At 68.6% G+C, this 222843-nt stretch carries 200 protein-coding genes, 1 pseudogene and 1 riboswitch (2 of these 202 only partly in view); of the genes and pseudogenes, 99 read left to right on the top strand and 102 right to left on the bottom strand.

What is annotated here, in order from left to right:
* Both ACN20X_RS00240 and ACN20X_RS00245 read left to right on the top strand, forming a co-directional pair.
* Window positions 1–182 carry the final stretch of a M20/M25/M40 family metallo-hydrolase gene (locus ACN20X_RS00240; protein WP_016452280.1) on the top strand. Its footprint begins 1108 nt before the window's first position, so 182 of the gene's 1290 nt are visible here — the last part of the coding sequence; the start codon falls outside the window, past its left edge; the stop codon is at window positions 180–182.
* Window positions 183–447: 265 nt separating this feature from the next.
* On the top strand, window positions 448–1635 hold the full coding sequence (locus ACN20X_RS00245) for an IS481 family transposase (protein ID WP_203400118.1): 1188 nt from the start codon (window positions 448–450) through the stop codon (window positions 1633–1635).
* A gap of 194 nt (window positions 1636–1829) precedes the next feature.
* Here the strand turns inward: ACN20X_RS00245 and ACN20X_RS00250 are convergent, their stop codons facing one another.
* Window positions 1830–2831 (bottom strand): Bug family tripartite tricarboxylate transporter substrate binding protein, encoded by a 1002-nt coding sequence (locus tag ACN20X_RS00250; protein ID WP_013799975.1) that lies wholly within the window; start codon window positions 2829–2831, stop codon window positions 1830–1832.
* A 71-nt stretch (window positions 2832–2902) separates the two neighbouring features.
* Window positions 2903–4111, bottom strand: a complete 1209-nt coding sequence (locus tag ACN20X_RS00255) for a CaiB/BaiF CoA transferase family protein (RefSeq protein WP_151020686.1) — start codon at window positions 4109–4111, stop codon at window positions 2903–2905.
* Window positions 4112–4240: 129 nt separating this feature from the next.
* Here ACN20X_RS00255 and ACN20X_RS00260 point away from each other — a divergent pair, with 129 nt between their 5' ends.
* Entirely contained in the window at window positions 4241–5146 is a 906-nt protein-coding gene (locus ACN20X_RS00260; protein WP_017405708.1) for a LysR family transcriptional regulator, read from the top strand.
* Here the strand turns inward: ACN20X_RS00260 and ACN20X_RS00265 are convergent.
* The gene (locus ACN20X_RS00265; RefSeq protein ID WP_473210162.1) at window positions 5136–6560 is read right to left on the bottom strand and encodes an FAD-binding oxidoreductase; all 1425 of its coding nucleotides are present in this window, start codon (window positions 6558–6560) and stop codon (window positions 5136–5138) included. The two genes, ACN20X_RS00260 and ACN20X_RS00265, sit on opposite strands and share 11 nt — an antisense overlap.
* Window positions 6561–6642: 82 nt before the next feature.
* Complete coding sequence (locus tag ACN20X_RS00270; protein ID WP_151020680.1) at window positions 6643–6990, bottom strand: EF-hand domain-containing protein; 348 nt, start codon at window positions 6988–6990, stop codon at window positions 6643–6645.
* Window positions 6991–7169: 179 nt separating this feature from the next.
* Here ACN20X_RS00270 and ACN20X_RS00275 point away from each other — a divergent pair, with 179 nt between their 5' ends.
* The 4 genes from ACN20X_RS00275 to ACN20X_RS00290 all read left to right on the top strand — a co-directional run bounded on the left by ACN20X_RS00275 (window position 7170) and on the right by ACN20X_RS00290 (window position 10436).
* Window positions 7170–7742, top strand: a complete 573-nt coding sequence (locus ACN20X_RS00275; RefSeq protein WP_047472321.1) for a cob(I)yrinic acid a,c-diamide adenosyltransferase — start codon at window positions 7170–7172, stop codon at window positions 7740–7742.
* Between the two features lie 18 nt (window positions 7743–7760).
* On the top strand, window positions 7761–8666 hold the full coding sequence (locus ACN20X_RS00280; protein WP_473210163.1) for a LysR substrate-binding domain-containing protein: 906 nt from the start codon (window positions 7761–7763) through the stop codon (window positions 8664–8666).
* 167 nt (window positions 8667–8833) lie between these two features.
* On the top strand, window positions 8834–9766 hold the full coding sequence (locus ACN20X_RS00285; RefSeq protein WP_461608716.1) for a hypothetical protein: 933 nt from the start codon (window positions 8834–8836) through the stop codon (window positions 9764–9766).
* A 46-nt stretch (window positions 9767–9812) separates the two neighbouring features.
* On the top strand, window positions 9813–10436 hold the full coding sequence (locus ACN20X_RS00290; RefSeq protein WP_473210164.1) for a hypothetical protein: 624 nt from the start codon (window positions 9813–9815) through the stop codon (window positions 10434–10436).
* A gap of 19 nt (window positions 10437–10455) precedes the next feature.
* Here the strand turns inward: ACN20X_RS00290 and ACN20X_RS00295 are convergent, their stop codons facing one another.
* Window positions 10456–11691: a D-amino acid dehydrogenase gene (locus tag ACN20X_RS00295; RefSeq protein WP_473210829.1), complete on the bottom strand. Its 1236-nt coding sequence runs from the start codon at window positions 11689–11691 to the stop codon at window positions 10456–10458.
* A 222-nt stretch (window positions 11692–11913) separates the two neighbouring features.
* On the opposite strand from ACN20X_RS00295, the gene ACN20X_RS00300 reads away from it, so the two are divergent.
* Complete coding sequence (locus ACN20X_RS00300) at window positions 11914–12795, top strand: amino acid ABC transporter substrate-binding protein (protein WP_016447309.1); 882 nt, start codon at window positions 11914–11916, stop codon at window positions 12793–12795.
* Between the two features lie 14 nt (window positions 12796–12809).
* Window positions 12810–13571: an aspartate/glutamate racemase family protein gene (locus ACN20X_RS00305; RefSeq protein ID WP_126311546.1), complete on the top strand. Its 762-nt coding sequence runs from the start codon at window positions 12810–12812 to the stop codon at window positions 13569–13571.
* Here the strand turns inward: ACN20X_RS00305 and boxA are convergent.
* The 4 genes from boxA to ACN20X_RS00325 form a co-directional block, all read right to left on the bottom strand.
* Window positions 13565–14896 (bottom strand): benzoyl-CoA 2,3-epoxidase subunit BoxA, encoded by a 1332-nt coding sequence (boxA, locus tag ACN20X_RS00310; RefSeq protein ID WP_343740382.1) that lies wholly within the window; start codon window positions 14894–14896, stop codon window positions 13565–13567. The two genes, ACN20X_RS00305 and boxA, sit on opposite strands and share 7 nt — an antisense overlap.
* 26 nt (window positions 14897–14922) lie before the next feature.
* Window positions 14923–16350, bottom strand: coding sequence for a benzoyl-CoA 2,3-epoxidase subunit BoxB (boxB, locus tag ACN20X_RS00315; protein WP_212645589.1), 1428 nt, complete (start codon window positions 16348–16350; stop codon window positions 14923–14925).
* A 38-nt stretch (window positions 16351–16388) separates the two neighbouring features.
* On the bottom strand, window positions 16389–18059 hold the full coding sequence (gene boxC / locus ACN20X_RS00320) for a 2,3-epoxybenzoyl-CoA dihydrolase (protein WP_473210165.1): 1671 nt from the start codon (window positions 18057–18059) through the stop codon (window positions 16389–16391).
* Between the two features lie 194 nt (window positions 18060–18253).
* The gene (locus ACN20X_RS00325) at window positions 18254–19168 is read right to left on the bottom strand and encodes a helix-turn-helix transcriptional regulator (RefSeq protein WP_013799986.1); all 915 of its coding nucleotides are present in this window, start codon (window positions 19166–19168) and stop codon (window positions 18254–18256) included.
* A gap of 174 nt (window positions 19169–19342) precedes the next feature.
* Here ACN20X_RS00325 and ACN20X_RS00330 point away from each other — a divergent pair, with 174 nt between their 5' ends.
* Genes ACN20X_RS00330 through ACN20X_RS00355 form a run of 6 tightly spaced genes read left to right on the top strand, consistent with a single transcriptional unit; the run spans window position 19343 to window position 25564 of the window.
* On the top strand, window positions 19343–20899 hold the full coding sequence (locus ACN20X_RS00330) for a benzoate-CoA ligase family protein (RefSeq protein WP_012202016.1): 1557 nt from the start codon (window positions 19343–19345) through the stop codon (window positions 20897–20899).
* A 58-nt stretch (window positions 20900–20957) separates the two neighbouring features.
* Window positions 20958–22121, top strand: coding sequence for an ABC transporter substrate-binding protein (locus ACN20X_RS00335; RefSeq protein ID WP_473210166.1), 1164 nt, complete (start codon window positions 20958–20960; stop codon window positions 22119–22121).
* A 42-nt stretch (window positions 22122–22163) separates the two neighbouring features.
* Entirely contained in the window at window positions 22164–23036 is an 873-nt protein-coding gene (locus ACN20X_RS00340) for a branched-chain amino acid ABC transporter permease (protein WP_473210167.1), read from the top strand.
* A 3-nt stretch (window positions 23037–23039) separates the two neighbouring features.
* Complete coding sequence (locus ACN20X_RS00345; RefSeq protein WP_473210168.1) at window positions 23040–24107, top strand: branched-chain amino acid ABC transporter permease; 1068 nt, start codon at window positions 23040–23042, stop codon at window positions 24105–24107.
* Entirely contained in the window at window positions 24100–24858 is a 759-nt protein-coding gene (locus tag ACN20X_RS00350) for an ABC transporter ATP-binding protein (protein ID WP_473210169.1), read from the top strand. Before ACN20X_RS00345 ends, ACN20X_RS00350 begins: the two co-directional genes overlap by 8 nt.
* Window positions 24851–25564 carry an ABC transporter ATP-binding protein gene (locus ACN20X_RS00355; protein WP_016447319.1) on the top strand — a complete coding sequence of 238 codons (714 nt, stop codon included), beginning with the start codon at window positions 24851–24853 and terminating at the stop codon, window positions 25562–25564. Before ACN20X_RS00350 ends, ACN20X_RS00355 begins: the two co-directional genes overlap by 8 nt.
* A gap of 34 nt (window positions 25565–25598) precedes the next feature.
* Here ACN20X_RS00355 and ACN20X_RS00360 read toward each other — a convergent pair whose 3' ends face one another.
* The 5 genes from ACN20X_RS00360 to ACN20X_RS00380 all read right to left on the bottom strand — a co-directional run bounded on the left by ACN20X_RS00360 (window position 25599) and on the right by ACN20X_RS00380 (window position 30797).
* Window positions 25599–26444, bottom strand: a complete 846-nt coding sequence (locus ACN20X_RS00360) for a nucleotidyl transferase AbiEii/AbiGii toxin family protein (protein WP_016447320.1) — start codon at window positions 26442–26444, stop codon at window positions 25599–25601.
* The gene (locus tag ACN20X_RS00365; RefSeq protein ID WP_016447321.1) at window positions 26441–27055 is read right to left on the bottom strand and encodes a type IV toxin-antitoxin system AbiEi family antitoxin domain-containing protein; all 615 of its coding nucleotides are present in this window, start codon (window positions 27053–27055) and stop codon (window positions 26441–26443) included. Before ACN20X_RS00365 ends, ACN20X_RS00360 begins: the two co-directional genes overlap by 4 nt.
* A 107-nt stretch (window positions 27056–27162) precedes the next feature.
* Window positions 27163–27636 carry a hotdog fold thioesterase gene (locus ACN20X_RS00370; RefSeq protein ID WP_012202024.1) on the bottom strand — a complete coding sequence of 158 codons (474 nt, stop codon included), beginning with the start codon at window positions 27634–27636 and terminating at the stop codon, window positions 27163–27165.
* A gap of 130 nt (window positions 27637–27766) precedes the next feature.
* On the bottom strand, window positions 27767–29281 hold the full coding sequence (locus ACN20X_RS00375) for an acetyl-CoA hydrolase/transferase family protein (protein ID WP_016452265.1): 1515 nt from the start codon (window positions 29279–29281) through the stop codon (window positions 27767–27769).
* Window positions 29282–29489: 208 nt separating this feature from the next.
* Window positions 29490–30797, bottom strand: coding sequence for a solute carrier family 23 protein (locus tag ACN20X_RS00380; protein WP_473210170.1), 1308 nt, complete (start codon window positions 30795–30797; stop codon window positions 29490–29492).
* Between the two features lie 195 nt (window positions 30798–30992).
* Here ACN20X_RS00380 and ACN20X_RS00385 point away from each other — a divergent pair, with 195 nt between their 5' ends.
* The 7 genes from ACN20X_RS00385 to minE all read left to right on the top strand — a co-directional run bounded on the left by ACN20X_RS00385 (window position 30993) and on the right by minE (window position 38263).
* Window positions 30993–33056, top strand: a complete 2064-nt coding sequence (locus ACN20X_RS00385; protein WP_034348626.1) for an acetoacetate--CoA ligase — start codon at window positions 30993–30995, stop codon at window positions 33054–33056.
* 88 nt (window positions 33057–33144) lie between these two features.
* A complete protein-coding gene (locus tag ACN20X_RS00390) occupies window positions 33145–34302 on the top strand; it encodes an acyl-CoA dehydrogenase family protein (RefSeq protein WP_013799995.1) in 1158 nt (385 codons plus the stop codon).
* 84 nt (window positions 34303–34386) lie between these two features.
* Entirely contained in the window at window positions 34387–35403 is a 1017-nt protein-coding gene (locus tag ACN20X_RS00395) for an acyl-CoA dehydrogenase (protein ID WP_016452262.1), read from the top strand.
* A gap of 24 nt (window positions 35404–35427) precedes the next feature.
* The gene (locus ACN20X_RS00400; RefSeq protein WP_126311557.1) at window positions 35428–36216 is read left to right on the top strand and encodes a crotonase/enoyl-CoA hydratase family protein; all 789 of its coding nucleotides are present in this window, start codon (window positions 35428–35430) and stop codon (window positions 36214–36216) included.
* A 168-nt stretch (window positions 36217–36384) separates the two neighbouring features.
* Entirely contained in the window at window positions 36385–37131 is a 747-nt protein-coding gene (minC, locus tag ACN20X_RS00405) for a septum site-determining protein MinC (RefSeq protein ID WP_126311558.1), read from the top strand.
* Window positions 37132–37180: 49 nt separating this feature from the next.
* Entirely contained in the window at window positions 37181–37993 is an 813-nt protein-coding gene (minD, locus tag ACN20X_RS00410; RefSeq protein ID WP_016452260.1) for a septum site-determining protein MinD, read from the top strand.
* 6 nt (window positions 37994–37999) lie between these two features.
* The gene (gene minE / locus ACN20X_RS00415) at window positions 38000–38263 is read left to right on the top strand and encodes a cell division topological specificity factor MinE (RefSeq protein ID WP_016447328.1); all 264 of its coding nucleotides are present in this window, start codon (window positions 38000–38002) and stop codon (window positions 38261–38263) included.
* 19 nt (window positions 38264–38282) lie between these two features.
* Here minE and ACN20X_RS00420 read toward each other — a convergent pair whose 3' ends face one another.
* From ACN20X_RS00420 to ACN20X_RS00430, 3 genes are read right to left on the bottom strand one after another with little or no spacing between them, the layout of a single operon-like run.
* Window positions 38283–39620, bottom strand: coding sequence for a sensor histidine kinase (locus tag ACN20X_RS00420; protein WP_017405685.1), 1338 nt, complete (start codon window positions 39618–39620; stop codon window positions 38283–38285).
* Window positions 39610–40290 (bottom strand): response regulator transcription factor, encoded by a 681-nt coding sequence (locus ACN20X_RS00425; RefSeq protein WP_013800000.1) that lies wholly within the window; start codon window positions 40288–40290, stop codon window positions 39610–39612. Before ACN20X_RS00425 ends, ACN20X_RS00420 begins: the two co-directional genes overlap by 11 nt.
* Window positions 40290–41000 carry a PepSY domain-containing protein gene (locus ACN20X_RS00430; RefSeq protein ID WP_223275184.1) on the bottom strand — a complete coding sequence of 237 codons (711 nt, stop codon included), beginning with the start codon at window positions 40998–41000 and terminating at the stop codon, window positions 40290–40292. Before ACN20X_RS00430 ends, ACN20X_RS00425 begins: the two co-directional genes overlap by 1 nt.
* A gap of 148 nt (window positions 41001–41148) precedes the next feature.
* Between ACN20X_RS00430 and ACN20X_RS00435 the strand changes: the two genes are divergently transcribed.
* Entirely contained in the window at window positions 41149–42348 is a 1200-nt protein-coding gene (locus ACN20X_RS00435; protein ID WP_126311559.1) for a DUF5666 domain-containing protein, read from the top strand.
* Here the strand turns inward: ACN20X_RS00435 and ACN20X_RS00440 are convergent.
* The 18 genes and pseudogenes from ACN20X_RS00440 to ACN20X_RS00525 form a co-directional block, all read right to left on the bottom strand.
* On the bottom strand, window positions 42345–43760 hold the full coding sequence (locus ACN20X_RS00440) for an amino acid permease (RefSeq protein WP_126311560.1): 1416 nt from the start codon (window positions 43758–43760) through the stop codon (window positions 42345–42347). The genes ACN20X_RS00435 and ACN20X_RS00440 overlap by 4 nt on opposite strands.
* 209 nt (window positions 43761–43969) lie before the next feature.
* Entirely contained in the window at window positions 43970–44473 is a 504-nt protein-coding gene (locus ACN20X_RS00445; protein WP_016452255.1) for a flavin reductase family protein, read from the bottom strand.
* Window positions 44474–44663: 190 nt separating this feature from the next.
* A complete protein-coding gene (locus ACN20X_RS00450) occupies window positions 44664–45299 on the bottom strand; it encodes a 3'-5' exonuclease (protein ID WP_016447334.1) in 636 nt (211 codons plus the stop codon).
* Window positions 45300–45343: 44 nt separating this feature from the next.
* Window positions 45344–45832, bottom strand: coding sequence for a homoprotocatechuate degradation operon regulator HpaR (hpaR, locus tag ACN20X_RS00455; RefSeq protein ID WP_016447335.1), 489 nt, complete (start codon window positions 45830–45832; stop codon window positions 45344–45346).
* 86 nt (window positions 45833–45918) lie between these two features.
* A complete protein-coding gene (locus ACN20X_RS00460) occupies window positions 45919–46740 on the bottom strand; it encodes an aldolase/citrate lyase family protein (RefSeq protein ID WP_012202038.1) in 822 nt (273 codons plus the stop codon).
* A gap of 18 nt (window positions 46741–46758) precedes the next feature.
* On the bottom strand, window positions 46759–48213 hold the full coding sequence (locus ACN20X_RS00465; RefSeq protein ID WP_473210171.1) for an NAD-dependent succinate-semialdehyde dehydrogenase: 1455 nt from the start codon (window positions 48211–48213) through the stop codon (window positions 46759–46761).
* A gap of 45 nt (window positions 48214–48258) precedes the next feature.
* The gene (gene hpaH, locus ACN20X_RS00470) at window positions 48259–49092 is read right to left on the bottom strand and encodes a 2-oxo-hept-4-ene-1,7-dioate hydratase (protein WP_017405678.1); all 834 of its coding nucleotides are present in this window, start codon (window positions 49090–49092) and stop codon (window positions 48259–48261) included.
* Between the two features lie 188 nt (window positions 49093–49280).
* Window positions 49281–49709 (bottom strand): 5-carboxymethyl-2-hydroxymuconate Delta-isomerase, encoded by a 429-nt coding sequence (locus tag ACN20X_RS00475; protein ID WP_074921180.1) that lies wholly within the window; start codon window positions 49707–49709, stop codon window positions 49281–49283.
* Window positions 49710–50528, bottom strand: coding sequence for a DODA-type extradiol aromatic ring-opening family dioxygenase (locus ACN20X_RS00480; RefSeq protein WP_012202042.1), 819 nt, complete (start codon window positions 50526–50528; stop codon window positions 49710–49712).
* Between the two features lies 1 nt (window position 50529).
* Window positions 50530–50856 (bottom strand): aromatic ring-opening dioxygenase LigA, encoded by a 327-nt coding sequence (locus ACN20X_RS00485; protein ID WP_047471858.1) that lies wholly within the window; start codon window positions 50854–50856, stop codon window positions 50530–50532.
* 22 nt (window positions 50857–50878) lie between these two features.
* A pseudogene (locus ACN20X_RS00490) lies at window positions 50879–51874 on the bottom strand (tripartite tricarboxylate transporter substrate binding protein); the annotation flags it as partial.
* Window positions 51875–51916: 42 nt separating this feature from the next.
* Window positions 51917–53374: a 5-carboxymethyl-2-hydroxymuconate semialdehyde dehydrogenase gene (gene hpaE, locus ACN20X_RS00495; protein WP_017405675.1), complete on the bottom strand. Its 1458-nt coding sequence runs from the start codon at window positions 53372–53374 to the stop codon at window positions 51917–51919.
* 27 nt (window positions 53375–53401) lie between these two features.
* Entirely contained in the window at window positions 53402–54163 is a 762-nt protein-coding gene (locus tag ACN20X_RS00500) for a fumarylacetoacetate hydrolase family protein (RefSeq protein WP_016452249.1), read from the bottom strand.
* Window positions 54160–54840, bottom strand: a complete 681-nt coding sequence (locus ACN20X_RS00505) for a fumarylacetoacetate hydrolase family protein (protein ID WP_473210172.1) — start codon at window positions 54838–54840, stop codon at window positions 54160–54162. Before ACN20X_RS00505 ends, ACN20X_RS00500 begins: the two co-directional genes overlap by 4 nt.
* Before the next feature lie 174 nt (window positions 54841–55014).
* Window positions 55015–58692 carry an IPTL-CTERM sorting domain-containing protein gene (locus ACN20X_RS00510; RefSeq protein ID WP_473210173.1) on the bottom strand — a complete coding sequence of 1226 codons (3678 nt, stop codon included), beginning with the start codon at window positions 58690–58692 and terminating at the stop codon, window positions 55015–55017.
* A 216-nt stretch (window positions 58693–58908) separates the two neighbouring features.
* Window positions 58909–59331 carry a universal stress protein gene (locus ACN20X_RS00515; protein WP_016447345.1) on the bottom strand — a complete coding sequence of 141 codons (423 nt, stop codon included), beginning with the start codon at window positions 59329–59331 and terminating at the stop codon, window positions 58909–58911.
* A gap of 63 nt (window positions 59332–59394) precedes the next feature.
* Window positions 59395–60285 carry a metallophosphoesterase gene (locus ACN20X_RS00520; protein WP_473210174.1) on the bottom strand — a complete coding sequence of 297 codons (891 nt, stop codon included), beginning with the start codon at window positions 60283–60285 and terminating at the stop codon, window positions 59395–59397.
* 49 nt (window positions 60286–60334) lie between these two features.
* Window positions 60335–61294 carry a LysR family transcriptional regulator gene (locus ACN20X_RS00525; RefSeq protein WP_016452246.1) on the bottom strand — a complete coding sequence of 320 codons (960 nt, stop codon included), beginning with the start codon at window positions 61292–61294 and terminating at the stop codon, window positions 60335–60337.
* Between the two features lie 147 nt (window positions 61295–61441).
* Here ACN20X_RS00525 and ACN20X_RS00530 point away from each other — a divergent pair, with 147 nt between their 5' ends.
* Window positions 61442–61861: a hypothetical protein gene (locus ACN20X_RS00530; RefSeq protein WP_016447348.1), complete on the top strand. Its 420-nt coding sequence runs from the start codon at window positions 61442–61444 to the stop codon at window positions 61859–61861.
* Window positions 61862–62155: 294 nt separating this feature from the next.
* Here ACN20X_RS00530 and ACN20X_RS00535 read toward each other — a convergent pair whose 3' ends face one another.
* Entirely contained in the window at window positions 62156–64021 is a 1866-nt protein-coding gene (locus ACN20X_RS00535; RefSeq protein WP_016447349.1) for a phosphoenolpyruvate carboxykinase (GTP), read from the bottom strand.
* On the opposite strand from ACN20X_RS00535, the gene ACN20X_RS00540 reads away from it, so the two are divergent.
* The gene (locus tag ACN20X_RS00540; protein WP_126311565.1) at window positions 64005–64256 is read left to right on the top strand and encodes a hypothetical protein; all 252 of its coding nucleotides are present in this window, start codon (window positions 64005–64007) and stop codon (window positions 64254–64256) included. The two genes, ACN20X_RS00535 and ACN20X_RS00540, sit on opposite strands and share 17 nt — an antisense overlap.
* Before the next feature lie 92 nt (window positions 64257–64348).
* Here the strand turns inward: ACN20X_RS00540 and ACN20X_RS00545 are convergent, their stop codons facing one another.
* The gene (locus tag ACN20X_RS00545; protein ID WP_016447350.1) at window positions 64349–64498 is read right to left on the bottom strand and encodes a hypothetical protein; all 150 of its coding nucleotides are present in this window, start codon (window positions 64496–64498) and stop codon (window positions 64349–64351) included.
* Between the two features lie 90 nt (window positions 64499–64588).
* Window positions 64589–65788 carry a threonine ammonia-lyase gene (locus ACN20X_RS00550; protein ID WP_016447351.1) on the bottom strand — a complete coding sequence of 400 codons (1200 nt, stop codon included), beginning with the start codon at window positions 65786–65788 and terminating at the stop codon, window positions 64589–64591.
* 135 nt (window positions 65789–65923) lie between these two features.
* Between ACN20X_RS00550 and ACN20X_RS00555 the strand changes: the two genes are divergently transcribed.
* Window positions 65924–66952: a helix-turn-helix transcriptional regulator gene (locus ACN20X_RS00555; protein ID WP_473210175.1), complete on the top strand. Its 1029-nt coding sequence runs from the start codon at window positions 65924–65926 to the stop codon at window positions 66950–66952.
* A gap of 107 nt (window positions 66953–67059) precedes the next feature.
* The gene (locus ACN20X_RS00560) at window positions 67060–68172 is read left to right on the top strand and encodes a siderophore-interacting protein (RefSeq protein WP_473210176.1); all 1113 of its coding nucleotides are present in this window, start codon (window positions 67060–67062) and stop codon (window positions 68170–68172) included.
* A 45-nt stretch (window positions 68173–68217) separates the two neighbouring features.
* Here the strand turns inward: ACN20X_RS00560 and ACN20X_RS00565 are convergent, their stop codons facing one another.
* Both ACN20X_RS00565 and ACN20X_RS00570 read right to left on the bottom strand, forming a co-directional pair.
* Window positions 68218–69738: a class I adenylate-forming enzyme family protein gene (locus tag ACN20X_RS00565; protein WP_473210177.1), complete on the bottom strand. Its 1521-nt coding sequence runs from the start codon at window positions 69736–69738 to the stop codon at window positions 68218–68220.
* Window positions 69739–69783: 45 nt separating this feature from the next.
* The gene (locus ACN20X_RS00570; RefSeq protein WP_473210178.1) at window positions 69784–71478 is read right to left on the bottom strand and encodes an acyl-CoA dehydrogenase family protein; all 1695 of its coding nucleotides are present in this window, start codon (window positions 71476–71478) and stop codon (window positions 69784–69786) included.
* A 45-nt stretch (window positions 71479–71523) separates the two neighbouring features.
* Between ACN20X_RS00570 and ACN20X_RS00575 the strand changes: the two genes are divergently transcribed.
* Complete coding sequence (locus ACN20X_RS00575; RefSeq protein ID WP_043789463.1) at window positions 71524–72177, top strand: TetR/AcrR family transcriptional regulator; 654 nt, start codon at window positions 71524–71526, stop codon at window positions 72175–72177.
* 26 nt (window positions 72178–72203) lie between these two features.
* Here ACN20X_RS00575 and ACN20X_RS00580 read toward each other — a convergent pair whose 3' ends face one another.
* From ACN20X_RS00580 to ACN20X_RS00590, 3 genes are all read right to left on the bottom strand, one after another.
* The gene (locus tag ACN20X_RS00580) at window positions 72204–73382 is read right to left on the bottom strand and encodes a sensor histidine kinase (RefSeq protein ID WP_043789461.1); all 1179 of its coding nucleotides are present in this window, start codon (window positions 73380–73382) and stop codon (window positions 72204–72206) included.
* On the bottom strand, window positions 73367–74092 hold the full coding sequence (locus ACN20X_RS00585; RefSeq protein ID WP_016447358.1) for a response regulator: 726 nt from the start codon (window positions 74090–74092) through the stop codon (window positions 73367–73369). The genes ACN20X_RS00580 and ACN20X_RS00585 overlap by 16 nt, the downstream gene beginning before the upstream one ends.
* Before the next feature lie 132 nt (window positions 74093–74224).
* On the bottom strand, window positions 74225–75229 hold the full coding sequence (locus tag ACN20X_RS00590) for a fimbrial protein (protein WP_473210179.1): 1005 nt from the start codon (window positions 75227–75229) through the stop codon (window positions 74225–74227).
* Between the two features lie 348 nt (window positions 75230–75577).
* Between ACN20X_RS00590 and ACN20X_RS00595 the strand changes: the two genes are divergently transcribed.
* From ACN20X_RS00595 to ACN20X_RS00635, 9 genes are all read left to right on the top strand, one after another.
* A complete protein-coding gene (locus tag ACN20X_RS00595; protein ID WP_046982603.1) occupies window positions 75578–77047 on the top strand; it encodes an efflux transporter outer membrane subunit in 1470 nt (489 codons plus the stop codon).
* The gene (locus ACN20X_RS00600) at window positions 77044–78198 is read left to right on the top strand and encodes an ABC transporter permease (protein WP_016447361.1); all 1155 of its coding nucleotides are present in this window, start codon (window positions 77044–77046) and stop codon (window positions 78196–78198) included. The genes ACN20X_RS00595 and ACN20X_RS00600 overlap by 4 nt, the downstream gene beginning before the upstream one ends.
* Before the next feature lie 15 nt (window positions 78199–78213).
* Window positions 78214–78972: an ABC transporter ATP-binding protein gene (locus tag ACN20X_RS00605; protein WP_016447362.1), complete on the top strand. Its 759-nt coding sequence runs from the start codon at window positions 78214–78216 to the stop codon at window positions 78970–78972.
* The gene (locus ACN20X_RS00610) at window positions 78969–79913 is read left to right on the top strand and encodes an HlyD family secretion protein (RefSeq protein WP_473210180.1); all 945 of its coding nucleotides are present in this window, start codon (window positions 78969–78971) and stop codon (window positions 79911–79913) included. The genes ACN20X_RS00605 and ACN20X_RS00610 overlap by 4 nt, the downstream gene beginning before the upstream one ends.
* Window positions 79906–80610, top strand: coding sequence for an MtnX-like HAD-IB family phosphatase (locus tag ACN20X_RS00615; RefSeq protein ID WP_461608699.1), 705 nt, complete (start codon window positions 79906–79908; stop codon window positions 80608–80610). Before ACN20X_RS00610 ends, ACN20X_RS00615 begins: the two co-directional genes overlap by 8 nt.
* 174 nt (window positions 80611–80784) lie before the next feature.
* Window positions 80785–81726, top strand: a complete 942-nt coding sequence (locus ACN20X_RS00620) for an alpha/beta hydrolase (RefSeq protein WP_016452235.1) — start codon at window positions 80785–80787, stop codon at window positions 81724–81726.
* Window positions 81716–82084, top strand: coding sequence for a DMT family transporter (locus ACN20X_RS00625; RefSeq protein ID WP_473210181.1), 369 nt, complete (start codon window positions 81716–81718; stop codon window positions 82082–82084). The genes ACN20X_RS00620 and ACN20X_RS00625 overlap by 11 nt, the downstream gene beginning before the upstream one ends.
* A 179-nt stretch (window positions 82085–82263) precedes the next feature.
* Window positions 82264–82758, top strand: coding sequence for a DMT family transporter (locus ACN20X_RS00630; protein WP_016447366.1), 495 nt, complete (start codon window positions 82264–82266; stop codon window positions 82756–82758).
* Window positions 82751–83980, top strand: coding sequence for a DegT/DnrJ/EryC1/StrS family aminotransferase (locus ACN20X_RS00635; RefSeq protein ID WP_061287505.1), 1230 nt, complete (start codon window positions 82751–82753; stop codon window positions 83978–83980). Before ACN20X_RS00630 ends, ACN20X_RS00635 begins: the two co-directional genes overlap by 8 nt.
* Before the next feature lie 36 nt (window positions 83981–84016).
* Here ACN20X_RS00635 and ACN20X_RS00640 read toward each other — a convergent pair whose 3' ends face one another.
* Genes ACN20X_RS00640 through ACN20X_RS00650 form a run of 3 tightly spaced genes read right to left on the bottom strand, consistent with a single transcriptional unit; the run spans window position 84017 to window position 87358 of the window.
* Window positions 84017–84922 carry an arginase family protein gene (locus tag ACN20X_RS00640; RefSeq protein ID WP_473210182.1) on the bottom strand — a complete coding sequence of 302 codons (906 nt, stop codon included), beginning with the start codon at window positions 84920–84922 and terminating at the stop codon, window positions 84017–84019.
* A complete protein-coding gene (locus ACN20X_RS00645; protein ID WP_473210183.1) occupies window positions 84904–85977 on the bottom strand; it encodes a GNAT family N-acetyltransferase in 1074 nt (357 codons plus the stop codon). Before ACN20X_RS00645 ends, ACN20X_RS00640 begins: the two co-directional genes overlap by 19 nt.
* 7 nt (window positions 85978–85984) lie before the next feature.
* Complete coding sequence (locus ACN20X_RS00650; protein ID WP_016452231.1) at window positions 85985–87358, bottom strand: aspartate aminotransferase family protein; 1374 nt, start codon at window positions 87356–87358, stop codon at window positions 85985–85987.
* Window positions 87359–87638: 280 nt separating this feature from the next.
* On the opposite strand from ACN20X_RS00650, the gene ACN20X_RS00655 reads away from it, so the two are divergent.
* From ACN20X_RS00655 to ACN20X_RS00675, 5 genes are all read left to right on the top strand, one after another.
* On the top strand, window positions 87639–90044 hold the full coding sequence (locus ACN20X_RS00655) for a TonB-dependent hemoglobin/transferrin/lactoferrin family receptor (protein WP_473210184.1): 2406 nt from the start codon (window positions 87639–87641) through the stop codon (window positions 90042–90044).
* 172 nt (window positions 90045–90216) lie between these two features.
* A complete protein-coding gene (locus ACN20X_RS00660) occupies window positions 90217–90705 on the top strand; it encodes an EF-hand domain-containing protein (RefSeq protein ID WP_012202078.1) in 489 nt (162 codons plus the stop codon).
* A gap of 6 nt (window positions 90706–90711) precedes the next feature.
* The gene (locus ACN20X_RS00665; RefSeq protein WP_016452229.1) at window positions 90712–91521 is read left to right on the top strand and encodes a DUF4198 domain-containing protein; all 810 of its coding nucleotides are present in this window, start codon (window positions 90712–90714) and stop codon (window positions 91519–91521) included.
* An 80-nt stretch (window positions 91522–91601) separates the two neighbouring features.
* Complete coding sequence (locus ACN20X_RS00670) at window positions 91602–91964, top strand: type II toxin-antitoxin system RelE/ParE family toxin (RefSeq protein WP_016452228.1); 363 nt, start codon at window positions 91602–91604, stop codon at window positions 91962–91964.
* Complete coding sequence (locus ACN20X_RS00675) at window positions 91964–92284, top strand: helix-turn-helix domain-containing protein (RefSeq protein ID WP_016452227.1); 321 nt, start codon at window positions 91964–91966, stop codon at window positions 92282–92284. The genes ACN20X_RS00670 and ACN20X_RS00675 overlap by 1 nt, the downstream gene beginning before the upstream one ends.
* Before the next feature lie 7 nt (window positions 92285–92291).
* Here ACN20X_RS00675 and ACN20X_RS00680 read toward each other — a convergent pair whose 3' ends face one another.
* The 3 genes from ACN20X_RS00680 to ACN20X_RS00690 all read right to left on the bottom strand — a co-directional run bounded on the left by ACN20X_RS00680 (window position 92292) and on the right by ACN20X_RS00690 (window position 96861).
* On the bottom strand, window positions 92292–94223 hold the full coding sequence (locus tag ACN20X_RS00680) for a RecQ family ATP-dependent DNA helicase (RefSeq protein ID WP_017405658.1): 1932 nt from the start codon (window positions 94221–94223) through the stop codon (window positions 92292–92294).
* A gap of 220 nt (window positions 94224–94443) precedes the next feature.
* The gene (locus ACN20X_RS00685) at window positions 94444–95595 is read right to left on the bottom strand and encodes an acyl-CoA dehydrogenase family protein (protein WP_016452226.1); all 1152 of its coding nucleotides are present in this window, start codon (window positions 95593–95595) and stop codon (window positions 94444–94446) included.
* A gap of 9 nt (window positions 95596–95604) precedes the next feature.
* Window positions 95605–96861 carry a CaiB/BaiF CoA transferase family protein gene (locus ACN20X_RS00690; RefSeq protein WP_016452225.1) on the bottom strand — a complete coding sequence of 419 codons (1257 nt, stop codon included), beginning with the start codon at window positions 96859–96861 and terminating at the stop codon, window positions 95605–95607.
* Between the two features lie 94 nt (window positions 96862–96955).
* On the opposite strand from ACN20X_RS00690, the gene ACN20X_RS00695 reads away from it, so the two are divergent.
* From ACN20X_RS00695 to hutG, 13 genes are all read left to right on the top strand, one after another.
* Window positions 96956–97846, top strand: a complete 891-nt coding sequence (locus ACN20X_RS00695) for a LysR substrate-binding domain-containing protein (RefSeq protein WP_046240486.1) — start codon at window positions 96956–96958, stop codon at window positions 97844–97846.
* Window positions 97847–98118: 272 nt separating this feature from the next.
* Entirely contained in the window at window positions 98119–99093 is a 975-nt protein-coding gene (locus tag ACN20X_RS00700) for an ABC transporter substrate-binding protein (protein WP_013800043.1), read from the top strand.
* Between the two features lie 18 nt (window positions 99094–99111).
* Complete coding sequence (locus ACN20X_RS00705) at window positions 99112–99996, top strand: ABC transporter permease (protein ID WP_016447378.1); 885 nt, start codon at window positions 99112–99114, stop codon at window positions 99994–99996.
* A gap of 149 nt (window positions 99997–100145) precedes the next feature.
* The gene (locus ACN20X_RS00710; RefSeq protein ID WP_012202086.1) at window positions 100146–100925 is read left to right on the top strand and encodes an ABC transporter ATP-binding protein; all 780 of its coding nucleotides are present in this window, start codon (window positions 100146–100148) and stop codon (window positions 100923–100925) included.
* Between the two features lie 26 nt (window positions 100926–100951).
* The gene (hutC, locus tag ACN20X_RS00715; protein WP_026062963.1) at window positions 100952–101722 is read left to right on the top strand and encodes a histidine utilization repressor; all 771 of its coding nucleotides are present in this window, start codon (window positions 100952–100954) and stop codon (window positions 101720–101722) included.
* 113 nt (window positions 101723–101835) lie between these two features.
* On the top strand, window positions 101836–103407 hold the full coding sequence (gene hutH / locus ACN20X_RS00720) for a histidine ammonia-lyase (RefSeq protein ID WP_160851102.1): 1572 nt from the start codon (window positions 101836–101838) through the stop codon (window positions 103405–103407).
* A gap of 39 nt (window positions 103408–103446) precedes the next feature.
* The gene (hutU, locus tag ACN20X_RS00725) at window positions 103447–105180 is read left to right on the top strand and encodes a urocanate hydratase (RefSeq protein ID WP_016447381.1); all 1734 of its coding nucleotides are present in this window, start codon (window positions 103447–103449) and stop codon (window positions 105178–105180) included.
* Window positions 105181–105203: 23 nt separating this feature from the next.
* Window positions 105204–105764: a HutD/Ves family protein gene (locus ACN20X_RS00730; protein ID WP_016447382.1), complete on the top strand. Its 561-nt coding sequence runs from the start codon at window positions 105204–105206 to the stop codon at window positions 105762–105764.
* A gap of 29 nt (window positions 105765–105793) precedes the next feature.
* Window positions 105794–107089, top strand: coding sequence for an imidazolonepropionase (hutI, locus tag ACN20X_RS00735; protein ID WP_473210185.1), 1296 nt, complete (start codon window positions 105794–105796; stop codon window positions 107087–107089).
* Window positions 107090–107100: 11 nt separating this feature from the next.
* On the top strand, window positions 107101–108489 hold the full coding sequence (locus tag ACN20X_RS00740) for an FAD-binding oxidoreductase (RefSeq protein ID WP_043789446.1): 1389 nt from the start codon (window positions 107101–107103) through the stop codon (window positions 108487–108489).
* Complete coding sequence (locus tag ACN20X_RS00745) at window positions 108486–109631, top strand: histidinol-phosphate transaminase (RefSeq protein ID WP_473210186.1); 1146 nt, start codon at window positions 108486–108488, stop codon at window positions 109629–109631. Before ACN20X_RS00740 ends, ACN20X_RS00745 begins: the two co-directional genes overlap by 4 nt.
* Entirely contained in the window at window positions 109628–111028 is a 1401-nt protein-coding gene (locus tag ACN20X_RS00750; RefSeq protein WP_043789442.1) for a formimidoylglutamate deiminase, read from the top strand. The genes ACN20X_RS00745 and ACN20X_RS00750 overlap by 4 nt, the downstream gene beginning before the upstream one ends.
* A 14-nt stretch (window positions 111029–111042) precedes the next feature.
* The gene (gene hutG, locus ACN20X_RS00755) at window positions 111043–111906 is read left to right on the top strand and encodes an N-formylglutamate deformylase (protein ID WP_051941033.1); all 864 of its coding nucleotides are present in this window, start codon (window positions 111043–111045) and stop codon (window positions 111904–111906) included.
* On the opposite strand, the gene soxR is transcribed toward hutG, so the two are convergent.
* Complete coding sequence (gene soxR, locus ACN20X_RS00760; protein WP_012202096.1) at window positions 111907–112410, bottom strand: redox-sensitive transcriptional activator SoxR; 504 nt, start codon at window positions 112408–112410, stop codon at window positions 111907–111909.
* Window positions 112411–112634: 224 nt separating this feature from the next.
* Between soxR and ACN20X_RS00765 the strand changes: the two genes are divergently transcribed.
* A complete protein-coding gene (locus ACN20X_RS00765) occupies window positions 112635–113018 on the top strand; it encodes a hypothetical protein (protein ID WP_013800052.1) in 384 nt (127 codons plus the stop codon).
* A 31-nt stretch (window positions 113019–113049) separates the two neighbouring features.
* Window positions 113050–113862 (top strand): AraC family transcriptional regulator, encoded by an 813-nt coding sequence (locus ACN20X_RS00770; protein WP_016447389.1) that lies wholly within the window; start codon window positions 113050–113052, stop codon window positions 113860–113862.
* A gap of 3 nt (window positions 113863–113865) precedes the next feature.
* Here the strand turns inward: ACN20X_RS00770 and ACN20X_RS00775 are convergent, their stop codons facing one another.
* From ACN20X_RS00775 to ACN20X_RS00790, 4 genes are all read right to left on the bottom strand, one after another.
* Window positions 113866–115863, bottom strand: coding sequence for a reverse transcriptase family protein (locus ACN20X_RS00775; RefSeq protein ID WP_288897245.1), 1998 nt, complete (start codon window positions 115861–115863; stop codon window positions 113866–113868).
* Between the two features lie 307 nt (window positions 115864–116170).
* Window positions 116171–117901, bottom strand: a complete 1731-nt coding sequence (locus ACN20X_RS00780; protein WP_016452215.1) for an SWIM zinc finger family protein — start codon at window positions 117899–117901, stop codon at window positions 116171–116173.
* A gap of 31 nt (window positions 117902–117932) precedes the next feature.
* Complete coding sequence (locus ACN20X_RS00785) at window positions 117933–121094, bottom strand: hypothetical protein (protein ID WP_473210187.1); 3162 nt, start codon at window positions 121092–121094, stop codon at window positions 117933–117935.
* Window positions 121095–121317: 223 nt separating this feature from the next.
* The gene (locus ACN20X_RS00790) at window positions 121318–121503 is read right to left on the bottom strand and encodes a hypothetical protein (RefSeq protein WP_156179775.1); all 186 of its coding nucleotides are present in this window, start codon (window positions 121501–121503) and stop codon (window positions 121318–121320) included.
* On the opposite strand from ACN20X_RS00790, the gene ACN20X_RS00795 reads away from it, so the two are divergent.
* The 9 genes from ACN20X_RS00795 (at window position 121502) to ACN20X_RS00835 (ending at window position 134520) form a co-directional block, all read left to right on the top strand.
* The gene (locus ACN20X_RS00795; protein WP_016447393.1) at window positions 121502–122716 is read left to right on the top strand and encodes an efflux RND transporter periplasmic adaptor subunit; all 1215 of its coding nucleotides are present in this window, start codon (window positions 121502–121504) and stop codon (window positions 122714–122716) included. The genes ACN20X_RS00790 and ACN20X_RS00795 overlap by 2 nt on opposite strands.
* 13 nt (window positions 122717–122729) lie before the next feature.
* Complete coding sequence (locus tag ACN20X_RS00800) at window positions 122730–125936, top strand: efflux RND transporter permease subunit (RefSeq protein WP_047217597.1); 3207 nt, start codon at window positions 122730–122732, stop codon at window positions 125934–125936.
* Complete coding sequence (locus ACN20X_RS00805) at window positions 125929–127362, top strand: efflux transporter outer membrane subunit (protein WP_046982621.1); 1434 nt, start codon at window positions 125929–125931, stop codon at window positions 127360–127362. Before ACN20X_RS00800 ends, ACN20X_RS00805 begins: the two co-directional genes overlap by 8 nt.
* Window positions 127363–127515: 153 nt before the next feature.
* Window positions 127516–128670: an NAD(P)/FAD-dependent oxidoreductase gene (locus ACN20X_RS00810; protein ID WP_473210188.1), complete on the top strand. Its 1155-nt coding sequence runs from the start codon at window positions 127516–127518 to the stop codon at window positions 128668–128670.
* 59 nt (window positions 128671–128729) lie between these two features.
* Window positions 128730–129815 carry a YkvI family membrane protein gene (locus tag ACN20X_RS00815; protein ID WP_312840577.1) on the top strand — a complete coding sequence of 362 codons (1086 nt, stop codon included), beginning with the start codon at window positions 128730–128732 and terminating at the stop codon, window positions 129813–129815.
* A 54-nt stretch (window positions 129816–129869) separates the two neighbouring features.
* Entirely contained in the window at window positions 129870–130565 is a 696-nt protein-coding gene (locus tag ACN20X_RS00820; RefSeq protein WP_016447398.1) for a helix-turn-helix domain-containing protein, read from the top strand.
* Window positions 130566–130813: 248 nt separating this feature from the next.
* Window positions 130814–131878, top strand: coding sequence for a homocysteine S-methyltransferase family protein (locus ACN20X_RS00825; RefSeq protein WP_133072630.1), 1065 nt, complete (start codon window positions 130814–130816; stop codon window positions 131876–131878).
* Between the two features lie 22 nt (window positions 131879–131900).
* The gene (locus ACN20X_RS00830; protein ID WP_473210189.1) at window positions 131901–133223 is read left to right on the top strand and encodes a Fe-S oxidoreductase; all 1323 of its coding nucleotides are present in this window, start codon (window positions 131901–131903) and stop codon (window positions 133221–133223) included.
* Window positions 133224–133521: 298 nt separating this feature from the next.
* Window positions 133522–134520 carry a porin gene (locus ACN20X_RS00835; protein ID WP_016452207.1) on the top strand — a complete coding sequence of 333 codons (999 nt, stop codon included), beginning with the start codon at window positions 133522–133524 and terminating at the stop codon, window positions 134518–134520.
* Here ACN20X_RS00835 and ACN20X_RS00840 read toward each other — a convergent pair whose 3' ends face one another.
* A complete protein-coding gene (locus ACN20X_RS00840; protein ID WP_046987209.1) occupies window positions 134521–136173 on the bottom strand; it encodes a methyl-accepting chemotaxis protein in 1653 nt (550 codons plus the stop codon).
* A gap of 671 nt (window positions 136174–136844) precedes the next feature.
* Window positions 136845–138146, bottom strand: a complete 1302-nt coding sequence (locus ACN20X_RS00845) for a CaiB/BaiF CoA transferase family protein (protein WP_160851130.1) — start codon at window positions 138144–138146, stop codon at window positions 136845–136847.
* Window positions 138147–138306: 160 nt separating this feature from the next.
* Between ACN20X_RS00845 and ACN20X_RS00850 the strand changes: the two genes are divergently transcribed.
* On the top strand, window positions 138307–139221 hold the full coding sequence (locus tag ACN20X_RS00850; protein ID WP_012202113.1) for a LysR family transcriptional regulator: 915 nt from the start codon (window positions 138307–138309) through the stop codon (window positions 139219–139221).
* Window positions 139222–139257: 36 nt separating this feature from the next.
* On the opposite strand, the gene ACN20X_RS00855 is transcribed toward ACN20X_RS00850, so the two are convergent.
* From ACN20X_RS00855 to ACN20X_RS00870, 4 genes are read right to left on the bottom strand one after another with little or no spacing between them, the layout of a single operon-like run.
* Window positions 139258–139686, bottom strand: a complete 429-nt coding sequence (locus tag ACN20X_RS00855) for a PaaI family thioesterase (RefSeq protein WP_017406618.1) — start codon at window positions 139684–139686, stop codon at window positions 139258–139260.
* A 5-nt stretch (window positions 139687–139691) separates the two neighbouring features.
* Complete coding sequence (locus ACN20X_RS00860; RefSeq protein WP_013800068.1) at window positions 139692–140849, bottom strand: acyl-CoA dehydrogenase family protein; 1158 nt, start codon at window positions 140847–140849, stop codon at window positions 139692–139694.
* A 22-nt stretch (window positions 140850–140871) separates the two neighbouring features.
* Window positions 140872–142083, bottom strand: coding sequence for a thiolase (locus ACN20X_RS00865; protein ID WP_473210190.1), 1212 nt, complete (start codon window positions 142081–142083; stop codon window positions 140872–140874).
* Window positions 142080–142484, bottom strand: coding sequence for a Zn-ribbon domain-containing OB-fold protein (locus ACN20X_RS00870; protein ID WP_034365598.1), 405 nt, complete (start codon window positions 142482–142484; stop codon window positions 142080–142082). The genes ACN20X_RS00865 and ACN20X_RS00870 overlap by 4 nt, the downstream gene beginning before the upstream one ends.
* Before the next feature lie 366 nt (window positions 142485–142850).
* Here ACN20X_RS00870 and fmdA (ACN20X_RS00875) point away from each other — a divergent pair, with 366 nt between their 5' ends.
* From fmdA (ACN20X_RS00875) to ACN20X_RS00895, 5 genes are all read left to right on the top strand, one after another.
* Complete coding sequence (gene fmdA / locus ACN20X_RS00875; RefSeq protein WP_046241120.1) at window positions 142851–144083, top strand: formamidase; 1233 nt, start codon at window positions 142851–142853, stop codon at window positions 144081–144083.
* A 17-nt stretch (window positions 144084–144100) separates the two neighbouring features.
* On the top strand, window positions 144101–144448 hold the full coding sequence (locus ACN20X_RS00880; protein ID WP_016452200.1) for a zinc ribbon domain-containing protein: 348 nt from the start codon (window positions 144101–144103) through the stop codon (window positions 144446–144448).
* A gap of 146 nt (window positions 144449–144594) precedes the next feature.
* Entirely contained in the window at window positions 144595–145620 is a 1026-nt protein-coding gene (locus ACN20X_RS00885) for a tripartite tricarboxylate transporter substrate binding protein (RefSeq protein WP_034365596.1), read from the top strand.
* 147 nt (window positions 145621–145767) lie between these two features.
* Window positions 145768–147009 (top strand): ABC transporter substrate-binding protein, encoded by a 1242-nt coding sequence (locus ACN20X_RS00890; protein WP_473210191.1) that lies wholly within the window; start codon window positions 145768–145770, stop codon window positions 147007–147009.
* Entirely contained in the window at window positions 147006–148136 is a 1131-nt protein-coding gene (locus ACN20X_RS00895) for a zinc-dependent alcohol dehydrogenase family protein (protein WP_473210192.1), read from the top strand. Before ACN20X_RS00890 ends, ACN20X_RS00895 begins: the two co-directional genes overlap by 4 nt.
* A gap of 68 nt (window positions 148137–148204) precedes the next feature.
* Here ACN20X_RS00895 and ACN20X_RS00900 read toward each other — a convergent pair whose 3' ends face one another.
* The 6 genes from ACN20X_RS00900 to ACN20X_RS00925 form a co-directional block, all read right to left on the bottom strand.
* On the bottom strand, window positions 148205–149596 hold the full coding sequence (locus tag ACN20X_RS00900; RefSeq protein ID WP_473210193.1) for an amidase: 1392 nt from the start codon (window positions 149594–149596) through the stop codon (window positions 148205–148207).
* Window positions 149580–149840, bottom strand: coding sequence for a hypothetical protein (locus ACN20X_RS00905; protein ID WP_016450256.1), 261 nt, complete (start codon window positions 149838–149840; stop codon window positions 149580–149582). The genes ACN20X_RS00900 and ACN20X_RS00905 overlap by 17 nt, the downstream gene beginning before the upstream one ends.
* Complete coding sequence (locus tag ACN20X_RS00910) at window positions 149818–150789, bottom strand: tripartite tricarboxylate transporter substrate binding protein (RefSeq protein WP_473210194.1); 972 nt, start codon at window positions 150787–150789, stop codon at window positions 149818–149820. Before ACN20X_RS00910 ends, ACN20X_RS00905 begins: the two co-directional genes overlap by 23 nt.
* Before the next feature lie 338 nt (window positions 150790–151127).
* Complete coding sequence (locus ACN20X_RS00915; protein ID WP_473210195.1) at window positions 151128–152636, bottom strand: class I adenylate-forming enzyme family protein; 1509 nt, start codon at window positions 152634–152636, stop codon at window positions 151128–151130.
* A gap of 14 nt (window positions 152637–152650) precedes the next feature.
* Complete coding sequence (locus tag ACN20X_RS00920; RefSeq protein WP_133072637.1) at window positions 152651–153649, bottom strand: Bug family tripartite tricarboxylate transporter substrate binding protein; 999 nt, start codon at window positions 153647–153649, stop codon at window positions 152651–152653.
* 156 nt (window positions 153650–153805) lie between these two features.
* On the bottom strand, window positions 153806–154837 hold the full coding sequence (locus ACN20X_RS00925; RefSeq protein WP_016450252.1) for a LysR family transcriptional regulator: 1032 nt from the start codon (window positions 154835–154837) through the stop codon (window positions 153806–153808).
* 99 nt (window positions 154838–154936) lie between these two features.
* On the opposite strand from ACN20X_RS00925, the gene ACN20X_RS00930 reads away from it, so the two are divergent.
* Genes ACN20X_RS00930 through ACN20X_RS00940 form a run of 3 tightly spaced genes read left to right on the top strand, consistent with a single transcriptional unit; the run spans window position 154937 to window position 158240 of the window.
* Entirely contained in the window at window positions 154937–156160 is a 1224-nt protein-coding gene (locus ACN20X_RS00930; RefSeq protein ID WP_016452195.1) for a CaiB/BaiF CoA transferase family protein, read from the top strand.
* A gap of 56 nt (window positions 156161–156216) precedes the next feature.
* Window positions 156217–157236: an NADPH:quinone oxidoreductase family protein gene (locus tag ACN20X_RS00935; protein ID WP_047474924.1), complete on the top strand. Its 1020-nt coding sequence runs from the start codon at window positions 156217–156219 to the stop codon at window positions 157234–157236.
* Window positions 157233–158240 carry a Bug family tripartite tricarboxylate transporter substrate binding protein gene (locus tag ACN20X_RS00940; protein ID WP_034397674.1) on the top strand — a complete coding sequence of 336 codons (1008 nt, stop codon included), beginning with the start codon at window positions 157233–157235 and terminating at the stop codon, window positions 158238–158240. Before ACN20X_RS00935 ends, ACN20X_RS00940 begins: the two co-directional genes overlap by 4 nt.
* An 11-nt stretch (window positions 158241–158251) precedes the next feature.
* On the opposite strand, the gene ACN20X_RS00945 is transcribed toward ACN20X_RS00940, so the two are convergent.
* The 6 genes from ACN20X_RS00945 to ACN20X_RS00970 all read right to left on the bottom strand — a co-directional run bounded on the left by ACN20X_RS00945 (window position 158252) and on the right by ACN20X_RS00970 (window position 163857).
* Window positions 158252–158467: a hypothetical protein gene (locus ACN20X_RS00945; protein ID WP_047474923.1), complete on the bottom strand. Its 216-nt coding sequence runs from the start codon at window positions 158465–158467 to the stop codon at window positions 158252–158254.
* Window positions 158468–158477: 10 nt separating this feature from the next.
* Complete coding sequence (locus ACN20X_RS00950; protein ID WP_013800084.1) at window positions 158478–159686, bottom strand: acetyl-CoA C-acetyltransferase; 1209 nt, start codon at window positions 159684–159686, stop codon at window positions 158478–158480.
* Between the two features lie 19 nt (window positions 159687–159705).
* Window positions 159706–161031, bottom strand: a complete 1326-nt coding sequence (locus ACN20X_RS00955; RefSeq protein ID WP_473210196.1) for an acetyl-CoA hydrolase/transferase family protein — start codon at window positions 161029–161031, stop codon at window positions 159706–159708.
* Window positions 161028–161825 carry an enoyl-CoA hydratase/isomerase family protein gene (locus ACN20X_RS00960; RefSeq protein WP_016450246.1) on the bottom strand — a complete coding sequence of 266 codons (798 nt, stop codon included), beginning with the start codon at window positions 161823–161825 and terminating at the stop codon, window positions 161028–161030. Before ACN20X_RS00960 ends, ACN20X_RS00955 begins: the two co-directional genes overlap by 4 nt.
* A 51-nt stretch (window positions 161826–161876) precedes the next feature.
* Window positions 161877–162770: a MaoC family dehydratase gene (locus ACN20X_RS00965; RefSeq protein WP_160851149.1), complete on the bottom strand. Its 894-nt coding sequence runs from the start codon at window positions 162768–162770 to the stop codon at window positions 161877–161879.
* Between the two features lie 169 nt (window positions 162771–162939).
* On the bottom strand, window positions 162940–163857 hold the full coding sequence (locus ACN20X_RS00970; RefSeq protein ID WP_016452187.1) for an SDR family NAD(P)-dependent oxidoreductase: 918 nt from the start codon (window positions 163855–163857) through the stop codon (window positions 162940–162942).
* A gap of 207 nt (window positions 163858–164064) precedes the next feature.
* On the opposite strand from ACN20X_RS00970, the gene ACN20X_RS00975 reads away from it, so the two are divergent.
* From ACN20X_RS00975 to ACN20X_RS01010, 8 genes are all read left to right on the top strand, one after another.
* The gene (locus ACN20X_RS00975) at window positions 164065–164970 is read left to right on the top strand and encodes an HTD2 family dehydratase (protein WP_133072641.1); all 906 of its coding nucleotides are present in this window, start codon (window positions 164065–164067) and stop codon (window positions 164968–164970) included.
* Window positions 164971–165000: 30 nt separating this feature from the next.
* The gene (locus tag ACN20X_RS00980; RefSeq protein WP_473210197.1) at window positions 165001–166167 is read left to right on the top strand and encodes an acyl-CoA dehydrogenase family protein; all 1167 of its coding nucleotides are present in this window, start codon (window positions 165001–165003) and stop codon (window positions 166165–166167) included.
* A gap of 150 nt (window positions 166168–166317) precedes the next feature.
* Entirely contained in the window at window positions 166318–167520 is a 1203-nt protein-coding gene (locus tag ACN20X_RS00985) for a CaiB/BaiF CoA transferase family protein (protein WP_016452185.1), read from the top strand.
* A gap of 39 nt (window positions 167521–167559) precedes the next feature.
* On the top strand, window positions 167560–168924 hold the full coding sequence (locus ACN20X_RS00990; protein WP_473210198.1) for an MmgE/PrpD family protein: 1365 nt from the start codon (window positions 167560–167562) through the stop codon (window positions 168922–168924).
* Between the two features lie 103 nt (window positions 168925–169027).
* Complete coding sequence (locus tag ACN20X_RS00995; protein WP_074921220.1) at window positions 169028–170035, top strand: tripartite tricarboxylate transporter substrate binding protein BugD; 1008 nt, start codon at window positions 169028–169030, stop codon at window positions 170033–170035.
* A 23-nt stretch (window positions 170036–170058) separates the two neighbouring features.
* A complete protein-coding gene (locus ACN20X_RS01000; protein WP_012202141.1) occupies window positions 170059–170931 on the top strand; it encodes an HpcH/HpaI aldolase/citrate lyase family protein in 873 nt (290 codons plus the stop codon).
* 186 nt (window positions 170932–171117) lie between these two features.
* Window positions 171118–172197 (top strand): Bug family tripartite tricarboxylate transporter substrate binding protein, encoded by a 1080-nt coding sequence (locus tag ACN20X_RS01005; protein ID WP_473210199.1) that lies wholly within the window; start codon window positions 171118–171120, stop codon window positions 172195–172197.
* Window positions 172198–172335: 138 nt separating this feature from the next.
* Entirely contained in the window at window positions 172336–172881 is a 546-nt protein-coding gene (locus ACN20X_RS01010) for a hypothetical protein (RefSeq protein WP_012202143.1), read from the top strand.
* A 58-nt stretch (window positions 172882–172939) separates the two neighbouring features.
* Here ACN20X_RS01010 and ACN20X_RS01015 read toward each other — a convergent pair whose 3' ends face one another.
* From ACN20X_RS01015 to ACN20X_RS01035, 5 genes are all read right to left on the bottom strand, one after another.
* A complete protein-coding gene (locus ACN20X_RS01015) occupies window positions 172940–173392 on the bottom strand; it encodes a PaaI family thioesterase (RefSeq protein WP_034399057.1) in 453 nt (150 codons plus the stop codon).
* Between the two features lie 194 nt (window positions 173393–173586).
* Window positions 173587–174585, bottom strand: coding sequence for a tripartite tricarboxylate transporter substrate binding protein (locus ACN20X_RS01020; RefSeq protein WP_275826761.1), 999 nt, complete (start codon window positions 174583–174585; stop codon window positions 173587–173589).
* Between the two features lie 20 nt (window positions 174586–174605).
* Entirely contained in the window at window positions 174606–176186 is a 1581-nt protein-coding gene (locus ACN20X_RS01025) for a class I adenylate-forming enzyme family protein (protein ID WP_203400250.1), read from the bottom strand.
* A gap of 30 nt (window positions 176187–176216) precedes the next feature.
* A complete protein-coding gene (locus ACN20X_RS01030) occupies window positions 176217–177185 on the bottom strand; it encodes a Bug family tripartite tricarboxylate transporter substrate binding protein (protein ID WP_012202149.1) in 969 nt (322 codons plus the stop codon).
* Window positions 177186–177505: 320 nt separating this feature from the next.
* Window positions 177506–178810 carry a Glu/Leu/Phe/Val family dehydrogenase gene (locus ACN20X_RS01035; protein ID WP_016450234.1) on the bottom strand — a complete coding sequence of 435 codons (1305 nt, stop codon included), beginning with the start codon at window positions 178808–178810 and terminating at the stop codon, window positions 177506–177508.
* Between the two features lie 176 nt (window positions 178811–178986).
* Here ACN20X_RS01035 and ACN20X_RS01040 point away from each other — a divergent pair, with 176 nt between their 5' ends.
* Window positions 178987–179805 (top strand): fumarylacetoacetate hydrolase family protein, encoded by an 819-nt coding sequence (locus ACN20X_RS01040; protein ID WP_473210200.1) that lies wholly within the window; start codon window positions 178987–178989, stop codon window positions 179803–179805.
* 24 nt (window positions 179806–179829) lie between these two features.
* On the opposite strand, the gene ACN20X_RS01045 is transcribed toward ACN20X_RS01040, so the two are convergent.
* The 4 genes from ACN20X_RS01045 to ACN20X_RS01060 form a co-directional block, all read right to left on the bottom strand.
* Window positions 179830–180708: a PPK2 family polyphosphate kinase gene (locus ACN20X_RS01045; RefSeq protein WP_017404944.1), complete on the bottom strand. Its 879-nt coding sequence runs from the start codon at window positions 180706–180708 to the stop codon at window positions 179830–179832.
* 27 nt (window positions 180709–180735) lie between these two features.
* Window positions 180736–181140 (bottom strand): hypothetical protein, encoded by a 405-nt coding sequence (locus tag ACN20X_RS01050; protein WP_473210201.1) that lies wholly within the window; start codon window positions 181138–181140, stop codon window positions 180736–180738.
* A 5-nt stretch (window positions 181141–181145) separates the two neighbouring features.
* Complete coding sequence (locus ACN20X_RS01055; RefSeq protein WP_473210202.1) at window positions 181146–182795, bottom strand: M30 family zinc metallopeptidase; 1650 nt, start codon at window positions 182793–182795, stop codon at window positions 181146–181148.
* A 150-nt stretch (window positions 182796–182945) separates the two neighbouring features.
* On the bottom strand, window positions 182946–183857 hold the full coding sequence (locus ACN20X_RS01060) for a LysR family transcriptional regulator (protein WP_473210203.1): 912 nt from the start codon (window positions 183855–183857) through the stop codon (window positions 182946–182948).
* A gap of 74 nt (window positions 183858–183931) precedes the next feature.
* Here ACN20X_RS01060 and ACN20X_RS01065 point away from each other — a divergent pair, with 74 nt between their 5' ends.
* Window positions 183932–184426, top strand: a complete 495-nt coding sequence (locus tag ACN20X_RS01065; protein WP_016452173.1) for a PACE efflux transporter — start codon at window positions 183932–183934, stop codon at window positions 184424–184426.
* Here the strand turns inward: ACN20X_RS01065 and ACN20X_RS01070 are convergent.
* Together ACN20X_RS01070 and ACN20X_RS01075 are read right to left on the bottom strand one after the other, a co-directional pair.
* Window positions 184399–185346, bottom strand: coding sequence for a response regulator transcription factor (locus ACN20X_RS01070; RefSeq protein ID WP_047218549.1), 948 nt, complete (start codon window positions 185344–185346; stop codon window positions 184399–184401). The genes ACN20X_RS01065 and ACN20X_RS01070 overlap by 28 nt on opposite strands.
* A 19-nt stretch (window positions 185347–185365) precedes the next feature.
* Entirely contained in the window at window positions 185366–188860 is a 3495-nt protein-coding gene (locus tag ACN20X_RS01075; protein ID WP_473210204.1) for a hybrid sensor histidine kinase/response regulator, read from the bottom strand.
* 214 nt (window positions 188861–189074) lie between these two features.
* Here ACN20X_RS01075 and urtA point away from each other — a divergent pair, with 214 nt between their 5' ends.
* The 7 genes from urtA to ACN20X_RS01110 all read left to right on the top strand — a co-directional run bounded on the left by urtA (window position 189075) and on the right by ACN20X_RS01110 (window position 195929).
* Complete coding sequence (urtA, locus tag ACN20X_RS01080; RefSeq protein ID WP_012202159.1) at window positions 189075–190340, top strand: urea ABC transporter substrate-binding protein; 1266 nt, start codon at window positions 189075–189077, stop codon at window positions 190338–190340.
* Between the two features lie 110 nt (window positions 190341–190450).
* A complete protein-coding gene (gene urtB, locus ACN20X_RS01085) occupies window positions 190451–191365 on the top strand; it encodes an urea ABC transporter permease subunit UrtB (RefSeq protein ID WP_151019820.1) in 915 nt (304 codons plus the stop codon).
* A 72-nt stretch (window positions 191366–191437) separates the two neighbouring features.
* The gene (gene urtC / locus ACN20X_RS01090; RefSeq protein ID WP_473210205.1) at window positions 191438–192640 is read left to right on the top strand and encodes an urea ABC transporter permease subunit UrtC; all 1203 of its coding nucleotides are present in this window, start codon (window positions 191438–191440) and stop codon (window positions 192638–192640) included.
* Window positions 192641–192659: 19 nt separating this feature from the next.
* Window positions 192660–193403 (top strand): urea ABC transporter ATP-binding protein UrtD, encoded by a 744-nt coding sequence (urtD, locus tag ACN20X_RS01095; protein ID WP_016450222.1) that lies wholly within the window; start codon window positions 192660–192662, stop codon window positions 193401–193403.
* Between the two features lie 20 nt (window positions 193404–193423).
* Window positions 193424–194113, top strand: a complete 690-nt coding sequence (gene urtE, locus ACN20X_RS01100) for an urea ABC transporter ATP-binding subunit UrtE (RefSeq protein WP_016450221.1) — start codon at window positions 193424–193426, stop codon at window positions 194111–194113.
* Between the two features lie 181 nt (window positions 194114–194294).
* Window positions 194295–195524, top strand: a complete 1230-nt coding sequence (fmdA, locus tag ACN20X_RS01105; RefSeq protein WP_473210206.1) for a formamidase — start codon at window positions 194295–194297, stop codon at window positions 195522–195524.
* Window positions 195525–195569: 45 nt separating this feature from the next.
* Window positions 195570–195929 (top strand): FmdB family zinc ribbon protein, encoded by a 360-nt coding sequence (locus tag ACN20X_RS01110; protein WP_016452169.1) that lies wholly within the window; start codon window positions 195570–195572, stop codon window positions 195927–195929.
* Window positions 195930–196001: 72 nt separating this feature from the next.
* On the opposite strand, the gene ACN20X_RS01115 is transcribed toward ACN20X_RS01110, so the two are convergent.
* The 5 genes from ACN20X_RS01115 to ACN20X_RS01135 are packed head-to-tail and all read right to left on the bottom strand — an operon-like array spanning window position 196002 to window position 199754.
* Complete coding sequence (locus tag ACN20X_RS01115; RefSeq protein ID WP_016448706.1) at window positions 196002–196748, bottom strand: amino acid ABC transporter ATP-binding protein; 747 nt, start codon at window positions 196746–196748, stop codon at window positions 196002–196004.
* Window positions 196735–197388: an amino acid ABC transporter permease gene (locus ACN20X_RS01120; protein ID WP_017406331.1), complete on the bottom strand. Its 654-nt coding sequence runs from the start codon at window positions 197386–197388 to the stop codon at window positions 196735–196737. The genes ACN20X_RS01115 and ACN20X_RS01120 overlap by 14 nt, the downstream gene beginning before the upstream one ends.
* Entirely contained in the window at window positions 197385–198113 is a 729-nt protein-coding gene (locus ACN20X_RS01125) for an amino acid ABC transporter permease (RefSeq protein WP_473210207.1), read from the bottom strand. Before ACN20X_RS01125 ends, ACN20X_RS01120 begins: the two co-directional genes overlap by 4 nt.
* A 31-nt stretch (window positions 198114–198144) precedes the next feature.
* The gene (locus ACN20X_RS01130; RefSeq protein ID WP_016452167.1) at window positions 198145–198951 is read right to left on the bottom strand and encodes a transporter substrate-binding domain-containing protein; all 807 of its coding nucleotides are present in this window, start codon (window positions 198949–198951) and stop codon (window positions 198145–198147) included.
* Entirely contained in the window at window positions 198948–199754 is an 807-nt protein-coding gene (locus ACN20X_RS01135; RefSeq protein WP_097204644.1) for a FadR/GntR family transcriptional regulator, read from the bottom strand. Before ACN20X_RS01135 ends, ACN20X_RS01130 begins: the two co-directional genes overlap by 4 nt.
* A 277-nt stretch (window positions 199755–200031) precedes the next feature.
* Window positions 200032–200158, top strand: a riboswitch (S-adenosyl-L-homocysteine riboswitch).
* A 27-nt stretch (window positions 200159–200185) separates the two neighbouring features.
* Between ACN20X_RS01135 and metH the strand changes: the two genes are divergently transcribed.
* Entirely contained in the window at window positions 200186–202942 is a 2757-nt protein-coding gene (metH, locus tag ACN20X_RS01140; protein WP_473210208.1) for a methionine synthase, read from the top strand.
* A 257-nt stretch (window positions 202943–203199) separates the two neighbouring features.
* Here the strand turns inward: metH and ACN20X_RS01145 are convergent, their stop codons facing one another.
* The 5 genes from ACN20X_RS01145 to ACN20X_RS01165 form a co-directional block, all read right to left on the bottom strand.
* A complete protein-coding gene (locus ACN20X_RS01145) occupies window positions 203200–203571 on the bottom strand; it encodes a DUF2195 family protein (RefSeq protein ID WP_026062624.1) in 372 nt (123 codons plus the stop codon).
* 831 nt (window positions 203572–204402) lie between these two features.
* A complete protein-coding gene (locus tag ACN20X_RS01150; protein WP_017406328.1) occupies window positions 204403–205746 on the bottom strand; it encodes a glycerophosphodiester phosphodiesterase family protein in 1344 nt (447 codons plus the stop codon).
* A gap of 171 nt (window positions 205747–205917) precedes the next feature.
* The gene (locus tag ACN20X_RS01155) at window positions 205918–206604 is read right to left on the bottom strand and encodes a GntR family transcriptional regulator (RefSeq protein WP_016448699.1); all 687 of its coding nucleotides are present in this window, start codon (window positions 206602–206604) and stop codon (window positions 205918–205920) included.
* Window positions 206601–207944 (bottom strand): C4-dicarboxylate transporter DctA, encoded by a 1344-nt coding sequence (locus ACN20X_RS01160; RefSeq protein ID WP_016448698.1) that lies wholly within the window; start codon window positions 207942–207944, stop codon window positions 206601–206603. Before ACN20X_RS01160 ends, ACN20X_RS01155 begins: the two co-directional genes overlap by 4 nt.
* A 300-nt stretch (window positions 207945–208244) precedes the next feature.
* Complete coding sequence (locus ACN20X_RS01165) at window positions 208245–209558, bottom strand: MFS transporter (protein WP_016448697.1); 1314 nt, start codon at window positions 209556–209558, stop codon at window positions 208245–208247.
* Window positions 209559–209722: 164 nt separating this feature from the next.
* Here ACN20X_RS01165 and argE point away from each other — a divergent pair, with 164 nt between their 5' ends.
* The gene (gene argE / locus ACN20X_RS01170; protein WP_046984422.1) at window positions 209723–210886 is read left to right on the top strand and encodes an acetylornithine deacetylase; all 1164 of its coding nucleotides are present in this window, start codon (window positions 209723–209725) and stop codon (window positions 210884–210886) included.
* 174 nt (window positions 210887–211060) lie between these two features.
* Here the strand turns inward: argE and ACN20X_RS01175 are convergent, their stop codons facing one another.
* The 3 genes from ACN20X_RS01175 to ACN20X_RS01185 form a co-directional block, all read right to left on the bottom strand.
* Window positions 211061–212092: a cyclase family protein gene (locus tag ACN20X_RS01175; protein WP_016452163.1), complete on the bottom strand. Its 1032-nt coding sequence runs from the start codon at window positions 212090–212092 to the stop codon at window positions 211061–211063.
* A 92-nt stretch (window positions 212093–212184) separates the two neighbouring features.
* A complete protein-coding gene (locus tag ACN20X_RS01180) occupies window positions 212185–212907 on the bottom strand; it encodes a DsbA family oxidoreductase (protein WP_016448694.1) in 723 nt (240 codons plus the stop codon).
* 94 nt (window positions 212908–213001) lie between these two features.
* Window positions 213002–213895, bottom strand: a complete 894-nt coding sequence (locus tag ACN20X_RS01185) for a LysR family transcriptional regulator (RefSeq protein WP_047218555.1) — start codon at window positions 213893–213895, stop codon at window positions 213002–213004.
* Window positions 213896–214034: 139 nt separating this feature from the next.
* Here ACN20X_RS01185 and ACN20X_RS01190 point away from each other — a divergent pair, with 139 nt between their 5' ends.
* Window positions 214035–214391: a zinc ribbon domain-containing protein YjdM gene (locus ACN20X_RS01190; protein WP_016452161.1), complete on the top strand. Its 357-nt coding sequence runs from the start codon at window positions 214035–214037 to the stop codon at window positions 214389–214391.
* A 2-nt stretch (window positions 214392–214393) separates the two neighbouring features.
* Window positions 214394–215425 carry a hypothetical protein gene (locus ACN20X_RS01195; RefSeq protein WP_473210209.1) on the top strand — a complete coding sequence of 344 codons (1032 nt, stop codon included), beginning with the start codon at window positions 214394–214396 and terminating at the stop codon, window positions 215423–215425.
* Here ACN20X_RS01195 and ACN20X_RS01200 read toward each other — a convergent pair.
* Both ACN20X_RS01200 and ACN20X_RS01205 read right to left on the bottom strand, forming a co-directional pair.
* Window positions 215422–216057, bottom strand: a complete 636-nt coding sequence (locus ACN20X_RS01200; RefSeq protein WP_012202181.1) for a pseudouridine synthase — start codon at window positions 216055–216057, stop codon at window positions 215422–215424. The genes ACN20X_RS01195 and ACN20X_RS01200 overlap by 4 nt on opposite strands.
* A gap of 4 nt (window positions 216058–216061) precedes the next feature.
* Window positions 216062–216970, bottom strand: a complete 909-nt coding sequence (locus ACN20X_RS01205; RefSeq protein WP_012202182.1) for a LysR family transcriptional regulator — start codon at window positions 216968–216970, stop codon at window positions 216062–216064.
* Window positions 216971–217046: 76 nt separating this feature from the next.
* Here ACN20X_RS01205 and ACN20X_RS01210 point away from each other — a divergent pair, with 76 nt between their 5' ends.
* The 3 genes from ACN20X_RS01210 (at window position 217047) to ACN20X_RS01220 (ending at window position 219412) form a co-directional block, all read left to right on the top strand.
* Entirely contained in the window at window positions 217047–217520 is a 474-nt protein-coding gene (locus ACN20X_RS01210) for a CidA/LrgA family protein (protein WP_272206604.1), read from the top strand.
* Between the two features lie 5 nt (window positions 217521–217525).
* Window positions 217526–218218 (top strand): LrgB family protein, encoded by a 693-nt coding sequence (locus tag ACN20X_RS01215; RefSeq protein ID WP_061287476.1) that lies wholly within the window; start codon window positions 217526–217528, stop codon window positions 218216–218218.
* A gap of 879 nt (window positions 218219–219097) precedes the next feature.
* On the top strand, window positions 219098–219412 hold the full coding sequence (locus tag ACN20X_RS01220) for a hypothetical protein (protein ID WP_473210210.1): 315 nt from the start codon (window positions 219098–219100) through the stop codon (window positions 219410–219412).
* Between the two features lie 363 nt (window positions 219413–219775).
* Here ACN20X_RS01220 and ACN20X_RS01225 read toward each other — a convergent pair whose 3' ends face one another.
* The 4 genes from ACN20X_RS01225 to ACN20X_RS01240 all read right to left on the bottom strand — a co-directional run.
* Window positions 219776–220327 carry a hypothetical protein gene (locus ACN20X_RS01225; RefSeq protein ID WP_473210211.1) on the bottom strand — a complete coding sequence of 184 codons (552 nt, stop codon included), beginning with the start codon at window positions 220325–220327 and terminating at the stop codon, window positions 219776–219778.
* A gap of 103 nt (window positions 220328–220430) precedes the next feature.
* Entirely contained in the window at window positions 220431–220811 is a 381-nt protein-coding gene (locus ACN20X_RS01230) for a hypothetical protein (RefSeq protein WP_473210212.1), read from the bottom strand.
* Window positions 220812–221036: 225 nt separating this feature from the next.
* Window positions 221037–222485 carry an aldehyde dehydrogenase family protein gene (locus ACN20X_RS01235; RefSeq protein WP_016452157.1) on the bottom strand — a complete coding sequence of 483 codons (1449 nt, stop codon included), beginning with the start codon at window positions 222483–222485 and terminating at the stop codon, window positions 221037–221039.
* Window positions 222486–222521: 36 nt separating this feature from the next.
* Window positions 222522–222843 carry the final stretch of an enolase C-terminal domain-like protein gene (locus ACN20X_RS01240; protein ID WP_473210213.1) on the bottom strand. It continues 1016 nt past the right edge of the window, so only the last 322 of its 1338 coding nucleotides appear in the window; its start codon lies off the right edge, out of view — the gene reads right to left on this strand; it ends in the stop codon at window positions 222522–222524.

Consider the following 222843-nt stretch of genomic DNA (forward strand, 5'->3'; position numbering starts at 1 on the left):
AGGCCACGGGCGGCGGCACCGACGCGGCGTTTGCGGCGCTCAAGGCCAAGGGTGCCGTCATCGAGGGCTTTGGCCTGAGCGGCTACGGCGCGCACTCCAATGATGCGGAGTATGTGCAACTGAACACCATCGTGCCGCGCCTGTACCTGGCCACGCGCATGATCATGGATCTCTCCAAGTAAGGGTCGGCTATCAGGCTGCACTCCTGCGTTAAGCCAAAGCCAGACGGTGGCTTGAGTCGCTTTTTCTGACCCTGCCGGGTGGTTGTTTTTCGAGGCCGGGTTTCGGCCCGGCAGCCGACTGCCCTTTCTTGATTCGCCAAGAAAGGTCAGGTCAAAGAAGGCGACCGGTACGACTCACACTCATAGGTGACACATCAGTACAAGGACATGGGTAACAGATCCAAGCTTGGCAGCTGGAGCCAACAGCAGCCAAGGAGCGATCACCATGCCCTGGAAGGAGTGCGCACCCATGGACGAGAAACTGCTCTTCATAGCCGACCATCTGCGCAGTGGCGTGCCGCTGAGCGAGCTGTGCAGGCGCTACGGCATCAGCCGCAAGACGGCCTACAAGTGGGTTGAGCGTTACCGCCAACTGGGCATGGATGGATTGCAAGAACGCAGTCGCAGGCCCCACGGGAACAATCAGGCGATCAGCTATGCACAGCGCCGGGCCATCATTGAGCTGCGCACGCAGCAAAGGTCACAGATGGGGCCCAAGAAGCTGCACGCTTTGCTCCTGCAGCGTTGGGGCCCACAGGAGACACCCAGCAAAACCACCATCTACAACGTGCTGAAGGCTGAGGGGCTTGTTTGCAGCAGGCGTGTACGCAGACGCTCGGTGCCTACGGCCCAGCCCTTGCGAACGAGCAAGCAGCCCAATGGGGTGTGGAGTGCAGACTACAAAGGCCAGTTCAAGACAGCCGATGGTCACTGGTGCTATCCATTGACCATCATGGACCACGCCAGCCGCTATTTGCTGGCCGTGCATGTCTACGACAGCCCCAACTACGAGGATGCCAAACGCAGCTTCGAACAGGTGTTTCGGCAATACGGACTGCCCGAGCGCATACGCAGTGACAACGGTCCGCCGTTCGCGACTACTGGCGTGGCGGGCCTGTCACGCCTGGCGATATGGTGGATAAGGCTGGGCATCAGGCCGGAGCGCATCGAGAGGGGCAAGCCACAGCAAAACGGTCGCCACGAGCGGATGCACCGCACGCTCAAGCATGCCCTGGGCAAAGAGCCTGCGGCGGACAAAGCGGCATTGCAGATGCAGCTCGATGCCTTTGTGGAGCACTACAACCAGCAGCGCCCGCATGAGGCCTTGCAGCAAAGCATGCCGGCCCAGCATTACAGCGACTCGACCAGGCCATACCCCTCAAAGCTACCCGAGCTGCAGTACCCGAAGCATTGGGAAAGGGTTCGGGTCAGCCACAACGGCTTGATTTACTGGCGAGCGCTGCGGATCTACATCGGCTACCTGCTGGCGGGGCAGTGGATCGGGATGCAGGAGGTGGCCGCTGGCCAGTGGGATGTGTATCTGGGGCCGGTGCGACTGGGCTGCTTCAACGAAGAGGATGTGCGAGGACCCCAGAAGGACTATGTGAGCTTGAAGTGTTACCCATGTCTGTGAGCTGAGTTGTTACCCATGTCCTTGACACGTACAACCCGGATGTCCGCGACCCCTGCGCTTCGCTACGGGGCAACCGCCACGACGCAGGCGCGGCCATACGGGAGTGAACAGCGGGCGCCCAGCATTTGCGGACGCAAAAAAGGGCATGCCTTGCGGCATGCCCTGAAGGCGCATCGTGGGGCGCTCTGTGTTCTTTACTGCGAAGAGATGTTCTTGTCCTTGGCGATCTTGCTCCAGCGCGTGAAGTCGGCATTCAGGCGTGCCTTCATGGCCGCGCCGTCCTGGTAGGTGGCGATGGCGCCTGCGGCCAGCATCTTCTTTTGCAGCTCGGGCTCGGCCAGGATGAGCTTGAGTTCCTGGTTCAGGCGCTGGACCACGGCGGGCGGCGTGTTCAGCGGGGCGATCAGGCCGCCCCAGGTGTCGGCGTCGAAGCCGGGGAAGCCCTGCTCGGCCACCGACTTCACATTGGGCAGCAGCTGCTTGGCCTTTTGCGAGCTGACGGCAATGGCGCGCAGCTTGCCGGCCTGGATGTGGGGCAGGGCCGCGACCACGTCGGCGAACATCACGGCGATCTGGCCGCCGATCAGGTCGGTCACGGCCGGCGCGCTGCCGCGGTACGGCACGTGCTGCATGTCGAAGCCGCCCAGGTCCTTGAGCTGCTCCATGGACAGGTGGCCGAAGCTGCCCGTGCCCGAGCTGGTGTAGTTCAGCGCCGGCTTGGCCTTCTTTGCGTGCTCGATCAGCTGCTGCAGGTTGGTCACGTCAGGCAGCTCGCGCGGGTTGATGACGATGGCCATGGGCAGGTCATAGACCGTGGCCACGGGCAGGAAGTCCTTGCGCACGTCGTACAGGTTGTTGTTGAACAGCATGGGCGCCAGCAGCGCGGGCATGCCGAACATGGACAGCGAGTAGCCGTCGGGCTGCGACTTGATGAAGGCCGCCGTGCCCACCGAGCCCGAGGCGCCGGGGCGGTTGTCGATGACGATGGTCTGGCCCAGGCGCTCGGTCAGGCGCTGCGCGACGATGCGCGCGGCCGTGTCGGTGGGGCCGCCGGGCGGGAAGGCCACGGTCAGCTTGATCAGTTTGTCGGGCCACTGGCTCTGGGCCCGTGCGGCGGGGGCCAGCGTGGCGATGGCGGTGGCGCAGGCGGCGGAAAGGATCTGGCGGCGCGAGGCCTGGAAGGGGGTGGAAGTCATATGTCTCCTCAAGCGGGAAGGGGTGGAAATGAGAGCCGTGGAGCGGTCTGGGTGGGAACGTCTGCGCGCTCTCAGATGATGTTTTTGGCGCGCAGCGCGGCGCGGGCCTGTTCGTCCAGGCCCAGGCGCTGCTGCAGCACCTCGTCGGTGTGTTCGCCCTGGTGCGGCGGCGGGCGGCGCACGGGCAGACGCTGGCCGTCCAGCGCATAGGGCGGGGCCAGCACGGACTGGCTGCCGGCCTCGCTGTCCTCGAAGCGGTGCAGCAGGCCGGCGTCGGCCGTGCGCTGCGAGTTCAGGGCGTCGAACAGGCCCAGCACCTCGCCGCAGGGAATCTGCGCGGCCGTCAGGCATTCGAGCAATTGGGCGCGCGTGAAGCGCAGCAGCTCGGCCTGCACCAGCGGCATCAGCAGATCGCGGTTTGCCGAGCGTGCGGTATTGGTGGCAAAGCGCTCGTCGGCGGCCCACTCGGGCTTGGCGATGACGTCGGTGCAAAAGCGCTGGAACTGGCCGTTGTTGCCCACGGTGATGACCAGCGGGCCATCGGCCGCCTCGAACACGCCGTAGGGCACGATGGACGGATGGGCGTTGCCGAACTTGGGCGGGTCGCCGGCCTTGAGCAGGGCCTCCATGCCGTAGTAGCTGGTGATCATCAGGCCGCAGTCGTACAGGGCCATCTGCACATGGCGACCGCGCCCGCTGCGCTCGCGCTCGTAGAGCGCGGCCAGGATGGCCTGGGCCGAGTACATGCCCGTGAACATGTCCACGGCGGCCACGCCGAACTTCAGCGGGCCCTGGCCCTGCTCGCCGTTCATGGCCATGATGCCGGACTCGCCCTGCACCACCAGGTCGTAGCCGGGCCGCGTGGCCTCGGGGCCGCTGCGCGAGTAGCCCGAGATGGAGCAGTACACCAGGCGCGGGTTCAACTGCGACAGCTGCTCGTAGCCCAGGCCCAGCTTCTCGGCGCCGCCGACCTTGAAGTTCTGGATGACCACATCGCTGTCGGCCGCCAGCTCGCGTGCGATGCGCAGGCCCTCTTCGGCCTGCAGGTCCAGCGTGACCGAGCGCTTGTTGCGGTTGGCGCTGTTGAAGTAGGAGGTGTTGCGCTGGCCCACGCGCACGCCCCAGTCGCGCGTGTCGTCGCCGCGGCCCGGGTGCTCGACCTTGACGACATCGGCACCCAGGTCGGCCAGCGCCATGGCACACATGGGGCCGGCCAGCACGCGCGAAAGATCCAGGACGCGCACGCCGTCCAGCGGCAGGGAAGAGGGGAGAGCACTCATGCGAAACCTTGTCGAACCACGAAAACCGCAACGGGCCGGTGATGCCCGGGCAGGCCCGCATTCTTCATTCGTTTATTGACTTTGACAATCGTGCTAAAAAATGGACATTGTGTGTACTGAGGTTTGACAATGGATCTGGGCGGACTGTCCCTGCTGGTGGACATCATCGAAGCCGGCAACCTGAGCCGCGCCGCCGTGCGCCTGGGCATGAGCCGCGCCAACGTCAGCCACCGGCTCAACCAGTTCGAGCGCCAGATCGGCCAGCAGCTGCTGCGCCGCACCACGCGCCAGGTCGAGCCCACCGAGCTGGGCCTGCGCCTGTACGCGCATGGACGCGCGATACGCCAGGAAGCCATGGCGGCGGACGAGTCGGTGGACAGCCTGGGCCAGAGCCTGCAGGGCACCGTGCGGCTGAGCGTGCCCAGCGGCTACGGCCAGCTGCAGATGTCGGGCTGGCTGACGGAGTTCATGCGCATGCATCCGGGCATCACGCTGGAGGTGATCTTCGACAACGACATCGAGGACCTGATGCAGGGCGCGGTGGACTTCGCCGTGCGCGTGATGACCGAGCCGCCCGAAAGCCTGGTGGCCTGCAAGCTCGGCGATGTGCTCTACGAGGCCTGCGCCACGCCGCAGTTCCTGGCGCAGCATGGCCACCCCGACTCGCTGCTGGCGCTCAAGCGCGTGCCGCTGATCACCTCGGCGCTCACGGGCCAGAAGCTGCGCACGGCCGGCATGAACGGCGCCCGGCCCACCGAGCTGCGCATACGCCCGCGCCTGATGTCGCCCAACTTCCACTTCCTGCGCGATGCCGTGCTGCAGGGCCTGGGCGTGGCCGTGGTGCCGCGCTACATGGTGGCGGCCGAACTGGCCAGCGGCGCGCTTGAGCGCCTGCCGCTGCCGCCGGGCAGCCTGGACTTTCTGGCCACGCGCCAATACCTGCTGTACATGCCGTCCCACTACCAGACGCGGGCCATCACCACGCTGATCGACTTCCTGCGCGAGAAAGCCGAGGCGGAGGGACTCAGAGGCTGAAGATTTTCCCGGGATTCAGAATGTTCTTCGGGTCCAGCGCCTGCTTGATGGAGCGCATCATCTGCACCGCGCCGTCGCCGGCTTCCTCGCGCAGGAAATCCATCTTGTGGATGCCCACGCCATGCTCGCCCGTGCAGGTGCCGCCCAGCGCAATGGAGCGCGACACCAGCTGGTGGTTGAGCTGCTCGGCGCGCGAGCGCTCATCCTCGTTGTCCGGGTCGATCAGGTAGCCGAAGTGGAAGTTGCCGTCGCCCACGTGGCCGACGAGGAAGTAGGGAATGCCGCTGTCATCGGCCTCGCGCACCGAGTCCAGCAGCGCATCGGCCAGGCGGCTGATGGGCACGCAGGCGTCGGTGGTGATGCAGCGGCAGCCGGGGCGGCTGGAGACAGCCGCGAAATAGGCGTTGTGGCGGGCCGTGAACAATCGCGTGCGGTCCTCGGGACGCTCGGCCCATTCGAAGGCGTTGCCGCCGAACTCGCCCGCAACGTCCTGCACCATCTCGGCCTGCTCCTTCACGCCCGTGGGCGAGCCGTGGAACTCCATCAGCAGCATGGGCTCCTCGCGCAGCGTGAGCTTGCTGTAGGCATTGACCATGCGCACCGAGTTCACGTCCACCAGCTCCACGCGGGCAATCGGCACGCCCATCTGGATGGTCTGGATCACCGTGCGCACGGCGGCCTCGATGCTGGGGAAGGAGCAGATGGCCGCGCTCACGGCCTCGGGCAGCGGGTACAGGCGCACCGTGATCTCGGTGACCACGCCCAGCGTGCCCTCGCTGCCCACGATCAGGCGCGTGAGGTCGTAGCCCGCGCTGCTTTTCTTGGCGCGCGTGCCGGTGCGCATCAGCTCCCCGCTGGCCGTGACCAGTTCCAGCGCCAGCACGTTCTCGCGCATGGTGCCGTAGCGCACGGCATTGGTGCCGCTGGCGCGCGTGGCGGTCATGCCGCCGATGGAGGCATCGGCGCCGGGATCGATGGGGAAGAAGAAGCCCGTGTCCTTGATGGCATCGTTGAGCTGCTTGCGCGTGATGCCGGGCTGCACGGTGACCGTCAGGTCCTCTGTGTTGACCGAGAGAATGCGGTTCATGCGGCTCAGGTCCAGGCTGATGCCGCCCTCGACGGCCAGCAGATGGCCTTCGAGCGAGGAGCCTGCGCCGTAGGGGATGACCGGCACGGCATGCTGGTCGGCCAGCTTCAGCGCGTCCTGCACGTCCTGCGTGCTCTCGGCAAAGACCACGGCCGCAGGCGGGGGCGCCTGGATGGCGCCCTCGTCGCGGCCGTGCTGTTCGCGCACCGCCAAAGCCGTGGAGCACTGGGCGCCGAAACGCTGGGCCAGGGCTTGGAGAAAGGCTTCGGGAATGGGGCGCTGAGCGAAGTCAGGCTGCAGGCGGACGGGGGCGACAGGGGCGTTCATCGGTGTTCTCCAGGGGGAACCGGAAAGAATACCACCGGCCCTGTCGCCCAACCGTGTAGGTCAGCCGCCAGGCATCCGGGTGTCAGCGCGGCTGGACAGCCTTGCTGAATTCATCGCGCGACAGCGATCCGTTCTTGTCGGCATCGATCTGGGCGAAATTGCTGCTCACGGCGGGCAGGGCCTCGGCCTCCTTCTTGCTCAGCTTGCCGTCCCGGTTGGTGTCGGCGCGGTCGAATGCGGCTTGCACCTCGTTGGCGGGGGCGCTTGGGCTGGTTGCTGCAGGCCCAGGTGCAGCCCTGACGCCTGTCGCGGGACCATTGCCCGGACCCAATTCCTGCGCCATGGCAGCAACGCTGCCCAGCGAAATGGCCGCGAACAACATCACGCTGCGGATTTCAAAACCGGAGACTTTGCGCAGTTGAGAGGTCATGTGTCGAACTCCTTGTCGAACGTGGAACATGACTGCATTCCACCTGCTGCAGCGCAGCAGGGCCAGCACTTTTGCCGGCTGTTGCCTGCTACAACATTTGCGTGCCGGCTGTAACGCACAATCAGGTGATGGGCCGTCACGGGTCCTGTTTTTCACCCCGTATCGCCAAGGAGAACCCCATGGGCAACCGTTTGACACAGATCGCCACGCGCACCGGAGACGACGGCAGCACGGGCCTGGGCGACAACACGCGCGTCTCCAAGAACAGCGGCCGCCCGCACGCCATGGGCGATGTGGACGAGCTCAATTCCCACATCGGCCTGCTGCTGTGCGAGGCCCTGCCCGAGGACGTGCGCGAGCTGCTGGTCGATGTGCAGCACCAGCTGTTCAACCTCGGCGGCGAGCTGTCCATTCCCGGCTATGAACTGCTCAAGGACGACGCCCTGCTGCAGCTCGATGAAGCGCTGGCCCACTACAACGCGCAGCTGCCCCGGCTGCAGGAATTCATCCTGCCGGCCGGCAGCCGCGCAGCGGCCCAGGCCCATGTCTGCCGCACCGTGGCGCGCCGCGCCGAGCGCATGGTGGTGGCGCTGGAGCAGGGCGAGGCCATGCGGCCCGCGCCGCGCCAATACCTGAACCGCCTGTCCGACCTGCTGTTCGTGCTGGCACGCGTGCTCAACCGCATGGATGGCGGCGACGACGTGTACTGGAAAAGCGAGCGGCTGGCGCGCGCGCAGTCCGCTCAAGAGTGACCGTGCTGAGGACGGCCCATGCGCCTGCGCCACATCGAGGTCTTCAATGCCGTCATGCAGACCGGCAGCGTCGGCGCTGCCGCACGGCTGATCAACATCACCCAGCCGGCCGTCAGCCGCACCCTGCAGCATGCGGAGCTGCAGCTGGGCTTTGCGCTGTTCCAGCGCGCACGCGGGCGGCTCACGCCGACCAATGAGGCGCTGGCGCTGTTCCCCCACATCGAGAAGCTGTTCGAGCAGCTCGACGAGGTCCAGCGTCTGGCCGACAACCTGCGCCATGGCCGGGCAGCGGACCGGCTCACCGTGCTCACCGTCTTCGCGCTCAGCCGCGAGGTGCTGCCGCGCGCCGTGGCCGGCTTTCGGCGCCGCCACCCGCAGGTGCAGGTCCATGTGCAGGCACTGCACACGCCCCAGGTGGTCTCGGCCCTGCTGCTGCAGGAGGCCGACGTGGGCTTCGTCATCAGCTCCGTGGGCCAGCCCGCGCTGGAGCATGAGCTGCTGGCCGAGGTGGACATGTTCTGCGTGCTGCCCAAGGGCCTGCTGCCGCCCTCGCGCGTGCGCGAAGAGGGGATGGAGCTCAAGGACCTGGCCGAGCTGCCCGTGGTCGCTCTCGATGCGCGCGACCCGCTGGGCATGCGCCTGGGCCAGGCCTGCCGCGAGCACGGCGTGGGCCTGTCGCCCGTGGTCACCGTGCAGACCTACCACGCGGCCCTGTCCATGGCCGAGTACGGCCTGGGCGCCGCCATCATGGACGGCTGCACCGCCCTGGCCGCCGACCGCCGCAAGGTCCATGTCGTCCCCCTGCTGCCGCGCATCACGGTGGGTGTGAATGCCCTGAGCCTGCCCCAGCGGCCGGGGTCGGTGCTGGCGCGGGCAATGACTGAGGAAATGCGCAAGGCCTTGCGCGAGTTGCTGGCTGGTTGAGGCCGTTCATACAAGCATGCCTGCTGGACTGCGGCTGATGCGCCGTGGTCATTGGCACGATCGATTGTCAAATTCAACTGAATTCTCATGATCGATTGATTTGCTAATGAGAATTATTCACAATCATTACCCGGGATCTGACAACTGCATCGTCATGAAGGAGGGTCATGAGAAATTCAGAAGCTTTGCGTCCGCGCTGGCAGGTCGTTGCCTGGGCATGTGCTGCTCTTGCCTTTGCCGGTGGGCTGGCGCTCATCTTTTTTGCCGAACCAGCGTCTGAGGTCAGGCATGCACAGGTGAGCGCAACCAAGCCACCTGCGCAAGCTTCCGAGCCTGCTGCGCCAGCACCTGAAACTCCCGCTCCACCGGCGATCGCTTCCGTACCGGCGCCCGTGCCGGTGGCGCCCCCCACGGCACCTAGAGCCAAGGCGTTTCCTGCCGTTGTCGTGGATGCATCGGCGGAGATTCTGTACAACCGGCTTGCCAGCAGCGAGGTCACGCTGGACCAGGCCGGCGAAGTCGCCAAACTCCACAAGGCATTGGAGCCTTGCTGGATGGCGTCCCTCTATGAGCGCATGGCGCTGCTGGTTCCGCCGGATTCCGACCCCAAGGGGCACGCAATGGCGCAACGGCTGGCTCGGGAGCAGAGGGCCAGTGCGCGCCCTGGCTGCGGACAACTCCCGATGGACGCATACACAAGGGCCGATGAGTGGACTGCCCGGCTCGCGGTGCAGGGAGATCCTCAGAGCATGATGGACTATGGCGGAGCCTACTGGACCCGGGGTCTGGAGCATGCGAGAACGGATCCAGAGCGCCTCGCCGAGTATCGGCGCACCACCCTGATATACCTCAACGCCTTGATCGACCAAGGCTATGTCGATGCGCTGATCTCGATGGCCTCCATCAGAAGTAACCCCACATGGGGGGAGCCGCAGCCTGCCGAGGTGTGGGCATATGTCTATGCCGACGCCAAGGCCAAAGGCAATGTGTCATCGCAAGCAAACCTGCTTCAGAGCATCGACCAACGAGTGCCGCCTGAGGGCCGTCAACGCGCGAGGGATATGGCCCAGGAGTTGCTGAGGAGATGCTGTGGTGGCTAGCCAAATAACTTCGTTGTCACCGCGCCTGCCCCAAACGTGGCGCTCTGTGATCATCATCGCGCTTGCCGCGTTACTCATCGCAGCGAGTTGGCGTGGCGTCTCCGACACCCAGGAAGATCCGCGCGGGTGGAACAACACCGAGATTGCTCGATTCATCCTGGAGACGGTCAACTCGTCCTTGTCGATTGGACAGTGGAAGCCCGGAGATACAGTGACCATCTGTCAAGCAGGATCCAGTAGATGCATTTTGGTGGCCTACATCAATCCGATGTCTCACGATGCCTGGGCCAAAGCAAAAAATGTCGATTCACGCAATCAACCTCCCGATGTCTCGCTATGGGAGCGCTTGATCAAGTGGATTCTGGGTCGAGGAGGTATGCCTCCAACAGGTTCCTTGGAGACCCTCATCGCTGATTGGGGCGAAGTGCCACCCGGGACGGTCACGGTCGAACCACTCCGGCCTGATGACACGCTGACAAAGTGCACTGGTTGCCATGGTTCGGATTGGCAGCAAATAGCCCAGCGGCCGACATGGGAGCCGTTGCGACGTGTGGAGGCCAGCGGTTGGCTTGCCTTGATTGGCGCCGAAGCCATGTCGGTGGATGCTCGACTTGGCTGGTCCAAGGACGACTGGCAACTCGTACGGAGATTGAGCGGCGACATGACATAGGTGGCTGCGGGACCGGGTCCTACAGATCGCCCGCCTCCATCTGCCCCACCAGCCTCTGCGCCGAACCGAACGCCAGCGTCAGCCCCAGCGCGCCGTGCCCCGTCTGCAGCCACAGGTTGCGCGGACCGCCGCGCTGGCGGCCGGTGAGGGGCAGGCCGGTGGGTGTGGCGGGGCGCATGCCGGTCCAGGGGTGGAGGTCGCCGTCCAGCGGCAGGTCGGCGAAGACCTCCTGCGTGGAGCGGCGCAGGCTGGCGATGCGGCGCGGGTCGGTGCCTGTGTCGTGGCCCACGATTTCCACCATGCCGGCCACGCGCAGGCGTTCGCCGATGCGTGCGAAGACGACCTTGCGTGCGGTGTCGGTGACGCTGACCCGGGGCGCGGCGTGCGGCAGCTGCGCGGCGGCATCGGCGGTGATGCTGTAGCCCTTGAGCGGGTAGACGGGAATGCGCAGGCCCAGCTGGCGCGCGTGGACCGCGCTTTCCCAGCCGCTGGCCAGCACGTAGTGGTCGGCGCGCAGCGGCAACGGGCCTGCGGCGGTGCGCAGGCCGGTGACGGCGTCGCCCTCGCGCTCGAAGCCCTGCAGCTCCACGCCGTAGCGCAGTTCGGCGCCGCGCGCGGTGAGCCGGGCGGCCAGTTGCTCGCACAGCAGGCGGCAGTCGGCGGCGGCCTCGCTGGGCGTGTGCACGGCGCCTGCAATACGTTGCGCGTAGCGGGCGAGCGCGGGTTCGATGCGCGCCACTTCGGCGGCGTTGACGATGCGCTGCGGCGCGCCGCCCAGGCCCGCTTGCAGTGCCACCTGCTGCGCGGCGGCATCCAGCGCCTGCTGGGTGGGGTAGAGCACCAGCTTGCCCGGCGTGTGCAGGTCGCAGGCCAGTGCTTCGTCGGCCTGGAGCGACTCGAAGGCCTGGCGGCTTTCGGCGGCCAGGGCCAGCAGGGCGCGCGTGCCCTCGGCCGAGGCATGGGCATTGCAGGCGCCCAGAAAGCGCAGTCCCCAGGCCCATTGCGCGGGGTCGGCGCGCAGGCGGAAGGCCAGCGGCGAATCCTTTTGCAGCAGCAGGCGGGGCAGCATCTTCCAGATGCCGGGATCGGCCAGCGGCTGCACGTAGGAATAGCTCAGCTGCGCGCCATTGCCGCCGCTGGCGCCCTGGGCGGGGCCCGGTGCGCGGTCCAGCACGGTGATGCGGTGGCCGGCCTGCCGCAGCGCCCAGGCCGTTGCCAGGCCGACGATGCCGGCGCCCACGATGCAGACATGCATTGATCGTTTCTCCATGCAGCCGCACTGTAGGCCGCGCGCGGCAGGCCGGGCCATGGCATTTGGCACACGGGCCATGCACACAGGTTATGGCCGGGGGCTGCTGCTCAGGGCAGGGCGACAGCCCATAACCGGCGGGCATGGACCGGCCCGATATTGTCATTCCGCAAAGGCCGCCGCCCTTCCTACACTGGCCGCACATCCACCAAAGACGAGGAGACAAGCATGCAACTTCACACCACCGCGCTGTGCGCGGCCCTGGCCCTGGGAGGCCTGGCTGCGGCCCATGCCGACACGCTGGCCAAGGTGCGCGACAGCGGCCGCATCACGCTGGCCTACCGCGAGTCGTCCGTGCCCTTCAGCTACCTGGACAACGGCAAGCCCATCGGCATGACGGTGGAGATGTCCCAGGCCGTGGCCGAGGCCGTGAAGAAGGCGGTGAACCGGCCCGATCTCAAGGTGCAGTGGCAGGCCGTGACCTCGCAGAACCGCATGCCGCTGCTGGCCAACGGCACCATCGACCTGGAATGCGGCTCGACCACCAACAACACGGTGCGCGGCAAGGAGGTGGCCTTTGCCATCAACCATTTCTACACGGGCACGCGGCTGCTGGTGAAGAAGAGTTCGGGCATCAAAAACTACGCCGACCTCAAGGACAAGACCGTGGCCATCACCACGGGAACCACCAATCTGCAGGTGCTGCGCAAGGCCAATGCCGACAAGGCCTGGGGCATGAACATCGTCATGGCCAAGGACCATGCGGACGGCTTCCTGCTGGTGGAGAACGACCGCGCCGCGGCCTTCGGCATGGACGACATCCTGCTCTTCGGCCTGATCCCCACGGCCAAGAACCCCGGGGACTTCGAGGTGGTGGCCGACTCGCTGCAGGTCGAGCCCTATGCCTGCATGCTGCGCAAGGACGATGCCCAGTTCAAGCAGCTGGTCGATGGCGTGATCGGCGACATGATGAAGTCGGGCGCGTTCGCCAGGCTCTATGACAAGTGGTTCATGCAGCCCATTGCCCCGAGGAACGTGGCCCTGGGCCTGCCGATGAGCGAGCAATTGCAGAAGAACCTGCAGGACCTCAGCGACAAACCCGCTTTTTGATTTCGGATCGCAGCATGCAGCAGCAGCTTCAGCCCCCGCGCGCGGTGGGTATTCTCGGGGGCATGGGTCCGGCCGCAGGCGCGGATTTCGTGCGCCTGTTCGTGCAGGCCTGCACGGCGCACCTGCAGCAGCAGGGCCTGCCCGTGCATGACCAGGCCTATCCCGAGCACTGGCTGGTGCAGCTGCCCATGCCCGATCGCAGCGCGGCGCTGCGCGCGGACCCGCAGTCGCCCACGGGGCCGGCCCAGCACCTGCTGCAGGGCGTGGGCCGCATGGCGGCGCTGGGCGTGCGCAGCGTGGCCCTGGCCTGCAACACGGCCCATGCCTGGCATGGGCAGCTGCAGGCGCTGTTTCCGCAGCTGCATGTGCTGCACATCGCGCGCCAAGCCGCCCTGCACCTGCAGGCCGGCGGCGCGCAACAGGCCATCGTGCTGGCCACGCAGGGCACCTATGACAGCGGCCTGTACGACGCGGCACTGGCCGAGTGCGGCATCACCGCGCTGCAGCCCGATGCGCAGGGCCGCGCGCGGCTGATGCAGGGCATCTACGACGGCGTCAAGCAGGGCGACATGGACCTGGCTGCGCGCTGCTTCGGCGAGGTGCTGGCGCCGCTGCTGCAGCGCCATGGCGATGTGCCCGTGATCATGGGCTGCACCGAGATCCCGCTGGCCCTGCCGCAGTCGCCGCTGGCGCGCGGCGCCGGGCTGGTGGACCCTGCCTGGATACTGGCCCAGGCCCTGGCCAGCGATGCGTATGGGCCTGTAGCGATTCAATAAGTCTCCAGATGCAGCCGGCCTTCGCGCTTGAGGCGCGCGCCGACCTGTTCCCAGTCCAGCCCGGCTTGCTGCGCCACGTCGCGCAGTGCCAGCACCACGCCTTCCTCCATGCTCTTGAGCCCGCAGACGTAGAAGTGCGCGTTGTCGTCGCGCAGCAGGGCTGCCAGGTCGGCCGCACGTTCGCGCAGCAGGTCCTGCACGTAGCGCCGGGGCTGGCCGGCCACGCGCGAGAAGGCCAGGTTGTTGTCGATGAAGTCGCGCGGCAGGCTTTGCAGCGGGCCGAAGTAGGGCAGCTCCTGCGGCGTGCGTGCGCCGAAGAACAGCATGAGCTTGCCGCCCTCGAACCTGCCGCTCTTGCGCAGCCGCCTGCGCCATTCGGTCATGGCGCGCATGGGGGCGCTGCCCGTGCCCGTGCAGATCATCACGATGTGCGAGCGGGGATGGTTGGGCATCAGGAACGACTGGCCGAACGGGCCTATGACCTGGACCCTGTCGCCTATGCGTGCGTCGCACAGGTAGTTGCTGGCCACGCCGCGCACGGGGCGGCCCTGGTGGTCCTGGGTGACGCGTTTCACGGTCAGCGCCAGGTTGTTGTAGCCGGGCCGCTCGCCATTGCGCGCACTGGCCACCGAGTACTGGCGCGCCACATGCGGGCGGCCCTGGGCATCGGTGCCGGGCGCGATGACGGCGATGGACTGGCCTTCGAGCACGGGGAACGGCTGGCTGCCGAAGTCCAGCACGATGTGGTGGGTCTCGCTGTCGAAGCCCGCCTCCGTGCAGTTGAGGTTGCCGACCACGGTGGCCGTGACGGGGCTCCTGGGGCCATGCAGGTTGGTGTACGGATGGGCGGCCGACCAGGGCGGCACGGTGGCGCCGTAGCTGGCGCTGCGCAACACCTGGGTATCGGCCTGGTCATCGGGCCGGGCCGCATCCGCACCGCGCGTGGCGGCCGCCGCGATCACGGCCTGGGCCTGGCTCAGGTCCTCGGCGGCAGGCGCGCCCCCTGTGTCCTGTGCCTGGGCCCGTGCCTGAACCAGCGCCTCAGGCGGCAGCTCCTCGGGCAGCTCGTCCCAGAGCAGCTGCTCGGCCACGGGATAGGCGCTTGCCAGCGGCACCTTGCGCCAGTTGTCGATGGCGCCCGTGGGGCAGGGCGAGACGCAGTCCATGCAGCCGTTGCACTGCTCGGCCAGTACCACGTAGTTGCGGTCATCGTGCGTGATGGCGCCCACGGGGCAGGTGGCCTCGCAGGTGTTGCAGCGGATGCAGATCTCCGGGTCGATCAGGTGCTGGGTGAGGATGCCGTGTTCTACCAAGGCGACTGTCATGGGCGACTCCCTGCTGGCGCGGCGCTTCAGTTGAAGCGCACGTATTCGAAATCCACGGGCTGGCGGTTGATGCCCATGACCGGCGGCGCGATCCAGCCCGCGAACTGGCCCGGCTCCACGCAGCGGCCCATGAGCGAGGCGACGAAGGCGCGGTCGGCGTCCGAGGGCAGCCATTCGTCCTCGCGCATGCGCCATTCCTGCTCGCTGACCACGCGGCCGTCGGGGCTCATGCGCACGCCCGCCAGCGCGCCGATCTGGCGGTTGAAGGCCTTGTGCGGCACGGTGAGGCGGAAATCGATGCCGGCCTTTTCCATGACCTTGTTCCAGCGGCCCACGCCCGCGTTGGAGTCCTTGATGTAGTCGTCGCGCAGCACCTCGTTGAGCGCGTTGAGCATGGGAACTTCCTTTTCCTGCAGCCTGCCGTCCACCACTTCCAGCACCTTGTAGTGCTGGTCGTGCAGGCGGTGGTCGTCCGCGCGCTTGCCTTCCTCGTAGCGGCCCTTGAGGCCGCTGCTGTAGAAGGTGGCGGCATTGCTGGACTGGTCGGCGCCGAACAGGTCGATGGTCACGCTGTAGTGGAAGTTCAGGTAGCGCTGCAGCGTGGGCAGGTCGATCACGCCGGCCGCGCGCAGGCGGCCCACGTCGTCGGTGCGCAGCTCGTTCATGACCTGGCAGGTGCGCTGCAGCACGCGCGAGACGCCGGACTCGCCCACGAACATGTGGTGGGCCTCCTCGGTCAGCATGAACTTGGTGGTGCGCGCCAGCGGGTCGAAGGCGCTCTCGGCCAGCGCGGCCAGCTGGAACTTGCCGTCGCGGTCGGTGAAGTAGGTGAACATGAAGAAGGACAGCCAGTCGGGCGTCTTCTCGTTGAAGGCGCCCAGGATGCGCGGGTTGTTCTCGTCGCCGGACTGGCGCTCCAGCAGGGCCTCGGCCTCCTCGCGGCCGTCGCGGCCGAAATGCTTGTGCAGCAGGTAGACCATGGCCCACAGGTGGCGGCCTTCCTCCACGTTGACCTGGAACAGGTTGCGCAGGTCGTACATGGACGGCGCGGTCAGGCCCAGGTGGCGCTGCTGCTCCACCGAGGCGGGCTCGGTATCGCCCTGGGTGACGATGATGCGGCGCAGGTTGGCGCGGTGCTCGCCGGGCACGTCCTGCCAGGCCTTCTCGCCCAGGTGGTCGCCGAAGTGGATGCTGCGGTCGGCCTCGGCCGGGTTCAGGAAGATGCCCCAGCGGTAGTCGCGCATCTTCACGTGGCCGAACTGGGCCCAGCCCTGCGGGTCCACGCTGATGGCGGTGCGCAGGTAGACGTCGTAGTCGGTGGAGCCTTCGGGGCCCACGTCGCCCCACCAGTTCAGAAAGTTGGGCTGCCAGCTCTCCAGCGCGCGCTGCAGGGTGCGGTCTTCGCCGAGGTTGACGTTGTTGGGGATCTTCTCGCTGTAGTTGATGGCGCTCATGGTGGGGTCTCCGTGGATGTTTCGGGGCGTGCCTGCGGTCAGACGCGGTTGAAGTCGAAGCCGGCCTTCTGGCCCGTGCCGTAGAGCTTGAGAGCGCCCTTGTCGCCAACGGCATTGGGGCGGTTGAAGATCCAGTTCTGCCAGGCCGACAGGCGCCCGAAGATGCGCGTGACCATGTTCTCGCGGCTGGCAAAGCGCAGGTTGGCCTCCAGGCCCGTGAGCGCATCGGGCGACATGGCGGCGCGCTCTTCCATGGCGATGCGGATCTCGTCGTCCCAGTCGATGTCGTCGGGCGCGGCCGTGACCAGGCCCAGGGCCAGGGCCTGGTCGCCGTCCAGCGCGCGGCCCGTGGCGGCGCGCGCGGCTTCCAGCGGTGCGGCCTCCTCGTAGAAGCGGCGCTGCAGGCGCGACTGGTCGTTGACCAGGGGCAGCAGGCCGAAATTGAATTCGTCCAGCTGGATGCGCGGGGCGCGCTCGGTGTCATCGGGCAGCACCAGCATGTAGGCGCGGTCGGCCGCGAAGGCCAGCTCGGCCAGCATGCCCACGAAGCAGGAGCCGGGCTCGATCAGCGCGAACAGCGTGCGCGAGGACACATCCAGCCGTGCAAAGCTGCGGCGCAGCAGGCCCAGCGTCTCGCGCGCCAGCCAGTGGTCCTGGTGGGCCAGCAGGGCGGCGTCTGCGGCCAGCACGGCGGCGGCATCGCCTTCGGTCTTGAGCAGCCAGGTGCCCACGTCCAGCTCGTTGGTGCGCAGGTGCAGGATGGCGTCGTCCAGCTCGCGGCCCATGGCCAGCGGCCACCAGGCGTCGCCGGCCTGCTCGATGGCTTCGAGGGTGTCGGGCTGCGGGCCTTGCCCAAGCGTGGGCGCCTTCACGGTCAGCGTGGCGCTGCGGCGCGCGCGGTCGATCTGCACGCGGACATGGCGGTAGTGCAGCGCGTCGTCCGTGGCCTCGCGCTCCAGGCGCGTGAGCGTGATGCCCTGCGCATTGGCGGGGCGCGTGCTGCCCTCGGCCAGGCGCTGCGCGCGCTGGGCCACCACGGCCTCGAACTGCGCGGGCTTGGCCACGGCATCGACCAGGCGCCAGTCCACGGCGCGCTGGCCGCGCACGCCTTCCACGCTGGTGCAGAAGATGTCGGCCAGGTCATGGCGCACATGGCGCTTGTCGGTCACGCGCGTGAGGCCGCCCGTGCCGGGCAGCACGCCCAGCAGCGGCACCTCGGGCAGAGAGACGGAGGAGGAGCGGTCGTCGATCAGCACGATGTCGTCGCAGGCCAGGGCCAGCTCGTAGCCGCCGCCCGCGCAGGCCCCGTTGACGGCGGCCAGGAACTTCAGGCCCGAGTGGCGTGAACTGTCCTCGATGCCGTTGCGCGTCTCGTTCGTGAACTTGCAGAAGTTCACCTTCCAGGCATGGCTGGACACGCCCAGCATGAAGATGTTGGCGCCCGAGCAGAAGATGCGGTCGCGCCCGCTGGTGACGATGACGGTGCGCACCTGCGGATGCTCGAAACGGATGCGGTTGAGCGCATCGTGCAGCTCGATGTCCACGCCCAGGTCGTAGCTGTTGAGCTTGAGCTTGTAGCCGGGCCGTATGCCGCCGTCCTCGGCGATGCTCAGCTGCATGCGGGCGATGGCGCCCTCGACGGTGAACGACCAGTGGCGGTACTGGACGGGCTCGGTGCGGTAATCGACAGTGGGGCTGGACGGGTGCATGGACGGCCTCTTGGATGAAAAATAGTGCAGTCGCAGATACGGTGCAGGCACAATTATGCAGATTCGCTCAGAAAATGCACGCAGCAACACGCACAATAGTGCGTGTTTGGACCATATCCAGGGTAAACACCAGCCAGCACAGGCGAAAAAAATCCAGGCCTGGGGCCTGGATGCCGTGGGTTGCTGCCGCCGTCTCAGCGTGCGGGCAGGAACAGTGCCTTCAACTGATCGAAGCTCTGCTCCAGCGTCTGGCCGCTGGTATCCACCACGTGGTCGGCCTTGGCATAGAAGCCGGCGCGGCCTTCGAGGATGCTGCGCAGATCGTCCATGGCCTCGGGATTGGCGGCCATGGGGCGGGTGTCGCCCTGGGCCACGACGCGGGCCATGTGCTCCTCGGGCTGGGCCTTGAGCCAGACCGTGGTGCAGTGCGACAGCAGCTCGTTGAAGGTGGCCGGGTCGGAGACGATGCCGCCCGGCGTGGCGATGACCACGTCGCTGTAGATCTGCACGGCTTCCTCCAGCGCGCGGCGCTCGTAGCGGCGGTAGGCGTTGGCACCGTACAGGTCGTGGATGGCGCGCACGCTGCAGCCCGCAATGCGCTCGATTTCCTGGTTGAGTTCGAGGAAGGGCACGCCCAACTGCTCGGCCAGCATGCGGCCCAGCGTGGACTTGCCTGCGCCGCGCAGGCCGATCAGGGCGATGCGCGTGTGGCGCTGGCGGTCGCTGGGCGCCGTGCCCAGCAGCTCGCCTGCGGCCAGGCGCACGCGGCGCAGGTCCTCTTCATCGCGGCCTTCCAGCAGCTCGCGGATCAGCAGCCATTCGGCGCTGGTGGTGGTCACGTCGCCCAGCAGCTCGGCCATGGAGCATTGCAGGGCCTGTGCAATATGGTGCAGGACCAGCACCGACACATTGCCCGTGCCGTATTCGAGGTTGGCCAAGTGGCGCTCCGAGACATCGGCCGCCGCCGCCAGGGCGCGCCGCGTCATGCCCCGGCGCGAGCGCAGGCTGCGCACACGCTCGCCCAGCGCCTGCAGCACCTGGTTCCTGGGGGCTTCTGAGAGGGAATCCGCCGCCCCGGCGGACTGGGCTGCCGTCTCGAACTGGTCCATAGAGTTTCCTTGAAGAGGGCGTGAATGATAAACAGTCGGGGTTAACACCAGCCATGCAATATAGTGCTTGACGCTCGATGGTGTTCTAACTATCTTTCTGATGCACGCACAATATTGCATGTTGAGCGGAAGATCACAAGTCGGGCCGGATGCCCGATGTCGAAGGAGACCCCGATGATCGACTTCACCCAGCCCTTCAATTTCGCCGCGCACCTGTTCGCGCTCAATGAGGGGCGGCCCGGCAAGATCGCCTACATCGACGACCACGGCACGCTGAGCTACGGCCAGCTGCAGCAGCAGGCGCAGCGCATGGCCAGCGGCCTGCTGGCGGCGGGCATCCACCGCGAGGAGCGCGTGCTGCTGCTCATGCACGACCGCCATGAATGGGCCGTGGCCTTTCTGGGCGCGCTGTATGCGGGCGTGGTGCCGGTGGCGGTGAACACCTTGCTCACGGCCGACGACTACGCCTACATGCTGGGCCACAGCCGCGCCCAGGCCGTGCTGACCTGCGATGCGCTGCTGCCCCTGCTGCGCCAGGCGCTGGACCGGGCGCCCAACGAGGTGCGCCATGTCTGGGTGGCCGGCGACGAAGCGGCCGCGCGCGCCGCAGGCTTTGCGCCCCTGCAGCCCTGGCTGGCGGCGCAGCCGCCGTTGCCCGCACCGGCGCCCACGCTGGGCGATGACCCGGGCTTCTGGCTGTATTCCTCGGGCTCCACGGGCAAGCCCAAGGGCGCGGTCCACACGCATGCCAATCCGTACTGGACGGCCGAACTCTATGGCGGCCCGGTGCTGGGTCTGGGCGAGGGCGACATCTGCTTTTCCGCCGCCAAGCTCTACTTCGCCTACGGCCTGGGCAATGCCCTGAGCTTTCCGCTGAGCGTGGGCGCCACCGTGCTGCTGATGGCCGAGCGGCCCACGCCCGAGGCCACCTTCGCGCGCTGGGTGCAGCACCGGCCCACGGTGTTCTTCGGCGCGCCCACGGGCTTTGCGGGCATGCTGGCCTCGCCGCTGCTGCCCGCGCGCGAGCAGGTCAGCCTGCGCATGTGTTCCTCGGCCGGCGAGGCGCTGCCGGCCGAGATCGCCCAGCGCTTCAAGGCGCATTTCGGCGCCGACATCGTGGACGGCATCGGCTCCACCGAGATGCTGCACATCTTCCTGTCCAACCGGCCCGGCGACATCCGCTACGGCACCACGGGCAAGCCCGTGGACGGCTATCGCGTGGAGCTGCGCGGCGAGGACGGCCGCCCCGTGGCCGATGGCGAGGTGGGCGACCTGTTCATCCAGGGCCCCAGCGCCGCCCTCATGTACTGGGGCAACCGCGACAAGACGCGCGAGACCTTCCAGGGCGGCTGGCTCAAGAGCGGCGACAAGTACGTGCGCGACGCCGATGGCTACTACACCTATGCCGGGCGCAGCGACGACATGCTCAAGGTCAGCGGCATCTATGTCTCGCCCTTCGAGGTCGAGGCCACGCTGATGCAGCACCCGGCCGTGCTGGAGGCCGCCGTGATCGGCAAGACCGACGCCGACGGCCTGCTCAAGACCAAGTCCTTCGTCGTGCTCAAGGACGGCTGCAGCGCCACCGAGGCCGAGCTCAAGGCCTTCGTGAAGCAGCGCCTGGCCGCCTACAAGTACCCGCGCTTCATCGAGTTCGTGGACGAACTTCCCAAGACCGCCACCGGAAAGATCCAGCGTTTCCGCCTGCGTGAACGCGAGGCCAGCGTCGGCTGAACAGCCCCTTCCGATTCCCCTGACAAAAGCAAGACCCATCGACCACAAGGAGACACGCATGAACATCGATCGCAAACACTGGGCCGCCCTCGCCCTGACGGCCTCCCTGTCCTGCGGCGCATATGCGCAGGACAGGATCAAGGTCGGCTTCATGCTGCCCTACAGCGGCACCTACGCGGCGCTGGGCTCGGCCATAGAGAACGGCTTTCGCATGTTCGTGAACGAGCAGGGCGGCAGGCTGGGCGGGCGCGAGATCGAGTTCTTCAAGGTCGATGACGAGTCCGATCCGGCCAAGGCCACGGACAACGTCAACCGCCTGATCAAGCGCGACAAGGTCGATGTGCTGGTGGGCACCGTGCATTCGGGCGTGGCCATGGCCATGGCGCGCGCGGCCAAGGAAAGCGGCACCGTGCTCATCGTGCCCAATGCGGGCGCCGATGCGGTCACGGGCGCCATGTGCGCGCCCAACATCTTCCGTTCGTCCTTCTCCAACTGGCAGTCCTCCTATCCCATGGGCGTGGTGGCGGCCAGGCAGGAGGGCAGGAAAACCGCCATGACCATCACCTGGAAATACGCGGCCGGCGAGGAGATGACCAATGCCTTCAAGGAGGGCTTCGAGAAGGAGGGCGGCAAGGTCAGCAAGCAGCTCACCGTGCCCTTTCCCAACGTGGAGTTCCAGGCCCTGCTGACCGAGATCGCGGCGGCCAGGCCCGATGCGGTGTTTGCCTTCTTCGCGGGCGCGGGCGCCGTCAAGTTCGTCAAGGACTACCACGCGGCCGGCCTGCACAAAACCATCCCGCTGTACGGCTCGGGCTTTCTGACCGACGGCGCGCTGGAGGCCCAGGGCGAGGCCGCCCAGGGGGTGCTGACCACGCTGCACTACGCCGACGAGCTGGGCACGGAGCGCGACCGGCGCTTTCGCTCCGCCTATGCCCAGGCCTACAAGCTGATGCCCGATGTGTATGCCGTTCAGGGCTACGACGCCGCCCAGATGCTGGGCGTGGGCCTGAAGGCGGCGGGCGGCGACATCGCGAAAAAGGCCGAGTTCCGCCAGGCCATCGAGAAGGCCACCATCCCCAGCCCGCGCGGTGACTTCACCATCAGCAAGTCGCACAACCCCGTGCAGGACATGTACCTGCGCAAGGTCGTGGGCAAGGAGAACCAGCGCATGGGCGTGGCCATCAAGGCCCTGGGCGATACCGGCCGCGGCTGCCGCATGTGAGGCGCGGGGCGCACTCATATACGGACGCATACGGACATCGCCATGGACCTTGCCACCTTTCTCGTGCAGTGCCTGAACGCCGTCCAGTACGGGCTGCTGCTGTTCCTGCTGGCCTCGGGCCTGACGCTGATCTTCGGGATCATGGGCGTGATCAACCTGGCCCATGGCAGCTTCTACATGATCGGCGCCTACATGGCCTTTGCGCTGTCCCCGCTGCTGGGCCAGCACTTCATCACCATGCTGCTGGCCGGCGTGGCGCTGACCGTGGTGCTGGGCTATGCGCTGGAGTGGGCCTTCTTCAGCTACCTCTACGAGCGCGAGCACCTGCAGCAGGTGCTGATGACCTTCGGGCTGATCCTGGTGTTCGAGGAGCTGCGCTCGCTGCTGGCGGGCAACGACGTGCATGGCGTGCCGCTGCCCGGCTGGCTGTCGGGCAGCTTCTCGCTGGGCGGGCTCATGAGCTATCCGTGGTACCGGCTGTTCGCCTCGGGCGTGTGCCTGCTGGTGGCGCTGGCGCTGTACTGGGTGGTCAACCGCACGCGCCTGGGAATGATGGTGCGCGCGGGCGCCAGCAACCGCGACATGGTGCGCGGCCTGGGCATCGCCGTGAAGCGCCTGTACCGCATCGTCTTCGCCATCGGCGTGGCGCTGGCGGCACTGGCGGGCATGATCGCCGCGCCCATGAGTTCGGTCTATCCGGGCATGGGCGGCAACGTGCTCATCATCTGCTTCGTGGTGGTGGTGATCGGCGGCATCGGCTCAATCACGGGCGCGCTGCTGGCCTCGCTGCTGGTGGGCTTTGTCGATACCTTCGGCAAGCTGTTCTTCCAGGAGCTCAGCGGCATGAGCGTCTACCTGCTGATGGCGGTGGTGCTGGTGTGGCGGCCCCAGGGCCTGATGGGGCAAAGGAGCTGAACAATGGCCGTATCCAATCCTTCTCCGGCCCTGCTGGCGGCCGCCGCGCAGCCCGTAGAGATGCCGCAGCGCGCCTGCCGATGGCAGGCCTGCGCCGTGCCGATGGCCTGCGTGGCGCTGCTGGCGCTGGCCGGCCCCTGGTGGTCGGACTATCTGTCGGGCCTGGTGGTCAAGACCATGATCCTGGCCATCTTCGCGCTCAGCCTGCAGCTGCTGGTGGGCGGCACGGGCCTGGTGAGCCTGGGGCATGCGGCCTTCATGGGCCTGGGCGCCTATGCCGCCGTGCTGTCCGCAGGCAACGAGGGCGGCAGCCTGCCGGCCATGCTGGGCTGGGCGCTGCTGGCCTCGGGCGGCTATGCGCTGCTGGTGGGCCTGCTGAGCCTGCGCACGCGCGGCATCTACTTCATCATGGTGACGCTGGCCTTCGCACAGATGGCCTACTTCGTGGTCCACGACACGGGCATCGGCGGCGGCAGCGATGGCATCTACCTGATGGCCCGGCCCGCGCTGGGCGCCATCGACATGGAAATCCCGCGCGTGCAGTACTACGTGGTGCTGGCCGCCCTGGTGCTGGTCTATGCCTTCCTGGCCGGGCTGCGCCGGTCGCGCTTCGGCGCGGCGCTGGCGGGCATACGCGTCAACGAACAGCGCATGCGCGCGGCCGGCTTCACCACCTACGGGTACAAGCTCGCGGCCTTCGTGCTGGCCGGCATGCTGGCTGGCGTGGCAGGCTTTCTGCTGGCGGTGCGCGATGCCGTGGTCAACCCCGAGCTGCTGTCCTGGCACCACTCGGGCGAGGTGCTGCTGATGGTCATCCTCGGCGGCCTGGGCTCGCTGCGCGGCGCCGTGCTGGGCACGGTGGCCTTCGTCGCGCTCAAGGAGGTGCTGTCCACGCATGCCATCGTCGGCCCCATGGCCGACCACTGGCAGCTGAGCCTGGGCCTGGCCATCATCGTGCTCGTGGCCCTGCTGCCGAAAGGACTGATGGGGCTGATCGGGCTGGCGGGCCTTGCACGGCAACGCGCTGGAGTGCACAACGAGGTCCACCACAAGGAGGCCGGACATGGCTGATGCGGCACTGCTTTCGGTGCGCGGCCTCACGCGCCGCTTCGGCGGGCTCACGGCCGTGGGCGACGTGGACCTGGACCTGCACGAGGGCGAGGTCCATGCCGTGATCGGCACCAACGGCGCGGGCAAGTCCACCCTGGTCAACATGCTCTCGGGCGAGCTGGCGGCCAGCGCGGGGCGCATCGCGCTCGCGGGCCAGGACGTCACGCGCATGCCCCAGCACCGGCGCGCGCGTGCCGGCGTGGGCCGCAGCTACCAGCGCACCACCATCTTTCCCGAGTTCTCGGCGCTGGAGAACTGCCGGCTCGCGGCCCAGGCGCAGATGGCGCTCAGGCCCTGGCAGCTGGGTCTGTCCGCACAGCGCTGCGCGGCCAGCCTGCGCCAGGCCCATGCGGCCCTGGAGCGTGCGGGCCTGGCCGGGCAGGCCCAGGCCGTGGCCGGCACGCTGAGCCACGGCGCCAAGCGCCAGCTGGAAGTGGCGATGTGCCTGGCCACCGGCCCGCGTGTGCTGCTGCTGGACGAACCGCTGGCCGGCATGGGCGCCGAGGAGACCGAGCGCATGCTGGCCCTGCTGCAGGAGCTCAAGCGCGGCCATGCGGTACTGCTGGTCGAGCACGACATGGACGCCGTGTTCCGCATCGCCGACCGCATCACCGTGATGGTCAACGGCAGCGTGGTGGCCACGGGCACGCCAGCGCAGATCCGTGTCGATCCCGTGGTCCGTACTGCCTATCTCGGAGAAGACGATGACTGAGCCCATGTTCGCCATCGACGAGCTGCATACCTACTACGGCGACAGCCACATCCTGCAGGGCGTGAGCCTGGCGCTGGGCGCGGGCCAGGCCGTGGGCCTGCTGGGGCGCAACGGCATGGGCAAGACCACGCTGATCCGCACACTCATGGGCTATGTGCCCGCGCGCCGTGGCCGCCTGCGCGCCGATGGCCGCGACTGCACGGGCGCGCCGCCCGAGCGCATGGCGCGGCTGGGCATTGGCTATGTGCCAGAGGGGCGCGGCATCTTCCCCAACCTCAGCGTGCGCGAGAACCTGGTCATGAGCGCCCGCCCCGGCCTGCAGGGCGAGCGCCACTGGACGCTGGAGCGCGTGCTCGACACCTTCCCCCGGCTCGCGGAGCGCCTGGCCAACGGCGGCGACCAGCTCTCTGGCGGCGAGCAGCAGATGCTGTCCATAGGCCGCGCGCTGATGACGCACCCGCGCCTGCTCATCCTCGACGAAGCCACCGAAGGCCTGGCCCCCCTGGTCGTCGCCGAAATCTGGCGCGTGATCGCCGCCATCCGCAGCACCGGCATCTCCACCCTGATCGTGGACCGCGACTACAAAAAGGTCCTGGCCCACACCGACCGCGCCGTCGTCATGGCCAAGGGCCGGCTGGCGCTGCAGGCCGACTCGCGGGAGCTGCTGGCGCAGCCGGAGCGCCTGTCGGAGTTGCTGGGGGTTTGAGATGGCGGGGGATGTGGAGGACTGCCAGGCGGTATCAGAAGATGCCGCATTGCTGGAATTCCTCTCGCAGCCTTGCCACGACAGGGGCCAGCTCCAGCGCTTCAAGCCGGTTCTTCTTCAGGAAGGCGGCCCACTGCGCCTGCTTGGCCGCATCGCTGCTGAAGCCATCGCTCAATCCGGCAGGCAGGCCTGCGGGCAGCGCGAGTTGGCGGCGCTCGAAGGTCGCTGCCATGGCGCGCCGCAGTTCGGCAGGGTCCAGCGTGCCTTCGGTCATCAACACCCAGAGATCGAAGTAGTCCTTCATCCGGGTATTGGCCATGCCCAGCAGGCATATCGCGTGGAGTTTTTCGGCCACCACGGTGTACTTGGGGTAGCTGCGCAGTTGCGGTGCGGGCAGGCCGTCGAGCAGCACGGGGTAGCGGATGGTTTGTGGCGATGGTGTCACGGCATCGCCGAAGCCTATGTCCACCTGCAGCGTGATGCGTGCACCGTCCAGCGTGGCGCGCAGGTCAATTCGTACTCCGCCATAGCCTGCTTCCTTGCGGATGGCGGTTCCACGCACCGATGCGGCATCGAAGGCAATGCCGTCGTCCACGGCAATTCCGCAGATCTCGCGGAAAGCGCTCACCGCCGAGTCAACGTCGTCCAGGCCAAAGCCCAGCAGATCGGCGTCGCGGGTCGGCCTGTGCGGCTGCTCGTACCAGATGGCAAACAGCAGTGCGCCCTTGAGCAGATAGCTGTCCGCATGGGGCGAGATGGACAGGCGGTACAGCAGGCGCTCCAGGCCATAGTGGGTGAGCGTGAGGTTGAAGTCCTGCCTGCGGGCGTCCGCGCATTGCTTCAAACGTGCACGGATCGAGGCTGCGATATCGCGGCTCATGCGGCGATGCTTTCAAGGTAGGGGCGCATCACATTGCTGACGCGGTCGATGGCGGCGTAGTGCCAGAGCGCGTCGGCCGTCAGCTTGCGCTGCGCCCATCCGTCGCGCAGTGCTTCCAGCGCCACATCCAGGCCGATCTTGTTGCGGTACTTGAAGCAATCGGCCACGGTCTTCGATGCGTTGAAGACGGCGACACCGACGCCATCGATCTGCAGGGTTTCCACGCCTTCGGACAGTGCCGCACCGGACATGCGGATGGCGCGCAATGCAGGCTGGTCTATGCGGGGCGTGGGCGAGTGATGGGGAATGGCCATCCACACCTCGAAGGGTGCCTGCGTTCCTATGCCGTGGACCCGCAGCGCTGACAGCAGGCAGACCACCCCTTGCGGTACGCGCAGGGCCACTTCCGCCAGCGAGCGGTGCTCGCTGAGCGGCCGGCCCGGCAGGCTGTACAGGCCGCGTGCAACGCGTTCAAGGCGGCCTGCCGCGACCAGCCGGCTCAGCGCCATGGTCGGCAGGCCAAGCGCGGCAAGGTCGCGTGCGCGCAGCAGCGGCCGTTGTTCGGCCAGTGCCAGAACGGCTTGTTCGAGCGCGGAGCCAGGAGCGGGCATGCCGGAGTCTGTTGTATTGATTAGGCAATTATCAATAACTGAAGAAGAAATACAACGGACAACAGCAACGTGACCGAGAGCGCGACGGTTCCCGGTCCATCAAGCGGTCAGGGCTGTGCCGCCACCGGCGGCTGCGCCGCGAGCTTGACGTTCTGCGCATGCGTGGGCGGCAGCAGCGCCATGGTCAGGCTGCAGGTGCAGGTCAGGCGGCCGGTTTCGTCGTGCAGTTCGATGGCCCAGACATGGGTGGTCTGGCCCAGGTGCACGGGGCGGGCCGTGCCCGTGACCCAGCCCTGGCGCGCGGCGCGCACATGGTTGGCCGAGACGTTCAGGCCCACGCTGCGCCAGCCTTCGGGGATGGAGCAGGCCGCGGCCACCGAGCCCAGGGTTTCGGCCAGCACCACGTTCACGCCGCCGTGCAGGATGCCGTAGGGCTGGCAGGTGCGCTGGTCCACGTGCACGCGGCCGCGCAGGAAGTCGTCACCGATCTCGGTGAACTCGATGCCCAGGTGCGAGACGGCCGTGTCGGCGCTCAGCGAGGTGATGTCTTCAAGGGTGAAGCTGCGCTTCCAGATCGGCATGGGAGAAGTCCTGTGGGTGCAACGAAAAAGACGGCCTCGTGGGCCGTCCTTGCATGCTACGCCAGTCCGGGCGGCCATGCCGATGGCTGCCTGTAGCCCAGGAGACTGCGCGCTGGCGCGCTTGCGCGGTTCAGGCGCGCATGTCGCCCGTTTCGACAAAGCGCTGGTGCCAGCTCAGCGCTTCGCCCAGGATGTGCGGCGTGTGCAGCGCGCCCTGGCGCTGGGCGCGGTCGAAGTAGTCCTGCAGCTGGGGGCGGAAGTCGGGATGGGCGCAGCGGTCGATGATGACCTGGGCGCGCTTGCGCGGCGACAGGCCGCGCAGGTCGGCCAGGCCCTGCTCGGTGACGATGATCTGCGTGTCGTGCTCGGTATGGTCCACGTGCGAGCACATGGGCACGATGCAGCTGATCTTGCCGCCCTTGGCCACCGAGGGCGTGACGAAGAAGGACAGGTAGCCGTTGCGCGCGAAGTCGCCCGAGCCGCCGATGCCGTTCATCATCCCCGTGCCCATGACGTGGGTGGAGTTGATGTTGCCGTAGATGTCGGCCTCGATCATGGAGTTCATGGCGATCACGCCCAGCCGGCGCACCAGCTCGGGGTGGTTGCTGATCTCCTGGGGGCGCAGGATGATGCGCTCGCGGTAGAAGTCGATGTTCTCCTCGAAGTCCCTGTAGGCGCTGCCGGACAGCGAGATCGAGGTGGCCGAGGCGCGGCTCATCTTGCCTGCGCGCAGCAGGTCCAGCATGCCGTCCTGCAGCACCTCGGTGAAGCCCAGCAGGTTCTCGAACGGACCCGTCAGCAGGCCGGCCAGCACGGCGTTGGCCACGTTGCCCACGCCCGACTGGATGGGCAGCATCTCCTTGGGCAGGCGGCCCATCTTCATCTCGTGCGCGAGGAAGTCGATGATGGACGCGGCGATCAGGTTGGAGTTGGCGTCGGGCTGGGCGAAGACGTTGTCGCGGTCGCCCTTGTGGGTCTCGACCACGGCGACCACCTTGGCCGGGTCCACGCGCAGGTAGGGCTCGCCGATGCGGTCATCGGCATGGGTCAGGGCAATGGGCACGCGGCGCGGCGGGATGGCCGTGCCGTAGTAGATGTCGTGCATGCCTTCCATCTTGGTCGGCGGCTTGGTGTTGACCTCCAGGATCACCTTGTCGGCGATCTCCAGCCAGGTCTTGTTGTTGCCCACGGCGGTGGAGGGGATGAGGCGCCCGTCCTCGGTCACGCCCAGCACCTCGACCACGGCCACGCTCATGGGGCCCAGGAAGCCGAACCACGCATGCTGGGCCACGTGGGACAGGTGCATGTCGATGAAGTCGATCTCGCCGGCATTGATCCTGGCGCGGCAGGTCGGGTCGGTGTTGAAGGGCAGGCGCTGGCCCAGTGCGCCGGCCTCGGCCAGGGCGCCGTCCATCTCGGCGGCCGTGGAGGCGCCGGTCCAGACATTGATCTTGTAGGGCCGGCCGGCCGCGTGTTCGCTCTTGGCGTGCTGGGCGATGGCCTGGGGCAGGGCCTTGGGGTAGCCCGCGCCTGTGAATCCGCTCATGCCGACGTTGACGCCGTGGGGGATCAGGGCGGCGGCCTGCTCGGCCGTCATGGTGCGCGAAAGGAATTCTGGGAAACGTACGCGGTCTGCGAGGGACATCTATGGCTCCGGCTGACGGCTCGCGCCAGCCGGCAGGGGTGCCGCAGCGCTGGCTTGCAAGCCTAAAAAAAACCGCCCCATGCAAGAACGCAAGGGCGGTATATCTCCGGAAACCGATGGTAGCAGCGCTGGCAGCGGCCCTCGGGTTTCCCCGTAAAGGCCCTGCCGCGCAGTCAAAGGCTCAAAGAATGTTTGCGTGTGCTCACATTCAACGAATCAGTGGCTGATCGTAGCGTGCGTGATCCAGCAGCGCGTACAGGATGATGGCGCCGAAAGTCGCGGTCCCGATGCCGCCCAGCGCGAAGTCGCCGAACTTGAGCGTGAAGTCGCCCGTGCCCAGGATCAGGGTGATGGCCGCCACGATCAGGTTCTTGTTCTGCGAGAAGTCCACGCGGTTGTCCACCCAGATCTTGGCGCCGGCCACGGCGATCAGGCCGAAGACCACGATGGACACGCCGCCCATCACGGGCAGCGGGATCGCCTGGATCAGCGCGCCGAACTTGGGCGAGAAGCCCAGCAGCACGGCCAGGACGGCGGCCACGAAGAACACGGCCGTCGAGTAGATGCGCGTGGCGGCCATCACGCCGATGTTCTCGGCATAGGTGGTCACGCCGGTGCCGCCGGCCGCGCCGCTGACCATGGTGGCCACGCCGTCGCCGATGAAGGCCCGGCCCATGTACTGGTCCAGGTTCTTGCCCGTCATGGCGGTCACGGCCTTGATGTGGCCCAGGTTCTCGGCCACCAGGATGATGACCACGGGCACGATGAGCACCATGGCCGGGCCGCTGAACACGGGCGCGTGGAACTGGGGCAGGCCGAACCAGGCGGCATTGGCCACGCCCGACAGGTCCACGGGCTTGCCCATGCCCAGCACATTGGTGAACAGGCCGTACAGCACGCTGGCGGCGATCAGGCCCACCAGGATCAGCAGGCGCTGCACCATGCCGCGCGTGAACACGGCCACCAGGCCCACGCAGACGAAGGTCAGGGCCTGCATCCACGACTCGAAGTTGTTGGCCGCCATGTTCTTGACGGGGATGGCCGCCAGATTCAGCCCGATCACGGCCACCACGGCGCCCGTGACCACGGGCGGCATGAAGCGCTCGATCCAGCGCGTGCCCACCAGCTGCACCACCAGGCCGATCAGCGCATAGACCGCGCCGCAGGCAATGATGCCGCCCAGCGCCACGCCGATGTTGCCGTTGGCGCCCTTGCCGCCATAGGCCGTGGCTGCGATCACCACGCCGATGAAGGCAAAGGACGAACCCAGGTAGCTGGGCACCTTGCCGCCCGTGATCAGGAAGAAGATCAGCGTGCCGATGCCGCTCATGAGCACGGCCACGTTGGGGTCGAACCCCATGAGGATGGGCGCCAGCACGGTGGAGCCGAACATGGCGATCACGTGCTGTATGCCCATCAGCCCGGTCTGGGGCCAGGGCAGGCGCTCATCGGGGCCGATCACGCCTCCCCGTTGCAGCTGGTCGGCGGATTTCTCCGTCCATTGGAAAAGGCCCATGTGGCATCGCTCCTTGTAAAAAATTGGCGCGATATTAGAGGCATTTGTTTTCTGGCAGGAGGGGGCGAGCGGAAATTTTTTCCCAGTGTTTGTGCGCAGATACGCGATCCGGCCCGCAGACTTTGTCGCCCAGGTGCCAGGCTAATGGCTTTCCCGTCTGGGCTCGCGGGCAGCGCGCGCGTACCGTGGCCGGTCATGAGCCACACCCCTGCCTTCATCCCCCAGATCCGCCTGTACCAGGACTGGCTGCGCGAGCGCCACGGCCTGCAGTTCGACAGCTACGACGCGCTGTGGCGCTGGTCGGTGACCGACCTGGACGCCTTCTGGCAAAGCATCTGGGACTACAACGCGCTGCAGTCGCCCACGCCGCACACGGCCGTGCTGGAGCGCAACACCATGCCCGGCGCCCAGTGGTTTCCGGGCGCCCAGATCAACTACACGCGCCAGGCGCTGCGCCATGTGGATGCCGCCCACGCGGCCGGCATGCCCGCCGTGGTCAGCCGCAACGAGACGGGCCGCCACCGCGAACTGTCCTGGCCCGACCTGCGCCGCCAGGTTGCCGCCCTGGCCCTGCACCTGAAGGCCCAGGGCGTGGGCCGCGGCGACCGCGTGGCTGCCTACCTGCCCAACATCCCCGAGGCCATGGTCGCCCTGCTGGCCACGGCCAGCCTGGGCGCCGTCTGGAGCATCTGCGCGCCCGACATGGGCACCAACGCGGTGCTGGACCGCTTTCGCCAGATCGCGCCCAAGGCGCTGATCGCCGTCGATGGCGTGCACTACGCCGGGCGCGATATCGACCGCATGGCCGTGCTGGCCGAACTGCGCGCAGGCCTGCCCAGCGTGGAGCATGTGGTGCTGGTGCCCAACCTGGATCTGCAGGCCAGGCTGGCCGATGCCGCCGACTACGGCCAGGTCACGGCCCGCGATGACGCGGCCACGGCGGCCTTCGAGCCCGAATGGCTGCCCTTCGACCACCCGCTGTGGATCGTCTACTCCAGCGGCACCACCGGCCTGCCCAAGCCCATCGTCCACGGCCATGGCGGCATGGTGCTGGTGGCCCTGCAGCTCAAGGCCCTGCACAACGACGTGGGCTGCAGCTACCACCCCAACAGCTGGGGCGAGCGCTACCACTGGTACAGCTCCACGGGCTGGGTGATGTGGAATGCCCAGGTCTCGGGCCTGCTGGGCGGCACCACCTGCGTGATCTTCGACGGCAGCCCCGGCGGCAGCAAGGACAGGCCCGACTGGGGCGTGCTGTGGCGCTTCGCGGCCGAGACCGGCGTGACCAGCTTCGGCTCGGGCGCGGCCTTCTACGCCAACTGCATGAAGGCCGGCGTGGACCTGACGCAGTGCGGCGACCTGTCGCGCATCCGCAGCCTGGGCACCACGGGCTCGCCGCTGTCGCCCGAGGTGCAAAGCTGGGGCACGGCGCAGTTCGCAGGCATGGGGCGGCCTGACATCTGGTGGAACAACATCTCGGGCGGAACCGACTTTGCGGGCGCCTTCATCGGCGGCCACCGCGAGCTGCCCCAGCAGCCGGGCATCATGCAGTGCCGCCAGCTGGGCGCGGCCGTGGAGGCCTGGAACGAGCAGGGCCAGCCCGTCATCGACGAGGTGGGCGAGCTGGTCTGCACCCAGCCCATCCCCTCCATGCCGCTGTACCTGTGGGGCGATGCGGACGGCAAGCGCTACCTGTCCAGCTACTTCGACATGTACCCGGCCGGCCATGGCCGCGCGCCCGGTGGCGGTGACGGCCCCGCCGCCATGGGCCCGGTCTGGCGCCACGGCGACTGGATACGCATCCTCCCGGAGGGCGGCTGCATCATCTACGGCCGCAGCGACGCCACCATCAACCGCCACGGCCTGCGCATGGGCACCAGCGAGATCTACAGCGCCGTCGAGGCCCTGCCCGAAGTGCTGGACTCCATGGTCGTGGACCTCGAATACCTGGGCCGCGAAAGCTACATGCCGCTGTTCGTGGTGCTGCGCCCGGGCGTGGATCTGGACGACGCCCTGCGCGCCCGCCTGCAGGGCGCCATCCGCCAGGCCCTGTCGCCGCGCTTCGTGCCCGACGACATCGTGCAGGTGGCCGAAATCCCGCGCACGCTCAGCGGCAAGAAGCAGGAGCTGCCCATCAAGAAGCTGATGCTGGGCCAGCCGCTGGACAAGGTGGTCAACAAGGAGGCCATGGCCAACCCGGGCTGCCTGGACTGGTATGTGGGCTTTGCGGCGCAGCATGCCAAGGCACAGGCTGCCTGATATTCAAACGGTATCAGTGGCTCGGTTTTTAATATTGGACTGCGACAGACCGGCTGCCTAGAGTGGGGTCCAACCATGGAGCCCTGCAATGAGCGTGCTTGATTCCCTTGCCCTGACCCGCATCCCCGCCGAGGACGAAGCCCTGCGCGCCGAGGTGCGCGCCTTCCTCGCCCAGGCCATAAGCGGCCTGCCGCCCCATGTGCGTGCGCGCTCCTGGGGCGGCTACAGCGCCGAACTGAGCCGGCAGCTGGGCGAAAAGGGCTGGATAGGCGTCACCTTGCCGCGCGAGTACGGCGGCGGCGGGCGCAGCGCCTTCACGCGATACGTGCTGGTGGAGGAATACCTGGCCTGCGGCGCGCCCGTGGGCTCGCACTGGATTGCCGACCGCCAGAGCGGCCCGCTGATCCTCAAGTACGGCACCGAGGCGCAAAAGCGGTTCTACCTGCCGCGCATCTGCCGGGGCGAGGCCTTCTTTTGCATCGGCATGAGCGAGCCCGGCGCGGGCTCGGACCTGGCCAGCGTGAAGACGCGCGCCGCGCCGAACGGCAAGGGTTTCGTGCTCAACGGCCAGAAAATCTGGACCACCAACGCCCACCACTGCCACTACATGATTGCCCTGGTGCGCACCTCGGGCGAGGCGGGTGACCGGCACAAGGGGCTGTCCCAGGTCATCGTGGACCTGTCGCTGCCGGGCGTGACCGTGCGGCCCATCACCGACCTCTCGGGCGACAGCCATTTCTGCGAAGTCTTCTTCGACAACGTGCAGCTGCCGCCCGACGCCCTGATCGGCCAGGAAGGCCAGGGCTGGGAGCAGGTCACGGCCGAGCTGGCCTTCGAACGCAGCGGGCCCGAGCGGCTGTTCTCCAGCATCGTGTTGTTCGACGAATGGCTGGCCTGGCTGCGTGCAACGGGCGAGCGCAGCGAAGGCGCGCTGCGCCTGGCCGGCCGCGTGTTCACCGAGCTGGCCCCGCTGCGCGCCATGTCGGTGGCCGTGCAGGACAAGCTGGTGCGCGGCGAAAGCCCCATCGTCGAGGCGGCCCTGGTCAAGGAGCTGGGCACGACGCTGGAGCAGTCCATTCCCGCCGCCATCGCCGATGACCTGTTCGCACGCGAGGCGTCCGAGGTTCCGCTGGAGCTGCTACGCACCCTCAACTACGTGACGGAGGTTGCGCCTTCGTATTCATTGCGCGGCGGCACGCGCGACATCCTGCGCGGAATGATCGCGCGTGGCCTCGGCCTGCGTTGAATAAGGTTCCCCTTAAGTTGGGGCGCGCCAGTTTCAAACGGAACGCCCAAGGCCTGGCGTCATGTGTCATGAATGGAGAGAGACATGGAAGACGATTTGTTTGCCGATGCCGCACGCCAGCTGCTGCAGGGCGAGTGCACGCCCGCGCGGGTGCGCGCCATCGAGGCCGGGGGCTCGCCCCGGGCGCTGTGGCAATCGCTGGAGCAGGCCGGCTTTGCCGATGCCCTGGTGCCTGAGCACGCGGGCGGCGCGGGGCTGGCGCTGGCGCAGCTGTTCGATGTGTGGTCGCTGGCCGGCGCCCATGCGCTGCCCGTGCCGCTGGGCGAGACCATGCTGGCGCGCGCGCTGCTGGCTGGCGCGGGGGCGGAGCGTCCACCAGGCGCCATCGCGTTGGCGCAAGGCCTGCTCCAGCCGGATGGCAGCCTACACTGTGCACCCGTGCGCCTGGGCGCGGTGGCGGACAGCGCGCTGGTGCAGCATGCGCAGGGCTGGAGCCTGCTGCCCGTGGCGCAGGCGCAGTCCGAGCCGGCGGCCTTCTGCCTGGACGTGAACCTGCGCTGGAGCGCCGATCAGGTCCGCGCGGCGCCTGCTCCCGATATCGCCCTGCCGGATGGGCCGGACCTGCGCACGCTGCAGGCCGGCCTGGTGGCGGCGCAGCTGGCGGGCGCGCTCATGGAGGTGTTCCAGCGCACGCTGCAGTATGCGAATGACCGCCAGCAGTTCGGCCGCCCCATCGGCAAGTTCCAGGCCATTCAGCACCAGCTGGCGGTGATGAGTGAGCATGTCTTCGCCGCGCGCATGGCGGCCCGGCTGGGCTGCGCGGGGCAGGGCATCTTCCCCGATCGGCTGCGCGTGGCCGTGGCCAAGGCGCGCTGCAGCCAGGCCGCGCTGGCCGTGGCCGAGGCGGCCCACGCCATCCACGGCGCCATGGGCTTCACCGAGGAATACGACCTGCAACTGTTCACGCGCCGCCTGCATGCCTGGCGCCAGACGGCGGGCTCCGAGTCGTACTGGCACGGTGTGGCAGGCGCCGCGCTGGTCCATGGCCACGCGGGCAGCACGCTGGACCTGATCCGTTCGACCACCGACATCACCGCATAAACCCTTGCTCAAGGAGTCTTCTCCATGTCCTTTCTGAACATCGCCCGCGACGGCGCCATCTGGACCCTCACCATGAACCAGCCCGAGACGCGCAATGCGCTCACGGGCAACACGGCCGTGGAGGAATTCGTGCAGGTCTGCGACGAGATCCGGCGCGACGCCTCGGTCAAGGCCGTCATCCTCACGGGCGCCGGCCCCATCTTCAGCTCGGGCGGCAACGTCAAGGACATGCAGCGCTTCTTCGACGACGCGCTCACGCCCGATGCCATCCGCGAGGAGTACCGCCAGGGCATACAGCGCATTCCGCGTGCCCTGACCCAGCTGGACGTGCCCGTGATCTGCGCCGTCAACGGCCCGGCCATCGGCGCGGGGCTGGACCTGACCTGCATGTGCGACATCCGCATCGCCAGCGAGACGGCCACCTTTGCCGAGAGCTTCGTGCGCGTGGGCATCGTCCCCGGGGACGGCGGCGCCTGGCTGCTGCCGCGCGCCGTGGGCCGCGCCAAGGCGGCCGAGATGGCGTTCACGGGCGAGGCCATCGACGCGCAGGAGGCCCTGGCCTGCGGCCTGGTCAGCCGCGTCGTGCCGGCGGACCAGCTGCTGCCCACGGCACGCGCGCTGGCCGACAAGATCGCCGCCAACCCCGGCGCCGTGATGCGCATGACCAAGCGCCTGCTGCGCGAGGGCGAGCACAGCACGCTGGAGTCGCTGCTGGAGCTGTCCGCCGGCTACCAGGCCCTGGCCCACAAGACCGCCGACCACCGCGAGGCCGTGATGGCCTTCGTGGAGAAGCGTAAGCCCCGGTTTCAGTGACCGGGTCCGCCCGGCCCCCGCCACGGGGGCATGGGCCGTGTGTGACACAACACAAATGGACACTCCCCGGGGCCCGCCTCCCGGCGGGAGTGGGCGCCCATGTACTGCACACACAGTACACTTTGCGCGTCGAGAGGCAACTCTCCCATCCACCGCACTCCCAGTCCCATGGCCGTTGAAACGACGAGTACTGCCCGCCCCAGCTTCGACCTCAAGAGCGCGCAACTGCCCGTGGTGGCCGTGACCCTGCGGGATACCGACGTACGTGCGCTCGTGGCCGACCTGGCCCAGCGCCTGGCCGACGACCCGGATTTCTTCGACAACGACCCCGTGCTGATCGACCTCGCCCATGTGCGCGAGGCCGAGGAGTCCATCGACTTCGCCGTGCTCGTGGAGGCGCTGCGCTTTCACCGCACCGTGCCCGTGGCCGTGCGCGGCGGCAGCCCGGCGCAGATGGAGGCGGCGCGTGCCGCAGGCCTGGCGCCCGCGCCCGAGGCCGCACCCGTGCGGCCCACGGTGCCCGAGATCGAGATCCAGGAAGTCGTGCGCGAGGTCGAGGTGGTGCGCGAGGTGCCTGCTCCCCAGGCCGACGCCCTCATCGTGGACAAGCCGCTGCGCTCGGGCCAGCGCGTCTATGCGCGCGGCACCGACATCGTGGTGCTGGCCATGGTCAGCTATGGTGCCGAAGTCATCGCCGACGGCAACGTCCATGTCTACGCGCCGCTGCGCGGCAGGGCCATCGCCGGGGCGCGCGGCAACACCGAGGCGCGCATCTTCAGCACCTGCATGGAAGCACAGCTGCTGTCGATTGCCGGCATCTATCGCACAATCGAGACCGATCTCCCCGCGGATGTGGCCGCCAGGCCCGCCAAGGTGCGTCTCGACGGCGAGAAAATCCTCATCGAGCCGGTATGACACCGGACCCTTCTTCTTTGCTCTCCAGTCTTTAAGGAACCGTGCAAACATGGCCAAAATAGTCGTCGTGACCTCCGGCAAGGGTGGCGTGGGCAAGACCACCACCAGCGCCAGCTTCGCATCGGGCCTCGCATTGCGCGGGCACAAGACCGCCGTCATCGATTTCGACGTGGGCCTGCGCAACCTGGACCTGATCATGGGCTGCGAGCGCCGCGTGGTCTACGACCTGATCAACGTCATCCAGGGCGAGGCCAACCTCAACCAGGCCCTGATCAAGGACAAGCAGTGCGACAACCTCTTCGTGCTGGCCGCCTCCCAGACGCGTGACAAGGATGCGCTCACGCAGGACGGCGTCAAGAAGATCCTGGACGATCTGGCGGGCATGGACTTCGAGTACATCGTCTGCGACTCGCCGGCCGGCATCGAAAGCGGCGCGCTGATCGCCATGCACTTCGCCGACGAGGCCCTGGTCGTGACCAACCCCGAAGTCTCCTCCGTGCGCGACTCCGACCGCATCCTGGGCATGCTCAGCTCCAAGACCGCGCGCGCCATTGCGGGCGAGAGCGTCAAGGAACACCTGCTGATCACGCGCTACAACCCCAACCGCGTGCAGGACGGCCAGATGCTGTCGCTGGAGGACATCCAGGACATCCTGCGCATCGAGCTGATCGGCGTCGTGCCCGAGTCCGAAACCGTGCTGCAGGCCTCCAACCAGGGCATTCCCGCCGTGCACATGCAGGGCTCGGACGTGGCCGAGGCCTACCAGGACGTGGTCGCGCGCTTCCTGGGCGAGGAAAAGCCCATGCGCTTCACCGAAGCGCAAAAGCCCGGCTTCTTCAAACGCATGTTCGGGGGGAGGTAAGCGGCCATGTCCATGCTCTCTTTCCTGCTCGGAGAAAAGAAGAAGACGGCCTCGGTGGCCAAGGAGCGCCTGCAGATCATCCTCGCGCGTGAGCGCGTGGGCGGCAACGGCGGCGGTCCCGACTACCTGCCTGCGCTGCAAAAGGAGCTGATGGCGGTGATCTCCAAGTACGTGGACATCGACGTCAACGACATCAAGGTGCACCTGGAGCGCCAGGAAAACCTGGAAGTGCTCGAAGTCAAGATCGAACTGCCCGACGCCGCGCGCTGAGCGCCGCCCGGCGCCGTGCTCAGCCCAGGCGCAGCGTGCAGCGCAACCCGCCCAGCGGGCTGGGCCCCATCTCCAGCGATCCACCATAGGTCTCGGCGATGTCGCGCACGATGGCCAGGCCCAGGCCGTGGCCCTGGGCCTGTTCGTCGAAGCGGACACCGCGCTCCATGGCCTGCGCGAGATGCTCCGGCGCCAGGCCTGGGCCGTCGTCATCGATCTGCAGCAGCGTCGTCGTGCCATCCTGGCACACGGCCAGCGTGACGCGGCTGCGTGCCCACTTGCCGGCGTTGTCCAGCAGGTTTCCCGCCATCTCCTCCAGGTCCGAGGCCGCGCCGCGCCAGCGCAGCCCATGGCCGGGCAGCGGCGTGGAGGTCTGGATGGACCAGGACAGGCGCCGCTGGGCGTGGATCTGGCGCATGGCATCCAGCAGCCGGGCCAGCACCTCATCCAGCGCCACGCTGCCGGCGCTGCCGGCGCCGCTGGCAAAGCGCGCCAGATGGCGGTCGATGGTGTGGGACATGGCCTGTACCTGGTCACGCAGCCACGGGCCATCGACCTGATGGCCGCGTGCCTGGATGCCGAGCACGGCCAGCGGCTTCTTGAGCGCATGGCTCAGGTCGGCCGCCTGGTGGCGCGCGCGCTCCACGACCTGGGCATTGCGCTGCAGCACCTGGTCCACGGCCTCGGCAATCGGGTCCAGGTCGGGGCCGAAGTGCCGCCCCAGCTGCGTGCGTGTGCCGTCTTCCATGTCCTGCAGCGCCTGCTGCAGGCTGCGCAGCGGCTGCAATCCCAGGCGCACCAGCGCCACCGTGCACAGCAGCAGCGCGGCGACCAGGCCCAGCTCGGTGACCAGCAGGATGCGGTCGATGCGGCGCCATTCCTGGCGCGTACCGTCCAGCGGGCCGAAGACGTGCAGCTGCACGCGCCGGCCCGCGACATCGAAGCTGCGGCGCAGTCCCAGCAGTTCGCGCCCCTGCGGCCCGCGCAGCGACAGCAGCGTCTCCCTGCCCTTGTGCCGGGGCCAGGGACGGGCGTCGTCCAGCTCCAGGCTGTCGTCCCAGACCGAGCGCGACTGCTGCAGCCGCCCGTCCTGCTCCAGTGTCCAGTACCAGCCCGAGAAAATGCGGCCGAACTCGCCGCGATTGAGCCGCGTGCCCTGTCCGGTCAGGGGCCCCGGGGACTGCAGCTCGGCCTGCAGCCGCTCGGCACGGTCCTGCAGGCCGGCCTTGAAGCTGCGCAGCACCGCATCGTGCAACTGCTCGCGCAGCAGCCAGCTGGCGGCCGTGCCGCAGGCCAGCGTGGCCACCAGGCTCAGTGCCAGCAGGCGCTCCGACAGGCCCCAGTGTCTAGGACGCATGGTCGCCGCTGGCCTGCTGCAGGCGAAAGCCCCGTCCGCGCTCGGTATGGATCAGGCCATGCGGGGACAGTTTGCGGCGGATGCGGCCGACCAGCACGTCCACGGTGTTGGAGTCCGGGTCCAGGTCGCGTGCGTAGACATGCTCGCTGATGTCGGCGCGGCTGACGAGCTGTCCATGCCGGTTGGTCAGAAAGCTCAGGATGCGTTGCTCCTGCGCGGTCAGCGCAAGCGGCCGTCCTTCGAGCGTGAAGCGGTCTGCCATGGTGTCGTAGGCCAGCGGGCCTATCTGCACCAGGGGCCGGCTGCCGCCTGCTGCGCGCCGGTGCAGCACGCGCAGCCGCGTGACGACCTCCTCGTGCAGAAAGGGCTTGGTCAGGTAGTCGTCTGCGCCGGCCTGGAAGGCCGTGAGCTTGTCGCTCCAGCGGTTGCGGGCCGTGAGCACCAGCACGGGAAAGGAGCGGCCCTGCTCGCGCCAATGGCGCAGCACCGAGACGCCGTCCTGTCCTGGCAGCCCCAGGTCCAGCAAGGCGGCGTCATAGTGTTCGACGCTGCCCAGTTCCTGGGCGAGGCGGCCGTCCGCGCAGCACTCGGCCAGCATGCCGGCCTCCTGCAGGATGGCCTGCAGGCCTGCAGCAAGATCGGCGTCGTCTTCGACGATGAGCACCCGCATCAGCGCAGTCCGTCCTCTTCGATGGGCTGGCCGCTGTACGCATCCACATGCACTTCGATGCTGCGGCCGGCGCTCAGCTGCAACTCGACCTCGTAGTAGGCGCGCTGCCGGACGTCGATCTTGAGCTCGGCCTCTGTGGCGCGGGCCTGGTACTTGCGCTCCAGTTCCTCAAGAATGCGCGGCAGCGGTTGCAGCGTGGCGGCCTGCTCCCGGCTCAGGACAGGCTCCGCCAGGATGCGGCCCGTCTGGGCGTCGGCGCGCAGCAGCTGCTCACGGCCTTCGCGCGTGAGCAGCTGGATCTCGTAGTAGGGCCTGGGGCTGCGCGTTTCCTCCAGCTCGATCTGCAGCACGGTGCCGGGATGCAAGCGGGTGACGGCTGCCGCCACGGCGGACATGGGTATCAGCACGGCGGTGGTCGCGCCCGGCCGGGGGATGTCCTGTCCCGTGACTGCATCGATATAGATCTCCGTGCGCTGGCCATTGGCGAGCTTGATTTCGTACCAGCGCCGGCCGTCGGCGCCGCGCTCGAGTTCGATGTCGATGACGCGCCCTTTGTGGCGCTGCTGCACGTCCTGGAGGATTTCCGCCAAGGGCCGCAGGCGCTTGGACTGCACCTCGCGGCGCACGCTTTCATGCTCCGCTGGCGTGGTGGCAGAGGCGGGCGCCAGCGGCAGGGCCAGCAAGGCAGCAAGTGCGAGGCGGAGTTTCACGGCCACGCATCTTATGTGCACGTTCTTAAACAGTGCATGAACGCGCCATTCATGCGCGGTTTAGGCGCCTTTGCCGACACTGCAGGCGGTTGCACCGATGGCCCCGCCGCGGTGCCTTTTCATCTGTTTCTTTCTGGCATCGAACACCATGCATTTTCTTCGCTTTTCCCGCTCCGCCCCGCCATTGCCCCGGGTCCTGGGCGCTGGCGCGCTCTCGCTGTCCGTGCTGCTGGCCGCCTGCGGCGGTGGCGGCGGCGGGGCTGACAAGCCCGCCCCCACGCCGGTCACTCCCAGCGCCAGCTATGCGTCGGGCACCATTGACGGCTTCGGCTCCATCCTGGTCAATGGGGTGCGGTATGACGAGCGCCAGGCCCGGATCACCGATGGCGATGGCGTCCTGCTGGCCAGCGATGCGCTCAAGCTGGGCATGGCGGTCCATGTCACGGCCGACCCCGTGACCACCGGCAGCGATGGTGTGGCGCGCGCCATGGCCCGCCAGATTCTTGTGCGCAGCGATCTGGAAGGTCCGTTGAGCGCGGTCGTGGGCGACCGGCTGACCGTACTGGGCCAGACCGTGATCGTCGATGCGGCCACGGTGTTCGAGGACGGCCGCGCGGCGGCGCTGCAGGTCGGCCGTGTGCTGGAAGTCCATGGCCTGCGCGATGCGCAGGGCCGCATTCTTGCCAGCCGCATCGAGATCGAGGATGACGCCGACGAGCCCTGGCGCCTGCGCGCGCCTGTGGATGCCGTTGACATGTCGCGCCGCACCCTGCGCATCGGCGAGGCCGTCGTCAACTGGAGCGGCGTGCAGGTTGCCGCCGCGCTGGCTGCCGGCGACGTGGTCAGCCTGCGCCTGGCGCGCCAGCCCGATGCCGCCGGCCTGTGGGTGGCCACCGCACTGTCGGTGCAGCGTCCCACGCTGCCCGAACAGGCGGGCGTGGAGGCCGACGTCACCGGCCATATCACCCGCATGGACTCGCCGACACGCTTCGTCGTGGACGGCCTGAGCGTGGACGCGGGCAGCGCCACACGCCTGCCCGCAGGCCTTGCCGTGGGCGACCTGGTCGAGGTCGAGGGCATGTTCCAGGACGGGGTGCTTCGCGCCTCCGAGGTCGAGCGCAAGCTGCGGCTGGACAGTGACGATGGCTTCGAGATCGAGGGCCGCATCACCGCTGTCGACAGCCTGGCCGGCATCTTCGAGCTGCGCGGCGTGCGCGTGGACTATCGCAATGCGCGCTTCGAGGATGGCAGCGCTGCCCAAATTGCCGTGGGGCGCGTGGTCGAGGTCAAGGGCCGGCTCTCGGTCGATGGCGCGATGGTGGTGGCCACCGAGGTCGAGTTCGACTAAGGGTTCGCGTTCGCCGCAGGCCGCATCGCCTCGCTCTGCGCACGCGCGGCGGCGGGGCGCACCCACAGCAGGTAGGCGGCGCCCAGCAGCACGATCCACAGGCCGCCCACGACCAGCGCGGCACGGGTGTGGGGGAAGTAGCCGAGCACGCCCAGCACCAGCAGCATGAAGCCGATGGCGGCCAGCGGCGCGGCGGGCCACAGCGGGACCGGAAACTTCAGCGCGGCCACCTGCCGCGGGCTCATGCGGCGGCGCGCCGCGAACTGCGACAGCAGGATCATCAGCCAGACCCAGACCGTGGCGAAGGTGGCGATGGAGGCGATCAGCAGGAACACGTCCTCGGGAATCAGGTAGTTCAGCACCACGCCGGCCAGCAGTGCCACGGCCATCACCACCACCGTCATCCAGGGCACGCCATGGCGCGAGACGCGGCCGAAGCCGGCGGGGGCCTGGCCCTGGTGCGCCATGCCGTACAGCATGCGGCCGGCGCCGAAGATGTCGCTGTTGATGGCCGACACGGCCGCCGAGATCACCACGATGTTGAGGATGGTGGCGGCCGAGGAAATGCCCAGGCCGCTGAAGATCTGCACGAAGGGGCTGCCCTGGCTGCCGATCTGCGGCCAGGGGAAGATGCTCATCAGCACGAACAGCGTGAGCACGTAGAACAGCAGGATGCGCAGCGGCACGGCGTTGATGGCGCGCGGGATCACGCGCGCCGGGTCCTTGGCCTCGCCGGCCGAGATGCCGATGATCTCGATGCCGCCGAAGGCGAACACCACCACCGCCAGCGATGCGATCAGGCCCGGGATGCCATTGGGCATGAAGCCGCCGTGCACCCACAGGTTCTGCACGCCGGTGGGCGCCTGGTCGGACGCCATGCCGAAGCCGAACACCATGATGCCCAGGCCGCCGCCGATCATGGCGATGATGGCCGCCACCTTGAGCAGGGACAGCCAGAACTCCATCTCGCCGAACACCTTGACCGAGCACAGGTTGAGCGCGCCGATGAAGCAGACGATGGACAGCACCCAGATCCAGCGCGGCACCTCGGGAAACCAGAACCCCATGTAGATGCCGAAGGCCGTCACGTCGGCCAGGCAGACGATGACCATCTCGAAGGTATAGGTCCAGCCCGTGATGAAGCCGGCGAACGGGCCCAGGTAGTCGCTGGCGTACTGGCCGAAGGAGCCGGGCACGGGGTTGTGCACGGCCATCTCGCCCAGCGCGCGCATCACCATGTAGACCGCCGCGCCCGCCAGCAGGTAGGCGATCAGCACCGAGGGGCCCGCCTGCTGTATGGCCTTGGCCGAGCCGTAGAACAGCCCCGTGCCTATGGCCGAGCCCAGCGCCATGAAGCGTATGTGGCGGGCCGACAGCCCTCGGTGCAGGCTGCCTGCAGATGGTGAACTCATGTGCTGTCTCCCCCCGTCATTGGTGAAATGGCCGCCGCATCCACGGGCTTCATCGGCCTGCGGATGGGTCTGTGCTCAGATGTATAAGCCTGTATATACAATATGCGCAGACACCGATTTCCCGGACCGGGGATTACCCGGAGGCGGGAAGGAACGGGAATGGGGGAGTGGCCGAAAGAGGCGACGGGAGTGCCGCCGCGGGCCCGGGCTCAGCCCAGGCCGCCCGTGTGCATGCGGCCTGCGTGGTACAGCAGCGGCGTGTGGCCGGCCTGGTGGCTGCACTGCTCGACCTCGCCGATGAAGATCACATGGTCGCCCTCTTCATGGCGATGGCGGTTGCGGCACTCGAAGACGGTGGTGGCTTCGGTCAGCAGCGGCACGCCCTGGGCCGAGCTGCGCCAGGCGGTGTTGGCGAAGCGGTCCACGCCCTTGCGCGCGAACAGCTCGGCCAGGGGCTTTTGCGAGGCCGACAGCACATGGATGGCGTAGTGCGAGCAATGCTGGAACACGGGCAGCGAGGCCGCCGACAGCGCCATGCTCCACAGCACCAGCGGCGGTGTGAGCGAGACCGAGTTGAACGAGCTCACGGTGACGCCCACCGGATGGCCCTGCGGGCTGCGCGCGGTGACGATGGTCACGCCCGTGGCGAACTGGCCCAGCGCGTCGCGGAACTCGCGCGACGAGAACGGGGCCTGAGGGGCCAGGTTGGCCATGGCGGCAGGAGGCAGGGCGGAATTCACGGGTGCAAGAACCAGGCGGCAGCAAGGCGGCAGCAGGGCTGCCGCGTTTGGGACGGGCGCCCGTAGCCGGGCAGCAACCGTGCATTATGGGTGCGGATGCCGGCAGATGCGGCCGATGGGGATTTGGCCAGGGAGGTCTTTGCCTTGCGTGCGCCGTGCCGGCTCACAGCGCCATGCGCATCTGGGCGGGCGCGGCGTTCTCCTGCAGCCAGCCTGCCATGCGGGCGCGCGCGCAGCGCTGCAGCCGCATCAGCAGTGCATGCTCGGGCCAGGCCAGCGCATAGCGCCGGCACAGGTCCTGCTGCATGCGCGCCAGCAGGGCGGCGGCCATCTCGGCATCGGCCAGCGCCCGGTGGGCACGCTCGGCCACGGGCAGGCCCAGGTGGGCGGTGAGCCGGCTCAGGCTGTGGCTGGGCGCGTCGGGATAGATGCGGCGCGACAGCAGCACGGTGCAGGCAAAGGGCTGGGGCGCGGCCTCGCCGGCCAGGGCCAGTTCGGACTGCCAGAACTTGCTGTCGAAGGCCGCGTTGTGCGCCACCATGGGCGCGCTGCCCACGAAGCGGGCGGCATCGCGCATCACCTCCTCGGCGGGCGGCGCGGCTGCGACCATGGCATTGGTGATGCCGGTCAGCCGCGTGATGAAGGGCGGTATCCAGGCACCCGTGCGCATCAGGCTCTGGAAGCGGTCCACGACCTGGCCGCCCTCGATCAGCACGATGGCGACCTCGGTGGCACGCGCGCCCTGGGCGGGCGCCATGCCCGTGGTTTCAAAGTCGATGACGGCAATCGGCTGCGGCATGGGGCGATTGTGCCCGGCAGTGCCCGACCGGCGTGCCGGGGCGGCTATTCCTCGGCCTGGCTGCCGTCGGCCGCGCCCAGGCGCTGCACGACCTGGTCGAGCAGGGCGTAGAGCTGCTCGATCTCTTCATGGCCCACCAGGCGCTCGATCTCGGCATAGGTCTCGGAGGAATGCGGCGCGATCTCGGCCACGATGGCGTGGCCGGCCGCCGTGAGCTCGAACTCGGCGCCGCGCATGTCGCTGGCGTGGCGCGACCGCTCCACCAGCTGCCGGCCTTCCAGCGTCTTGAGCAGGCGCGAGAGGCTGGGCATGCTGATGTAGGTGGCCTGCGACAGCTCCATGGGCCGCAGCCTGTGCGTGACCGCCGCCATGGCGCGCAGCACGCGCCACTGCTGTTCGGTCAGGCCATGGGCGCGCAGCATGGGCCGAAAGCGCACCATGACCGATTCGCGTGCGCGCAGCAGCGCCATGGGCAGGGAGCGCGAGAAGGCGCGCAGCGGCTCGGGGGCAAAAGAGGTCGTGGTCTGGGGCATGTTCGGCAGCATCTGTCGGCTGGATTCTATGCAGCCGCCGCTCCCTCCCCGGAGCGGCGTTGCGCGCGCCTTGTCAGGCCGGGGCCTCAATAGGTCTGGCTTTTCGGCGCGGGGGCCGCTGCCTGCTTGAAGCGCGCAGCCAGCGCGCTGGTGGCCTGCACCAGCACGCTGGTGTCCAGGCCCACGGCCGTGAAGGTGCAGCCCAGCTCCAGGTACTTGCGCGCCAGGGCCTCATTGGGCGTGAGGATGCCGGGCGCCTTGCCGGCGCGGCGTATGCGCGCGATGGCGTCGGCAATCGCCTCCTGCACCTCGGGATGGCCGGGGTTGCCGATGTGGCCCATGGAGGCCGACAGGTCGGCCGGGCCGATGAAGACGCCGTCCACGCCCTCGGTGGCGGCAATGGCGTCCAGGTGGGCCAGCGCCTGGCGCGTCTCCACCTGCACCAGCACGCAGACCTGGGCGTTGGCTTCATGGGCGTAGTTGGCGCGCCGGCCCCAGGCCGAGGCGCGTGCGCCGCCCATGCCGCGGATGCCGCCCTGGCCGTCGGCCTGCGGATAGCGCGCGGCGCGCACGATGCGTGCGGCCTGCTCGGCCGTGTCCACCATGGGCACGAGCAGGGTCTGCACGCCGATGTCCAGGTACTGCTTGATCAGCATCTCGCCGACCTCGCCGTGTCCCATGGGCACGCGGGCAATGGCATGGCTGTCGGGATAGGCCGCGATGGCCTGCAGCTGCGCCAGCAGGGTGCGCGTGTCGTTGGGCGAATGCTCGCCGTCGATCAGGAGCCAGTCGAAGCCGGCGCCCGCGCAGATTTCCGCCGAATAGGCGTCGGCCAGGCCCAGCCACAGGCCGATCTGGGGTTGGTCGGCCGCAATGGCGGCCTTGAAGCGGTTCACAGGTGTCTGCATGGTGTGATTGTCCGGGCCTCAGTGGCCCATGCACAGGTACTTGGTGCTCAGGTATTCCTCTATGCCGGCGGCGCCGCCCTCGCGGCCCATGCCCGACTGCTTGACGCCGCCAAACGGCGCCACGGCCGTGCTGATGATGCCGCTGTTGATGCCCACCATGCCGTACTCCAGCGCCTCGCCCACGCGCCACACGCGGCCCACCTCGCGGGCGTAGAAGTAGGCGGCCAGGCCGTACTCGGTGTCGTTGGCCATGCGGATGGCCTCTTCCTCGGTCCTGAAGCGGAACACGGGCGCCACGGGGCCGAAGACCTCTTCCCTGGCGATGCGCATGCGGTCCGTGGCGTTGGCCAGGATGGTGGGCTCGTAGAAGGTGCCGCCCAGCGCGTGGCGCTTGCCGCCCAGCACGACCTCGGCGCCGTTCTTCACGGCATCGGCCACCAGCTCCTCGACCTTGTCCACGGCGGCCTGGTCGATCAGCGGGCCCTGGCCCACGCCGGCCTCCAGCCCGTTGCCCACCTTGAGGGCCTGCACGGCGACCTTGAGCCTGGCCATGAAGGCGTCGTACACGCCGTCCTGCACCAGCAGGCGGTTGGCGCACACGCAGGTCTGGCCGGTGTTGCGGTACTTGGAGGCCATGGCGCCTTCGACGGCGGCATCGAGGTCCGCGTCATCGAAGACGATGAAGGGCGCGTTGCCGCCCAGCTCCAGAGACATCTTCTTGAGCGTGGGCGCGCATTGCTCGGCCAGCACGCGGCCCACTTCGGTGGAGCCCGTGAAGGTCAGCTTGCGCACGGCCATGCTGGCCGTGAGCACGCCGCCGATGGCGCGCGAGGAGCCCGTGATCACGCTGAACACGCCTTCGGGAATGCCGGCGCGCTGGGCCAGCTCGGCCATGGCCAGGGCCGACAGCGGTGTCTGCTGCGCGGGCTTGACGATGATGGTGCAGCCCGCCGCCAGGGCGGGCGCGACCTTGCGCGTGATCATGGCGGCCGGGAAGTTCCAGGGCGTGATCGCGGCGCAGACGCCCACGGGCTCCTTGGTCACGATGATGCGCTTGTCGGCCCAGGGCGCGGGCACGGTGGAGCCGTAGATGCGGCGCGCTTCCTCGGCAAACCACTGCACGTAGGAGGCCGCATAGGAGATCTCGCCGCGCGACTCGGCCAGGGGCTTGCCCTGCTCGCTGGTCATGATCAGGGCCAGGTCCTCCTGGTTCTCCATCATCAGCTCGAACCAGCGATGCAGCAGGCGTGCGCGGGCCTCGGCGGTCTGCTGCTTCCAGAGGGTGAAGGCGCGCTCGGCGGCGGCGATGGCGCGCTGCGTCTCGGCCTCGCCCATGCGGGGCACATGGCCGACGGCTTCGCCCGTGGCGGGGTTGTGGACGTCGATGCGGCTGCCATCGTCGGCGGCCAGCCATTGGCCGTCGATCAGGCAGAGGTTCTTGAGCAGGCTGGGGTCACGCAGGGCAAGGGGCATGGGAAATCTCCTGGAAGTACGGTGCAGGCGCCTGGACGAAGGCGCTCAGACAAAACGGAACTGCAGCCGGCCCAGCGGGCCGTAGTCGGCATCGAACAGGTCGCCAGGCTTGGCGGCCACGGGGCGCGTGAACGAGCCGGCCAGCACGGTCTGGCCGGCCTCCAGGGCCTCGCCCCAGGGCGAGAGCTTGTTGGCCAGCCAGGCTACGCCGATGGCGGGATGGCCCTGCACGCCGGCAGCCAGGCCGGTCTCCTCGACCACGCCGTTGCAGCGCAGTATGGCGCCGCACCAGGGCAGGTCTATCACCTGGGGGTCAGCGCGGCCGGCGCCGGTGACCATGCCTGCATTGGCCGCGTTGTCGCTGATGGTGTCGTAGACCTTGCGCATGGCCTTGGTGTGGCGGTCGAACTGCTCGATGCGCGCGTCGATGATCTCGATGGCCGGTGTCACATGGTCGGTGGCGTCCAGCACGTCCTGCAGCGTGATCTCCTTGCCGCCGGGCAGGCCCGGGCCGCGCAGCGGCGCCTTGAGCACGAAGGCCAGCTCCACCTCCACGCGCGGCGCGATGAAGTGGGCGGCCGGGATGTCCAGCACCTGGCCCGGCGTGCAGCGGTAGAGCATGCTGTCGAGCAGGGTGCCGTAGTCGGGCTCGTCGATCTGGCTCGATATCTGCATGGCGCGCGAGGTCAGGCCGATCTTGTGGCCGATCACCTTGCGCCCCGCCGCGATCTGCAGGCGCACCCATTCGCGCGAGACGCGGTAGCCATCCTCCACGGTCATGCCGGGAAAGCGCTTGGAGAAATGCTCGACCTGCACGCGCGTCTTCTCGCTGCGGTCCAGCTCCTGGGCCAGTTGGGTCAACAGTTCTTGGGAAAACATTTTTTCAGTTATTCAGTACGTTGTTGCTTCACTTGAGGCGTTTGATACTGGCGCGCTCCAAAGGAGGGACACCGAGGAAGGGCCTACGCCGGCCGCGCCGCCCCGCACCGAGGGTGTCGTCCCCCTCCCGCGAAGCGAGAGAGGGCGCCGTGCAACGGGGGAAGGCGCGAAGCGACTCAGGGGGTGGCTCACCCGAACAGAGGGTGGAGGGTGCTGTGCTTGCCGTCATACACCTGGCCCGGGCTTTCATCGACCTGCACGGTCAGGCCCAGGTGGCGCTGCGCGAACAGCGGCTGCAGATGGCGGCGCGCGCAGGCCAGCAGGGCGTCGCCGGCCTGCTGCTGCACGGCGGCCGTGCGGCCCCGGCCCATGCGCAGGTTGATGTAGATGAAGCCGTAGTCGCCATCGCCGCCCGCTGCGCGGCCCGCGGCCCCGCCATCGGCCACGGCGCTGTGCGGCGCGGGGTAGGCCAGCACGCGCGTGCCGCCCGTGGGAAAGACCTGGGCGCCGTCTTCGGCGCGCACGGTGAGCATGGTGTCGGCCAGGGCGCGGCACAGCTGCGTCATGTCGGTGTGCGCGTCCAGGCTGGCCGTGTAGAGGATGACCACGTGCGGCATTCAGGCCACCTCCATGGTGGCGGCCGTGCAGCTCACGGCGAAGATGGGAATGGGCTGGCAGTACAGCACCTGGCCCGCGCCGCGCGCGGCGGCGGCCACGGCGATGAAGCTGCGGATCTCGAAGCCGCCCTGGCCGCCGTCGCGGTAGGTCTCGGCGTCGGTGTACGACAGCAGCGCGTCCCGGTCGTTGCGGCACCAGCGGTCCATGAACTGCTGGTCCCACTCCCAGTTGACCTTGCCCGAGTCGGGTGTGGCCGGCCAGTGCGAGATGCCGCCCGTGCCCACGATGGCGATGCGTTCGGGCGCCTTGTCGCAGGCGCGGCGCAGGGCCTCGCCAAAGGCCCAGGCGCGGTGCAGCGGCGTCAGCGGCGGGCCCTGGCAGTTGATGTTGACGGGGATGATGTCCTTGTCATAGGCCGGCGTCAGAAAGTGCAGCGGGACCATGATGCCGTGGTCGAACTTCCACTCCTCGGCAAAGGCCACGTCCACGGTCTGCATGACCTCGGTGATCAGGCGCCGCGACAGCTCGGCATTGCCGGGAATGCGGTGGCGCTCTATGCCCAGCCAGGCCGGGTCCTCGATGGGCCCTTCGTAGTGGTCCGCCATGCCGATGGCATAGGCCGGCATGTTGTTCATGAAGAAGTTGGCGAAGTGCTCGGCCGCGATGACGATCACGGCGTCGGGCCGCGCCGCCTCCAGCCGTGCGCCCATGTCGCGGAAGGCGGCATGGAAGGCATCTCTGGTGGCCGGATCGGCCAGGTGTGCGCGGCCCGTGATGCCGGGCGCATGGCTGCAAACGCCTGCAAATACCAGACTCATCTCAAACTCCTGCGATCTTTTCGTTGGTTCCGGTGGTCATGGCGTAGACGCCCGCGCGCACCGGTCCGTGCTTTTGCACGCCGTCGCGCATGGCCTGCAGGTAGTCGGCCCAGGGCATGCCCAGCAGCGGCGCGAAGTGCATCAGCAGCTGGCCGTTGCAGCCCAGCACGTAGAGCTTGCCGATGTCGCCGTGGAACATGGCTTCGTACTCCTCGGGCTCCAGCGCGTACTCCGCCAGCAGCGCGGCGCGGTCCTCGGCAAAGCGCCGCTGCACCTCTGGCTCGCGGTTGAGCTGGAACAGGAATTTCTGCATGGTGTACAGGCTCATGGCGTCTCCCGGTGGTCCAGCCTCAACCCAGCGTGATGTTGGCGCGGCGGATGATGGCTTCGTACTTGGCGATTTCGCTGGTGACGAAGGCTGCGAACTGCTGCGCCGTGCCGGCCTGCGAGACGATGCCGCCGCGCGCGAAGGCGTCCACCACGGCGGGCTCGGCCAGGGCCTTGACCACGGCGGCGTTGATGCGCTGCACCAGCGCATCGGGCGTGGCGCCGGGTGCCAGCAGACCCTGCCAGGAGTTGGATTCCAGCGCCACGCCCTGCTCGGCCAGCGTGGGCACCTGGGGAGCGAACTGAGAGCGCTGGCGCGTGGCCATGCCCAGTGCCACCAGCTTGCCGCTTTGCACATGGCCACGGAACTCGGGCCAGTTGCCGAACATTACGTCCACCTGGCCGCCCAGCAGGTCGGCCAGCGCCGGGCCCTGGCCCTTGTAGGGGATGTGGACCATCTCGATGCCCATCTCCTGGCACAGCAGCGCGCCCGACAGATGGGCCGAGGTGCCGTTGCCGAACGAGGCATAGCTGAGCTCACCGGGCTTGGCTTTGGCGCGGCTGCGCAGGTCGGCCAGCGTCTTCAGTCCGCTGCCCGGGTGGGTGGCCAGCACATGCTCGGACAGGCCCATCAGCGCCACGGGCTTGAGGTCGCGCGTGGTGTCGTAGGGCAGGTTCTTCACCAGCGTCTTGTTGGCCGTGAAGCTGTTGGCCACGCACACCAGGGTGTAGCCGTCGGCCGGCTGCTTGGACACATAGTCCACGCCGATCACCGTGCCCGCGCCGGGCTTGTTCTCCACGATCACAGGCTGGCCCAGGGACTTGCCCAGCTCGGTGCCCACCAGGCGCGCCACCAGGTCGGTGGTGCCGCCCGGCGTGAAGGGCACGATGATGCGCAGCGGCTTTGCGGGCCAGGTGCCGGACGCGCTGCCGGGCTGGGCCCGGGAAAGGCCCGGGAGCATCAGCGCTGCGGCCGTGGTGGCTGCGGTGGATTGCAGGAAATGGCGGCGTTGCATGTCTTGTCTCCTCGGTTCTCTTTGTCGTTGTCGTTGGTCGCCCGTTCAGACGCCCCAGTGCGGAATATGGTGCGAGCCCAGCGAGACGGCCACGTTCTTGGGCTCGCAAAAGACCTCGTAGCTCCAGCTGCCGCCCTCGCGGCCCGTGCCCGAGGCCTTGGTGCCGCCGAAGGGCTGGCGCAGGTCGCGCACGTTCTGGCTGTTGACGAAGCACATGCCGGCCTCGATGGCGGCGGCCACGCGGTGGGCGCGGCCCACGCTCTCGGTCCAGACATAGCTGGACAGGCCGTACTGGATGTCGTTGGCCAGGCGCACGGCCTCGGCCTCGTCGCTGAAGGGGATGATGCAGGCCACGGGGCCGAAGATCTCGTCCTGGGCGATCTGCATGCGGTTGTCCACGTCGGCAAACACCGTGGGCAGCACATAGTTGCCCTTGCGCACGCGCTCGGGCAGCACGGGCGCGTCCAGGCCACCGCACAGCATGCTGGCGCCTTCCTTCTGGCCCAGTTCGATGTAGTGGCGCACCTTGGCCAGGTGGCTGGCGCTGATCATGGGGCCGACGATGGTGGATTCGTCCAGCGGGTCGCCCACGGTGATCTTCCTGGCGCGCTCCACGAAGCGGTCCACGAATTTCGCATAGATGCCCTTTTGCACCAGGATGCGGCTGCCGGCCGTGCAGCGCTCGCCGTTGTTGGAGAAGATCATGAACACGGCCGCATCCAGCGCGCGCTCGAAGTCGGCGTCGTCAAAGATCACGAAGGGGCTCTTGCCGCCCAGCTCCATGCTGAACTTCTTGAGGCCGGCGGCCTGCACGATGCGGTTGCCGGTCTGGGTCGAGCCCGTGAACGAGACGGCGCGCACATCGCGGTGGCGCACCAGGGGCTCGCCCGCGTCCTTGCCGTAGCCGTGCACCAGGTTGAGCACGCCGGGCGGAATGCCGGCCTCCAGCGCCAGCTCGCCCAGGCGCGCGGCCGTCATGGGCGACAGCTCGCTCATCTTGAGCACGGCCGTGTTGCCGAAGGCCAGGCAGGGCGCCACCTTCCAGGTGGCCGTCATGAAGGGCACGTTCCACGGCGAGATCAGCGCGCACACGCCCACGGGGTGGAACAGGGTGTAGTTCAGGTGCGTGGGCGTGGGATAGGTGTGGCCGTCCACGCGCGTGCACATCTCGGCAAAGTAGTAGAAGTTGTCGGCCGCGCGCGGCACCAGTTGCTTGCCGGTCTGGGCGATGACCTGGCCGCAGTCGTTGGTCTCGGTCTGCGCGATCTCGGGCACATGGCGGGCGATCAGGTCGCCCAGCTTGCGCACGAGCTTGGCGCGTTCGGTGGCGGGCGTGTTGGCCCATTTCGGGAAGGCGTTCTTCGCGGCGGCGACGGCGGCCTGCACCTCGGCCTCGCCGCCAGCGGCAACCTCGGCCAGCACCTCCTGGGTGGCGGGGTTGACGGTCTCGAAATAGTCCTTGCCGGCGACGGCCTTGCCGTCGATCAGGTGGTCAATGCGCATGGGAGTTCCTTGGCGTGTGCGGTGGGTTCAGGAGGCGGCCGGCGCGTCGCCGACGATGGTGTTGACCAGGCGGCCCAGGCCTTCGATCTCGGTGACGATCTCGTCGCCCACGCGGGAGTCGGCCACGCCGTCGGGCGTGCCGGTGAGGATGAGATCGCCGGGGTTCAGCGTCATGAAGCCCGACAGGTGGGCGATCAGCGAGGGGATGTCATGCACCATGTCGCGCGTGCTGCCGTCCTGCTTGAGCTCGCCGTTGACCCAGCTGCGCAGGCGCAGGTTCATGGGGTCGGGCACATCGGCTGCATCGACGAACCATGGGCCCACGGGCGTGGCGCCGTCGCGGTTCTTCACGCGCAGGTTGGGCCGGTAGAAGTTCTCCAGGTAGTCGCGTATGGCGTAGTCGTTGGCCGTGCAGTAGCCGGCGACCACGCCGTAGGCATCCTCGCGGCGCACGTTGCGGCAGGTCTTGCCTATGACCACGCCCAACTCGCACTCGAAGTGCATGTAGGCCACGTCGGCGGGCCGGTACGTGCGGCCGCGGTGGCCGTTCAGCGTGTTCGGGCCCTTGAGGAAGACCAGCGGCTCCTCGGGCGCCTTGTTGAAGGCGATTTCCTTGGCATGGTCCGCATAGTTCAGGCCCAGCGCGAAGACCGTGCCGAACTGCAGCGGCGGCAGCCACTGCACGGCGGTCTCCGCCACCAGGCGGCCATCGGGCAACTGCACCTGTCCGTGCGGGCCTTCGGTGACCTGCAGGGTCTGTCCTTCGAAGATGACGCGTCCGTGCTTCATGCTGCTGCTCCCTGTTCTGCCGCCACCGAATGCGTGAGCCGGCCCAGGCCGGGCACCTCGATGACCACGCGGTCTCCCGGTCGCGCCAGCGGCGCGCCCTCGCCCGGGCCCAGCAGCAGCACGTCGCCGGGCGACAGCGTCATGAATTCGGTCACGTCGGCCAGCAGCCTTGCGGGCGGGCGCACCAGGTCGGCAAAGCCGCGCTGCCAGACCTGTTCACCATTGATGGACACCGTGAGCGTGGCCGCCTGTGCGTCAAAGCCTGTGCCGCGAACGAGGGCGCCCAGCGGGCAGAAACCGTCGCGGCAGCGCTGGCGGATGGCGGGGCGGTAGTAGTTCTCGTGCGGCAGCGTGAGGTCGCTGGCGATCAGCCAGCCGGCCACATGGTCCAGGGCCGTTGCTTCGCTGACGCGCGTGGCGCTGCGGCCGATCACCAGGCCGATGCTGGCATCGACGCGGACCTCTCCGGGATCGGCCGGCACGGCCACCGCAGCGCCATCGCGCGCCCAGGTGTTGCGCGGCTTGAGATAGAGCACGGGCGCGCGCGGAGCGGCCTTGTAGGGCGCGCTGTCGAACTGCGGCGACAGGCGCTGCACGGTGGCGCGCTCGTTGAGCAGCGTGCCGTAGACCGTGCCCAGCGCAAGGCCGTCATCCAGGAGAAAGGGCTGAATCTGCATGGTGTGGATTTAGTTAACGTGGTAATTATTGTTTTTGCAACAAGCCCCGTCAACACGGTGGATTCAGGGTTTTCCCAGGCCGCAGCAAAAAGCCCCTGCGCGGCGAACCGTGCAGGGGCTTGAAGGGGCACCGGGCGCTGCCGGTGCTGGCGGGGGGGCTGGCCGGTGCTGGCGTCAGCCGCGGCGGCGGCGCAGTGCGGCCATGCCGCCCAGGGCCAGCGCCAGCAGCGCCTGGGCCAGTGTGGACAGGCCGGGCACGGGGGTGGCCGTGGCGCCGGGCGGCAGGGCCGCAGGCGCGGCCACCGCCACGGGGTCTACGATGACGCCGTTGACGGTCAGGTCGCTGTCTCCCGTCTGCCCGTCGGTGATGTCGAAGCTCACCGAGCGGCGGTCGGGTGCGAAGCGGTAGGCCGATGCGGCCAGCTCATACCAGTGCGCCGTGGGCGTGGCGGCCGTGGGGCCGTACTTCCAGAGCGTGGCCTGGGCGGGTGCGGCTTCAGGCAGGTCCATGCGGATGGTGGCCATGGAGCCCGGTGTGCCGCCCATGAGCACGAAGCTCAGGCTGCCGTAGGGCATGCGCAGGCCGCCCGGCAGCGGGCTTTGCGAGGGCGCAGGCTGAAAGCCTGCCGAGTTCGAGGCGAACTGCCATTGGTCCGCACCCACATTGCCCGTGCCGTTGCTGACACCCGCCGTGTTGCTGCCCGTGCCGATCTGCGTGCCGATGGGCACGGGCTTGCTCAGGGCCAGCACAGCCGGCGCGCTGGCCGTGCCCGAGGCCGGCAGGTTGACCGCATGCACGCGGTAGCTCACGGCGGGGTCCAGGCCGGTGAAGGACAGCGTGGCGGCCGTGCCGGCTGCGGTGCTGACCGTGTTGCTGGCAGGGGCCGGCAGGCCGGCGGCATCCAGGCCGGCCATGACCTGTTCCCAGCTGGGGACGGGCGCATTGGCGGGCAGGGCCACGGCGCGCAGGCTGCCGCCCACGCTGGGCGTGGCCTGGACCACGGCCGATGTCTGGTCCACTGCCTGGGCGGACAGGGCCACGGTGGACAGCGCCGGCACCGCCAGGCTGTCCAGGCGCGCCTTTTTCCAGGCGGCATAGGGCAGGTCCTTGGCCACGGTGCCATCGCCGTAGAAATCGGCGTCGCCGCAGTCGCTGAGGATGTCCACGCTGCCGCCCGCGTCCAGGCTGGCGGGCATGGCGCCTATGCCTTCGGCCGAGCAGGCGGTGTGGGGTGCGGTGATGGCGGCCAGGTCGGCAGCGCGCGGTCGCAGGTTCAGGGCCAGGCCTGCGCCGTTCACGCGGCCATCCCAGGAGTAGAGCTGGAAGTTGCGCGGCGCGGTGCCCGTGGCGCTGGCCGAGGGGCCGGCAATGATCAGGTACTCGCCCGCCGCGTTCTTGCGGATTTCGCGGATGCCGCGGCCGCCCAGGTCCAGGCGAATCGGCGGGCCCATGGACGCGCTGCCCTTGCTGCCGCCATCGGCCGCAGGCAGGGCCGCGAAGTTGGTCACGGGCACGATCAGCGCATGCGTGCGGCCCGTCGCGTCGTCGGCCGTGACGGCGGGCGCGCCCGGCGCCGGCACCAGCGGCGCGCGAAAGCCCAGCCAGGCGGCGCCGTTGTCGGGGCTGGTGGACATGCCTTCGATGGAAAAGCCGCTCATCGTCTCGGCCTCGGGCGCCTTGGTGGCACCTCCGTCCGAGCTGGCCACCAGGCCCAGGTAGTGGGCGGCAAGGCCGTCATGCGCGGCCGCGTCCCAGCTGCGCAGGTCCTCGCGCAGCCAGCGGTAGTAGCCACTGGCGGTCAGCGCCGTGGAGGCGCCGGAGCCGGTCACATCCATCGCCGCCAGGCGCCAGCGGTCGGTGCGCGACTTGCCGCTCTTGTTGTTGGAGTGCGAGCCCGCCACGTACACGCGGCTGCCCAGGGCAAAGCTGGCCTCGATGTCCATTTCCTCGTCGCTCTTGCAGCTGTCCAGGCCCGTGAGGCCGGGGGCGGCGCAGGCGGCGGCGTCGGCCAGGCCCAGGGCGGTCCTGTCCAGCATCAGCGGCTTGATGGGCAGCCCGCCGGCCGGGCCATAGGCCGAGAAGGAGTTGCCGGCCGGCAGCGCATTGCCCGAGGCATCCTGGGCAGGCGCCTCGTCGTCGCCCACCAGCATGGTGGCGGCATCGATGACGATGGCCGTCGATGCGTCCGAGCGCCCGGCCAGCCAGCGCGGGCTGGTGTTGGCTGCGGTGTTGGCCGAGGCCGCGTACTTGATGGTGCGGCTGACGGAGGCGCCGCCCGCGTTGGTCAGCGTGACGGTGATGTCGGCATAGCCCAGGCCCGTGGGCGTGATCCTGAGCACGGCGTTGCCGGCCTGGTTGGACGCGGCCAGGCCGGCGTCGGCCACCACGGCCTGGTTGCTCGAACGCGCAGTGACCTGTACGCCGCCAGCGCCCCCCGCATCCTGCACCGTGAAGCCGATGCCTGCCGAGGCAAGGGGGTCGTTGGCGTCGCCGACCACGCCGGAAAACGCGGTCAGTTCGGGCAGCGAGGCCGTCGGCGGGGCCGAGGCCATGAAAGGCACGCTCACTGCAGCCGTGCTCCCGCCGAGGCCGTTGACCGCGCGCACGCGCAGCGTATAGCTGCCGGGCTGCAGGCCTTCCAGCGCCTGGCTGTTGCCCAGGGCCACGGCCGTGGAGGCTACCGATGCAAAGCTGTCCTGCGACAGCTCCACCACGTAGTAGGCTGCGCCCGGCACGGCGTCCCAGGCGGCCGTCACGCGGTTGCCGGCCGGGGTGGCCGCCAGGTTGGAGGGGGCGGCGGGCACGGTCGCGGGCACGGTCTCCAGCGGGGCCCAGGCCACGCCATAGAACACGCCGTCCTGCGGCGCAGCGATGGATTCGGCCGTGCCCGACAGCGTGCCGGCGTAGCCGCCGTGATCGAAGGCGCGGTACAGGCGGCCCGTGGTGTCGGTGGCCATCAGCATCACATTGCCGCCGCCGGTATCGAAGGCGGCCAGGCCGTGGACCTTGGACAGGCCGGCAATGGAGCCTGCGGGCTGCCAGCTGGTGCCGTCCATCGAGAGGCGGAATTTCCGGATGGCGCCGGTATCGTTGTCCGCCACGTAGACGGTGTTCGCCAGGGCGGGGCCGCCATCGAGTTGCAGGAAGGCGATGCCGCGGTAGGTGGAGGGCGTCAGGCCCGCCAGGGGCAGGGCCGTCTGGATGCCCGTGGTCGGCAAATTCGTGCCGATCTGGTTGAGCGAGCCGCCGTTGATGGCGGCGATCAACTGGCCGCCGGCGACCGCCAGGCCCTGGACATTGCTGCTGTTCAGTTGGGAGATGCCCGTGCCGTCGGCAGCCACATGCCAGATGCCATTGTTGGCCGTGGCCGTACCCTTGCCGCTGGCCCAGACGGCGCCGCAGTCGCTGCTGGCTGCACCGCGGATGGTGTCCTTGCTGAAGGCCGTGGTGCCGAGCGCGCGCAGGCTTTTCACGTCGGAGTCGAACCCCACCACGGCCACGGCGCGCGGGGCCGCCGCTGCCGTGACGCCGTTGGGCTCGGTGCCGCCGGTGGCCACGGCATAGCCGGGAACCACCAGGCACAGGCCATTGTCCGAGCGGTTGAGCAGGCCTTCCGAGCCCTTGCTGCTGGCCGTCAGCGGCGTCGCTCCGCCTGACAGCGGCAGCGATTGCACCAGCGTGCCGTCCACGCGGTACTCATCCAGGAACACGGGCAGCGCGCCTGTGCCCGTGCCCACACGGTAGGCCACCAGGTTGCCCGGGGTGAAGGGCGCGGACCATGCAGCGCCACACAGGGCCAGGCAGGCCGTTGCAATCGCCTTGTGCCGCCAATCCAAAGTACTCGCGCGCATGCTCACCATCCCCCTGTGTGACAAATCGCGCGACTGTAAGAGGCGGCTGTGACAGCCCGGTGACGGCAGGCCCGCAGGATGGTGGGAAGGCACCATGCAAAAAAAGACGGCTCCCTCAGGGGAGCCGTCCTTGCCTCATTGCGCCGTGATGCCCGCGCTTTGCTTTTTCTGGTTATGGGCGCTGCGTGTGCACGGGGCAGCGTATCGAGCGGTCGATCAGCGGATCAGCAGCACAGGCACCTGGCTGCCGGCCAGCACCTGGGTGCTGACCGAGCCCATGACCAGGCGGCCCAGCGTGCCGTGGCCATGCGTGCCCATGACCAGCAGGTCGAACTTGCCTTCTTCGGCCGCCTTGATGATGGAGTCGGCAATCGGGCCGACCTTGCTCAGGCGGGCTGCCTGCACGCCGTGCTCGGCCAGGTAGCTGCACACGGGGTCCAGCACCTTGGTCGACTCCTCGGCGTAGTACTCGTCCACCACGTCCTTGCCCAGGGCGGCGCGCGCGCGGGCCGGCAGCTGGGGCTGGACGGTGATGGCGCTGTAGCTGTGGGCCGAACCCAGGATCTCCGGGTGCGAGGTCAGGTAGGCCAGCATCTTCTGGGTGTAGGGGCTGCCATCGACAGCGAGCAGGATGTTCATGAAGGTCCTCCTTGGGTATGGCCCGAGACTAAGCCCAAGCCGGGGTGGAGTGCTTGATCCAGGTCAAGCACGGGCCGGTGCCTCTGCCGCCCCTGCGGTCGCATGCACCGGCAACTCGATGGTAGAGCGCGGCGAAAACCCCTCCTGCTCGCCCTTGCGCGCGTAGCCCAGCGGGTTGGCCACCACGCGGCAGCGCCAGGCGCTGCCATCGCCGCGCAGGCCCTCGGCCACATAGTCGCTGGGCGAATGCAGGTGGCCGTGCAGCCACAGATCGGCAAAGGGCAGCAGTTCATCCAGCACGTTGCAAAAGCCGGCCGTGCCCGGCACCAGGCCGTAGCGCGGGTCGGCGCTGCGCAGGCTGGGCGCGAAATGCGTGACGGCCACCGTGGTGCCATCGAAGGGCCTGGCCAGCGCCTGGCGCAGCCATTGCTGGCAGACCAGCGACTGCTCGCGCATGGGCTCGGCCAGGAAGGGCTCGCCGTCGCGCGTGCCGCCGGTCTTTTGCAGGTAGAAATTGGCGGCGCGAAAGGCCTTCTCGCGCAGTTTGAGCAGCCGGGCCAGATCGGTCACGCCTTCATGCATGGACATGGCGTCGTAGTCGCTCCACAGCGTGGTGCCCACGAAGCGCACGCCGTCCAGCACGGCCGTCTCGCGCTCCAGCCAGACCATGCCCATGCGCTCGCAGGTGGCACGCAGGCGGGCGTGGGCGGCGTCGAAGTCCTGCATGTCGTACTCATGGTTGCCCGGCACGAAGATCACGGGGCAGGGCCAGCCCGCGTACTGGGGCAGGGGAGAGAAGCGCTCCAGCCCGAAATCCTGGCCCGGCAGCAGGCTGCCGCTCTGGTAGGAGCCTATGTCGCCGGCCAGCACCAGCACGTCGGCATCGGGTGCGGGCTCGGCGATGAAATGCGGATGGGCCTCGAGGTGCAGGTCGGACAGCAGCTGGATCTTCATGCGGCCAAGTGTAGAACCTGCGCTGGCGCGGGCGCCCCGCAAACGGCGCTCAGGTGTGCGGGAAGGTCGCCTCTGCAGAGCGCGTGAGCGTGCGCAGCAGCCAGTCGTAGGCCTGAGGATGCTGGCCGCGCCGGCGCCACAGCGCGTCCACGTGCACGGGCTGCACGTCGAAGGGCAGCTCGCGCAGCACCAGCTTGTCGGCCATGCCGGTCACGGGCACGAAGTGGCGCGGCAATATGGTCAGCAGGTTGGAGGTCATGACCACGCGCCCGGCCGTGAAGAACTGGTTGACGGTGAGCACCACCTGGCGCGTGCGGCCCAGCGAGGCCAGGGCCTCGTCGATGAAGCCGAAGGAGCGGCCCGAGAAGCTCACCAGCATGTGGCGCGCCGCGCAGTAGTTGTCCAGCGTCAGCGGCACATCGGCCAGCGGATGGCCCTGGCGCATCACGCACAGGTACTCGCCTTCATACAGGCGCCGGCTGTCGAAGGCCACCAGGGCGCCCGACTGCGCGCGCGCCGTCAGGTCGGCCAGCGCGGCGGGGAAGTAGCCCACGGCCATGTCGGCCTCGCCGGCCTCCAGCAGGCTGCGCGGGTCGCGCGTGGTCAGCGGCAGCACGCGGATGCCGATGCCGGGCGCCTCGCGCTCCAGCAGGCTGAACATGGGAGGAATCAGCGTGGCGGCCGTGGCGTCGGCCATGGCCAGCACAAAGGTGGCGGTGGCGGTGGATGGGTGGAATTCGCCTGGCGTCAGCGTGTCCTGCAACTGCTGCAGCGCCTCGCGGATCACGGGCCACAGCGCCAGCGCGCGCGGCGTGGGCTCCACGCCCTGGCCCTGGCGCACCAGGAGCTCGTCGCCCAGCGCCTCGCGCAGGCGGCGCAGCGCATTGCTCACGGCCGGCTGGGTGATGGCCAGCTTGTGGGCCGCCCGCGTGAGGCTGCGCTCCGCCATCACCTCGTCGAAGACGCGCAGCAGGTTCAGATCCAGTGTGCGGAAGTTCAGGGCGGACATGGCCGTGGCAGCGAGCGCTGAGTCATCACTGGTGTGAATGCTACAGATTCAAGATATAAATTTGAAGAACTCTAGGGTAAACCCTATAGTTACCCCTAGTCGCCCGCCACGCCGTCAAAAGCGGCCATTTAACTGGGTTTATCTGCCATGAGCAACTTCATTTACAACTCCTACTGTGTCGAGCACCCTGGTGTGGTGCATGTCTATCAAGCCGCCGACGACCGCAAGAGCGCCGTCAAGCGTTTCTCCGGCAAGCGCGGCGCCAGCGCCCTGCTGCTCGCTGCCCTGGTGGCCGCGCTGATGGTGGTGGTCAACGAGGTGGCCCACAACTGGACCGACGGCCACATGCTGGGCGCCTGGGTCGTGCTGTGGGTTGCCGCCTTCATGGGCCTGGCCCTGTTCTCCGCCCCCGCCCGCCGCGCCGCCATGATGGCCCGTGCCGGCTACCGCGCCTGGACCGAGAGCCGCCAGCAGGCCGCCGCTGACGAGCGCATCTGGAACGCCGCCCTGCAGGACGCCCGCCTGATGGCCGATCTGGCCCGCGCCATGGATAGGCAAGGTAGCTGATCTCTGCCTGGGGCGCCTTGCGGCGCTCCTCCAAAAAAAGCCGCTGCCCACAAGGCGCGGCTTTTTTGTTGTCTGGGGGCGTCGTTGAAACGCCACAAAAAAGGCCTCGCAGTGCGAGGCTTTTTCCATGGGTCGAGAGCTACTCAGGGATTCATTGTTCTGTGCATCTTCCACAGTCCATGAAACGGGCGCTGCCCAAAGCAAGGGGCACCGAGGAAGGGCCGCCCCGCACCGAGGGTGCCGTCCCCCCCGCGAAGCGAGAGGGGGAAGCGGCGTAGCCGCTCAGGGGGAGCTTTATGTCCCCAGGCGCTTTTCCAGTTCGGCCTTGGTCACCAGCAGCTCCTGGGGCAGCTTGTGGGCCAGCTTGTCGAAGTGCTCGGTGTGCAGCTGCATTTCCTCGGCCCAGGCGGCCTTGTCGATGCTGGTCACGCTGGCGAACTGGTCGGCGGAGAAGTCCAGGCCGGTCCAGTTGATCTCGGCGTACTGGGGCGCAATGCCGAAGGCGGTCTGCTCGCCCTGTGCCTGGCCTTCGAGGCGGTCGATCATCCACTTGAGTACGCGCATGTTCTCGCCGTAGCCGGGCCAGACGAACTTGCCGTCGGCATTCTTGCGGAACCAGTTGGTGGTGAAGATCTTGGGCAGGGCCGCGCCCTGGGCCTGGATCTTGGCGCCCAGCGTGAGCCAGTGCTGGAAGTAGTCGCTCATGTTGTAGCCGGCAAACGGCAGCATGGCGAAGGGGTCGCGGCGCACCACGCCCTGGGCGCCGAAGGCGGCGGCCGTGGTTTCCGAGCCCATGGTGGCGGCCATGTAGACGCCTTCGGTCCAGTTGCGGGCCTCGGTCACCAGCGGCACGGTGGTGGAGCGGCGGCCGCCGAAGATGATGGCGTCGATCTTCACGCCCTTGGGATCGTCCCAGGCTTCGTCCAGCGCGGGGTTGTTGGTCGCGGCCACGGTGAAGCGGGCGTTGGGGTGGGCGGCCTTGGCGCCGGTCTCGCGGGCGATCTGGGGCGTCCAGTCCTTGCCTTGCCAGTCGATCAGGTGATCGGGCAGCTTGCCGGTGTCCTTGTCCATGCCTTCCCACCACACGTCGTTGTCGTCGGTCAGCGCGACGTTCGTGAAGATCACGTTCTTGTCGAGGCTGGCCATGCAGTTGGGATTGGTGTGGTAGTTCGTGCCCGGGGCCACGCCGAAATAGCCGGCTTCGGGGTTGATGGCGCGCAGCGAGCCGTCGGCCTGGGGCTTGATCCAGGCGATGTCGTCGCCGATGGTGGTGACCTTCCAGCCTTCGAAGACCTTGGGCGGCACCAGCATGGAGAAGTTGGTCTTGCCGCAGGCGCTGGGGAAGGCCGCAGCCACGTGGTACTTCTTGCCTTCGGGGTTGGTCACGCCCAGGATGAGCATGTGCTCGGCCAGCCAGCCCTGGTCGCGGCCCATGGTGGAGGCGATGCGCAGCGCAAAGCACTTCTTGCCCAGCAGGGCGTTGCCGCCGTAGCCCGAGCCATAGCTCCAGATTTCGCGCGTCTCGGGGTAGTGGACGATGTACTTGGTCTTGTTGCAGGGCCAGCTGGTCTGGTCCTTCTCGCCTTCGGCCAGGGGCGCGCCCACGGTGTGCACGCAGGGAACGAACTCGCCTTCCACGCCGATCACGTCATACACGGCACGGCCCATGCGGGTCATGATCTTCATGTTGACGGCCACATAGGCGCTGTCGGACAGCTCCACGCCCACGTGGGCGATGGGCGAGCCCAGCGGGCCCATGGAGAAAGGCACCACATACATGGTGCGGCCGGCCATGCAGCCGTCGAACAGCGGCTGCAGCGTGGCGCGCATCTCGTTCGGGGCCATCCAGTTGTTGGTCGGGCCTGCGTCTTCCTTGTTGGCCGAGCAGATGTAGGTGCGGTCCTCGACGCGCGCCACATCGGACGGATCGGACCAGGCCAGGTAGCTGCCGGGGCGCTTGACGGGATCGAGCTTCTTGAAGGTGCCGGCATCGACGAGCTGCTGGCACAGCTGCTCGTATTCCTCCTGCGAGCCATCGCACCAATGGATTTTGGCGGGCTTGCACAGTGCGGCCATCTCGGCCACCCAGGCGATCAGGCGGCTGTTCTTGACATAGGCGGGGGCCTGGATGTTCAGGCCTTGCATGACGGGTGCGTTCATCGCGGAGCTTCCTTCAATTGAAAAAACCAGTTTTTCAAAGGGGACGCGCCTGCTGCACCGCGCCAACTTTGAGAAACGGGCTCTCGTTCAGTCGGCGCGCGAAGGAAGCTCTTCTCTGGGCGGCGAAGCGGCGCTGGCGGAAGCTGGCGGCGCACCGGCTGGGGATTCGATTCTAGGGAGCGGTCACGAATTTGTCAGCAAACGAATGGCAAAAACTATGCATTCTATGCATTGAAGTATGCAATATGAACGATGAAATTGCCTGTTGAAAAGGCAAGCAAAAAGCCCCGCAAAGCGGGGCCTGGTGCAGGGGCAGGAGGGCCGGAATCAGGCCATGTTGACGGCAATGAAGGCCAGCAGAAACATCAGCACGGCGCCTGCCAGGGGCAGGATGACAGGCATGTAGGGGACGACGGCCTCGGTGGCGTCTTCGGGGGCCGGCTGCTCGCCGTGGTGCGCTGCGGGATCGTGCGTCATGCAAAAGCTCCTGGCTTGCCAATGGGGATGCCTGATTCTAGGCAGGCCTGTCCCCTGGCGCCTTCGGGGAAAGCCATGACACCGGGCCTGCTAGACGGCATTGACCTGCATGCCTTCGGCCTGAAGGGCGGCTATGACCTCGTCGATATGGGCCTTGTTGCGCGTCTGCAGCACCAGCTCGATTTCCACGCTCTGCGCGGCCAGCATGGTGAAGGCGCGCTGGTGGTGGACTTCCTCGATATTGGCGCCCGCTGCAGCCACCGTGGCCGTGATGCGCGCCAGCACGCCGGGCACGTCGCGCGCGCTGACCTTGATGCGCGCCAGCCGCCCGGAGCGCACCATTCCGCGCCCGATGATGGCCGCCAGCAGCAGCGGATCGATATTGCCGCCCGACAGGATCATTCCCACCTTCTTGCCCGCAAAGCGCTGCGGATGGCGCAGCAGCGCGGCCAGGCCTGCGGCGCCCGCGCCCTCGACCAGGGTCTTCTCGATCTCCAGCAGCATGAGCACGGCCTGCTCGATGTCGCCCTCATCGACCAGCAGCATGTCGTCCACCAGGCGTGCCACGACCTCCTGCGTGATCGCGCCGGGCTGGGTGACGGCAATGCCTTCGGCGATGGTCGAGGTTCCCATGGGCAGCTCGGCCTGGCGCACGGCATTGAACATGGACGGAAAGCGCTGGGTCTGCACGCCGATGATTTCGATGTCCGGGTTCAGCCCCTTGGCCGCCGTGGCCACGCCCGCGATCAGGCCGCCGCCGCCAATGGCCACGACCAGCAGGTCCAGATCCGGCTGCTCGGCCAGCATTTCCAGCGCCAGGGTGCCCTGGCCCGCCGCGATCTGCTCGTCGTCATAGGGATGGACAAAGCACAGGCCCTGCTGCTCGGCCAGCGCGTAGGCGTGCTGGCGCGCCTCGGCCAGGGAGTCGCCGTGCAGCACGACCTCGGCGCCGAAGCCGCGCGTGCGCTCCACCTTCACCCCCGGCGTGAAGCGCGGCATGACGATGACGGCACGCACCCCCAGGCGCTGCGCGTGGTAGGCCACGCCCTGGGCATGGTTGCCGGCGCTCATGGCGACCACGCCGCGTGCGCGCTCCTCGGGCGAGAGCTGGGCCAGCTTGTTGAGGGCGCCGCGTTCTTTGAACGAGGCCGTGAACTGCAGGTTCTCGAACTTGAGATACACCTGCGCGCCCGTGATCTGGGACAGCGTGCGCGATTCCACGCAGGGCGTTTCGAGCACGGCGCCGCGCAGGCGGCCGGCGGCGTTCTGGATGTCTTGGAGGCTGAGCATGGCGCATTGTGGCGCACACGCGGGCCTGCGCGCGCCAGGCCATGCAATGGATTCCCCGCAGCCAGCGTGGTGCAGGGGGCTTTCATAAAATAAGAATCATTCTTGTCTGTGGGGCGCGCACCGCTCCGGCTGGCCATGGCTTTCTCCTCTGTCCAAACACCTGCACGCCCTCCGCGCTGGCTGGGGCGGGGCACGCTGCGTGCCTGTGACTTCAGCGGGCCCGACTACCGCATCCTCGATGCCGAGGTCACGGCGCAGGATGCGCTGCTGGCCGGGCACCTGCAGGCCTGGCAGGTCCAGCCCGGCCTGTGGCTGCATGGCGTGGAAGCCCGCGACCTGCGCACCATGAGCACGCGTTCGCCGGCCGTGCCGGGCCTGCACATGGTCGTGCTGCTGGAGGGGTGCGTGGACGTGGCCTTCGGCAACCAGGGCCTGCAGCTGCAGGTGGCGCCCGCCAGCGCCGCCGGTGCCCATGTGCAGGCCTGCGGGGCCGTCATCCACACTCGGCCCGGCGACATGTTCATGCGGCAGTGGCGGCGCGGAAAGTTCGAGCGCAAGCTCAGTATCACCGTGCAGCCGCAGTGGTTTGCTGCGCAGACCCTGCCCATGGCGGCGCCGCCACTGCTGCAGCGCTGGATGGAGCAGCAATTGCTGGCCATACGGCCCTGGCAGCCCTCGCCGCGCGCCGTGGCGGTGGCCGAGCAGATCATCCAGCTGGCACGCGAGGGCTCGGCGCCCTTGCTGCTGGCCAGCCGTACGCTGGAGCTGGTGCACGAGGCCGTGCAGTCCCTCGAGGTGCCCGAGCCCGATCCGGCGCAGACCGTGCCGGGCGTGCTGGGCGTACGCGAGCACCGGCGCATGGCGCGCCTCAAGGCCCTGCTGGACAGCGGCGGCTACGGCTGCCGCACGCTGGCCGAGATCGCACGCGAAGTGGGCCTGAGCGCCAGTGCGCTGCAGCGCCAGTTCCGCCTGGCCTATGGCTCCAGCATCGACGAGTACCGGCGCGAGCAGCGGCTGGCGCGCGCCTGGGCCGCGCTGGAGCAGACGGGCTGCAGCGTGGCCGAGGTTGCACATGGGGCCGGCTATTCCAGCGCGGCCAACTTTTCCACGGCCTTCAAGCGCCGCTTCGGCATCTCTCCCAAGCTGGTGCGTGCCCGGGTCTGACGCCCGGCGGGCGTCTTTGGCGCGTGGCGCAAACATCGGCAGGCCTGCCGCAAAGCCTGCTTGCGCCAGGCGGTGCTGCAATCTGGCAAAAGAAAGGACATACGCGAATGACACAGCTGCAGGCGCGCACCTCGGTGCACATGGACAGGCCCGACGAAGCCATTGCCGCCATCGTCGGGCACATGCAGGAGCACGACATCACCGTGCGCCGCGAAGGCTCGCGCTGGGTGGCCGACTACGAAGGCGGCCGGGGCCAGCTGTGGCTGGAGGGCCGGCAGGTGCATGCCGAGGTGGCCGCGCCCGGCGTGGAGCTGCTGCAGGACATGAAGCTCATGCTGGCCCACCTGCTGCTGGAGGCCACGGGCGCCGCCGACGGCTCCCTGGCCTGGGAGGGTGACGGTGCCGCGCTGCAGCGCCCGCCGGCCTTCCGCGAGCTGCGGGTGCTGGCCGTGCGCGATCTCACGCCGCACATGCGCCGCGTGCGCTTTGCCTGCGACGACATGGCGCGCTATGCGCAGGACACCCACATCCACGTCAAGCTGCTGTTCCCCCAGCCCGGCGTGACCGAGCCCCAATGGCCCACGCTGTCGGCCAGCGGCCTGCTGCGCCTGCCCGAGGGTGACATGCGCCTGGACATGCGCACGTACACCATGCGTGCGATGGGAATGGCCCAAGACGGCGCCGACGGATGGATCGACGTGGACTTCGTGCTGCACGAGGACGCCGGCCCCGGGTCGGCCTGGGCCGCGCGCGCCCAGCCGGGCCAGCGCATCGGCATGACCGGCCCCGGCGGGCGCACGGCCACCCCGGCCGACTGGATGCTGCTGGCCGGCGACGACACCGGCCTGCCGGCCATGCTGCGCATCGCGGCGGCCCTGCCCGCGCATACGCGCGGCCATGTGTTTGCCGAAGTCCAGTTTCCGCAGGACGAGCAGCCCGTGCAGGCGCCCGAAGGACTGCAATGGCACTGGCTGCACCGTGGCGCTGCCGAGGCCGGCACCACTACGCTGCTGATCGACGCGCTGCGCGCCGTGCGCTGGCCGGATGCGTTGGCCGGTCATCCCGCCAGCCGCTTTGTCTGGGCCGCTGGCGAGTTCGACACCGCCCAGGCCGTGCGCCAGTGGGCGCGCGAGGAGCGCGGGCTGGAAAAGCACGAGCAGCTGGTCGTGGCCTATTGGCGGCGCGGCATGAGCGAGTCGGATTTCAAGGCCGCGAAGTAGGCCGCCAAGTAGGCCGCGAAGCAGGCCACGCAGGAGGCCGGCGCCTCAGGGGGCGCTGCGCTCCTGACGCAGCAGAAACTTCTGCAGCTTGCCTGTGGGCGTGCGCGGCAGGCTGGCCGCAAAGACGAATTCACGCGGGATCTTGTAGCGCGCCAGCCTGTCGGCCAGGAACTGCTGCAGTGCCTCGGCCTCCGGCGCGGCCTCGCCGCGCGTCACCACGTGGGCGACGACGGTCTCGCCCCATTCGGGGTGGGGCCGGCCCACGACGGCGACGTCGGCGACCTGGGGATGGGCCGAGATCGCGTCCTCCACCTCCTTGGAATAAACGTTCTCGCCCCCTGTGATGACCATGTCCTTGGTCCGGTCCACGATGAAGAGATAGCCCGCGTCGTCCAGGCGCGCAAGATCGCCCGTGCGGTACCAGCCGCCGGGCGCGAAGGCGGCGGCCGTGGCCTGGGCGTCGTGCAGGTAGCCGTCCATCACGCTGCCGGTGCGCAGCCAGATCTCGCCGGTGTCGCCCGGGCCGGCATCCTCGCCGTTGTCGCGCACCACGCGCATGTCCACGCCGGGCAGGGCCACGCGGCCGATGGAGCCGGCCCGCTCCACCTGCTCCTCGGGGTAGAGCGTGGTGCCCGTGGGGCCGGTCTCGGTCATGCCGTAGACCTGGTAGAAGCGGTCGCTGCGGTAGGCCGTGGCCAGCTTGCGCGCCATCTCGGCGCCGATGGGGCCGCCGCCGTAGACCCAGGCGCGCACGCTGCTCAGGTCGTAGCGGGCAAAGTCGGGCAGCATCTGCAGCGGCGCGAAGTAGGAGACCGGCGCGCCGAAGTACAGCGTCACGCCCTCGTCCTGCACGGCCTGCAGGAAATGCTGCGGGTGGTACTCGCGCAGCAGCACCACGGTGCCGCCCATGTACAGCGTGCCGCCAAACCAGTTGTTGAGCGGCGAGGAATGCCAGATGGGCATGGCCATCAGCGTGCGTTCCTCGCGCGTGATGGACAGGCCCAGCGCGGCCGTGATCGCCGCCAGCGTGACGGCGCGGTGGCTCAGCAGGCAGCCCTTGGGCCGGCCCGTGGTGCCGGAGGTGTAGAGCACCTGGGCGATGTCGCCATCGGCGGGCCGCGCGCCTTCCAGGGGCCTGGCGGCCGCCACCAGCGTGTCCCAGTCCTGGACACCCGGGACGGCCTCTTGCGCCTCGGTCACAAGGCGGGCGCAGGGGTGTGGCGCGGCGGCGACCACGGGCGCGAGTGCGGCGTCAAACACCAGGGCCTTGCACTGCGCGTGGCCGAGGATGTACTGCAGCTCGGGCGCCTGCAGCTTGTGGTTGACGGGCACCAGCACGGCGCCCAGGCGCCAGGCGCCGAACAGGGCTTCGACAAAGCCCGGCGTGTTCAGGCACATCAGGGCCACGGTATCGCCCCGGCCCACGCCCTGGGCCTGGAGGACGGCGGCAGCGCGCTGCGAACGCCGCTGCATGTCGGCATAGCTGATGGAGGCGCCGCGGTCGCGCAGAAAGGCCTTGGCAGGCGTCTTGCGCACGGCGCTGTCGAAGGCGTCGAGCAGGTTCATGTCTTGTCTCCTTGTGCTTTGTTGTGTGGCGGGCCGGCCACCGCTTCAGGCGGGCAGCGCGCGCTGCAGGATGGCGGCGATGTCCAGGCCTGCGGGATCGAAGGCGCCCGCCACCATGGCGCCCTGCTGCGCGCCCAGGCGCGTGGCGATGAAGCCGTCGGCCATGGCGGGCGGCGCATGGCGGCGCAGCAGGCAGGCCTGGGCCAGCAGCACCAGGTCCTGCACCAGGCGGCGTGCCTGGGCCTCGAGCTGGTCAGGCGGGCCGGACAGGCGCCGGGCCAGCGACTGCGCCTGCTGCAGCAGCGCGGGCTCGCCCGCCGCCGTGTCGATCAGGTCCTGCAGCAGCAGCTGCGCGCTGTCGGGCTCGCGCGAGATGGCGCGCAGCACGTCCAGGCACATGACGTTGCCCGAGCCTTCCCAGATCGAGTTCACGGGCGCCTCGCGGAACAGGCGCGCCATCACGCCCGTGTCCACATAGCCGTTGCCGCCCAGCACCTCCATGGCCTCGCCCGTCAGCTCCACGCCGCGCTTGCAGACCCAGAACTTGGCCGCCGGCGTCATGATGCGTTTCCAGGCGCGTTCCAGCGGATCACCCTCGTCGCCTCCACGCTCATAGGCCTGGGCCAGGCGCATGGCGATCTGCAGCGCGGCCTCGCTCTCCAGCGCCAGATCGGCCAGCACGCTGCGCATCAGCGGCTGCTCGGCCAGCCGCTTGCCGAAGACGCTGCGCCGGCGCGCATAGGCCAGGGCCTGCACCGTGGCCGAGCGCAGGATGGCGGCGCTGCCCAGCACGCAGTTCAGGCGCGTGTAGGTGGCCATCTCGATGATGGTGGGAATGCCCCGGCCTTCCTCGCCCATCAGGATGCCCCAGGCGTCCTCGAACTCCACCTCGCTGCTGGAGTTGCTGCGGTTGCCGACCTTGTCCTTCAGGCGCTGCACGCGCACCGCATTCTTTGTGCCGTCGGGGCGCCAGCGCGGAACGTAGAAGCAGGCCTGCCCACCGCCTTCCCCCATGCGCGCCACCACTAGGTGGGCATCGCACATGGGGGCCGAGAAGAACCACTTGTGGCCGCGCAGCAGGTACTCGCCGCCACGCCCGCCGGCGTTCACCGGCATGGCCACCGTGGTGTTGGCGCGCACGTCGGAGCCGCCCTGCTTCTCGGTCATGCCCATGCCCAGCCACATCGATGCCTTGTCGGCGACGGGCAGGTCGCGCGGATCGTATTCGTGGCTGAACAGCTTGCCCTGCAGCTGCTGCCACAGCGCCGGTTCCTTTTGCAGCAGCGGGATGGCGGCCGTGGTCATGGTGGCCGGGCACAGCGTGCCCTGTTCGACCTGGCCGTGCAGGTAAAAACCTGCGGCCCAGGCGCTCCAGCGGCCCGCGCTGCTGTCCTCGAAGGGCAGGGAGATCAGCCCCTGCTGCCGGTATAGTCCCAGCAGCGTGTGCCAGCTCGGGTGGAACTCCACGGCGTCGATGATGCGGCCGCGTGCGTCGAAGCGGTGCAGCTCGGGCGTGTGGCGGTTGGCCTGCTCGGCCAGCTCCCAGGTGGCGCGCTCGCCCAGCTGCTGCGCATAGCGCGACAGCGAAGGGATGTGGCGCGCAGCGCCGCTGCGCTGCAGGGCCTCGGCCAGGGCGGGGTCGGCCTCCAGCAGGTTGAAGTCGGTGAGTTCGTCGACCTGGTTCAGGACGTCGTGCGTGTTCCAGGTGTGCCGTGTCTGCAAAGTCTGGCCGGTGCTCATGCGTGTCTCCGTGATCGTGGGTCTCAACGCAAAAGTCTAGGAAAAATGCCCAGCAAAGGTGTTCGGGTTTTAAGGCAGCAGCCGCAGCCGCCCAAAGTGCGGCGCCGCCCCCTGCAATCGCGCGCGCAGGCTACCTCGCAGGCGCTGCAGGACGCCTTTGTTCGGCTTGTGATCGAGCAGGGCTACGAGCGCACCACGGTGCGCGAGGTGGCGGCCGTGGCCGGCGTGGGCCTGGGCACCTTCTACGAATACTTCGGCAACATGGACACACTGGCGGCCATGTGCATCCACCGCCAGGTGCAGGCCCTGCATGCCCAGGGACTGCAGACGCTGCAGGGATGCGCCGGCATGGCGCCGGCCACGCGCGTGGACCGGCTGCTGGACACCTTGGTGGACGGCATTGCGCGCGAGGCGCCGATGTGGGCTGCGCTGTTCATGCTCGAGCGCAAGGTGTCCGCGCCCGAGCCCTTCCGGCGCCACTACCAGGCCTATGTGCAGCTGTGGGCCATGGCGCTGCAGGACTGCGATCCGCCGCTGCCCGAGCCGGCCCAGCCCCTGGCGCGGCTGCTGCACACGATGACCTATGGCTGGGTGTCGCAGTCGCTGCTGGCGCAGGGGCCGCAGCAGACGCCGCAGCAACTGCGCGAGCCGCTGGGCTGGGCCATTCATGCGCTGCTGCGCAAGGCGCAGGCTGCGTAGTCCCTCAGGGCCCAGGGGCCCGAGACTCAGATGCGCGGAAAGCGCAGCGTGAAGCGGGCGCCGCCCCGCTCGGAATCGTCGGCCTCCACGCTGCCGCCCTGGGACAGGGTCAGCGCCTTGACGATGGACAGGCCCAGGCCAGAACCCTCGCGGCGGCGCTTGCCGGGCACCTGGGCAAAGCGCTGGAAGGGATGGGCGCGCAGCTCGCTGGGCAGGCCGGGGCCTGCATCGCTGATGCGCAGCACGGCCCAGGCGCGGCCTTCGATATCGGACTCCACCGTGAGCGCCACGCCCAGCCAGGCGCCGCTGGCCGCATGGCGCATGGCGTTGCTGACCAGGTTGGAGAGGATCTGGCGCATGCGGTCGGCATCGGCGCGGATGTCGGTCATGCCTTCGTCGGTGGGGCCGGGCAGGGACAGGTCCAGCTGCATGCCGTGCTGCTGCAGCTGGGGGTGGAGCTGGTCCAGCGTCTCGGCCACCAGCAGGGTCAGGTCCATGCGCTGCTTTTGCAGCGAGAGCTGGCCTGCATCGGCCATGGACAGCGTGTGCAGGTCGTCCACCAGCCGGCCCAGGTGCTCGACCTGGGACAGCAGGGTGTTCAATTCGGTGTCGTCCGCCGCGATGACGCCATCGCAGATGGCATGCAGTCGCGCCTGCAGCACCGTCAGCGGCGTGCGCAGCTCATGCGAGATCGAGGCCGCCGTGGCGCGGCGCTCGGTCTCCAGCGTCTCCAGCGAATCGATCATGCGGTTGAAGGCCACCACCATCTCGGCCATCTCGCCGTGGGCCTTGCCGGGCAGGGCGCGCGCGCTGAAGTCGCCCAGCTCCACGCGCTTGGCCACCTCGACCATGGACGCCAGGGGCCGCGTCACCAGGCGAGACACCCAAAAGCCCACGGCCAGTCCGAAGGGCAGGCACACCAGCAGGCCGATGACCAGCGACCATTTCTCGCCGAACAGCAGATCGCCCGTCCAGTACTGGCCATAGATCTGCATGGCGCGCGGGCTGTCCTCCAGCGACTGGGCGTTGAGTTCGTCCAGCTCGATCTGCACGGCCGGCGGCAGGCTGTTGTAGAAGTCGCGGTACTGGATCTCGGAGAACACCAGCACGCCGATGGCCAGCAGGGCGATGGTGCTGAGCACGGTGGCCGTGATCCACAGGCCGAAGCGCACCCAGATGCGGTTGGGCCTCAGTCCCAGGGCCATAGCCGGTAGCCGATGCCACGCACGGTTTCGATCAGGCCTTCCTGGCCGGCCAGCTGCAGCTTGCGGCGCAGCTTGGACAGGTGCGAGTCGATGACGCGCTCCAGCGCATCGCTCTCGGGCAGGCAGTGCTCGATCAGGTGGGAGCGCGAGAAGCAGCGCCGGGGCTGGGCCGCCAGGCAGGCCAGCAGGCGGAACTCGGTCAGCGTCAGGGGCAGCGGCAGGGCGCGGCCCTCGTTGTCGTAGACCACGGCGCTGTGCGCCTCGGTATCGATCTCGATGGGGCCCACGCGGATGGGCGCGGGCGCCGGGTTCTTGCGCGCCTGGGTGCGTCGCAGCACGGCGCGCACGCGGGCCACGACCTCGGGCGGATTGAAGGGCTTGACCACGTAGTCGTCGGCGCCCAGGCGCAGGGCCAGCAGCTTGTCCACATCGTCGGCCAGGGCCGTGACCATGATCACGGGCGTCTGGCTGTCATCGCGGATGGCGCGCAGCACGTCGATGCCATCCATGCCGGGCAGGTGGATGTCCAGCAGCACCAGGTCGGGCCGCAGCTGGCGGAACAGCTGCAGCGCCTCCTGCCCGTCCGAGGCCATGCGCGAACGCAGCCCGTCCCGCTCGAGATAGGCCGTCAGGATGCTGGCGATGGCGGGCTCGTCTTCGACGACGAGCACGAGGGGGGTGGTTGCCGTTGGCTGTGCTGTGGAGTTCATGGGAAAGCTGGCAGGGCCAAGCGCACATTATGGTGCGATGCCCTGCGAGCCGTAGCCCTCCATATTGGCTCCACGAAGTCTGCAATCGCGCGCAAGGCTGGCGCTGTTCATTTCCTGCAGTCCCATCAGCGGCTATTGGTAGCTCATCGTGAAGGTCGCCCTGCCATAGGCCACGCCAGGTGTCACGCTGCCGGCTGTCTGCACCAGGCGCGCGCTCAGCGGAATCTTCAGGCTGTTCTGCCCCTGTGCGACCTGGCCCGCATTCCATTGGTTGGCATTGCCCAGGCTGCCGGAGTCGGGGCCGAAGCTCACGGGCACGTTGTTTCTCAGTACCTGTATGCCGACACCCCGGGCCTTGGAGTTTTGGGCCAGCGTCAGCGTGCTCGATCGGTTGGTCGCCTGGGTGGCGTCCGTCAGCGTGACGAAGGCGGTCAGGCGTGTATTGGCTTCGCCTCTCGCGCAGGTCAACTCGATGCTGAAGTCCTTGGCTGCCGTGACGGTCCCGATTCCCTTGAAATCGGCGAACGGGGCGGGGGCCATGGTCACGTCGATCTTGCCCGTGGACACCCGGCAGGTCGGCGGCCTGGGGCGGCTGCTGACGTTGACGGTGATGCCACTCGAAAAGAATACCGTGGCCAGCAAGTCACGGGCATTGCTGGTCCCAGAGTAGATTCGTGCGAAGCTGCCATTCAGGAAACCGCCAGATGTGAGTTCCCCGGTTTTCACGAGCTCGATGGTCATGTTGTTGCTTGGCAGTGAATGGAATATGCCCTGTTTCAGCATGGACCCGGAATAAGGCGCGGCTCTTTCCCACGTGATTCTCATGCCAAGGTTGGGAATGGAGGTGGAATATATTCCACTGCTTTCCGTTCCAATGCCTTCTATGTAATAAAAATCATTGTCGCAAGAAATGTGGTAGCTGCCGGCCCCGGTATTTTGCAAAGCCATTGTCCTGGAATAGACAACGCTGCCAATCGGATAATTTTCGTTGACGATGGTGGGGGTGTTGGCCGAACCCGGAAACTGGGCATTCCAGCCCTGGGAGGAACAACGGGCCCAGGATGAAATAGGGGCCATGAAGAAAATCAAGAGGAGCGGCATGGCCAATGCATGGCGCAAGATGGCTGTGAAAGGCATGCTGTGGACTCCAGCCAGGAAGATATGGATCAATGTCCTTGGGACAGGCGGCACCGGGCGCGATATCCGGTCAATATACCGACCTGTATGCGGCATTGGAATCGGAGTGTTCTGAAAATAAACTCGGAATCATCCGAGTCCGCGGTAATCTGGCGCGGTCCGCGACTGACTCCCGCCCGGGATGGGCAAGAGAGGCTTGCGCACGGCGCCGCGTTCTCCATGTTTCCTCCATAAAGCCTGCAACCTCGCGCAAGCTTGGCCGCGTCCAATGGCTATCCGGGGACATGGTTCCCTGGCCTCGTTTTCCCGGTCCTCCCCCTCGATCATCCCCTCCCGCCTGTCCATCCCGTGAACCACGCCGCCGCGACGCAACGCCTCTCCAGCCTGTGCCTGGGCGCCGCCCTGGCGCTGGCCGGCTGCTCATCGCCGCCCCCGGCACAGCTCGACGGCTCGGTGCCTGCGCAGTGGACACAGCCCCTGCCCGCCGCCGCGCCGGGCGCACCTGGCTCGGCCGCCGCACCCGACCTGCAGGGCTGGTGGAAGGCCTGGGGCGATGAATCCCTCAACACCCTGGTCGAGGAGGCGCTGGCCGCCAACCTCGATCTGTCCCAGGCCCAGTCGCGCCTGCGCCAGCAGCGGCTGCTGGCGGGCACGGCCGGCGCTGCCTTCCGGCCCGTGTTCACGGCCGGTGCGCGCACGCTGCAGGACATCGCAGCCATCGACTCGTATTTCCACGCCAGCATCGACGTGAGCTGGGACCTGGGCCTGTTCGGCGCCCGCGAGGCCGGCGAGCGCAATGCCGCAGCTGCCGTGCTCGATGCACGGGGCCGCCTGCAGGCAGCGCGCGTGGCCCTGGTGGCCGACGTGGTGCACCGCTACCTGGACATCCGCATGGCCCAGCGCCAGCTGGCCCTGATCGACGAGCAGGCGCAGCTGGATGCGCGTGCCCTGCAACTGGCCCAGGTGCGCCAGCAGCAGCGCCTGGGCACGGCCGAGGCCGTGCGCCAGCTGCAGCTGCAGGCCGGCCAGAGCGCTGCCCTGCGTGCGGGCCTGCGTGAAACCCAGGCCCGCAGCGCCCACATGCTGGCCGCACTGCTGGGCCGCACACGGCCCGATGCGCAATGGCTGCAGGCCGATGCGACAGCGCCGCTGCCTGGCCCGCAGGCGCTGGGCGTGGCGGTCCTTCCGGCCGACCTGCTGCGCACGCGCCCCGACATCCAGGTGGCGCAGGCCGGCGTGGAACGCGCCGCAGCCGAGCAGGGCATTGCGCAAGCGGCGCTGTACCCGCGCTTCGTGATCGGCGGCTCGCTGCTGTATTCGTTCAACATCACCCAGAACCTGCGCACGACGCAGGACAACGCGCCCACCTTCGGGCCGCAGATCGACATTCCCCTGTTCGACTGGGGCCGCCGCCGCTCGCAGGCCGATGCCAGCGAGCTGGCGCTGCAGGCTGCCATCCAGGGCTACCGCCAGAGCGTGCTGGACGGCGTGGCCGAGGTCGAGTCCGCACTGGCCGCCATCGGTGCCCAGCGCCAGCGCATTGCCGCGCTGCAGGACTCGCAGCAGGTGCTGGCCGAGCGCGAACGCGTGCAGCACCAGCGCCAGAAGCTGGGCCTGGACAGCGAGTTCGGTGGTCTGGCGTCCCGGCGCGCCGCATTGCAGGCGCGCAGCGAGCAGACCACCGCCCTGGCCGCCCATGCCCTGGCCTATGTGGCGCTGTACAAGGCCCTGGGCGGCGCGCCGCTGCCTGCCGAGGACAGGCCGGAGGACGATTCCGGCAACGGCCCTGCGCCCGTGGCTCAGGGGGCATCCTCATGATCGCGCTGGCGCGCAAGACGCTGGTGCACGAGTGGCGCCGGTTCATTCCCTCCGTCTTCGCGGTGGGCTTCTCCGGCGTGCTGCTGGCCATGCAGGCCGCGCTGGTGCTGGGCATCTTCGGATCGGCCGCGCTGTATGTGACGGCGTCCTCGGCCGATCTGTGGATCGGCTACCCGGGCACGCAGAGCGTGAATTTCGGCCGCACCATCGGCCGCGACGTGGACATGCGCCTGCGCATGGACCCGGACATCACTGCCGTCGAGCCCTACGTCTGGGTCGATGGCGACTGGCGCTCCAGCACGCCGGCCGGCGGCGCGGCCAGCGAACACGGCGGCGGCGTGTCGGTCTACCTGTCCGGCATTGCCACCGATGATGCCTCCATGCTGTTTTCCCGCGTGCTCCAACCCTGGCAGCGGCAGCGCCTGCGCGAACCCGGCGCCGTGATCGTGGACCGGGCCGACCTGCAGACGCTGGGCGCCAGCGAGGGTGGCGTGGCCTGGGTCAACAACCACCGCGTGCAGGTGGTGGCCGCCGTGGACGGGCTGCGCGGCCTGGGCGGCGTGAACGTGCTGGCCTCGCTGGCCACGGCGCGCGAGATTGCCGGTGACCCGGGCCAGGGCAGCACCTACTTCGTGGCGCGCGTGCGCCCCGGCGCCTCGGCCAAGGCCGTCCAGCAGCGCCTGAACCAGTCCACGCCCAGCTTCGGCCCCTACGAGGCATGGACAGCCAAGGAATTCGCGCGGCGCTCGCAGCGCTACTGGATGTTCGACACGGGCGCCGGCGCGGGCGTGCTGTTCATGGCCGTCATCGTCTGCCTGGTGGGCTCGGTGGTCACCAGCCAGTCGCTCAAGGCTGTGGTGGCTGCCTCGTCGCGCGAGTACGCCGTGCTCAACGCGCTGGGCGTGAGCCGCGCGGCCCTGGGCCGCGTGGTGGTGGAGCAGGCCTGCTGGATCGGCGGCCTGGGCTTCGTGATGGCCGCGCTGGCCAGCGCCGTGCTGCTGGCCGTGGCCACGGCCTACCGCGTGCCCGTGGCGCTGAACGCATCGGCCGTGCTGGCCTGTGCCGTGCTGGTGGCCGTGCTGTCCCTGCTGTCGGGCCTGGGCGCCATGCGCAGCCTGCTGCGCGCCGACCCGGCCACGCTGCTGCGCTGAAGACTTCCAGACACCATGAACGTGATGAATGCCTCTTCCCCCGCGCCCACGGCGGTGCCTCGCACGGCGCCCAGCCTGGAGGCCGTGCGGCTGTGCAAGTCCTTCCTGTCGGGCATGGTCAGCGTGCAGGTGCTGCAGGGCCTGTCGGTATCGCTGTACGCGGGCGAACTGAGCCTGATCTCTGGCCCTTCGGGCTGCGGCAAGAGCACCCTGCTGTCGCTGATGTCGGGCCTGCAGGCGCCGGACAGCGGCTACGCCATGGCGCTGGGCGAGGACCTGGGCAAGCTGGGCACGCGGGCGCTGGAGAAGTTTCGCCTGCGCCACACGGGCTTCGTCTTCCAGGGCTTCAACCTGTTCCCGGCACTGACGGCCATCGAGCAGGTGCAGCTGCCCCTGGGCTACATGGGCCTGCGCAGCGACGAGGCCCTGCGCCGCGCGCAGCAGGCGCTGGACGAGGTCGGCCTGTCCCACCGCGCCCACATGCGCCCGGCCGAGCTGTCGGGCGGCGAAAAGCAGCGCGTGGCCATTGCGCGCGCCATGGCCAAGGCGCCGCAGCTGCTGTTCGCCGACGAACCCACGAGTGCGCTGGATGCCGAAAGCGGCCAGCGCGTCATCGACATCCTGCACCGCGCGGCGCGCAACCATGGCACGACCGTGCTGTGCGTGAGCCATGACCCGCGCCTGGTGCGCCATGCCGACCGCGTGCTCGGCATGGAGGACGGCGCCATCCGCAGCGACTGGCGCCAGACCTCCCCGTTGAAGGAAAAACAATGAAGCACCCCCTGAGCGGCCTTGCCGCTTCCACTGCCGGACTGGCTGCGGCGCTGGCCGCCGCCGCGCTGCTGGCGGGCTGCGGTCCTTCGCACGATGCGCCCGCCAATGCGGGCCAGGCCAGCTCCAGGGCGCAGCAAAGCGGCCCGGCGGCAGTGGCCGTGGCGCGCGGCAAGATCGAGGTGGAAGGCGGACTGCTGGACCTGTCGCCCGCCGTGGCCGGCGTGGTGCAGCAGCTGTCCGTCAAGGAAGGCCAGTCCGTGCAGCGCGGCCAGCTGCTGCTGAGGCTGGCCGACGAGACGGGCCAGGCCGACCTGGCCGTGGCCGAGTCCGAGGCCCAGCTGGCCAAGGCCCGCCAGAAGGCACGCGCCGCGCGCCTGCCCCAGCTCAAGCAGACCCTGGCGCGCTGGCAGGCAGCGGCCCGCGAGGGCGCGGCCGACGCGCAGAACGTGGACGAGGCCGCGCAGGCACTGCGCGATGCCCAGGCCGAGATCGACGTGGCCGCGGCCGAGGCCCAGGTGGCACAGCGCAAGCTCGAACAATTGCGCGCCCAGCACAAGCGCCAGGAACTGCGCGCGCCCGAGGCCGGCACCGTGGTGCGCCTGGCCACCCACGCGGGCAGCCAGGCCGTGCCCGGCACGCCGGCCGTGGTGCTGCTGCCGCAGCGCCCGCTGCAGGTGCGCGCCGAAATCAACGAAAGCTTCGCCGCCGCCGTGCGCGAAGGCATGCGGGCCACGGTGACGCTGGACGCCGATGGCGCCGCACAGCAGCAGCTGCCCTCGGCACGCGTGCTGCGCATCAGCCCCGTCTATGGCACGGCGCGGCTGCAGGACGACCAGCAGCGCGGGCCGGTGCGTGTCATCGAATGTGTGCTGGTCTTCGAGCAAGCTCCCGCCGCCGCCGTGCGCGTGGGCCAAAACGTAAGGGTGCAGTTCCATGAATAAGCGCATTCCCCTGTATCTGGACACCGCCGCGCCCGGCTGGATGGTGCAAAGCGATTTCGACGGCACGATCAGCCTGCTGGACGTGACCGACACCCTGCTCAACCGCTTCGGCAAGCCCGGCTGGCAGGAGCTGGAAGACGCCTGGGAGCGCGGCGAGATCGGCTCGCGCGAATGCATGAAGGGCCAGGTCGCGCTGCTGGACATGGACGAGGCCGAGCTGCGCGCCCACCTGGACACCATCGAGATCGATCCCGGCTTCGCCGGCTTCGTGGCAGCCGCCCAGGCCCACGGCATGGTGGTGCAGGTGGTCAGCGACGGCATCGACTACGCCATACGCCATGTGCTGGAGCGCCATGGCCTGGGCCATCTGCAGGTCATCGCCAACCGCCTGGTGCAGACCGGCGAGCGCAGCTGGCGCCTGGACTCGCCCTGGGCCAGCGCGCAGTGCGCGCGCGCCAGCGGCAACTGCAAGTGCGAGCGCCTGGCCGAGCAGCAGGCCCAGCATGGCCGCGTGCTCTATGTGGGCGACAGCACCTCGGACTTCTGCGTCTCGGGCCGCGCCGACTTCGTGCTGGCCAAGTACAAGCTGATCGCCCACTGCGAAAGCCGGGGCATCGCCCATGCGCCCTTCGAGCATTTCGAGCAGGCCACGGCCTTGCTCGACAAGGTGGTCCTGGGCCTGGAGGCGCTGGCATGACGTACCACCCCCTGAGTCGCTTCGCGCCTTCCCGTTGCACGGCGCCCCCCAAGGGGGACGACACCTTCGGTGCGGGGCGGCGCGGCCGGCCAAGGCCCTTCCTTGGTGTCTCTGGCTTCAGGGCACGCCAGTTTCATGGACAGAGGGCGACGCGCAGCGTCATGGAAAATTGACATGAATTTGAGTGATGGGCTCTCCCTGGTTCAGCGCAGCGAGCCTGCCACGGGGCTGGAAAGCGTCTGCGTGACCGAGCATGAATTCGTCATGCCCGGCACGGGCGCGGCCGCGCGCACCGGCGTGCTGCTGGTGCACGGGCTCACGGGCACGCCGGCCGAGATGCGTCTGCTGGCCAAGGGGCTGAACAAGCAGGGCTTCACCGTCTATGCGGTCCAGCTGGCCGGCCATTGCGGCAGCATGGAAGATCTCGTGGACACGCGCTGGACCGACTGGCTGGCCAGCGTGGAAGGCGGCCTGCAGCGGCTGTCGCAGCATGTGGACCATGTGGTGGTCGGCGGCCTGTCCATGGGCGCCGTGCTCTCGCTGGCCGTGGCCCAGCGTCATCCCGACAAGGTGGACGGCGTCTGCGCCCTGTCCACCACCTTCCGCTACGACGGCTGGAGCATCCCCTTCTACACGCGCCTGGCCTTTTTGCTGCCGCTGTTCCGCGCGCTGGGCATTGGCCGCCGCAGCGTGTTCATGGAGCAGCCGCCCTACGGCATCAAGGACGAGGCCCTGCGCGCACGCGTGGTCGAGCAGATGCATTCGGGCGACAGCGCGGCGGCCGGCCTGCCGGGCAATCCCTGGTGGTCCATCATCGAGCTGCGCCGCCTCTCGGCCCACGTGCTGGCGCGCCTGCCCCAGCTGCGCTCGCCCTGCCTGGTCATCCATGCGCGCAACGACGACATCTCGTCGGTGGCCAACGCCCACGACATCGTGCACGGCGCCAGCCAGGCCCATGTCGAGCTGGTGCTGCTGGACAACAGCTACCACATGGTCACCATCGACCGCGACCGCCGCACCGTGATCGCGCGCACCACCGAGTTCGTGGCGCGCATCGCCAGCGGCGCCGCCCCCCGCGAAGGCCGGGCTGTGGAGGCTGCACCGCATGGGCAGTGATCTCTCGCCGCTGGTGATCACGCTGTGGGTGCTGAACGTGCTGGTGGACAGCGGCGGCCAGCTGGCCTTCAAGGCCGCCGCCAGCCAGCCCGGTGATCTGGACGGACTGGCGCGCTGGCGCTTCATGGCCTCCAGGCCCTGGCTGTGGCTGGGCGTGGGCTGCTATGTGGCCGAGTTCGTGCTGTGGCTGGCCTTTCTCTCGCTGGTGCCGCTGTCCGAAGGTGTGCTGCTGGGCTCCATCAACATCGTGGCCATCATGATCGCGGGCCGGCTGCTGTTTGCCGAGAAGCTGGCACCCATACGCGTGGCAGGCATCGTTCTGGTGTCCATAGGCGTCGCCATCGTGGGCCTGCATTGAGATGAAACAGCACCCCCTGAGTCGCTTCGCGCCTTCCCCCGTGTGCACGGCGCCCTCTCTCGCTTCGCGGGAGGGGGACGACACCCTCGGTGCGGGGCGGCCCTTCCTCGGTGTCCCTGGCTTTGGGGCTCGCCAGTTTCATACGATGCGGGCGGCGCGCAGCCCCGTGAATAACTGAGATGAAACGTTTCTATTTCATTGGCTTTCTGGTGCTCATGGCCTTCGACACGCTGGCCCAGCTGAGCTTCAAGCAGGCCGGCAATGCGGCGCTGCCGCTGGAGTTCTCGGTGGACTGGCTGGCGCGCGTGTTCGGCCAGCCCTGGATCTATGGCGCCTTCGTGGGTTACATCGGCGCCTTTTTCTCGTGGATGACCTTGCTCAAGCGCGCGCCCATCGGCCCGGCCTTTGCGGCATCGCACCTGGAGATTCTTTCCGTGCTGGCGCTGTCGTACTGGCTGTTCGACGAGCGCATAGGCATGCCCCAGATCATCGGCTGCCTGTTCATCGTGGCCGGCATCGCCTGCCTGGCGGTCAGCGAGACGCAGGAGGCCGAGGGGCCCGGCGCAGACGACGACACGCCGGGCCATGCGGGCGGCAATCCGGGCGCGGGCTCGGCCAGCGCGGGCGCCGCGCATCTGGCGGCATCGGCCGAGCACGGCACGCGCCATGGCTGAACGCATGCTGCCGCCCACGGCAGGCCTGCCGCTGCGCGCGGCCGACCTGCTGCCCTGGGGCGATGCAGACCTGGCGACGGCGCTGGCACAGTGGCTGGGCGTGCCCGCCGTGCAGCTTGAATGCTCTGGCACCTCGGCGCTGATGGTGGCGCTGCAGACCCTGCGCCGCCTGGCGCCGGGCCGCAGCGAAGTCATCGCCCCCGCCTATACCTGCCCGCTGGTGGCCCTGGCCGTGGCGCACTGCGGCCTGCAACTGCGCCTGTGCGATCTGCATCCCGACACGCTGGACATGGACCCCACGCGCCTGCGCGCCCTGTGCAGCGAACGCACCCTGGCCGTGCTGCCCACGCATCTGTGCGGCCGCGTGGCCGACGTGGCCACGGCCGTGGACTGCGCGCGCGCCGTGGGCGCCTGGGTGGTGGAGGACGCGGCCCAGGCCCTGGGCGCACGCCTGCGCGGCGAGCCCGTGGGCTGGCAGGGCGATGTGGGCTTCTACAGCCTGGCCGTGGGCAAGGGCCTGACCACCTTCGAGGGCGGCGTGCTGCTGGCGCGCGACCCCGCGCTGCGCGAGGCACTGCGCGAGACACATGCAGCCAGCGTGCGCCAGGACCGGGGCTGGGAGTTGCGCCGCAGCCTGGAGCTGCTGGGCTATGCGGCGCTGTACCGCCCCGCCGGGCTGGACCTGGCCTATGGCCGCCCCCTGCGCGATGCGCTGTCGCGCAGCGACTGGGTGCAGGCCGCCGGCGATGATTTCGACGACGCCATTGCCCGCCATGAACTGGGCACCTGGCGCCGCCGCGTGGGCCGGCGCGCACTGGCGCGGCTGGCGGACTTCCAGCAGCAACTGCAGCGCCAGGCGCGTGAGCGCGGCGCCTGGCTGTCGGCCATCGATGGCATCGAGGTGGTGGGCGACACCGTGCCGGGCGCGCAAGGCGTCTGGCCCGTGCTGCTGCTGCGCCTGCGCGATGCCGCCACGCGCGATGCGCTGCTGCGCGCGCAATGGGGGCGGGGCTGGGGTTTGTCGCTGCCCTTCGTGCATGTGCTGCCCGACTATGGCCGCTACGACCATGTGCTGGGCCTGGCACGCCAGGACGTGGTGGACCAGGGGCGCGACTGGGCGCAGCGCCTGGTGGCCGTGGGCAACAGCCTGTGGTTCGACGACGCGCGCTTTGGCGATCTGGTCCAGGTGCTGGAAAGCGCCACGAAGCAGGCCGCCGCCTGACCTCGCAGCCCCGGTCGCCGCAGCCCCGGTGGGGCCTCAGCCGGCCTGCTGCAGACGCTCCACCAGGCGCTCGTTGAACGCATGCTGGCCCAGTTGCCAGGTGGCCAGCGTCTGCGCGCCGATCTGCGTGTCCTGGCCGTCACCCGCGCTCATCCAGCGCTTCCACCAGGTCGCGTAGCGCCAGGAAGACACATCGCCCGTGATGTCGCTGCCCACGATCTGGCCGGACAGCGCGCCAATGATGTCCATGGCTTCGCTCTCCAGCATGCGGCCCTGGTCCCAGTTGGTGCGCACCACCTCGGGCGCGAACACGTCCTTGTCGATGCTCAGGTAGGTGGGCTGGGCCTGCTCGCGCAGCATGCGCGCCAGCGTGCGCGACAGCTCGGCCACGCTGGCAAAGCTGCGAAAGGCCGAGTCCACGCCCAGGCGGCGCGCCCAGCCCGTGTCCACGCCCGCGCTCCAGTAGCTCAGGCGGCCGGCGCGCAGCGGCGTGAGGTAGTTCTCCCAGGCGTGCGCGCGGCCAATGTCGCCGGAGGTGATGCCGGCCACGTGCACATGCGAGACGGCCGGATGCAGGGCCACGCGGCGCACCCAGGAGCCGCAGTGCACGCCCCAGGGAAAGCGCATGTTGTCGGGGTGGTTGTCCAGCACGACCACGCGCAGCGGCCGGCCTGAGGACAGGGCCCGCGCCGCGATGCAGCGCTCGATCAGCGGCCAGCTCAGATGGTGGAAGTCGCCGCTGCCCATGAGGGCCGTGCCATGCGCGGCGGGCAGCTGCGCATCGAGCGCCGCGCGGAACCGCGCGAAGCGCCGCAGGCCGCAGCCGAAGCGCACCTGCTCCTGCCAGTCCTGCAGCTGCAGGCGCAGCTCGCCGGGCAAGGTCCCCACCGAGCCATCCACATCCAGCACGACCGGCTGGGCATTCAGTTCTGTTCGCTCCATTGGCGATCGCTTTCGAAGTGGCCGGCAAAGCGCCGGCCCAGTGCGCGCAGCAGCGGATTGCGGATGAAGACCGCATGCTGCGTGAAGGTGAAGCTGGCGCCCAGCTGGGCCTTGACCTCGGGATCGGTCCAGCCGGCCACGTAGTGGCTCAGGCCGCGTTCGATGGCGTATTCGAGGTTGACCATCCAGCTCACGAAGTAGAGGTTGGCCTCGCGTGCGGCCGGGTAGGACAGGCCGATGTACTTGTCGATCAGCTTGCCGCCGTGCTCGAAGCACAGGTTCCAGCCCAGCAGCGCGCCGGGCGTGCCGTCGTCCTGCAGCGCGCGGTACTCGAAGACGAGGCCGCCGTTGCCTGCATCGCGCAGCACGGCCGCGAAGAAATCGCGCGTGAGTTTGTCGAAGTGGATCTCGCTTTGCGCATACACCGCATCGAACAGCGCGTAGTAGGCATCGACCCGGGCGTCATCGGCAAAGGCCGCGCCCGTGGAAATGCGCTGCACCTGCAGCTGCGCGCGGCTTTTGAGCTTGCGGCGCAGGTTCTGGCGGCGGCTCCTGGACAGGCGCGCAAGGTACTCGTCCAGGCTGGAAAAGTCGATGGGCACATGGGCCAGGGCCTGGCCTTCGACCAGGATGAAGCCCGCATCGGCCAGGGCCTGCGCCAGCGCCCGTACGTGGGCGTTGTCGGCGTCCGGCAGCAGCGGTGAATCCTGGGGCAGGTCCTTGACGATGGTCAGCAAGCGCCGGCCTGCGCGCGCGCGCAGCGCGGCAGCCTGCTGGGCGGCAGGGGTGCCCATGGGCAGCACGGCGTACTCGCTGACCGTGGTGCCCACGAAGTCGGTGGACAGGCGCAGCCGGCGCGACAGCCAGCCGCCACCGGGCAACGACAAAAGACGCGCCTTGAGCGCGTCGTCCGCCGTGGTCAGAAGATCGAAGGGCGCCGTGAAGGCCGGCGCCGGCCAGTCCTGCAGCAGTGCGAAGCCCTCGGGAGGATGGGCCGCGAACTGCGCGAGCAGGCCTGGGGGTTCGAGCTGGTTGTGCAGGCGCTCTGCGGGCATCGCGCCTTCAGGCCGCCTTGGCTTTCGTGAGCAACTGGTCCAGCAGGACCATGGCCTCGTCGATCTCGGGGCGCGAGATCATCAGCGAGGGCGCGAAGGTGATCACGTTCTTGTAGTAGCCGCCCACGTCCAGCACCAGGCCGCGCTTGCTGCCCTTGTATTCCAGGCCGCCTTCGAGTCCGATGTCCACCATCTTGTCCAGCAGCGCCTTGTTGGGCGTGAAGCCGTCCTCGGTGCAGATCTCGGCGCGCAGCGCCAGGCCCAGGCCGTCCACATCGCCGATTTCCTTGTGGCGCTTTTGCAGCTCCTTGAGGCCTTCGAGGAAGTAGGCGCCCGATTCGCGCACCTGGCGGCCGAAGTCCATCTCGTGGGTCATCTTCATGACTTCGAGGCCCAGGGCCGTGCCCAGCGGGTTGGAGGCGAAGGTGGAGTGCGTCGATCCCGGCGGGAAGATGGTGGGGTTGATCAGCTCCTCGCGCGCCCACAGGCCCGACAGGGCGTTGAGGCCGTTGGTCAGCGCCTTGGCGAAGACCAGCACGTCGGGCTTGACGCCGAAGTTCTCCACCGACCACAGCGTGCCGGTGCGCCAGAAACCCATCTGGATTTCATCGACCACCATCAGCACGCCGTGGTCGTCCAGCACCTTCTTGAGGCCCTTGAAGAAATTGGGCGGCGGCACGACGTAGCCGCCCGTGCCCTGGATGGGTTCCACGTAGAAGGCCGCGTACTCGCACTGGTTGGTCTTGGGGTCCCAGATGGCGTGGTACTCGTTCTCGAACTTGCGCGCGAATTCCCGGACGATGGAGTCCGCGTATTCCTCGGACGTCATGCCCTTGGGGCGGCGGAACGGGTAGGGGAAGGGGATGAACTGCGCGCGGTCGCCGAAGTGGCCGTAGCGGCGGCGGTAGCGGTAGCTGGAGGTGATGCTGGAGGCGCCCAGCGTGCGGCCGTGGTAGCCGCCCTCGAAGGCGAACATCAGGCTCTTGCCACCGCTGGCATTGCGCACGACCTTGAGCGAGTCCTCGATGGCCTGGGCGCCGCCCACGTTGAAGTGCACGCGGCCGGCATGGCCCCACTTGCGCTCCGCATCCTGGGCGATGAACTTGGCCAGCTCGATCTTGGTCGGGTGCAGGTACTGGCTGGCGACCTGGGGCAGGGTCTGCAGCTGCTCGATCATCTTCTGCTCGAGGCGCTTGTTCTTGTAGCCGAAGTTCACGGCCGAATACCACATCTGCAGATCGAGGTAGGGCGTGCCGGCCTCGTCGTACATGTAGCTGCCTTCGCAGCCCGAAAAGATCTTGGGGGGATTGACGTAGTGGACGGTATCCCCGAACGAGCAGTACTTGGCTTCGTCGGCCAGGAGTTGGGCGTTATTGGTCACAGCAAAGGGCTCCAGATATTCAGCCGCCGCAGTGTGAGCGGGCAATCTTGCTGCGCTGTCGAGTCTTTGTGTGGGGTTTGTGGAGGAGGTCCGCGCGGGACCGTGATCTGTCCCTGTGACGTAAATGATACAAAACAAATGATAATCATTATCAATTGATGGGAGAATCGCGGAAAGCCAGCAGGAAGAAATCACACCCGGGGGGAATCAATGGTCTCGCAAGAGCACTCCGCGAAGAGGTCGGCAGCTAGCCAGCAACCCTCGTTCCCCGATTCCTGCCATGGCTCCATCTTCACGCTCCTGCGCCCCTGTCTCCCTTTTCTGGAACCCCTGCGCTGCGCCGGCCTTGCGGCCCAGCCTGCTGGCCGTGGCCGTGCAGGCCGCCGTGATCGGCCTGGCCACGTCCGGCGCCTGGGCCCAGCCCCGGCCTCAGGCCCTGGACGATGAGGCCCGGCTGATGGCGCAGGCACCCACCAAGGCACTGGCCCAGGTCGACGTGGTCGACACGGCCGAGCCCGCGCAGCGAACCCCGGGCGCCTCCACCACCGTCAGCGGCCCGGCGCTGGAGCAGGCCGGCAGCATGGCCGACGTGGTGCGCTACCAGCCCCTGGTCTCCGCGCCGGGCACGGCCTCGGGCACCAGCCGCAACCGCAGCAGCTTCGACCGCTCGGGCACCACGGGCTACAACATCCGCGGCATCGAGGGCAACCGCATCGGCATGGATGTGGACGGCGTCGAGATGCCCGACGCCACCACGCGCCCCTATGTGAGCCGTGTCGGCGCCAACACCTTCGGCGTGGGCCGCGACTTCATCGATCCGGAAATGTTCTCGGGCGTGGACATCCACTCCGGCACCACCACGGCGCGGCGCGCGGCCGGTGGCATCGGCGGCTCGGTGGGCTTTCGCACCAAGTCCGCCGAGGACTACCTGGTGGGCGGCAAGACCTCCTACCTGGGCAGCAAGATCGGCCACGACACGGCCGACCGCTCCTGGAACGAGAGCTTCACGGCCGCTGGCCGCTCGGGCGATCTCGACGGCCTGATCGCCTACTCGCGCCGCGACGGCCACGAGACGCGCAACCACAGCGCCATCGTCAACAGCTATCCCGACGACTGGAACTCCAACGCGCTGCTGCTCAAGGGCGGCCTGCGCATCAACCCGGCCCACCGCCTGGTGCTGTCGGCCGACCTGTATCGCCGCAAGAACGACACCTCCTTCCATGGCTGGGACACCACCAACACCAGCATCACCGAAAGCTCGCGCCAGAACAGCGACACCAGCCGCAACACGCTGCAGCTGCAGCACCTGTGGACCCCGGCCGGCGCCTGGGTGGACCAGCTGGACACGCGGCTGTACTTCCAGAACACAGACACCAACGACGTCACAGACACCACCACGCTGGCCACGGGCGCCAAGGTGCACAACGTCTCGGGCAACGAGACGCGCACCTGGGGTTTCTCGAGCACGGGCGACAAGCGCATCGACCGCCACCGCCTGAGCTTTGGCGTCAATGCCTCGACCCAGGACACGGAGCGCCCCTGGGCCGTGTCCGGCAGCATGAAGCCCCAGCCCGACACCACCACCCGCCGCTACGGCGCCTTCCTGCAGGACGAGATCAGCTTCCAGGCCGGCGGCCGCCGCCTGGCGCTGATTCCCGCGCTGCGCGTGGACCGCGTGGAGATCAAGACGCGCGACCTGGACAACTTCGTCTCGGGCGTGCTCACGGCCGCCGATGTGGAAAAGATTTACGGCGGCACGCGCGGCAACACCATCCTCAGCCCCAGCCTGGCCCTGGTCTATGACCTCACGCCCACGTTCAGCGCCTATGCCCAGTTCAAGCGCAGCGGGCGAGCGCCCTCGGCCGGCGAGATCTTCGGCTCGTGGAACATGGCCAGCAACTACAACGCGGCAGGCCAGTACGCCCTGGTGGGCAACCCCAACCTGAAGGAGGAAAGCAGCAATGCCTTCGACTTCGGCCTCAAGGGTTCGCCCACGCCGGGCGTAACCTTCAACAGCTCGGTCTTCTATACCAGGTACTCCGACTTCATCGCCTACACGCGCTACCTGCGCGCGGGCCGTCCCGACCTGTTCGTCAACGTGCCCGCCCACATCGGCACCATCTACCAGGCCGAGAACCGCGACAGCGCAAAGATCTACGGCTTCGAGGCCAGCGCGCGCCTGGACCACGGCCAGTGGATGCCCGCCGCCAGGGGCCTGTACTCCACCTGGGCGCTGGGCATCAGCCGCGGCACCTCCAAGTCCTACTACGCAGGCGACAAGGATGTGCCGCTGGACAGCGTGCTGCCGCGCAAGGCCATCGTCGGCGTGGGCTATGACGCACCGGCCCGGCAATGGGGCCTGAACCTGACCGGCACCTTCGTCGCGGGCAAGCAGGCCGTGGCCACCAACCGCGACAGCTACCAGAACGCGGGCACCGGCCTGACCGACTCGACCACCGAGCTGTTCCGCGTGCCCGGCTATGCCATCTTCGACCTGGCCGGCTACTGGCAGGTCGCAAAGAACGTGCGCCTGAACGCCGGCATCTACAACCTGGGCGACAAGCGCTACTGGGACTATTCCAGCACCCGCAGCCTGCAGCCCGGCGTGGCGCGCGACCGCCGCGACATCGAGCTGCTGAGCAACCCGGGCCGCACCTTCGCCGTGTCCATGAACGTTGCGTTCTGAGCACCCTGCGCACCATGCCATTGCATCCACGCCACCTTCACTTGCCGCGTGGCGCGGATCCGAGGAGTTTCTCCAGGGGCCGGCCGGCCTTCCCTACAGCGGCGGTGTCGGCCGGAAAGCCTCCACCACCATCGCAGCCGCCGCTGTATCTGCCTACTTCAGGAGTCGTTTCATGATCGAGTTCTCTCTGTCCCACCGCATGCTGGCCGCTGCCGGCCTGGCGGCCCTGCTCACCGCCTGCGCATCGCCCACGGCACCGTCCGCCAGCGGCCCAGCCCAGCCTGCTGGCGGGCATGGCCAGTCTGCCTTCATGGGCAGCTACGACGCCAACCGTGATGGCGTGGTCACGCGCCAGGAGTACGACACCGTGCGCAAGCAGCGCTTCCTGGCCGGCGACACCAATGGCGACGGCTGGCTCAGCGAGAAGGAGTACGTGGACGAGTTCGAGGCCCGCCTCAAGCAGCAGTACGCGGGCCGCCAGCCCGACGAGCGCTATGCCCAGTCCATGAAGCAGGCCCATGTGCGCTTCGGCATCGTGGACAGGAACCGCGACGGCAAATACACCGTGGAAGAAGACATGGCCATCGCCGAACGCAGCTTCAAGGAAGCCGACGTCAATGCCGATGGCGTCGTGGACAAGAACGACGTCAAGAAGCCCTGAGCGGACATGGCCAAAACCCCATCCAAGCGATTGGCCTGGTGGCTGCCGCTGCTGTCGGCCGTGTGCATTTCCGCCCAGGCCCACACGCCCTACCTGCTGCCCACCAGCTTCGAGGCCCAGCCCCGGGCCGTCATCAGCGTGGACGCCAGCTTTGCCGACAAGTTCTTCATCCCCGAAGTGGCTTTTGGCGAAACGCGCTTCACCGTGACGGCGCCCGATGGCTCGGTCACGCCCATGGCCGATGTGCGCCAGTTCAAGACCCGCACCGTGGCCGAGCACCAATTGCCCGACGAGAAAGGCACCTACCGCGTGAGCACCGGCCCGCGCCTGGGCGCCATCTTCCGTTCGTGGGAGCGCAACGGCAAGGTCGAGACCGCGCGTGATCCCGCCACGCCCACGCCGGCCGATGCCAGGCTGCTGAGCCACTACCAGTCGCTGTCGGTCTCCGAGACCTACATCACGGTGGGCAAGCCCAGCCGGGCCGCGCTCGCGCCCTCAGGCAAGGGCCTGGAGATCGTGCCCGTCACGCATCCGGCCGACCTGTTCGCGGGCGAGAAGTTCGACTTCACCGTGCAATACGACGGCAAGCCGCTGGCCGCGCAGAAGGTGGAAATCTTCCGCTCGGCCATGGACCTGGCCAGCCAGCACAGCGTGGACGCGCTGACCACCGATGGCCAGGGCCGCATCTCCTACGCCCTGCCCAAGTCCGGCATCTACCTGGCCCTGGTGCGCTACCGCGCCGACGCCCCCGCCGGCGCCGCCGCGCCGCAGTACGGCAACAACTACACGCTGACCTTCAGGGTGCTGGCGCAGTGATGAAGAGAGCCCGCTGATGCGGGTTCTTCTTTTTGCTGGATGCAAGCATGGAGAAATTTATATCTGAACGGATATAATTCATGACGAACCAACGCAAACTGCTGTACTGGGAAGGCTCATCGAAGAAGGACTTCAAGGACTTCCCCATCGGCGTTCAGAAGGATATGGGCGTGGCGCTGTTCGTTGTCCAGTTGGGCGGCATGCCGAACTCGGCCAAGCCGTGGAAAGGGCTGGGCCCAGGCGTATATGAGTTGGTCGAAGACCACAGGGGAGACGCTTTCCGTGCCGTCTACAGTGTCCGTATCGGCGACGCCGTCCATGTGCTCCATGCGTTTCAGAAAAAATCAAAATCCGGCATTGCCACGCCGCAGCCTGATGTGGATCTGATCGAGAAGCGTTTGAAGTCCGTACTGGCCCGCCATGGCGCGGGCGGGAGAACATGATGCATCGCCAGGATTCTTCGCAGGGAACAGCCAATGTGCTGGTCGATCTGGGCTTCGAGGACGCACAGGAACTGTCGGCCAAAACCGTGCTGGCCATGAAGCTCAACGAGCTGATGGACAAGCGCGGGCTCAGTCAGACCGAGGCTGCAGGCATTACGGGCATGACGCAGCCCAAGATTTCCCAGGTCCGGCGCTACAAGCTGCAGAACATCTCTCTGGAGCGCCTGATGCAGGCGCTGGTGTCGCTGGACCAGCAGGTCGAGATCGTCGTGCGGCCTGCGCGCCGTGCGCACGCGGCCGGCATCACGGTGGCGCCCTGAACCTCACTCAACCCGTGGCCACCACCCGCAGCACCTCGGCGCCATAGGCGTCCAGCTTCTTGGCGCCCATGCCGCTGATGCCCTGCAGGTCGTCCAGCGAGGCCGGGTTGCGCTCGGCAATGGCGGCCAGCGTGGCGTCGTGGAAGATCACATAGGCCGGCAGGTTGTGCTCGCGCGCGACCTCGGCGCGCCAGGCCTTGAGGTTGATGAAGCGCACCTGGGCATCAGGCCCCAGGCTGGCGGCGGCCGCGTTGGGCTGGGTGGCGCGCTTGGAGGTGCGCGTGCGCGGCGCTGCGACGGCCTCGCGCAGCTGTACCTGGACATTGCCGCGCAGCACTTCGCGCGAGCCTTCGGCCAGGCACAGGGTGTCGAAGCTGTGGCCGCTGTTCTCGCTGGTGATCTTGTGCAGGCCCAGGGCGCCGGTGGCCAGCAGCTGGCGCATCACGCCGCGCAGCTGGGGCTCGCTGTAGTCCTTGCCCAGGCCGAAGGTGGAGATCTTCTCGTGCCCGTACTGGCGCACCTTCTCGGTGTCCTTGCCGCGCAGCACGTCCATGATGTGGCCCGCGCCAAAGGTCAGCTGGCTGGCCTCGTGCACGCGGTAGATGGTGGACAGCAGCTTGCGCGCGGCGTCCGTTCCATCCCACAGGGCCGGGGGCTCCAGGCAGTTGTCGCAGTTGCCGCAGGCGGTCTTTGCCACGCGCTGCAGCGGCCGGCCTTCAATGTCCGTCTCTGCGTCTTCTCCCGGTGCGCCCAGGCCGTACTGCTCGCCGAAGTAGGCCAGCAGCCGCACGCGGCGGCAGTCCGTGGCCTCGGCCAGGCCCAGCAGGGCATCGAGCTTGCCGCGCATGACCTGCTTGAAGGTGTCCTCGGCCGGGCTTTCGTCGATCATGCGGCGCTGGTTGACCACGTCGGACAGGCCGTAGGCCATCCAGGCATCGGCGGGCAGCCCGTCGCGGCCTGCGCGGCCGGTTTCCTGGTAGTAGCCCTCGATGTTCTTGGGCATGTCCACGTGCGCCACGAAGCGCACATCGGGCTTGTTGATGCCCATGCCGAAGGCGATAGTGGCCACGATGACGATGCCGTCCTCGCGCAGGAAGCGGTCCTGGTGCAGCTGGCGCGTCTCGAAGGGCAGGCCCGCGTGGTAGGGCAGGGCGGGCACGCCGGCCTGGCTCAGCGTCTGGGCCAGCTCCTCCACGCGCTTGCGCGACTGGCAATAGACCACGCCGGCCTCGCCCTCGTGCTCGCGCTCGATGAAGCGCAGCAGCTGGTTGCTGACGTCCTTCTTCTCGGCGATGCGGTAGCGGATGTTGGGGCGGTCGAAGCTGCTGACGAAATGCCGTGCGCTCTCCAGCTGCAGCCGCTCGACGATGTCGGCGCGCGTCAGCGCATCGGCCGTGGCCGTGAGCGCAATGCGCGGCACGCCCGCATAGCGTTCGTGCAGCACGCTCAGCGCGCGGTATTCGGGCCGGAAGTCATGGCCCCACTGGCTCACGCAGTGGGCCTCGTCGATGGCGAACAGCGACAGCTTGCCCTGGGCATGCAGGTCGTCGAGCAGGCCCAGGAAGCGCGGCGTGTTCAGGCGCTCGGGCGCGGCATACAGCAATGTGATGTCGCCGCTTTGCAGGCGCCATTCGACTTCCTGCGTCTCGTCATAGGACAGCGTGGAGTTCAGGTAGGCGGCGCTGACACCGGCCTCGTGCAGCGCGCCCACCTGGTCGTGCATCAGCGCGATCAGCGGCGACACCACCACCGCCACGCCGTGGCCCTGCTGCTGGCGCACGATGGCCGGCACCTGGTAGCACAGGCTCTTGCCGCCGCCCGTGGGCATGAGCACCAGCGCATCGCCGCCGGCGACCACATGCGAGACGATGGCTTCCTGCGGACCGCGGAATTGTTCGTAGCCGAACACGGCTTGCAGGACGGAATGCGCGGCGGACAACGGAGGCTTCTTTCGGCAGGGGCGGCTGGCGCGGGAGGGGGCGGGATGCGGGCGCTTCCCGCAACAAATGCGCTGCGGCCCGAAGGCCGCAACAGCCGCCATTTTGCGCCCCCTCGCAAGGTCCAGGGAAGACCTGGGGTTTGAACCGCTCTGCATCAACGGCCTTTTCCGGGCGCGAGGGTGCCATTTTCAGATTTCTCCTAGCCACCCGCTGCTGCATTCAGCTGCCGCCCAGCACCCCGCGCGCAATGATGCTGCGCTGCACTTCGGACGAGCCCTCGTAGATGCGCAGGATGCGCGCATCGCGCACCAGGCGCTCCAGCGGCATTTCGCGCGTGTAGCCGTAGCCGCCGTGGATCTGCAGGGCTTCGTCGGTGACGAAGCCCACCATTTCGGATGCATGGAGCTTGGCCATGGCCGAGTGCTGGGTGAAGGGCTGGCCGGCCTGGCGCAAGGCCAGGGCCTGCATGGTCAGTGCCCACGATGCCTCCAGGCGCAGCTTCATGTCTGCCAGCTTCCACTGGATGCCCTGTTTCGTGGCCAGCGGCTCGCCGCCGACCAGGCGCTGATTGGCCCATTGCGCGGCGGCGGCCAGGGCGGCCTCGGCCACGCCCAGGGCGGTGGCCGCCACGTCCAGGCGGCTGTTGTCCAGCACCTTCATGGCCGTCTTGAAGCCCGTGCCCTCGGCGCCCAGCCGGTGGCTGGCAGGCACGCGCACGCCGTCCAGCGAGACCTCGAAGGCATGGCCGCCACGGATGCCCATGAGCTTTTCGGGCGCCGAGACCTGGATGCCGGGCAGATCGCGCGGCACGATGAAGGCGCTGACGCCGCGTGCACCGGCCTCCATATCGGTCTTGGCGAAGACGACCATGAAGCGCGCCTCGGCGGCGTTGGAGATGAAGTGCTTGACGCCCGTGATGAGATAGTCGTCCCCATCGCGCACGGCGCGCGTGCGCATGTCGGCCGGGTGGGAGCCGCCGCGCGGCTCGGTCAGCGCAAAGGCCGCCAGCCATTGGCCGCTGGCGCAGCGCGGCAGCCACTGCTGGCGCTGGGCGTCGTCGCCGCCGATGAGCACGGCGTCCGTGCCCAGGTAGTGGGCGCCGATCATGGACGAGGTGGCCGCGCAGGCGCGCGAGATGGCCACCAGGGACAGCAGCATGGCCGTGGGCGTGACGCCGGGGCCGCCCAGGGCCTCGGGCAGATTCATGCCCATCACGCCCAGGGCCGCCAGGCCCGGCACATGGCAGGTGGCGGACAGCGCCTCTTCGTCCATGCGCTGCGCCAGCGGGGCGAGTGCGTCGTCGGCAAAGCGGGCCACGGCATCGGCAATCGCGTGGTCGTCGGCGGTGGTGCCCAGTCGTTGGAAGTTCATGTCGGTTGCTCAATGTGATGGGGAAGAGGGGGCTGCGCCTGCGGTGCCCAGGGCACCGGATGCGCGCAGCGCGGCAATCGCTTCGGTGCCCCGGCCCAGCCACTGCGAGAGCAGGGCGTCGGTGTGTTCGCCCAGGGCCGGTGCGCGCTCGGCGCGGTTGGGTGCGGCGCCGCTGAAATGCACGGGCTGGGTGGGCAGGCGCAGGCCGGGCAGGCGCTCGTCGTGCACCGCGCCGAGCAGGCCGCGCGCCTGGCTCTGGGGCGACTCCAGCGCCTGGGCAATGTTCCAGATGGGCGCGGCGGGCACGCCCGCTGCATCCAGCGCGGCCACCACCTGCGCCACTTCATGCCGGCCGGCCCAGGCCTCGATGGCCTCGCGCAGCGCGGGTTCGTGGGCCGAGCGTGATTCGTCGCTGGCAAAGCGCGGGTCGCCGGCCAGGCTGCCCAGCTCCATGGCCTGCAGGGCGGCAGCGAACAGCTTGTTGTTGAGCACGGCCAGCGCGAAGTGGCCATCGCCTGCGCGGTACACGCCGAAGGGGGCCGACAGCGGATGGCGGTTGCCCACGCGGCGCGCGGGCCGGCCCGTGAACAGGTAGCGCGCCACCGAGGTGGCCAGAAAACTCAGCGTGGTGTCGAACATGGCCACGTCCACCTGCTGGCCCTGCCCGGTGGCGCGGGCCTGCAGCAGCGCGGCCAGCGTGGCCCAGGAGGCGAACAGGCCGGCCACCACGTCGCTGACGGCCTCGCCCACGACGGTGGGCGCGCCATCGGGCTCGCCCGTGGCCTCCATGAGGCCGCTCATGGCCTGCACGATGATGTCGTAGGCCGGCCGGTGGGCCAGCGGCCCGGTCTGGCCGAAGCCCGAGACGCTGACATAGACCAGGCGCGGATTGAGCGCCCGCAACTGGCTTGCGCCGATGCCCAGGCGCTCGGCCACGCCGGGGCGGAAGTTCTCCACCACCACGTCGGCCTGGGCGGCCATCTCGCGGACCAGGGCCACGGCCTCGGGGTGCTTGAGGTCCAGCACCAGGCTTTGCTTGTTGCGGTTCATCACCGTGAACAGCGCGCTTTCGCCGTTGTTCATGGGGCCGATGGCGCGGTAGTCGTCGCCCTGCGGCGGCTCGATCTTGACGACCTCGGCGCCCAGGTCGGCCAGCAGGGCCGTGGACAGCGGCCCGGCCAGCACGCGCGTGAAGTCGAGAATGCGCACGCCGTCCAGCGGGCGGGCGGTACTGGCAGGGGCGGGGGGCGAGGCGGATTCGGTCATTGATGCAGCCATGGACAGGTGGTGGATGGCTGCATGCTGCCCCGCAATTGAATCAATGGAAAATATTCAATCCTGATGCAATGCATTCAAAAAGATGATCCATATCAGCCTCCGGCAGCTTGAGTACTTCGTGGCCGCTGCACGCCATGGCAGTGCGGCGCGCGCGGCAGAAGCCATCGGCGTGTCCCAGCCGTCCATCTCCAAGGCGATTGCCGACCTGGAGGCGCAGTGGGGCGAGGCGCTGTTCGTGCGCCGCCATGCCAGGGGGCTGGATCTCACGGCGGCCGGCGCGGTGCGCAGCCGCGATGCCCAGGCGCTGCTGGACGGCGCACGCAGCCTGCAGGGGCCGCGCACGGCGGCGGTGGCGGGCGTGCTGCGCCTGGGCTTTCTGAGCACGCTGGGCGCGCGCTGGGTGCCGGCGCTGCTGGCGCAGATGCAGCGCCGCCATCCCGGCATTGCACTGGAGCTGGTGGAGGGCGATATCGCCTCGCTCACGCAGCAGGTGGAGCGCGGCGAGCTCGATGCGGCCCTGCAGTACAACACGGGCCTGGCGCGTCCCCGCATGGAGCTGCTGCCCGTGGCGGCGTTGCCGCCCTATGTGCTGCTGCCGCATCGCCATGCGCTGGCGGCCAGGACCAGCGTGAGCCTGGCCGAAGTGGCGGCCCACCCGCTGGTGCTGATCAACCTGCCGCACAGCCGCGAGTATTTCCTGTCGCTGTTCCGCGAGGCCGGCGTGACGCCGCTGGTGGCCCATGAGTTCGCCTCCATCGAGATGCTGCGCTCCATGGTGGCCAATGGCCACGGCCTGAGCGTGCTGACCACGCGACCGGTGGTGGACCGCGCCCACGATGGCCAGCGCCTGGCCTGCCGCCGCATCCGGGGCCGCGTGGCCCCCCAGCCTGTGGTGCTGGCCGTGCCGGCGGGCAATGCCTCGCCGCTGATTGCACCTTTTTTGAAGGTGGCGCGGGCTGTGATTGCACCGTAGCGGCGCGCCGTGCGGTGGCCTGCACCACGGTGGTGAATCGCGACCAGGGACTTTCCCCAGCTTGTATGGACAAGATGGGTTGGCACGGTGCTTGCTCTCGCTCTCTGTGTTGACCGCAGATGGATGCAGGTTTCCGCCCTTGCCAGGTTTGCCGGGTAATCCTGTATATACATGTTTGGTCGGCAAAAACACACTTCGGGCTTCCGCACCGGTCTGCCCGCGGACCCCGAAACTGCCATTGCCAACTTGCTTTCCCGACCGAGGAGTGCCACATGAGTTCGATCCCCACGTTCCGCCGCCTGCCCCTGGGGCCGCTGGCCGCCGCCCTCTGCCTTGCCGCCGCACTGCAGCCCGCTGCCGCGCAGGAGACCAAGATCACCCTGGGCATGTCGGGCTGGACCGGCTTCGCGCCGCTGACCCTGGCCGACAAGGCCGGCATCTTCAAGAAGAACGGCCTGGCGGTGGACCTGAAGATGATTCCGCAGAAGGACCGCCACCTGGCCCTGGCCTCGGGCGCCATCCAGTGCGCGGCCACCACCATCGAGACGCATGTGGCCTGGAACACCAACGGCGTGCCCATCGTGCAGATCTTCCAGATGGACAAGTCCTATGGCGCCGACGGCATTGCCGTGCGCAATGACGTCAAGGGCTTTGCCGACCTCAAGGGCAAGACCGTGGCCGTGAGCGCGCCGGGCACGGCGCCGTACTTCGGCCTGGCCTGGATGCTGCACAAGAACGGCATGACCATGAAGGATGTGAAGACCGTCTCCCTGGAGCCCCAGCCCGCGGCCCAGGCCTTCGTGGCCGGCCAGAACGATGCGGCCATGAGCTACGAGCCCTACCTGTCCACCATCCGCGCCAACCCGGCGGCGGGCAAGATCCTGGCCACCACCATCGACTACCCCATGGTCATGGACACCGTGGGCTGCGATCCCAAGTGGCTCAAGGCCAACGCGGCCGCCGCCAAGGCCCTGGCCCAGTCGTATTTCGATGCGGTGGCCATGATCGAGGCCGACAAGACCAAGTCCTTCGAGATCATGGGCACGGCCGTCAAGCAAAGCGGCGAGCAGTTCGGCAAGTCGGCCTCCTACCTCAAGTGGTCCGACAAGGAAGCCAACCAGAAATTCTTCGCCAACGAGCTGGTGCCGTTCATGAAGGAATCGGCCGTGATCCTCAAGGAGGCCGGCATCATCCGCTCCATCCCCGAGAACTATGGCGTGATGTACGACGCCAGCTTCATCCAGTAAGCCCGCCAGGGGATGACCATGCAAGCCGCATCCACTTCCGCAGTCCAGCCGGCTAACAAGCCCATGACCCACGCCACACCGCACGCTCCCGCGCCCGCCGCGGCGCCAGCCCCCGTCCGCCGCCGCCGCATGGCGCCGCTGGAGCCCGTCAGCCCCACGGCCAAGTGGGTGCTGGGTGTGGCCTTCTTCGTGCTGTTCTTTCTCGTCTGGGCGGCTGTGACGCTGGGCGGCTTCGTCTCCCCGACTTTCCTGGCCAGCCCCATGACCATGGCGCGCGAGGGCGTGCTGCTGTTCACCGAGTACGGCTTCCTGCACGACATCGGCATGACGGTCTGGCGCGTGATGGGCGGCTTCATCCTGGCCTCGGTCGTGGCCGTGCCCCTGGGCATCGCCATGGGCGCCTGGAAGCCGGTCGAGGCCTTCTTCGAGCCCTTCGTGTCGTTCTGCCGCTACCTGCCGGCCTCGGCCTTCATCCCGCTGCTGATCCTGTGGGCCGGCGTGGGCGAGACGCAGAAGCTGCTGGTCATCTTCATCGGCTCGGTGTTCCAGATCACGCTGATGGTGGCCGTGACCGTGGGCGGCGCACGCAAGGACCTGGTGGAGGCCGCCTACACGCTGGGCGCCTCCAACACCGGCGTGGTGCGCCGCGTGCTGATCCCGGGCGCCGCGCCCGGCATTGCCGAGACGCTGCGCCTGGTGCTGGGCTGGGCCTGGACCTATGTGATCGTGGCCGAGCTGATCGGCTCGTCCTCGGGCATCGGCCACATGATCACCGACAGCCAGGCGCTGCTGAACACGGGCCAGATCATCTTCGGCATCATCGTGATCGGCCTCATCGGCCTGGTGTCCGATTTCATCTTCAAATCGCTGAACCGTCGCATGTTCGAGTGGAGCACCCTGTGAAAAGGATCTACCCCCTGAGCGGCTGCGCCGCTTCCCCCTTGAAGGGGGACGACACCCTCGGTGCGGGGCGGCCCTTCCTCGGTGTCTCTGAGGTGAGTCGCGCCGGTTGCAGCCGCCGTGAATATTGACAAGCGCCCTGGAGAATCGTGATGAATCTTTTGTCCATTCAAGGTGTTTCGCGCACCTTCACCAGCCACAAGGGCACGAGCACGCAGGCCTTGTTGCCTGTGGATTTCGAGGTCCGCGAGAACGACTTCGTCACCATCCTCGGCCCTTCGGGCTGCGGCAAGTCCACCATGCTGCGCATTGCGGCGGGGCTGGATTTCCCGACCACGGGCCAGGTGCTGCTGGACGGCCGCGCCGTGGACGGGCCGGGCGCCGACCGGGGCATGGTGTTCCAGAGCTACACGCTGTTCCCGTGGCTGACGGTGGCCCAGAACATCCGCTTCGGCCTGCGCGAGAAGGGCGTGAGCGAGGCGCTGCAAAAGGAGCGCAGCGACTACTTCATCGCCAAGGTGGGGCTGCGCGGCTTCGAGAACCACTTTCCCAAGCAGCTGTCGGGCGGCATGCAGCAGCGCACGGCCATTGCGCGCGCGCTGGCCAACGATCCCAAGATCCTGCTCATGGACGAGCCCTTCGGCGCACTCGACAACCAGACCCGCGTGCTCATGCAGGAGCTGCTGCTGGGCATCTGGGAGGCCGAGCGCAAGACCGTGATGTTCGTCACCCACGACATCGACGAGGCCATCTTCATGGCCAACCGCGTGGCCGTGTTCAGCGCGCGGCCGGGCCGCATCAAGGCCGACATCCCCGTGAACCTGCCGCATCCGCGCCACTACACGGTCAAGACATCGCCCGAGTTCATGGAGCTGAAAGCCCGGCTGACCGAAGAGATTCGCGCAGAGTCGCTGGCCGCTGCTGCACACTGACGCTTTTCATGACCACTGCCCACACCATGTCTTCCCGCTCCACGGCTTCTCGTCTTTCCGCAACGACGGCGGAGGTGCCCATGGCCCTGTACCAGCAGGTCAAGGACCATGTGATGCGCAAGATCGCCGATGGCTCGCTGTCGGCCGGCGAGCGCGTGCCGTCCGAGCAGGAGCTGGTGCAGGAGTTCGGCGTGGCCCGCATGACGGCCAACCGCGCGCTGCGCGAGCTGGCCGAGCAGGGCGTGATCGTGCGGGTGGCGGGCGTGGGCTCGTTCGTGGCCGAGGAAAAGCCGCAGTCCACGCTGCTGCGCATCGCCAACATCGCCGAGGAAATCCGCCAGCGCGGCCATGACCACCGCTTCGAGCTGATCAGCGTGCGCCGCGAGTCGGCCTCGCCCGAGGCGGCGGCTTCGCTGCAGCTGTCCGCCGGCAGCTCGGTGTTCCACCTGCAGGGCGTGCATTTCGAGAACGACGTGCCCGTGCAGCTGGAAGACCGCCATGTGAACCCGCGCATGGCGCCGGACTTCATGGAGCAGGACTTCTCGCTGATCCAGCCTTCGGTGTACCTGGTGCGCAACGTGCCCTTCGACCAGATCGAGCATGTGGTGGACGCCATGCTGCCCACGCCCGAGCAGGCACGCTGGCTGCAGATGGAGACCGACCAGCCCTGCCTGACGCTGACGCGCCGCACCTGGTACCTGGGCACGCCCGTGACCTGGGTGCACTGCGTGCATCCGGGCATGCGCTACCGGCTGGGCAGCCGCTTTCGCACCGACGGCGGATCGCACGACGGCTGAGGCCTGAAAGGCGGGGTTCCCGCTCTTGCGCTGTTCCGCTTCGATTGATATTGTATAGACAGGCATAGACATCCATCCTGGCACATCCTTCCAGACACCGACAGGGCATCACCATGAACACCATCACGACTCCCGGCCTCACCTCCCGTCCCGGCACCGCGCTGACGCTGCAGCCCGGCCAGGTCACCCTGGCCCAGCTGCGGGCCATACAGCAGGGCGGCGTGCGCCTGTCCATGGCGGCGCCCGCCTACGAGCGTATGCGCGCCGCCCAGGCCCATGTGCAGCACATCGTGGATGAGGACCAGGTCGTCTATGGCATCAACACCGGCTTCGGCAAGCTGGCCTCCACCAAGATCGCCCATGACCGCCTGGCAGAGCTGCAGCGCAACCTGGTGCTGTCGCACAGCGTGGGCACGGGCGATCCGCTGCCTGACGCCGTGGTGCGTCTGGTGCTGGCCACCAAGGCCGTGAGCCTGGCGCGCGGCCACTCGGGCGTGCGCCCCGAGCTGGTCGATGCGCTGCTGGCCCTGGCCAACGCCGACGTGCTGCCCGTGATCCCCGCCAAGGGCTCGGTGGGCGCCTCGGGCGACCTGGCGCCGCTGTCGCACCTGGCCTGCGTGCTGATCGGCGAAGGCCAGGCCAAGATCGATGGACAGGTGGTGTCCGGCACCGAGGCCATGCGCCACGTGGGCCTGGAGCCCTTCGTGCTCGGCCCCAAGGAAGGGCTGGCCCTGCTCAACGGCACCCAGGTATCCACGGCGCTGGCCCTGGTGGGCCTGTTCCAGGGCGAGAGCGTGTTCGCCGCCGGCCTGGTGGCGGGCTGCCTGACGCTGGAGGCCATCAAGGGCTCGGTCAAGCCGTTTGACGCCCGCATCCACGAGGCGCGCGGCCAGCTCGGCCAGATCGCCGTGGCCGCCGCCGTGCGCGAGCTGCTGGACGGCAGCGCCATCGACACCTCCCACCCCCATTGCGGCCGCGTGCAGGACCCGTACTCCATCCGCTGCGTGCCCCAGGTCATGGGCGCCTGCCTGGACAACCTCAGCCATGCGGCCCGCGTGCTGGTGATCGAGGCCAACGCCGCCTCGGACAACCCGCTGGTCTTCGACAACGGCGACGTGATCTCGGGCGGCAACTTCCACGCCGAGCCCGTGGCCTTCGCGGCCGACATCATCGCCCTGGCTCTGGCCGAGATCGGCGCCATCTCCGAGCGCCGCATGGCCCTGCTGCTGGACACCGGCCTGTCGGGCCTGCCGGCCTTCCTGATTGCCGACAGCGGCGTGAACTCGGGCTTCATGATCGCCCAGGTCACGGCTGCCGCCCTGGCTGCCGAGAACCAGTGCCTGGCCCATCCCAGCAGCGTCACCAGCCTGCCCACCTCGGCCAACCAGGAAGACCATGTCTCCATGGCCACCTACGGCGCGCGGCGCCTGGGCGAGATGGCGCGCAACACCGCCGTCATCGTGGGCGTGGAAGCCATGGCCGCCGCCCAGGGCATGGACTTCGACCGCAGCCTGAACAGCTCCGAACTGATCGAGGCGCAGTACGCGCTGATCCGCAGCCAGGTTCCGCACCTGGACCGTGACCGCTACCTGGCACCCGACATCGAAACCATGCGCCAGTGGGCGCTTGCCACGGACTGGCCCCAGGCCATCGTCCGCCACCTGCCCAGCCACCAGGCTGCCTGAACCTCGCAATCGCTCACCCTACGCACCCAGGAGATCGCCATGAACGCCAACGACGCCATCCTCAACGCCAACGCTGCCACCGCTGCCACCAATCCCCGCTATGACGCCAGCCGCGTCATCCGCGCCCCGCGCGGCAGCGAACTGCACTGCAAGAACTGGCTGGCCGAGGCTGCCTACCGCATGCTGCAGAACAACCTGGACCCCGACGTGGCCGAGAACCCCAAGGCCCTGGTGGTCTACGGCGGCATCGGCCGCGCGGCGCGCAACTGGGAGTGCTATGACCAGATCCTGGAGTCGCTGAAAAAGCTGGAGGCCGACGAGTCGCTGCTGATCCAGTCGGGCAAGCCCGTGGGCGTGTTCAAGACGCACGAGAACGCACCGCGCGTGCTGCTGGCCAACTCCAACCTCGTGCCCCAGTGGGCCAACTGGGAGCACTTCAACGAGCTGGACCAGAAGGGCCTGTTCATGTACGGCCAGATGACGGCCGGCAGCTGGATCTACATCGGCGCCCAGGGCATCGTGCAGGGCACGTTCGAGACCTTCGTCGAGGCCGGCCGCCAGCACTACAACAACGACCTCACGGGCAAGTGGATCCTCACGGCGGGCCTGGGCGGCATGGGCGGTGCCCAGCCGCTGGCCGGCGTGCTGGCCGGCGCCTGCGTGCTGGCCATCGAATGCCAGCAAAGCAGCATCGACTTCCGCCTGCGCACGCGCTACCTGGACAAGCAGGCGCGCGACATCGACCACGCGCTGGAGCTCATCGCCCAGCACACGGCTGCGGGCGAGGCCATCTCCATCGGCCTTCTGGGCAATGCCGCCGAAATCCTGCCCGAGCTGGTGCGCCGCGCAAAGGCCGGCGGCGCCCGCCCCGACATCGTGACTGACCAGACCTCGGCCCATGACCTGATCAACGGCTACCTGCCCGTGGGCTGGACCGTGGACGAGTGGCGTGCCGCCGCGGCCGACCCGTCGCGCCATGCCCAGCTCAAGGCCGCCGCCGCCCAGGGCTGCGCCCAGCATGTGCAGGCCATGCTGGACTTCCAGGCCATGGGCATTCCCACGGTGGACTACGGCAACAACATCCGCCAGGTGGCCCTGGACCAGGGCGTGAAGAACGCCTTCGACTTCCCCGGCTTCGTGCCCGCCTACATCCGGCCGCTGTTTTGCGAGGGCAAGGGCCCGTTCCGCTGGGTGGCCCTGTCCGGCGACCCCGAGGACATCTACAAGACCGACGCCAAGATCAAGGAACTGTTCCCCGACAACAAGCACACCCACCGCTGGCTGGACATGGCGCGCGAGCGCATCAGCTTCCAGGGCCTGCCCGCGCGCATCTGCTGGCTGGGACTGGGCGAGCGCCACAAGGCGGCCCTGGCCTTCAACGAGATGGTGAAGAACGGCGAACTCAAGGCCCCCATCGTGATCGGCCGCGACCACCTGGACTGCGGCTCGGTGGCCAGCCCCAACCGCGAGACCGAATCCATGAAGGACGGCACGGACGCCGTCAGCGACTGGCCGCTGCTCAACGCCCTGCTCAACACCGCAGGCGGCGCCACCTGGGTCAGCCTGCACCACGGCGGCGGCGTGGGCATGGGCTACTCCCAGCATGCGGGCGTGGTCATCGTGGCCGATGGCACGGACGAGGCCGCCGCCCGCCTGGGCCGCGTGCTCTGGAACGATCCGGCCACCGGCGTGATGCGCCATGCGGATGCGGGCTACGACATTGCCGTGGCGGCCGCCAAGCGCCATCAGCTGAACCTGCCCATGGTCAAGTGAGCCGCTTGCAGGACACCACGGCCATGCAGCGTTTCGACCTGAACCAGATCGCCGCCAGCCCCTGGAAGAACGGGGGCGGCAGCACGCGCGAGATCGCCTGCTGGCCGCCCGGGGCCGGCATGGAGGCCTTTGGCTGGCGCATCAGCGTGGCCACCATTGACCAGCCCGGCCCGTTCTCGGCCTTTGCGGGCGTGGACCGGCAGATCATGCTGCTCGATGGCGACGGCGTGCACCTGCGCGGCGAAGGCATCGACCATGTGCTGGACGCGCGCTGGCAGCCGTTTGCCTTCTCCGGCGATGTGGCGCTGGGCTGCTCGCTGCTGGGCGGCACTTCCACCGACTTCAACGTGATGGCGCGGCGCGGCCGGTGGCGAGCGCAGGTCCAGGTGCTGGACAGCGCTGCCGACGCCGGCCGCGCCGACGCCGGCCTGTGCATGGTGCTGCAGGGCGACTGGCAGGCGGATGGCGCTGCGCTCATCCCCGGCCAGGGCATGTGGTGGAGCGCGCCGCAGCCCGACCCGCAGCAGCTGGTGCCGCAGACCGACGACGCGCGGCTGGTGCAGGTGCTGCTGCAAGCCTGCTGACGACCCACGACATCCAAGGAATCCCCCCCATGACCGAGCCCCACGCACCCGCTTCTGCATCCGCTTGCGCACTCGCTCCATCCTCCTCGGCCGACGGCTGCTGGCAGAACCTGCGCCTGGCGCCTGACGTGTTCGAGGCTGGCCAGGCCGTGGGTGACGGGGAGGATGCCTGCATCGTGGTGCAGCAGGGCCGCGTGGCCTGGGTGGGGCCGCAGCAGGCCCTGCCGCCCGCATATGCGTCCCTGCCGCGCCATGACGGCCAGGGCATGCTGGCCACGCCGGGCCTGGTCGATTGCCACACCCACCTGGTCTATGGCGGCGAGCGCGCCAACGAATTCGCCATGCGCCTGGACGGCGCCAGCTACGAGGAAGTGGCACGCGCCGGCGGCGGCATCGTCTCCAGCGTGCGTGCCACGCGCGAGGCCAGCGAGGACGAGCTGTTCGCCCAGGCCCTGCCGCGCCTGCAGCAGCTGCTGGACGAGGGCGTCTGCGCCATCGAGATCAAGTCGGGCTACGGCCTGGCGCTGGAGCACGAGCGCAAGCAGCTGCGCGTGGCCCGGCGCCTGGGCCAGGCCCTGGGCGTGACCGTGCGCACCACCTTCCTGGGCGCGCATGCGCTGCCGCCCGAGTACGCAGGGCGCAGCCAGGACTACATCGACCTCGTCGCCGGCACCATGCTGCCCGCGCTGGCGGCCGAGGGCCTGGTCGATGCGGTCGATGTGTTCTGCGAGCGCATCGCCTTCTCGTTGGCCGAGACCGAGCAGGTCTTCCAGGCCGCACGCCGCCTGGGCCTGCCCGTCAAGCTGCATGCCGAGCAGCTGTCGAACATGGAGGGGGCGGCCCTCGCGGCCCGCTATGGCGCGCTGTCGTGCGACCACATCGAGCACCTGTCGGAAGCAGGTATCACCGCCATGCGCGGCGCGGGTTCCGTGGCCGTGCTGCTGCCCGGCGCCTACTACACGCTGCGTGACACCCACATGCCGCCCATCGCGGGCCTGCGCGCCGCGGGCGTTCCCATGGCCGTCTCTACCGATCACAATCCGGGCACCTCCCCCTGCCTGAGCCTTTTGCTCATGGCCAACATGGCCTGCACCCTGTTCCGGCTCACCGTGCCCGAGGCCCTGGCGGGCATCACCCGCCATGCCGCGCGCGCCCTGGGCCTGCAGGACGAGCATGGCCTGATCGCGGCCGGCCGTCCCGCCCACTTCGTGCTCTGGCCCGTGCGCCATGCGGCCGAGCTGGCCTACTGGTTCGGCAGCAAGCCTGACTGCACCATCGTGCGCCAGGGCCGCATCGTGCGGACCCGCGGGCAGGGGAGCCACTGAAAGCCTGTCCCATGCCCCATGCACTGTTTCTCGATGAATTGATTTCCACCCTGGGCGCCGAAGTGGCGCAGCGCGGCGACGATGTGCCCGAGCGCTACCACACCGACTGGAGCGGCACGCCGCCCCAGCGCCCGCTGGCCCTGGTGCGCCCGCGCAGCACCGACGAGGTCAGCGCGCTCATGCGCCTGTGCACGGCCCACCGCGTGCCTGTCGTGCCCCAGGGCGGGCTCACGGGCCTGGCCGGTGCGGCCGTGCCCGTGGCGGGTGCCGTGGCCGTCTCCATGGAGCGCATGAATGCCATCGAGGACGTGAACGCGCGCACCGCGCTGATGACCGTGCAGGCCGGCGCCACGCTGCAGGCCGTGCAGGAGGCGGCCGTGGCCGCAGGCATGGTCTTCGGCGTGGACCTGGGCGCGCGCGGCAGCTGCCAGATCGGCGGCAACGTGGCCACCAATGCGGGCGGCAACGGCGTGCTGCAGCACGGCATGATGCGCGAGCAGGTGCTGGGCCTGGAGGTGGTGCTGGCCGACGGCACGGTGCTGCCCATGCTGCGCCCCATGCTCAAGAACAACACGGGCTACGACCTCAAGCAGTTCTTCATCGGCTCGGAGGGCACGCTGGGCATCGTTACGCGCGTGCTGCTGCGCCTGCGCCCCGCGCCCCAGGCCCGCGCCACGGCCCTGGTGGCCGTGCCGGACTTCGATGCGGCGCTGTCCGTGCTCTCGCGCATGCAGTCGCGCTTTGGCAACGGCGTGGCGGCGTTCGAGCTGATGTGGGACAGCTTCATCCAGGCCTCCATCCGCTGGCAGAAGCTGCAGCCGCCGTTTGGCCAGGCGCATGCGCTGCTGGCCCTGATCGATGTGGACGGCAAGGACGAGGCCACGCTGCGCGCCGACGTGGAAGAGGCCCTGGGCGAGGCCATGGAGGCCGGCGAGGTGGCCGATGCCGTCATCGCCCAGTCCGTGGCCCAGGCGCGCCAGCTGTGGAAGCTGCGCGAGGCGCCGGCCGAGCTCAACACGAACATGCATCCGCCCGTGAACTTCGACGTCAGCCTGCCCCAGGCCGACATCGGCCGCTTCGCCGATGCCTGCCGCGCCGCGTTCGACGCGCGCTGGCCCGGCCACCACACGCTGTTCTTCGGCCATGTGGGCGACGGCAACCTGCATGTCTCGGTGGACGGTGCCACCGCCAACGGCGACTGCGAAGGCGTCGAGGCCGCGCTGTACCACCTGGTCGGCGAGTTCGGCGGCAGCGTCTCGGCCGAGCACGGCATCGGCCTGCACAAGAAGCCCTATCTCGGCGCCAGCCGCACCCCGGCCGAACTGGCCGTCATGCGCGCCATCAAGCAGGCGCTGGACCCCCTGCATCTGTTCAACCCCGGCAAGGTATTCGACCTATGAACGCTCCCGCCCTCCACGCGATCCACACCCTGGCACGCCCCGAAGTGCCGCCGCTGCTGCCCTACAACGCAGGCCTGTCCTCCGAGGCCGTGCGGGCGCGCTACGGCGTCACCGAGATCGCGCGGCTGGCGAGCAACGAGAACCCCTTTGGCGCCAGCCCCGCCGTGGCCCGCGCCCTGGCCGACCTGGCCCTGCATGTGGGCACCTATCCCGATGCGCAATGCACGGCGCTGCGCGCGGCCATCGCGGCGCGCACCGGCGTGCCGGCCGAGGCCATTGCCGTGGGCAACGGCTCCGAGGACATCCTGCAGATGCTGTGCCAGGCGTTTCTCTCGCCCGGCGACCGCGTGCTCACCCAGCGCCCGGCCTTCGGCCTGCACGAGATCTACCCGCGCATGATGGGCGCCCGCGTCGAGCTGCTGGAGCTGACGCCCGCGCTGGACTTCGACGTCGATGCCTGGTGCCAGGCGCTGGCGCGCGGTCCCAAGATCGCCATGCTGGCCAATCCCTCCAATCCCGTGGGCTGCATGTTCAGCGCCGGGGATTTCGCGCGCCTGCTGGACGCCACGCCGCCGCAGACCCTGCTGGTGGTGGACGAGGCCTACTACGAGTACGCCCTGCACGCCGACGGCTACCCCGACGTGCTGGCCCTGCTGCGCGGCCGCGCCATGCCCTGGATCGTGCTGCGCACCTTCTCCAAGGCCTGGGGCCTGGCAGGCCTGCGCGTGGGCTACGGCCTGGCCAGCGACGCGGCCCTGGTGCAACTGCTGGACCGCGTGCGCACGCCCTTCAACGTCAATCAGGCCGCCCAGGCGGCGGCGCTGGCGGCCTGGGGCGATGAGGACTTCATGCAGCGCGGCGTGGCCGAGACCGTGCGCCTGCGCGATGTGCTGGCGCAGCGGCTGGCCGCCCTGCCTGCACTGCCCGCGCTTCGGATGGCGCCTTCGGCCGCCAACTTCCTGTTCATCGACATCGGCCGTCCCAACGGCCCCGTGAACGAGGCGCTGCTGGCCCGGGGCATCATCACCAAGCCCTGGAAGGAGCCGGGCTTCGAGCACTTCATCCGCGTCTCCGTGGGCACGGAGGCCGACAACGAACGCTTCGTGCGCGCGCTGGCCGACATCCTGGAGGCCGGGCAATGAGCGGCATCGACCCGACACCCGACAGCCGCACGCTGTTCGCCGAGCACGCGCTGCTGCCCACGGGCTGGGCGCGCAATGTGCTGCTGCGCTGGGATGGCGCAGGAAGCCTGCAGGCCGTACAGGCCGACGCACAGCCCGGCAGCGCGCCGCGCGCGCCCGGCCCCGTGCTGCCCGGCATGCCCAACCTGCACTCGCATGCCTTCCAGCGCGCCTTTGCGGGCCTGACCGAATACCGCGCCGAGGCCCAGGACAGCTTCTGGAGCTGGCGCGATCTCATGTACCGCTTTGCCGCGCGCATCACGCCCGAGTCGCTGGAGGCCATCGCCACCTGGCTGTACGTGGAGATGCTGGAGGCCGGCTACACCTCGGTCTGCGAATTCCACTACGTGCACCACGACCGGGATGGCCGGCCCTATGCCGACGACGCCACGCTGTCCCTGGCCCTGCTGCGCGCCGCGCGCAAGGCCGGCATGGGCATCACCCTGCTGCCCGTGCTCTACCAGACCAGCGGCTTCGGCGGCAAGCCGCCGCGCGCCGACCAGGCGCGCTTCATCCGCAGCACCGACAACATGCTGTCCCTGCTGCAGCGCCTGCTGCCCGAGGCCCGTGCCCAGGGCGCGGCCCTGGGCCTGGCGCCGCACTCGCTGCGCGCCGTGCCGCCCGACAGCCTGCGCGTGGCCGTGGAGGGCCTGACGGCGCTGGACGCGCGCGCGCCCGTCCACATCCACATTGCCGAGCAGACCCAGGAGGTGGACGACTGCCTGGCCTGGAGCGGCCAGCGCCCCGTGCAATGGCTGCTGGAGCATGCCCCCGTGGACGCACGCTGGTGCCTGGTCCATGCCACCCACATGACGCCCGGTGAATACGCGGGCGCCGCGCGCAGCGGCGCCGTGGCCGGCATCTGCCCCACCACCGAGGCCAACCTGGGCGATGGCATCTTCGACATGCCGCAATGGCTGGGCCACGGCGGCGCCTGGGGCGTGGGCTCGGACAGCCATGCCTGCGTCAACGCGGCCGAGGAACTGCTGATGCTCGAGTACAGCCAGCGCCTGTCGCTGCGCCAGCGCAACGTGCTGGCAGGCCCCGACCCGCAGGTGGGCACCGCGCTGTGGACCGCTGCCGTGCAGGGCGGTGCCCAGGCCGCAGGCCGCCCCGTGGCCGGGCTGGCCGTGGGCCAGCAGGCCGACTTCCTGGCGCTGGACGCAGGCCATGTGGCAGTGGCCGGCCTGCCGGTGCAGGCCGTGGTCTCGGCCCATGTCTTCGGCAGCCACCGCAGCAGCGCCCTGCACAGCCTGTGGGTGGGCGGCGAGCGCCGCGTGCAGGCGGGACGGCATGCGCTGCACGAGGCGGCAGCCCATGGCTTTGTCGCGGCCCGCGCGGCCACCCTGCAATCCTGAGGCCCCCGCATGCCATGGGCCCGCAAAATCCGCCAGAAACGTTCCAGAATCACACCATGACCGATACCGCTCCCCCTCCCTTCGTCTTCCACCAGGGCACGGCGCCGCTGCTGATCTCCATGCCCCATGCGGGCACCCATGTGCCGCCCGACATCGCCGCGCGCCTGACCGAGGAAGCCCGCCACGTGCCCGACACCGACTGGCACCTGCCGCGCCTGTACGAGTTCGCCAAGGCCATGGGCGCCTCCATCCTCGTGGCCACGCATTCGCGCTATGTGGTGGACCTGAACCGTCCGCCCGATGGCGCCAGCCTCTACCCGGGCCAGAGCGTCACCGGCCTGTGCCCCGTGGACACCTTCGACGACACGCCGCTGTACGCCGACCCGGCCGATGTGCCCGCAGACGCCGAAATCGCCGCGCGCCGCGAGGCCATCTGGGGCCCGTACCACGCGCAGCTGCGCGCCGAGCTGGACCGCCTCAAGGCCGTGCACGGCACCGTGGCGCTGTGGGATGCGCACTCCATCCGCTCGGTGCTGCCGCGTTTCTTCGAAGGCAAGCTGCCCGACCTGAACCTGGGCACCGGCAAGGGCACGAGCTGCGCGCTGGAGCTGGCCGAGCATCTGCTGGCCATTGCGCAGACCGCGCCGGGCCACACCGCCATACTCAACGGCCGCTTCACGGGCGGCTACATCACGCGCCACTACGGCCAGCCCGAGGCCGGCATCCACGCCGTGCAGCTGGAGATGACGCAGTGCAGCTACATGCAGGAAGCGCTGCCCTTCGACTACCTTCCCGAGCGCGCCGAACAGATCCAGCCCACGCTGCAGCGCATGCTGCAGGCCGTGCTGGACTTCGTCACGACACGGCGCGTGTCCTGATCAGCCTTCGTCGTGGCAGTGGCCCGGGCAGGGCCCGCCCATGGCCACGGGCGGCGGGTCGCCCAGCCAGCGGCGTGGCCCCGGGCCGTTCTGTGCGCACAGGTCGCCGGGGTTGTGCAGCACGCAGTGGCGCAGCGAGAGGCAGCCGCAGCCAATGCACTGGTCCAGGCTCTCGCTGAGCCGCTGCAGCTCGCCTATGCGGTCGTCCAGCCGCTGCTTCCAGACCCGCGACATCTTCTGCCAGTCCCCGCCCGTGGGGACATGGCGGCTGGGCAGCTTGGCCAGCTGCTCGGCGATCTCCTCCAGCGTGAAGCCTATGCGCTGGGCGAACACCACGAAGGCGATGCGCCGCAGCGACGAGCGGTGGTAGCGCCGGTGGCCGCTGGCGCTGCGCACGGACTCGATCAGGTTCAGCGACTCGTAAAAGCGCAGCGCCGAGGCCTTGACCCCGCTGCGCTGCGCCACGTCGCCGATGCTGAGCAGCGGATCATCCTCGGTTTTCATGGTGGCTTTCCTTCGTGGCTTGACTTCAAGTTCACTTGAACTCGAAGAATGCGGCCATTCTGAGCGAAAGCGCAGGAACAGGGCAACCGGGGCTTGTACCGCCCCTGCAGGCGTCCTGGCCGGACTGCGAAATTCTTTGGCCGAGTGCTGCAATGACGCAGCTGCCGTTCATTCATACAGTAATGGGTCTCATTTGTATTGAATGGCATCGGCCGGAGGTTTCCATGTACATCGACAGCAGCAGCTTTCCCCTGGTCCGCATGGGCTACGAGCGCGACAAGGCCGTGCCCGTGGACCGCTTGCTGGAGGACTTCTCGGCCCTGCTGGCCCGCGGCCAGGCCTTTGTCTTCTTCAGCGACGGCGACATGTCCCAGGAGGAGCGCTCGCCCGAGGAGCGCAAGCAGGTCGTGCTGTGGATGAAGGCCCGCCGCCCCGAGCTCAAAAGCCTGGTGCGCGCCCTGGTCCACGCCGAGCCCGATGCGCAAAAGCGCGCCGAGGCCGAGGCCTTCGCACAGATGTTCGGCAAGGCCTGGGGCTATCCCATGCTGCTGGTGGCCTCCCCCGAGGAGGCGCAGCAGCGTGCACGGGAGCTGCTCGGGTCCGATTGATGACCGATTGACATGAACTGAGAGAAACACCATGAATGCCGTGGATTCCGCCCTGCTCAAAGTCCTGCCCGAGAGGTGGGATCCCGACCATGTGGACCGTCCCGTGATCGTCCTGCCGATGCGCTCGGGCCCGGGTGACTGGGCAATGGACTTCCATGCCCACCGCAAGAGCCAGCTCATGGTCACCAATGCGGGCCTGATCACGCTGGAGACCGAGGCCGGCGTCTGCGTGGTGCCGCCGCGCAGCGCCGCCTGGATTCCGGGCGGCACGCTGCACCGCGTCAGCTGCAGCGGTGCGGCCAGCGGCCATATCGTCTTTGTGGAATCCGGCGCGGCGCGCCCCGCGCCCGGCCCCTGCCATGCGCTGGCCGTCTCGCCCTTTCTGCATGCCCTGCTGGAGCGCGTGCAGGGCCTGCCGCAGGACTACGAGCCCGACAGCGGCGATGGCCGGCTCATGCAGGTCCTGCTCGATGAAATCCAGAACGCGCAGCCCGAGGGCCTGCACCTGCCCCTGCCGCGCGACCGCCGCCTGCGCCGCATGACCGGCGCCCTGTGCGAGCAGCCCCAGCTGCAGGCGCGGCTGGCCGACTGGGCCCAGCGCATCGGCATGAGCGAGCGCAGCATGACGCGGCTGTTCCTGGCCGAGACCGGCCTCACCGTCAACCAGTGGCGCCGCCAGCTGCATGTGCTCACCGCGCTGCAGCAGCTGTCCCAGGGGCTGCGCATCCAGACCGTGGCCGATGCCCTGGGATACGAAAGCGCACCGGCCTTCGTGACCATGTTCCGCAAGGCCGTGGGCACCTCGCCGCGCCGCTTTCTGGCACTGCGCAGCGCGGTGCGCTGATCGCTACGAAAGCCGCAATCCCAGGCCGACCAGCACGGCCACCACCATCGCCGCCCCGAAGACATCCCAGCGCTGGATGCGCCGGTACCTGAGGATGACGACCAGGACGATGCCGATCAGCGTGATCAGCCGGGCCTGGAACACGGTGCCCAGCAGGAAGCAGATCACGATCTGCGCCCAGTAGGTGAGCAGGCCGGCCATCGGCGGCCTTTTCGATGCGGGCGGATTCGGGTCCGGTGCGGCCGGTGATGGCGATGGCGATGGCGATGGCGATGCCGCGGGCAGGGTGCTTGCGGCGCCGGGGGCAGGGCCAGCCGCCTGCCGTTCCTCCTGGCGCTGCTCGCGCCGCTGCTGGTCGGTCTTCTCCAGCACGGGCGCTGCGGGTGCGGCCGGCTGCCACCATGGCTTGCCGCTGGCCAGCGCAGGTGCCTGCCCGCCGGCTGCCAGGCGCCGGAACGTGGCGTTTGCGGGGGGCTTGGCGCGCGCGGCGGCGCGGTCCTGCCGGCTGGCCTCGAGCAGGGCGTCGTTCGCCCGGTCCACAGGGCTGCGCGTGAGCTGCCGGGCCTGTGCCAGCAGCGGCCCGCCCTGCACGGGATCGATCTGGTGGACGAACTGCGCCATTCCCAGCAACTGCGTGGCATGGGCCGGCTGGCCTTGCCAGTGGGGCGCCTGGGCAGGCTGGACAGATTGGCCTGGCAGGCCTGTCCCGGCCTGCGTGGCGCGGTGCAGGGCGGCGCGCAGGCGCCTGCGCGTCTGGCGCGATACGCCGGGCTTGTCCGCGTTCACCACCAGCCCCGTGACCTCCTGGCGGCGGCCCTTGCGCATCACGCGCTCCTTGTCGGGGTGGGGCGTGAAGCCTTCGTCGCGCAGTATCCAGCGCACGCGGCCCAGCAGCCGGCCCACGTTGTCGCGCGCGGCCTCGCCCGAGGCCGAGAAGGTCAGGTCGTCCGCATAGCGCGTGTACACAAAGCCCAGCTGCCTGGCCAGGCCCAGCAGGCGGCGGTCCAGGCGGCGGCACAGCAGGTTGGTGAGCATGGGGCTGGTGGGCGCGCCCTGGGGCAGCACGCGCTCGCGCGCCTTGCCGCCAACGAAGAGCTTCTCGCCATCCACCTGCCAGGCCTGGGCGCGGTTTTCGCTGCACAGCAGGGCCAGGAGGGTGGCCATGGCCTCGCCATAGCCCAGATGCCGGAACACGCCCTTGATGCGGCCGAAGGCAATGCTGGGAAAGAAGTCCTTCACGTCCAGGTTGATGACCACGTCGTGGCCCGCATGCGGCGCGGCATTGCTCACGATGGAGCGGCCGGCCAGGAAGCCGTGCGCGGCATCGTGCGCGGGCACCTTGGCGAGGATGTTGTCCAGCACCCAGTACTGCGCGCGCTTGAGGCGCGGCATGGGCGCGGAGATCAGCCGCTCGCCGCCGGTCTTCTTGGGCAGGGTGAACGAGTGGTAGTGGTGGGTGCGGGCCACCTCGCGGTGAAAGCCCAGGAAGCGCAGCTCGGCCACCGTGATGCCCATGGCCTGGGCGAGCTGGGCGGCATCGGCCAGCTGCGGCAGGCCATGCCGGGCGAGCCGCTGCGGATCGGCCTGCCTGCGCTCCGTGCCATCCCGGGCGGCATCCTGCAGGGCCGCGGAGACGCCGGGGCCCAGATAGCCCACGTGCGTGGACCGCCTGGCATGCCAGGCCAGCGCCTTGTCATGGCGTTCCTGGGCCTGGCGGCGTTTGGTTTCCTCGCGCTGGGCCAGCGCCTTTTGCATGCGCTCCTTGCGCATCTGGCGCAATGCGCGCTCGGGGTTCTGGCGCACGGCGATCTGCTGGCGCAGCTCGGCCAGCTCGCGCTGCAACTCGCCCTCGCGCTGGATGTGGGCGGCGGCCAGCTGCGGCTGTCCCTCGCCCTTGGGCCAGAAGCCCAGGCGCTGCATTTCCTCGAGGATAACTTCCTGTTTGCTGGAGGCCTTGATGCGCTCGTAGATCTCGGCGCGCGTGGGTTGCGGCTGGCTCATGCGGCAACCCCTGCAAGGCGGGCCCGGCCGCTGTGCGGTGGGCAAAGAAATGGAGCGACGCGCTTCTCGTCGAAGAGCCCGCAGGGCTCACGGGACGGGAGCTGTTCGCTCGACGCCACCCCGCGACGGTATGCGTGTTTCGCTTGTGGCAAGCCACTCAGGAAAACGCATACCGTCGCTGGGGTGGCACAGTGAAAACGGCGCCCGTGGTGCATGAAACGGCAGTTCACAAGGGTGGCGAAACACCACCCGGGTTGCAAGAGCCTGCGCGTCGCTCCGCGTGGCAGTGTAGAGCAATTGAGGCGGTTCACGCGATTTCTCCTTGTCCTGCTGCGGCCGCCTGCTGCGGGCCTGCCGGCTGGCGTGCGGCATCGAGCTGGGCCTGCGCCACCAGGCGCAGCGCAATCATGTGCTCGCAGGGCCCCTGGCGCAGCCGGTGCTGCTGGTAGTGGTTGCAGCTGCAGCGCGCATCGGTCAGGCGCTCGTCCGCGTTGAGTTCGAGCTGGGTGTCGAACAGGCGCTTGCCGTCGGCGCGCGGTATCTGGCCGGTGATGCGGCTGAAGCCGTCCTTGCGGTCGATGCGCGGCGGGGCAATGGCCTTGCCGCGCACCAGGGCCAGCGCCTTGTCCTCCTCGGGGTTGACGGGCTGCAATTGCTGCGCCGTCAGCGGCTCGCGCAGCAGCTCGCGCCAGGCGTAGCGCCCGGCGTCCAGGTCGTAGACCGCGCGCCCGGCCTGCATCCAGCGCGTCATGGCCGTGTGCACCTGGGCCGGGGCCAGGCCCGTGGCCTGGGCCAGTTCCTGCGCGCCGGCCTGCCAGCACGACTGCAGTTGCCGGCCCACGGCCTCGACCTGGGCGGGCGTGACCTCGGCCTGCGGCGCCATCAGGTGAAAGCGCGCGCTGGCGGCCCAGTCGTTGGCGCTCCAGCCCGACAGGCCCAGCGTGACCGTGACCTGGCCCAGCTCCACCACCCAGAAGCTGGGCATGCCGCTGCCCAGCAGGTGCACGCGCACGCGCGTGGCCTGCGGGATCAGCCGTTCCAGCGTGAGCAGGCGCCGGCGCCCCCACAGGCGGATGGTGCCGCCGCCCGTGCCCAAGGCATCGCTGACGACGTGCGAGCGCCGGGTGGCCAGGCGTTCCTCCCAGGGCTCGAACACCACGGCGGGCGGCTGCCCCGGCGTCAGCTCGAAGCGCAGCGCGCGCGGGCCATGGCGCTCGCGCCGGGCACGCAGCCGCGCGCAGATGTTGAACAGGTCCATGGGGTGCAGTTCCACCACGGTGGCGGGCAGGGCCATGGCGCTGGAGACCTGCACGAAGCCGCGCAGCCAGCTGTCGGGCAGGTCGATCTTTTCCTCGCGCAGTGCCGGATCGGCGCCCACCTGCACGGCAAAGCCGGCCGGGTCCAGCGTCAGCCGCGTGTCCCGGTAGCTGCGGATCTTCTGGAACTCTTCGTAGAGGCTGGCCGAGTAGTCGATGTTGGTGGTGCCGCAGATGCGCTCGCCCGCATGCTCGAAGGCCTCGTGCCGGATGCTGACCGCGCAGTAGCTGGACTCGTCCTGGCTGAAGGCCTCGAACAGCAGCCGGTCCGGGTGCACGGTGATCACGGGGTCGAGCACGTACCAGGCATCGCGGTTGGCCTGGTACAGCCAGTCGAAGTATTTGCGCTGCGCCTTGTAGAAGGGCGCGAGCACCTGGTTGCGGGTCTCGCGCAGGTCCTTGAGTTCTGCGCTGATTTCCTTGGCGCGCGCCTGGGCGCCGCCGGTGTCGGCCATGAAGCCGGCCAGCAACTGGGACTCATGCTCCTGCAGCCATTCGCGGTAGGCCGTCTTGTCGCGGCCGCGCGTGCGCATGTCGCTGACCACCACGCTGTGCAGCGCGCTGAGGCCTTCGCGCACCTGCAGGAAGGCCGGGCCGTCGCGCCGGAGCAGGCCGTCGAAGCGCGTGGGAGGCCGCAGCAGGTCGGGCGCGAAGGAAAACGCCTGTTGCGTGGCCGTGTCGCTGACCTGCGTGCTGCCGTAGTACTGATAGCGAAATTCCATGTCCGTTCGACTCCGTGCTGTGAACAGGCGCTCAGGTGGAAGACGGGGCCTGGCCGCGCCGCTCCGCCGCCAGGGGCTGCATGAAGCTTTGCGCCAGATGGGGATGGCGCTGCACGATGTCGCGCAGCCCGGCCACATAGTCGGGCTGGTCGGCCTGGCTGGCGCTGACCACCTGCCGCGCGAAGATGGCCGCGACCACGGCCGCGGTCTCGGGCGCATCGACCTGGCCGCGCAGGAAATGCAGCACGCGCGTCTTGCTGGCGCGCGCGCGGTGCACCTGGCTGAGCACGGCCAGGAAGTAGGGCTGCAGCTCCTGCAGGCGCGTGGCGCGCTGCGGTGCGGGCTCGTCGGGCAGGGCCAGCAGCCATTGCGTGACGAACAGCTGCACGCCGGGGGCCGGGTGCTGGGCCAGGCGCGCGAGGTAGAGGCTGGCCTCGGGCGCGCTCATGTGCTGCTCGAGCCGCTGGCGGCCCAGGGCCTGTACCCAGGACTGGGGATGGTCCACCCAGCCGATCAGCAGCTCGGGCGTGAGCGCATTGGCCGGCAGCCGCTGGCCGAACATCTCGCGTGCGTACTGCTGGGTGTCGGCGAACAGGGCGTCGGCCAGCGGCAGCAGCTGTTCCGCCTGCTCGGGCCGGGTCTGTTCCATGGGCGTGAGGCGCGTGTCGATGCTCTGGCGGCTCAGGGCGCGCACATCGGCATCGGCATGCCGCGCCAGCGTGGACCACTGGCGCAGGGTGTAGGCCTGGATGTCCAGCGCCTTCAGGCCCCAGGCGCCGTAGCGTTGCGCACCCGTGGCCTGGGCCTGCAGGGCGCGCCAGATGCCTGAGGCATCGCGGGCCGGGGCCACGGCGGCCAGCGGGCCGGTGAGCAGGCGCAGCGCCGCGTCGTGGACGCCTTCGGCCTTTTCCGCACGGAACAGCACCTCGTGCAGGCGTTCGGCGATCTGGGCGTTGCAGCGCGCGTTGTACAGAGGGGTGCCGGCCAGGCGCTCGACCAGGGGCGCGGCCGCTGCGCGCAAGGCGGCATGGGGCGATACCGCGAACCCGGCCAGCATGTCGGCCTGCTCGCACAGCAGATCGTCGGCCAGGCTGCCCATGAGCCGTATGCCGCAGGCCATGCGCGCAGGTTCCTCGGATTCCAGCAGCCCGCGCAGCGCCGCCGCAGGCAAGGTGCGCAGGCCTTGCGGGTGCGCCAGCAGCCAGGCGGTCGCCATCTCCACCAGTGCCGTCACCGAATGCGCCAGCAGGTGGTGCAGCGGCGGGGCCGGAACGCCGGGCGCGTGCGCGACCAGCGGTGCCTTGTCCGCGAAGAGGGCCTGCACCGCATCGCGGATGTCGGCCAGCGCAGCGCCGTCCGCATCCAGCGTGGGCAGCGCCGCCAGCAGGGCCAGGGCCACGGCGGCGCCATCGGCATAGAGCAGCAGGGCCAGTGCCTGCGTGCGCGAGCTGGCGGCGGGCGACAGAAGCAGGGCCGCCACCAGCTCGGCATCGCGCGCGGCGGCTGCGCGGTCGCGCGACAGCCAGGCGCCCAGGTAGCGGGCGGCCGGCCCCTCGCCGCATTGCGCAAGCGCCAGCAGCCAGGGGCGGCGCGCCGCATCGTCGGTCAGAGCGACCATGCGCTGCTGGGCAATCTCCAGGCCCAAGGCGGCGGCGGGCGCATAGGTTTGGTGCAGCAGCGGCGCGGCGGCCGCCGCATCCAGGCTGTCCAGAAAGGCCTTCTGGTCCTGCAGAGCGCGCGTGAGCGACCACAGCAGCAGCGTGGACTGCGAGCGGCCCACCAGCTGCAGCAGCCGCTCGGGGTGGGCGTCCCACAGGGGCGACAGCCCTTCCACGCGCTGCGCGGGCAGCTGCTGCAGGTCCAGCGGCTTGTCGGTGTACCAGCCATGGGCGCGTGCCGAGGCATGCAGCTGCGGCCAGCGGGGCAGCAGCAGCCGGGCGGCAAGCAGCCAGCGCGATTCGGGCAGGCGGCCGGAGCGCGAGGCAGCCTGGCCCGCGCAGCGGCGGTCCATGGCCTGGAGCAGGGCCGTGGCCTGCGCGGCGCCTTCGCTGTGCCCGGCCGAGACCATGCGCCGCAGCTGGCGCCAGCCGCGCAGGCGCAGGTACAGGGAGGTGTCGCGGCTGAAGACGGCACCCTCGTCGCGCGGGCCATCGAAGCGGGCATGCAGCACGGCCAGCAGGGCGTGGTCGCGCCGCCACTCGGCACGCTTGTGGATGCGCCGTATGGCAGGCCACCAGGGGCGTGTGAAAGGGATGCGCTCCATCCAGGCCAGCAGCTGCCGGTGGACGGCGCCATCGTGCGCGCCCAGCGTATCGGCCGCCAGCAGCGCCTGGGGCGTGAGGGCGTTGAACACGGCCTGCTGCGCCTGCGGGCCGTCCTCCGGCGGGGCGGTGCGTGTCTCTTGTTCCCCCTGTGCCCCTTGCTCCCCTTGTACCCACTGCTCCCACTGATGCCGGTGCTCCTGCAGCGCCGCCTGGCGCTCCTGCGGCGCGAGCAGCGCCAGCCAGGCCTGGTGCGCCAGGTCGCGCGTGGCCTCGCTGGCGCCGCGCTGCGACAGCGCCTGCATGGCCACCGCCGCGCCGCCATCGCCCAGGCGGCCCACCAGATAGGCCAGGCAGTAGTCGAGCAGGTCGTCGCCCGTGCCCAGCAGGGCCACCAGGCGCGGCACCTGCGCATGCAGCAGGCGCTGGGCGCCGCCGCCGCGCGCGGCATCCGCATATTCCGCCAGGCGCCACACCAGGCGCGCCTGCTGGCCTGCGGGCATCAGCCGCCAGGCATTGCCGTCCAGGCGCCGGCACAGGGCCGGTATGGCGGCGGCCTGCACGGGCGACTCCGGCAGCTGTGGCGGCTGCGGCGCCGGTTCCTGGGCGTGGCCAGCCAAGGGCAAGGCTTGCACGCCATCCAGCTCGGCAAAACCTTGCTGGGACTGCAGCACATCGCCGGCCGCCAGGCGCTGGCGCAGATAGGCCAGTGCGCGCTGGCGTGCAGGCTCCAGTGCCAGCGGCAACGGGGTCAGCGTGCTGTCATCGACCTGCGCGACGACGCCGGCCTTCCATTGCGTGACCTGCAAGGTCACGACATGGCGCGCCGCCGCGTCGCGCCCCTGCGGGTCCAGGGCCACCAACGTCACGGTGCTGATGCGTTCATTGCGTCCCTGCGGGCGGGACAGTACGGCTTGAGCAAGCAGGTTCATGCGGCAGGCATCCAGTGCTTTTCCATATGGGGTTGGCTGGCGGGAACAACCGGGGCCGCAAAGTGTTCGCGGCCGTCGTTTCCCGCTGGCCAACGCAGGGTCAGATGGCATCGCAGTGTAGTGCCTCGATGCCCTGCGGGCGCCGCCCGCCGCGTGCCCGCCGCAGTGCCGATGGCCGCTGCGCTTGTCCGATCCGGCCATTGATTCCCCTGGCAAACCGTCCTCAATTTTCGTGGTGTCTTTGTGGCTGGATCTTGACTTCAAGTTCACTTGAACTTGAAGAATGCAACCCATTGTGAGCAGCCGCCGGCAAGGCCTTCAGAGCCTGCGGTACAGCCCCCTTTTTCCGGCCCTGCACCGCCCCCGGCAGCAGGGCCTTGCCCATCCCCCTCAAGGAGAGTCGATCCATGCCAGTTCTTCCCCCGCCGCCGTTGCGGCGTGCCCTGTTCGGAGGCGCCCTGGCGGCGCTGGCCCTGCTTGCCGGCTGCCGCCCGCAGGCCGTGGGCGATGCCCATGCCAGCGACGGCCCGCCGCCTGCGCCCGAGGTGCTGGTGAGCGAGGTCGTGCCGGCCAGCGTGCGTGTCTGGGACGAGTTCAACGGCCGCATCGATGCCGTGGACTCCGTGCAGCTGCGCCCGCGCGTGTCGGGCTATATCGAGCGCATTGCCTTCAGCGAGGGGCAGGAGGTCAGGAAGGGCCAGCTGCTGTTCGTGATCGACCAGCGGCCCTACCGCGCGGCCCTGGCCAGCGCCGAGGCCGAGCTGGAGCGCACGCGTGCCGGCGCCGCCCTGGCGCGCACCCAGGACCAGCGTGCCCGCCAGCTGGTGGCCGAGCATGCCGTCTCGCGCGAGGAAGCCGACACGCGTGCCGGCGCCATGGCCCAGAGCGCCGCCCAGGTGCGTGCCGCCGAGGCCGCGCTGGCGGCCGCGCGGCTCAACCTGGACTTCACCGAGGTGCGCGCGCCGGTCTCCGGCCGCGCGGGCCGCGCCCTGCTCACCGTGGGCAACCTGGCCCAGGCCGACCAGAGCGTGCTGACCACCGTGGTCTCGCAGGACCCGGTGTATGTGTATTTCGATGCGGACGAGCACAGCTTCCTGCGCCACCAGCAGGCCGCCAACGCCGCCAACGGCGGCAAGGGCCGGCCCGTGCGCATGGGCCTGGCCAGCGATGAGGGCTTCCCGCACAAGGGCACGCTGGATTTCACCGACAACCAGCTCAACGCCGGCACGGGCACGGTGCGCATGCGCGCCCGCATGCCCAATCCCGACCGCCTGCTGACGCCGGGCCTGTTCGCGCGCGTGCAGTTGCAGTCAGGGCAGTCCGAGCAGGGCGGCGGCGGGCAGCAGGCGCTGCTGATCGACGACAAGGCCGTGCTCACCGACCAGGACCGCAAGTACGTGTATGTGGTGGGCGAGGGCAACAAGGCCGAGCGCCGCGACTTGGAGCTGGGCCGCATGGTCGATGGCCGGCGCGTGGTGCAAAAGGGCCTGGCGGCGGGCGACCGCCTCGTGGTCGGCGGCCTGCAGCGCATCTACTACCCCGGCATGCCGGTCAGCCCCAAGCCTGCGCCCGGCGATGGGCAGGCGGCGGTGGCCCAGGCGTCGGCCGTGGCCGCGCAGTGAACCGGGACGCACCATGGATTTCTCCAAATTCTTCATAGACCGCCCGATCTTCGCGGTCGTGCTCTCCATCATCCTGTTCGCCGTGGGCCTGGTTGCGATTCCGCAGCTGCCCGTGGGCGAGTATCCCGAGGTCGTGCCGCCCAGCGTGGTGGTGCGCGCCACCTATCCGGGCGCCAATCCCAAGGAGATCGCCGAGTCGGTGGCCGTGCCGCTGGAGGAGGCGATCAATGGCGTCGAAGGCCTGATCTACCTGAAGTCGGTCGCGGCCTCGGACGGCAGCCTGCAGGTGGTGGCGACCTTCCGCGCCGACGTGGACCCCGACACGGCAGCCGTGCGCGTGCAAAACCGCGTGAGCCAGGCGCAGAGCCGCCTTCCCGAGGAAGTGCGCCAGTACGGCGTGACCACGCAAAAGCGCTCGTCCACGCCGCTGATGTATGCGGGCCTGACCTCCAGCGACGGCAACCATGATGCGCTGTACCTGCGCAACCATGCCACGCTCAAGATCAAGGACGAGCTGGCGCGCATCCCCGGCATCGGCGAGGTGGCGCTGTACGGCGCAGGCGACTATGCGATGCGCGTCTGGCTGGACCCCAGCAAGGTGGCCGCACGACAGCTCACCGCCGCCGAGGTGATCGCCGCCATCCGCGAGCAGAACGTGCAGGTATCGGCCGGCCAGCTGGGCGCCGAGCCCAGCCCCAAGGGCTCGGACAAGCTGCTGTCCATCAATGTGCGAGGCCGCCTGAAGACGGCCGAGGAGTTCGGCTCCATCGTGCTCAAGGGGGGTGCCGACGGCCAGGTCGTGCGCCTGTCCGACGTGGCGCGCATCGAACTGGGCGCCAGCGACTACAGCATGCGCTCGCTCAGCGACACGCGGCAGATGGCGGCCGTGGGCATCTTCCTGTCGCCGGGCGCCAATGCGCTGGGCGTGGCGCGGGAGGTCTACGCCACCATGGAGCGCCTGTCCAGGGATCTGCCCGAAGGCGTGAACTTCGAGACCGTCTGGGACCCCACGGTCTTCGTGCGCGACTCCATCAAGGCGGTGCAGAGCACGCTGATCGAGGCGGTGATCCTCGTGGTGCTGGTGGTCATCGTCTTCCTGCAGACCTGGCGTGCTTCCATCATTCCGCTGCTGGCCGTGCCCGTGTCCATCGTCGGAACCTTCGCGGGGCTGTACCTGCTGGGCTACTCCATCAACACGCTGACCCTGTTCGGCCTGGTGCTGGCCATCGGCATCGTGGTGGACGATGCCATCGTCGTGGTGGAGAACGTGGAGCGCTACATCGAGGAGGGCCACACGCCCCTGGAGGCGGCGCACCTGGCGATGAAGGAGGTCTCGGGCCCCATCATCGCCATCGCCCTGGTGCTGTGCGCGGTCTTCGTGCCCATGGCCTTCCTCAGCGGCGTGACGGGCCAGTTCTACAAGCAGTTCGCCGTGACGATCGCCATCTCCACGGTGATCTCGGCCATCAACTCGCTGACGCTGTCGCCTGCACTGGCGGCCAAGCTGCTGCAGCCGCGCGGCGCGCCGCGCGATCTGCTGTCGCGCGGGCTGGACCGCAGCCTGGGCTGGTTCTTCCGCCCCTTCAACCGCTTCTTCGACCGCAGCGCGCACGGCTACCAGAACTCCGTGGGGCAGTCGCTGCGCCGCCGCGGCCTGGTGTTTGCGGTCTACGCGGCGCTGCTGGCGGGCACGGCCGTGCTGTTCCAGGCCGTGCCGGGCGGCTTCATCCCGCTGCAGGACAAGCTGTACCTGTTCGGCGGCGCCAAGCTGCCCGAGGGCGCCTCGCTGGGCCGCACCTCCGAGGTGACGCGCCAGATCGTGGAGCTGGCCCACAGCGTGGAGGGCGTGGACAAAGTCGCTGCCTTCGCGGGCTTCAATGCGCTGCAGACCACGACCACGCCCAACCTGACCAGCTCCTACATCATGCTCAAGCCCTTCGGCGAGCGCACGCGCAGCGCCGAGGAGATCAATGCCGAGCTGGGCGCCAAGTTCGCGCAGATCGAGGGCGGCTTCGCCTACGCGCTGATGCCGCCGCCCATCCAGGGCCTGGGCAACGGATCGGGCTACTCGCTGTTCCTGCAGGATCGCGCGGGCCTGGGCTACGCGGCGCTGCAGCAGGCACTGCAGGCCTTCCAGGCCGAGATCGCCAAAACGCCGGGCATGACCTATCCGGTCAGCAGCTACCAGTCCAACATCCCGCAGCTCGAAGTCAAGGTGGACCGCACCAAAGCCAAGGCGCAGGGCGTGGCGCTGACCGACCTGTTCCAGACGCTGCAGGCCTACCTGGGCTCGGTCTACGTCAACGACTTCAACGCCTTCGGCCGCGTCTGGCGCGTGATGCTGCAGGCCGATGCCGACCACCGCCAGGCCGTGGAGGACATCGCGCGGCTGCGCACGCGCAATGCGCGCGGCGAGATGGTGCCCATTGGCTCCATGGTCACCGTGGTGCCCAGCTTCGGGCCCGACCCGGTGCTGCGCTACAACGGCTTCCCGGCGGCCGACCTGATCGGCGACTCCGACCCGCGCGTGCTGTCCTCGGGCGAGGTGCTGACCAAGCTCCAGGAGATCGCGCAGCGCACGCTGCCGCGCGGCATCGAGCTGGCCTGGACCGACCTCAGCTACCAGCAGGTGGAGCAGAGCAACGCCGCGGCCGTGGTCTTCGCCATCGCCGTGATGCTGGTCTTCCTGGTGCTGGCCGCGCTCTACGAGAGCTGGACGCTGCCGCTGGCCGTCATCCTCATCGTGCCCGTGTGCATCTGCGCGGCGCTGTTCGGCGTCTGGCTGGCCGGCGGCGACAACAACGTCTTCGTGCAGGTGGGGCTGGTGGTGCTGATGGGGCTGGCCTGCAAGAACGCCATCCTGATCGTGGAGTTCGCGCGCGAGCTGGAGCTGCGCGGCGTGGGCATCGTCGATGCCGCGCTGCAGGCCTGCCGCCTGCGGCTGCGGCCCATCGTCATGACCTCGATCGCCTTCATCGCCGGTGCCGTGCCCCTGCTCATCGGCGGCGGCGCGGGCAGCGAGGTGCGCGCGGCCACGGGGGTGACGGTGTTCTCCGGAATGCTGGGCGTGACCCTGTTCGGCCTATTCCTCACGCCGGTGTTCTACGTCACGCTGCGCCGGCTCTCGGGCCGGGCGCTGACTGGCCATGCGCCTGCACATGCCGCGCCTGCCTCCCCACCCTCCGACAAAGCCGCACCCCTGGAGCCCCACCATGTCTGAAATCCGCAAATCCCTGAGCCGACACGCGCTGGCGCTGGCGTCTGCCGGGCTTGTGGCCGGCTGCGCGGTCGGCCCCGACTTCAAGGCGCCTGCGGCGCCGCAGGCCGGAGCACAGTTCGCGCGGGCCGAGCCTGCACCGGCCACCCCGCAGGCCGAGCCCGATGCCGCCTTCTGGCGCCAGTTCCAGGACCCGCAGCTGACGCGGCTGGTGGAGCAGGCGCTGGGCGGCAACCAGGACCTGCAGGTGGCGCTGGCACGGCTGGACGGCGCCCAGGCGCTGCTGAGCGAAAGCCGCTTCGACCAGTTCCCCACGGTCACGATGTCGGGCCAGGCCACGCAGCAAAAGCGCAGCGAGAGCGAGGCCTTCTACGGGCCGCGCAGCCAGCGCAGCTACACGGCCGGGCTGTCGGCCAGCTGGGAGATCGACGTGTTCGGCCGCGTGCGGCGCAACATCGAGGCGCGGCGTGCCGACCTGCGCGCCGACGCGGCCGATCTCGCGGCGCTGCAGGTGGCCATCGCGGCCCAGGTCGCGGGCAGCTATGCCGACCTGCGCGGCTGGCAGCAGCGCCTGGCCCTGGCCCAGGCCAATGCGGCCAACCAGCAGGACACGCTGCGCCTGGTGCAGCTGCGCCTCACACACGGCAGCGGCACCGAGTTCGACCTGGCGCGCGCCCAGGCCCAGCTGGAGGCCACGCGCTCGCGCATCCCGGCACTGCAGGCGCAGATCGCCATGGCCCAGCACCGGCTGGCCGTGCTCACGGGCCAGGTGCCCGAGGCGCTGATCGCCGCGCTGGATGTGCCTGCCGCCCTGCCGCAGCTGCCGCCGGCCATCGACCCCGGCACGCCGGCCGGCCTGCTGCGCCGCCGTCCGGACGTGGCCGTGGCCGAGGCACGGCTGCATGCGGCCACGGCGCGCATCGGGGTGGCCACGGCCGACCTGTTCCCGCGCCTGTCGCTGGGCGGGCTGCTGGGCAGCACGGCGCTGCACGGCGGCGCGCTGTTCGAGGGCGGCAGCGCCACCAGCAGCGTGTTCCTGGGCGTGGACTGGTCCTTCCTCGACGTGGGCCGCGTGCGCGCGCGCATCGCGGCCAGCGAGGCCGGCGCCCAGGCCGCGCTGGCCCAGTACCAGCAGACCGTGCTGCTGGCGCTGGAGGACGCCGAGAACGCCCTGGTGCGCCTGCAGCGCACGCGCACCGAGGATGCCCACCTGGCCCAGGCCGCCGAGCAGCGCCAGCGCGCAGAACAGCTGGCGCTGCGCCGCTACCACCTGGGCAGCGTGGGCCTGTACGAAGTGCTGGATGCGCAGCGCGACCTCTACGCGGCCCAGGACGCCGCCGCCGACAGCCGCGCACGCGGCCTGCGCGCTGCCGTGGCGCTGTACCAGGCCCTGGCCGGTGGCTGGGACGGGAAGCTGCCGCCAGCCTGAGCACAAGGCGTGCGTTGCAAAAAGGGACGGCCAGGCGCCGTCCCTTTTTTTCGCTTGTGCGGACCCCCGGTGAAAACCAGGAGTCAGAAGGGCTTGCCTCATTTTTTTCTTATCGGATAATTTTCTCATTGGAAAAAAATGGAGCGATGGATGATGGAAAGCCAGGTTCTGGATTTCGCCGTGATCGGTGCCGGCATGGCCGGCGCCTCCGTGGCCTGGCGGCTGGCCGGTGCGGGCGCCTCGGTGCTGGTGCTCGAGCGCGAGCCGCAGCCCGGATACCACGCCACGGGCCGCTCGGCCGCCATGTTCATGGAAAGCTACGGCACCGCGCAGATACGCGCGCTGACACGCGCCAGCCGCGCCTTCTACAGCGCGCCGCCCGAAGGTTTTTGCGAGCACGCGCTGCTGCAGCCGCGCAGCGTGCTCTACATAGGCACGGCCGGCCAGGAGCCCCAGCTGGACGAGGCCCTGGCCATGTACCGCCGCGACGGCCTGCGCGCCGAGCGCATCGACGCGCGCCAGGCCTGCACCCTCGTGCCCTGCCTGGACGAGAGCCAGCTGGTGGGTGCCGTGCATGACCTGGACGCCATGGACATTGACGTGGCCGAACTGCACCAGGGCTTTCTGCGCGGCATGGCGCGTGCCGGTGCGCGGCTGCGCTGCGGCGCCGAACTTTCCGGCGCCGAGCGCGAGGTGGATGGTGGTGGCCAGGGCCTGTGGACCCTGGTGCTGCAGGACGGGTCGCAGGTCCGTGCCCGCGCCGTGGTCAATGCCGCAGGCGCCTGGGCCGATGCCGTGGCCCGGCTGTGCGGCGCGCGGCCGCTGGGCATCGAGCCGCGCCGCCGCTCGGCCTTCACCTTTGCCGCACCGGAGGGCGAGGACATCCACGGCTGGCCTGCCGTGATCGGTGTGGACGAGAGCTTCTACTTCAAGCCCGATGCGGGCCAGCTGCTGGGCTCGCCCGCCAATGCCGATCCCGTGCCGCCGCATGACGTGGTGGCCGAGGAACTGGACGTGGCCATGGGCATAGACCGCATCGAGACACTGACCCGCCTGCGCATACGCCGGCCGCGCCATGTCTGGGCCGGGCTGCGCAGCTTTGCGCCCGATGACGACTTCGTGATCGGCTGGGACGCGCGCCGTGAAGGATTCTTCTGGCTGGCAGGGCAGGGCGGCTACGGCATACAGACGGCCGCCGGCGCCTCGGCCGCTGCGGCCGCGCTGCTGATGCGCGAGCCGCTGCCCGCCGAGCTGCTGGCCCAGGGCGTCGATGCCCGGCGGCTGAGTCCGGAGCGCTTCGCGGCCTGAGACGCCTGCCTTTTCGCTTTTTCAGCCCCCGCAACACACAACAATCCAAGGAGACAGGCATGGGTGCATTCAAGGAAGTGAGCAGGATTGCCGGCGCCTTCGTCGGCGTCATCGTCGGGGCGGGCTTCGCCTCGGGGCAGGAGATACTGCAGTTCTTCGCGGGCTTTGGCGCCATCGGCCTGGCGGGCTGCCTGGTGGCGGCCCTGGCCTTCGTCTTCCTGTCCATGGCGTTCTCCACCATGGGCCAGCGCCTGCAGGCCGGCTCGCACAAGGAGGTGGTGCAGGCCCTGCTGGGCCGGCATGTGGGCATGGTGTTCGATGTGCTGATCACCTTCTTCCTCTTCGCCATCACGGTGGTCATGCTGGCGGGCGCAGGCTCGCTGCTGCACCAGTGGCTGGGCCTGCCCGAGGTCTGGGGCAGCGTGCTGGCCACCGTGGCCACGGTGCTCATCGTCTGCCTGGACGTGGGCCGGGTGATCGCCTTCATCGGCGCGGTCACGCCGCTGCTGGTGTTCATGACCGTGGTGGTCGCAGGCTACGTGCTGGTGACGCCCCAGGGCGAGCCGGCCGCGCTGGAGGCCGCCACCGCCGCCCAGCCCCGGGGTGCGGGGCACTGGCTGGTGGCCGCGCTGCTCTATGTCTCCTACAACGTGGTGGCGGGCATGCCCTTCCTGGTGATCATGGGCGGCCAGACCAGCTCGCGCCGCGTGGCGCTGTGGGGCGGCGTGGCCGGCGGGCTGCTGCTGGGCCTGCTGATGCTGCTGATCGCGGCCGCCATGGTCTGGCGCATGGACACGCTGGGCGGCCTGTCCATGCCCATGCTGGCGCTGGCCACGCAGATCTCGCCCTGGCTGGGGCACCTGATGTCGCTGGTCATCTTCGGCATGATCCTCAACACCGCCGTGGGCATGCTCTATGCCTTCGTGGCCCGCATCCTGCCGGCCGGCACGCCGCGTTTTCGCTGGGGCACGGGCGTGGCGGGCGTGGTGGCACTGGGCGGCAGCTTCGCGGGTTTCATCACGCTGGTGGGCATGGTGTACCCGGTCTATGGCTACATCGGCTTCGCGCTCATGGCCTGCGCGCTGGCAGGCTGGCTGCGCCTGGGCCGCAGGCCGGCGCCCCAGGCCGATCTGCGCGGCACCTGAGGGGGCGGGCCTGACCCTAGAATCGGTCGGTCGCCAGCCCCGATCGCCCGCTTCATGCCCAGCCCCCGTCCTCGCACCAGTCCCGCCCCTGGTCCCGGCCCCAGCCCTCGTTCCAGTCCGCTTCCCACGGCAGACCAGGTCCTTGCCGCCGTGCTGCCGGGCGCCCGCACGGCCGCCGCCCTGCCCGCAGGCAAGCACGAAGTGGGGGCCAAGCTGCGCAAGGCCCGCAAGGAGCGCGGCCTGACGCTGCAGCAGGTGGCCGAAAGCAGCGGCCTGGCCGTGTCCACCATCTCCAAGGCCGAGCGCGGCCAGATCGCGCTGAGCTACGAGAAGGTGCTCATGCTGGGCAATGCGCTGGACATCGACATGACACGGCTGTTCATGGTCGGAGACGCCCAGCAGGCGGCCGGCGACACGCCCACCGTGGTCAAGGACCGTTTCGAGGACGTGCAGCGCTACGAGACCGACCAGTACCTCTACAGCGTGCTGTGCGGCGCCTTCCCGGGCAAGAAGATGCAGCCCCTGGTGGCCGTGATCAATGCGCGCGAGGCCGGGGAATTCTCGGAGACCATCCGCCATGCGGGCCAGGAGTTCGTGATGGTGCTCTCGGGCCGGGTGCGCATCCTGTTCGAGAACGGCGAATCGGTGGAGCTGGGCCGCCATGAGGCCGCGTATTTCGACAGCGGCGTGGGCCATGTGTATGTGAGCCTGAGCCGCCAGCCGGCTCAAGTCGTCTCTGTCTGCAGCTGAAATGGTTAGCACCCCCTGAGCGGCTGCGCCGCTTCCCCCGTGTGCACGGCGCCCTCTCTCGCTACGCGGGAGGGGGACGACACCCTCGGTGCGGGGCGGCGCGGCCGGCATAGGCCCTTCCTCGGTGTCTCTGGCGTGGGGGTGCGCTAGTTTCATAGGTCGCGCCTTTTGTTTGGGGCGCAGGCCGTTTTTCTGGGGGAATCCTCGTGCCCGGCACGGCCGCCCCGGAATTCCTACAATCGCTGCCCATGAGCCTGCCCCAGTACACCCGCGCCAAAGAGCTTCCCGCCATCCTTGCCAAGCGCCTCGTCATTCTTGACGGCGCCATGGGCACCATGATCCAGCGCTTCAAGCTGGGAGAGGCCCAGTACCGGGGCCAGGGCTACACGGGCCCGGGCAGCGTGGGCGACCGCTTCAAGGACTTCCCGCATGACGTCAAGGGCAACAACGAGCTGCTGTCGCTCACCCGCCCCGACGTGATCCGCGACATCCATGAGAAGTACCTGGCCGCCGGCGCCGACCTGATCGAGACCAACACCTTCGGCGCGACCACGATTGCGCAGGACGACTACCACATGGCCGATCTGGCGCGCGAGATGAATCTCGAGAGCGCCCGGCTGGCCCGCGCGGCCTGCGACAAGTACAGCACGCCCGGCCATCCGCGCTACGTGGCCGGCGCCCTGGGCCCCACGCCCAAGACGGCCAGCATCAGCCCCGACGTGAACGATCCGGGCGCGCGCAACGTGAATTTCGAGCAGCTGCGCCAGGCCTACCTGGAGCAGACGCTGGCGCTGATCGAGGGCGGCGCCGACGTCATCCTGGTCGAGACCATCTTCGACACGCTCAACGCCAAGGCCGCGCTGTTCGCGGTGGACGAGGCCTTCGAGCAAAGCGGCGAATGCCTGCCCATCATGATCAGCGGCACGGTGACCGATGCCTCGGGCCGCATCCTGTCGGGCCAGACGGTGACGGCCTTCTGGCACAGCGTGCGCCATGCCAACCCGCTGTCCATCGGCCTGAACTGCGCGCTGGGCGCGGCGCTGATGCGCCCCTACGTCCAGGAACTGAACAAGGCCGCGCCCGAGACCTTCATCAGCTGCTACCCCAACGCCGGCCTGCCCAATCCCATGAGCGACACGGGCTTTGACGAAACGCCCGAAGTCACCAGCCGCCTGGTGCACGAATTCGCGTCCGAAGGCCTGGTCAACATCGTGGGCGGCTGCTGCGGCACCACGCCGGACCACATCGGCGCCATCGCCAAGGCCGTGGGCAGCACGCCCACGCGCCGCCTGTTCTACCCGGAATCGGCCTGATCGCGCGGGCGGAGCCTCTGACATGAGTTCGCCGCTGCCGCCCGTCCCGTCCCCTGCCGCAGGGCTGCCGCAGCCCGTGGCGGCGCCTGTGCCCGGCCCGGCCGCTGGTGCGCCGGTGGCGCCGGCTTCACCCGCGTCATCCGCCTCACCCTCCGTTCCCGTCACGCCGCCAGCGGCCACGGCCGTGCGCTGGTCGCCCGAGATGCTGCAAAGCCTGCGCCTGCAGGCCTTCGAGCAATTGGTGGCCCAGCTGGCGCGCCAGGTGCAGGCCAGTCCCGGCGCGCCTGCGCCGCAGTGGCCGGCCAGCGGCGTGTCCGAGGCGCTGGGCCGGCTGTTGCAGGCCCTGCTGGCCCAGGTGGGCACCCAGCAGGGCCAGGCCCTGCAATTGCTGGCGGCCCAGCCGGGCTCGGCGGCATTGCTCCAGGCGCTGGCGGCAGGCACGACGGCGCCTGGCGGGCAGGATCCCCGGAGCGCTCCATCGGCCCAGGCCGGACCGCCCATCCCGTCTGCATCGACAACGCCTGCGGCCTCCATGCCGCCCGCCGCTGCCGCAGTGACGCTGGCCGTGGGGGCTGCCAAGGGCAAGGTGATGGATGCGCTGCTGGCCGGATCCGGGCTGGCGCCGCAGGCCGGGGCGCGCCCAGCAGGGGGCATTGCAGGTGGCGCTGCCGGGGGGGCCACACAGACCCTGCCCGCCCTGCAAAGCTGGTGGGTGCAGCAGGGCACGTTGCTGACGCCGCAGGGCGAGCGCGGCTTCACGCTGAGCCTGCAGGTGCCCCAGGCCTGGGCCCAGGCGCAGGGCGCGGCCATGGCGCTGGCGGCCGCATCGGCTTGCGCGCCGGGTGCGGCCCCTTTCACGGCGGCGGCCCTGCCTGCGGGCGCTGCGCTGCCCTTGGCGGGCGCGCAGGCCACGGAGCCGGGCCTGCGCCTGCCGCTGGATGCATCGCTGCAATCGCTGGCCTCGGGGCCGGTGGCCGTGGTGGTGCAGCCGCGTGGCGCCGATGCGCTGCGCACCAGCGCCCTGCTGCTGCTGGAGCTGCAGCCGCTGCGCCTGCCCGGTGGCGCCATGGCATCGCCGGCCGGGCTGGCCTCGGTGGCGTCGCTGTCGCCCGCGTTCGCGCAGGAGGTGCAGCAGATGCTGCAGCAGCGCAACGATCCCTGGCTGCACATGGCGGCGGCCCAGGCTTCGGGCGCCCTGCCGCGCGAGCGCCGGGCCTTCGAGCACCAGTCGCATTTCTGTACCACCGAAGGCTGCCAGTACGAGGGCCGCGCGCCCTGTGCCCAGCCCTTTTGCAGCGAGATGAACCGGCTCTGGGACGTGTCGCGCACCGAGCGCAGCCGCTGAGACCGGCCTTGCGAAACTGACCGGGCCTGACGGTGGCGTGGTCATCGCCGGCCCCTGCTTTCATAATGCCGCCTGTTGCCCGCCACCTGCGCGGTTGACGTCTTTGGCCGGGATGTTTGACGAATGTGCAGCGATCATGCTGCGATCTGCATCCTGGCTGCCTTCAAGTCGCGGCTGGCCACCAGCCCGCCGCGCACCTTTCCAGCCACCCCCGTTGTGGCAGCCCCCGTCGCCGTTCGCGCATGCCCCCGGGCCGCGCCGGTGTTGTGCCATCTTTCATTTCAGGAACCCGTTCAGGATGCGTTGTACCTCCCGCTTGACCCTTGCCTCTCTCGCCATCGCTGCCGCCCTGCCGGTGGCCGCCCAGTCATCTGGCGCCGGCTCCAACGTCACCATCAGTGGCTATCTGGACGCGGGTGTGTTCCGGGATTTCGACAAGACCAGCAAGCTGGGAACGATTCAGCGCAGCAACCTGGCCATTGCCGGCTTCGAGGACCTGGGCGGCGGCCTGAAGGCCACCTTCCGCCTGAGCACGCGCTTCGACCTGGACACGGGCCTGACCGAGGACTATCCGAAGAAGCCCTTCTGGCATGACGAGTCCACCGTGGGCCTGCAGGGCAACTGGGGCCACCTGCGCCTGGGCCGCGCGCTCAGCGCCATGTGGAGCCAGGAATGGCAGTTCGATCCCTGGGGCAACTTCAACCGCATCGCCTCGCCGGCCTGGCACATGGCCCACTACCTGACGCCGACCGACCGCGCCAGCAACAACGGCTCGCCCGAGTACGGCCGCATGTCCAACGGCGTGTTCTACGACTCGCCCAAGTTCGGCGGCTTTTCGCTGCACCTGAGCGCCTCGCCCGAGCGCACCGAGGCGCCGGGCCGCCAGGGCCGTGCGCGTTCGGTGTCGGTCAACTACGACCAGGGCGCGGTGGCGGCCATGCTGGCGCACGAGCGCAACGGCAGCGGCGACACCGACCTGTACATGGGCGGCAAGTACCGCATCGGCACGGCAGCGGTGATGCTGGCCTATGACCGCAGCAAGTCGGGCACGCCCGGCACGGGGCCCGACAAGTCGCGCATGGTCTCGCTGGGCGCCACCTACGGCATGGGCGCGACCACGCTCAAGGCCAGCTATGCGCGCCAGCGCCTGGACCGAGACACCAACAACATGCTGTCGCTGGGCGCCGAGTACGCGCTGTCCAAGCGCACCATGCTCTACACCAGCCTGGGCCATCAGCGCTACGAGAACCAGAGCTCGCGCACGGCCTTCGGCGTGGGCATGGCCCATTCGTTCTGATCAATGCGCTTCCCAGCGGCCTGACTGGGCTGCGCTGGTGATCCTGGCCAGGTCTGGAGCCGGCATGGGCTGAGGGGTGGCGGGCAGGGCGGTGAGTTCCATGCCGCGCTCCAGCTTGAAGACGCTCACGGCCTGCTGCAGGCCGTAGGCCTGTTCCTGCAGGGACTGTGCTGCTGCGGCGGCTTGCTCGACCAGGGCCGCGTTCTGCTGGGTGACCTGGTCCATCTGGGAGATGGCCTGGTTGATCTGCTCCAGGCCCGCCGTCTGCTCCACGCTGGCAGCGGTGATCTCTCCCATGATGTCGGTCACGTTGCGCACGCTGCTGACGATGTTCTGCATGGTCTGCCCGGCCTGCGCCACCAGGGCCGATCCGGTGCTGACCTTGCCGTTGGAGTCCTCGATGAGGAGCTTGATCTCCTTGGCTGCATCGGCGCAGCGTCGCGCCAGTGCGCGCACCTCGGCCGCCACCACGGCAAAGCCCCGGCCCTGCTCGCCCGCGCGCGCCGCCTCGACGGCGGCGTTGAGCGCGAGGATGTTGGTCTGGAAGGCGATGGCGTCGATCACGCCGATGATGTCGGCGATCTTGCGCGAGGAGGCATGGATGGCGTCCATGGTGTCCACCACCTGGGACACCACCTCGCCGCCTTGCTGGGCGACGGTCGAGGCCGAGGCTGCCAGCTGGTTGGCCTGGCGCGCGTTGTCGGTGTTCTGGCGCACGGTAACGGTGAGCTGCTCCATGGAGGCAGCCGTCTCCTGCAAAGAGCTGGCCTGGTGCTCGGTGCGCAGCGACAGGTCGTTGTTGCCCGAGGCGATCTGGCTGGAGGCCGTGGCGATCGAGTCCGTGCCGTTGCGCACCTGCCTGACGATGTGGATGAGGCTCTGGTCCATGCGGTGCAGCGCGTGCAGCAACTGGCCTGTTTCGTCGGTGGTGGTGGCCTGGATGCGGCGCGTCAGGTCGCCTTCGGCCACGGCCTGGGCCACGCCCACGGCCTCGATCAGCGGCCGCGCCACGATGCGCGCCAGCGCCAGCGCCAGCGCCAGTCCCAGCGCGATGCTGGCGGCCAGCAGCCCCACCACCCAGGCGCGCGCGCTGCTGTACAGATCATTGGCGTGCCTGTTGGCCTCCTGGCCGGCATCGTGGTCGATCTGCACCATGCGGTCGATCTGGTCGTACAGGCGCCGGCTCAGCTCCAGCGATTCACCCTGCGCCAGCACCAAGGCTTCGTCCTTTCGGCCGTTGCGTGCCAGGGTCATGATCATGGCGTGCTCCCTGGCATATGCGCTGCGCAGCCGGCCCAGCTCGTCGTAGGACGCCCTTTCCTGCTCGGTTTGGATGAAGCTGGCGTAGTTGTCGTAGTTCGTCTGGATCTTGCTCCACAGGTCGCTCATGATGGCGTCGAAGGCCTTGATATCCTGGTCGCTGGTGGAGATCAGGTACTGAAGCTCGTTGGCGCGGTAGCGCGCCGTGGTGGCGCGGATGGTGAGCAGCATGCGCGACGAGGGCATCCAGCGTGTGGCGATGTCGACGGACGCCTGGTTGATCTGGCTGAGCCGCATCACGGCATACAGGCCCACGAAGGTGGTCAGCGCCAGCACGGCCAGGAAGGCCAGCAGCAGCTTGGAGGAAATCTTGAGGTTGCGAAAGGCTTGCATGGCGAAGTTCTGAAGTCGTATCCCTTGAACGGCAAGGGAGCAAAAAAAGGCGTGCAGCAGGGCACACCTGGCCTGCGGTGCAGAGCAAGGTGGAAAGGGATCAACGAAGGCAATGACGAGGGCCGGCGCGTGCGCTCAGGGGGGAACCAGCCCGAGGTCCGGCAGATGCGGCCCTTGATGCGGGGTCTCATGGCGCAGGCCCTTCCAGGGCGGCAGGACTGCGGCTGGCCATGCGCGGGTCTGATGCAGGGCAGGGGCGGTGGATGCGGAAGATGCCGAGCCGTCCGCCTACACCTTTTGGCGCCCGGACGCCAGCTGCGGCCCGGTGCTTGGCGGCGGCTGCCGCCTTCTGCGCCCAGGTGCTGCGGATGGGTGTCCTAGGGATTTCGGACAGGAAAGAATTGGCTATGTGCATCTGTGGTGGGGATTATTTCCGCACCGTCAGATGATGAGAATGCTTCCTATCTGATTTTCGATAGGACGTGTCCTAAAAGCGGTTTGCGGGCGCGCGACACGGCCGTCCGCACCGTCTTCGCACCGGCTTTCGCTCCGTCATTTGTGCCGTCATTTGTGCCGTCATGTGCGCCGGTGCGACGGGCCGGCCCCCAGCCTTCAGGACGTCAGGACAGCCGCGCGACAGCGTGTGCCAGGTGCCTGCCGATGCCGGTCGTTCAGACCACGCCCTGGTCGCGCAAGGCCTGCAGCTGCTGTGCATCCAGGCCCAGGCGCTGGCGCAGCACCTCGTCCGTGTGCTGGCCCAGGGCCGGCGGCGCATGGCGCAGCGTGGTGGGCGTGTCCGACAGGCGCAGCGGGCTGGCCGTGGTCACTACGCGGTTGATGGTCTCGCCGGCAGGCGGCGTGGCGCCCGGGTAGCGTTCCTGCTCCACGCGCAGGCCGCGCGCACGCACCTGCGCATCGTCGAAGGCCTGGCCGATGTGGTTGATGGGGCCGCAGGGCACGGCCTTGTCCTCCAGCAGCGCGATCCATTCGGCCGTGGGCCGGCTGCGCGTGAGATCGGACATCAGCGGGATCAGCGCGTCGCGGTGGATGACGCGGCCGGCATTGGTGGCAAAGCGCTCGTCGCTCGCCCAGTCCGTGCCGGCCGCCTCGCAAAAGCGCGCGAACTGGCCGTCGTTGCCGATGGCCAGCAGCATGCGGCCGTCGGCCGTGGGGAAGTCCTGGTAGGGCACGACGCTGGGATGGGTGTTGCCCTGGCGGCCCGGCACATGGCCGGTGTTCAGGAAGCCCGCGCCCTGGTTGGCCAGCACGGCCATGGCCACGTCCAGCAGGGCCATGTCGATGTGCTGGCCGCGTCCCGTGCGGTGGCGGGCCTCCAGTGCGCCCAGGATGGCCGTGGTGGCATACATGCCCGTGAACAGGTCGATCACGGCCACGCCTACGCGCAGCGGCCCGCCGCCGGGCTCGCTGTCGGCGCGGCCCGTGATGCTCATGAGGCCGCTCATGGCCTGCACCAGCAGGTCGTAGCCGGCGCGCGGCGCATAGGGCCCGGTCTGGCCGAAGCCCGTGACCGAGCAATAGATCAGGCGCGGGTTCAGCGCGCTCAGCGAGGCGTAGTCCAGGCCGTAGCGCTTGAGGCCCCCGGTCTTGAAGTTCTCCACCACCACATCGCTTTGCATGGCCAGCTCGCGGATCAGCCGCTGGCCCTCGGCCGTGGCCATGTCCACGGTGACTGATCGCTTGTTGCGGTTGCAGGCCGCGAAGTACACGGCGTTGTCCGAGGGATTGCCTTGCGCATCGGGGAAGAAGGGCGGGCCCCAGTGGCGCGTGTCGTCGCCCTCGCCGGGCTTTTCGATCTTGATCACGTCGGCCCCCATGTCGGCCAGGTTCTGCGTGCACCAGGGGCCGGCCAGCACGCGAGAGAGGTCGAGCACGCGCAGATGGCCCAGCGCTCCTGCGGTCTGGGTGGCCGTGCTGTTGATGGGGCTGGGGGAGGGGGTTTCGGTGTGGTTCATGGGCTGAGGCGGCTATCCCGGGCAGATGGGCCATGCTACGGCGCGGCGGCCCGCCGTGGCTTCGCATTTGTGAAAGCGCGCGTTCGCGCCCGGCCGGCACTGCGGTTTGTACTGACGCGCAGGGCTCAGCCGGGGCCGCTGCGGCTTTCTACAATGCCGGATGGCCATGCATTTCGATCTTGTGGATCTGCGCCTCATGGTGCACATCGCCGACGCCAACAGCATGACGCGTGGCGCGGAACTTTCCTTCATCTCCCTGCCGGCGGCCAGCACCCGCATCAAGAACCTGGAAGAGAGCATCGGCACCAAGCTGCTGTACCGCACCAGCCAGGGCGTGACGCTGACGCCGCCGGGCCAGGCCTTCGTCACCCATGCGCGCATGGTGCTGGGCCAGATCGAGCACCTGCGCGGCGACATGCAGGAGTACGTGCGCGGCATCAAGGGGCATGTGCGGGTGTTTGCCAACACCACCTCGCTGGGCGAGTTCCTGCCGCCCGTACTGCGCCACTACCTGCGCCGCAATCCCGACGTGAACATCGACCTGCGCGAGCGCCTGTCGCACGACATCGTGCGTGCCGTGACCGAGGGGCAGACCGACATCGGCATCGTCGCCGGCCTGGTGCGCACCGAGAACCTGGAGACCCTGCCCTACCGCCGCGACCGCCTGGTGCTGGTGGTGCCGCGCGGCCATGCGCTCGATGGCGAGATGCAGATGGCCTTTGCCGACACTCTGGACCTGGACCATGTGGGCCTGCACGAATCCAGCGCCATCCACGCCTTCCTGCGCCAGGCCAGCGACCAGCTGCACCGGCCCATCAAGCAGCGCATCCAGGTGGGCAACTTCGAGACGGCCTGCCGCATGATCGAGTCCGGCGTGGGCGTGGGCGTGCTGCCCGAATCGGCCGCCAGCCGCCATGCGCATTCCATGGACATCGCCATCGTGCCGCTGTCCGATGCCTGGTCGGTGCGCGAGATGCAGATCTGCGTGCGCAGCCTGGAGGCCCTGCCGTCCTTCGCCCAGGAGCTGGTGGAGCTGCTGGTGGCCGACGCACAGGGCCGGCTCACGCTGGAGTAGGGGCCCACCGACGGCTGCCCGCCGCCCACCGCCCGTTCAGTCGGCCTGGGCCGTGCCCCGGTCCAGCGTGGTCGGTGCCAGCCAGTACTTGAAAGTGCCGGTGGCCGTGGCCACCAGCTTTCCGTCTTCATCGAGCAACTGCGCTGCGCAGCTGCACAGGCTGCGGCTGGCGTGCACCACCCAGCCTTCGGCCAGCAGCGCGCCCTTGCCCGGGCGGTGGAAGCGGCTGCTCATCTCCACCGTCACGGCGGTCTGCGATGGCGCACCGGGCAGCTCGCCGGCGGCGCGCGACATCACGGAGTCCAGCAGCGTCATGAGCACGCCGCCGTGCGCGGCGGGCAGCTGGTTGAGCAGTTCCTCGCGCATGTGGGGCAGGCGAACATGGACCTTGCCGGGCGGCGCGGGCACCTGCGAGGCGCCGATCAGCCGCATGAAGGCATTGCGGTCGGGGGGCGGTGCGCTCATGTGGCTCATGCGGCGCGCGCCTCGCGCACCATGTTGCGCGCGATGATGACCTGCTGGATCTGGGTCGTGCCTTCGTACAGGCGGAACAGCCGCACGTCGCGGTAGAAGCGCTCGATGCCGAACTCGGCCAGGTAGCCCGAGCCGCCCAGGATCTGCACGGCGCGGTCGGCCACGCGGCCCACCATCTCGGTGGCGAACATCTTGCAGCACGAGGCCTCGGTGGAGACGTTGCGGCCCTCGTCACGGCGGCGCGCTGCGTCGATCACCATGCACTCGGCCGCATACAGCTCGGCCTGGCTGTCGGCCAGCATGGCCTGCACCAGCTGGAACTCGCAGATGGGCTGGCCGAACTGCTTGCGCTCCAGCGCATAGTTCAGCGCGTCGCGCAGGATGCGCTGCGCCACGCCCACGCTCACGGCCGCGATGTGGATGCGGCCCTTGTCCAGCACCTTCATGGCGGTCTTGAAGCCCTGGCCTTCCTTCAGGCCGATGAGGTTGGCCGCCGGCACGCGCACGTTGTCGAAGAATACGTCGCAGGTGTGCGCGCCCTTCTGGCCCATCTTCACGTCGTTCTTGCCGAAGCTGATGCCCGGCGACTTCGCATCCACGATGAAGGCCGAGACGCCGCCCGCGCCCTTGTTGGCCGGGTCGGTGCGCGCCATCAGCGTGAACATGCCCGCATGCGGCGCATTGGTGATGAATCGCTTGTTGCCGTTGACCACATAGTGGTCCCCGTCCCTGATGGCGGTGGTGCGCAGCGAGGCCGCGTCCGAGCCCGCCTCGGGCTCGGTCAGCGCGAACGAGGCCATGATCTCGCCCGTGGCCAGCTTGGGCAGCCAGGCCGCCTGCTGCTCGGGCGTGCCGTCGATGAGGATGCCCTGCGAGCCTATGCCCACGGTCGTGCCGATCACCGAGCGGAAGGCCGGCGCGGTCTGGCACAGCTCGAAGAGCACGCGCACCTCTTCCTCCATGGTCAGCTCCAGCCCGCCGAACTGCTCGGGGATGGTCATGCCGAACAGGCCCAGGTTGCGCATCTCCTGCACGATGGACTCGGGAATCTCGTCGGTCTCGGCCACTTCGTTCTCGGCGGGCACCAGGCGCTCGCGCACAAAGCGGCGCACGCTGTCCAGCAGGGCTTCGAGGGTTTCTTGGTCGCGGATCATTGCGGTGTGCTTCCTGTGCGGTTCAGAGGGTTTCGGCGGTTCCCAGCACCGCCGTGGATTGGCTGGACAGCGTGCCGCCGTTGCCGTGCACCACGGCCGTGCGGTGGCGTCCCAGCTGGCGCTGGCCGGCCTCGCCGCGCAGCTGGCGCACGGCCTCGATCAGCGCAAAGATGCCGTACATGCCCGGGTGCACGCAGGACAGGCCGCCGCCGTTGGTGTTGACGGCCAGCCGCCCGCCGGGCGCGATGCCGCCCCCGGACACGAAGGCGCCGCCTTCGCCCTTGGCGCAAAAGCCCAGGTCCTCCAGGAACAGCAGGGTGTTGATGGTGAAGGCGTCGTAGACCTGGGCCATGTCCATGTCGGCAGCGGTGAGCCCGGCCATGGCAAAGGCCTGGGCGCCCGACTGCGCGGCAGCCGTGGTGGTCAGGTCGGGCATGCAGGAGATCTGGCGGTTCCAGATGGCCGTGGCATTGCCCAGCACGTAGACGGGGGGGCGCGGCAGGTCGCGGGCGCGCTCGCCGCGCACCAGCACGATGGCGCCTGCGCCGTCCGTCACCAGGCAGCAGTCGCGCACGCTCAAGGGGCTGGCGATGGGGCGGGCCGAGAGCACGTCCTCGATGGTCAGCGGGTCGCGCATGAAGGCTTCGGGGTTGAGCTGGGCCCAGGCACGCGCGGCCACGGCCACCTCGGCCAGCTGCTCGCGCGTGGTGCCGAACTCGTGCATGTGGCGCGCGGCCGCCAGCGCATAGGCGGTCACGGGCAGCACGGGCTCGTAGGGGAACTCGTAGGGCTGCGGGTCCAGGAAACGCCGCGCCGCCTGGCCTTCCTTGCGGCCGAAGGTGGCCGAGCGCTGGGCGCTGCCGTAGCACACCAGCACGGCCTTGCACTGGCCGGCCTCCAGCGCGCGGATGGCGGGCAGCAGGTGGGCGATGAAGCTGCTGCCGCCGATCATCGTGCCGTCCACGTAGGTGGGGTTGATGCCCAGGTGCTCGATCACGGGCATGGTCCACATGCTGGCGTTGACGCTGCAGGTGGCCAGGCCGTCGATGTCCTGCATGGTCAGGCCGGCATCGGCCACGGCCGCATGGGCGGCGCGCACCAGCAGGGTCATGTCGTCCATGCCGGGTGCCTCGCCGCAGCCATAGGTGGCGGCGCCGGCAATGGCCACGCGCCCGCGCAGCGGGCGGTTCACGGCGGCGGCGTCCAGGGTGGATTGGGGGATACGGGCGCTCATGCTGCACCTCCATGGGAAGCCTGTGGAGCCGGTTGCAGCGCGGGCTGGAACAGCACCAGGCCGCGTCCGTCCTTGCTCGCCACATGGGCGCTCACGCGCTGGCCTATGCGCACGTCGGCCGGCGCAATGCCTTCGACGCGGCCCATCATGCGCACGCCTTCGTCCAGGTCGATCAGGGCCACGTTGTAGTCGCCGCCGGCATCGCTCTTGCGTGCGACGGTGGAGGTGGAGTAGACCGTGCCCTGGCCGCTGGCGCGCACCCAGCGCAGCGGGCTGGCACCGCAGTGCGGGCACAGCTCGCGCGGGGTGAAGACATGGCGCGTGCATTGCGGGCACTGCTGTATGCAGAAACGGCCGGCATCGAGTTCGGCCTGGTAGTGGGTCTGTGCGCTCAGGTGCATGGGCGGTGTTTCCATTCTTTGTGTTCTTGGCGCTGCGCCCGGCGGCATGCAGGGCAGCGGCTGTCCGCCAGCATGCCCGCATCGCGGGGCCGCTTCAATTCGCCAATCTGGAAGGGTGGCTTCACCAGCGCCGGCGTCCGGCTGTCAACCCAGGGTTGCTGCCTAGGCGGGCCGGCAGGCACGGCTGCTATGGTGTTTATGCATTCCCGGCCTTTTCTTCATACCCGCCCTGCGCCGCCTGCCGGCGCACCGAGGGCGCGCCGCCGCTTTGTCACGGCGTGGCGCCACAGGAAGGCCGGCAATGGCGTGCCGCACCCCGGCCCGTTCTCCGCTGTCGATCCCCACCCACCCAGGAGGTTTTTGCACATGACGGATACGCTGATCAAGGTGGACCTGAACCGCCCGCCCACCGACAACGAAAGGGTCCACAACCGCTGGCACCCGGACATTCCCATGGCCTGCTGGGTCCAGCCCGGCGACGACTTCATCCTGGAGACCTACGACTGGACCGGCGGCTTCATCAAGAACAACGACAGCGCCGACGATGTGCGCGACATCGACCTGACCACGGTGCACTACCTGTCCGGACCCGTGGGCGTGAAGGGCGCCCAGCCCGGCGACCTGCTGGTGGTGGACCTGCTGGACATAGGCGCCAAGCCCGACAGCCTCTGGGGCTTCAACGGCTTTTTCTCCAAGAACAATGGCGGCGGCTTCCTGACCGACCATTTCCCCTCGGCCCAGAAATCGATCTGGGACTTCAAGGGCATGTTCACCAGTTCGCGCCATATCCCGGGCGTGAACTTCCCCGGCCTCATCCATCCCGGCCTCATCGGCTGCCTGCCTGACCGGCCCATGCTGGAGATGTGGAACGAGCGCGAGCGCGCCCTGATCGCCACCGATCCCGAGCGCGTGCCCGGCCTGGCCAACCCGCCGTCGGCCGGCACGGCCCACATGGGCCAGATGCGCGGCGAGGCCCGCGACAAGGCCGCCGCCGAAGGCGCACGCACCGTGCCGCCGCGCGAGCATGGCGGCAACTGCGACATCAAGGACCTCTCGCGCGGCGCCAAGGTGTTCTTCCCCGTCTATGTGGACGGCGCCGGCCTGAGCGTGGGCGACCTGCACTTCAGCCAGGGCGACGGCGAGATCACCTTCTGCGGCGCCATCGAGATGGCCGGCTGGGTGCACATGAAGGTCGGCCTCATCAAGGGCGGCATGGCCAAGTACGGCATCAAGAACCCCATCTTCAAGCCCAGCCCCATCACGCCGCGCTATGACGACTACCTGATCTTCGAGGGCATCTCGGTGGACGAGAGCGGCAGGCAGCACTACCTGGATGTCAACGTGGCCTACCGCCAGGCCTGCCTGAACGCCATCGAATACCTGAAGAAGTTCGGCTACAGCGGCGCCCAGGCGTATTCCATCCTGGGCACGGCGCCCGTGCAGGGCCATATCAGCGGCGTGGTGGACGTGCCCAACTCCTGCGCCACGCTGTGGCTGCCCACGGGCATCTTCGACTTCGACATCAACCCCAACGCGGCGGGGCCCGTCGTCCAGTTCGACGGCAGCGTGGACATGCCCCTGTCCCCCGACCTGCGCTGACGCCAAGGAGCCCGCCCATGCCCACCTACGACTACGACTGCGCGCAATGCGGCGGCTTCGAGGCCCTGCGGCCGCTGCGCCTGCGCGACGAGCCTGCGGCCTGCCCTGGCTGCGGCACGGCGGCTGCGCGCGTGCTGGCCGCCGCGCCCCGGCTGGCGCTGATGGCCGACGGCACGCGCCGCGCCATGGCCACCAACGAGCGCGCGCGCCACGAGCCCGCCAGCTCGCGCGACTATGACTATGCGCGGCTCAGGCACCCGGCAGGCTGCGGCTGCTGCGGATCGGGGCGGCGCAGCGCCACGGTGACGGCACCCAACGGCGCAAAGTCCGCGCCCTCGCGGCGGCCCTGGATGATCAGCCACTAGGCTGCATCGGAGTGGGCCGCTTCCCAGGGTTTCCACCGCTTGGGAGCCCTGGAAGCGCGCCTTCCACATTCGCGAAACACGGCGCAGGGCGGCTTGCCCAGAATGGTCCGCGCGGCAAGCCGCCGCCCGTTGCCCGGAGTTTCGCCATGCCCCCGTCTTCCTTCCTGCCTTCTGCCACTTCCTCCTTCTCTTCGCGCCGCCGCCGCCTGCTGTCCGCCGGTGGCGCGCTGGCGGCCGGCAGCCTCTTGCCTGCAGTCCGGCCGGCGTTTGCGGCCGATGCCTGGCCCACGCGGCCCGTGCGTTTCATCGTGCCCTTTCCGCCCGGCGGCCCGGTGGACACCACGGCGCGCGCCTTCACCCAGAAGCTGGGCGAGATCTGGCCGCAGCCCTGCATCGTGGACAACCGCGCGGGCGCCGGCGGCATGGTGGGCGCGGCCCTCGCAGCCAAGGAGCCTGCCGACGGCTACACGCTGTTCGTGGGCTCCATCCATCACGCGGTCAACCCGGCGCTGCAGCCGAAGATGACCTACGACATAGAGCGTGACTTCGCGCCCGTGAGCTTTGCCGCCATGTTCCCGGTCTTCCTGGTGGCCCATCCCTCGGTGCCCGCCCGCAACGTGCGCGAGCTGATCGCGCTGGCCAAGTCCGGCAACGGGCTGAGCTTCGGCTCCTCGGGCAATGGCGGCGGCACGCACCTGGCCGGCGAGCTGTTCAACATGCATGCAGGCATCAAGCTGCAGCACATTCCCTACAAGGGCAGCGCGCCGGCCATGAACGACCTGCTGGGCGGCCAGGTGCAGCTGATGTTTGCCGATGCGCCCAGCGCGCTGCAGCACATCAAGTCGGGCCGCATCAAGGTGCTGGGCGTGGCCAGCCGCCAGCGCTCGGCCATGCTGCCCGAGGTGCCCACCATCGCCGAGTCGGGCCTGCCCGAGTACGAGGCCTATTCCTGGGCCGCGCTGTTCGCGCCGGCCCGCACGCCGCCCGCCGTGCTGGCGCGCATCAATGCCGACTTCAACACCGCGCTGCGCGATGCCGCCGTGCGCGAGCGCCTGCTGACGGCCGGCGCCGAGGCCGACCCCGGCACCCCGCAGCAGATGCGCGAGCGCCTGAGCAGCGAGCTGCGTAAATGGGCCCAGGTGGTCAAGGTGGCCGGCATCCAGGCGGACTGAGCACGGCGGCGTGCCCGTACCCGGGACAAACCCGGCTTCGCAGCGCTGCAACCCGGTCTTTCGCAATCGCGCATAGGCGGGCCGGGCCTGCCTGCTTAGGCTTGCCTCCGGTATCCAGAAAAACAACCCCGAGACAAGGAGACGGATATGCGGAAAGGCTTGATGCGAGGCGGCTTGACCAAGGTGCGCGCTGCCGGCTGCGCGCTGGGCGCCGGCCTGCTGTGGACGGCGGCGGCGCAGGCGCAGCAGATATCGGACGACGTGGTGCGCATCGGCGTGCTCAGCGACATGTCGGGCCTGTACGCGGACACGGCGGGGCGCGGCTCCGTCGAGGCCGCGAAGATGGCCGTGGCCGACTTCGGCGGCCAGGTGCTGGGCAGGAAGATCGAGGTGGTCTGGGCCGACCACCAGAACAAGGCCGACGTGGGCGCCACCCATGCGCGCACCTGGTTCGACCGCGACGGCGTGGACCTGATCGTGGACATCAACAACACGGCCGTCGCCATCGCCGTCAACAACCTGGCGCGCGAGCGCGGCAAGATGGTGATCAACACCGGCGGCGCCTCGGACATCCTCACCAACGAGCACTGCGCGCCCACGGCCATCCACTACACCTACGACAGCTATGCGCTGGCCAATGGCGCGGTGCGCGGCATCCTGGCCCAGGGCAAGAAGGAATGGTTCATCCTGGGCGTGGACTATGCCTTCGGCAAGGCCATGACGGCCAATGTGACCGACTTCCTGAAGGACGGCGGCGGCAAGCTGGTGGGCACCACCTTCCATCCGCTCAATGCCAGCGATTTCTCGTCCTTCCTGCTGCAGGCCCAGGCCTCCAAGGCCTCGGTGATCAACCTGGCCAATGCCACCAGCGACACGGTCAACGCCATCAAGGCCGCGCACGAGTTCGGCATCGCGCCCAGGCAGACCCTGGTGCCCAGCCTGCTGTTCATCAACGACGTGCATGCGCTGGGCCTGCGCTACGGCCAGGGCATGGTGCTGACCACGGGCTTTTACTGGGACCGCACCGAGGCCACGCGCGCCTGGTCGCGGCGCTTCTTCGAGAAGATGAAGAAGATGCCCTCCATGATCCATGCGGGCGCCTACTCGGCCGTCACCAACTACCTCAAGGCCTTGCAGGCCACCAAGGGCGACGACGGCAACGCGGTGGCGCGCCAGCTCAAGCAGATGCCCATCGAGGACTTCTTCGCCCAGAACGGCAAGGTGCGCGAGGACGGCCGCATGGTGCACGACATGTACCTGGTGCAGATCAAGAAGCCCGAGGAATCCAAATATCCCTGGGACTACTACAAGGTGCTCTCCACCATCCCCGGTGACGAGGCTTTCCGCCCGCTGTCCAGGAGCAGCTGCAAGCTGGTGAAGACATCATGAAGACACGCGCCGCCGTACTCACGAGAACGGGCGCAGACGCGCCCTATGCCGACAGCCGCCCGCTGGAGATCTGGGAGGTGGACCTGGCGCCGCCCGGCCCCGGCGAGGTGCTGGTCAAGGTGGCCGCCGCAGGCGTGTGCCACTCCGACCTGTCCATCATCAACGGCGACCGTCCGCGCGACACGCCCATCGTGCTCGGCCATGAGGCCGCAGGCGTGATCCAGGCGCTGGGCGAGGGCGTGACCGACCTGGAGGTGGGCGACCACGTGGTCATGCTCTTCGTGCCCGGCTGCGGCAACTGCCAGCCCTGCGCCGAGGGCCGGCCCGTGCTGTGCGAGCCCGCAGGCCAGGCCGGGGTGGCGGGCACCCTGCTGTCGGGTGCCAGGCGGCTGTCGCGCAATGGCCAGCCCATCTCGCACTTCGTCGGCGTCTCGGCCTTTGCCGAGCATGCCGTGCTCTCGCGCCGCGGCGTGCACCGCATCGACAAGTCGGTGCCGCTGGAGCTGGCTGCGCTGTTCGGCTGCGCCGTGATGACCGGCGTGGGCGCGGTGGCCAATACCGCCAGGGTGAGCCCCGGCCAGAGCGTGGCCGTGGTGGGGCTGGGCGGCGTGGGCCTGTCCTCGGTGATGGGCGCGGCGGCGGCGGGTGCGGCCCGCGTGGTGGCCGTAGACCTCAATGCCGACAAGCTGGCCATGGCGCGCGATTTCGGCGCCACCGACACCGTCAACGCCGGCGACGAGGATGCCGTCAAGCAGGTGCGGGCGCTGACGGGCGGCGGCGTGGACCATGCCTTCGAGATGGTGGGCTCGGCCAAGGCCCTGGAGATGGCCTACCGCATCACGCGGCGCGGCGGCCAGACGGTGACGGCGGGCCTGCCCTCCAGCGCCCAGGCCATCAGCCTGCCGGTCTGGCACCTGGTGGCCGAGGAGCGCACGCTCAAGGGCTGCTACATGGGCAGCTGCGTGCCGCGCCGCGACATCGACCGGTACCTGGCCCTGCATGCGGCCGGCAGGCTGCCGGTGGACCGCCTGGTCACCGGCCACCTGACGCTGGACCAGATCAACGAGGGCTTCGACCGCCTGGCGCGTGGCGAGGCCATACGCCAGATCATCCGCATGGAGGCCTGATAGGAGGTCAGGCTGATCAGCGAGGACCGGGGCTGCTGCTGCGGCTGTGTCCGAGCCAAGCACGGCGGTCAGGTGCCGTCGGGCAGCAGCTGGTTTTCCCAGCCGGTCAGCCGCTCGATGGCCCGGGCCACCTGCAGGATGCGGGCCTCGTCGAAGTAGCGTCCCACCACCTGCACGGCCAGCGGCAGGCCCTGGGGTGACAGGCCCACCGGCACGCTGACGGCCGGGTGCCCGGTCACGTTGAAGGCATGGGTCTGTACCGGCCAGTGGCGGAAATGCGGCATGGGGTCGAAGCGCGGCGCCGTATCCAGGGTGATGGCGGTCAGCAGCACGTCGCAGCGGTCCAGCGCAGCGTCCACGCGGGCCGCCAGCATGCGGCGCACGCGCAGGGCGTTCAGGTAGTCCTCCGAGGACACGGTGGCGCCCAGCAGCAGCCGCGCCGCCGTGAGTTCGCCATAGTCCAGCGGGCGCGAGCGCAGGTCCTGCGCATGGATGGTGAACATCTCGGCACTGAGGATGACGCGGCCGGCCGCCAGGAACTGCTGGCTGTGGGGCAGGCTCACGTGGATGGGACGGGCGCCGGCCTCGGCCAGCAGCGCGGCCGTGCGGTCGAAGGCCGACAGGAACGTGGGCGACGCCTGGGGCGACGACTGGAAGTGGTCCTGCGGCACGCCGATGGTCAGGCCTTTCACGCCCTGCTCCAGCCCCGTGCAGTAGTCGTCCACGGGTTCGGTGGAGCTGGCCGGGTCCAGCGGGTCGTGCCCGGCCAGCACCTGCAGCGCGATGGCCGCATCCTCCACGCTGCGCGACAGCGGGCCGCAGTGGTCCAGCGTCCAGGCCAGGGGGAACACGCCGTGCTTGGAGACGCGGCCGTAGGTAGGTTTCAGCCCCACGGCGCCGCACCAGGCGGCCGGTATGAGGATGGAGCCGCCCGTGCAGGTTCCCAGGGCCAGCCGCGTGAAGCCTGCCGCAATGGCGGCGCCCGAGCCCGACGACGATCCGCCCGGGATATGGGCCAGGTCCCAGGGGTTGCGGGCCGCGGGAAACGGCAGGTCGGGGCTGGGCGCGCCGATGGCGAACTCGTGCGTGGCCAGCTTGCCCAGGATGATGGCGCCGGCGTCGCGCAGGCGCCGCACCGGCGTGGAATCGTCCTCGGGCACATAGTCCAGGCTCAGCCAGGACTGGCAGGTGGTCGGCAGGCCGGCCACGTCGTAGACGTCCTTGATGGCCACGGCAATGCCGTGGAGCAACGGCAGATCGGCGCTTTCTCCGCGCGCCATGTCTGCGTTGCGCGCAGCCTCCATGGCACCGCTGGCATCGAGATTGGTGAAGGCATGGATGTCGATGTCCATGGCGCGGATGCGTCCCAGCGCCGCCCGGGTCAGCATCTCCGAAGTGGTCTTGCCGGCGCGCAGCGCGCTGGCCATCTGTCGTATCGAAAGTTCAGGACTGCCGCTCATGCTTGCTCTGACGGGAGATGGTGGTGTGGATCTGCGAGGGTCCCGCCTCATGCGCCAGTTCGTTGACGAGGCCGCGGTGCTCCATCAGCAACTGGTGCTCCGCCAGGATGGGTCCCAGCCGCTCGAAGGGGATGTCGATGCCGTGCTTTTTCAGCGCATTGAGCAATTCGTGCAGCGCATTGACATCGGGCCCTGCCAGTTTCTGCGGCGAAGGGGGTATTTCAGATTTTCGCGATGCCGGCATCACTGACCACCTTTCTCCATTTTCTGGCGTCGTCGGATACGAATGCCTTGGTGCTGTCCACGGATTTCCAAAGGGGAATGCTGCCAAGCTCCATGAATTTCTTCTGCACCTTTTCGTCGGTCAGGATATTTTTCATCTGTGCATTGATGGCGTTCACTATCGCGGCCGGCGTGCCCTTGGGTGCCATGAGCACATTCCATGAGGTCTCGTTGAAATTGCCGAGCCGGGCCGGGCTTTGCTCGCTGAGCGTCTGCCAGTCGGGCATGAGGGGCGAGCGCTCGCGCGTGGCCACGCCCACGCGATTGACCTTGCCCTGGTGCACATACTGCTTGGCCGTGATCAGCAGGTCGAAGGCGATATCGACCTGGCCGCTCACCAGGTCGCTCATCATGGGCGCGGCGCCCTGGTAGGGAATGTGCAGCATGCGTATGTCGGCGGCCAGGCTCAGGGCCTCGGCCGCCATGTGGCCCGCGCTGCCGTAGCCCGGCGTGGCATAGGTCAGCTTGCCGGGGCTGCGCCGCGCCAGCTCGATCAGGTCCTGCACCGACGCCAGCTTCAGGCCCGGGCGTGTGATGAGCACCAGAGGACCGTCGTTGATGGTGGAGATGGCTTCGAGGTCGTTGACCACGTCATAGCCGGCCTGCGTGTACAGCGCGCCCGAGATGGTCTGGGCCGTGGAGCAGATCAGCAGCGTATATCCATCGGGACGGGCCTTGGAGACCTGGCGCGCACCGATGTTGCCCGAGGCGCCAGGGCGGTTTTCCACCACCACGTTGACGCGCAGGCGTCGTGCAAGCTCCTTGGCGATGATGCGCCCCACGATATCGGTGCCACCGCCTGCCGGGAAAGGTACAACCAGCGTGATCTGCCGGTCTGGCCAGGCCGCATGAACCAAGCTGGCAGCGATCAGGAAAATACCTCCGAAAATCAGATTGAGGATTTTTTTCATTCGCTTGATTCAAATGGTTGCGGAAATGGGGCTTGTCTTTTTGCAGACGTGAGCAGGCACATGGGATGTGCACCACTGCGGCTGCCTGCAGCCCGGGCCTGGCAAGCGTTCAGTTAATGAATCTTTTTAAACTATCGAGATATTAAGTTCCATAGTTTTACATCATGAAAGAAGGGGTGCAAGGCCTGCGCCACGCTTGGCGTAGGGGTGTTGCATCGATGCCGCAGATAAGGGTTTCCGACGGCGATGGCCTTGGCGCGCGTCGGGATTCAGGGCAGGGAGGGTGAAAGGTTGCACCGGCAGTGGCACCGGCGCAACGATTCAGCGGGCGTGTTGGCTCAAACGCGCAGCGCCTGTTCCTGCAGCAGGCGCTTGAGCACCTTGCCGTTGGGGCTGGTGGGCAGCTCGGACAGGGGCACGATGCGGGCGGGCAGCTTGTAGGGCGCCAGCCGTTCTCGCAGGTGGGCACGCGCGGCAGCGTTGTCCAGCGTGGCGCCGGGCTGCAGTTCGACGAAGGCGATGACCTCCTCGTTGCCATCGGTTTCGGGGCGGCCGACCACGGCGCTGCGCTGCACGCCGGGCAGCTCGTTGAGCGCCAGTTCTACCTCGGCCGGATACACGTTGAAGCCCGAGCGGATGATCATTTCCTTGAGCCGCCCCACCACGAAGAGCGCGCCGTCGGCATGCAGCTCGCCCAGGTCGCCGCTGGCGTACCAGCCGCCCTCGCGCATCACGGCGGCCGTGGCCTGGTCATCGCGGAAGTAGCCGTGCATCAGGCCGCGTCCGCGTATCCACAGCTCGCCGCGCTCGCCCTCCGGCAGGGGCCGGCCCGTGGCCGGGTCCACGGCGCGCACCTCGGCGCCTTCCACCACGTAGCCCGCGCTGGTGTCGGGCCGCTGCTCGCCCTGTCGCGTGAGGTGGACCGACCCTGCGTATTCCGACAGGCCGTAGCCATGGTGCAGCGCCTGGCCGAAGGCGGCCTCCACGCGTTTCTTGAGCGTCAGGTCCAGCGGGCCTGCGCCTGTGTAGACATAGCGCAGCGCCGGCGCCTGAGGGTGTGCAATGCCCTGCTCCTGCAGATGGGCCAGCAAGCGCGCGTACAGCGCAGGCGGCCCCTGCAGTTGCGAGATGCCGTGGCGCGCCAGCGCATCCAGCAGGTCGGCCGGGTCGAACTGCGGGCGCATCACCATCTGCGCGCCCGCATGCAGCGAGGCCAGCAGCACCGTGCCCAGCCCGAAGATATGGGTCATGGGCACGAAGGCGTAGCTGCGGTCCTGCGGACCCAGGCCGCGGGATGTGGCCGAGACGCGCGCGAACAGCGTCAGCGCGTCATGTCCCACCATCACGCCCTTGGGCGTGCCCGTGGTGCCCGAGGTGAAGATCAGCGCCGCCACCTCGTCCTGCAGCGCGCCGGATTCGGCCACCGCCTCAGCGCGCACGGGGCTGTGCTGCATGCCGGCCAGGGCCGAGTCGCCTGCGCCAAAGCGCCGCGCGTGGCCGCTGGCGCTGTCCGATGCGGCCGAGGTGAAATACACCACGCGCGCATCGGCCTTGGCCGCAAAGGCATCGATCTCGCCGGGCGCCATGCGTGCGTTCACGCCGCAGGACCAGGCGCCCACGCGGCTGCAGGCCAGGATCAGCGCCGCATGCTCGGGGCAGTTCTCGGCCACGACCAGCACGCGGTCGCCGGGCCGCACCTGCAGCGCGCGCAGCTCGGCCTCGGCCGTGTCCGCCAGCGCGCCCAGGTCGGCAAAGCTCAGGCTGCTGCCGTCGGGCAGGTGGATGAAGGGACGCTGCGGCGCTTCGGCCAGCCAGCGGTCCAGCAGATGGTGTATTCGTTGACTCATGCTCCGCGTATCCCTCAGTCCACCACAATGCCTTGCGTGACGGTGGCCCACATGGCGCGCTCCTTGGCACCGCGCTCGGCCAGTTTCTGGGGTGCGCCGGTCCACTCTTCGTAGCCCAGTTCCTTGAGGCGCTTGCGCAGCTCCGGCTGGGCCAGGGCGGCGTTGATGGACTTGTTCAGGCGGGCCACGAGTTCGGGCGACATGCCCTTGGGCCCATAGACGCCATACCAGCCGCCCACGTCAAAGCCCTTGAGGCCTTCGATGCCGGACTCGGCAAAGGTGGGCACATCGGGCAGGGACGCATTGCGCTGCGGCGAGGTGACGGCGATGGCCCGCACCTTGCCGCCCTGGATGTAGCTGCTGGCGGTGCTGATGATGTCCAGCATCATGCTCAGCTGGCCGCCGATCACGTCGGTCATGGCCGGTGCGTTGCCCTTGTAGGGGATGTGGTTCATCTCGATGCCGCTGCGCCGCGCGAACAGCAGCGCGCCCAGGTGGTTGGAGCCGCCCACGCCGGCCGAGCCGTAGTTGAGCTTTTGCGGATGGGCCTTGGCATAGGCCACGAGCTCGGCCGTGGTCTTGTAGGGCTCGTTGTTGTTGACCACCAGCACGTTGTAGTAGCTGAGCACGGGCGCCACGGGCGTGAGATCACGGGCCGGGTCGAAGGACATCTTGCTCATCACGTTGGGGCTGATGGTGATGGTGGGGCTGGCCGCGAACCACAGCGTCAGCCCGTCGGGCCTGGCGCGCACGACCTCGCTGCCGGCCATGGTGGCGTTGGCGCCGGGCTTGTTCTCCACCACCACCGAGGCGCCCAGCTCCTTGGTCAGCGCCACGCTGAGCAGGCGGGCGCCCTGGTCCACGGGGCCACCGGCCGAGTAGCCCACGATGAGGCGCACGGGCTGCGCGTCCTGCGCGGCGGCGGGGAGGGTGGCCAGGGCGGTCACCAGGGACGCCAGAAGCGGGGCATGGGCCAGGGTGGCCAGGGCCTTGCGGCGGTGTTGGGCGGGCATGTGCATGTCTCCTGCAAAAGATGAATGAAGCGCTGCCGTGGCCTGCACGGCGGCGCGCCCGGTCTGCGCCGGACATGCAGGCAATGGTGCGCAGGCAGGCGCGTCTTGGGAATCTGCTTTTGCCAAAGCCAGGGTTTGCCGGCTGTTAGGGCAATCCTAGGAAGAGCGGTGCGTGCAGCCCCCTCCGCCGCCTTCTTCACCGCCTTCTTCACCACCCTCTTCAGCCCCCGCCTGCCAGCTGGGCGCGGCGGTGACGATGGCCTCGCGCAGGAACTGCTGGAAGGCGCGGGCCGCCATGGTGGGCTGGCGGTCGGGCATGCGCACCAGGTACATGGCATTGCCCAGGCCGGAGAACACCACCTGGTCCAGCACGGCCACCAGGGTGCCGCCGGCCAGCGCGGCCGAGGTCACGTAGTCCGGGAGCAGGGCCAGGCCCAGGCCGTCCAGCACGGCGTCGTACAGCAGGCGGTAGTCGCCCGATTGCAGCGAGGGCAGCACATCGAGGGCAGCGGCCACGCCATCGTCGCCGCTACCGGCCAGCCAGGCCAGCCTGCCGCCCATGGCCAGCGGCAGGATGAGGCGGGCCTGCAGCAGGTCGGCAGGCGCGCGCAGGGGCCGGCCCAGCGACTGCTCCAGCGCCTGCAGGCAGGCGGGCGTGGCCACGAAGTTCCAGCGCACATCGCACAGCCGCGTGGCCACCAGATCGTCCAGCGGCGCGGAGGTGATCTGCACCGCCAGATCGACCTTGGAGGCCACGAGGTCGGCCATCTGGTCGTTGATCAGCAGGCGCAGGCGGATGTCGGGATGCTCGCGGCAAAAGCCCAGGATCAGCGGCTTGAGATAGAAATGCCCGAAGCCGGTGGGCACGCGCACGCCCACCTCGCCGCTCACGGTGGAGCGCAACTGGTGGATGGCATCGCGGGCGCGCTGCAGCTCCTCCATCATGGCCAGGCAGCGCCGGTACAGCAGCTGGCCAGCCTGGGTGAGCTCCACATTGCGCGTGGTGCGGCGCAGCAGCTGCGCGCCCATCTCGGTCTCCAGCGCACGCAGCCGGCGCGAGACGTTGGAGCGCGTCATGCCGCCGCGCTCGGCCGCCCGCGTGAGGCTCTTGGCCTCGGCGATGTCGATGAAGACGCGGCACAGGTTCAGGTCCATCTCGGCATTCTTTGCAGGGCCGGGGCCGGCCATTGTTGATCGGGAGTCACCAGGCCTGGCCTGCTGGCGAGGATTGTGGCGCCAGCCCTGCCTCCCTAGCATGGAGGAAACCATGGCGAAAGGCCGCTGACCGTGAACCAAGAAGCTTTGCAAACCGCGCCGCTGGCGCCCCTGGCGCACTACCGTGTGCTCGATCTGAGCCAGGGCGTGGCCGGCCCCTACTGCACCCACCTGCTGTCGCGCCAGGGCGCCGAGGTGATCAAGGTCGATCCGCCCGAAGGCGACTGGGCGCGCCACGTGGGCATCTCGCGCGATGGGCACAGCAGCCTGTCTGCCACCTACAACGCGGGCAAGCGCAGCATTGCCATTGATGCGCGCCAGGCCCAGGGGCGCGCGCTGCTGCTGCGGCTGGCGCGCGAGGCCGACATCGTGGTGCAGAACTTCCGCCCCCAGGTCGTGCAGCGCATGGGCGTGGACTACGACAGCCTGCGCGCGGCCGGCCTGGACCCGGTGTACGTCTCCATCAGCGGCTACGGACCCACGGGGCCGTATGCGGACCGGCCCGCCACCGACTCCGTCATGCAGGCGGACACGGGCTTGATGACCAGCAACCGCGACGCGCAGGGCCAGCCCCAGCGCGTGGGCCTGCTGCTGGCCGACATCGCAGCCGGTGTCTACGCGGCACAGGCCTGCACGGCGGCCCTGCTGGGCAAGGCGCGCAGCGGGCGCGGGCGCCATGTGGAACTGAACCTGTTCGAGGTCTGCTGCGCCCTGCAATCCACGGTGCTGGCCGAAGACACGCTGCGCGGCGGCCTGCCCGCCGAAGGCGTGAGCGCCCCCAACGGTGTGTTCGCCACGGCCGATGGCTTCATCACCGTGCTGGCCCTGAACAACGACCAGTTCGAGCGGCTGTGCCGCGCGCTGGACCTGCCGCACTGGCTGCAGGACGCGCGCTTTGCCTCCAATGCGGGCCGCATGGCCCACCGCCATGTGCTGCATGCCGGGCTGCAGGCCTTGCTGGCGCAGCAGCCGCGCGCCCACTGGGAGCAGCGCCTGGCGGCGCAGGGCGCCCTGCATGCGGGCGTGCGCACGCTGGCCGATGTGGTGGCGCATCCCCAGGCCGTGCACCGCGCATCGTTCGCCACGCTGGCGCAGCCCGGGTTCGGGCCGCTGCTGTATGCGGCATCACCCTGGCCGGCAGACGCAGCAGCCTGCGGTGCATCCCTTGGCGCCGCGCCGCGCACGGGCGAGCACACGCGCCAGATCCTGGCCGAAGCCGGCTGCACGCCGCAGGAGATGGAGCAATGGATGGCCAGCGGTGTGGTGCACCAGTGCGCGCAGGAGGTCATGGCATGAGCGCTTCCACATCCACGTTCACACCCGCCTCCCCGGACACATCCCCGGACACCTCCATGCAGGCCCTGGTCTGCCATCAATTCGGCGCGCCGCACGAGGTGGTCAGCCTGCAGTCCATGGACCGGCCCGGCCAGCCCCTGGGCGCGCACCAGGCGCGGATTGCCGTGGCCTACGCCAACGTCAGCCACGCCACGGGGCTGCTGATCGAGGGCCGCTACCAGCGGCGCCCGCCGCTGCCCTTCGTGCCCGGCACCGAAGGCGTGGGGCGCGTGCTGGAATGCGGCAGCGCGGTGCAGCACCTGCAGCCCGGCGATGCCGTGGCCTTCATTGCCGACTGGGGTGCCTTTGCGCAGGAAACGGTGGTGGATGCGTCCACCGTCTACCGCCTGCCTGCGGGCATGCCCTGGCTGCAGGCCCTGCCCATTGCCCTGTCCTACGGCACGGCCTACACGGCCCTGCACTGGCGCGCGCGCCTGCAGGAAGGCGATGTGGTGCTGGTGCTGGGCGCCGGTTCGGGCGTGGGCGCTGCGGCGGTGGAAGTGGCCCGGCAGACGCCCGGCGTGCAGGTCATCGCCTGCGCCAGCACCGAGGCCAAGCGCGCCGATGCGCTGCGCCGTGGCGCGCACCAGGCAGTCACCCCGCAGGACCTGGCCGCCCAGGTCAAGCAGGCCACGCAGGGCCGGGGCGCCTCCCTGGTCTTCGACCCCGTGGGGGGCGATCTCTTGCTGCAGGCGCTGCGCGCCGCTGCGCAGAACGCGCAGCTGCTGAGCGTGGGCTTTGCCAGCGGCGCCATTCCCGCCGTGCCCATGAACCTGGCCCTGGTCAAGAACCTCACGCTGCACGGCTTCTTCTACGGCCGCTACATCGGCTGGACGCCGGCCGATGAGCGCCAGGCCTTCGCGGCGCAGCTGCAGCCCGTCATTGCCACGCTGCTCGACTGGGCTGCCCGGGGATGCATCGATCCCCAGGTCAGCCAGGTCTTCGCCATGCATGAACTGCCGGCTGCGCTGGATGCGCTGCACGGCCGCAATGTGACCGGCAAGCTCGCACTCGCCATTCAAGGAGACAAGGTATGACAACGCAACGCACAGGCCCCGCGCTTTCCCGCCGCACCCTGCTGGGCGCCGCTGCGGCGCTGGCCGCATGGAGAACGGCGGGCGCGCAGCCATCCGCCGGGGCCCAGGGCTATCCCAAGGCGCCCATCCGCGTCGTCGTGCCCTATCCACCCGGCGGGCCTACCGACGTGGTCGGGCGCGTGGTCACCACGCGGCTGGGCGAGGCGCTGGGCCAGCCGCTGGTCGTGGACAACAAGGCCGGCGCCAGCGGCATGGTCGGCGCGGCCCTGGTGGCCAAGGCGCCGGCCGACGGCTACACGCTGCTGGTCAACGCCTCCATCCACGTCATCAACCCCTACGTCTATGCCAGCGCGCCCTATGACGCCTTCCGCGATTTCGAGCCGGTCACGCAGCTGGTCGATGTGCCGCTGGTGCTGGTCGTGGGCAGCCAGCTTCCGGTGCGCAATGTGCAGGAGCTGATCGCCTGGGCCAAGGCCCATCCGGGACAGGTGAACTTCGGCTCGGCCGGCAATGCGTCGTCACAGCACCTGTCGGGCGAGCTGTTCCGCCTGAAGACCGGCGCGCAGATGCAGCATGTGCCCTACAAGGGCAGCTCGCCGGCCCTGACCGACCTGATGGGCGGGCAGATCCAGCTCATGTTCGACTCCATGCCCTCGGCCATGCCCTTCATCGCCTCGGGCCGGCTGCGTGCGCTGGCCGTCACCTCGGCCAGTCGCTCGCCCTCCCTGCCCGATGTGCCCACCATGGAAGAGGCCGGCATGCCCGGCTTTCGCACCAGCACCTGGTACGGACTGTGGGCGCCGAAGAACACGCCCCAGGACGTGGTGCAGAAACTGTGGACCGAGTCCCGCCGCGTGCTTGCCGAACCCCAGATCGCCGCGCAATACCGCCGCCTGGGCGCCGAGCCCGTGGGCTCCACGCCCGCCGAGTTCGCGCGCTACATCCAGGCCGAGGCCCGCAAGTGGGAAGAGATCGTGAAGGCGTCGGGGGCGCGGGCGGATTGAGGAGGCCGCCGTCAGGCACCAGCCTTGATTCGGCTGGCTGCCTGCCTTCCCAGATCCGCGATAAAGAGGTCAAAGTCTTCATCCGGCACGTCAATGTAGTGACCCGAGGCGACATCCGCCCACCCCCGCATAGCCGCTTGCCGTAGCGTTTCCAGCTTGGTCGCTTGGGTCTGAGCTTCAACGATTCGATGTTGTTGCTGGCTCAGATTCACTGGACGTGTCGACATGACGGGTTCCTCACACCCGCTCGAACACCGCCGCAATCCCCTGGCCGCCGCCTATGCACATGGTCTCCAGCCCATAGCGGCCCTTGCGGCGCTCCAGCTCGTGCAGCAGGGTGGCCAGGATGCGCACGCCGGTGGCGCCTATGGGGTGGCCCAGGGAGATGCCGGAGCCGTTGACGTTGAGCTTGTGGTCTATGGCGCCCTGGTCGTTCCACTCCCAGCCCTTGAGCACGGACAGCACCTGGCAGGCAAAAGCTTCGTTGAGTTCGACCAGGTCCATCTGGTCCAGCGTGAGGTTCAGGCGCGCCAGCAGTTTCTTGACGGCGGGCACGGGGCCTATGCCCATGTGCGAGGGCTCGCAGCCTGCGGCGGCCCAGCCCACCAGGGTGGCCATGGGGGTGAGGCCCAGCTCGGCCAGCCGGTCCTCGGCCACGATCAGGCAGGCGGCGCTGGCGTCATTCTGCTGGCTGGCGTTGCCGGCCGTGACCGTTCCATTGGGCATGAGCACGCGCAGCTTGCCCATGCTGTCGGTGGTGGCGTCGGCGCGAAAGCCTTCGTCGCGCGTGAACAGCACGGGGTCGCCCTTGCGCTGGGGCACCTTGACGGGGACGATCTCGTCGGCGAAGCGGCCCGCCTCCCAGGCGGCGGCGGCGCGCTGGTGGCTGCGCACGGCATAGGCGTCGGCTGCCTCGCGGCTGATGCCGTAGTCGCGCGCCAGGTTCTCGGCGGTCTCGATCATTCCCGAGATCTTGCCGAAGCGCTCCACGGGCTGGGAGCGCTCGCGGCCGCGGTCCAGCCGGTCGTAGAAGCGCACATTGCCCGAGCGCGCGCCCCAGCGCATGTCGGTGCTGTAGTACTCGATGTTGCTCATGCTCTCCACGCCGCCTGCGATCACCACGTCGGCGGCGCCGCTTTGCACCATCATGGCCGCCGTGGCCACGGCCTGCAGGCCGCCGCCGCAGCGCCGGTCCAGCTGCATGCCCGGCACCGTCACCGGCAGGCCGGCCTGCAGCGCGGCCCAGCGGCCCACGCAGGGCGTCTCGCTGCTGGCGTAGGACTGGGCGAAGACCACGTCGTCGATGCGTGCGGGGTCGATGCCGCTTTTCTCGACCACGGCGCGCACCGTGGTGGCGGCCAGCTCCTCGACCGATACCGGCCGCAGGCTGCCCCCGAAGGTGCCCACGGGCGTGCGAAGGGGGGTGACGATGGCGGCTCTGCGCATGGTGTTGTCTCCTTGGGAATCAGTGGATCAGTGGATCAGTGGATCGGGAAAAGGCTGCGCCGCATTGGCGCAGCAGGGTATGTGCCTGTTGTTCCAGGTCGGCGCGGTGCTCCGGTGCCGCGATGTCGATCAGCCGTTTCACGCGGCGCGACAGCGTCTGGCCGCGCAGGTCGGCCACGCCGTGTTCGGTGACGATGAGGCCGGCGTCGCTGCGCGGCGTGCTGACGGGGCCGGACAGCCGCGCAACGATGCGCGTGGCCCCCCTGGCCGTGGCGGGCAGGGCGATGATGGGCAGGCCGCCGCGGCTGCGTGCCGCGCCGCGCAGAAAGTCCACGGCGCCGCCCACGGCGCCCACGTAGACGCCGCCTGCCACTTCGGAATTGATCTGGCCCGTGAGGTCCACTTCCACCGCCGAATTGATGGCGGCCAGCCTGTGGCTGGCGGCCAGCACCTCGGGGTCGTGCGTGTAGCGCGTCTCGCGCAGCTGCAGGGCGGGGTTGCGGTGGGCCCAGCGGCTGAGCGATTCGCCGCCCATGAGGATGCCGCCGATGCCCACGCCGCGGTCCTGGCTCTTGCGCGCGTGGGTCAGCACGCCGGCTTCGGCCAGGGCTGCAATGCCGTCGCCCACGGCGCCGCTGTGCAGGCCCAGGTCGCGGTGGCCGTGCAGGGCGGCGAGCACGGCCTCGGGCAGGTTGCCCACGCCCACCTGCAGCGTGGCACCGTCTTCGATGAGGGCGGCCACATGGCCGGCAATGGCCTGCTCGGCAGGGCCGGGCGCGCTGCGCGCCTGGTCCAGCGGAGGGTGTTCGGCATCGACCAGCAGGGCGAAGTCGCCGGCCTGCAGGTGCAGGCTGCCGTGCGTCCACGGAATGGCGGGGTTGACCTCGCCGATCAGCACGCGCGCCTTGCGTATGGCGGCCGGCAGGTATTCATGGACCAGGCCCAGGCTGTAGCGGCCTTGTGCATCGGGTGGCGAGACCTGGAGCAGCACCACGTCGGCAGGCAGCAGACCCTCGTCGATCAGGCCGGGCAGGTGGGAGTAGTGGCTGGGCAGGATGTCCAGCACTCCGGCCTGCGCCAGCGCGCGGTGGGGGCCGCCGGCCGCGTAGCCGAAGAAGTCGATGGCGTCGGCATGCGCCGGCTGCAGCGTGTCTGATGCGCCCATGCCCACGAAGACGCGCAGCCGGCCCTGGCCACCGTGCCGGGCCAGTGCATGGCGCTGCGCGACCACGGCACGCGTGAGCGTCAGCGGCTCGGCCGTGGCCTGGCCCCACCACAGGGTGTCGCCGGGGTGGATCAGGGCCTGCAGCCTTTCTTGCAGGGCGTCCGGCGACAGCACGCTCATGGCGCGCGGTCCCAGTCGAAGCGCGTGGGCTGCTTGTCCTTGAAGCGCTGCACCGCCTCCTGGTGGTAGTCCGAGCCACGGCACATCGTCTGGGCATAGGCTTCCAGCTCGGCCATGGCGCGTGCGTCCAGCTCGAAGGCCTGGTTCATGGCCGTCTTGGCCATGCCGATGGCGGCTGTGGATGCCTCGCCGAAGCGCCGCGCCAGTGCCAAGGCGGCGGCCTGCAGGGCCTCGCCGTCTTCCACGATCTCGTAGACCATGCCCAGCGACCTGGCTTCCTCGGCCTGCACGGTGCGCGCGGTGAAGACCAGCTCCTTGGCCTTTTGCAGGCCCACGATGCGCGGCAGCATGTGCATGGCGCCCAGGTCGGGCACCAGGCCGATGCGGCCGAACACGGCGCAGAACTTCGCGCGCCGCGTGCACAGCACGAAGTCGGCGGCCAGCGCCAGGCTCAGGCCCGCGCCGAAGGCCGGGCCGTCCACGGCGGCGATCACGGGTTTTTCGAGGTTGACCAGCTCGGGGAACCACTGGTGCAGGCTGCGCATGCGCTGGCGCCAGGGCAGGCCGGCCTGGCTGGCATCCATCATCTGGCTGATGTCGCCGCCCGAGCAGAAGGCGCCGCCCGCGCCCGTGAGGATGACGGTGTGCACCTGCGCATCGTCACGCATCTGCGCCACGGCGGCGGCCAGTGCCGGGCGCATGGCCTGGTTGAGCGCGTTGCGGGCCTCGGGCCGGTTCAGCGTGATCGTGCCTATGCCGTCCTGGACGGAGGTCAATACGGGGGAGGTGTTCATGGGAACTCCAGGGCAGGGGGAAGGAGCGGCCTCTTGCGAGGCCGCCGTGCATCAGGCGAGTTCGGCGTAGCCGTGGCTGAGCACGATCTTGTCGCGTTCCAGCACGCGGGCGCGCAGTTGCAGCTGGCAGGGCTGGTCGGGCGTGCGCCAGATCTCGGTGACCAGGGTCTCCCCGGGATAGACGGGCGAGGTGAAGCGCACATCCAGCGCCTTCAGGCGCGCGGGATTGCGGTCGCCGCATTGGCGCAGCACGGCATGGGCCACCAGGCCGTAGCTGGCCAGGCCATGCAGGATGGGCCGCTCGAAGCCGGCCTTGCGCGCCACGGCCGGGTCGGCATGCAGCGGGTTGTAGTCGCCCATCAGGCGGTACAGCAGCGCGGCCTCGGGGCGTATGGCCTGGGTGTCGGTGAAGTCGGGCGCGCGGTCCTCCGGCGTGGGGCGCAGCGGCGCCAGGGGCGCGTCGCTGGGCTGGCCGCCATCCAGCAGGCTGTAGCCGCCATCGCCGCGCAGAAAGCTGACCTGCTGCACGGTGGCCAGCAGCTCGCCGCCAGTGGTCTCCAGGCGCCGCTCGGTGACCATGATGGCGCCCTTGCCCTCACCCTTGTCTGTCAGGTGCGTGATGCGGTTGTGGCCCACCACGTCGGCGCTGGCCGGCAGCGGGCGGTGCAGCCGCATGCGCTGCTCGCCATGCAGCAGCTTCACCCAGTCGATGCCCGTATCGGCCTCGCGCGCCCAGAAGCCCGGGTAGCCCAGCACCACGGCCTGCGAGGGCAGGGCGCGCAGCCCGCCCGGCGCCCCTTCGTAGAAAAAGGGCAGGGCGTCGGCGCACAGCGGATCGCTGCCCAGGCCCAGGCTCAATGCATAGAGCATGGTGTCGCGCTCGCCATAGTGCTGGCGCACGGGCTCGAAGGGGCGCTGTTTCAGGTGCTGATAGCTGATGGCCATCACGGTTCCTCTCAGTGGTTGATGGCGCTGGCGCGCTTCAACCCTCGCAACTGGCGCGGCCCGACTCAGGGACACCGAGGAAGGGCCGCCCCGCACCGAGGGTGTCGTCCCCCTCCCTCGCGAAGCGAGTAGAGAGGGGGAAGGCGCGTAGCGCCTCAGGGGGTGTCGTTCAAACAGGATCCCAGCTGAAAACGTCGGCGGACCGGTCCAGCGGCACGAACGATGCCTTGAGCGCCGGCATGCCGTGCTCGGCAATGAACTGGGGCGACCAGCCTTCGCTGCGGTGCACCGAGCGCAGCGGGCGCGGCTGGCTCATGACGAAGATCTCGTTGTTGCGCACGGCGAAAACCTGGGCGTTCACGTCGCGGGCCGCGTCGGACAACAGGTAGACGGCCAGCGGGGCGATCTTGTTGGGCGTCATCTGCTGGATCTTGGCCACGCGCGCCTGCTGCTCGGGCGTGTCGGTGGGGATGGAGCCGATCATGCGGCTCCAGGCGAACGGCGCGATGCAGTTGGAGCGCACGTTGAACTTCTGCATGTCCAGCGCAATGGACTTGGACAGGGCCGTCAGCCCCAGCTTGGCGGCGCTGTAGTTGGCCTGGCCCAGGTTGCCGATCAGGCCCGAGGTCGAGGTCATGTGCACGAAGGCGCCGCTTTCCTGCTCCTTGAAATGGTTGGCGGCCGCGCGGCTCATGTAGTAGCTGCCGTACAGGTGGACCTTGATGACGGCGTCCCACTCGTCCAGGCTCATCTTGTGGAAGAACCGGTCGCGCAGGATGCCGGCGTTGTTGACCACGCCGTCGATGCGGCCGAAGCTGTCCACGGCGCACTGCACGATGCGGCCCGCGCTGGCGGCCTCGGCCACGCTGTCGGTGTTGGCCACGGCCTGGCCGCCTGCGGCCTTGATCTCATCGACCACCTTCTGGGCCGGGCCGGCGTCCGTGCCCTCGCCCGTGGTGGAGGTGCCGATGTCGTTGACCACCACCTTGGCGCCCTCGGCCGCCATGGCCAGCGCCATGTCGCGCCCGATGCCGCCGCCGGCACCCGTCACCACCACTACCTTGTCCTGCATCATTTTCTGCGCCATGGCCTGTCGTCCCCGTTCAGTGTTCGTTGGAAAGAAGTCGGGACCAAGGATGCCGGCAAACACCGCACCGCGCCATTCGCCAATCACAAGGGCGGACTTCGCGGGAATGAAAGCAGGGGCGGGCAGGCCGCGCCGGCCCAGCCTTCAGCGCGGCCAAAGGCTTGCTTAAGAAAACGCGGATTGCGGGCCGCCGCGCTTGCACCGACCATGGCGGCCATGACAGACAAGCAAGCTACCGACACCCTCGACGCCGCCGCGCTGGCGCATCTTCAGTCCTGGCAGGGCCGCAGCGAAACCCTGGCAGACAGCATCACGGCCGCGCCCGTGGCCGCGCTGTCGGCCACGCTGGACCGGGAAGACCCTGAGCCCGCCGACGGCACGGCGCTGCCGCCGCTGTGGCACTGGATGTACTTCCTGCCCCATGCACGCCAAAGCGAGCTGGGCCCCGACGGCCACCCGCGCCGTGGCGGCTTTCTGCCGCCCGTGCCGCTGCCGCGCCGCATGTGGGCCGGCGGGCGCCTGCGCTGGGAGGCAGGCAACGCGCTGCAGGTGGGCCAGAAGGTGCAGCGCCGCTCCACCATCGGCTCGGTCAGCCACAAGAGCGGCCGCTCGGGCGAGCTGCTGTTCGTGCTGGTCGAGCATGCCTACAGCAACGACCAGGGCCTGGCGCTGACCGAGGAGCACGACATCGTCTACCGCGCCGCTGCCCAGCCCGGCGATCCCGCACCCACGCCGCAGAAGCCGCCGCTGGACGGCCAGCAAACCTGGTCGCGCACCATCGTTCCCGACGACGTGCTGCTGTTCCGCTACTCGGCCCTGACCTTCAACGGCCACCGCATCCACTACGACCGCCGCTACGTCACGGGCGTGGAGGGCTATCCGGGCCTGATCGTGCACGGCCCGCTGATCGCCACCCTGCTGCTGGACCTGCTGCGCCGCGAGCTGCCCCAGGCGCGCGTGCTGTCCTTCGAGTTCAAGGCCGTGCGCCCCACCTTCGACCTGCATGCCTTCAGCGTGCACGGCAAGCCTTCTGCAGACGGCAAGACCGTCGAACTCTGGGCCCAGGACCACGAAGGCTGGCTGACCATGACCGGAAAAGCCACCCTGGCCTGAGACCCCTGAACACCGAGCCTTGAGACCACCATGATCGAACACACCCTTTCCAACAATTTCCCCGAGATCCGCGACGCCATCCGTGCGCTGTGCGCCGAGTTCCCTGACGAGTATTTCCGCAAGATCGACGAGCAGCGCGCCTATCCCGAGACCTTCGTGGACGCGCTGACCAAGGCCGGCTGGCTGGCCGCGCTGATCCCGCAGGAGTACGGCGGCTCGGGCCTGGGCCTGACCGAGGCCAGCGTGATCATGGAAGAGATCAACCGCTGCGGCGGCAACTCCGGCGCCTGCCATGGCCAGATGTACAACATGGGCACGCTGCTGCGCCACGGCTCGCAGGCGCAAAAGGAGAAATACCTGCCGCGCATCGCCTCGGGCGAATGGCGCCTGCAGTCCATGGGCGTGACCGAGCCCACCACGGGCACGGACACCACCAAGATCAAGACCAGCGCCGTCAAGAAGGATGGCCGCTACGTGGTCAACGGCCAGAAGGTCTGGATCAGCCGCGTGCAGCACAGCGACTGGATGATCCTGCTGGCGCGCACCACGCCGCTGGCCGAGGTGAAGAAAAAGAGCGAGGGCATGTCCATCTTCATGGTGGACCTGGCCGAGGCGAAAAAGAGCGGCCTGACCGTGCGCCCCATCCCCAACATGGTCAACCACGAGACCAACGAGCTGTTCTTCGAGAACCTGGAAATCCCCGAGGAGAACCTGATCGGCGAGGAAGGCAAGGGCTTCAAGTACATCCTCGACGGCCTCAATGCCGAGCGCACGCTGATTGCGGCCGAATGCATTGGCGACGGCTACTGGTTCCTGGACCGCGTGACCAACTACGTGCGCGACCGCAACGTGTTCGGCCGCCCCATCGGGCAGAACCAGGGCGTGCAGTTCCCCATTGCCGATGCTTTCATCGAGGTCGAGGCCGCCAACCTCATGCGCTGGAAGGCCTGCGAGATGTTCGACGCCAACCAGGCCATGGGCGCCCAGGCCAACATGGCCAAGTACCTGGCAGCCAAGGCCAGCTGGGAGGCGGCCAATGCCTGCATCCAGTTCCACGGCGGCTTCGGCTTTGCCTGCGAATACGACGTGGAGCGCAAGTTCCGCGAGACGCGCCTGTACCAGGTGGCGCCGATCTCCACGAACCTGATCTATTCCTACGTGGCCGAGCACATCCTCGGTCTCCCGCGTTCTTTCTGAAATGGAAAACCCCCTGAGTCGCTTCGCGCCTTCCCCCTGGAAGGGGGACGACAGCCTCGCTGCGGGGGCGGCCCTTGCTTGCTGTCCCTGGCTTGGAGCGCGCCAGTTGGTCGGGTCGTGGGTTTCGCCAATGTGCAATGGATTTCCAAGATGAAAAAGCAAAGTCTTCGGCCGCTTGACGGCACCACCGTCGTCTCGCTGGAACATGCGGTGGCCGCACCGTTTTGCACGCGCCAGCTGGCCGACCTGGGCGCGCGCGTGATCAAGGTCGAGCGGCCGGGCAGCGGCGACTTTGCGCGCGGCTATGACCAGCGCGTGCAGGGCCAGTCCTCGCACTTCACCTGGATCAACCGCAGCAAGCAGAGCCTGGCGCTGGACCTCAAGCAGGACGAGGCCATGCAGGCGCTGCTGCAGCTGCTGGAGGGTGCCGACGTGCTGGTGCAGAACCTGGCGCCCGGCGCTGCCGCGCGCATGGGCCTGTCCTATGCGGCGCTGCGAGAGCGCTTTCCGCGCCTCATCGTCTGCGACATCAGCGGCTACGGCGCTGACGGCCCCTACCGCGACAAGAAGGCCTACGACCTGCTGATCCAGAGCGAGGCGGGCTTTCTCTCGGTCACGGGCACGCCCGAGGTGCCGTCCAAGGCCGGCATCTCGGTGGCCGACATCGCGGCCGGCATGTATGCCTACACCAACATCCTGTCGGCCCTGCTGCTGCGCGGGCGCACGGGCGAGGGCAGCCACATCGATGTGTCCATGCTGGAGGCGCTGGGCGAGTGGATGGGTTATCCCATGTACTACGCCTTCGACGGCGCGCCGCCGCCGCCGCGCACCGGCGCCTCGCACGCCAGCATCTATCCCTACGGGCCGTTCGAGGCCGGTGACGGCGGGACGGTGATGCTGGGCCTGCAAAACGAACGTGAGTGGAAGCTCTTTTGCGAACAGGTGCTGCTGCAGCCCGCGCTGGCCACGGATGCGCGCTTTGACAGCAATGCGCGCCGCAACGCCAACCGCGAGGAGCTGCGTGCGCTGATCCTGGGCGTGTTCAACGCGCTCGATGCCGCCCAGGTGGTGCAGCGGCTGGATGCGGCCGGCATCGCCAATGCGCGCGTCAACGACATGGCCGGCCTGTGGGCCCATCCGCAGCTGGCCGCACGCCAGCGCTGGTGCAGTGTGGACACGCCGGCCGGTCCGGTGCAAGCGCTGCTGCCGCCCGGCGCCAACAGCGCCTTCGACTACCGCATGGAGGCCGTGCCCGCCGTGGGCGAGCACAGCGCCGCCATCCTGGCCGAGCTGGGCTGGAGCGCAGAGCGCATCCAGGCTTTGTGCCCGCAGTCTGGAAAACCCACTCCCTGAAACCTGGGCGCATGCGCAGAATGCGCCGGAGACCCCCTCATGAAACATGATTCGCAAGTGAGCATCCATCCGCTGGCCCAGTTCGCCGCCACGCTGCGCTGGGACGACGTTCCCGCCGCCGTGCAGCAGCGCGCCGAAGACCTCTGGGTGGACTGGTTCGGCTCCGTGCTGGCAGGCCAGGGCGCGCGCCCCGTGCAGAGCATCACGCGCTTTGCGCTGTCCCAGGGACCGGCGCAGGGGCCTAGCGAGATCCTGGGCAGTGCCGACACCACCTCGCCCATGATGGCAGCCCTGGCCAATGCCGCGGCCTCGCATGTGGCCGAGCAGGACGATGTGCACAACGGCTCGGTCTTCCACCCTGCCGCCGTGGTCTTCCCGCCCGCGCTGGCGGTGGCGCAGAGCATCGGCGCCAGCGGCGCCGAACTCATGGCCGCCTGCGTGGCCGGCTACGAGGTCGGCATCCGCGTGGGCGAGTTCCTGGGCCGCAGCCACTACCGCATCTTCCACACCACGGCCACGGCCGGCACCCTGGCTGCCGCGGCCGCCGTGGGCCGGCTGCTGGGCCTCACGCCTGCGCAGATGCAGCATGCCTTCGGCTCGGCCGGCACGCAGTCGGCAGGGCTGTGGGAGTTCCTGCGCACGGGCGCCGACAGCAAGCAGCTGCACACGGCGCATGCGGCCGCTGCGGGCCTGATGTCGGCCTATCTGGCCCGGGACGGATTCACCGGTGCGCAGGACATCTTCACCGGGCCGCAGGGCCTGGCGGCAGGCATGTCCACGGACGCCGATCCCACGCGCCTCACGGATGGCATCGGCACGCGCTGGGCCACGGCCGAGACCTCGTTCAAATGGCATGCCTCCTGCCGCCACACGCACCCGGCTGCCGACGCGCTGCTGCAGGTCATGCAGGACCACGGCCTGGCCCCCGCCGACCTGGCGCAGGTTACCTGCCACGTGCACCAGGGCGCCATCGACGTGCTGGGCCCCGTGGTCGATCCCGGTACGGTGCACCAGAGCAAGTTCTCCATGGGCACGGTGCTGGCGCTGGCCGCGCGCCACGGCCATGCGGGCCTGGACGAGTTCGACAACGAATACCTGGCCGCCACCACCGTGGCCCTGCGCGAGAAGGTGGGCATGGTGCTGGACCCCGAGGTCGATGCCGCCTACCCGCAGCGCTGGATCGGCAAGGTCACCGTGCTCACCACCGATGGCCGCACGCTGCACGGCCGCGTGGAAGAGCCCAAGGGCGATCCGGGCAACACGCTGTCGCGCGAGGAGATCACGGCCAAGGCGCTGCGACTGATCGCCTATGGCGGTGCCCTGCAGGACGACCCCGCCCAGGCCGCCGTAGCGCGGCTGTGGCAGATCGCGCACTGGCCGCGCGTGCAGCGCCTGCTTGACTGAGTTCTTGACTGAGTTTTCGCGCCGGCCCCGGCCGGCGAATCCATGGGAAAGGCGCCACCACAGAGCGCCTCCCGCTTCCACCCAAGTGCACAGGAGACAAACCATGCAACGCACCACTTCTTTCCGCCGCCGCCTCGTTTACGCAGCGGCCGCCGCCTGCGCCCTTGCCGCCGGCGGGACGACCACCGGCGCCCTGGCCGCGGCCTGGCCCGAGAAGCCCGTCGTCCTCGTCGTGCCCTACAGCGCTGGCGGCCCCACCGATGTGGTGGCGCGCCTGCTGGCCGTGCCCATGGGCCAGGTGCTGGGCCAGAGCGTGCTGGTCGAGAACACCGTGGGAGCGGGCGGCACCATTGCGCCCAACCGCGTGGCCAAGGCCAAGGCCGACGGCTACACCATCCTCATCCACCACATGGGCATGGCCACGGCGCCTGCGCTGTACAAGAAGCTGCCCTATGACCCGCTCAAGGACTTCGAGTACATCGGCCAGGTGCTGGACGTGCCCATGACCCTGCTGTCGCGCAAGGACTTCCCGGCCAACAACTTCGCCGAGCTGCTGGACTACGTGAAGAAGAACCAGGACAAGGTCTCGCTGGCCAATGCCGGCATCGGCGCCGTCTCCCAGCTGTGCGGCATGCTGTTCATGCACCAGGCGGGCGTCAAGCTCACCACCGTGCCCTACAAGGGCGCAGGCCCGGCCATGAACGACCTCATGGGCGGCCAGGTGGACCTGCTGTGCGACCAGACCACGCAGACCGTGCCCGTGATCAAGGACGGCCAGCGCGCCAAGGTCTTCGGCGTGACCACGCCCAAGCGCCTGTCCTCGCTGCCCGACATCCCCACGCTGGACGAGCAGGGCCTCAAGGGCTTCGACGTCAAGGTCTGGCACGGCATGTACGCGCCCAAGGGCACGCCCAAGGAGGTGGTCATGGCCATCAACAAGGCGCTGAACGTGGCCATCAAGGACGAGAACGTCAAAAAGCGCATCGCCGAACTCAGCTCCGACCTGGTCACGCCCGACAAGGCCACGCCGGAAGGCCTGCGCACCCACCTGCAGGCCGAGGTGGCGCGCTGGGACAAGGTCATCAAGGCCGCAGGCGTCTCGGCCGAATAAACCGCTCTCCCAAGGACATCCGCATGCACGATCTGGCGCGACAGGCCACTTCCTTTCTCTTCGTCCCCGCCACGCGGCCCGAGCGCCTGGGCAAGGCCCTGGACAGCGGCGCCGACATGGTCATCGCCGACTGGGAGGATGCCGTGGCCCCGGCCGACAAGGACGGCGCCCGCCAGGCGCTGGCCCAGGCCGTGGGTGCGCTGGAAGGCCCGGCCCGTGCCCGCCTGCTGGTGCGCATCAACGCCGAAGGCACGCCCTGGCATGCGGATGACCTGCGCGCGCTGGCGCAGCTGGTGGAGCAGGGCGTGGCCGGCGCCATGGTCTCCAAGGCCGAGCGCGCCCAGACACTGCATGCGGTGGCCCAGGCTGCCGGTGCACGGGCGGCCGTGCTGCCCCTCATCGAAAGCGTGGCCGGCCTGGACGCGGCCGACGCCCTGGCTGCCGCGCCCCAGGTGGTGCGCCTGGCCTTCGGCCACCTGGACTTCCAGGTCGATGCGGGCATGGCCTGCGAGCAGGGCGAGGAAGAGCTGCTGCCCATGCGCATGGCCCTGGTCCTGGCCTCGCGCCGCGCCGGCATCGGCGCGGCCGTGGACGGCGTGACGGTGGACACGCGCAACCCCGAGCGGCTGGCCCAGGACGCGGCACGCGCGCGGCGCATGGGCTTTGGCGGCAAGCTGTGCATCCACCCGGCCCAGGTCCAGCCCCTGCACGCCGTCTTCGACCCCGATGCAGCGGCCGTGGCCCACGCGCAGCGCCTGCGTCAGGCCCTGGCCGAGGCCGGAGGCGGCGTCTGCGTGCTGGACGGCCGCATGGTCGATGCGCCCGTGCTCAAGCAGGCCGAACAGGTGCTGCTGCGCCATGCCTGGGCGCAACAGAGATCTGCAGCACGATCTTGATGAAAATGAGACTGAAAGGCCGTTTTGCACTCAGAGTTTTCTGATTCTGGTGCAAGCAGTCCAATGATTTCCCTGATGGTGAATCCATCTGCCTCGAATATGCTTGGCCAACTCGATTGATTTCGAGACGGCGGTTTCTTGATCCGGTGTCTCCACCCATGGGGCACCCAGGCAAAGGAGCGTGTGATGGCAGTGATCTCGGGGACGGCATCGAACAGCGGATTCAACGGCCAATTGAATGACCGACTTGAAGACCGAATGGATGACCGACTGGATAACCGATTGAATCGGCGCCAGGCGCTGGCCCTGGCGGCCGGCGCCGTGGCGGCGGGGCCCGCCAGCGTGCTGGCGCAGGCCGGCTTTGCCACACGGCCCGTGCGCATCGTCGTGCCCTTTGCGGCGGGCGGCGCCACCGACGTGATTGCGCGCATCCTGGGCGAGCGCATGGCCCAGCAGCTGGGCCAGACCGTGGTGGTGGACAACAAGCCCGGCGCGGCCGGACTGATCGGCGGCGAAATGGTGGTCCGCTCCGCGCCCGACGGGCTCACCCTGCTGCTGGGCACCACCTCCACCATGCTCACCAACAAATACCTCTACAAGAAGACCGCCTACGACCCGCTGACCGACCTCACGCCCCTGTCGCGCGTGTGCATGGCGCCCATCGCCCTGGTGGTCACGGCCGACGTGCCCGCCAACAGCCTGCGCGAATTCATGGCCTGGGCCCAGGCCAACGCGGGCAAGCTCTCGTATGGCTCCTACGGCATAGGCTCGCACGGCCACCTGGCCTGCGCCGTGCTCAGCGACATGGCCGGTGCCGGCATGGCGCATGCGGCCTACCGAGGCGAGGCGCTGATGGTGCAGGACATGCTGGGCGGGCGCATCCCCATCGGCATGGGCAGCCTGCTCACGCTCAAGCCCCATATCGATGCAGGCAAGCTGCGCGCCCTGGCCGTCACCGGCACGCGCCGCGTGCCCCTGCTGCCCGAGGTACCCACCTTTGCCGAGGCCGGCTACCGCCACGAGGCCATGGAACTGTCCGGCTGGCTGGCCATCGCCGGCCCCAGGGGCCTGCCGGCCGACCTCACGCGGCAATGGGGCGAGATCTCCAACCGCGCAGTGGCCAGCCGCGAAGGCACGGCCCGCATCATCGCGGCCGGTTTCGTCCCTGTCGATGACGACAGCCCTCAGCGCTTCGGCAAGGCCTGGGCGCAGGAGGCTCCGGTCTGGGGGCGGCTGCTGCAGTCGGCGGGGGTGCAACCCGGTTGATGGCGCACAGCGGCCCTGGTTGCCCAAGGCTGCACTCATGCCCTGTGCTGTAATCGCCCCTCCTCAGGCGGCCCCGGTGGTGCAATGCCATGGCGGGACAGCCCGTGGTTTCTCAAACATTCAAGAGAGGGTATTACCGTGAGTGCATTGGTCATCAAGGCCTGGAAAGCCAGCGAGCAACCCATAGACGACAAGGGCAACCACATTGCCATCACAGGCCGCGAAGGCGGCCTGGTCGCCTGGATCCTGTCCAAGGTCAACATCGATCCCACCACCACCATCCGCGTGGGCAGCGAGCGCCTGGAGTTCAGCAGCGCCTCGCTGTCGGGCACCCAGTCGCGCCTGATCCCGCTGCAGGGCATCTGCTCCACCTACTACGGCTATCACAAGCCCTGGAAGACGGCGCTGGGCATCGGTGCCCTGTCCCTGTTCATGGGCGGGTCGATGATGGCCCAGAGCTTCTTTGCAGGCCTGGTGGTCATGCTGATCGGCTGGGGCATCGCCGCCGTCATCTACTTCCTGAACCGCACCCTGACGCTGGGCTTCATCGAGAACAGCGGCGCAGTCAACGGCATCCAGTTCAAGCGCTCGGTGATCGAGAACATCGACATCACCCAGGAGCAGGCCAGGCAGGTCTGCGAACTGATGCAAAAGCTGATCGAGGCCAAGGAAAAGCGGCTCTGACGACGCGGCGGCACGCAAGTGCCGTCCGGCGCCATCCGGCGCCGCGTGTGCCCTGCGCTCAGGCCTGTGCCGGGCTGCGCGCCATCAGCTTGAAGGTGCCCGTGGCCAGGGCCACCAGGGTGCCGTCCTCGGAGCGCACTTCGCCGCGCGCGAAGCTGATGGAGCGGCCGCGCCGCTCGCAGTGGGCGGTGGCGATGAGATCGCCGCTGCCGGCCGAGACGTAGTGCAGCGTGAGATCGATGGTGGCCACGCCGAAGGCCGTGGGGTCATGCGAGCGGCAGGCCGAGGCCAGGGCGCAGTCCAGCAGCGAGGCGATGGCGCCGCCGTGCACGTCGCCGCGGCTGTTGGCCTGGTCCGGTTGAAAGCCCATGCGGATCTGGGCGCGGTCCTCGCCAATGCGTTCACCGCTGAGCTTCATGGCGCGGGCCATGGGCATGGGCAGGCCGAAGAGGATGCCGGGCGCCTCGCCTTCGAAGGGGTTGGCCGGGTGGTCTTTGATGGGTGTATTCATGGACATGATCATCGCATTGGGCGCGGCGCTCGAGACTGGCGTGTACCGACTCCGGGGCACCGAGGAAGGGCCTACGCCGGCCGCGCCGCCCCGCACCGAGGGTGCCGCCGGTTGCCCGGATGCCCCCCTCCCGCGAAGCGAGAGAGGGCGCCGTGCACACGGGGGAAGCGGCGCAGCCGCTCAGGGGGTGACTTTCAATCCACACGTGCACCTGTCGATTTGACGACAGTGGCCCAGCGCGTGATTTCCTTGTCGATATGCGCCTGCAGCGCCTCGGGCGTGGAGCCCACGGGCTCGTAGCCGCCGGCGGCCAGCTGGGCCTGCAGCGCGGGCTGGCGCAGGGCGGAGGCGATCTCGCGGCTCAGGCGCTGGGTGGCTTCGGCGGGCGTGCCGGCCGGCGCGATGACGGCGTACCAGCCGGTCACGTCGAAGCCTGCGATGCCCTGCTCCTGGATGGTGGCCACCTCGGGCGCCAGCGCCGATCGCTGCGGGCTGGTGACGGCCAGCGCGTGCATGCGCCCGCTGCGGATGTGGGGCATGGAGGTGGAGATGCTGTCGAAGGTCAGGTCGATGTCGCCGGCCAGCATGGCGTTGACCACGCCCGCGCTGCCCTTGTAGGGCACATGGGTCATGCGCACGCCTGCCATGGAGCCGAAGTACTCGGCCGCCAGATGCCCCGTGTTGCCGTTGCCCGCCGAGCCGAAGGTGAGCTTGCCGGGGTTGGCCTTGGCGGCCTGGATGAGTTCCTGGATGTTCCTGGCCGGCAGCTTGCTGCTGGCGGCAACCACCATGGGCAGGTTGGCCACCAAAGACACGGGCGCGAAGTCGCGGCGGGTGTCGTAGGGCAGCTTGGGATAGAGGCTGTCGTTGATGGCATGGGCGGCCAGCACCATGAGCACCGTGTAGCCATCGGGCCTGGCGCGCGCCACGTATTGCGAGGCCAGCGTGCCGCCCGCGCCGGGCTTGTATTCCAGCACCACGGGTTGGCCCAGCTGCTGCTGCAGCTGCACGGCCAGCGGGCGGCCCAGCAGGTCGGCACTGCCGCCGGGTGGATAGGGAATGACCAGCTGGATGGGCTTGGCAGGCCAGGCATCGGCAGCATGGGCGAGATGGGTGGCCGGGGCTAGCAGGGCGCAGGTCGCCAGGGCCAGGCAGGACAGCAGGCGGCGGCGCGGGAGTGGGTGCATGGGCATGGGCATGGGGGGACTCCGTTTCATGAAGTGGACAGGGCGTCGACTTGGTACTGCTCGCGCAGCGCGCGCTTGAGCACTTTGCCGATCTCGCTGCGCGGCAGGCTGGCGGCCAGCCGCAGCTCGGCCACGCGCTGGGTCTTGCCCACGCGGGCGTTGAGCCATTCGCGCAGCTCGGCGGCCGAGGGCGTGGCATCGGGGCGCGCCACGGCGTAGGCCACGGGGGTCTCGCCCCAAGCATCGGAGGGCACGCCGATCACCGCGCATTCGGCCACCTGCGGGTGCTGCAGCAGCACGGACTCGATGTCGCTCGGGTAGACGTTGAAGCCGCCCGTGATGATCATGTCCTTCTTGCGGTCGCCCAGCACGATGAAGCCGTCCTCGTCCAGGCGGCCCACGTCGCCGCTGCGGATGAAGCGCAGGCCCTGGGCATCGAACCATTCGGCCTCCTGCGTCTTGTCGGGCAGGCGGTGGTAGCCGCTCATCATCCCGGCCGAGCGGCCCACGATCTCGCCCTGCTCGCCGGGCGGCAGTTCGCGGCCCTGCTCATCGATGAAGCGGATGTCGGCGCCCGGTCCCGGCCTGCCCACGGTGTGCAGCTTGTCGGGGAAGTCATGGCAGTGCAGCTCGCAGCGCACGCCGCCTTCGGTCATGCCGTAGTACTCGATGAGCCGTCCGGGCCAGCGGCGCAGCACCTCGGCCTTGAGCGCGGGATGGAAGGGTGCGCTGGTGCAGAACTTGTGCCGCAGGCGGCTCAGGTCGGCGCCGTCGAACCCCGGGCACTGCATCAGCCGCTGGTACTGCACGGGCACGAGCATGGTGTGGGTGGCACGGTGGCGCTCGGCCAGTTCCAGGTAGTGCGCCGCGTCGAACTTGCGCATCAGCACCAGGGTGCCGCCCAGCCCCAGGGTGGGCAGGGCCGCGACCAGGGTGGTGTTGGAGTACAGCGGCGTGGCGCACAGCGAGACGGCATCGGGCCCGTAGCCGTTGTGGATGGCGCGCTGCACGTGGGCCCAGCGCATGGCCCAGGACTGGACGATGCCCTTGGGCACGCCCGTGGTGCCCGAGGAGTAGATGACGTTGAAGGGCCAGTCGGGCTGGGGGTGGATGGGCGTGGGTGCCGTGCCATGGTCCGCTTCGTCCGCAGCCAGCCATTGCGACCACGGCATGCCGGCCTCGGCAGCGCCGTCCAGGGCCACGCATTGCAGATCCTGTCCGGCCTGCAGCGGCCATTGCGCGGCGGTTTCCGCGTCGCGCAGCACCAGCCGGGCGCCGCAGTTGTCCAGCATGGCGCTCAGGTGGCCGGCCGTGGCCGACGGGGCCAGCGGCGCCACGGCCACGCCTGCGCGCAACGCGCCCAGGAAGACCAGCACGTACTCGGGCGAGCTGCCCGCGCAGATGGCCACCACGTCGCCGGGGCCCAGGCCCTGGCGTTGCAGGCGCAGGGCCACGCGGTCCATGCCCAGGCGCAGCGCGGCGTAGTCGAGGCTGCGGCCGTCCATGGCCAGGGCGGTGTGGCGGGGGCGCTGGCTGGCCTGCAGCGCGACGAGTTCGGGCAGCGAGCCAAAGGGCTGGCGCAGCAGGGCGGCGATGTCTTCTTGCATGGGAGGGGAGGCACGGACGGGAGGGGAGAACTATTCCAGCGACAGGCCTGCGGCCTTGACGATCTGGGCCCAGCTCTTGCGTTCCTGGGCGATGAAGGCGTCGTACTCGGCCGGTGTCTCGCCACCGGGCACGCCGCCCAGGTCGGCAAAGCGCTGGCGCACCTCGGCCGTCTGCATGGCGCGCCGGGCCGACTGCTGGATGCGCTCGACCACGGCATCGGGCGTGCCGGCAGGGGCCAGCAGGCCGAACCAGGCCGTGACCTGCATGGGCACGCCGGCCTCGGTCATGGTGGGCACCTCGGGCAACTGGGCCGAGCGCGTGGCGCTGGTGATGGCCAGCGCGCGGAACTTGCCGCTCCTGATGTGCGGCATGGAGCTGGGCAGGTTGTCGATCATGTAGTCCACCTGCTGGCCCAGCAGCGCCGTGACCGCAGGCGCGGCCCCGGGAAAGGGCACGAGCGTGACCTCGATGCCGGCCTTCTGGCGGAACATCTCCGAGGACATGTGCGGCGACTGGCCCACGCCCGACGTGGACACGTTCAGGCGCCGGGTCCTGGCCAGCTCCACCAGCTCGCGCACGCTGCGCACGGGCGAATCGGCATGGACCACGAGGATGTTGGGCACGGAGATCACATTGGTGATGCCGCGCAGATCGCTTTCCTTGTAGCTGAGCTGCTTGTACAGGCTGAAATTGATGGCCACCGGGCCGATGTTGCCCATGAGCAGCGTGTAGCCATCGGGCCTGGCGCGCGCCACCTGGGCCGTGCCGATGCTGCCGCCGCCCCCGCCCTTGTTCTCCACCACCACCGACGTGCCCAGGTCCTTGCCCATCTTCTCGGCCAGCACGCGCGCGGCAATGTCCGTGGTGCCGCCAGCGGCGGCCGGCACCACGATGGTGATGGGGCGTTCAGGCCAGGCCGCCGCCAGCGCGGCGGCAGGAGCCAGGGAGAAAAAAGGCAAAGCGGCCAGCAGGGCCAGCAGGCTGCGGCGGACGGTCATGGGCAGTCTCCAGTTCACTGCCCGCAACGATAGAAAACCCTGGGCCACAGGGCACCAGGGTTTGACTGGAGATCCGCTTCGCCATTCGGAAACCCGCGCTTAGGCCCACTGGAACGCGTGCTAACCCCTTGCCGAAAAGGCGGCCACAAGAAAAAAGGCGCCGAAGCGCCTTTCATTGACCGTGTGGTGCACAGCGCCAAAAACTGGCGCGTCCCAAGTCAGGGACACCGAGCAAGGGCCGCCCTGCCGCGAGGGTGTCGTCCCCCTCCCTTGCGAAGCAAGCAGAGAGGGGGAAGGCGCGTCAGCACCTCAGGGGGTGATCAAGGATACAGTCCCCGCATTTCGCGGGCATGCAGGATGCGCTGGCAGGCCACGATGAAGGTGGCGGTGCGCAGCGTCACGCCGTGCTGCTGGGCCACCTGCCAGATGGCCGCGAAGGCGTCCTGCATGATGCGCACCAGGCGGGCGTTGATCTCGTCCTCGCTCCAGAAGAAGCTGGAGAAGTCCTGCACCCATTCGAAGTAGCTCACCGTCACGCCGCCGGCATTGGCCAGCACGTCGGGCAGCACCAGCACGCCCTTTTCGGTCAGGATGTCGTCGGCCTCGGTGGTGGTGGGGCCGTTGGCACCCTCGATCACCATCTTGGCCTTGATCTTGCCGGCGTTGTCCTTGGTGATCTGGCCTTCCAGTGCGGCGGGGATCAGGATGTCGCAGTCCACGCCCCAGAAATCGGCAGCGTCCATGGCCTCGGCGCCGTCAAAGCCGCCCACGCCGCCCTTGGCGGCCACGTGGGCCAGCAGGGCCGTCACATCCAGGCCGTTGGCGTTGCGGATGGTGCCGGTGTGGTCCTGCACGGCCACGACCTTGGCGCCCGCGTCGGCGAACAGCTTGCCGGCCGTGCCGCCCACGTTGCCGAAGCCCTGCACGGCAATGCGCGCGCCCTGGACCGACAGGCCGGTCAGCTTGGCCGCTTCCACGCCCACGGTGAACACGCCGCGGCCGGTGGCCTCGACGCGGCCCAGCGAGCCGCCCAGGTCCACGGGCTTGCCCGTGACCACGCCGGTGGCGGTGGCGCCGGTGTTCATGGAGTAGGTGTCCATCATCCAGGACATGATCTGGCCGTTCGTGTTGACGTCAGGCGCTGGAATGTCCTTGGAGGGGCCGATCAGCAGGCCGATCTCGCTGGTGTAGCGGCGCGTCAGGCGCTCCAGCTCACCGCGCGACAGCGTCTTGGGATCGACACGGATGCCGCCCTTGGCGCCGCCGTAGGGCACGTTGACGGCCGCGTTCTTGACCGACATCCAGGCCGACAGGGCCATGACTTCGGACAGGGTCACGTCCTGGTGGAAGCGCACGCCGCCCTTGCCGGGGCCGCGGCTCAGGTTGTGCTGCACGCGGTAGCCTTCGTAGTGGGCGATGGTGCCGTTGTCCAGCTCGATCGGCACATCGACGATCAGGATGCGCTTGGGGCGCTTGAGGGTTTCGACCCAGCGGGCGAGATGGCCCAGGTAGGGAGTGACGCGATCGACCTGCTGCAGGTAATTGCCCCAGGGGCCGAGGTGATCGGCCTGCAGGTAGGAAGGGATGGCGTGGTTGGTAACGCCGGCCGAAGCGGGTTGCTGCATGGTGGTTCCACACAAGAGTTGTCTGAGGGTTTTGAGCTTATTCCCGGGGCTATGCGCTGTCCAACGCCTTATGCGCGAGAGCCTTATGCATTTAATGCATAACCATGGGATCGCCTTGTCCAGCGGACAATCGGGGCCGCTTGCGACCCTCCGATGCACTCCAAGAAAGCCGCTCCATGACGAACACGCCCCGCACTCCCACATCCTTGGCCCATGCGCTGCTCCAGGCGCGCCACAGCGGCGAATTGCTGGATGCCGACGACTGGGCCGACGTGGTGCGCGCGCCCGCAGATGCGCAGGCCGTGCAGGCCGCCATGGCGCCCGCCCTGGGCTGGCGCGTGGCCGGCAGCCAGCAGGGACCGGGCCGCGTTCCGGGCTACTGGAAGTCTGGCGCGCCGCGCCGCGATGCCCCGCTGACCCATGCGCCGCTGCCCGAAGAAGGCGTCTGGGCCAGTCCTTCGGTGGCCGGTGGCGCGCCGCTGCACCTGCGCGGCATCGAAGCCGAGATCGCCCTGCGCCTGGGCCGCGAGGTGACGGCCGAGATGGCTGCCGCGCTGCAGCCCGGCGATGGGCTGGAGCTGATCGACGGCATCACCGCCGCCATCGAGGTGGTGGATACGCGCTGGCGCCAGCACCTGAAGGCGCCGCCGCTGCTGCTGGCCGCCGACGGCCTGTGCCATGGCGCCCTGGTGCTGGGGCCGTGGCAGGACGCTTCGCGGCTGCTGCCGCGCGAGTCGCCGCGGGACTGGTCTGCCCAGGTCTGCCGGTTGCGCGTGGGCGCGGCGCCGCTGCAGGCCTTCACCGGAACGCATCCGCTGGGCGATCCGCTGTGGCTGCTGGCCGGCTGGTTGCAGGAGCTGGTGCGCCGCTATGGCAGCGTGCCCGCAGGCACGGTGGTGACTACGGGCACGTGGAATGGACTGGCCTTTGCCCAGGGCGGCGACCTGGTGGTGGCCGAACTGGACGGCATCGCCGAGGCCCGCCTGCAGCTGTGAGGCTTCAGGCAGGACATCGAGTGATCAGGTGATCTTGTAGTCCTTGAGGGCCGGATCGCCGGGCGGAAAGCGCAGTTCCAGGTTGCGCAGCACCTCGCGCAGCAAGGTGGCGATCATGAGGTTGCGGTGCGTCTTGGAGTCGGCCGGCACGATGGTCCAGGGCGCCCAGGGCGTATGCGTGGCGCCCAGCAGCTGGCCGTAGGCCTGCTGGTAGTCCTTCCACTGCGTGCGCACCTTCATGTCGTTCTCGTCGAACTTCCAGTGCTTGGCCGGGTCGTCCAGGCGCTCCTGCAGGCGCATGCGCTGTTCGTCGGCGCTGATGTGCAGCAGGAACTTGACGACCACGGTGCCCGTCTCGCTGAGCATGCGCTCGAAGTCGTTGATGTGGGCAAAGCGCTGGCGCTGCTGCTCGGGTGTGATCCAGCCGTTGACCACGGGCACCAGCACGTCCTCGTAATGGCTGCGGTTGAAGACCGTGATTTCGCCAGCGGCAGGCACCTGCTGGTGGATGCGCCACAGGTAGTCATGGGCGCGCTCGGCCTCGGTGGGGGCCTTCCAGCCCACGGCGTGCACGCCCAGCGCACTCATGCGGCCGAAGACGCCACGGATGGTGCCGTCCTTGCCCGCCGTGTCCGTGCCCTGCAGCACGACCAGCAGCTTGTAGCGGCGGTCGGCGTACAGCAGGTTCTGCAGCGCATCCAGCTCCTCGGCCAGGGCCTCGACGGCGACCTTGTCCTCGGCCTTGCCGTTGCCATTGGAAAAGGGCTTGGCGCCCGGGTCGAAGTCGGCCAGGGCAATGGGCTTGTCCTTGTCCTTGTCGGACCTGGCGGAGCGCGGCTGCCACTGTTCCCAGAGCTTTTGCACGGCCGCATCGCGGCTGGAGAAAGGGTTGGAGGCGTCCATGGATAGAGCGGTGGGTGAGGTGGAATGTCAGGGCCGGGCGCGAATGGATTGCACCTGCAGTTGCGGCTGCGCCATCGAAGGCGCGGCGCCAGCGGCGGGCCTGGGGCCGGGCTGGCCCCGGACCTCCACGTTCTGCCGCTGCCACTGCGTGATCTGCTCGGCGCTCAGGCCCTGGAGCTGCCAGGTCTCGCCGGAGGTGGTCTGCAGCACGGGCTGCTCATGGGGCGCATTGCCGCGCAGCACCAGGCGGCCTTGCAGGGTCAGGGGCTGGCCGGCATCCGGCGCGGCGGGCGCGGCCGATGCCGAAGCGGGCGCCGGTGCGGTTGCAGGAGGTGGAGGTGGCGCGGCGCAGGCCGTGGCCAGCAGCGACAGGCTGCCGGCCAGCAGCGGGGGCAGGGCCCGGGCAACTGCGGTATGGGATGTCTGGGTCATGGCGGTCATTGCACGATGGCGGTGAGGGTGGTGCCGGCGGGAACGCGCAACTGCTCCTGGTACAGGCCCTGGGCGTCCGGCTGGCGTACGAAGGGGAAGTGGCCGCGCGCCGCGAGCTGGGCGGGCACGGTGGCGGGCAGGCGGCGTGCCGCCGCATAGCGCTGGCCGTCGATGCCCACCAGGGTGAAGCCCTGGTCCGTGCGTGCGGGCCAGCCGTAGCCGGCCGGGCCGCTGGAAGGCAACAGGGCGATGTTGGCCCCCCATCGCTGCAGCGTGACGGGCAACGAGGGGCCACCGGCCTGTGCAATGGCGTTGCCGAGCACCTGCAGCGAGTCGGGCGAGGAGGTGTTCCTCAGCATTTGCTGGTAGAAGCCCACGCCGTGCTGGCGCAGCAGATAGGCGCCCAGGCTGCCCGTGACGTTGTAGCCGAAGCAGGTGGCATTGACATCCGAGGCCCAGCTGGCCAGGTCGCAGTTGAAGCCGGGCTTGGACATCCAGCCGGTGATGCGGCCGTCACGCATGGGATTGGTGCCGGGCGTGAGTCTTTCGGCCAGGATGTCTTCGGACATCAGGGCCGACATCTCTTCCAGGAAGGTGTCGAACATGTAGTCCGAGCCCTTGAGCGCGCCGCGCTGGTAGAAGTTGATCATGTGGATGAACTCGTGCGACAGCGTGCTGATCTGCGTGGTCAGCCCGTTGGCGCCGCCCAGGTACAGCGTTTCCGTGTCCATGTAGAACGACAGCGATTCGTTGCTGTACTGGAACTGCGAGTTGCCGGCCGTGCGCTTGAAGTTGTTCACGGCCCAGAAGTAGCCCAGCAGGCCGTAGGGCTGGCTGTCGGGCGTGAAGTTCACGAACACGATGTCGATCGGCTGGTCGGCCGCGATCAGCTCGCTGTGGGCCTGGGGTCCCCAGGGCTGGCCCGCCAGCCCCGTAACCAGGGCGTGCACGGAATCCGGCCCGCTGGCGAAGCGCTGTATCACGGTGTCCAGCAGGGCGTCGCTGACCTTGGCGCTGCCGTACTCGCTGTCTTCCAGCCACAGATTGATGGTGCGGGTGCCCGTGGGCGTGGGCGCGGTGGTCTGGCGCCGCAGCGTGGCGCTGCGCGTCTCGACCGTGGGGCTTTCCGTGTTGACGAACCAGCTGCGCTGGCTGCCAACGGGCAGCACGGCCGCCGACACCGCGCGCGAGGGCTGCACGCTCTGCCCTGCAACCGGGGCGGGCAGGCTCGGCTTGAAGTCACGTACGCGCTGGGGGATCTGGTTGACCAGCTGCGCAGCGCTCAGCGACTGTTGCGCCGCAATGCCCTGCGCCGCTGCGGCTGGCGGCGTGAGCGTGATGGGCGGCAGGGCCACGGCGGCATCGCCGGTGTTGGTATAGATCAGCGTCACGGGCCGGGTGCCCAGATTGCGCAGGCCCACGGCAACGGGCTGCTCTGCGGCGGTGGCGTTGGTGTAGCTCCAGACGCCGACGCCCTGGCCGGAATAGGTGGTGGCGTCGGTCGCGCCGCACGAGGCGCCCGTGCAGGCGGGGGTCAACTGTGTCGTGATGGAGTCGCCCGGCGTGGAGCCGCCGCCCCCGCCGCCGCAGCCTGCCAGTCCCGCACCCAGTACCAGTGCAACAAGGGCCTTGGCCCCAAAGTGGTCTTGAAACATGGGTTCCTCTCGATGGTCCATGTCCAGCCAGAAGAAGGAGGGCGGCCGGACGCTTGCGCCACTATCCCAGGCCTGCCTGCAGGCGGCAAGCGCCGGCCGGTTTCCCGCGTGTAGGCGCAGGGCTTGCCTGCAGGTCGCAAGCCGCAGGCCTCACCTGGGCTCCTGCCGCACCGGCACCTGCAACTGCTCCACGAACCGCCGCGCCGCCAGCCCCAGCGGGCGCTCCTTGGACCACACCCAGTCGACGAACAGCTGGGTGCCGTTGCTGATGTTGCACAGCGGGATGCGCAGCAGCGCGCCCGTCTGCAGCAGGGGCTCGGCGACGCTGAAGGGCAGCCACCCCCAGCCCAGGCCGGCCGAGATCAGTGACAGGGCCGCCAGGTGGCTGTCCGTGCGCCACAGCTGGTGCGAGAACACGAAGCGCGGATCGGTGTGGGCCAGGTCGCGGCTGGCCAGCAGGATCTGGCGCGCGCCGGCCAGCTGGCCCACGTCCAGGCGCTGCTGCCCGTCCACGCCCAGTTGCCGGGCCAGCGGATGCCTGGCCGCCATCACGGCGATCATGGTTTCCTGGCCCATCTCCTGGAAATCCTCGCGCCCGTCGATGGCCGGGCGCTCGAAGACCAGGGCCAGATGCGCGCGGCCCGAATGCAGTTCCTTGAGCGCATCGACCTGGGCGGCCACCAGCACTTCCACCTCCAGACCCGGGAATTCCTCGACCAGCGGCTGCAGCGGCGCGGCCCAGGCCGTGGACAGCAGTTCGGGCGCGATCACCAGGGTCAGCCGCTCCTCCAGTCCCTGGTGCAGGGCCAGCGCCTGGTGGTTGAGCTGCTGCAGCTGGGCGGCCAGCAGCCGGGCCTGGGGTTCGAGTGCGCGTGCCGCCGCTGTGGGCCGGGGCTCGCGGCCGCTGCGGTCGAACAGCTGCAGGTCCAGTTCGGCCTCCAGCTGGGCGATGGCCATGCTCACGGCCGAGGGCACGCGGCCCAGCTGGCGCGCGGCGGCGGAAAACGAGCCGTGGTCCAGCACGGCAATGAACAGCGGCACCTGGTCGGCTGGAAAGGACATGGTGGGGACCTGTCAGATTTATTGAAAGAATCTGACTTTAACGTTCAATTGCCGGCATATAGACTGCGCTCCCTATGACCTTGCAGACACACAAAAAGGGCCTCCAGGGGCCCAAACGCAAAGTGGTCTTCGTGACCCTGTATGAATTGATCGCCATCCTCGCCTCCAGCCTGCTGTTCATGGCCATCGGCCAGAGCGCCGGGCATTCGGGCGGCATGGCGATTGCCGCCTCCACGCTGGCCATCGTCTGGAACCTGACCTTCAACCACCTGTTCGAGCAGTGGGAGTCGCGCCAGAGCGTCAAGGGCCGCTCGGTGCTGCGCCGCGTGGTGCACGCCCTGGGCTTCGAGGGCGGGCTGGCCATGGTGCTGATCCCGCTGATGGCCTGGTGGTTCGGCGTCACGCTGTGGGAGGCCACGGTGATGGAGGCCGGCCTGCTGGTCTTCTTCCTGGTCTACACCTATGTCTTCAACTGGTGCTTCGACCATGTGTTCGGCCTGCCGGCCTCGGCCTCGGCATCCGCTGCGGTGGCACCCCGCGCTCAGGGCGAGCCGGCCTGCAGCAGCTGACCGGCCACGGCGGCGGCGGCCGTGCGGGTCTCCACGCCGAGTTTCTCGAAGATGTGCTCCAGGTGCTTGTTGACCGTGCGCGGGCTCATGCCCAGGATGTCGGCGATGTCGCGGTTGGTCTTGCCCTTGCTCAGCCATGACAGCACCTCGGTCTCGCGCGGGGTGAGCGCCACCTGCTGCAGCCGGCGCGCGGCGGGCGCCTGCGGCGCCTCGTGGCTGAGCAGCACCATCGACTCCCCCAGGCCGCTGGCGCCCATGTGGCGCGCCAGCAACTGGCGGCCATCGGCCAGGGCCAGCGCCAGATCCTGGTGACCGGCCTGGTCCGGCTGGTGGGCACCGGCCAGCCAGTCCCCGGCCGCCTCCATGGGGAAGGGCTGGTCCGCAAAGGCCTCCTCCAGCCAGCGCGCTGCCTGGGGAGAGCGCCAGGCCACGCGGCCCTGGCCATCGAGCACCACCACGCCCAGCCCCGCCACGTCCACGGCTTCCTGCGCCTGGCGCGTGGCGCGGGCATTGCGCACATGGGTGGCCAGGCGCACCAGCACCTCGGGGATGCGCAGCGGCTTGACCACGTAGTCCACGCCGCCGCTGGCAAAGCCGCGGATGATCTGGTCCGTGTCCGACAGGCCGGTCATGAAGACCACGGGCACGTGGGCCCAGGCCGGCGTGTCCTTGAGCCGGCGGCACAGCGTGAAGCCGTCCATGCCGGGCATGACAGCGTCCAGCAGCACGCCATCGGGCACGGTCAGGGCAAAGCGCTGCAGCGCCTCGTCGGCATCGCGCGCGGCGAGCACCACGTAGCCTTCGGCGGCCAGGGCATCGCACAGCATGCGAAGGCTGTCCAGCGCGTCGTCCACCACGAGGATCACATGGGCGCCGTTGCCATGGCTGCTGCGGCTGGTGGCGGTGGTGGTGGCGGTCATTTCCTGCCCTCCTGGATGTTCATTCATCTGTCTCCTCCTGTTCCTGTTCGTCTTCTTCCCGGGGCAGCGGCAGCAGGCGCGCCAGCGCATCGAAGTCGAAGCGGTTCGCGCAGGCCTGCAGCGCATCGAGCAGCGCGGCATGCGCGGGCGCCTGCTGGCGCGCCTGGCGCAGGCGCTCGCGCAGGGCCGTGGCCTGGCCCGAGCGCGCCAGCCGGGCCAGGTCTTCGCGCAGGTCGGGCGGGAAGGGGGCGGCTGCCGGCGCCTGCGCTGCCTTTGCCTCTGCCTGCTCCGCGCGCGGCGCCGGCAGCAGCAACGGGCGGTTGTCATGCACCCATTCGATCCGCAGCACGCGCTCGAGCACCTGCAGCAGCTCGGACTCGATCACCGGCTTGGCGACAAAGCCCTGGCAATGCGCATCGGCCAGGCGCGGCGGGTCGTTGTCGAACAGGTTGGCCGAGACGAAGACCACGGGAAGCTGCTGCGCATCCCGGCGCGCGCGCAGCAGGGCGGCGGTCTGCCAGCCGTCCAGGTCGTCCATGCTGATGTCCAGCAGCACCAGGTCAGGCAGGCTTTGCTCCACGATCTCCAGGCACTCGCGGCCGCTGGCGGCCTCGCGGATCTCGAAGCCCAGCGGCAGCAGCAGGCCGGCCAGCAGCTGGCGCTGCAGCGGCTGGTCGTCCACCACCAGCAGGGTGCGGCGGGGCGGCAGATAGCCGATGACGGTGTGCAGCGTGGCGGCGGCGCCGGGGGGCACCCAGGACGCGTCGGGCGCCATCTCGGGCAGGTACAGGCGCACGGTGAAGCAGCTGCCCTCGCCGGGCGTGCTGCTCAGGGTGAGCTGCCCGCCCATCAGCTCGGTCAGCAGGTGGGTGATGGTCAGCCCCAGGCCCGTGCCCGCCTCGCTGACGCGCCGGCCCGCGCTGCCGCGCTCGAAGGGCACGAAGATGCGCTCCATGTCCTGCGGTTCGATCCCGATGCCGGTATCGATGACCTCGATGCGCGAGACATGGGGCCGGAAATCCATGCGCAGCCGCACCTCGCCGCGCTGGGTGAAGCGCACGGCGTTGGACAGCAGGTTGATCAGGATCTGGCGCAGCCGCTTGGCGTCGGCACGCACCCAGCGCGGCATGGTGCCCAGCGTCTCGACCGAGAACTGCAGCCCCCTGGCCTGGGCCTGGGGCCGCATCATGGCCTCGATGCCGTCGATCAGCGCGGGCAGGGGCAGGGGGGCGAGGTCCAGGCGCAGGCGGCCGGCCTCGATGCTGGCCAGCTCCAGCGATTCGTCGATCAGCGCGCGCAGGTGCTGGCCGCTGTGCTGCATGGTGGACAGGGTCTCGCGCACCCAGCCATCGACCTGCGGGCTCTTGAGCAGGATCTGCGTATAGCCGAGCAGGCTGTTGAGCGGCGAGCGCAGCTCGTGCGTCATGCCCGCCACATAGCGGGTCTTGGCCTGGCTGGCCTGCTCGGCATGGTCCTTGGCGGCCTGCAGCTCGGCATCGGTGCGCTTGTGGGCGGCGATCTCCTGCAGCAGCAGCTGGTTCTGGCGCTCGGACTCGTCCTGGGCCATGCGCCGGCTGTCCGTGCTCAGCACCACCCACCAAGCGGCCACGGCGCACAGCAGGGCCAGCAGCGCGAAGACCTTGAGGAAGGGGATGCGCAGCGCGCCGCCATCGACGCTGCCTGCCTGCAGGCTTTCCTGCATGTAGACCACGCCCACCATGAAGGCCGTCACCGCGCACAGAGACAGCATCACCACCAGGTACTGGCCCGCGCGGAAGTTCACCTTGGTGGCCCACCGCGGCGGCAGCATGGCCGAGGCCAGCGCGCGCAGCTGCTCGCCCGCGCGCGAGCCGGTCTTGCAGCGGTCATGGCAGCGCGACTCCAGCGAGCAGCACAGCGAGCAGATGGGCGCGCCGTAGGCCGGGCAGCGCGCCATGTCCTCGGACTCGAACTGGTTCTGGCAGACGGCGCAGCGCACCGTCTCGCCGGGCTTCCACAGATTGCCTGCGGGCCGTGCCAGGTAGTAGCGCCCGCCCGTCAGCCAGGCCAGCAGCGGCGACAGCAGCATGGACAGCGCCAGCGCGATGAAGGGCGAGAACGCGGCCGCTGTCTCGCCCAGCAGGCCCGCATAGGCGCAGCAGGCCACGGCGGCGGCCAGCAGCATGGCGACGGGTCCCACGGGATTGAAGTCGTACAGATGGGCGCGGCGGAATTCGATGCCCGGCGGGCTCAGCCCCAGCGGCTTGTTGATGACCAGGTCGGCCACCAGCGCGCCCACCCAGGCGATGGCCACGTTGCTGTAGATGGTCAGCACCTTCTCCAGCGCGCCGAACACGCCCAGCGTCATCAGCAAGGTGGCGATGACCACGTTGAACACCATCCAGACCACGCGCCCCGGATGGCTGCGCGTGATGCGCGCGAAGAAGTTGGACCAGGCAAGCGACCCCGCATAGGCATTGGTCACGTTGATCTTGACCTGCGAGATGACCACGAAGACCACGGTCACCGCCACGGCCAGCCCCGGCAGGCCCAGGGCCTGCAGCACCTGCTGGAAGCCTGCCAGGAACATCTGCGTGGGCTCGGCCGCGCGCGTGGCGTCCACCCCCTGCAGCTGCATGGCCGCGAACGCGAGAAAGGCGCCGCCCGCCATCTTGAGCATGCCCATCACGGCCCAGCCCGGGCCGGCCACCAGCACCGCGCCCCACCAGCGCAGCCGGTTGGCCTGGGTGCGCGGCGGCAGAAAGCGCAGAAAGTCCACCTGCTCGCCGATCTGCACCACCAGCGCGAAGATCACGGCTGCCGCCGCGCCGAACATCAGCGGATCGAACTGGCTGCTGCCCGAGCGCAGGCCGGTGAGGCTGGCGAAGTCGCGGTACAGCTGCGGCTGGGCCAGCGCCATCCACACGAAGGGCAGCACCAGCAGGAACAGCCACAGCGGCTGCGTCCAGGCCTGCAGACGCGAGATCAGCGTGATACCGCGCATGGCCAGCGGCAGCACCACCAGGGCCGACAGCGCATAGCACCACTGCAGCGGCCAGTCCACCACCAGCTGCAGGGCCAGCGCCATGATGGCCGCCTCCAGCGCGAAGAAGATGAAGGTGAAGACGGCGTAGATCAGCGAGGTGATGGTCGAGCCCAGGTAGCCGAAGCCCGCGCCCCGCGTCAGCAGGTCCATGTCCAGTCCGTAGCGCGCCGCGCAGACGGCGATGGGCAGCCCCGTCAGGAAGATCACCAGCCCCACGGTGACGATGGCCCACATGGCGTTGGCGAAGCCGTAGTTCAGCGCAATGGCGCCGCCGATGGCCTCCAGCGCCAGGAAGGACAGCGAGCCGAAGGCCGTGTTGGCCACACGGAACTCGCTCCAGCGCCGGAAGCTGCGCGGCGTGTAGCGCAGCGCGTAGTCCTCCATGGTCTCGTCGGCCACCCAGGCGTTGTACTCGCGCCGGAACCGGAAGATGGTCTGCGGCGCGGCTGCGGTGCCGGTGGGGCTGTCGGGCGGGGGGGCGGAGTGCATTCCCAGGTCTAGCAAGAAACGTGCGGGGCCAATGCTGGCGCGGCTTGCAAGAGGGGTAGCCGGGGTGCGTACGCAGGTGGCTACGTCAATTGACGTATGGGCGGCGGCAAGGGTTCTTCCTAATCTTGGACCCAGCGCGGAAACAAGCCGTAACCGCAACGCCAGTTTTCAGCCACTTGCAGATCACCCAACCGATCCTTACAGGAGAGTCACCATGAGCCACCCCTCCGACCCCCGCACACCTGGTTCCCCCGGCACGGAAATGGGCCGCCGCCGCGTCCTGCAGGCGCTTGGCGCCGCCTCGGTGGCCGGGTTGCCGGCCTGGTCCTTCGCCCAGCCCACGGCCCAGGTCAACACCACCAAGCTGGCCGTGACCGACACCGAGGTCGTCGTGGGCCAGCTGCACTCGGCCACGGGCACCATGGCGATCTCCGAGACCGGCTCCATCCAGGCCGAGCAACTGGCCATCGACCAGATCAACGCCATGGGCGGCATCCTGGGCCGCAAGATCCGCGTGATCAAGGAAGACGGCGCCTCCGACTGGCCCACCTTCGCCGAGAAGTCCAAGAAACTGCTCATCAACGACCGCTGCGCCGCCGTCTTCGGATGCTGGACCAGCGCCTCGCGCAAGGCCGTGCTGCCCGTGTTCGAGAAGGAAAACGGCCTGCTGTACTACCCCACCTTCTACGAAGGCCTGGAGCAGTCCAAGAACGTGATCTACACGGGCCAGGAAGCCACGCAGCAGATCCTGTACAGCCTGGACTGGGCCAAGGCCGAGAAAAAGGCCAAGACCTTCTTCCTGATCGGCTCGGACTACATCTGGCCGCGCACCTCGATGAAGATCGCGCGCAAGCACATCGAGAACTTCCAGAAGGGCAAGGTCGTCGGCGAGGAGTACTACCCGCTGGGCAGCACCAACTTCGGCTCGCTGGTCAACAAGATCAAGCTGCAAAAGCCGGACTGCATCTTCGTGGCCGTGGTGGGCGGCTCCAACGTGGCCTTCTACAAGGCGCTCAAGGCAGCGGGCATCACGGGTGACAAGCAACTGCTGGTCACGCTGTCGGTGACCGAGGACGAGATGACCGGCGTGGGCGGCGAGAACTTCACGGGCTTCTACTCCTCGATGAAGTACTTCCAGACGCTGGACAACGAGAACAACAAGAAGTTCGTGGCCGCCTTCAAGGCCAAGTACGGCCCCAACGCCGTCATCGGCGACGTCACCCAGGCCGGCTACCTGGGCCCCTGGCTGTGGAAGGCCGCCGTGGAAAAGGCCAAGAGCTTCGACGTGGACAAGGTGGTGGCCGCATCGCCGGGGCTGGAACTCAAGACCGCGCCCGAAGGCTACGTGAAGGTGGACGCCAACCACCACCTGTGGAGCAAGTCGCGCATTGCCGTGGGGCAGCCGGACGGCACGTTCAAGGTGGTCTCGGAGTCGCCTGAACTCATCAAACCCGATCCCTTCCCCAAGGGTTACCAGTAAGCCCTGATCCGTTCAGGCAGGTGATGCGCGGCGGCCTGCGGCCTGGTGGGCGGGCTGCCGCGTGAATCGTTTCCCCCTCTCCCGATTGGCTTGCGCGCAGGAGCAGCACCATGAGTTTTTCCGACATGATGAACATCGGCCTGATGCAGGGCTTCGCGGGGCTGAGCCTGTTCGCCGTGCTGCTGCTGATGGGCCTGGGCCTGGCCATCATCTTTGGCCAGATGGGCGTGATCAACATGGCGCATGGCGAGTTCATGACCATTGGCGCCTACACCATCTACCTGGGCTCAACGCTCACGGCGCAGCACGCGCCCGAGTTCATGCCCTACTACTTCCCGCTGGCCATCGTGGCCGCCTTCCTGTTCGCCTTCGTGGCCGGCTGGCTGGTGGAATGGGGGCTGATCCGCCACCTCTACAAGCGGCCGCTGGACACGCTGCTGGCCACCTGGGGCGTGAGCCTGGCGCTGCAGCAGTGCTTTCGCACCTTCATCGGCCCCAAGGAAGTCAGCCCCACCCTGCCTGACTGGCTGATGGGCTCGTGGGCGCCGGCCGAGGGGCTGGACATTCCCATCAACGGCCTGTTCGTGCTGGCGCTGACCATGGCCGTCACGGTCGGCGTGCTGATCGCGCTGCACAAGAGCCGCTGGGGCCTGCGCGTGCGCGCCACGGTCAGCAACCGCGTGATGGCCAACGCCATCGGCATCGACACCAAGAAGACCGACCGCCTGACCTTTGCCATCGGCTGCGGCATCGCGGGCGTGGCGGGCGCGGCCTTCACCACCATCGGCTCCACCGGCCCCACCTCGGGCTCGCTGTACATCGTGGACGCCTTCCTGGTGGTCACCTTCGGCGGCGCGGCCAGCCTGCTGGGCACCGTGGTCTCGGCCTTCGGCATTGCGCAGACGCAGTCCATCACCGAGTTCTTCCTCGCGGGCTCCATGGCCAAGGTGATCACGCTGTCGCTGATCGTCTTCATCCTGATGCTGCGTCCCCAGGGCCTGTTCGCGTCCAAGGTGCGGCGCTGATCCCGGCGCCTGCCCTGTCCACGAATTCCCCCGCGTTCCCCCGATTTCCCCTGAGTTCACCGGAGTCATTCCATGCAAGCCCTCAAAGCCTGGATACAGCGCTACCAGCTCGCCAGCCTGGTGCTGCTCACCGTCCTGCTGGCGGTGGTGCTGCCCCTGGCGCTGGACATCTTCCGCCTCAACCTGGTCGGCAAGTACCTGACCTATGCCTTCGTCGCCATCGGCCTGGTCATGGTCTGGGGCTATGGCGGCGTGCTCAGCCTGGGCCAGGGCGTGTTCTTCGGCCTGGGCGGCTACGCCATGGCCATGTTCCTGAAGCTGGAGGCGTCCGACCCCATCAGCACCAAGATCCAGTCCACGCCCGGCATCCCCGACTTCATGGACTGGAACCAGCTGACCGAGCTGCCCTCGTTCTGGCTGCCCTTCAAGAGCCTGCCGTTCTCGCTGGCCGCCGTCATCGCCGTGCCCACGCTGCTGGCCTGGCTCATCAGCTTCGCCATGTTCAAGCGCCGCGTGGGCGGGGTGTACTTCGCCATCATCACGCAGGCCGTGGCGCTGATCGTCACCGTGCTCATCATCGGCCAGCAGGGCTACACGGGCGGCGTCAACGGCATGACCGACCTCAAGACCCTGTGGGGCTGGGACACGCGCACGGACAGCGCCAAGTACATCCTCTACTACGTCTGCGTGGCCCTGCTGATCGGCGCCATCGTGCTGTGCCGCTGGATTCAGACGGGCAAGGTGGGCACCCTGCTGCTGGCCATGCGCGACAAGGAAGACCGCGTGCGCTTTTCCGGCTACGACGTGGCCAATTTCAAGGTCTTCGTGTTCTGCCTGGCCGCTGCGCTGTCGGGCGTGGGCGGCGCGCTGTTCACGCTGCAGGTGGGCTTCATGTCGCCCAGCTTCGTGGGCATCGTGCCCTCCATCGAGATGGTCATCTACGCCGCCGTGGGCGGGCGCATGAGCCTGGTGGGCGCCGTGTACGGCACGCTGCTGGTCAACGCGGGCAAGACCTATTTCTCGGAGAGCTTCCCGGACCTGTGGCTGTTCCTCATGGCGGGCCTGTTCATCGGCGTGACCATGGCCTTCCCGATGGGGCTGGCCGGGCTGTGGGAAAGCCGCATCGTTCCCTGGTGGAACAGCCGCCGCAAGGGCGCGGCACCGGCCGCAGCGCCTGCCGCAGCGCAGGGAGCCCAGGCAGCACCTGCCCAGGCCCCGGCCGCCACCAAGCCCACGTCCGCCCTGTCCGAAGGCATGGGCCGCCAGGGCGCCTGAACCACAGCGGGAGCACACCATGAGCAATACCGACTTCACGCTGGCCGTGGAAGACCTGACGGTCTCCTTCGACGGCTTCAAGGCCATCGACGCGCTGAACCTGTACATCGACAGGAACGAGCTGCGCGTCATCATCGGCCCCAACGGCGCGGGCAAGACCACGCTGCTGGACCTGATCTGCGGCAAGACCCGCGCCACGGCCGGCAGCATCAAGTTCAAGAACGAGGAACTCACGCGCATGGCCGAGCACAAGCGCGTGCGCCTGGGGATCGGGCGCAAGTTCCAGACGCCGTCCATCTACGAGAACCTGTCGGTCTTCCAGAACCTGGAGGTCTCCTACCCCGAAGGCCGCTCGGTCTTCGGCGCGCTGGCCTTCAAGTGCACGGAGGCGGTGCGCGATCGCGTGCAGGCCGTGGCCGCCGACATCGGCCTGGACGAGCGCCTGGACACCGAGGCCGGCCTGCTCAGCCATGGCCAGAAGCAGTGGCTGGAGATCGGCATGCTGCTCATGCAGGAGCCCGAGCTGCTGATGCTGGACGAGCCCATCGCCGGCATGAGCGCCCGCGAGCGCGAGCTGACGGCCGAGCTGCTGCAGCGCATCTGCAAGAACCGCTCCGTCATCGTCATCGAGCACGACATGGAGTTCGTGGCGCGCATCGCGCACAAGGTCACCGTCATGCACCAGGGAAAGATCCTCGCCGAGGGTCCCATGGACAAGGTGCAGGCCGACCCCAAGGTCATCGACGTCTACCTCGGCCACTGAGGCACGCACAAGGAATTCACATGCTGCAAGTCAAGGATCTGTACGTGGCCTATGGCCAGAGCGAGGCGCTGCACGGCATCAGCTTCGAGGGCCGCGAGAACGAAACCGTGGCCATCATGGGCCGCAACGGCATGGGCAAGACCACGCTGTTCAAAAGCCTGATGGGCGTCATGCCCGCCAAGAGCGGCCAGATCACCGTGGCCGGCCAGGACGTCACGAAGGACGAGAGCTTCCGGCGCGTGGCCAAGGGCATTGCCTACGTGCCCCAGGGCCGCATGATCTTCCCCACGCTGACCGTGGAAGAGAACATACAGACGGGCCTGGAGAACGCGAAGTCGCGCCAGGTGCCCGACGACATCTACGCCCTGTTCCCCGTGCTCTGGGACATGCGCCGGCGCAAGGGCGGCAACCTCTCGGGCGGGCAGCAGCAGCAGCTGGCCATTGCGCGCGCCCTGGTCACCGACCCCAAGGTGCTGCTGCTGGACGAGCCCACCGAGGGCATACAGCCTTCCATCATCAAGGACATCGCCAAGGCGCTCAACGAGATCCGCAAGCTGCGCCGCATCACCATCGTGGTCAGCGAGCAGGTGCTTTCCTTCGCCATGGATGTGGCCGACCGGCTGTTCGTCATCGAGGGCGGCCGCCTGGTCCATGAGACGGCCCGTGCTGATACGGATGAACAGCGCATCAAGTCCTACCTCTCTGTATGAAGCACCCCCTGAGCGGCTGCGCCGCTTCCCCCTCTCTCGCACGCGGGAGGGGGACGACACCCTCGGTGCGGGGCGGCCCTTCCTTGGTGTCCCTGGGTTGTGCCGTGCCGGTTTCATTCGCCGCGGTCGATGCAGGCGCCGAGTTCCTCTCTTTTTCCACTGCCATCGCAAGGAGCACACCATGGCCGAAACCCTGATCAAGGTCGATCTCAACCAGTCCCCCTACGACAACCCGCAGGTGCACAACCGCTGGCATCCCGACATCCCCATGGCGGTCTGGGTGGAGCCGGGCGCGGAGTTCAAGCTGGAGACGTATGACTGGACCGGCGGCGCCATCAAGAACGACGACAGCGCCGAAGACGTGCGCGAAGTGGACCTGTCCACCGTCCACTTCCTGTCCGGCCCCGTGGGCGTCAAGGGCGCCGAGCCCGGCGACCTGCTGGTGGTGGACCTGCTGGACATCGGCGCGCGCGACGACAGCCTCTGGGGCTTCAACGGCTTTTTCTCCAAGCAAAATGGCGGCGGCTTCCTGGACGAGCATTTCCCGCTGGCCCAGAAGTCCATCTGGGACTTCCACGGCATGTTCACCAAGAGCCGCCACATCCCCGGCGTCAACTTCGCAGGCCTCATCCACCCGGGCCTGATCGGCTGCCTGCCCGACCCCAAGATGCTGGCCAGCTGGAACGAGCGCGAGACCGGCCTCATCGCCACCGACCCCGACCGCATCCCCGGCTTGGCCAACCCGCCCAACGCCACCACCGCCCACATGGGCCAGATGCAGGGCGAGGCGCGCGACAAGGCCGCCGCCGAAGGCGCGCGCACCGTGCCGCCGCGCGAGCATGGCGGCAACTGCGACATCAAGGACCTCTCGCGCGGCTCGCGCGTGTTCTTCCCCGTCTACGTGGACGGCGCGGGCCTGAGCGTGGGCGACCTGCACTTCAGCCAGGGCGATGGCGAGATCACCTTCTGCGGCGCCATCGAGATGGCCGGCTGGGTGCACATGAAGGTCTCGCTGATCAAGGGCGGCATGGCCAAGTACGGCATCAAGAACCCCATCTTCAAGCCCAGCCCCATGACGCCCAACTACAAGGACTACCTGATCTTCGAAGGCATCTCGGTGGACGAAAAGGGCAAGCAGCACTACCTGGACGTGACCGTGGCCTACCGCCAGGCCTGCCTGAACGCCATCGAGTACCTGAAGAAATTCGGCTACAGCGGTGCCCAGGCCTACTCGCTGCTGGGCACGGCGCCCGTGCAGGGCCACATCAGCGGCGTGGTGGACGTGCCCAATGCCTGCGCCACGCTGTGGCTGCCCACGGAGATCTTCGACTTCGACATCAATCCCACGGCCGAGGGACCACAGAAGATCATCACGGGCGGGGTGGACCTGCCCATCGCCCAGGACAAGTAAGCCCGGCAACGACACCCGCCATCCACCATCCGCCAGAGGCCGCCCATGCCCACCTATGACTACCACTGCGCCGCATGCGGCGGCTTCGACGCGCTGCGCAGCCTCTCGCAGCGCAACGAGCCCGCGCCCTGCCCCATCTGCGAGGCGGCTTCGCCCCGCGTCTTCGTCAGCGCGCCGCGCCTGGCCTGCACCAGCCCCGAGCAGCGCCGCGCCCACGACACCAACGAGCGCGCCCGGCACGAGCCCAGGCGCTCACGCGATGTGGCCGAGGGCAGCTACGCGCGCATGCGCCACCCCTCGGGCTGCGGCTGCTGCAGCGGCGCCAGCAAGCGCGGCTCCACGGTCACGGCGCCCAACGGCGCCAAGACCTTCCCGACCAAGCGGCCCTGGATGATCAGCCACTGACCGCGGCCCCTGCGCCGCACCGATGCAAAAAAGGCCCGCGACGCGGGCCTTTGTCCTGCCTGGCCGTACGGCTCAGTGCACGGCGCCGATGAAGCCGGCCAGCTCCGGCGTCTGCGGGCTGGCGAACAGCTGCTTGGCCGGGCCGCTTTCGTGGATCAGGCCCTGGTGCATGAACACCAGCTGGTCGCCCACGTCGCGGGCAAAGCGCATCTCGTGCGTGACCATGATCAGCGTCATGCCCTCGGCGGCGAGCTGCTTGACCACGGCCAGCACCTCGTTGACCAGCTCCGGGTCCAGGGCCGAGGTGATCTCGTCGCATAGCAGCACCTTGGGCTGCATGGCCAGCGCGCGTGCAATCGCCACGCGCTGCTGCTGGCCGCCGCTGAGCTGGTCGGGGTAGCTGTCGTACTTGTCGCCCAGGCCGACCTTGGCCAGCATCTGGCGCGCCAGCGCCGCCGCCTCGGGCTTTTTCACGCCCTTGACCACGGTGGGCGACAGGGCCACGTTCTCGCCCGCCGTCAGGTGGGGGAACAGATTGAACTGCTGGAAGACCATGCCCACGTTCAGGCGCAGCGCGCGCAGCTGGGCGGGCGAGGGCGCGCTGCCCTCCGAGCCCTTGAGCACGGCGTCGTCCACCACGATCTGGCCGGACTGGATGGCCTCCAGCCCGTTGATGGAGCGCAGCAGCGTGCTCTTGCCCGAGCCGCTGCGGCCGATGATGGCGACCACCTGGCCGCTGTCCACGCTCAGGTCCACGCCCTTGAGCACATGGTTGTTGCCGTAATGCTTGTGAACGGCGCGCACATCAACGAGCGGCATAGAGTTTCTTCTCCAGATGGGATGCGTAGAGGGACAGGGGCCAGCACAGCAGGAAGTAGCCTGCGGCGACCAGGCCGTAGATGAGGAAGGGCTGGAAGGTGGCGTTGGCCAGCATGGAGCCGAGCTTGGTCAGCTCGCTGAAGCCGATGATCGAGGCCACGGCCGTGCCCTTGATGATCTGCACCGAGAAGCCGACCGTGGGCGCTATCGACAGGCGCAGCGCCTGCGGCAGCACCACATGGCGCATCTGCTGCAGGTAGCCCATGGCCAGGCTGGACGAGGCTTCCCACTGGCCGCGGGGAATGGACTCCACGCAGCCGCGCCAGACCTCGGCCAGGTAGGCGCTGGTGTACAGCGTCAGGCCGATGGCGGCCGCCGTCCAGGGCGAGATGTCCAGGCCGGCCATGGACGAGCCGAAGAAAACGATGAACATCTGCATCAGCAGCGGCGTGTTCTGGAAGGCCTGGATATAGGCCTTGGCCAGGCGGCGCAGGTTCAGGCTGCGGCCCACGCGGGCGAACAGCACCAGCAATCCGGTGGCGCCGCCCAGCACGAAGGCCAGCAGCGACAGCGCCAGCGTGGCCAGCAGGCCCTCGGCCAGCTTGGCCAGGATGGGCAGCAGGGGAATGTCGGCAATCATGCGGCGTCTCCGGCAGTGGTCGCAGGTGCAGCAGGTGCAGCGGGCCTGGCTGCACGCGGCGTGCGGCGGCCCACCACGAAGCGCTGGCCTATCCAGGCCAGCAACGGGCGCAGCGCCAGGGCCAGCACGAAGTACGCCGCCGTCACCACCAGGTAGGTCTCGAACGCGCGGAAGTTGCGCGACTGGATGAAGTTGGCCGCAAACGTCAGGTCCTGGGCCGCGATCTGCGAGACCACCGAGGTGCCCAGCATCACGATCACGATCTGGCTGCTCAGCGAGGGCCAGACCCGCTGCAGCGCAGGGCGCAGCACCACATGGCGGAAGACCGCCCAGCGGCCCATGCCCAGCGCGCCAGCGGCTTCCAGCTGGCCGCGCGGCGTCTCCTGGATGCCGGCGCGCACGATCTCGGTGATGTAGGCGCCCAGGTTGATCACCGTGGTCAGCAGGCAGGCCTGCCATTCGTTGATCTGCACGCCCAGCGAAGGCAGGCCGAAGAACACGAACATCAGCTGCACCAGGAAGGGCGTGTTGCGTATGCCCTCCACGTACACCTTGAACAGCCAGTGCAGCGGCGCAATGCGCCAGGCGCGGCTGACGCCGCCGGCCACGCCGATGGCGCCGCCCAGCACGGCGCCCGCCGCCGTCAGCGCCAGCGTGAAGCCCGCGCCCTGTGCCAGCAGGCCGCTGTAGTCGAACACGGCGCCGAAGTCGAATTGATAGGCCATGGAAAGATTTCCGGGAACAGGGGCGCAGCGGTTACAGGGTGGCGGGCAGCGGCATCTTCATCCAGCGCTGGGACAGGCTGGTCAGGCGGCCGTCGGCCTTGAGCTTGGTGATGATGGCGTCCACCTTCTGCAGCAGCGCCGGCTCGCCCTTGGCCACGCCGATGTAGCAGGGCGTGTCCTCGACCGCGAACTTCACGTCCAGCTGGCGCAGCCTGGTGCGCTCGTTGACGGCGTTGGCCACGATGTTGCCCAGCGTCACCAGCTGCACCTGGCCCGTCAGGTAGCTTTGCGCGGTGGCGTTGTTGTCCTCGTAGCGCTTGATGGTGGCCGAGGCCGGCGCCACCTGCGTGAGGGCCAGGTCCTCGGTGGAGCCGCGCGTCACGCCCACGGTTTTGCCGGCCAGGTCGGCAGGGGCCTTGATGCTCATGTCCTTGGGGCCATAGACGCTCTTGGGGAAGGGTGCATAGGCCTGGGTGAAGTCGATCACCTTGGCGCGCTCGGCGTTCTTGCCCAGGCTGGAGATGACGATGTCGGCCTTGCCCGTGGTCAGGAAGGGGATGCGGTTGGTGCTGGTCACGGGCACCAGCTCCACCTTCACGCCCAGCTCCTGGGCCACCAGGGCCGCCATGTCGATGTCATAGCCCTGCAGCTTCAGGTCGGTGCCCAGCGAGCCGAAGGGCGGGAAGTCCTGCGGAATCGCCACGCGCAGCACGCCGGCCTTCTGGATGTTGGCCAGCATGTCGGCATGGGCGGCGCCGCCCAGGCCGGCAGCGGCCAGGGTGGCGGCCGCCAGGGCGGTGCGGATGAATGCGCGGCGGGGTGTCAGGGGGGAAGTCATGCGAAAGCTCCTTCGGAAGGTGGGGTGAGGCGAAAGGAAAGCGGGTCAGGGTCGGGCGCAGATGTATCGGGCGCCGTTGCGTCGGGCGCTGTTGCGTCTGGCGCCGCCGCGTCGTCCGGTGTGTCGAGATCGATGCCGCTGCGCCTGGCAGCCGACAGCAGGTGGGCGCGCATGGCACCCGCCGCACCCGGCGCATCGCCTGCGCAGACGGCCTGCACGATGGCGTCGTGCTCGCGCACCGGCTGGTCGTCGGCGCCGCTCCAGGCAAAGGGCAGGCGCAGGCTGTGGCTGATGGCCAGCTCCAGCTGGCGCGCCATGGCCACCAGGCCCGGGTTGCCCGACAGCTGGGCCAGCAGCAGGTGGAACTGCAGATCGGCGTCGGCGGCGGCCAGCAGGTCGCTGCGGTCCAGGGCGTGGGCCAGCTGGGACTGGGTCCATTGCAGCTGGCGCAGGCCGCTGTCGTCGGCGCGCACGGCCGCCAGCGCGGCCCAGCCCGGCTCCAGCACCAGGCGCAGCTCGATCAGCTGGCGCGGCGACAGCGTGCCCAGCGCCGGGGTGGCATAGGCGCGGTGCATGCGTGCACGGCCGCTGTGCGGGCCGTTGATGCGCACGCCCTTGCCCGGCTGGATCTCGACCAGGCCCAGGGCCTCCAGCATGGACAGCGCCTCGCGCAGCGAAGCGCGGCTGATGCCCAGCTGCCGGGCCAGCTCGCGCTGCGGCGGCAGCTGGCTGCCGCCGGGATAGTGGCCGCTCAGGATGTGCTGCTGCAGCGTCTGGGCCATCGAGATCGGAATGCTTTGCATGGGCTGGCGCGGGTGGAGGGTTTTGGCCTGACTGGTCAGACCACGTACCCAGCAGATAGCGAATTGCGTGCCAGATGCAAAAAAAGGAGCGTTGTCCTCAGGCATTGCAAAGAATCCGGGGCGATGGGACATCGACAATCCGCCCCGAAGGCGCCGCCAGCGGCCCGCGCTGCCGCGCTTTGGTGCAGTGCCGCATGGCTTTGTGCAGGCCTGCCCCGAATGCGGGCGTAAAACCCGCACTGCAGGCCGCCGCCAGCCGCCGTAGAATCCCGGGCTTTGGCCCGAGGAGCGTTGCAGCGCGGCACCCGCCCATCCGTACACCGGATCGCGTGCCGCGTCAGGCTTGGGCCAGGTGCAGGTTCCCGGCCGGACCGCGCCCACGGTGCCAACGACGCTCACCTGTTGCCATGCCGTTTTTGCAGGTGAGCTTGATGTCGTCCTCTTTCACTCCCCCTCCCATGAAGCTGTCCGGACTGGAGCCGGTGACCATCGGCGAGGGCACGCTGTTCGTCAACGTGGGCGAGCGCACCAACGTCACGGGTTCCAAAGCCTTTGCGCGCATGATCCTCAACGAGCAGTACGAGGAAGCGCTGTCCGTGGCGCGCCAGCAGGTGGAAAACGGCGCCCAGGTCATCGACGTGAACATGGACGAGGCCATGCTCGACAGCAAGGCCGCCATGGTGCGCTTCCTGAACCTCATCGCCTCCGAGCCCGACATCGCCAAGGTGCCGGTCATGGTGGACAGCTCCAAGTGGGAGGTCATCGAGGCCGGCCTGCGCTGCCTGCAGGGCAAGGGCATCGTCAACTCCATCTCCATGAAGGAAGGCCTGGATGAATTCAAGCGCCAGGCCCGGCTGATCAAGCGCTACGGCGCGGCCGCCGTGGTCATGGCCTTCGACGAGAAGGGCCAGGCCGACACCTACCAGCGCAAGATCGAGATCTGCGAGCGCGCCTACCGCATCCTGGTGGACGAGGTGGGCTTCCCGCCCGAGGACATCGTCTTCGACCCCAACATCTTCGCCGTGGCCACCGGCATCGAGGAACACGACAACTACGCCGTGGACTTCATCGAGGCCGTGCGCTGGATCAAGCAGAACCTGCCCGGCGCCAAGGTCTCGGGCGGCGTCTCCAACGTGAGCTTCAGCTTCCGCGGCAACGACCCCGTGCGCGAGGCCATCCACACCGTGTTCCTCTACCACGCCATCTCGGCGGGCATGGACATGGGCATCGTCAACGCCGGCATGGTCGGCGTCTATGACGACCTGGAGCCCGAACTGCGCGAGCGCGTGGAAGACGTGGTGCTCAACCGCCGCCCTGACGCTGCGGAACGCCTGCTGGAGATTGCCGACGCCGCCAAGGGCGCCGCCAAGGACGACAGCAAGAAGCTCGAATGGCGCGGCACGCCCGAGAACCCGAAGACCGTGGGCGAGCGCCTGTCGCACGCCCTGGTGCACGGCATCACCGACTTCATCGTCGCCGACACCGAAGAGGCCTACCAGCAGATCGTGGTGCAGGGCGGCGGCCGCCCGCTGCACGTGATCGAAGGTCCGCTCATGGACGGCATGAACATCGTGGGCGACCTGTTCGGCGCCGGCAAGATGTTCCTGCCCCAGGTGGTCAAGTCGGCGCGCGTGATGAAGCAGGCCGTGGCCCACCTCGTGCCCTACATCGAAGAGGAAAAGCGCCAGCAGGAAGCGGCGGGCCTGGACGTGTCCAGCAAGGGCAAGATCGTCATCGCCACCGTCAAGGGCGACGTGCACGACATCGGCAAGAACATCGTCACCGTGGTCCTGCAGTGCAACAACTTCGAGGTCATCAACATGGGCGTGATGGTGCCCTGCCACGAGATCCTGGCCAAGGCCAAGGCCGAGGGCGCGGACATCATCGGCCTGTCGGGCCTGATCACGCCCAGCCTCGAAGAGATGCAATACGTCGCCGGCGAGATGCACAAGGACGACTACTTCCGCATCAAGAAGATTCCGCTGCTGATTGGCGGCGCCACCTGCTCGCGCGTGCACACCGCCGTCAAGATCGCGCCCAAGTACGAAGGCCCCGTGGTCTACGTGCCCGATGCCTCGCGCAGCGTCAGCGTGGCCCAGAGCCTGCTGGGCGAGAACAAGGGCAACTACCTGGCCGAGATCCAGGCCGACTACGACAAGGTCCGCACCCAGCACGCCAACAAGAAGAAGACGCCGCTGTGGCCGCTGGACAAGGCCCGCGCCAACGCCACGCCCGTGGACTTTTCCCAGGCCCCCGTGGCGCCGCGCGCCCTGGGCCGGCGCGTGTTCCGCAACTTCGACCTGGCCGAGATCGCCGAATACATCGACTGGGGCCCGTTCTTCCAGACCTGGGACCTGGCCGGCCCCTATCCGGCCATCCTCGACGACGAGATCGTGGGCGTGCAGGCCCGCCAGGTGCTGGCCGACGGCCAGGCCATGCTCAGGAAGATCATCGAAGGCCGCTGGCTGCAGGCCAACGGCGCCATCGGCCTGTTCCCTGCCAACCGCGTGGGCGATGACATCGAGTTCTACGCCGACGAGTCCCGCAGCCAGGTGCTGATGACCTGGTACGGCATGCGCCAGCAGACCGAAAAGCAGATGGTGGAAGGCCCGGATGGCCAGCCCGTGATGCGCCCCAGCCGCTGCCTGTCCGACTTCGTGGCCACCAAGGAATCGGGCATCCAGGACTACGCGGGCCTGTTCGCCGTCACGGCCGGCATCGGCGCCGAGAAGAAGGACAAGGAGTTCCAGGACGCGCTGGACGACTACTCCGGCATCATGTTCAAGGCCCTGGCCGACCGCCTGGCCGAGGCCTTCGCCGAATGCCTGCACCAGCGCGTGCGCAAGGACCTGTGGGGCTATGCGCCCGACGAGTACCTCAGCAACGAAGCGCTGATCAAGGAACAGTACAAGGGCGTGCGCCCCGCGCCCGGCTACCCGGCCTGCCCCGACCACAGCGCCAAGACCGACCTGTTCGCCGTGCTCAAGGCCGACGAGATCGGCATGACGCTGACCGAAAGCCTGGCCATGAACCCGGCCTCCAGCGTCAGCGGCTTCTACATCGGCCACCCCGACGCCGTCTACTTCAACGTCGGCGAGATCGGCGAGGACCAACTGGCCGACATGGCCGCGCGCCGGGGCATGGACATCGAGGAACTGCGCCGGTTGCTGGCGCCGAATCTCGCCTGATATTGGGTTGACCGCTGGCTTGGCTACGCCGGTCAGGCGTGCGATTTTTTGCTATTTTGGACAAAGGCATTCATCTTTGACTGGAATTGCGGACAGGGCGTGCCAGCGGCGCAGGCAGTCGATCAGAAGTCGCGTTGACCAACCGTGCTTGCGCACATCCGCCGCCGCCCGCAGCACACGCCGTTGCCAGGCCAGTCCGAGGATGTGATCCGGCTGAGCGTTCACGCGCGCGCCGATGCTGCGGGGGCCAGGATGCCCTATAAGGGCCCGGTGCACGCCAGCCGAACCCGCACCTCCTTGTTGGCGACCAGGGCCGGATCGGTCGCAAGGACGAGTTTTCTCTCTCCCCCGCTGCCCAGGTCGATCAGGCCTTCCTGCAGTACCTGCCGGACGCCCCCTCGGTTCACGCTGCTCGTGTAGGTCGCCAGAGCCGAAAGGCATCCGCACTCGCCAATCGATTTGCGCAGTTGAACACGGGTGTTCGCCCACACCACGTTGGACTCTGTGGAAGTCTTCGTCGCCGTGATCGACACGCAGGCTGAAAGATCGTTCTGAAACGTTATCTGGTCGGCATGGGCGGCAAAGGCGGATCCGCCAAACAAGGCAGACCATATTAAAAATCGAGCCATGCTATGCACGTGTGCCTCCGTTTGTCACTCTTGCCGGGACGTAATTGACTTTCAGAATGAAATAGCTACGTGAACTGGACTTCGCCTTCGACCGAAGAATCGGGAAGAATCTATGCTCAACCTCAATACATCCGTGGCTGAAGCCTTTGGTTGAATCATGCAGATAAAAGCCGCTGCGAACGGGGTTGCAAGCGATGCGCGTTTGAGTGTCGGCGGGCTCCATCCGCGCCCGGTTCTGCCCCCAGTTTGCCCAATAGGCTTCGCAGCTTCCGGCGGCAGCTCCGCGTGGAATCGTCTGGACTCCCCATCCGGGAGACAGGTTGCATCTTCCCGCACCGTCATCCTTCGCCGCCCCACGATCGGTGACGAGCACCTTGTACACCCCCTCCGGAATTGGTCCGCTGTCTTTGATGCACTGATTTTCTGGCATCTGAAAACCTGGAAGTCCTGTCGTTGCCTTGAAGCTACCGGAGCCATTCCATGTCAGCTTCTGCCCATCAAACTCCATATCTGGTATCACAAACTGTCCCTCCAATTTTCTAAAGTCGCATCAATCGAGTTTCTCGGTAGCCACGGTTTGATGCCATCCAGATTCATAAGCTTCATCTGGATCAGAGATCGGGGCAGCTTAATGCGCTTATTGCCTCGAAGGCAAGTTGGAGGGAACGTGTTTTTGCGACATGCTGTAACGATCTTGTATACCAATTCGCTGCAATCGCATTCAGGTATACCTGATTGCCATGGATGAGATCGCCTGAATATGCCCACTGCCAGAGTCCAAAAAAACAAGGCGCACGAGGCGCCTTGTCATGGGTCAGCGGGATGGGAGTTTCAGAGCCCGATTTCCTTGTTGTACGCCTTGCGCGCCGCAACGGCCGTGTCCGTGAAGTCGGTGAACACGCCGTCGATGCCCAGGCGGTAGTAGGCCAGGTATTCCTGCACGGGGTCGCCCTTGTACAGGCCGGCGAGGCGGCCCGGCTCGTTGCGGAAGGTGAAGCTGTGCACGATCAGGCCGGCCTTGTGGGCGTCGCGGATCAGGCCCGTGTCCTTGACGGTGTTCACGTCCTTGAGGCCGGCGCCGTCCTTGTAGGGCACGACGGAGTGGGCCAGGACCTGGGGCTTCCAGGGGCCGATGCCGTCGGCATAGGTCTTGATCTCGGCCAGGCCTGCGGGCGTGAGCATGGTGGCGAAGGTGCGCGCGTCGCCGGCCAGGGTCCAGCTGTAGGGGCGGCCGCTGATGAAGGTCCACTCATCGTTGGTGATGTAGACCATGGAGCCGTCGCGCAGATTGAAGTCGTTGCCGTCGATCAGCTGCACGCCCTTGGCCTTCATGCCGGCCTGGCGCAGGTACTTGAGGCTGGCCGGGTCGAAGCTCTGGATGTAGATGGGCGAATCCTTGGCGTTGAGCTTGTTCTGGTCCAGCAGCTTGATCACCGCGTCTTCAAACGGGCGCGAGCCGGGCGCGCCGCAGCCGTTGGCGATCGCCTGCTGGTTGTTCCAGTACGGGTTCTTGGTCTCGGCGTAGACGGGGATGGTGCGGCCCAGGGCCTTGCCCTTGGCGGCGGCGATGTCCAGCACGTCCTGGGCGCTGATCAGGGGCAGCTTGCCGTTCCACTCGGTGGGGCGCTCGCTGCGGTTGTCCAGGATCGTGCCGCCCAGCCAGGTGCGCAGCTCCTGCATCGTGAAGTCGCTGATGGACCAGTCGTTGCGGTGGTCCTCGCCATCGACCACCAGGGCCTTGAGCACGGACTTGGGATCGTTGGCATCGAGCTGGTCGCTCAGGTATTGCGAGGGGCCGTTGGCAGGCACGGCGGGGTACTTCACGTTGACCAGCACGCCGGCCGCAGTGCGCTGGCGGCGCGCCACTTCGGCATTGGTCTTGGCCACGTCGGCCACGTTGGTGCTGTCGCTGAGCCAGGCGTTGTGGCGGGCGACCAGCTGGCAGTCCTTCGTCAGGTGCATGTCGAGTTCGAGCATGTCCGCGCCCGCGTCGGCGGCGGCCTCGTAGGCCATGCGTGTCTGCTCCGGGAACTTGCCCGAGAAGCCGCGGTGGGCGATCACCTGGGGCTGCTTTCCGTCGAGCGTGAGGTAGAACGAGCCGCCGTCGCCGCCGCAGGCCGTGAGGACTGCAGCCGCGCACAGGGACGCGAGCAGGGGAGTGCGGGAAAAGGACATAGGACGTTGGGTCATATCCGAAGCAGTGGTGGGTTGATGAACGGCGCGCAATGCGCCAGCTCAGCAGCGTATGCAGTCAGCCGTGTCGGCACCATGACAGTGCGCCCCGTAGGGCCCGGATTGGCGTTTTAGCGACGGTCGGTGGAAATTTGCCGACCCACCGACACAGGGTTATCCCCCGAACAGGGGTGCCAGCGTGGCACGCAGGCGGTCGCCGGCGTCGGGCGCCTCGCTCGGGCGGATCTCCAGCGAACGCTCCACCGTGCCGATGTGCTCCAGCAGCAGGGCCTTGGCGCCCTCGGTGTCGCCGCGCTCCAGGGCCTCGACGATGCGCTCGTGCTCGGCGCAGGACTGGCTGGCGCTGTGGGTGGACTGGAACAATGTGGCCGCCAGCGTGGTGCGCGCCGTGAGGTCGCGCAGGGTGAGCGCCAGCAGCCGGTGCCCCATCTGCTCGGCCAGGCAGACGTGGAAGTCGGCCAGCAGGAAGGCGCGCGTGGCGGCGTCGGCGCCCGCAATGGCCTCCTGCTCCTGGGCGATGTGGCGGCGCAGCTGGCCGATCACGCTTTGCAGGGGGCGCCCGGCCTCGCCCAGGATGCCGGTCTCGATGATGCGGCGCGCCGCGAAGGCGTCCTGCGCCTCCTCGGCCGAGGGCTGGACCACGTACCAGCCGCGCCGGGGCTGCACCTGCACGAAGCCGCGCGCCTGCAGCTGCATCAGCGCCTCGCGCACCATGGTGCGGCTGACCTCGAAGTTGTCGGCCAGCTCCTGCTCCCCCAGCCGTTCACCGGGCGCCAGTTTCTGGGCCAGGATGGCTTCGACGACGCGCTCGGCGATGTGCTGGGGGCTTACAGGTGTCATTGCGTTGCAGGGTGGGCAGGAGTCACGGTTGCGGGGACGGCGGCGGCGCCGGAGGGCTCGGCGTCGGGCCCCTGATTGTCGGCCAGGCCGTTGAGCACGGCATGGGCGCGCTCGCGGTCGATGTCACCTTCCCAGGCCGCGATGGCCACGGTGGCCACGCAGTTGCCGATCAGGTTGCCCAGCGCGCGGGCAATGCCCATGAACCAGTCCACCGACAGCACCAGCACCAGGCCGATGGCGGGGATGGCCGGAATCGCATGCAGCGTGGCCGCCAGCACCACGATGGCCGAGCCCGGCACGCCGTGGGCGCCCTTGGAGGTCACCAGCGCAATCGCCAGGATGGTCAGCAGGTCGGCCATGCCGATGGGCGTGTTCGTGGCCTGGGCGATGAACACGGCCGCCAGCGTGATGTAGATGGAGAAGGCGTCCAGGTTGAACGAGTAGCCCGTGGGAATCACCAGGCCCACGGTGGAGTCGCGCACGCCCAGGTTGCGCAGCTTGGCCATGATCTGGGGCAGCACGCTGTCCGAGGAGGTGGTGGCGAAGACCACCATCAGCTCCTCGCGCAGGTAGCGCAGCAGCTTGATCAGGCTGAAGCCCGAAAAGCGCATCACCAGGCCCAGCACCACGAAGACGAAGAAGATCACGGCCACGTAGAACAGCAGCACCAGCATGCCCAGCTGCTTGAGCGAGCCTATGCCGTACTGGCCCACGGTGAAGGCGATGGCGCCCAGCACGCCCAGCGGCGCCAGCTTGATGAGGATGCCCATGATCTTGAACAGCACGTTCGACAGCGTGTCGATCAGCGCATGCACGGGCGCGCCGCGCTCGCCCAGCATGGTCAGCGCGCAGCCGAACAGCACGGCGAACAGCAGCACCTGCAGCACGTCGCCCGTGGCAAAGGCCTGCACCACGGTGGTGGGGATGAGCTTCATCAGGAAGTCCACCGTGCCGCCGCTGGTCAGCTTGTCGGCGTTGCTGGCATAGGCGCTCATGGCCGAGGCGTCGAGCTTGCTCGGGTCCACGTTCATGCCCGCGCCGGGCTGGAACACGAAGGCCAGCACCAGGCCCAGCACCAGGGCGATGGTGGTCAGCACCTCGAAGTAGATCAGCGACTTGACGCCGACCCGGCCCACGCGCTTGAGGTCGCCCGCGCCCGCGATGCCGTGCACCACCACGCAGAACACCAGCACGGGAATGATCATCTTGATGAGCTTGATGAAGCCATCGCCCAGGGGCTTGAGTTTCACGGCCCATTCAGGGGCCAATATTCCGGCGAGCACACCCAGGATGAGTGCGATCACCACCTGTCCGAACAGTGATCTGGCAAAGCGGCGCATAGTCGTCTTTCGCAAGTTGTGGAATCTTGTATGCAAGTAGCTCTGCAACTTGCATGCAAGAATGTAGACAAGCGAAACGCGTGCCAGCAGAGGGTATTCCCTGCGGATTTGCGGCACTCCAGAGAAGTTCAGCCCTGACTTTTTCTGCATGAAATCGGCAGATGCGGGCGGGCCTCCCCGCCGTGGTGCAGGGCGGGGGCCGGCATGCCCGCGCATGGTGCGCGCGGCGTGCGGCAAGGCTGCGCAGGCCCCGTGCCGGGGCATGCGCGAGGGCGGCGCAGGGCGCGCCGCCCGGGGGGATCAGCGCAGGTTGCGCTCCATCGCGCGGTCCTTGATGAAGAAGGCCGCCAGCAGGCCCAGCGTCACGCCGAACATCACATAGAAGGCCGGCGCCATGGGCGAGCCCGTGGAGCGGATCAGCCAGGTCACGATGAACTGCGCGAAGCCGCCGAAGATCATCACCGCCACGTTGTAGGCCATGGACATGCCGGCCGAACGCACCTGGGGCGGGAACAGCTCGGCCATCACCGTGCTGAACACGCCGAAGAACACGGCCACGAACACGCAGACCACCAACTGGGTGATCAGCAGCTTCTGCACCGTGGGGCCGTCGGTCAGCCAGGCATACAGCGGGTAGAGCACCACCAGGTAGCCGATCAGCGAGCCGATGGTCAGCATGCGGCGGCCCACGCGGTCCGACAGGGCGCCGAAGAACGGCATGATCACCACCATCAGCGCGGCGCCGGCCATCTGCACCATGAAGGCATCGCGCATGGGCAGCTTCAGCGTCACCGTGGCATAGGTCACCAGATAGGTGAAGGTGATGTAGATGGACACCGTGGCCGTGACCACCAGGCCCATGCCCACCAGCGTCTCGCGCGCATGCGTGCGCAGCATCTCCATGATGCCGATCTGGCGCGCCTTGCCGCTGGCCTGCGCGGCCTGCATTTCCTTGAAGACCTCGGGCTCCTCCACATGGCGGCGGATGTACAGCGCCACGGGAACGATCAGCAGGCCCACGGCGAAGGGCACGCGCCAGGCCCAGGCCATCAGTTCCTCCTCGGTGAAGATCTCGGTGATCAGCGTGCCCGTGGCCGCGCCGATCAGCAGGGCCAGCATCTGGCCGGCCATCTGCCAGGAACCATAGAAGCCGCGCTTGCCGGGCGGTGCCAGCTCGATCAGCAGTGCCGTGGACGTGCCGAACTCGCCGCCGGCCGCAAAGCCCTGCAGCAGCCGTGCCAGCACGATGAACAGCGGCGCCAGGATGCCCACCGCCGCATACGTGGGCGCCAGCGTGATCAGCGCGATGGCCACGGCCATCAGGCCGGTCACCATCACCATGGCCGCCTTGCGGCCCTTGCGGTCCCCGTACAGGCCCAGCAGGATGCCGCCCACGGGCCGCATGAAAAAGCCCACGCCGAACACGGCCGTGGTCATCAGGATGCGGTTGATGTTGTCGTCCGGATTGTCGGGATTGCTGGGGAAGAACAGCTTGGCGACGATGGGTGTCATGAAGGCGAACACCAGGAAGTCATACCACTCCAGCGCGTTGCCGATGACGGCAGCCACGATGTTGCGGGTCGAGACGGTTTGCTTGGTCAAAGCAGGGTCCATTTCCGAAAAGGGATTGAAAAGACGGCAGTCACGCCCGGGGCATGGGTCGGCGTGCCTGCCCGGGCCGCAACCCGGGCGTACACTGCTTCGCCATATGCAATGCCTATGCCATGGCCTGCGTCGTCCACGAAGGGCGGCGCAGGCCATGGCGCAGATGGAACCACATGACTACCTGGAAAAACACCCGCGACTGGCTGGAAACACTGGTCGCATTCGACACCACCAGCCGCAACTCCAACCTGGCGCTGATCGAGTGTGTACGCGATGAGTTGGCCACGCTGGGCGTGAGTGCCCGATTGTTCCACTCTCCGGACGGCGCCAAGGCCAATCTCTTCGCCACTTTGCCGGCCAGCAATGGCGAAACGCAGGGTGGCATCGTGCTGTCCGGCCATACCGACGTGGTGCCGGTCGATGGCCAGCAGTGGAGCACCAACCCCTTTGCGCTCACCGAAAAGGGCGGGCGCCTCTATGGTCGCGGCAGCTGCGACATGAAGGGCTTCATCGCCGCCTCGCTGGCGCTGGTGCCTGAATTCCTGGCCACGCAGCGCGCCAGGCCCGTGCACCTGGCCTTCTCGTACGACGAGGAAATCGGCTGCGCGGGCGCGCCCGTGATGATCAACCAGCTCAAGGCCGAGGGCGCGCGCTTCGACGGCTGCGTGGTCGGCGAGCCCACCAGCATGCAGGTCGTGGTGGCGCACAAGGGCATCAACCTCTACCGCTGCCGCGTGCACGGCAAGGCCGCGCATTCGTCGCTCACGCCGCGCGGCAGCAATGCCATCGAATACGCGGCGCGGCTGATCTGTCGCATCCGGGACATCGCCGACCACTTCAAGGCGCACGGCCCCTACGACGAATTCTTCGACGTGCCCTTCACCACCATGACCACCAACCAGATCCAGGGCGGCATCGCGGTCAACACCATCCCCGAGCTGTGCGAATTCGCCTATGAATTCCGCAACCTGCCCGGCATGTCGGTGGACGGCATCCAGGCCCAGGTCGAGTCCTATGTGCGCGACGAACTGCTGCCGCGCATGCGCGCCGAGTTCGCCGACGCGCGCATCGAGATCGAGACCGGCGCCAGCGCGCCCGCGCTGGAAGCCTCGGAAGAAGCCGCCATCACCCAGCTGGTGCGCGCGCTGACCGCCGACCAGGAAAAGCGCAAGGTGGCCTACGGCACCGAGGCCGGCCTGTTCCACAACGCCGGCATTCCCACCGTGGTCTGTGGCCCCGGCTCCATCGAGCAGGCGCACAAGCCCGACGAGTTCGTCGAGCTGGCCCAGCTCGACGCCTGCGAGCGCTTCCTCAGCAAAATGGGCACGAGTCTGTGATCACCCCCTGAGTCGCTTCGCGCCTTCCCCCTCTCTTCGGAGGGGGGCGTACGGGCAGCCGGCGACACCCTTGCTGCGGGGCGGCGCGGCCGGCGTAGGCCCTTGCTCGGTGTCCCTCGCCTTGGGGGCGCGGGAGTTTCGAGGTCAAGCTCAAGAAATCTCGTCTTGCCCCGCTCAGCGCACCGGGATGGCGATGGGCCGCAGCGGCGCGGCGTCGCCGCCGCGGATCTTGAGCGGGCCGCCGATGAAGGCGAACTCGTAGACCTTGTCGCGCGACAGATCGTCCAGCGCCACCAGCTCCATGATGGGCACGCCCTTTTGCGCCAGCAGGTAGCTGTGCAGCGGTACGTAGTCGTCGTCCACCTCGGACGGGAACGTCTCCAGGCTCAGGTTGTCGGCGCCCACGATCATGGCGCCGCCTTCCTCCACCAGGAAGCGCGCGGCATCCAGGCCCAGGCCCGGCGGCTTGGCCATGTAGGCCTGGGGCTGGCCGTACAGCTTCATGCGGCCCGTGCGCACCAGCACGATGTCGCCCTCCTGCAGCGTCACCTTCTGGCGCGCCAGCGCATCCTTGAGGTCCTGGCGCGTGATGCGGTACTGGTCGGGCAGCATCTCCAGGCCCTTGGCGGCCGCCACGTCGATCAGCACGCCGCGCGCCACCAGCGGCGGGAATTTCTCGATGCCCGTGCGCTGCCAGCCCCGGTCGCCCAGATGCTGGTCGGCGCTGAAGCCGTTCCAGATCCTGCCGCGGATGCCGAAGTGGTTGAGCGCATCGATGTGCGTGCCCGTGTGGCTGTACATGGAAAACGCCGTGCCCGTGTAGCTGCGCGTGGCGTTCATGTCCTTGCCCACGTTCATCGGGTCGTCCACCACGGTGCCGCGCGGCGTGTGCGTCATCCAGAACTGGTAGTGCGGATCGCCCGCGTCCTGCCAGCTGGGCATGCCCACGTAGTACTCGGTGGCCAGGTCATAGACCTGCCCGCCCGTGATGCGCTGCAAGATGGCCGCGCGCGAGGCCGGCGTGATCAGGTTCAGGCGGCCGATCTCGTCGGCCGGCCCCCAGGGGCTGGTGCCCACGTCCTGGCGTGCGCCGGCCGGGGGCTCGTGGCCGCCATGGGCCTGGGCCGCGGTGCCCGCGAAGGCGGCGGCCAGGGCGATCACGAGAGAGTGCAGCGCCATGCGGCGAGCGAAGCGTTGGAGAGTCATGCAAGAGTCCTTGGTCTGCTGAAAAAGGGCGCGCATGCCGCGCGCGAGGGAAGGCGGAAAACGCCGATGAAAAAAAGCAAAGACGGGGGCGCTCAGGCCGCCAGGAAGTGCAGCCGTTCGCGCAGCGCAGCCAGCGACTGGGTCTGCAGCGGCGGCAGGCCCGGCGCGATCAGCGTGGGAATGGAGCGCAGGCCCATGCGCTGCGCCAGAGCGCGGTCCTGGCGCACCTGCTCCAGCGCCTGGGCGCCTTCCATGCAGCCTGCGAAGGCGTTGCGCTCGAAGCCCGTGCGCGTGGCGATGTCCAGCAGCACTTCGGCGTCGCCGATGTTGCGGTGCTCGCTCATGTGGGCATGCTGGATGGCGTCGAACAGATCCCAGTGCGCGTCATCGCCGCCCAGGATCTGGGCCGCCTGGCAGGCCAGTGCGCCGGCCATGCCGCTGGGGTACTCGAAGGCCTCGCGGCGCATGCCCTCGATGTCGATGCGGTCCTCGTCGTCATGCTGCGCGCAGGCCTGCCAGTGCTCCAGGATGACCTGCTTGGCGCGCTCCATGGAGCCGAAGGCCGCCACCATCTCGGCGCGCGAGGCCTGCAGCACGAAGCTGCGGTGGCGCACGCGCAGGCCCAGCTCGCGCGCCACCTGGCGCAGGCGTGGCGACATCACGTAGCACCAGCCGCAGACCACGTCATGGAAGAAGTCGATGGCGGGGGCGACCGCAGGCGCCGCTGCGGGCGCCGCCTGCAGGGCCTGCTGCGGCGAGGCGGCCGCCGCATCCTGCGCGGGCAGGGCGCAGGAAAAATCATTGCATTGCGTCATGCTTGTGTCCTTCATGGCTGTGATGGACGGCAAGCGTAGGCCGCAGGCCCGGCGCGAAAAAGGGGCGCGCGCTTGAGGAACTCTTAACGCGGCGTCAACAATCCTCGCCCATGGCGGCGGGCAGCTCCTCGGCCAGGAAGTCCACGAAGGCGCGCACCTTGGGCAGCAGGTGGCGCTGCGTGGGATAGACCGCGTAGACATGGCGGGCCTGCGCGGCTTGGTCCGCAAGGTCCAGTGCGACCAGCTGGCCTGCCGCAATCGCCGGCCGCGCCAGGAACGAGGGCAGGGCGCCAATGCCCAGGCCCGCCACCAGCAGGTCGCGCAGCATCAGGCTGTTGTTGACGTTGGCGCGCGCCTCGGATGGCGCCTGGGGGCTCTCGCCCGCTTCGCGGGGCGCATGCGCCAGGCTGTAGTTCAGCAGCGCATGGCCGCGCAGCCCGGCGGCACTGGCCGGGCGGCCATGCGCCTGCAGATAGGACGGGGCCGCGCACAGCATCTGCGACAGCGAGGCCAGGCGCCGCGCGATCAGCGAGGAGTCCGCCAGCTCCGCGCTCAGGCGGATGGACACATCGAAGCCCTGGCCCACCGCATCCACCAGCCGGTCTTCCATGGACAGGTCGATCTGCAGCTGCGGATGGCGCTGCATGAAGCGCGCCAGCAGCGGCGACAGAGTGCTCAGCGCAAACGACAGCGGCGCATTCACGCGCAGCCGGCCGGCCACCTGCTGCGACTGCGCGCGCACCGACTGCTCCAGCGCATCGAATTCATCGAGCAGGCGGCAGCACTCGGCGTAGTAGGCCTGGCCCGTGTCGGTCAGGCTCATGCGGCGCGTGGTGCGCTGCAGCAGCACGGCGCCCAGATGGGCTTCGAGCGCGCGCAGCTGCTTGCTCAGCGCGGCCGAGGACAGCTCCAGCGCGTCGGCCGCCTTGGCGATGGAGCCCAGTTCTACGATGCGCCGGAAGGCGCGCAAGGGGGTCAGCGTATCCATGGGGAAAAAGCAAAGAGTGGCGCGCAGCGTAGCAGGCCGCTCGGGTTTGCCGGGGCATGCCTGCGGGGGCAGGGGCGACAATCGCCAGGTACGGCGCGCCCGCCGCGCCTCTTTGTCTTCACCGAATCTGTTCAATCCCATGCCCCAGACCACTCCCGCCTGCCCCCAGTGCGGCCTTGAAAACACCTATCCCGACGCCGCCAGCTACATCTGCCCCGACTGCGCCTTCGAATGGCCCATGCAGGCCGAAGAAGAGGCCGGCGAAGCCGCCGCTGGCGACGGCATCGTGCGCGACGCCAACGGCAATGCGCTGGCCGACGGCGATGCCGTGATCCTGGTCAAGGACCTCAAGGTCAAGGGCTCGTCCACCGTGCTCAAGAAGGGCAGCAAGATCAAGGGCATCCGCCTGGTCGATGGCGCCGACGGCCACAACGTGGACTGCAAGACCGAACTGGGCTCCATGCTGCTCAAGTCGGAGTTCCTCAAGAAGGCCTGAGCATGCTGGCGCTGTCGCTTGCGGTATCGGCGGTCCTCGGGCTGCTGGCGCTGTGGGTGTTTGCGCCCCTGTTCATTGCGCTGACCGCTGGCGCGGTGGTGGCCCTCATGCTGCTTGCGGTGGCGGGGCGCATAGGCCACACAGAGCGCACCGAGCGCACCGCGCGCACCCTGCCCGTGGCGGGCTGGTGGGCCGTTGCGCTGTGCGCCGGCGCGGCCTGCGTGGCCATGCTGGTGCTGCTGCCCGACCGGCTCGATGGCGCGCCCTTCCTTGCCTTCGGCATGGGCCTGCTGGCAGCCACCTGCGCCGGGGCGCTGGTCTGGTTGACAGGCTGGCTGATCGCCGGGCGGCAGCCTGTGCCGGTGTCCTGGTGGACCGGCTCGGCCCTGGCCGGCCTGGGCGCCTTCCTCGCCCTGCTGCTGGGCGGCCCTGATACGGCGGGCTGGATGGCCTGGCGCGACCAGCTGCGCGGCTACGAGGCCGTGCCGCTGCGCATCACGCTGGCCGAAGCGCCCACGGCGCAGCGCGAGCAGGCCCTAGCCGAACTGCTGCAGCCCTTGCTGGAGCAGGGCAGCCGTGCCGTCCGCCATCGCCAGTCCACGCGCTTCGGCAACTCGGTAGAGCATGCCGTGGTGCCCGCCCGCTGGCGCATCGATGGCAGGCTGCTGGAGATCATGCTGGCCGAGAAGCCACCCGCGCCCCTGCTCAGCGCCCATGTCGCTTTGCTGGAGCAGTTCGCCGCCAGCGGCCCCGCCCAGGCGGGCCATGCACCGTCCTGGCTGATGCTGGCCAGCGCCCAATGCCTGCCGCCGCCGCGCCTGCGCGAGCTGTCGCGCCTGCTGGGCCAGGGCAGCGAGTTGCTGGCCCGCGCGCGGCGCTGCACGCAGCAGCGCTCGGCGCAATTGCAGCGCCTGTGGCCGCTGCTGGCCGGCAGCGTCGAGCGCGTGGAGGTGGGCGAGGCGCGGCGCTTTCATCCGTGGCTCGGCCTGCAGCGCTGGAAGGCTGTGGCACCTACCGACAATCCGGAGCCCTAGGCGGGCTCCACATCCTTCCACTGGCCGGGCTCCAGGCCGTCCAGCGTGTAGGGCCCGATGGCCGCGCGCACCAGCCGCAGCGTGGGGTGGCCAATGGCCGCCGTCATGCGGCGCACCTGGCGGTTGCGGCCTTCGCGGATGACCAGCTCGATCCAGCAGTCGGGAATGTTCTGGCGCACGCGGATGGGCGGGTCGCGCTGCCACAGCACGGGCGGCGGCTCCAGCCGGCGGGCCTGCGCGGGCAGCGTCATGCCGTCGTTGAGCTGCACGCCCTGGCGCAGGGCCTGCAGCGCGGCCTCGTCGGGCAGTCCCTCGACCTGTACCCAGTAGGTCTTCTCCATCTTGAAGCGCGGATCGGCGATGCGCGCCTGCAGCGGGCCGTCGTTGGTCAGCAGCAGCAGTCCTTCGCTGTCGGCGTCGAGCCGGCCTGCCGCATGCACGCCCGGCACGTCGATGTATTCCTTGAGGCCACGCCAGCGGCCCTCGGGGGTGAACTGGCTGAGTACGCCGTAGGGCTTGTTGAAGCACAGCAGGCGTGAGGGGCCGGTGTCGGGCCGGTCGGCGAAGGCGGTCTGCAGGCGCCGGGATGGGCCCGCAAAGGAGCGCGAGGGAGGGCGTTTTCTGGGTTGCATGGACTCAGCGATTGTCGTCGGGATAGACCGCACGCACGCACTCCAGCCAGGCCCTCGCCGCGCGTGACAGATAGCCGCTGCGCCACAGCTGCACCACGTCCCAGTGCAGTTCAGGCCCCACCAGCGGGCGGCTGGACACGCGCCGGGGGTCGAACCGCGCGATCACGTGCTCGAACATCACGGCCACGCCCACGCCTTCTGCCACCAGGTCGCCGATGAAGTCCCAGTAGCGCGTCTGCAGCCGCACCTGTGGGCTGAAGCCTGCCGCCGCGCAATGTTCCAGCACGGCCTGGTGCAGGGCGAAGTCCGAGGTGTAGAACACAAAGGGCCGCCGGGCCAGCTCGCTCCAGTGCACGGGTGCGTCCGGGTCGGGCACCTCGTGCGCGGCAAAGGCCACGCGTGTCTTCTGGTGGGCGATGGTGCAGTACTCCAGGCCCTCTCCGGCCAGGTCACCACCCGCCTCGCCCGCGCCGTGCAGGCCCAGCGCCATGTCCAGCTTGCCGTCCAGCAGCAGCTGGCGCTGGGCGCGTGCGCCCTGCTCCTGCACATGCAGTTCCACGCCCGGATGCAGTTGCTGAAAGCGCGCGATCACGGGCGCCATGTAGTGCCCGGCCGTGGGCATGATGCCCACGCTCAGGCTGCCGCGCGCAATGCCGTCCACCTCGGCCACCTCCTGCAGCAGCTGGCGTGACTGCTCCAGCACCTGCAGGCCGCGCGCATGTACCACTTGGCCTGCGTCGGTCAGTTGCACACCGCGCCCCTCGCGCAGCAGCAGCGGGCCGCCCAGCTCCTCCTCCAGCGCCCGCACCATCTTGCTGATGGTGGGCTGGGTCACATGCAGCGCCTCGGCCGCACGCGTGAAGCTGTTGCAGCGCACCACCTCGACAAAGTAGCGCAGCGCGCGCAGGTCCATGAGGATTCCTTTTGTGCATGGGAAAAATGGAGATTATTCATTTTACGAATCTGAGTGCAAACCCTAGGATTGCCCCATGTCAAAGATTTCCGCCACGCCCGTCCTGCGGCCGCAGGTGTTGCAGGGCCTGCTGCACCGCTGCTGGCCGCTGCTGCGCGGCGTGCTGCAGGTGGGGCTGCTCAGTGCGCTGTGGGTGGCCATGGAGGCCGTGCGCGCGCATTTCGGCTGGGGCATGCCGGCCGGGCTGATCGGCTTCGCGCTGCTGGCCACGGGCCTGTTCAGCGGGCTGGTCAAGGCGCGCTGGCTGCAGGGCGGCACCAACTGGCTGCTGGCCGAGATGCTGCTGTTCTTCGTGCCCGCCATGCTGGTCGTCACCGAATACACCGAGCTGATCCAGCACCAGGGCCTGCGCATCCTGGGCGTCATCGTGGCCAGCACGGCCTGCGTGATGGCCGCCACGGCGCTGGCCGTGGACCGCGTCTACCGGCTGGAGCTGTGGCTGGCCCGGCGCCGCTCCACGCGCGCCGGGCTGCACAGGGAGCAGGAATGAACGCCATGTCCGACCAGACGATAGGCCTGCTGTCGCTGCTGGCCACGCTGGCCTGCTATGCGGCCAACAAGCGCGTGTACCGCCGCCATCCGCATCCGCTGCTCATGCCCATCGTCGCCACGCCCATGGTGCTGATCGCGCTGGCGCTGCTGACCCATGTGCGCTACCCGCAGTACATCGCCCAGACGCACTGGCTGGTCTGGCTGCTGGGCCCCACCACGGTGGCCTTTGCGCTGCCCCTGCACGAAAACCGCCACCTGCTGCGCAAGCACTGGATGTCGATCGCCACCGGCGTGCTCGTGGCCAGTGGCGTGTCCATTGCCACCACCATCTGGTTCGCACAGGCCTTCGGACTGCCCGTGGACCTGCAAAAGGGCCTGGCCGTGCGCTCGGTGACCACCCCCTTCGCCATCGAGGCCGAGCGCGTGCTGGGCGGGCCCACCGACCTGGCCGCGCTGTTCGTGCTGCTCACGGGCGTCAGCGGCATGCTCATGGGCGAGACCATCCTGCGGCTGCTGCCGCACGTGCGCAGCAAGCTGGCTGCGGGCGCCATTCTGGGTGGTGCCGCGCATGGCAGCGGGGTGGCGAAGGCGCGGCAGTTTGGGGATGTGCAGGCGGTGGTTGCTTCGTTGGTGATGATGATTGCGGGGGCGTTGAATGTGGTGGTGGCGCCTTGGGTGAGGGTGCTGTTTTTCTGAAGTGATTTGCTGAAGTGATGCGGGAGCTGCCATCCTTGGCCGGGGTTTGATGGCTGGGGCTTTTGGGGGCCTGGCTGTCTTTGGGTTTGGGGCGGGATGGGGCTACCCGTGAGGGCGTCCGCATGCCTTGCACATGTTCTTAACTCCCGCCCACCTTGTTTGCTTTTGGCTTAGGTGCATTTTTTGCCCCTGCCGGGTGGTTGTTTTTCGAGGCCGGGTCTCGGCCCGGCAGCCGACTGCCCTTTCTTGATTCGCCAAGAAAGGTCAGATCAAAGAAGGCGACCCGGATGTCCGCGACCCCTTCGCTTCGCTGCGGGGCAACCTGCGCCGTGGCGGTTGCGGGGTTCGCCGTGAAACTCACTTCGCGCTGCGCGCTACGTTCAAACAATCACGGCGAGTCAGGTGACGAAGCAGTCCTGTCCTTCGGCAGGACTGCAACCCCGCAACCGCCACGGCGCAGGCGCTGACATACGGGGAGTGGGCGCGGGCCTTCGCTGCGCTCGGCCTGGGGCGCTTGCCATCTTGAAAGCCTCTATCATCGCGGCAGCCCCCTGTTCCGGGGCCGGTGCGTAAGAACACCCAAAACGAAGCGGTGCGGCCTCGCCGTCAAGGAGGCCTTGTCACGTCTGATTTCCGGAGCGTGGGCGCAAGCCTGCGTTCCTGCGGTTACGGACGGGATGGGGCTACCCGCAAGGGCGTCCGCACGGCTTCGTTCGTGTTCTTAACATCCCGTCCACCTGTCTGTGCGTAAGAACACGGGCCGGTGGTTTTTGTTCTCACGAAGGAGTACGAAACCATGCACGGCATTTCTTATTTTGCATTCCCCTCTGCCACCCGAGCGCCTCACTCTCGCGCATCTGCCGTGGGAAGGGTGGCGCCATGAGTACCGCTTCCCCAACCCTGACCCAGCCCACGCCGCAGCAGTTGAGCCATGCCGTGACCGAGATCGGCCGGCTGACGCTGCAAGGCAGCAGCGAGGTGTACTCGCTGGGCCAGCTGGCGCTGGCCTGGCTGGAGCGGCCCGAGGGCTACCGCAATCTGGAGGTGGTGGCCAATGCGCTGCAGGCCATTTGCGGGGCTGCGCAGCGGATGGAGGAACTGGTGGAGGACGAGGTCAACCACGTGCATTGCCTGCAGGAAGACCCGGCGTATCTGCGGCGAATGGCGGCTGCTGCGGCGGCGTTCCAGCGCTGATTCAGGCTTTCTTGTGACAGGCCTGCCGGGGCATTGCGCCCCGGGTTTCGGTAAATCACTTCTAAGCTTTGTGAATCTAGATGTATGTAGTCTGCATGGGTGTGTGCACAGACCGTGATTCAATGAGACTTTTGATGACCCAGAGAATTCCTGTCATGGGATATTGTTCCGTAAACCAGCGGCAGTCCCCCTATTCGCCACCGGCCTGTTCATCCTTGTTTAGGAATGTTTGGTAGATCAGATATGGAATCAACGAAACTACCAGCCACCACCAGCTAGATTGTATGTAGGCCAGAACCCAGCAAGTCCAGGCGAATATTACGGCACACCAACCAAAAATGATCGAAAAGCGAGGAATTTTCATTAGGGTGCCTTCACGCCACTGAAACCCCATCGGACGTACACAACATAAGGCAGGATACGTACGGTGCCGGCAGGTGTTGGTAGATAGATGGAGATTTTAGCGGGTTCTTTGATCATTAAGTTCAGCGGGCGACCGAGTCTTGCCATGTATACGCCGGGTCCGAAGAGCCCATTCAGACCAAATTTGCTGGAATTGATGACGCCTGTACCAGCGATGCCTGCAGCGCCTGCCTTGGTGGTGAAGTGTGTCAAACTTCTTGGCAGGGCTGCAAAGCCATATCCAGCCGTACTCAATACTGCTGCTGTGGTAGGTGCAACCTCAGGGGTCCACAGCGCAGCGAATGCTCCTGGTACATGTGCTAGCGGGGCCAAAGGGCTCTGCGATTGCGTTGCAACATCGGCCCAGTATTGGGTGGCTTCATCTGCCGCCTGCGTGGATTGCACGTAGAGTTGGCATAGTTTGAGCATTAGCCGGTTGAGGGTATTTTTATCGGAGATGTTGAAGGATTCTTTCCCTCCTCCCACACTGCAGGTAATTATTGTGCTTGCCATATCTGATGATTAACTTGTAGTTAATGTTGCATAAATGGTTGTCTTGTTTTCGATAAAGATTCATGCGAATCATCCTGGTTGCCCAGTCTCTTGAATTTTCCCGTTATTTCCCATCCGCTTCCTGGGCACATAAGACCTGTAGATAACCCAAGTCTTTTCTGATGGTGGGTTTTTTGCTTATTGCGCAAATTTCACCCTTTTTTATAGTAAAGGCGATCGTCAAGGGATGGTCGTTTGTAGTGTAGACGTACAAATCTTCTGTTGCCTCCCATTGCCCTGTAGGTGTGTATTCCTCGGGGTTGCTGCATGCGCTCAGTACGGTGGCAACGCAGGCTGTTGTACATGTTGAAAGAGCTTTTAGCAGTTTGCGGCAGGGATCGCGCTGCATATGTCCGTTGAGCAATTGCTGGACAGTGAACACGTCTTTGGGATGATTCATTGCCGCCCGCCCCACGGGGCCGGAAATTCTTGCAGTTGTTGCCATGGTCTCCCTCCGGTATGGACGCCGGCCGGCTGAAGCCGGCTCTCACGTTGAGGAAGATGCTATGCAAGGCCCTGGTGCAATGGAAGGGCGGTTTGCACTTTCGCGCACGGGATTTGACTGTGGGCGCAACGACGAATGAAAAAACGCCATCCGCATCGTTTTGTTGCGGATGGCGTCAGGGATGAAAGCAGTCGCCAGGTCCTGGCGGCTGCTTTGGGGCCTGCCTCAGGCCAGCGTGTAGGCGGTCTTCACCGTCGTATAGAACTCCTGCGCATAGCGGCCCTGTTCGCGCGGGCCGTGGCTGCTGCCCTTGCGGCCGCCGAAGGGCACGTGGTAGTCCACGCCGGCCGTGGGCAGGTTGACCATGACCATGCCGGCCTGGCTGTGGCGCTTGAAGTGGGTGGCGTGCTTGAGGCTGGTGGTGGCAATGCCTGCGGCCAGGCCGAAGGGCGTGTCGTTGGCCACGGCCAGGGCTTCCTCGTAGTCCTTCACGCGGATGACGCTGGCCACGGGGCCGAAGACTTCCTCGCGGTTGATGCGCATGGCGGCCTGGGTGTCCACGAACAGGGTGGGCGCCATGTAGTAGCCCTTGTTGCCGCTGCCGGTGTGGCAGGCGGCGGCTGCGCCGCCGGCAGCCAGCACGGCGCCTTCGGCCTTGGCGATTTCCACGTAGCTCAGGTCCTGCTCCAGCTGGGCCTGGCTGACCACGGGGCCCATGTCGGTGCCTGCGGCGCGGGCGTCGCCCACCTTGATCCTGGCCATGCGGGCCTGCAGGGCCTCGATGAAGGCGGGGTAGATCCTGTCGGTGACGATGAGGCGGCTCGATGCCGTGCAGCGCTGGCCCGTGGAGTAGAAGCCGCTTTGCGCGGACAGCTCCACGGCCTGGGTGAGGTCGGCGTCGTCCAGCACGATCTGCGGGTTCTTGCCGCCCATCTCCAGCTGCACCTTCTTGCCGCTTTCCACGCAGGCGCGGGCAATGCCGCGGCCCACGCCCACGGAGCCGGTGAAGCTGATGGCGGCCACGTCGCTGTGGCGCACCAGGGCATCACCGATGACGCGGCCCGGGCCCATGACGAGGTTGAAGACGCCGGCCGGAATGCCCGAGCGGTGAATGATGTCGGCCAGCGCCCAGGCGCTGCCGGGCACGAGGTCGGCAGGCTTCAGGACCACGCAGTTGCCGAAGGCCAGGGCCGGGGCGATCTTCCAGGCGGGAATGGCGATGGGGAAGTTCCACGGCGTGATCAGGCCCACCACGCCGACGGGCTCGCGCGTGATTTCCACGCCGATGCCGGGGCGCACGGAGGGCAGGGTTTCGCCGGCCAGGCGCAGGCATTCACCCGCGAAGAACTTGAAGATCTGGCCTGCGCGGCCGACTTCGCCAATGGCTTCGGGGCGGGTCTTGCCTTCCTCGCGCGCCAGCAGGTCGCCCAGCTCTTCCTTGCGGGCCAGGATTTCGTTGCCGATCTTGTCCAGGGCGTCGTGGCGGGCCTGGATGCCCGAGGTGCTCCAGGCGGGAAAGGCCGCGGCCGCCGCGGCGATGGCGGCTTCCACATCGGCGGCATTGCCCTGGGCGTACTCGCCGATCACATCGGACAGGTCGCTGGGGTTGGTGTTGGCGCTGTAGCCGTCGGCGGCCTTCCATTGGCCGTTGATGAGGTTGTCGTAGCGGGACATGAGGTGCTCCGGGAAAGGGGTAACGGAAGGAAGGGGTCAGCGGACCATGCAGGGGCGCTTGTTGTCGAAGGTCCAGCCGGGAATCAGGTACTGCATGGCCATTGCGTCATTGCGGGCGCCCAGGCCGTGCTCCAGGTACAGGGCGTTGGCGCGCTGCAGCGCGGCGCGGTCCACGGTGACGCCCAGGCCCGGGGTCTTGGGCACCTCGACGAAGCCGCCCTTGATCTGCAGCGGGTTCTGGGTGAGGTACTGGCCGTCCTGCCAGATCCAGTGCGTGTCGATGGCCGTGACCTTGCCGGGCACGGCGGCGGCCACGTGGGTGAACATGGCCAGCGAGATGTCGAAGTGGTTGTTGGAG

It is taken from the genome of Delftia sp. PX-1 (assembly GCF_055797465.1).

Excerpts from the sequence above, each read along its gene's own strand:
- ACN20X_RS00245 (WP_203400118.1), top strand. The coding sequence starts at position 448 with ATGCCCTGGAAGGAGTGCGCACCCATGGACGAGAAACTGCTCTTCATA.
- ACN20X_RS00250 (WP_013799975.1), bottom strand. The coding sequence starts at position 2,831 with ATGACTTCCACCCCCTTCCAGGCCTCGCGCCGCCAGATCCTTTCCGCC.
- ACN20X_RS00255 (WP_151020686.1), bottom strand. The coding sequence starts at position 4,111 with ATGAGTGCTCTCCCCTCTTCCCTGCCGCTGGACGGCGTGCGCGTCCTG.
- ACN20X_RS00260 (WP_017405708.1), top strand. The coding sequence starts at position 4,241 with ATGGATCTGGGCGGACTGTCCCTGCTGGTGGACATCATCGAAGCCGGC.
- ACN20X_RS00265 (WP_473210162.1), bottom strand. The coding sequence starts at position 6,560 with ATGAACGCCCCTGTCGCCCCCGTCCGCCTGCAGCCTGACTTCGCTCAG.
- ACN20X_RS00270 (WP_151020680.1), bottom strand. The coding sequence starts at position 6,990 with ATGACCTCTCAACTGCGCAAAGTCTCCGGTTTTGAAATCCGCAGCGTG.
- ACN20X_RS00275 (WP_047472321.1), top strand. The coding sequence starts at position 7,170 with ATGGGCAACCGTTTGACACAGATCGCCACGCGCACCGGAGACGACGGC.
- ACN20X_RS00280 (WP_473210163.1), top strand. The coding sequence starts at position 7,761 with ATGCGCCTGCGCCACATCGAGGTCTTCAATGCCGTCATGCAGACCGGC.
- ACN20X_RS00285 (WP_461608716.1), top strand. The coding sequence starts at position 8,834 with ATGAGAAATTCAGAAGCTTTGCGTCCGCGCTGGCAGGTCGTTGCCTGG.
- ACN20X_RS00295 (WP_473210829.1), bottom strand. The coding sequence starts at position 11,691 with ATGCATGTCTGCATCGTGGGCGCCGGCATCGTCGGCCTGGCAACGGCC.
- ACN20X_RS00300 (WP_016447309.1), top strand. The coding sequence starts at position 11,914 with ATGCAACTTCACACCACCGCGCTGTGCGCGGCCCTGGCCCTGGGAGGC.
- ACN20X_RS00305 (WP_126311546.1), top strand. The coding sequence starts at position 12,810 with ATGCAGCAGCAGCTTCAGCCCCCGCGCGCGGTGGGTATTCTCGGGGGC.
- boxA (WP_343740382.1), bottom strand. The coding sequence starts at position 14,896 with ATGACAGTCGCCTTGGTAGAACACGGCATCCTCACCCAGCACCTGATC.
- boxB (WP_212645589.1), bottom strand. The coding sequence starts at position 16,350 with ATGAGCGCCATCAACTACAGCGAGAAGATCCCCAACAACGTCAACCTC.
- boxC (WP_473210165.1), bottom strand. The coding sequence starts at position 18,059 with ATGCACCCGTCCAGCCCCACTGTCGATTACCGCACCGAGCCCGTCCAG.
- ACN20X_RS00325 (WP_013799986.1), bottom strand. The coding sequence starts at position 19,168 with ATGGACCAGTTCGAGACGGCAGCCCAGTCCGCCGGGGCGGCGGATTCC.
- ACN20X_RS00330 (WP_012202016.1), top strand. The coding sequence starts at position 19,343 with ATGATCGACTTCACCCAGCCCTTCAATTTCGCCGCGCACCTGTTCGCG.
- ACN20X_RS00335 (WP_473210166.1), top strand. The coding sequence starts at position 20,958 with ATGAACATCGATCGCAAACACTGGGCCGCCCTCGCCCTGACGGCCTCC.
- ACN20X_RS00340 (WP_473210167.1), top strand. The coding sequence starts at position 22,164 with ATGGACCTTGCCACCTTTCTCGTGCAGTGCCTGAACGCCGTCCAGTAC.
- ACN20X_RS00345 (WP_473210168.1), top strand. The coding sequence starts at position 23,040 with ATGGCCGTATCCAATCCTTCTCCGGCCCTGCTGGCGGCCGCCGCGCAG.
- ACN20X_RS00350 (WP_473210169.1), top strand. The coding sequence starts at position 24,100 with ATGGCTGATGCGGCACTGCTTTCGGTGCGCGGCCTCACGCGCCGCTTC.
- ACN20X_RS00355 (WP_016447319.1), top strand. The coding sequence starts at position 24,851 with ATGACTGAGCCCATGTTCGCCATCGACGAGCTGCATACCTACTACGGC.
- ACN20X_RS00360 (WP_016447320.1), bottom strand. The coding sequence starts at position 26,444 with ATGAGCCGCGATATCGCAGCCTCGATCCGTGCACGTTTGAAGCAATGC.
- ACN20X_RS00365 (WP_016447321.1), bottom strand. The coding sequence starts at position 27,055 with ATGCCCGCTCCTGGCTCCGCGCTCGAACAAGCCGTTCTGGCACTGGCC.
- ACN20X_RS00370 (WP_012202024.1), bottom strand. The coding sequence starts at position 27,636 with ATGCCGATCTGGAAGCGCAGCTTCACCCTTGAAGACATCACCTCGCTG.
- ACN20X_RS00375 (WP_016452265.1), bottom strand. The coding sequence starts at position 29,281 with ATGTCCCTCGCAGACCGCGTACGTTTCCCAGAATTCCTTTCGCGCACC.
- ACN20X_RS00380 (WP_473210170.1), bottom strand. The coding sequence starts at position 30,797 with ATGGGCCTTTTCCAATGGACGGAGAAATCCGCCGACCAGCTGCAACGG.
- ACN20X_RS00385 (WP_034348626.1), top strand. The coding sequence starts at position 30,993 with ATGAGCCACACCCCTGCCTTCATCCCCCAGATCCGCCTGTACCAGGAC.
- ACN20X_RS00390 (WP_013799995.1), top strand. The coding sequence starts at position 33,145 with ATGAGCGTGCTTGATTCCCTTGCCCTGACCCGCATCCCCGCCGAGGAC.
- ACN20X_RS00395 (WP_016452262.1), top strand. The coding sequence starts at position 34,387 with ATGGAAGACGATTTGTTTGCCGATGCCGCACGCCAGCTGCTGCAGGGC.
- ACN20X_RS00400 (WP_126311557.1), top strand. The coding sequence starts at position 35,428 with ATGTCCTTTCTGAACATCGCCCGCGACGGCGCCATCTGGACCCTCACC.
- minC (WP_126311558.1), top strand. The coding sequence starts at position 36,385 with ATGGCCGTTGAAACGACGAGTACTGCCCGCCCCAGCTTCGACCTCAAG.
- minD (WP_016452260.1), top strand. The coding sequence starts at position 37,181 with ATGGCCAAAATAGTCGTCGTGACCTCCGGCAAGGGTGGCGTGGGCAAG.
- minE (WP_016447328.1), top strand. The coding sequence starts at position 38,000 with ATGTCCATGCTCTCTTTCCTGCTCGGAGAAAAGAAGAAGACGGCCTCG.
- ACN20X_RS00420 (WP_017405685.1), bottom strand. The coding sequence starts at position 39,620 with ATGCGTCCTAGACACTGGGGCCTGTCGGAGCGCCTGCTGGCACTGAGC.
- ACN20X_RS00425 (WP_013800000.1), bottom strand. The coding sequence starts at position 40,290 with ATGCGGGTGCTCATCGTCGAAGACGACGCCGATCTTGCTGCAGGCCTG.
- ACN20X_RS00435 (WP_126311559.1), top strand. The coding sequence starts at position 41,149 with ATGCATTTTCTTCGCTTTTCCCGCTCCGCCCCGCCATTGCCCCGGGTC.
- ACN20X_RS00440 (WP_126311560.1), bottom strand. The coding sequence starts at position 43,760 with ATGAGTTCACCATCTGCAGGCAGCCTGCACCGAGGGCTGTCGGCCCGC.
- ACN20X_RS00445 (WP_016452255.1), bottom strand. The coding sequence starts at position 44,473 with ATGGCCAACCTGGCCCCTCAGGCCCCGTTCTCGTCGCGCGAGTTCCGC.
- ACN20X_RS00450 (WP_016447334.1), bottom strand. The coding sequence starts at position 45,299 with ATGCCGCAGCCGATTGCCGTCATCGACTTTGAAACCACGGGCATGGCG.
- hpaR (WP_016447335.1), bottom strand. The coding sequence starts at position 45,832 with ATGCCCCAGACCACGACCTCTTTTGCCCCCGAGCCGCTGCGCGCCTTC.
- ACN20X_RS00460 (WP_012202038.1), bottom strand. The coding sequence starts at position 46,740 with ATGCAGACACCTGTGAACCGCTTCAAGGCCGCCATTGCGGCCGACCAA.
- ACN20X_RS00465 (WP_473210171.1), bottom strand. The coding sequence starts at position 48,213 with ATGCCCCTTGCCCTGCGTGACCCCAGCCTGCTCAAGAACCTCTGCCTG.
- hpaH (WP_017405678.1), bottom strand. The coding sequence starts at position 49,092 with ATGTTTTCCCAAGAACTGTTGACCCAACTGGCCCAGGAGCTGGACCGC.
- ACN20X_RS00475 (WP_074921180.1), bottom strand. The coding sequence starts at position 49,709 with ATGCCGCACGTGGTCATCCTCTACACGGCCAGCCTGGACGCGCACACC.
- ACN20X_RS00480 (WP_012202042.1), bottom strand. The coding sequence starts at position 50,528 with ATGAGTCTGGTATTTGCAGGCGTTTGCAGCCATGCGCCCGGCATCACG.
- ACN20X_RS00485 (WP_047471858.1), bottom strand. The coding sequence starts at position 50,856 with ATGAGCCTGTACACCATGCAGAAATTCCTGTTCCAGCTCAACCGCGAG.
- hpaE (WP_017405675.1), bottom strand. The coding sequence starts at position 53,374 with ATGCGCATTGACCACCTGATCGACGGCAAGGCCGTCGCCGGCAAGGAC.
- ACN20X_RS00500 (WP_016452249.1), bottom strand. The coding sequence starts at position 54,163 with ATGAAGCACGGACGCGTCATCTTCGAAGGACAGACCCTGCAGGTCACC.
- ACN20X_RS00505 (WP_473210172.1), bottom strand. The coding sequence starts at position 54,840 with ATGCAGATTCAGCCCTTTCTCCTGGATGACGGCCTTGCGCTGGGCACG.
- ACN20X_RS00510 (WP_473210173.1), bottom strand. The coding sequence starts at position 58,692 with ATGCGCGCGAGTACTTTGGATTGGCGGCACAAGGCGATTGCAACGGCC.
- ACN20X_RS00515 (WP_016447345.1), bottom strand. The coding sequence starts at position 59,331 with ATGAACATCCTGCTCGCTGTCGATGGCAGCCCCTACACCCAGAAGATG.
- ACN20X_RS00520 (WP_473210174.1), bottom strand. The coding sequence starts at position 60,285 with ATGAAGATCCAGCTGCTGTCCGACCTGCACCTCGAGGCCCATCCGCAT.
- ACN20X_RS00525 (WP_016452246.1), bottom strand. The coding sequence starts at position 61,294 with ATGTCCGCCCTGAACTTCCGCACACTGGATCTGAACCTGCTGCGCGTC.
- ACN20X_RS00530 (WP_016447348.1), top strand. The coding sequence starts at position 61,442 with ATGAGCAACTTCATTTACAACTCCTACTGTGTCGAGCACCCTGGTGTG.
- ACN20X_RS00540 (WP_126311565.1), top strand. The coding sequence starts at position 64,005 with ATGACGGGTGCGTTCATCGCGGAGCTTCCTTCAATTGAAAAAACCAGT.
- ACN20X_RS00535 (WP_016447349.1), bottom strand. The coding sequence starts at position 64,021 with ATGAACGCACCCGTCATGCAAGGCCTGAACATCCAGGCCCCCGCCTAT.
- ACN20X_RS00545 (WP_016447350.1), bottom strand. The coding sequence starts at position 64,498 with ATGACGCACGATCCCGCAGCGCACCACGGCGAGCAGCCGGCCCCCGAA.
- ACN20X_RS00550 (WP_016447351.1), bottom strand. The coding sequence starts at position 65,788 with ATGCTCAGCCTCCAAGACATCCAGAACGCCGCCGGCCGCCTGCGCGGC.
- ACN20X_RS00555 (WP_473210175.1), top strand. The coding sequence starts at position 65,924 with ATGGCTTTCTCCTCTGTCCAAACACCTGCACGCCCTCCGCGCTGGCTG.
- ACN20X_RS00560 (WP_473210176.1), top strand. The coding sequence starts at position 67,060 with ATGACACAGCTGCAGGCGCGCACCTCGGTGCACATGGACAGGCCCGAC.
- ACN20X_RS00565 (WP_473210177.1), bottom strand. The coding sequence starts at position 69,738 with ATGAACCTGCTCGACGCCTTCGACAGCGCCGTGCGCAAGACGCCTGCC.
- ACN20X_RS00570 (WP_473210178.1), bottom strand. The coding sequence starts at position 71,478 with ATGAGCACCGGCCAGACTTTGCAGACACGGCACACCTGGAACACGCAC.
- ACN20X_RS00575 (WP_043789463.1), top strand. The coding sequence starts at position 71,524 with ATGCCCAGCAAAGGTGTTCGGGTTTTAAGGCAGCAGCCGCAGCCGCCC.
- ACN20X_RS00580 (WP_043789461.1), bottom strand. The coding sequence starts at position 73,382 with ATGGCCCTGGGACTGAGGCCCAACCGCATCTGGGTGCGCTTCGGCCTG.
- ACN20X_RS00585 (WP_016447358.1), bottom strand. The coding sequence starts at position 74,092 with ATGAACTCCACAGCACAGCCAACGGCAACCACCCCCCTCGTGCTCGTC.
- ACN20X_RS00590 (WP_473210179.1), bottom strand. The coding sequence starts at position 75,229 with ATGCCTTTCACAGCCATCTTGCGCCATGCATTGGCCATGCCGCTCCTC.
- ACN20X_RS00600 (WP_016447361.1), top strand. The coding sequence starts at position 77,044 with ATGATCGCGCTGGCGCGCAAGACGCTGGTGCACGAGTGGCGCCGGTTC.
- ACN20X_RS00605 (WP_016447362.1), top strand. The coding sequence starts at position 78,214 with ATGAACGTGATGAATGCCTCTTCCCCCGCGCCCACGGCGGTGCCTCGC.
- ACN20X_RS00610 (WP_473210180.1), top strand. The coding sequence starts at position 78,969 with ATGAAGCACCCCCTGAGCGGCCTTGCCGCTTCCACTGCCGGACTGGCT.
- ACN20X_RS00615 (WP_461608699.1), top strand. The coding sequence starts at position 79,906 with ATGAATAAGCGCATTCCCCTGTATCTGGACACCGCCGCGCCCGGCTGG.
- ACN20X_RS00620 (WP_016452235.1), top strand. The coding sequence starts at position 80,785 with ATGAATTTGAGTGATGGGCTCTCCCTGGTTCAGCGCAGCGAGCCTGCC.
- ACN20X_RS00625 (WP_473210181.1), top strand. The coding sequence starts at position 81,716 with ATGGGCAGTGATCTCTCGCCGCTGGTGATCACGCTGTGGGTGCTGAAC.
- ACN20X_RS00630 (WP_016447366.1), top strand. The coding sequence starts at position 82,264 with ATGAAACGTTTCTATTTCATTGGCTTTCTGGTGCTCATGGCCTTCGAC.
- ACN20X_RS00635 (WP_061287505.1), top strand. The coding sequence starts at position 82,751 with ATGGCTGAACGCATGCTGCCGCCCACGGCAGGCCTGCCGCTGCGCGCG.
- ACN20X_RS00640 (WP_473210182.1), bottom strand. The coding sequence starts at position 84,922 with ATGGAGCGAACAGAACTGAATGCCCAGCCGGTCGTGCTGGATGTGGAT.
- ACN20X_RS00645 (WP_473210183.1), bottom strand. The coding sequence starts at position 85,977 with ATGCCCGCAGAGCGCCTGCACAACCAGCTCGAACCCCCAGGCCTGCTC.
- ACN20X_RS00655 (WP_473210184.1), top strand. The coding sequence starts at position 87,639 with ATGGCTCCATCTTCACGCTCCTGCGCCCCTGTCTCCCTTTTCTGGAAC.
- ACN20X_RS00660 (WP_012202078.1), top strand. The coding sequence starts at position 90,217 with ATGATCGAGTTCTCTCTGTCCCACCGCATGCTGGCCGCTGCCGGCCTG.
- ACN20X_RS00665 (WP_016452229.1), top strand. The coding sequence starts at position 90,712 with ATGGCCAAAACCCCATCCAAGCGATTGGCCTGGTGGCTGCCGCTGCTG.
- ACN20X_RS00670 (WP_016452228.1), top strand. The coding sequence starts at position 91,602 with ATGACGAACCAACGCAAACTGCTGTACTGGGAAGGCTCATCGAAGAAG.
- ACN20X_RS00675 (WP_016452227.1), top strand. The coding sequence starts at position 91,964 with ATGCATCGCCAGGATTCTTCGCAGGGAACAGCCAATGTGCTGGTCGAT.
- ACN20X_RS00685 (WP_016452226.1), bottom strand. The coding sequence starts at position 95,595 with ATGAACTTCCAACGACTGGGCACCACCGCCGACGACCACGCGATTGCC.
- ACN20X_RS00690 (WP_016452225.1), bottom strand. The coding sequence starts at position 96,861 with ATGACCGAATCCGCCTCGCCCCCCGCCCCTGCCAGTACCGCCCGCCCG.
- ACN20X_RS00695 (WP_046240486.1), top strand. The coding sequence starts at position 96,956 with ATGATCCATATCAGCCTCCGGCAGCTTGAGTACTTCGTGGCCGCTGCA.
- ACN20X_RS00700 (WP_013800043.1), top strand. The coding sequence starts at position 98,119 with ATGAGTTCGATCCCCACGTTCCGCCGCCTGCCCCTGGGGCCGCTGGCC.
- ACN20X_RS00705 (WP_016447378.1), top strand. The coding sequence starts at position 99,112 with ATGCAAGCCGCATCCACTTCCGCAGTCCAGCCGGCTAACAAGCCCATG.
- ACN20X_RS00710 (WP_012202086.1), top strand. The coding sequence starts at position 100,146 with ATGAATCTTTTGTCCATTCAAGGTGTTTCGCGCACCTTCACCAGCCAC.
- hutC (WP_026062963.1), top strand. The coding sequence starts at position 100,952 with ATGTCTTCCCGCTCCACGGCTTCTCGTCTTTCCGCAACGACGGCGGAG.
- hutH (WP_160851102.1), top strand. The coding sequence starts at position 101,836 with ATGAACACCATCACGACTCCCGGCCTCACCTCCCGTCCCGGCACCGCG.
- hutU (WP_016447381.1), top strand. The coding sequence starts at position 103,447 with ATGAACGCCAACGACGCCATCCTCAACGCCAACGCTGCCACCGCTGCC.
- ACN20X_RS00730 (WP_016447382.1), top strand. The coding sequence starts at position 105,204 with ATGCAGCGTTTCGACCTGAACCAGATCGCCGCCAGCCCCTGGAAGAAC.
- hutI (WP_473210185.1), top strand. The coding sequence starts at position 105,794 with ATGACCGAGCCCCACGCACCCGCTTCTGCATCCGCTTGCGCACTCGCT.
- ACN20X_RS00740 (WP_043789446.1), top strand. The coding sequence starts at position 107,101 with ATGCCCCATGCACTGTTTCTCGATGAATTGATTTCCACCCTGGGCGCC.
- ACN20X_RS00745 (WP_473210186.1), top strand. The coding sequence starts at position 108,486 with ATGAACGCTCCCGCCCTCCACGCGATCCACACCCTGGCACGCCCCGAA.
- ACN20X_RS00750 (WP_043789442.1), top strand. The coding sequence starts at position 109,628 with ATGAGCGGCATCGACCCGACACCCGACAGCCGCACGCTGTTCGCCGAG.
- hutG (WP_051941033.1), top strand. The coding sequence starts at position 111,043 with ATGGGCCCGCAAAATCCGCCAGAAACGTTCCAGAATCACACCATGACC.
- soxR (WP_012202096.1), bottom strand. The coding sequence starts at position 112,410 with ATGAAAACCGAGGATGATCCGCTGCTCAGCATCGGCGACGTGGCGCAG.
- ACN20X_RS00765 (WP_013800052.1), top strand. The coding sequence starts at position 112,635 with ATGTACATCGACAGCAGCAGCTTTCCCCTGGTCCGCATGGGCTACGAG.
- ACN20X_RS00770 (WP_016447389.1), top strand. The coding sequence starts at position 113,050 with ATGAATGCCGTGGATTCCGCCCTGCTCAAAGTCCTGCCCGAGAGGTGG.
- ACN20X_RS00775 (WP_288897245.1), bottom strand. The coding sequence starts at position 115,863 with ATGAGCCAGCCGCAACCCACGCGCGCCGAGATCTACGAGCGCATCAAG.
- ACN20X_RS00780 (WP_016452215.1), bottom strand. The coding sequence starts at position 117,901 with ATGGAATTTCGCTATCAGTACTACGGCAGCACGCAGGTCAGCGACACG.
- ACN20X_RS00785 (WP_473210187.1), bottom strand. The coding sequence starts at position 121,094 with ATGAACCTGCTTGCTCAAGCCGTACTGTCCCGCCCGCAGGGACGCAAT.
- ACN20X_RS00795 (WP_016447393.1), top strand. The coding sequence starts at position 121,502 with ATGCCAGTTCTTCCCCCGCCGCCGTTGCGGCGTGCCCTGTTCGGAGGC.
- ACN20X_RS00790 (WP_156179775.1), bottom strand. The coding sequence starts at position 121,503 with ATGGATCGACTCTCCTTGAGGGGGATGGGCAAGGCCCTGCTGCCGGGG.
- ACN20X_RS00800 (WP_047217597.1), top strand. The coding sequence starts at position 122,730 with ATGGATTTCTCCAAATTCTTCATAGACCGCCCGATCTTCGCGGTCGTG.
- ACN20X_RS00805 (WP_046982621.1), top strand. The coding sequence starts at position 125,929 with ATGTCTGAAATCCGCAAATCCCTGAGCCGACACGCGCTGGCGCTGGCG.
- ACN20X_RS00810 (WP_473210188.1), top strand. The coding sequence starts at position 127,516 with ATGGAAAGCCAGGTTCTGGATTTCGCCGTGATCGGTGCCGGCATGGCC.
- ACN20X_RS00815 (WP_312840577.1), top strand. The coding sequence starts at position 128,730 with ATGGGTGCATTCAAGGAAGTGAGCAGGATTGCCGGCGCCTTCGTCGGC.
- ACN20X_RS00820 (WP_016447398.1), top strand. The coding sequence starts at position 129,870 with ATGCCCAGCCCCCGTCCTCGCACCAGTCCCGCCCCTGGTCCCGGCCCC.
- ACN20X_RS00825 (WP_133072630.1), top strand. The coding sequence starts at position 130,814 with ATGAGCCTGCCCCAGTACACCCGCGCCAAAGAGCTTCCCGCCATCCTT.
- ACN20X_RS00830 (WP_473210189.1), top strand. The coding sequence starts at position 131,901 with ATGAGTTCGCCGCTGCCGCCCGTCCCGTCCCCTGCCGCAGGGCTGCCG.
- ACN20X_RS00835 (WP_016452207.1), top strand. The coding sequence starts at position 133,522 with ATGCGTTGTACCTCCCGCTTGACCCTTGCCTCTCTCGCCATCGCTGCC.
- ACN20X_RS00840 (WP_046987209.1), bottom strand. The coding sequence starts at position 136,173 with ATGCAAGCCTTTCGCAACCTCAAGATTTCCTCCAAGCTGCTGCTGGCC.
- ACN20X_RS00845 (WP_160851130.1), bottom strand. The coding sequence starts at position 138,146 with ATGAACCACACCGAAACCCCCTCCCCCAGCCCCATCAACAGCACGGCC.
- ACN20X_RS00850 (WP_012202113.1), top strand. The coding sequence starts at position 138,307 with ATGGCCATGCATTTCGATCTTGTGGATCTGCGCCTCATGGTGCACATC.
- ACN20X_RS00855 (WP_017406618.1), bottom strand. The coding sequence starts at position 139,686 with ATGAGCGCACCGCCCCCCGACCGCAATGCCTTCATGCGGCTGATCGGC.
- ACN20X_RS00860 (WP_013800068.1), bottom strand. The coding sequence starts at position 140,849 with ATGATCCGCGACCAAGAAACCCTCGAAGCCCTGCTGGACAGCGTGCGC.
- ACN20X_RS00865 (WP_473210190.1), bottom strand. The coding sequence starts at position 142,083 with ATGAGCGCCCGTATCCCCCAATCCACCCTGGACGCCGCCGCCGTGAAC.
- ACN20X_RS00870 (WP_034365598.1), bottom strand. The coding sequence starts at position 142,484 with ATGCACCTGAGCGCACAGACCCACTACCAGGCCGAACTCGATGCCGGC.
- fmdA (WP_046241120.1), top strand. The coding sequence starts at position 142,851 with ATGACGGATACGCTGATCAAGGTGGACCTGAACCGCCCGCCCACCGAC.
- ACN20X_RS00880 (WP_016452200.1), top strand. The coding sequence starts at position 144,101 with ATGCCCACCTACGACTACGACTGCGCGCAATGCGGCGGCTTCGAGGCC.
- ACN20X_RS00885 (WP_034365596.1), top strand. The coding sequence starts at position 144,595 with ATGCCCCCGTCTTCCTTCCTGCCTTCTGCCACTTCCTCCTTCTCTTCG.
- ACN20X_RS00890 (WP_473210191.1), top strand. The coding sequence starts at position 145,768 with ATGCGGAAAGGCTTGATGCGAGGCGGCTTGACCAAGGTGCGCGCTGCC.
- ACN20X_RS00895 (WP_473210192.1), top strand. The coding sequence starts at position 147,006 with ATGAAGACACGCGCCGCCGTACTCACGAGAACGGGCGCAGACGCGCCC.
- ACN20X_RS00900 (WP_473210193.1), bottom strand. The coding sequence starts at position 149,596 with ATGAGCGGCAGTCCTGAACTTTCGATACGACAGATGGCCAGCGCGCTG.
- ACN20X_RS00905 (WP_016450256.1), bottom strand. The coding sequence starts at position 149,840 with ATGCCGGCATCGCGAAAATCTGAAATACCCCCTTCGCCGCAGAAACTG.
- ACN20X_RS00910 (WP_473210194.1), bottom strand. The coding sequence starts at position 150,789 with ATGAAAAAAATCCTCAATCTGATTTTCGGAGGTATTTTCCTGATCGCT.
- ACN20X_RS00915 (WP_473210195.1), bottom strand. The coding sequence starts at position 152,636 with ATGAGTCAACGAATACACCATCTGCTGGACCGCTGGCTGGCCGAAGCG.
- ACN20X_RS00920 (WP_133072637.1), bottom strand. The coding sequence starts at position 153,649 with ATGCCCGCCCAACACCGCCGCAAGGCCCTGGCCACCCTGGCCCATGCC.
- ACN20X_RS00925 (WP_016450252.1), bottom strand. The coding sequence starts at position 154,837 with ATGGCCGGCCCCGGCCCTGCAAAGAATGCCGAGATGGACCTGAACCTG.
- ACN20X_RS00935 (WP_047474924.1), top strand. The coding sequence starts at position 156,217 with ATGCAGGCCCTGGTCTGCCATCAATTCGGCGCGCCGCACGAGGTGGTC.
- ACN20X_RS00940 (WP_034397674.1), top strand. The coding sequence starts at position 157,233 with ATGACAACGCAACGCACAGGCCCCGCGCTTTCCCGCCGCACCCTGCTG.
- ACN20X_RS00945 (WP_047474923.1), bottom strand. The coding sequence starts at position 158,467 with ATGTCGACACGTCCAGTGAATCTGAGCCAGCAACAACATCGAATCGTT.
- ACN20X_RS00950 (WP_013800084.1), bottom strand. The coding sequence starts at position 159,686 with ATGCGCAGAGCCGCCATCGTCACCCCCCTTCGCACGCCCGTGGGCACC.
- ACN20X_RS00955 (WP_473210196.1), bottom strand. The coding sequence starts at position 161,031 with ATGAGCGTGCTGTCGCCGGACGCCCTGCAAGAAAGGCTGCAGGCCCTG.
- ACN20X_RS00960 (WP_016450246.1), bottom strand. The coding sequence starts at position 161,825 with ATGAACACCTCCCCCGTATTGACCTCCGTCCAGGACGGCATAGGCACG.
- ACN20X_RS00965 (WP_160851149.1), bottom strand. The coding sequence starts at position 162,770 with ATGGCCATCAGCTATCAGCACCTGAAACAGCGCCCCTTCGAGCCCGTG.
- ACN20X_RS00970 (WP_016452187.1), bottom strand. The coding sequence starts at position 163,857 with ATGGCGCAGAAAATGATGCAGGACAAGGTAGTGGTGGTGACGGGTGCC.
- ACN20X_RS00975 (WP_133072641.1), top strand. The coding sequence starts at position 164,065 with ATGGCGGCCATGACAGACAAGCAAGCTACCGACACCCTCGACGCCGCC.
- ACN20X_RS00980 (WP_473210197.1), top strand. The coding sequence starts at position 165,001 with ATGATCGAACACACCCTTTCCAACAATTTCCCCGAGATCCGCGACGCC.
- ACN20X_RS00985 (WP_016452185.1), top strand. The coding sequence starts at position 166,318 with ATGAAAAAGCAAAGTCTTCGGCCGCTTGACGGCACCACCGTCGTCTCG.
- ACN20X_RS00990 (WP_473210198.1), top strand. The coding sequence starts at position 167,560 with ATGAAACATGATTCGCAAGTGAGCATCCATCCGCTGGCCCAGTTCGCC.
- ACN20X_RS00995 (WP_074921220.1), top strand. The coding sequence starts at position 169,028 with ATGCAACGCACCACTTCTTTCCGCCGCCGCCTCGTTTACGCAGCGGCC.
- ACN20X_RS01000 (WP_012202141.1), top strand. The coding sequence starts at position 170,059 with ATGCACGATCTGGCGCGACAGGCCACTTCCTTTCTCTTCGTCCCCGCC.
- ACN20X_RS01005 (WP_473210199.1), top strand. The coding sequence starts at position 171,118 with ATGGCAGTGATCTCGGGGACGGCATCGAACAGCGGATTCAACGGCCAA.
- ACN20X_RS01015 (WP_034399057.1), bottom strand. The coding sequence starts at position 173,392 with ATGAATACACCCATCAAAGACCACCCGGCCAACCCCTTCGAAGGCGAG.
- ACN20X_RS01020 (WP_275826761.1), bottom strand. The coding sequence starts at position 174,585 with ATGCCCATGCACCCACTCCCGCGCCGCCGCCTGCTGTCCTGCCTGGCC.
- ACN20X_RS01025 (WP_203400250.1), bottom strand. The coding sequence starts at position 176,186 with ATGCAAGAAGACATCGCCGCCCTGCTGCGCCAGCCCTTTGGCTCGCTG.
- ACN20X_RS01030 (WP_012202149.1), bottom strand. The coding sequence starts at position 177,185 with ATGACCGTCCGCCGCAGCCTGCTGGCCCTGCTGGCCGCTTTGCCTTTT.
- ACN20X_RS01035 (WP_016450234.1), bottom strand. The coding sequence starts at position 178,810 with ATGCAGCAACCCGCTTCGGCCGGCGTTACCAACCACGCCATCCCTTCC.
- ACN20X_RS01040 (WP_473210200.1), top strand. The coding sequence starts at position 178,987 with ATGACGAACACGCCCCGCACTCCCACATCCTTGGCCCATGCGCTGCTC.
- ACN20X_RS01045 (WP_017404944.1), bottom strand. The coding sequence starts at position 180,708 with ATGGACGCCTCCAACCCTTTCTCCAGCCGCGATGCGGCCGTGCAAAAG.
- ACN20X_RS01050 (WP_473210201.1), bottom strand. The coding sequence starts at position 181,140 with ATGACCCAGACATCCCATACCGCAGTTGCCCGGGCCCTGCCCCCGCTG.
- ACN20X_RS01055 (WP_473210202.1), bottom strand. The coding sequence starts at position 182,795 with ATGTTTCAAGACCACTTTGGGGCCAAGGCCCTTGTTGCACTGGTACTG.
- ACN20X_RS01060 (WP_473210203.1), bottom strand. The coding sequence starts at position 183,857 with ATGTCCTTTCCAGCCGACCAGGTGCCGCTGTTCATTGCCGTGCTGGAC.
- ACN20X_RS01065 (WP_016452173.1), top strand. The coding sequence starts at position 183,932 with ATGACCTTGCAGACACACAAAAAGGGCCTCCAGGGGCCCAAACGCAAA.
- ACN20X_RS01070 (WP_047218549.1), bottom strand. The coding sequence starts at position 185,346 with ATGACCGCCACCACCACCGCCACCAGCCGCAGCAGCCATGGCAACGGC.
- ACN20X_RS01075 (WP_473210204.1), bottom strand. The coding sequence starts at position 188,860 with ATGCACTCCGCCCCCCCGCCCGACAGCCCCACCGGCACCGCAGCCGCG.
- urtA (WP_012202159.1), top strand. The coding sequence starts at position 189,075 with ATGAGCCACCCCTCCGACCCCCGCACACCTGGTTCCCCCGGCACGGAA.
- urtB (WP_151019820.1), top strand. The coding sequence starts at position 190,451 with ATGAGTTTTTCCGACATGATGAACATCGGCCTGATGCAGGGCTTCGCG.
- urtC (WP_473210205.1), top strand. The coding sequence starts at position 191,438 with ATGCAAGCCCTCAAAGCCTGGATACAGCGCTACCAGCTCGCCAGCCTG.
- urtD (WP_016450222.1), top strand. The coding sequence starts at position 192,660 with ATGAGCAATACCGACTTCACGCTGGCCGTGGAAGACCTGACGGTCTCC.
- urtE (WP_016450221.1), top strand. The coding sequence starts at position 193,424 with ATGCTGCAAGTCAAGGATCTGTACGTGGCCTATGGCCAGAGCGAGGCG.
- fmdA (WP_473210206.1), top strand. The coding sequence starts at position 194,295 with ATGGCCGAAACCCTGATCAAGGTCGATCTCAACCAGTCCCCCTACGAC.
- ACN20X_RS01110 (WP_016452169.1), top strand. The coding sequence starts at position 195,570 with ATGCCCACCTATGACTACCACTGCGCCGCATGCGGCGGCTTCGACGCG.
- ACN20X_RS01115 (WP_016448706.1), bottom strand. The coding sequence starts at position 196,748 with ATGCCGCTCGTTGATGTGCGCGCCGTTCACAAGCATTACGGCAACAAC.
- ACN20X_RS01120 (WP_017406331.1), bottom strand. The coding sequence starts at position 197,388 with ATGATTGCCGACATTCCCCTGCTGCCCATCCTGGCCAAGCTGGCCGAG.
- ACN20X_RS01125 (WP_473210207.1), bottom strand. The coding sequence starts at position 198,113 with ATGGCCTATCAATTCGACTTCGGCGCCGTGTTCGACTACAGCGGCCTG.
- ACN20X_RS01130 (WP_016452167.1), bottom strand. The coding sequence starts at position 198,951 with ATGACTTCCCCCCTGACACCCCGCCGCGCATTCATCCGCACCGCCCTG.
- ACN20X_RS01135 (WP_097204644.1), bottom strand. The coding sequence starts at position 199,754 with ATGCAAAGCATTCCGATCTCGATGGCCCAGACGCTGCAGCAGCACATC.
- metH (WP_473210208.1), top strand. The coding sequence starts at position 200,186 with ATGTCGTCCTCTTTCACTCCCCCTCCCATGAAGCTGTCCGGACTGGAG.
- ACN20X_RS01145 (WP_026062624.1), bottom strand. The coding sequence starts at position 203,571 with ATGGCTCGATTTTTAATATGGTCTGCCTTGTTTGGCGGATCCGCCTTT.
- ACN20X_RS01150 (WP_017406328.1), bottom strand. The coding sequence starts at position 205,746 with ATGTCCTTTTCCCGCACTCCCCTGCTCGCGTCCCTGTGCGCGGCTGCA.
- ACN20X_RS01155 (WP_016448699.1), bottom strand. The coding sequence starts at position 206,604 with ATGACACCTGTAAGCCCCCAGCACATCGCCGAGCGCGTCGTCGAAGCC.
- ACN20X_RS01160 (WP_016448698.1), bottom strand. The coding sequence starts at position 207,944 with ATGCGCCGCTTTGCCAGATCACTGTTCGGACAGGTGGTGATCGCACTC.
- ACN20X_RS01165 (WP_016448697.1), bottom strand. The coding sequence starts at position 209,558 with ATGGACCCTGCTTTGACCAAGCAAACCGTCTCGACCCGCAACATCGTG.
- argE (WP_046984422.1), top strand. The coding sequence starts at position 209,723 with ATGACTACCTGGAAAAACACCCGCGACTGGCTGGAAACACTGGTCGCA.
- ACN20X_RS01175 (WP_016452163.1), bottom strand. The coding sequence starts at position 212,092 with ATGACTCTCCAACGCTTCGCTCGCCGCATGGCGCTGCACTCTCTCGTG.
- ACN20X_RS01180 (WP_016448694.1), bottom strand. The coding sequence starts at position 212,907 with ATGACGCAATGCAATGATTTTTCCTGCGCCCTGCCCGCGCAGGATGCG.
- ACN20X_RS01185 (WP_047218555.1), bottom strand. The coding sequence starts at position 213,895 with ATGGATACGCTGACCCCCTTGCGCGCCTTCCGGCGCATCGTAGAACTG.
- ACN20X_RS01190 (WP_016452161.1), top strand. The coding sequence starts at position 214,035 with ATGCCCCAGACCACTCCCGCCTGCCCCCAGTGCGGCCTTGAAAACACC.
- ACN20X_RS01195 (WP_473210209.1), top strand. The coding sequence starts at position 214,394 with ATGCTGGCGCTGTCGCTTGCGGTATCGGCGGTCCTCGGGCTGCTGGCG.
- ACN20X_RS01200 (WP_012202181.1), bottom strand. The coding sequence starts at position 216,057 with ATGCAACCCAGAAAACGCCCTCCCTCGCGCTCCTTTGCGGGCCCATCC.
- ACN20X_RS01205 (WP_012202182.1), bottom strand. The coding sequence starts at position 216,970 with ATGGACCTGCGCGCGCTGCGCTACTTTGTCGAGGTGGTGCGCTGCAAC.
- ACN20X_RS01210 (WP_272206604.1), top strand. The coding sequence starts at position 217,047 with ATGTCAAAGATTTCCGCCACGCCCGTCCTGCGGCCGCAGGTGTTGCAG.
- ACN20X_RS01215 (WP_061287476.1), top strand. The coding sequence starts at position 217,526 with ATGTCCGACCAGACGATAGGCCTGCTGTCGCTGCTGGCCACGCTGGCC.
- ACN20X_RS01220 (WP_473210210.1), top strand. The coding sequence starts at position 219,098 with ATGAGTACCGCTTCCCCAACCCTGACCCAGCCCACGCCGCAGCAGTTG.
- ACN20X_RS01225 (WP_473210211.1), bottom strand. The coding sequence starts at position 220,327 with ATGGCAAGCACAATAATTACCTGCAGTGTGGGAGGAGGGAAAGAATCC.
- ACN20X_RS01230 (WP_473210212.1), bottom strand. The coding sequence starts at position 220,811 with ATGGCAACAACTGCAAGAATTTCCGGCCCCGTGGGGCGGGCGGCAATG.
- ACN20X_RS01235 (WP_016452157.1), bottom strand. The coding sequence starts at position 222,485 with ATGTCCCGCTACGACAACCTCATCAACGGCCAATGGAAGGCCGCCGAC.